This is a genomic window from Aeromonas sp. SrichE-2G (assembly GCF_017939565.1).
Taxonomy (GTDB): Bacteria; Pseudomonadota; Gammaproteobacteria; order Enterobacterales; family Aeromonadaceae; genus Aeromonas; species Aeromonas taiwanensis.
Window position 1 is genome coordinate 1 of the sequence record NZ_JAGKRG010000049.1, and the last position, 230,686, is coordinate 230,686.

Genomic DNA, 230,686 nt, shown 5'->3' on the forward strand with positions numbered 1-230,686 from the left:
GATCCGGATTGTCGATGACACCCCGCTTGCAAACAATGATACCGGTGGCACGGTCACGGAGGATGGTGCCGGCAGCCTGAATGGCAACGTGTTGGACAACGATGTGTCCGGTGCAGATACCCCGGCGGTGTTCGTGGGTTGGAGTGCGGCCGGGCATGACAACAGTGCTGCGGTCAGTGCCCTTGGTACTTACGGTACCTTTACCCAGAACCCGACCACTGGCGCCTGGAGCTATACGCTGGACAACAGCAAGGCGGCCACGCAGGCGCTGACGGCGGGCTCGAACCTGAGCTACGACGTCTGGTACACGATGAAGGATGCGGATGGGGACGAGAGCATTGCCAAGTTGACCATCAACATCAAGGGGGCGGATGACAGCCAGAGCGTCACTGTCGTGGCAGCCGGTGGGGCCACCACAACGGTCTACGAAACGGCGTTAGCGGATGGGCGCAATGAGCTGTCAGACCCGGCCCTGAACAGTGACACCCGAGAGGCGGTGAGTGGCACCTTCACAGTGAGCGCAACCGATGGTGTGGCGAGCATCACCGTGCTGGGTCAAAACTTTGTACCGGGCGGCGTGTTGCCACAGGGCATCAATACCGGTAATGGGTTGCTGGATATCACCAGCGTGACGTTGAGCGCGGATGGCAAGAGTGCGACGGTTGGGTACACCTATACCTTGTCGGACAATGTGTTGACCCCGCCGGCAGCCACGGATCATTTCGACGACATAGGTAACTTCATCACGGTGACTGGGGTCAGTGGTGTGACCTCGTCGGCAGCTGACCTGCAGATCCGGATTGTGGACGACGTGCCGACGATGGGCAGCTTTATGTCAGGTTTCATGGCAAATGAACCGATGACATCCCTCAAGGGGTTCTTTGATGTAGAACCGGGAGCTGATGGCCTGTCTGCCTTCAACATCACTGGGCCAGCCATAACTGGTGTGAGTTATAGCTCCTCCAGTGCATACAATCTGGATGGCAGTTTGTTGAGTACCACCTTGTTGGCAAGCGCCAGTGGGAGTGGCTTGTTCTCCTTGACTGTGTTTGCTGACGGGCATTATCAGTTCAATCTGATCAACTCGGAGGTCGCCCGTGACGAGACGTTCTCGTTGTTGAATCTCACGGCAGGAGGGCCGCAGCCATGGGTACAAACGACGGATGGGCGGATAGAGTTTACGGGTACCAGTAATGGTGTGAACTCTTCTACCCAGGGTTTTGGTATCGATAACCAGTTCCTGGGCAATGGTGAGAGTGTCACCATGGAGTTTCATAATGTGGGGGCTGCTGGTGACAACCCTTCTACATCCGATCCCAAGTTGATCGATAAATTGACGCTGACCAATAACAGTATCAATGGTTCTTTGACCATACAGTGGACTGCCGTAAACACCCTGCTGGATCCGTCCGATCCTCTCTATACCCAGACGGGCACCATGGTGGTGAGTGGTACGAGTACGGTGATTGATCCATCGATCAGCTTCAACGTAGTAACAATTACAGGTATCAGTGGATCAGGGCAAGGTGTGCGTTTTACGGAAGCAATTGTCTCGACACGGATTTTGCCTGCTAATCAGGATCTGTCTTTTGGCATTCAAGGAACGGATGGAGACGGTGATACAACAGCCACTTCGACTCTCCACATTGGCGTCGTATCGGGGGATGGGAGTTATACCCTGACTGGCACTGGCGGTGATGATGTTCTCGCGGGCAGCTCACAAGATGATGTGATCTCCGGCGGTGGGGGACATGACTTGGTGGATTACAGCGACGACGGCGCTGCGCATACCATCAATCTGCTCGCTGGTACCGGTTCTGGGGGCGATGCAGAAGGAGATAAATATAGCTCCATTGAAGGTGCAATTGGTGGAGCTGGTAGTGATACTCTGATCGGCAACGGAGCAGATAATTTACTGATTGGCGGGTTGGGCAACGATATTCTGACAGGAGGAGATGGCAAGGATACCTTCAAGTGGCTAGCAGGGGAGGCCGATGGCAGTGTGGACAAGATAACCGACTTCACCTTGGGTTCGGGCAGTAATGGTGATGTGCTGGATCTGTCGCAATTACTGGACAATGTGCCGGGCAGTGCCAGCAATAGTGAGCTAGCCAGTGCCCTCAACAGCTATCTGACGTTCGATACGCTCAATAACAAGTTGACTATCGATACCAATGGTAGCACTGCGGGTGGTGGGCAATTGACGGTTATGTTCCAGGGGGGGGCGGATCTGACCCATGGTGGCACCACCACCACAAACCAGGCCATTATCGAGCAATTGCTTAACGATGGTAACCTCAAGATAGATCCGCACCCCTGATGACGCCGATGGAGGGCAGGCTTGCCTGCCCTTTGTTGCTTGTGGATGAAGGGCGTTAATATAGGCAGGATCGAAGGTGTGAGAGAAATATGGAACCATTCAACTGGGTCGACATCGATGGTATTCGCTACAGCTGGGATGGGCAGGACAACATTGTCTGCACCGGCCGTTTCGGCTATCAGACCACGATGACGGGTGATAAACTCAACGGTCTGGAGCTGGAGAGCGAGGATGGTGACGTGGCAGGACTGCTCGACGTGGACTTTGCCGCCCCCAGCATCCACGTCACGCCAGCCGAGGATGCGCCTTTGCCCCACATGGTGGTGCTGGTTGGCCACGAGTGGGGGCAGCAGGAGTATTCATTGCAGAGTCTGAGCAGCACCTCCTTGCAGGGACTGCTCAGCCACAGTGAAGATATCGACTGGAGTGGTCTGATGATGGCGACGGCTCCAGAGTCGAGTGCACCATCGCAAGGCCACGTTCTGTCGTGGGACTCTTTCCACTTCGACGATGAGCCCTTGCTCGGAGCACAGGCGCCGGCCTCAGTGATGACAAGCCATGGCAGCCCGCTTGGAAACGAGATAAGCATCAACATCGACATGACCAACCAGGTGCTGGAACAACTCCCTCCGCTGCACGATATATGAATCCCAATCGACGACGTGCATAATGGCCTCCATCTAATCGATGGAGGTTTTTTCTATGTGGCGTCCCCTTCTTACCCTGTCTGCGCTGGTTGTCAGTGCCCCACTGCTTGCCATCGAGGTGCCGCAGGCGCCCCATCTTGTGGTCAGTGGCTACGCGGAGCAGAAGGCCGAGCCCGATATGCTGACGCTGAATGTGGCGGTGACCGCGCTGGAAAAGCAGGGCATCAAGGCCAAGCAGAAGGTGGATACCAAGGTCGCCGCTTTCTTTGGACAGCTGGAGAGTCTCGGCATCAAGCGCAGCGATGTGGAGGCCGGCAATCTGGTGATCTCCCCCGAGTACCAGTATCCCCAGAACAAGCAGCCCGAGATGGTGGGCTATCGTGCCCAGCGTCAGCTGGCGGTTAAGCTCTATCAGCTCGACAAGCTCAGCCAGTTGATGGACACCGCCCTCAAGGCGGGTCTGGAGTCCGTCACCCAGATTGAATACGGCCTCAAGTCACCCCAGGTCATCAAGGAGCAGGCACGCCTTGGCGCGGTGGCGGATGCCACGAGCAAGGCGGAGTCTCTGGCCAAGGCCTTTGGCATGAAGCTTGGCAAGGTATACAGCGTCGAGTATCGCAACAGCTCCCCTGTCCCTGTCTATAGCCGCGCCATGAAGGCCGCCGCTGCCCCTGCTGGCGACATGATGGAAAACAGCTACCAACAGCAGCAGATCAGCATCACGGACAACGTGGAAGCCGTCTTCCTCCTGGAGTGACGGGCAGCAACCCTCTCTGTACTTGACCCAAACCCGGGGCCCTGCCTCGGGTTTGTCGTTTATGGGCCAAGGCGGGGCTATCGGCGTCAACAAACCAAGGTCGGTTGCTAACTCGAGCCAGATCAGGAAAAGAAGGGTGGCCGATATCACGCAAGCAGAGGCAGCAAGAAAAATGCCGGTCAGTGACCGGCATTCTGAGATGGCAGTGAGGGATCAACCGAGGTTGGTGGCTACCCGGCGCTGGCTCTTCTGCTTGAGCAGGTAGCCGATGCCGAGAACCAGGACCCAGGCCGGGATCAGCTCGACCGAGATGCGGGTGCCGTCGTTCATGTACATGATCACCAGGATGGCGGCCATGAAGGCGAGGCAGAGGTAGTTGCCAAACGGGCTCCACAATGCCTTGAACTTGGTGGTGACCCCTTCGGCGGCCTTGATCTTGCGGAATTTGAGGTGCGCCAGGCTGATCATGGCCCAGTTGATGACTAGCGCGGAGACCACCAGGGACATCAAGAGGCCGAAGGCCTTGCCCGGGATCAGGTAGTTGATCAGCACGCACAGCAGGGTGGCCGCAGCCGAGATGGTGATGGCGGTCAGGGGCACGCCGCTCTTGTTGGTCTTGAGCAGCGCCTTGGGACCGTTGCCCTGCTTGGCCAGGCCAAACAGCATGCGGCTGTTGCAGTAGACGCAGCTGTTGTAGACGGACAGCGCGGCGGTCAGCACCACCAGGTTCAGCACGTTGGCCACCAGGTTGCTGTCCAGGGCGTGGAAGATCATCACGAACGGGCTGCCGCCTTCCACCACCTTGCCCCAGGGATAGAGGGAGAGCAGTACGGTCAGGGCGCCGATGTAGAAGATGAGGATGCGGTAGATCACCTGGTTGGTGGCCTTGGGGATGCTCTTCTCGGGGTTGTCCGCTTCCGCCGCCGTGATGCCGACCAGCTCCAGGCCGCCGAAGGAGAACATGATGAAGGCCATGGCCATCACCAGCCCGCCGACGCCGTTGGGGAAGAAGCCGCCCTGGGCCCAGAGGTTGCTGACCGTGGCCTCGGGGCCGCCGCTGCCGGAGAACAGCATCCAGCCGCCGAATCCGATCATGCCGAGAATGGCGACGACCTTGATGATGGCGAACCAGAACTCCATCTCGCCGAACGCCTTGACGTTGGAGAGGTTGATGGCGTTGATCAGCACGAAGAAGAAGGCAGCCGACATCCAGGTCGGGATCTCGGGCCACCAGTACTGTACATAGATGCCGACCGCCGTCAGCTCGGCCATGCTCACCAGCACGTAGAGCACCCAGTAGTTCCAGCCGGAGGCGAAGCCGGCAAAGTCACCCCAGTACTTGTAGGCAAAGTGGCTGAACGAGCCGGCAACCGGCTCTTCCACCACCATCTCGCCGAGCTGGCGCATGATGAGGAAGGCGATGAAGCCGCCGATGGCATAGCCCAGTAGCACCGAGGGGCCCGCCATCTTGATGGTGTCGGCAATGCCGAGGAAAAGGCCGGTCCCGATGGCACCGCCCAGTGCGATGAGCTGGATATGGCGGTTTTTCAGGCCACGCTTCAGCTCTTCGCCTTGTTGTTGAAGATCCATTCTTCCTTCCTTACGTCGCTGAATTCACTCGTTTTCGCCTCGTCGGCCATGGCACTTCCTGTGCCCGGCGCAGCATCTTGTGCCGAAAACGTGACGAAATCCGTATTTATATCGTTACGGTTTGCCGCTGGCTGTTTTTTGTAGCGGCTACCAACCCGAGCAGAATAGTGATAAACGCCCCCTCATGCACCTGTTTTCATCATCATTGGCTGGTTTTTTGTGCGCCACGCAGGTTTTTTATGATCTTGGAAGGGGTTTTGGAAGTGATTGCTGGCTTTGTGAGCGATTGATATTTCTGGTATTGACATGTGGGTGCGTTGGTGAATTGATGGCCCTTTCTCAAGAAAGGACTCATATGATCGAACGTATTGTCGCCGGGCTGTTGTGCGCCGTGCTGTGGCTGGGAGTCTGGCTGTCCCCCATGTTGTTGACGATGGCGATGGCCTGCCTGCTCGTCTGGGGATGGCAGGGGGCGGATTATCTGGTGAGCCACATTGCCATGGTCCTGGCCCTTGCCGCCGGCCTGGGGTTGCTCCCCGCATGCTGGCTGAGCGAGCGGGTGCGCAAGCGCCACGGGCTGCTCCGCTTTCACGGCATGTTGATGAACAACAGGGAGCTCAACCAGCCCCCATCCCGTCCTCTCCCCTGAATGCCGTGACGCCTGCCAGCCGCAGGCGTCATCGCTCTTCTGTCTGGTTGTCTCGTTATCTTGCCACGGGTCTGATCCGGTGCGCGTCCCGTGCGTATCAGGCTGCCAGCACAGCTTTCCTTTAGCAGAGTTGGCGGCGCAGGCCGGTCGCCTCCAGGATCTTGGCGCTGATCTCCTCCACCGAGTGGGAGCTGGTATCGAGGAAGCGGATCGCCTCCTGGCGAAACAGCCGCTCCACGCTCGCAAGCTCCTGTTCGCACTGTTCCAGCGAGGAGTAACGGCTGTTGGCCCGTCGCTGGTTGCGGATCTCGTGCAGCCGCTGGGGCGCAATGGTGAGGCCGAACAGCTTGTGACGATTGGCCTTGAGGGCGGCGGGCAGATCCAGCGTACCCATGTCCTGCTCGATGAAAGGGTAGTTGGCGGCACGAATGCCGAACTGCAGCGCCAGGTAGAGGCTGGTTGGCGTCTTGCCGCAGCGGGAAACCCCGATGAGGATGATGTCAGCCTCCTCGTACTCCTTGGTGGTGATGCCGTCATCGTTGGCCAGCGCGAAGTTGACCGCCTCGATGCGATCGTCGTAGAGCTTGCGGTTTTCCATGCCATGGGTGCGGTGCAGCCTGGGCTCAGCCTTGATGCCGAGCTCCTGCTCCAGGGGGCTCACGAAGGTGTTGAGAAAATCGTGGTGGCTGGCCTGCGCCTTCAGCACCTCCTCGCGCACCTGCGGGTCGACGATGGTGTGAAACAGGATGGGGCGCACCCCGGTCTGGCGAAACTGCTCGTCGATGCGGCCCCGCACCTGGCGGGCCTTGTCCAGGGTCTCCACGAAGGGGATGGTGACCTGCTCGAAGGCGAGGGGAAACTGGCTCAGCACGGCGTGGCCGAAGACCTCGGCGGTGATGGCGGTACCGTCGGATACATAAAATACGGTGTGCACTGCGGACTCCTGTGGGGCGCTTCTGGGGAATGACGAGAAATAAGTATCTCTCGAAACCATATCGTTTTTGTCAACAGATCTGCCGTACCCAAGTTGTGAACTGGCTTGCAAACCTGAGTCGTTACCTTTTTGTGTCGCTATTGTAGAATGCCTGTGTCAAACGGCCATCCCCAACTCTTGCTCGGGGATATTTTTGACAATAAGTAGAAAACGTTTTCATGGTCGTTGGCAACAGACACCAACAAAAACACATGATTTGGCACAGCTGGTGATTGGTCACCCTGGCCCCCCAACCTGGAGACATGCAAATGCAACAGTACGTACTCTGGTACGAACAGCTCGGTATGCAGGACGTCGAGCGCGTCGGCGGCAAGAATGCATCCCTTGGCGAGATGATCAGCAACCTCTCTGGTGCCGGCGTGTCCGTGCCGGGCGGGTTCGCGACCACCGCCTTTGCGTTTAACGAGTTTCTGGAGTTAAGCGGTCTGAACGGCAAGATCCACGACCTGCTCGACAGCCTGGACGTGGACGATATCGCCGCCCTCAACCGAGCCGGCCAGCAGATCCGCGACTGGGTGGTGGAAGCGCCGTTCCAGCCCGCGCTGGAACAGGCCGTGCGTGATGCCTATGACAAGCTGAGCGCCGGGCTGGAGGCCTCCTTTGCGGTGCGCTCCTCCGCCACCGCGGAAGACATGCCGGATGCGTCGTTTGCCGGCCAGCAGGAGACCTTCCTCAACGTGCGCGGCATCGACGCCGTCATGACCGCCATCAAGCATGTGTTTGCCTCTCTGTTCAACGATCGCGCCATCTCCTACCGGGTGCATCAGGGGTATGACCACAAGGGCGTCGCCCTCTCCGCAGGGGTGCAGCGCATGGTGCGCTCGGATCTCGCCGCCTCCGGCGTCATGTTCACCCTGGATACCGAATCCGGTTTCAATGACGTCGTCTTCATCACTGGCGCCCAGGGACTGGGCGAGATGGTGGTGCAGGGGGCCGTCAACCCGGACGAGTTCTACGTCCACAAGCCGACCTTGAAGGGCGGCCGTCCCGCCGTGGTGCGCAAGACCCTGGGGTCCAAGCTCATCAAGATGACCTACTCCGACGATGCCGGCCACGGCCGTCAGGTGAAAATTGTCGACACCTCCGAGGCCGAGCGCAGCCGCTTTTGCATCACGGATGAAGAGGTGATGGCGCTGGCCAAACAGGCCCTCATCATCGAGCAGCACTACGGTCGCCCGATGGACATCGAGTGGGCCAAGGATGGTCAGGATGGCAAGCTCTATATCGTCCAGGCCCGTCCGGAAACAGTGCGCAGCCGCCAGGAGGCGAACACGCTCGAACGTTTCGCCCTCAAACAATCCGGCAAGGTGCTGATCGAGGGGCGCGCCATCGGCCACAAGATCGGCGCGGGTCCGGCCCGAGTCATCTCCTCCATCAGCCAGATGGATGAAGTGCAGCCTGGCGATGTGCTGGTCACCGACATGACCGACCCGGACTGGGAGCCCATCATGAAGCGGGCCTCCGCCATCGTCACCAACCGCGGTGGACGCACCTGCCACGCCGCCATCATCGCCCGGGAGCTGGGCATTCCGGCGGTGGTGGGTTGCGGCAACGCCACCGATCACATCCAGGATGGCCAGCTCATCACCGTCTCTTGTGCGGAAGGGGACACCGGCTTCATCTATGACGGCGAGCTCGACTTTGACGTGGCGGTGACCGAGGTGGGCAACATGCCGCGCCTGCCCATCAAGGTGATGATGAACGTCGGCAACCCGGACCGCGCCTTCGACTTCGCCCAGCTGCCGAACGCCGGCGTGGGCCTGGCCCGCCTCGAGTTCATTATCAACCGCATGATCGGGGTGCACCCCAAGGCGCTGCTGGAGTTCGATCAGCAGACACCGGAGCTTCAGGCCACCATCAGCAAGATGATCGCGGGCTACGAGAGCCCCCGCGAGTTCTACGTGGCCAAGCTGAGCGAGGGGATCGCCACCTTGGCGGCCGCCTTCTGGCCGGAGCGGGTCATCGTGCGGATGTCGGACTTCAAGTCCAACGAGTACGCAAACCTGGTGGGGGGCCGTGGCTACGAGCCCCACGAAGAGAACCCCATGATCGGCTTCCGTGGCGCGTCGCGCTACATCGCCGACAGCTTCCGCCCCTGCTTCGCCCTCGAGTGCGAGGCGATGAAACGGGTGCGCGACGTCATGGGGCTGACCAACGTCGAGGTGATGATCCCCTTCGTGCGTACCCTGGGTGAGGCGGAGCAGGTCATCGACATCCTGGCCGAAAACGGCCTGCGCCGTGGCGAGCGCGGCCTCAAGGTCATCATGATGTGCGAGCTGCCCTCCAACGCGCTGCTGGCGGACAAGTTCCTCGAGCACTTCGACGGCTTCTCCATCGGCTCCAACGACATGACCCAGCTCACGCTTGGACTTGATAGGGACTCCGGGCTCATCGCCCACCTGTTCGACGAGCGCAACGAGGCGGTCAAGGCGCTGCTGGCCATGGCCATCGCCGCCGCCCGCAAGGCGGGCAAGTACGTGGGGATCTGCGGCCAGGGGCCGTCCGATCATCCGGACTTCGCCGCCTGGCTGGTCGAACAGGGCATAGACTCTGTGTCCCTCAACCCGGATACCGTGGTCGATACCTGGCTCTATCTGGCCGAGCAGCACAAGGCCGGCTAAGCCCGTCCCCCGCTCTTCAACGATACGGCGCCGCAATGGCGCCGTTTTTGTCTGCGCCCCCCTTTTTCTGTTACAAGGGGAGGGAGCAAGGCTGCTTCCCGCGACTCACAGGACGACCCCATGACCTCATTGCAATGGCAATCCGCCACCCTGGCCCTGCGCGGCCACCGTACCCTGGTAATCCCCGAGCTTTGCCTCACCCCGCAGGCATGCTGGGCCTTCGTCGGCAGCAACGGCAGCGGCAAGACGGCGCTCGCCTCGGCCCTGTGCGGCGAGCTCGCCCTGCGCGAGGGGGCCGCCAGCGGCCGGGTGAAGGCGATGCGCCTCTCTTTCGAGTCGCAGCAGCAGCTGGGAGAGCTGGACTGGCAACGGCGCAACACCGACATGCTGGGGGAAGAGGAGGAGGCAGGTTACCGGGTGTCGACCCTGATGCTGGATGAGGGGGAAGAGCCCGCGGCGCGTGCGCTGCTGGCCCGCTTCGGTATCGAGTCCCTGTGGGATCGACCCTATCGCTATCTCTCGAGCGGGGAGGGGCGTAAGCTGTTGCTGGCCCGGGCCCTGCTGGGGCGCCCCGAGCTGTTGGTGCTGGATGAACCCTTCGATGGGCTGGATCAGGGGGCCAGGGCCTCCCTGATGGCGCTGCTGGCGCAACTGGTGACAGAGGGGCAGCGGCTGGTGGTGATCGTCAACCGCTTCGACGAGATCCCTCCCTTCGCCACCCACCTCGGCCTGCTCGGCGAGTGCCGCCTGCTGCTGGCGGGGGAGCACGAGGCGGTGCTCGGCAGCCGGGAAGTGGCCCAGCTGGCCCGTGCGCAGACGGCCTCCCCCCGGTTGCCGCCTCCGCTCACGGCGCCCGCCCCCTTGCCCCCGGGGCCCAGGGTCGTCATGCGCGCCCTGCGCGTGGCCTACGGGGAGCAGATTGTCATCGACAACCTCGACTGGACGATGGGAGAGGGGGAACACTGGCAACTGGTGGGGCCCAACGGCGCCGGCAAGTCGACCCTGCTCTCCCTTATCACAGGGGATCACCCGCAGAGCTACAACAACGATCTCCACCTGTTCGGGCGGCGGCGGGGCAGCGGCGAGAGCATCTGGGAGATCAAGCGTCACATCGGGCTGGTGAGCCCGGCGCTGCACCTGGACTATCGCGTCGGCTGCTCGGTGCAGACGGTGATCCTCTCCGGCTTCTACGACTCCATCGGGCTCTACACCCGGCCGGGGGATCGCCAGCTGGCGCTGGCCAACCAGTGGCTGGCCCTGCTGGGGCTCGAGCAGCAGGGAGCAATGCCCTTCCACGGTCTCTCCTTTGGCCAGCAGCGCCTGGTGCTCATCGCCCGGGCCCTGGTCAAACACCCGCCGCTGCTCATCCTGGATGAGCCCCTGCAGGGGCTGGATCCCCTCAACCGCCACCTGGTGCGGGAGATGGTGGTACGCCTCGTGGGCGAGGGTACCCAGTTGCTGTTCGTCTCCCATCACTCCGAGGATGCGCCCCCCGGCCTCACCCACAGGCTGAGCTTCGTGCCAAGGGAGGAGGGGGGATACGACTATCTGCAGGAGCGCCTGGGGGATTGAGCCGCCCGGGCGACATGATCAGAGCGGGGCCGGCCCGGCGAGGAGTGGGGGCATGCCCAGCAGCCCTCACCACAGCCCGAAGAAGAGCATGATCCCGAGCCAGAGCCAGACCAGAGAGTGGCGGGTGGCGGCCATGCCCGTCATGGTCACCGTGAGTGCCACCCCGAAGGCGATGAGGGCAAACATCAGGGGGGCCATGTTGTCCATCACTTGGCTATTTCACCAGAGAGAGGATCTGGCGAAACGCCGGGTGTCGGCAATCCCCCATCAGCTCATAGAGGCACATCTCCACCGAGGTGAGGGCCGCCCCCCGGGCCGCCAGCTGACCGATGGCGAGTTCCCGGTTGGCGGCGCGACGGGACGACACCGCATCCACCACCAGCGAGACCCGGGCGCCGCTGGCCAGAAGCCCCAGCACGCTCTGGTAGACGCAGATATGGGTCTCGATGCCACACACCAGCCAGTGGTCGACCCCGCTCTCGGCCAGCGCGGTCGCCACATCGGGCTCCCCCAGGGCGCCGAAGCTGAACTTGGGGAGCACGGGATCCCCCGCCTGCAGCGGCTGCAGCTCGTGGACGGTGGCGCCGAGTTTCCCGGGGGTTTGCTCCAGCCAGACAACCGGCAGCCCCAGCGCCCTGGCCCCCAGCACCAGCCTGGCGGTATTGGCAATCAGGGCGTCGCTCTCCTCGACCAGGCGGGCGAGCCTGCCCTGGATATCGACGACCAGCAGGCCGGTGGTGTCGTGCTCAAGCATGAATGTCTCCTTGTTTGTGGCGGGTTGCCTGGTCTGGTGCCCAATGACGCCGGGCTTTTGGCTGGATGACTGCGCGGCGCATCTTCACTCGCTCGTCGTGCCCGGGCGCTCAAGGTAGGCCAGCGCCTCTATGTTGTTGCCGTCCGGATCGCGCAGGAAGGCGGCGTAGTAATCGGGGGCATAGTGGGGACGCAGCCCCGGCAACCCGTTGCAGGCAAAGCCGGCCGTGACGCCGGTCCGATGGAACGCATCCACCTGGGCAGCTGTACTGGCCGCGAACGCGAGATGGCAGGGGGCGCCCCGTTCGCCGCGCTCTATCAGGAAGCCCACCTTGTCGCGGCCTATAGGGCCGAAGCCTGCGGCGTCTTCATCCGCCCATTTGAGCTCTATCAGGAGGTGCGCCAGCACGGTTTCGTAGAAGCGTCGGCAGTCGTCGACGTTTACCACCTTGATTTCAACATGATCGAACACAGCCGCTCCTTGTGCTGTCTGGATGAAGAAGGGGGGCACAATCGCCCCTCGGTGCCGCAGTGGGCTCTGGATAATGGGTATCGAATGACCACAATAGGCCAGATGCTGCCTTCAACGGCATGGGAGAAGCCCGTAACTGTGTGTGTCGTCAAAGATTTTTTGCCAAGGCGCCGGCCAGACCCAGTCAGCATTCGGGCAAGCTTGCCCGGTTTTGTTGCTTGGCGAAGGGAGCAAGCTCTGTTATGGTGTCATCAATTGGCCGTTTGGACGGCTAGATGGTCGCGTTGTCGCTTCTTTCCTGACACCGACCGCCCACCGCTTTTGATCATGTAGACAGGGAGTTTCTATGCAGCGTCGTACCTTCTTCACCCTCTCCGCCCTGGCCCTGCTGGCCGGCAGCCTGCCCTTCTCCGTCCTGGCCGCCGATCCGGCCAAGAAGGAGATCGTCATCGGCACCACGGTCGGGGACTTCGCCGACATGGTGACCGACTCCATCAAGCCCCAGCTCGAGGCCAAGGGCTACCAGGTCAAGCTGGTGGAATTCACCGACTATGTGACCCCCAACATCGCCCTGGCCGACGGCTCGCTCGACGTGAACTGCTTCCAGCACAAGCCCTATCTGGACAGCTTCTCCAGGGATCGCGGGCTGTCGCTCGCCCCCATCACCCAGGTGCCGACCGGTCCCATGGGGCTCTACGCCGGCAAGCTGGCGGATCTGAAGGCGCTGAAAGAGGGGAGCACGGTCGCCATTCCGAACGATCCCACCAACCAGGCGCGGGCGCTGCTGATGCTGCAGGATCTGGGCTGGCTGACCCTCAAGGAGGGGATCAATCCCCTCAAGGCGAGCGAGTTCGACGTGGTGAAGAACCCCCACGGCATCAAGCTGGTGCTGCTGGAGGCGGCCCAGCTGCCGCGCTCCCGCGAAGACGTGGACTTCTCCGTCATCAACGGCAACTTTGCCGCCTCGAGCGGCATTCCGTTCAGCTCCGGCCTCTTCCTCGAACGCAGCTACGACTTCATCAACTGGGTGGTGGTGAAGAGCGCCGACGCGGACAAGCCGTTCGCCAAGGACGTGGCGGCCGCCTACAACTCCCCCGAGTTCAAGGCCTATGCCGCCAAGCGCTTCGTGGGCTACAAGTATCCCCAGGGCTGGCAGCCGAAGGGCTGAGGGCCACACCAAAGACAAAAAAACGGGCACCCAGGTGCCCGTTTTTCATTGGCATGCCGCGAGGGCGGCAGAGGTACTCAGTAGTGGCGCAGCCACCAGCGGGCGGCAAGGAGCGCGGTCAGGCTGCCGAGCAGGGCGCTGGCCAGCACGTCCAGAGGCCAGTGCATGCCGATCAGGGTGCGTGACAGGCCGATGCCGAGGGCCCAGAGTGGTAACAGCCAGACCCCGGCGGGGGCGCGCGCCAGCCAGATCAGGCCGAAGAACTGGGCCAGGCTCATGGCGGCGATGCTGTGGCCGGAGGGGAAGGCGTAGTTGACCTCGGCCCCCCAGTGCTGGCCGAGCCAGGCGGGGAGCGCGAGCAACTGGGTGGCCGCATGGACCTGCTCGGCGCGCAGCGCCTGGCTGCCGGCATAGAACTGGCGAATGTCGGGGATGAGGTGCTGACTCTCCAGCCAGAGCAGGTAGGGCCTGGGCTCTTCGGTCAGTGTCTTGATGAGGCTCTTGATGATCCAGTCGCTCGCGAGCACGGCAAACAGGGCGCCGGCCAGCGCCAGCAGGGCGCGACCATCCAGCGTCAGCTTGTGCCTGGTCACCAGCAGCAGGGCGACAACGGTCAAGGCCAGGCCGGGCACATCCACCATGCGGGTCAGGGCGTAGGGCCACCACAGCCAGCCCGATTGCAGGGACTGGGTCATGAACGGCTGCCAGGGCAGGCAGACGAGCAGCAGCAGCGGCAGCAGCAGCACCGCGTTGAAGCCAAGCACCCGACGGCGTGGCAACGAAGAGGAGTGAGTCGGCATAACGGGCCCATCGTGGGGCGCGGGGCGCGCCAAAAAAGAGGCGCCATTGTGCCAGCCCAGGTCCTGTGGTCAAGGCGGGAGAGGGGCGGGGCAACATGCTGTTACATATGGCGGTGACATATTAGTAGTGGTGGCGCTTGCCTGGGCGTGAGCCGCGACGTCAGGGCTCACGCCTGCGGGTCGGGCGCATGCCCCGGGTGCGCCCTGGAACAAGCCCCTGAAAATTCGGTTCGTTTGGGCTAGAATGGCGCGCCTGTGGCCCTTGTGGATGAGAAGCGTGCCGATGAAGATCGTGGTTGATGAAAATATGCCCCATGCCCTGGAGCTGTTTGCCGAATTTGGCGAGGTGATCCCCCTGCCGGGACGAGAGATACAGGCGGCGGATCTGCAAGAGGCGGACGTGCTGCTGGTTCGCTCCGTGACCCGGGTCAACGCCTCGTTGCTGGCGACCAGCCCCAGGCTGAGCTTCGTGGGTACCGCCACCATAGGCACGGATCACGTCGATCAGGGGCTGCTGGCGGATCGGGGCATTCCCTTCTTCAGCGCCCCCGGCTGCAACAAGGTGTCGGTGGGGGACTATGTGCTCTCCGCCCTGCTGGTGCTGGGGGAGCGCCATGAGCTCGACCTCGCTGCCATGACCCTGGCGGTGATCGGGGCCGGCAATACCGGCGAGTGCGTGGCCGGCAAGGCCGAGGCACTCGGCATGCGGGTGCTGCGCTGCGATCCGCCCAGGGCCCGCAGCGGCGCGGCGGGGGAGTATGTGGATTACCAGACCGCCCTTGGCGCCGATATCGTCAGCTTCCACGTCCCCTACACCCGCCAGGGGCAGGATGCCACCTTCCACCTGCTGGGGGCGAGGGAGATCGCCGAGCGCCCGGCCGGGCAGATCCTCATCAACGTCTCTCGTGGCGAGGTGTGGGACAACCAGGCCCTGCTCGCCCGCCAGCAGGGGGCTCATCCCCTGCGGCTGGTGATGGACGTGTGGGAAGGGGAGCCGGCGCCGCTGCAGGCCCTGGTGCCCCATACCGAGCTGGCGACCCCGCACATCGCCGGTTACAGCCTGGAAGGCAAGGCGCGCGGCACCTGGATGCTCTACGAGGCGCTCTGCAAACAGCTTGGCCGCCCGCCGCGCCAGGATCTGCAATCCCTGCTGCCTCCCCCCGAGGTGCGCGAACTGACCCCCGGGCAGCCGGCGGATCAGAGTCTGATCAAGCAGCTGGTCCACCTCATCTATGACGTGCGCCGGGACGACGCCCGTTTTCGCAACCGGATCGGGCTGCCCGGCAGCTTCGATGAGCAGCGCAAGCGCTACCCGGAGCGGCGCGAGCTCTCCTCCCTGCAGCTGAAGGGCCCCTTCGCCGACGACAGACTGGCCCGCCTGGGCTTTTGTGTCCCGGCGGTATAAACCTGAATTCAACGGGCAGGGAGACGGACGCAATACCGGATCCTTGCCCCGGCCCGGCACCTTGGCCGGGCCAGCCATCTTATCGAACACGCCTGCCATGCGGGGCCCGCCATCCGTGGGACCCGATCGGCGGCAGCACAGGAGACACAACAGTGAGTCAGCAATTCAACGTAGCGGTATTGGGCGCGAGCGGCGCCGTGGGTCAGGCCATGATCGAGATCCTGGAGGAGCGCGCCTTCCCGGTCGCCACCCTCTACCCGCTGGCCTCCAGCCGCAGCGCCGGCGACACAGTGCGCTTTGGCGGCAAGAACGTCGACATCCTGGACGTGGAGGAGTTTGACTGGAGCCAGGTGCAGATCGCTCTTTTCTCCGCCGGGGCCGAGGTCTCTGCCAAGTGGGCGCCCATTGCCGCCGAGCACGGCTGCATCGTCATCGACAACACCTCCTGCTTCCGTTACGACGAAGAGATTCCCCTGGTGATCCCGGAGGTGAACCCGGACGCCCTGGCGGATTTTCGCAACCGCAACATCATCGCCAACCCCAACTGCTCCACCATCCAGATGCTGGTGGCCCTCAAGCCCCTGCACGATGAGGTGGGCATCGCTCGCATCAACGTGGCGACCTACCAGTCCGTCTCCGGCTCCGGCAAGGAGGGGGTGAGCGAGCTGGCGGGCCAGACCGCCCACCTGCTGAACGGCCGTCCGGTGGAGCCCACCCTCTATCCGCAGCAGATCGCCTTCAACCTGATCCCGCAGATCGACAGCTTCACCGACAACGGTTACACCCGGGAAGAGATGAAGATGGTGTGGGAGACCCAGAAGATCCTCGGGGATGCCAGCATCGCCGTGAACCCCACCTGCGTGCGGGTGCCGGTGTTCTACGGCCATGCCGAGGCGGTCCACGTCGAGCTGCATCAGCCGCTCGACGCCGAGCAGGTGAAAGAGCTGCTGCGCAATGCCCCGGGCGTCACCCTGTTCGACGACGAGAACGACTATCCGACCCCGGTACGAGACGCCACTGGCCAGGACGAGGTGATGGTGGGCCGGGTTCGCCAGGATATTTCTCATCCTTGCGGTATCAATATGTGGATCGTGGCCGATAACGTTCGTAAGGGCGCGGCGACCAACAGCGTGCAGATTGCCGAACTGCTGGTACGCGACTACCTCTGAGGCCGGTTGCCGGCCCGTGGCGGGGAGGGAACCCCGCCCTTGAGCCGAAGCAGCGGCCCCGGGATGTGACCGGGCACCCACTCTCCGGTTTTAGGAATGTTGAGTGATATCAGTGAACTAGGTTTTTTTCTACACTCTGGTTCGCGTCCGGAACGACCATCTGGTGGTCGCCGGGCGTGAAATATGTCGCAACGCTGGCTTGAGACCGGCGCCTGCTTTATATTGAGCCGATTGTTTTGGGGTAACTATCCAGGTTTTTCAATGTGATAGGGCCGTCATACGAAGGAACGAATATGGGACATTCCCGCATAACGCTGGCAACGCTACTCGCATTGGGGCTTCTGGGCACGGTTCAGGCTGACGAGGCGGGGCGCGAGCCTTTCTTTGTCGAGCTCAAGGGACCGGATGGTTCCCCCCCTCCCGCCGTACAACCAGAGCCCCGGGCCCAGCCCGTGGCGCCAGTTACCCTGCCCAAGGCGCAACCCATAGTGCGCCAGGTCGCCACTGCGTCGGCCGGCAGTTATGGTCCCGTTCGTCCCACCGATACCCTGTGGAGCCTGGCGAGCAAACATCGCCCCTCCAACCGGGTGAGCGTCTACCAGACCATGGTGGCGATCTATGACAAGAACCCCAGAAGCTTTGCCGATGGCAACATCAACCACATTCTGGTGGGGTCGCGCATCCTGCTGCCGACGGCCGCCGAGGCGGGCCGCATCACGGATGCCGAGGCGCGGCGCCGCTTCAACAGCGACAACGCGAGCTGGAAGGGGTTGAGCCCCAAATACCTGGCGAACAAGCAGACTCAGACTGCCCAGCCCGTCGTGAGCAAACCGGCTGCGCCAGTCAAGCCGGCCCCAGCGGCAACGAACACTGCGCCCAAGGCGGCCCCGCTCCCGGTGCCGGCTGCCAAGGCACCGGCGCCCCTGCCGGCCGCCGACGCCAAAGAGACGGTCAAGGCGCCGCCCGCGCCGGTCACCGCGAGTGCCGCCAGCGCCACGACGCCGACGTCTCTGCCTGCCGCCCCGGCGGGCAAACCCTCCACCGAGATGGCGCTGGCTCTGGAAGACGCCAATGCCCAGCTCGGCCAGGTCACCGAGATGAACCACAGGCTCAAGCTGCGCCTGCAATCCCTGACCGAAGAGGTGGAGACCCTCAAGGCCCAGCTGCAGGATCAGACCGCGCTGCAAAAAGAGGTGGCCGAGCTCAAGGCCAAGCCGGTGCCCCCCGTGGTGGCGCCCGAGCCCAAGCAGAGCTGGCTGATGGAGCTGCTCTCCTCGCCTCTCAACCTCGCCATGATCATCCTGCTGCCGGTGCTGCTGGTGCTGGCCCTGGTGACGCTCTGGCTGCGGGCCCGCGCGCGCCGGGAGCTGGAAGAGCAGGAGAAGAGCCTGTCCGAATCCACCGCCATGGTGATGGGGGAGGAGAGCAGCGAGTTCGATCAGCTGATGACGGTCGGCATCACGGATGAAGATTCCCTGCACCCCATGCCGGATCTTAATGAGCCGGAGACACCGCGGGAGGAGAAGACCCAGGCCGACATCGTCTTCAGTGAGGATGATACGGCGCTTTCCGCCTTTGACGTGGAGCCGGCGGTGACGACGGTGCGGGACCCGGATCTGGTGCCCGAGCTCGATCTGGCTCACGAGGGGGACTTCGCGTTGCCCGGTGGGCCCGATCTCGATCTCTCCGGCGAGTCTGATACGGCCCCCCGTGGCCGCGACGAGCTCATGAGCGAGGAGGAGCTGCAGGCTGCCCTGTTTGCCGATCTGGATGCGGAGATCGAGGCGGATCTGGCAAAGGCCCAGGTTGAGAGCCGCAGCCAGCGTGACGACGAGCTTGCCAATTTCGACCTGAGCGATATTGAGACCGGCTTTGACGAGCCGGCCGGCAAGGGGCTGCCGGACGAAGACGCCGGCTATGGCAAGGACAATGTGGACGACATGCTGGCCGAGCTCGGGCTGGAGCCCGCCAAGGGGACGACCCCGGCCTGGGATCCCAACGAGCTGGCCCTGGCGGACTTCGAGGATGCCTTCGCCGAGGTGGAGCCTCACCAGAGCGATGTCAAACCCCGCGAGCAGGCGCAGGCCAACGACTACGTGGAGATCGACAAGCTCCTGGCCGATGCCAACGCCAGCAACACGGAGCAGGAACCCTATCAGGGCTTCTCCCTGGACGTGGGGCTGGACGGTTTCCCCGAGGTGCTGCCGGACTCCAACGGCTTCGACGTGGACGCCGACGACGGTGGTGTGGGGGCCAAGCTGGATCTGGCCCGTGCCTACCTCGAGATCGACGACAAGGAGAGCGCCCGGGAGCTGCTGGAAGAGGCGGCGGCCCAGGGCAGCGAGCACCAGCGCAACGAGGCAGAGAAGCTGCTCAAGCGCCTGGGATAAGCGGCCGCTTGTCATGCATGAACCAGGAGGGCAGCCCGCGGGCTGCCCTCTCTCTTTGGGGCACACTGCACCGCTGCCTCGCCCGGTCTGGGACTTTTGGGCCCGAGCGCGTATAATCCGCCCCGTTTCTTTCACTGCATCCTTTCATCAGAAGACACCTTTACCCATGCGAATTGCCCTTGGTATTGAATATGACGGCAGCCGGTACTTCGGCTGGCAGCGTCAGCGCGAAGTGATCAGCGTGCAGGAGGAGCTGGAAAAAGCCCTCAGCCGCATCGCCAACCACCCCGTCTCCATCCAGTGTGCCGGGCGCACCGATGCGGGGGTGCACGCCACCGGTCAGGTGATCCACTTCGATACCGAGGCGAACCGCGCCGAGGGGGCCTGGACCCTGGGGCTCAACTCCAACCTGCCGCCGGACATCGCCGTACGCTGGGTCAGGGAGGTGGACGAGAACTTCCATGCCCGTTTCAGCGCCACCGCCCGTCGCTACCGTTATGTCATCTACAACCACAACTACCGCCCGGCGATCCTCGGCAGCGGCGTCAGCCACTACCACGAAGCCATAGACGCCGATCTGATGCACCAGGCCGGCCAGTCTCTGCTGGGCGAGCATGACTTCAGCACCTTCCGGGCCATCGCCTGCCAGTCCAACACCCCCTGGCGCAACGTGACGCACCTGTGTGTCAGCCGCTCCGGCCCCTATATCGTGCTCGACATCAAGGCCAACGCCTTCCTGCACCACATGGTACGCAACATCACCGGCTCCCTGCTGCTGGTGGGGCAGGGGCTTCAACCGGTGGAGTGGATTGCCGAGGTACTGGCGGCGAAGGATCGCAACCTGGCGGGCCCGACCGCCAAGGCGGGTGGCCTCTATCTGGTGGATGTGGATTACCCGGCGGAATTCGGCTTGCCCCAGCCGCCCCTCGGCCCGCTTTGGCTGCCGGACTCGGCACCGGGTACGACCAGTTTTTAGTAACTGGGCCCGAAAATTTGTGGTTTAATGATCCGTCGTTTATTGCCATCGAGCCGTTAAGTCATTGAACAATCAAGGTTCGATGTGTTTTGTCAGGCACAAATGCATTAAGGAATTCCATGAGCTGGCTTGAGAAGATCCTTCCCAAGAGCAAGATCACCACACCGCGTCGTCACAACATTCCGGAAGGGGTGTGGACCAAGTGTACTGCTTGCGAACAGGTGCTCTACCGGGCAGAGCTGGAGCGCAATCTCGAAGTGTGCCCCAAGTGTGACCATCATATGCGCATCAGCGCACGTGCCCGTCTCGAGAGCTTCCTCGACGCCGAGGGACGCAGTGAAGTCGCGGCCGAGCTGGAGCCGCAAGACATCCTGAAATTCAAGGACTCCAAGCGCTACAAGGATCGTTTGTCTGCCGCCCAGAAAGAGACGGGGGAGAAAGATGCGCTGGTGGTGATGAAGGGGACCCTCAAGGGGGTGCCGGTCGTCGCCTGTTCATTCGAGTTCTCCTTCATCGGGGGCTCCATGTCCTCCGTGGTCGGCGCCCGCTTCGTGCGCGCCGTCGAGGAGAGCATCAAGGAGGGCCGCGGCCTGGTCTGCTTCTCCACCTCCGGTGGTGCGCGGATGCAGGAAGCCCTGTTCTCCCTGATGCAGATGGCCAAGACCAGTGCGGCGCTCGACAGGCTCACCAAGGCGGGCCTGCCCTTCATCTCCGTGCTCACCGACCCCACCATGGGTGGTGTCTCCGCGAGCCTGGCCATGCTGGGTGACATCAACGTGGGCGAGCCCAAGGCGCTGATCGGTTTTGCCGGCCCCCGCGTCATCGAGCAGACCGTGCGCGAGAAACTGCCGGAAGGCTTCCAGCGCTCCGAGTTCCTGCTGGAGAAGGGTGCCATCGATCTCATCATCGACAGGCGCGAGATGCGCAACCGTCTGGCCGGTCTGCTGGCCAAGCTGATGAACACTCAGGTCATCGAAGACTGAACATGAGTTCACACATGCAACAATCCCAAAGCCGGTCGCTGGTCGACTGGCTTTCTTATTTGGAGCAGATCCACCCGGTCAACATCGACATGGGACTGGATCGGGTCGGTGCTGTCGCCCGTCGCATGGGGCTCACCGAACTGCCGTTCAAGGTGATCACGGTGGCGGGTACCAACGGCAAGGGCTCCTCCTGCGCCATGGCCGCCAGCATCCTGATGGCGGCGGGCTACCGGGTCGGTGTCTACTCTTCCCCCCATCTGCTGCGCTTCACCGAGCGGGTGCGCGTCAACGGCCAGGAGCTGGCGGATGGCGATCACTGCGCGGCCTTTGCCGAGGTGGAAGCCGCCCGTGGCGACATCGCCCTTACCTTCTTCGAGTTCGCCACCCTGGCGGGTCTGTGGCTGTTTCGCCGCGCCGCCCCCGACGTGCTCCTGCTGGAAGTGGGGCTGGGGGGCCGGCTCGATGCCACCAACGTGGTGGAGTCCGACGTCGCCCTGATCACCTCCATCGCGCTGGATCACTGCGACTGGCTCGGGGATACCCGGGAAGCGGTGGCGGTGGAGAAGGCCGGGGTGTATCGCGCCGGCAAGCCCGCCATCAGCGGCGAGCCCAACCCCCCTGCGACCATCGCGAGCGAAGCGGCGCGTCTGGGCGCCTCCTTGCGCCAGGTAGGCCGTGACTTCCACGGGGATGAGCACGAAGGCGACTGGGACTACCACGGCCTGCAACACTGGCTGGGGCTGCCCAAGCCGGCTCTGCCGCTGATGAACGCGGTCACCGTGCTGGCGGCGCTGGAGTCCCTCGGTCTGCCACTGGCGGAGTCCGCCATCCGCAAAGGGTTGGCGACGGCCCGGCTGGCGGGGCGGATGCAGCAGTTGCAACAGGATCCCCTGGTCATCGTGGACGTGGCCCACAACCCCCATTCGGCGGCCTATCTCGCGAGCCAGCTGCGCCTGCTCCCTTGCAAGGGCAAGCGCCGCGCCGTGGTCGGCATGCTCAAGGACAAGGACATGGCGGGGTCGCTGGCCGAGCTCGGCGGTCTGATAGACGAGTGGTTCCTGGCGAGCCTTCATGGTCCCCGTGCCGCCACGGCGGCTCAGCTGGCCGCAGCCCTGGGTGAACAGGGACCGGCGGTGCAGTGTGAGTCGGTGAGCGAGGCATATGAGGCAGCGCTGGCCGTATCGAGTCCGGATGATATGGTCATCGTGTTCGGCTCGTTTTACACTGTCGCCGACGTGCTGGCCGCGAGCGCCTGAGCCCTTTCTGTCCATCATGGCTTCAGCGACAGGGGGCAGCCTGGCCTGGCATGGGTTTCACAACGAAATGGCGCGAGGGAGCGTTCGTCGTTGATGCCAGCAACACGGTAAACATTCTAAGCAATATGGGTGGAAATTAACTTGGCTTCGAAGTTTCAAAACAGATTGGTGGGCACCGTCATCCTGGTCGCCCTGGTGGTCATCTTTCTGCCGGACCTGATGGATGGCAACAAGCTGGAGCAGAAGGACGAGGCCTTTGCCAAGATCCCGCTGCGCCCGGAGCTGGAGCCCGCCAAGCCTGCCCTTCAGGTCTCGGCGGCGAGCACCCTGCCGGCGGAACATCTGGCGAGCCAGCAGCAGGCCTCTGCCGCGACCCAGTGGCAGGTGGAGGAGATAGGCGACACCGTGACCCTGGCCAATCAGGCTGGGACCAATCAGGCGGTGGCCACTCAGGGCTCGGCGAACCCGGCTGCGACGGCCCAGCCGCAGCAGTCGGCGGTGCAGGCCGTGACACCGCCCAAGCCGCAGCCCAAACCCGAGCCCAAGCCGGAAGTGATCGCCAGGAAGCCGGTGGAGCAACCCAAGCCCAAGCCGGTGCCCCCCAAGCCGGTAGAGGTGCAAAAGCCGGTGGAGGCCAAGCCGCAGGCGGGCCAGATCAAATCCATGGATGATCTTATCGCGAGCAAGATGGCCCAGCCGGCCCCGGCTCCTGCCGCCACGTCGACCCAGGGAAGCTGGATCCTGCAGCTCGGCGCCTTCAAGAATGCAGACAGCGTCAATGCCCTGGTGAGCAAGCTGAGGGCGGCGGGCTACTCGGCCCAGACGTCGCCGAGAACCCCGGTGCAGGGGCAGATCAACCGGGTCTTCATCGGGCCGGATGTCTCCAAGGCGAAGTTGCAGGGCATGCAGAGCCGGATCAGCCAGATGACCGGCTTGAGCGGCTCAGTGGTGGCCTACAACCCCTGACAGGGTGATGAAATGAAAAGACCGCGCCTCATGGCAACATGGGCGCGGTCTTTTTTTGTGTGCAAAACGGGGAGGGGAGTATGGCCATCGGGCAGCCGAGGAGGCCTAGATGCACTTCACCGGCTTGGGCAGGCCCGCGATCTTGGTGGCCTGCTTGGCGGGGCCTTCCGGGAACAATTTGTAGAGGTAGCGGCTGTTGCCCTTCTCCGGGCCGTACTGTTTTTCCATCGCCTTGACCAGGGCGCGGATGGCGGGGGAGGTGTTGAACTCCAGGTAGAAGGCCCGCACGAACCGCACCACTTCCCAGTGGGGCGCCTCCAGCACTATCCCCTCCCGCTCGGCCAGCACCAGGGCCAGCGCCTCGCTCCAGTCTGTGACATGACGCAGATAGCCCTGGGCATCGGTCTCGATGGCCTGGCCGTTGAATTCCAGCTGATGATGCTCAGACATAAGGGCTCCTCACAAAGGGCTGTCGGGACTGGGTTATTGGGATTGGGCGGGCATGGTAGCGCCTTGCCTCCCGCTCGGCAACCGGCGGGACCCGTGCCCCTTCACCGGCTGCCCGGCGAAGGGGGCGCTCAGCCCTGATCCTGCCCGGTCAGCAGGTGACCGTCGTTGGCCAGCATCAGCAACTCGTCGGCCAGCTGGCTGATGAGACTGAGCTGCTGGCTCAGCATCAGCTGCTCCTCACTGCTCTCCGGGGCGATGGCCGGGCACTGGCCCTCGAGGTGCGCCGGCATCTCGCCCGCCAGGTGGCCGGCGGCCTGCTCCAGGGTATGGCTGATGTGGCGGCTGATCTCCTCCAGCCCCTCGATGGGCTCGAGCTTGTCACGATGTGCCCCTAGCGCCGAGATGTAGGAGAGCAGGGCATGGTTGCGCCAGGTGAGGGTGAAGCAGAGGTCGAGGAAGCGGCGGCGCTTGCTCGGCTCCACCAGCATGCTCTGCCAGGCCATGGCCAGCTCGCTGTCGGCGAGGTGGGCGCACTTGCGGGCTACCCGGTAGTCGAGGGACTCGTCCCGCTGGCGGTGCAGGCTGGCGAGCACGGCCGAGAGGTACTTCGCATTGGCGGACAAGGAGTTGGCGATAAGGGTCGGCAGGCGCTTGTACTGCCAGTCCGGCCACAGCCAGGCCACCAGCGCATAGGAGAGCAGACAGCCGAGCAGGGTGTCGAGCAGGCGCGGCCCCAGGATGGCGAAGCCGATGCCGTCCAGCAGGTTGAAGGCCATCAGCACATAGAGGGTGATGAAGCAGACGGCGGCGCTGTAGTTGCTGCGTACCTGGGTGAAGAAGAGGAAGGCGGCGAGCCCCATGATCCCGAGCTGCAGGTGCAGCTCGGGGAAGAGCCAGAGCACGGGCACGCCGATGAGGATGCCGGCGAAGGTACCGAGCATCCGCTGCACCAGACGGCGCCGGGTGGCGCTGTAGCTCGGCTGGCAGACGAACAGCACGGTGAGCAGGATCCAGTAGCCCTTGTCCAGATGGAACGCCTGGAGTATGCCATAGCCCACCACCAGCCCGAGGGAGAGGCGCAGGGCGTGGCGAAACACCATGGAGTTCGGGGTCAGGTGTTGCTTGATCAGGGCCAGCAGTGGCAAGGGGGCTGGCCTTGCCAGGGGCGGCAGGCTGGTGGGCGGGGAAGCTGGGTTTTGCAGCTCCTCGGCGCTTTGCAGCAGCTGGTTGATGCTGGCCAGGTTGCGGCGCAGAAACTTCATCGGCGTCAGCAGGGTCTTGGGATAGTGCTGCTTGAGGTGGGTGAACTCCAGCTGATCGCCGAGGGCCTCCAGGGTCCAGTGGATGCGCTTGTGATGGCGATAGGGCTTGTGCACCAGGATGGCGTAACCGAGCTGCTGGCACGCCTCGGCGAGCTGTGACAGCACTTCCTGGAAGCCATCCAGGACGATGCCCTGCTTGAGCTCGGCTTCCAGCTTGCTGTAGGGATAGTGGCTGGAGGTGGCCCGCTCCTGGATCTCCAGCGCCAGCAGATAGAGGCGCAGCAGGCCGGCGAGCTCGGGGGCCACCCGTTGCCGGCTCATGGGGGCATTGAGGCGGGCATTGAGCGCCGTCTTGGCCAGGTTCAGAGCGTTGACCAGGTTGATGTTGAGCTGGGCCAGGTTGTGGCGGATGGCCTGGGCGCCGTGCTCGTCTGCCGGAAAGAAGCGCGACTTCTCCTGCAGATAGCGGGAGAGGGCGAAATAGCTCTGGGCCAGCTGCTCGTGCAGGGTCTTGTAGGGCAGCAGCCAGAGCCAGACCAGCGAGACCAGGCCGTACCAGAGGGCCCCGGCTCCCAGTGCCAGAGGCTGATAGAAGAGATCCGGTGCCTTGGCGGCCCCCAGCATGGTGTAGATGGCGATGAGCAGGGAGCCGAAGCTGATGGTGGCGTAGCGCTGGCCGAGGGCCCCCACCATCACGAAGAGGAAGGTGGAGCCCGCAAGCCCGATGGCAAACAGCCAGGGGGTGGGGAAGAGATACTGGACGCACAGGGAGGCGAACAGGAAGCAGACCAGCGTCATGGCGAGGTTTTTGACCCGGCCCCAGAGGCTGTCGTCGGTCTCGGCGATGGCACCCGCCACGACCCCGAGGGAGAGCAGCACGGTGAGCTGGATGTCGCCAGTGAACAATGCGAAGGCGAGCAGCCCCACGATGGCGAGCAGGACCTTGAGCGCGAAGTAGATGTGGCTGTCTGTCAGCAGCCGGCGCAGCAGGCTTGAGAAATCCATGGGCATGGGATGGCGGCAACCCTTGAGCGAATCGAAAGCGAAAGCATAACCCGTCGACAGCGAAATGGCCCTGATTTGGATCAGGGCCATTTCGCATCATCTTCTTGATTTACTGGTTATCCTGACAGAAACAGGAGCCAATAAAAACCCCGCCGAAGCGGGGTTTTGTGCATCATCAGCATCCATCAGTTGCGGTTGCCGCCCAGGAGGCTCAGCAGGCTCAGGAAGATGTTGTAGATGGAGACATACAGGGTGACGGTGGCGGAGATGTAGTTGGTCTCGCCGCCGCGCACGATCTGCTGGGTGGTCAGCAGGATGGCGCCGGAGGAGAACAGCATGAACATGGCGGACAGGGCCAGGCTCAGGGCGCTCATCTGCAGGAAGATGTTGGCAATCATGGCCACCAGCAGCACCCAGAAGCCGACGAACAGCATGCCGCCGATGAAGGAGAGGTCACGCTTGGTGGTCAGGGCATAGGCCGACAGACCGAAGAAGGTGAGCGCGGTGCCGCCGAGGGCCGTCATCACGATCTCGCCGCCGCCGTTGTTCATGTACATGTTGATGATGGGGCCCAGGCTGTAGCCCAGCAGGCCGGTCAGGGCGAAGGTGAACACCAGGCCCATGCCGTTGTCGCGGTTCTTTTCGGTCAGGAACATCAGACCGTAGACCCCGATGAGGAACACGGCCCAGTGCAGGGGCGGCAGGTTCATCACGGTCGCTACCCCGGCTACCACGGCGGAGAAGCCAAGAGTGAGGGAGAGCAGCATATAGGTGTTGCGCAGCACCTTGTTGGTGTCGCGCACGGCACCCTGGGTGCCAGTGTAGATAGAACGGGTATCCATCTTGATGTCCTCTTGATTTCCGGGAGAAGCGGCAGAGCCCGCCTCGTTAACGCATTGTATGCACTGAATGTGTGGATGACGAGCGCTGTTTTCAAGCGCCTCTCCACCTGTATGGGACCCACTATTCCAGAGCAAAGATGTATTGCGCATGAACAAGGTGTTGTCGCCGCCGGCAGAGTGCTCGGCAGAGTGCCCGGATGAGGGCCGTGCAGATCAGGGTCCCGGCCTTGAAAACGGCAACGGACAAGCCTCCAGAAGTGCCATCCTCTTGCCCTGGGCGGTGGGATCAGGATCCCGTTTTCTGGGCAACGCTCACCGCGTATCCGGCAGTGAGGACCGGGGGCGCCTCTGTGGGGAGGGCGGGGGCCAATACCGATATCAGGAAAGATAAGAGCCGGCAACGCCGGCTCTTGGGGGGTATGACGTCGGGGATTATTGCGGACCTTTCTGGATGGTGTCCGCGATGATGTTGGACATGTCGAAGCTGGTGCCACCCTGTACCGGCGGGTAGTCCTTCAGGGTCTTGACGTGCTGGGCAACCACTTCGCTGACGGGGGCCAGCAACCAGGACATCTTCTGCATCAGGTGACCCTGGGCATCAATCGTGTCATAGCTCTCGAACGGATCGGCCCGCAGGTTGTAAATCTTGGGCACGGTGAGCGGCACGACGTTGGCGTAGTAATCCTCCTTGGTGGAGAAGTGGAACTTCCACTGTCCCATGCGCACGGCGGTGAGCTTGTCCTCGTAGTAGTAGAGGATGGAGTTGCGTTTGGACTCTTTGGATTGGCCAGTCCAGTAGTCGAGGTTGTTGATGCCATCGATGTACTGTTTCTTCTGCTTCATCATGTCATCGGCCACGTTTTTCACGCCGGCGGCCGCGGAGAGGGTGGTGAACAGATCCTGGTGACCCTGGATGCCATTGAGCACCTCACCGGCCGGGATGTGATCGGGCCAGCGTGCCATCATGGGCACCCGTACGCCGCCTTCGTAGGTGGTCATCTTCTCGCCGCGGAAGGGGGTGGTGGCACCGTGCGGCCAGGAGGAGTGCTCCGGACCGTTGTCGGTGGTGTAGATGACGATGGTGTTCTTGTCCAGACCGTTCTGCTTGAGGTAATCGAGCACGACCCCGATGTCGTGGTCATGCTGCAGCATGCCGCTGCCGTGCAAATCGTACTCGCTCGTGTACTTCTCGGCGGCATAGCGCCACTTGTCGTTGAGTCGGGTATAGAGGTGCATGCGGCTGGTGTTCAGCCAGACGAAGAAGGGTTTCCCATCCGACTTGGCCTTGTCGATGAACTTGAAGGTGGCCGGAATGACCTCCTTGCCGTCGAAATCTTTCATCCGCTCCTGGGTCAGCGGGCCCGTATCGGTACACTTCTGCTTGCCGACTTCGCCAAAGCGCGGTTCGACCGTCTTGTCTTCGGTGCCGCTGGCGTAGCAGTGCAGCACACCACGTGTGCCGAACTTCTCGTCATACTTCTCGGCTGATCCGGCATAGGCCTTGGCAAAGTTCTGATAGTCCCGTTGTTCGGACTCTTCCTGGGTATTGAGGTGGTAGAGGTTGCCGAAGAACTCGTCGAAGCCGTGCGCCGTGGGCAGGGCGAAGTTGCGATCGCCCAGGTGGTTCTTGCCGAACTGGCCGGTGCTGTAACCCTGGGCTTTCAGTACTTCAGCGAGGGACGGGGACTCGGCCTTCAGGCCCAGCGCGCCGCCCGGCATGCTGACGGTGGTCATCCCCGAACGGATCGGATACTGGCCGGTGATGAAGGCTGCGCGTCCGGCCGTGGAGCTTGGCTGGGCATAGTGATCGGTAAAGATGGCCCCTTGCTGGCCAATGCTGTCGATGTTGGGGGTACGGTATCCCATGGTGCCCATTCCGTAGGCACTGACGTTCTGCCAGCCGATGTCATCACCAAAGATGACCAGGATGTTCGGCTGGGCTGCTTCCGCCGCCTGCAAGGCGGGGATGCCGCCAAAGGCGGCCAGCAAGGCCGTCGCGAGGATGGTTTTCTTCATCTTCTTACTCATATGTGCTTATGCCAGACAACAGTAATGCTCAACGTGTAACGGATGGCTTCCTGACCTCTTTTCGGAAGGCGGTGGGTGGGCAGCCATGGGCGATGCTGACCCATTCATGATTGCAGGTAGCCCATTCTGGTCAGGAGATGGACGACATCGGGCCCCACGTGATCATAGAAACGATAGAGTCCGCTGCAGAGATAGTTGAGACCTGCCTCACCTTCTTGACTTTTTATCAGACGATTTTTTGGGCACTCCCCCCAACACAGCCTCAGGTAGTCACACTGGCGGCATTGGGTGGGCAGGGTATCGCGCTTGGCGAGACCAAATGTTTGCTGGGGCACTGAAAAAGCGAGATCGCCGAGATGGGTCTGATGCAGGTTGCCGAGGCGGTATTCGGGATAGACGAAGTGATCGCAGGAGAAGACCTCCCCGTCGTGCTCCACGGCCACGGCCTTGCCACAGAACTCCGACTGGGTGCAGGTCTGGCCGGGCTGACCGGCGGCCTGGGCAATCAGGGTCTCAAACAGATTGACGTGTACCCGACCCAGATCCTGCCGTTTCCACTCCTCCCAGACACCGATGAGAAAGGCGCCATAGTCATCGGGGTCGACGGACCATTCCGTCACGATGGAGAGGGGATGACCGGGGCGCGCCTCGGCGGTGCCATAGTCCGGCATCAAGCCGGGAGCCAGCTTGGCTGGCGCGGTCTGGCGATAGAGCTTGGGTTCGACCGCAGGGGTGAACTGCACCCGCCAGGTCCCGACCTCATCGACCAGAAAACGGTACACCTCTTTCGGGTGCAGGGCATTGAGGCGGTTGACCACGCACAGGGCCGCAAAGGGAATGTTCGCCTCCCTCAGGCGGGTGGCTGCGGCCATGACCTGCTCGAAGGTGGACTTGCCGCTGCGGGTCTTGCGATAGGCATCGTGCAGTGCCTGCGGGCCATCGATGGAGAGGCCGACGTGAAAGTCGTGCTGGCGCAGGAAGGCAATCCAGCGATCATCCAGTGCGATGCCGTTGGTCTGCAGATCGTTGGCGATGCGTTGCCCCGGCTTGGCATATCGGGCTTGCAGGGCGACGATCCGCTCGAAGAAGGGCAGCCCCATCAGGGTCGGCTCGCCCCCCTGCCACGAGAACACCACCTCGTTCCCGGTTTGTGCCTCGATGTACTGGCGGATGTGTTGCTCCAGCGTCGACTCGCTCATCTGGCTGTGCTGAGAGTGTTCCAGCAGCTCCGTCTTGTGCAGATAGAAGCAGTAATCGCAATCGATGTTGCAGCGGGCACCACCCGGTTTGACCATGGCGTGAAAACGGTAATGGCGCCCCGCAGGCAAGGGGGGCAGATTCAGTACAGGTATCCTCATGCACTCGTTCCGGGAAGAGTCGATTGTACCAATGTAAACCTAACGTTCTGATTTTCATAGCTATGGTCAGCACAAAAAGTGCCTCGCATGACGCTGGTTTCACGGGGGAAGCGTCTCCTCAGCCCCGGAGCCTGACTCCTCTGATGGCGTGTGTCAGGCAGGGATGCGGCAGGGGCTGCGGCACTCTCTGCCCGATGCGGGTTGCAGGTGCCAGGTTCGGGAGGCGCAAAAAAGTATCCGCAGGTGTTTTCCTGTGTCTGGAATCGTCACATCACCGGCGGGTGGGGGTGGGGGAAGGCGATGTACTACTCTTCGCGCTGTCTGGCGATCCGCATCGGTGAGAAGCCGAACTGTTTTCGAAACGCCGTGATGAAGTTCGCCACATGGTCATAGCCGGCGTGGGCGGCGGCGCCTTGCAGGGAGAGGCTGCGCTCCTCCAGCCTGGCCCGTGCCTCCTGCAGTTTTCGCACGCGCAGGTAGCGCTGCAGGCTCATGCCGAGCTCTTTTCTCGCGGCCCTCTGCAGGGTGGAGATGCTCATGCCAAGGGTGCCCGCGATGTCGGCCAGGGTCATCTTGTCCACCCTGTCATCCCTGAGCAGCATCTTCAGCCGTGTCGGCTGGTCGTTCTGGCGCAGGCAGGAGGGGGAGGTGGCCTGCTTGAGGTTGGTCATCAGGCTCTCCCACACGCTGAGGGCAAAGGCCTTGCGCATCAACATTTCGGGGGCGTTCTGGCTGCTGGTGAGGTTGAGCGCTTCCGCAATCTGCCCCAGTGGTGGGGGCAGGGGCCAGTCGAAGCGGCTCAGATGGCGGCTGAAGGTCTGTGCGAAACACTTGCGATGATCCTGTGCCAGGTTGTGGGCGAGCCAGGCGTGGTCCAGGGAGAGGACGATGCTGCGGCTGCGCACCTGGGCCCTGGCTGCCCCCTGCACGATGTCGGGCTCGGTGTAGAGGATGGCGGTCGCCACTATGGGATCGGACTCGTGGAAGCGGCACCCCTTGAGCCGGTGAATGGCACCATAGGTCATCAGGGCCCGGCTCTCGAGGGGAATGGCGATGATCAGCTGGGGCGGCAGCTCCCGCTCGGTGGCGAAGTCGGCCTTGTGAACGATGTCCTTGTTGTGAAAGCGAAGACCCTCCTGGATCACCAGGTTCTCCACCCTGCCGGTGAAGCGGCCCCGTTGGCGCGCGCTGGTATCCCTTGCCACTGTGTCAGTCATGTGCAATTTGACCATGTCGAAGAGTGAAATGACCACACCGCAAAACTGCGGCGGAAGATGGAGTGATATATTAGCCCCCGGAAAATTAAATGAAAATGATTATCATCTCTATCTTGGGGTCACTCTTACTATGGTTGTCTTGAAGGATAAAGCGTTAAGCCCGCTGGCTCTGGCCGTCTCTGCCGCTCTGGCCGTCACCCTTGCCGCTCCGGCCGTGGCACAAACACCGGACATCAGCCCGGATGAAACCCTGGTCGTCTATGGCAACCCGCTCTACGGGATGTCGCCGTCGGAGGAGACGGGAGGCTATGGGGTCGACTCGGCCACCGTCGGCACCAAGACGCCGGCGGCCCTCAAAGACATCCCCCAGTCGATCAGCGTGCTGACCAACGACTACATCGAGGAGCGCAACTTCGTGGCGGTGGACGATCTGGCCAAGTACACGCCGGGTCTGCGCACCCTGGTCAACGACAGCGGCCGCTCCTCCATCTTCTCCCGCGGTTATGAATACGACGAGGTGAACCTCAACGGCCTGCCGTCGCCCATGCAGAGCAAGTACGGCACCCTGCCGTCGCTGGCTGCGGTGGATCGGGTGGAGATCATGCGCGGCCCCTCCGGCCTCTTCAACAGCACCAGCGAGCTGGGGGGCGTGATCAACATGGTGCTCAAGCGTCCGACCGACGTCTTCAAGGGCTCGGTCACGGCGCGCTATGGCAGCTGGGACAGGCACTACCTGGAGGCGGACATGGGGGGCGCACTCAACGACGAGGGCTCAATGCGCGGTCGCGTCGTGGTAGCCAACGCCGACATCAAGAACCAGGTGGACTACAACAACAACGACAACGGCACCTACTACGGCACCCTGGAGTTCGATCTCTCGGATCGTACCCGCCTCTCCGTCTACGCCCTGCACCAGACCAAGGACATCCTGCCGACCAACGGCCTGCCGGCGTACAAGGACGGCACCCAACTCGACATTGGCCGCAGCACCTACCTGGGCTCGGACGAGGACTTCTTCGACGCCGACACCACGGATGTGGGGGCTTCGCTGCAGCATGCCTTCGCCAACGGCGGGGTCGGCCAGGTCTCGGCCCGCTACATGGATCACGACATGAGGCTGGAGCAGACCTTCACCAACGGTCCCGTTGACGCGGCGGGTAACACCGGGCTGATGTTCAACGGTCAGGGGAACCAGCAGAAGGACATGGCCTTCGATGCCAACTACAGCCAGATGTTTGGCTTGTTTGGCCACAAGAGCGAGTTCGTGCTGGGCTCTGACTACAAGCGTTATGAGTCGGATATCCAGACCTACACCAACCGCAACCTCGGCAAGATCAACGTGTTCGACTTCGATCCGACCACGGTCGCCAAACCGACCTACAGCTACACCAAGAACGATCACGAGGAGCAATCCGAGCTGGGCCTTTATGGCAAGGTGACCTGGCGGTTGATGGAGCCGCTCGCGGTGATCACCGGGGCTCGCGTCTCCTGGTACGATCTGGATGTCGTCAGCACCACCCTGAGCTCGGGGGCCCAGAGCGGCGAGTCCGCCGCGTTCAATGGCAAGTTCACCCCTTACGCGGGCGCCGTCTATGACCTGAGCGACGAGCACGCCTGGTATGCCAGCTACTCCAAGGTGTTCAAGCCCCAGACCAGTCAGGACGAGAGCGGCAACATGCTCAAGCCCCGGGAGGGCAGCCAGTGGGAGACCGGCATCAAGTCCTCGCTGCAGGACGGCCTGCTCAACACCCGGGCGACCCTCTTCCTGATGAAGGACGACAACATCGCTGCCCAGGCCTACGACGATCAGGGCATCGCCATCACCAATACCTACTGGGCGACCGGCAAGGTGGAGACACAAGGGGTGGAGCTGGAGGCGAGCGGCTACCTCAGCCAGAACTGGATGGTGATGGCCGGCTATACCTTCACCGACATCGAGGAGAAGGCGGGGGATCACAACCCGAAATTCGACACCATCCCCCGTCACGCTCTCTCACTCTGGACCGACTACCACCTGGCCGACTGGGTGCAGGGGCTGCACCTTGGGGCCGGGATGACGGCGGTGAGCGACTACGGCTTCAACCAGAAGGGAGTCGAGACCCACCAGGGGGGCTATGCCCTGTTCGATGCGGCGGTGCGTTACGAGATCAACGACAGGATGCAGGCGACCCTGAACCTCTACAACCTCTTGGATCGCGAGTACTTCTACCGGGTCGGCTCCACCAGCACCTTCAACATGTACGGCGAGCCGGCGAACCTGATGGCAGGCTTCACCTACAAGCTGTAACGACCGACGACAGCAGGGCCTGCGGGCCCTGCTGCCTTCTCTGTGTGCCGCCCGGCGCGGGATCCCCAAGGCTGGCGACACGACTCTGGTTCATCCAATGACAAGACTCATCACCCTGCTGCTCACCATGATCACACTCTCTTCTGCCCACGCAGACATGCTCCACTACGCCCAGCGCTTCACCCATCATTCGACCCTGCTGGAGGAGACGCGGCAATACAGCGTCTCTCTGCCCCAGGAATATGAACGCGAGCCCGGGGCGCGCTTCCCCGTGCTCTATCTGCTCGATGGGGAGAAGAGCCTGTTGGAGGTCGCCGGCATCACCCGGGCCCTGCGGGCCGGGCTCAATCCGGCGATCCCCCCCCTCATCATCGTCGCGGTGCACAACACCGACCGGATGCGGGATTACACCCCGAGCCACACCATGACCTTGCCCAATGGGGCACCGGCGGGGCCAGGCTATGCCGTGACGGGGGGCGGCCCCCGGTTCCTGCGCTATCTGAGCGAGGAGCTGCACCCCCTCATCGAGGAGAGGTTCCGGACCCAGGCGCCGGCCCTGCTGGTGGGCCACTCCCTCGGCGGGCTGCTGGCGCTCGATGCACAGGCGCGGGATGGCGGCCAGTTCCAGGGGGTGATCGCCATCGACGCCAGCCTCTGGTTCGACTATCCCCACAACGAGCAGCGTATCGCGAAGGGGTTGACCGGGCCGCTCAGGCACGCCTCCTCGCTGTTTATCGCGGTGGCCAACAACCCCTTCACCCCGGGATTCGGGCGCTCGGCGTTTCACCGGGATCGCCTGCAGCAGTTTGCCCGGCAGGTGGTGGGAGCTCCCGGCCCGAACCTGCACGTCACCAGCCGCTACTTCGAGGAGGAGGATCACCACAGCGTCTACCACCCCGCCGTCTATCAGGGGTTGCAGTGGCTGTTTCGGGGCTACCGGCTGGATCTGGCGCCCGAGCTCTTCAGCCGGCAGGCGGTGATCGCCCGCTTTGATGCCCTGAACCGCCACCTCGGCGGTGCACTGCGCCCTGAGCTGGGGAGCCTGAGGGACATCAGGGAGAAGGCCGCGCGCTGGCCGCAGATGGCGATCCCCGTGGCCGAGGTCGATGCCCTGCTGGCCCACTACTACGGGCCCGAGCAGTGAAGGGCCGGGGCCGGGTGCTTTCTGCCTGTGTCTGGAATCGTCACAGCACCGCCGGGCGCGGGTGTCGGCCCGGGGGCGACGCTGGGTACACTGCCGGGACAAGGGGCGCCGGGTCGGCCCCCCGACAGAGGCAGGGAGTGAGCTATGGCGGTTGCAGGAAAGAGGGGAGGCGTGCTGGCACTCTGGTGTGGCGCACTCCTGATGTCGGGGTGCAGCGTGCTCGCGCCCGTGCCCATCACCTATCTGAGCCAGGATCCGCCCCCCGGCAGGCTGCCCCACGGGGAGACGGTCTATGTGGATGATGACCGGTGTCCGGCGGGCCAGGTGAAGCGGCTCATCGGCGGGGATGCGAAGCAGAACATCCCGCGCAAGGTGGAATGCGTGCCACGCCCACAACAAGAAGGGGAGTGGTGGACAGGGATTTAAAAAAACAAGCCCGGGCGCGCGCCCGGGCTTGTTCGTCTCCAGGGGGAGGCTTGCCGGGCTAGAAGGCATCCCCCGGCACGCGCACCCAGCCCTCCATCAGGATGCGGGCAGAGCGGGACATCACCGCCTTGGTGACCGTCCACTCCCCCGCCAGCTGCCGCGCCTGGGCCCCGACCCTCAGGGTGCCGGACGGATGGCCGAAGCGCACCGCCTCCCGCTCGCCGCCCCCAGCCGCCTGGTTGACGAGGGTGCCCGGGATGGCCGCCGCCGTGCCGATGGCCACGGCGCAGGTGCCCATCATGGCGTGGTGCAGCTTGCCCATGGAGAGGGCCCGCACCAGCAGATCTATCTCGCCAGCAATAATCTCCTTGCCGCTGGCGGTGCGGTAATCCTTCGCCGGCGCGACGAAGGCAATTTTCGGGGTGTGCTGGCGGGTAGCCGCCTCTTCTGCGGTCTTGATCAGCCCCATGCGCAGGGCCCCGGCGATGCGGATCGCCTCGAAGCGGGCCAGAGCCTCGGGATCCGTGTTGATCTGCTCGCGAAGCTCCGTGCCCGTATAGCCAATCTCCTCGGCATTGACGAAGACGGTGGGGATGCCGGCGCTGATCAGGGTCGCCTTCAGCACGCCGCTCTTTACAACAGACGCGGGCACCTCCAGCTCGTCCACCAGATTGCCGGTGGGGAAGAGGGCACCGCCCTCCTCGCCGTCATCGGAGGGGTCGAGAAACTCCAGCACGATCTCGGCGGCGGGGAAGGTGACGCCGTCCAGCTCGAAGTCTCCTGTCTCCTGCACCTGGCCGTTGCTCACCGGCACCTGGGCGAGGATGGTTTTGCCAATATTGGCCTGCCAGATCCGCACCACGCAGGTGCCGTTGTCCGGGATGCGGGCGGGATCCACCAGGCCCGCGTGGATGGCGAAGGCGCCGGCGCCGGTGGAGAGGTTGCCGCAGTTGCCGCTCCAGTCGACGAACTCCTTGTCGATGGCGACCTGACCGTAGAGGTAGTCCACGTCGTGATCGGGCTGGCTGCTCCTGGAGAGGATCACGCACTTGGAGGTGGAGGAGGTGGCTCCCCCCATGCCGTCGATGTGGGCGCCGTAGGGGTCGGGGCTGCCGATGACGCGCAGGAAGAGCGCGTCCCGGGCCGGGCCCGGCACCTGGCAGCGTTCGGGCAGGTCCTGCAGCCGGAAGAAGACCCCCTTGCTGGTGCCGCCGCGCAGGTAGGTGGCCGGGATTCTGACTTGTGGTGTGTGGGCCATAGAGAATGTCCTGAGAAGAGTCATAGTTCCTTCTCCCTCTGGGAGACGGTGCCCGAAGGGCGGATGAGGGGATTTCCCCTCACCCCAACCCTCCCCCAAAGGGAGAGGGTGCTTTTACGCCTTCCCCTTTTTCAAAGGGGCGGAGCGGGGTTGCGAGTTAGCTTGCGGCCTTGTGCGCTGTCGACGCCAGGAAGTCCTGGGCGAAGCGTTGCAGCACACCGCCCGCCTCGTAGACCGCGACCTCCTCGGCGGTGTCGAGGCGGCAGGTCATGGGTACCTCGACCACCTCGCCGCTCTGGCGGCGAATGACCAGCGTGAGATCGGCGCGGGGCTGGCGCATCCCCACCACATCATAGATCTCGGTGCCGTCCAGCCCCAGGGTCAAGCGGGTGGTGCCCGGCTTGAACTCGAGCGGCAACACCCCCATGCCGATCAGGTTGGTGCGGTGAATGCGCTCGAAGCCTTCCGCCGCTATCACCTCCACCCCGGCGAGCCGCACCCCCTTGGCCGCCCAGTCACGGGACGAGCCCTGACCGTAGTCGGCGCCGGCGACGATGATGAGGGGCTGCTTGCGCGCCATGTAGGTTTCGATGGCCTCCCACATCCGCATCACCCGGCCGTCCGGCTCGACGCGGGCGAGGGACCCCTTCTTCACCGCGCCGTTCACCACCGCCATCTCGTTGACGAGCTGGGGGTTGGCGAAGGTGGCGCGCTGGGCGGTCAAATGATCGCCGCGGTGGGTGGCATAGGAGTTGAAGTCCTCCTCCGGCAGGCCCATCTTCGCCAGGTATTCTCCCGCCGCGCTGCTGCGCAGTATGGCGTTGGAGGGGGAGAGGTGATCGGTGGTGATGTTGTCCGGCAACACCGCCAGGGGCCGCATGCCGCGCAGGGTGCGCTCACCGGCCAGGGCCCCCTCCCAGTAAGGGGGACGACGGATATAGGTGCTTTGGGGGCGCCAGTCGTACAGAGGCGCCACTTTCGGTCCGTGATCTTCCTCGAGGGTGAACATGGGGATATAGACCTGGCGGAACTGGGACGGCTTCACCGAGGCCTTGACCACGGCGTCGATCTCTTCATCCGATGGCCAGATGTCCTTGAGGCGCACCTCCTTGCCGTCCACCACCCCCAGCACATCCTTCTCGATGTCGAAGCGGATGGTGCCGGCGATGGCATAGGCCACCACCAGGGGCGGGGAGGCGAGGAACGCCTGCTTGGCATAGGGGTGGATGCGGCCGTCGAAGTTGCGATTGCCCGACAGCACCGCCGTGGCGTAGAGATCCCGGTCGATGATCTCCTGCTGGATGGCGGGATCCAGGGCGCCGGACATGCCATTGCAGGTGGTGCAGGCGAAGGCCACGACGCCAAAGCCGAGCCGCTCAAGCTCGCTGTCCAGCCCCGCCTCTTTCAGGTAAAGCGCCACTGTCTTGGAGCCGGGCGCCAGGGACGACTTGACCCAGGGCTTGCGCATCAGGCCGAGCCGGTTGGCGTTGCGCGCCAGCAGGCCCGCCGCAATCACGTTGCGCGGGTTGCTGGTGTTGGTGCAGCTGGTGATGGCGGCGATGATGACGGCGCCATCCGGCAGCAGGCCGTCCGCCTCCTGGGCGCGGGCCTTGTCCAGACCCACGGCGATGCCCCGCGTGGCGAGTTCGGCCACCGGCAGGCGGCGATGGGGGTTGGAGGGGCCGGCCAGGGTACGCACCACGCTCGACAGGTCGAAGTGCAGCACGCGCTCGTACTGGGCGCCCGCCAGGGCGTCGGCCCAGAGGCCCGCCTCCCTGGCGTAGGTCTCCACCAGTTTCACCTGGTCGTCATCGCGGCCGGTGAGTTTGAGGTAGTCGAGGGTCTGCTGGTCGATGAAGAACATGGCCGCGGTGGCGCCGTATTCCGGCGCCATGTTGGAGATGGTCGCCCGATCGCCGAGGGTCAGGGCCGCGGCGCCTTCGCCGCGAAACTCCAGATAGGCGCCGACCACCTTCTCCTTGCGCAAAAATTCGGTGAGGGAGAGCACCAGGTCGGTGGCGGTGATGCCGGGCTGCGGCTTGCCAGTCAGTTCCACGCCGACGATCTCCGGCAGCCGCATCCAGGAGGCGCGGCCCAGCATGACGTTCTCGGCCTCCAGCCCGCCCACCCCGACCGCGATGACACCGAGGGCGTCCACGTGGGGGGTGTGGCTGTCGGTGCCGACGCAGGTGTCGGGGTAGGCAATACCGTGGTCCGCGTGGATGACGGGGGACATCTTCTCCAGGTTGATCTGGTGCATGATGCCGTTGCCCGGCGGGATCACCTCGATGTTCTTGAACGCCTGCCTGGTCCAGTTGATGAAGTGGAAGCGATCCTCGTTGCGGCGATCCTCGATGGCGCGGTTCTTCTCGAACGCATCGGGGTCGAAGCCGCCGCACTCCACGGCCAGGGAATGGTCGACGATGAGCTGCACCGGCACCACGGGGTTGACCTGGGCGGGATCGCCCCCCTGATCGGCGATGGCATCGCGCAGGCCCGCGAGGTCCACCAGGGCGGTCTGCCCCAGGATGTCGTGGCAGACCACCCGGGCCGGGAACCAGGGGAAGTCCCGATCGCGCTTGCCGTGCACTATCTGGCCGAGGCACTCGGTGAGAATGGCCGGATCGCACCGGCGCACCAGGTTCTCGGCGTGCACGCGGGCGGTGTAGGAGAGCCGGTCCCAGCTGCCGGGGGCGATGGCGTCGACCGCCTCACGGGCGTCGAAGTAGTCCAGAGCCGTGCCGGGCAGGGGCTTGCGATATTGATGGTTGATCATCACTTGCGCTCCTTGAGCGGCACGAAGGCCAGATCTTCCGGGCCGACGTAGTTGGCGCTCGGGCGAATGATCTTGCCGTCGATGCGCTGCTCGATGACGTGGGCCGACCAGCCGGCGGTGCGGGCGATGACGAACAGCGGGGTGAACATGGCGGTGGGCACCCCCATCATGTGGTAGCTGACGGCGCTGAACCAGTCGAGGTTCGGGAACATCTTCTTGGCATCCCACATCACGGCCTCGAGGCGTTCGGCGATGTCGAACATCTTGGTGCTGCCCTGCTCCTCGGCGAGCTCCTTCGCCACCTGCTTGATCACCTTGTTGCGGGGATCGGAGATGGTGTAGACCGGGTGGCCGAAGCCGATGATGACCTCTTTTCTCTCGATGCGGGCGCGGATGTCCGCCTCCGCCTCGGCCGGGTTCTCATAGCGCTTCTGGATCTCGAAGGCCACCTCGTTGGCACCGCCGTGCTTGGGCCCGCGCAGGGCGCCGATGGCGCCGGTGACGCAGGAGTACATGTCGGAGCCGGTGCCGGCGATGACACGGCCGGTGAAGGTGGAGGCGTTGAACTCGTGCTCGGCGTAGAGGATTAGGGAGGTGTGCATGGCGCGCACCCAGGAGTGGCGCGGCTTCTCACCGTGCAGCAGGTGCAGGAAGTGGCCGCCGATGGAGTCGTCGTCTGTCTCCACTTCGATGCGCTTGCCGTTGTGGCTGAAGTGATACCAGTAGAGCAGCACTGAGCCCAGGCTCGCCATCAGCTTGTCGGCGATGTCCCGGGCGCCCGGGTGGTTGTGATCGTCCTTCTCCGGGGCGAGGCACCCGAGCACAGAGACGGCGGTGCGCATCACGTCCATGGGGTGGGCGGAGGGAGGCAACTGCTCCAGGGCGGTTCTGACCCCGGTGGGCAGGCCGCGCAGGGCCTTGAGTTTGGCCTTGTAGGCGGCGAGCTCCGCCACGTTGGGCAGGTGCCCGTGCACCAGCAAGTGGGCTATCTCCTCGAACTCGCAGCTGGTGGCCACGTCCAGGATGTCGTAGCCGCGGTAGTGCAGATCGTTGCCGGAGAGGCCCACGGTACACAGGGCGGTGTTGCCGGCGGGGGTGCCGGAGAGGGCGACGGATTTCTTCGGCTTGAAGCCGGCGGTGGTTTCAGAAATGGCGCTCATCACATATCTCCTTGATTCAGTCCGTTGAGGCACCGGCCGCCGGCATGGGCAGCCGATGGTCGGTTATTCCTTGGTCGACGGGTCCTGGGTGAACAGTCTGTCCAGCGTCTGTTCGTAGTGGTGGTAGCCGAGGAAGTCGTAGAGGGACTCCCGGGTCTGCATGGTGTTGACCACGGCCCGCTGGTGGCCGTCACGGCGAAGCGTCTGATAGACGTTGAGGGCGGCCTGGTTGGCGGCGCGGGCGGCGCTCAGGGGGTAGAGCACCATGTCGACGCCGTGGGCCGCGAGCAGATCCTTGTCAAACAGCTCTGTCTTGCCGAATTCGGTCATGTTCGCGAGGATCGGCACCCCGGCGACCTGCTTGAAGCGGTCGTACTGGTCCAGCTCGGTGACCGCCTCGGCGAAGATCATGTCGGCGCCGGCTTCTGCATAGGCGGCGGCGCGCTCCAGGGCCGACCCCAGCCCCTCCACCGCCAGAGCGTCGGTGCGGGCCATGATGACGAAGCTCTCGTCCTGGCGGGCATCCACCGCCGCCTTGATCCTGTCCACCATCTCTGCGGTGGAGACCACGGCCTTGTTGGGTCTGTGGCCGCAGCGCTTCTGGGCCACCTGATCTTCCATGTGCACGGCAGCCACCCCGGCGCGCTCGAAGGCGCGGATGGTGCGGGCGATGTTGAAGGCGCCCCCCCAGCCGGTGTCGATGTCCACCAGAAGCGGTACCCGGGTGGCGGCGGTGATGCGTTCGGCATCGATCAGCACGTCGTTCATGGAGGTCATGCCGAGATCCGGCAGGCCATAGGAGGCGTTGGCCACCCCGGCACCGGAGAGGTAGAGGGCCTTGAAGCCGCTGCGCTCGGCCATCAGCGCCATGTAGGCATTGATGGTGCCGACGATCTGCAGGGGCTTCTCGTTGGCCAGGGCAGTGCGAAAACGCGTCCCGGCCGAGGGGGAGAGGTTGGACATGGTGACTCCTGTCATGGTGTTCATGTGTGGCTGTGGATACTGGCTGTGAATACCACCATCTCACACTACGTTTACGTTAACGTCAATTATGCTTAGGTCCAAGGCCCGTCCGCCTGTGGGCGTGAGGGCCTTCCTCTCTTATTAATCCAGGTAATTCAATAAGCTATCTATCCATGCCCCGGGCGGAGCTGGCCAGATGCCTCTGCTTGTTGTCGATGAGACAGCGGGAAAGGTGTCCCATGACGGCAAGTTCAAGGGAGAGGCGAGGGAGCCCGACCCTATGCGGTAATCCCCGGGACCGGCACCGGCAAGGTGGGCAAGAAACGGATCCGGGTGCAGGATCTCGGCGGGGCGGGCGAGGGTTGAGCCCCCATCACAAGACCGGACGAGGCCCCTCAGCCATCCCTACTCTTTGCGGGGGCATATTGTTGTGGCCGAAACGCTTGACTACGCTAATTGAGCCATTACACAAGAGGCATGCGCTATGGGTAAACAACAGGTTCATCTTGTCAACGAAGAAGTGGATTTTTCCGTTCATGAACAGCTGGTCTCCACTACGGATCTGCAGGGGGTCATCACCTATGCCAATGATAACTTTTGCCGGGTGGCGGGATACAGCCGGGCGGAGATGATTGGCCAGCACCACAACATGGTGCGCCACCCCGACATGCCCAAGGCGGCCTTTGCCGATCTCTGGAGCAAGCTGAAGCAAGGCAAACCCTGGCGTGGCATGGTGAAGAACCGTTGCAAGGATGGGCGCTACTACTGGGTGGATGCCTATGTCACCCCCATCTTCGAGCAGGGGCGGATCAACGGCTACCAGTCGGTGCGCAGCCGCGCCGTTCCCGAGATGAAGGAGGTGGCCGCCCGCACCTACGCCAGGCTGAAGGCGGTGGAGCGGGGGGAGCGCAAGGCCGTGCTGAGCCTGCGCCCAATGCGCCACGGGCTCGCCATCGTCGGTCTCTTGCTGATGCTTGCCGGTGGCATTTACGCGATGGGACCCTGGGCCCCCCTGTTCACCCTGCTGCCCCTGGTGTGGCTGGGGCTGCTCTACCGTCATGCCCTCTTCTCCACCCCCCGTTTCCTGCGCCAGCTCGCCGAGGAGTACGACAGCCTGACCCGGCTCATCTATTCGGGGGATGAGCCCAGCGCCATCGCCGACTTCCATATCAAGTTGCTGCAGGCCAGGATCCGTACCGTCCTTGGGCGGGTGGATGACGCGACCCTCTCCCTGCAGGAGCTGGCGGCCCATCTCAAGACTGCCTCCAGCGAGGCCAGCGCCGACATCGCCGAACAGGATATCCAGACCCAGCAGGTGGCGACGGCCATCACCGAGATGGCGGCGACGGCCCACGAGATCGCCCGCAACATCCAGGAGACGGACAACCAGATCGCCCATGCCAAGGCCCACTGCGAGCATACCGACCAGCAGCTGGAAGAGACCCAGCAGCGGGTCACCGAGCTCGCCACCCAGGCGGAGCACGCCTTCACGGCCGCCGTGGCGCTGGCCGAGGAGTCGGATCGCATCGGGGTGTTGATGAACGAGATCCAGGGGATCGCGGATCAGACCAATCTGCTGGCGCTCAACGCCGCCATCGAGGCGGCGCGGGCGGGTGAGCAGGGGCGCGGTTTCGCGGTGGTGGCGGACGAGGTGCGTACCCTCTCCACTCGTACCCACAAGGCGACCGAGCAGATCCAGGGCAGCATAGGGCAGATCCAGCGCACCCTGAACAGCTGGAAAGGGATGATGCAGCAGAACCTGCAGCAGACCCAGTCCTGCGTGGCCCTGACCCGGCAGGGATCTGAGAGCCTGCACGAGGTGCTGACGGAGATAGAGCGGGTGGTGGATCTCTCGACCCAGATTTCAGCGGCAGCCGAGCAGCAGCAGGCGGTGGTGGAAGACATCAGTCGCAACGTCAACGCCATCTCCCAGCACTCCCATACCAACAGCAGCAAGATGCAGGACATGGACGCCTCGAGCGACATCCTGCTCACCAAGGCGTGCCAGCTCAAATCCCTGGGGCAGACCTTCGGCTAGGTTTCGTCATTTCCGCCATGCAAGAAGGCCACCCCAGGGGTGGCCTTCTTGCATTGGATCGCGGCAGTGGTGAGAGTTGCTCTGCCTGCTCTGCCTGCTCTGCCTGCTCTGCCTGCTCTGCCTGCTCTGCCTGCTCTGCCTGCGCTGCCTGCGCTGCCTGCGCTGCCTGCGCTGCCTGCGCTGCCTGCTCTGCCTGCTCTGCCTGCCCTGTCAGCCGGATTGTTCCGCCAGGGTGATGAAGCTGCCGCTCTTGTCGCAGTACATGGCCTTGTCTGCCTGGATGAGCCACTGCTCCGGGCTCCAGTCATGCTGGTAGTGGCTGATCCCTATGCTGATCCCGACCTGCATTGGCTGGTCGTTCACCACGAAGGGGGCCTGCATGGCCTGGCGGATCACCTCGGCTATCTCCTCTGCCTGGTGGGTGGTGTACGCAGGCAGCAGCAGAATGAACTCATCCCCCGCCAGACGGGCGAAGTAGCACTGGTGGCCGATGGCATCATGGATCCGTCTGGCCAGCTGGCAGAGGATGGCATCCCCCTGGCTGTGGCCGAAGTTGTCATTGATGCGCTTGAAGTCGTTGAGATCGCAAAACAGCAGGCAGCCCGGGTTGGCGCTCTGTACCTGCTCCTTCAGCTGCTCCATCAGGCTGAGACGGTTTGGCAAGCCGGTCAGGGGATCGAGGCGGGCCAGCTGCAGTATCTCTTGCTCGCGCTGCTGGCGCAGGGCCACCTCCCGGTTCAGGCGCTTGTTGCAGAGCAGCAGATAGAGGGAAAGCAGCAGGATGAGGGCGCCCACTCCCAGGCTAAGCAGGAACCAGGGGCGCCAGAAAATCCACTGATCCGACGGCACCTGATAGAGGAAGCGGCGCAGGGCCACCGGTTTGGCCACGAGCCCTATCTCGACGAGCTGCTGCATGATATGGGCGAAGCGATCCGGATTCATATACCCGATCTCCACATAGAGCGGCTGGATCATCTCCTTGCTCATCTGTAGCTCGTATTCCATGTGGGCTTGGCTGCGGTTGACGCCATATTCCGTGCGCAGCAGGGTGATGGCTTCCTCGGGGTGGGCGAGGGCGTAGCGCCATCCCTTCAGGCTCGCCGCTCGAAAACGCGCCACCCGATCCGGGTTGAGCTGCTCCTGTGCCTGGGTGGTGAAGAGGATGTCGCTGTAGAAGTCGACGCCGTAATTGCGGGGGTTGATGACGGAGACCGAGATACCGCGCTCTTCCAGATAGAAGGGCTCGTTGCTCAGGTAGGCGTTGAAGATGTCTATCTTGCCCGTGATGAGATCGTCGATGTTGACCGAGGTCGGCACCGGGATGAGCTGGCGTTCGTGAAGCCCCTGATAGTAGAGGGTGGCCATCAGTTCGGCATCCTGATGGCCGGGAAACATCATGATCCGTTTGCCACGCATGTCGGCAACGGTGAGAATGCCGCTGTCGCGGCGGGCCAGGAAGATGGACGGAGAGTGCTGGTAGACGCTGGCGAGCGCCAGCAGAGGCTCTCCCCGGGCATAGCCGGTCAGCACCTCGGTATTGCCGACCCCGAAGTCGGCGCGCCCGGCCAGGACCTCCTGGACGGGGCTGATCCCCTTGCCGCCGGGACGGATCTCGACATCCAGTCCGGCATCGGCATAGAACCCCTTGGCCTTGGCCATGTGATAGCCCACAAACTGGGGCTGGTGCAGCCAGCGCAGTTGCAGGACCACCCGGTCCGGCTGGGCCTGGGGGCGTTCACTGGCCAGGAGGGGCGACGCATAGCTGGCGCCAAGCAACAAAAGCCAAAACAGGCATCTTCTCATTCGTGCGATTCTTGTGCTGAGGGTCCATGGGGATGGCCAGCAGGCCCGCATTCAATTTTTTAACATATTACATTCTAAAGGGTTATACATGTACCGGATACAGCTGCAGCACAAAGATTTCTTGGTGATCAACAAGAGCCCGGGTCTTGGCATGCACGACGACGCCGGCGAGCCGGGTCTGGTCAATCTGGTGCGAGCCGACACCGGGCTGGAACTCTACCCCGTTCACCGCCTCGACAAGATGACGTCCGGGCTGGTGCTGCTGGCCCGCACCCCGGAGGCAAACCGCGCCCTCAGCATGGCGTTTGCGGCGAGGGAGGTGAGCAAGCAGTATCTGGCGCTCTCGGATCGCAAGCCGAAGAAGAAGCAGGGCTGGGTGAAGGGAGACATGGAGAAGGGGCGTGGCGGCAGCTGGATGCTGACCCGTACCCAGGAGAATCCCGCCATCAGCTGGTTCGATTCGGTGTCGGTGCAGGAGGGGTTGCGCCTCTATCGCATCAAGCCCCAGACCGGCAAGACCCATCAGATCCGGGTGGCCTTGAAGAGCATAGGGGCCCCCATTCTCGGGGATGAGCGCTACGGCGGGACCGCGGCCGATCGCGGCTACCTGCACGCCTGGCGCCTCGCCTTCACCCTGGCAGGGGAGGCGTTCGACGTCGTCTGCCCGCCCGACGAGGGAGAGCGCTTCTTGCTGCCCGAGTTGCACACCGCCATCTCGGGCCTGGCCGAGTGAGCGATCAAAAGCGGACCCCAGGTTCGGGCTGGATCCTGGCGGATTTTGACGACACCCTGGCTCCCGGTGACAGCCACGCCGGCTTGTTGCGCCATATCCTGCGCCGCCGTGGCTGGCCGCTGCTGCTGTGGCCGGTGATCGCGCTGGGCGGGCTTGTCTATCTGCTGCCCCGCCTGCGCCGGCGGGGGCTCACGCTTATCTGGTGGGCCATCACCCTGGGGCTCTCTCCCCTGGCGTGGCGCGCTCTGGTGCGGGAGTACAGCCTCACCCGGCCCGGCCTGTACCCGGAGGCGCGCGCTCTCCTGATGGGGGAAGGGGCGCGTTGCTGGGTCATCTCCGCGAGTCCCCGTGCCCTGGTGCGCGCCCAGCTCCATCGGCGTTTGCCAAAGCTTCCTCACCGCATCATCGGCTCACGGATGTGCTATCGCGCCGGCGGCCTGGTCCCCCGTGTTTACTGCCATGGGTCGCGCAAGCTGCTGCCGGAAATCCGGCAGCTCGACGTCGCTCTTGCCTTGAGCGACAGCTTGCACGATCTGCCGCTGCTGGCGCTCGGGCGAGCGGCCTGGCTCGTCAATCCCACTCACCGTCGCCTGCAACAGGCCCGGGCCCGTCTGCCTCACCTCAGGGTGAAAACCTGGCGTCTGTAAGGCAAAGCTGACAGCCTGGCGACCCCGCCGGAGGCTGTCCGCAAGGTCGCGGCCTCAATGTCACATTTCATTTACATCTTGTGGCGGCGACCTCCGCCCAACTATCTGATGTCTGCCTCTTCTCTTTCGTCGTGCCGATACCTCTAATGAAACAAGTTATTAACAACGCCGGTGGTGGCTGTCTGTAGCGTCCTTCCGGTGTGACCCGTTTCGTCATCAGCCCATCGCAAGGAGCGCATCATGACCACCCCCTCTTCCCGTACTCACACCATCAACCCCCTCGGGACCGATGGCTTCGAATTCGTCGAGTACACGGCCCCGGATCTCAAGGGCATTGCGGCCCTCAAGGCACTGTTCGTCTCCCTGGGGTTTGCCGAGGTGGCCAAGCACAGGCACAAGCAGTGCTGGCTCTATCGCCAGGGTGACATCAACTTCGTGGTCAATGCCGAGCCCCACTCCCAGGCGGAGGAGTTCGCCAGGGCCCACGGCCCGAGCGTGTGCGGCATGGCGTTCCGGGTGGCCGATGCGGGCCTTGCCCAGCAGTACGCCATCGCCCAGGGAGCCAAGCCCTTTGTCGGCAAGATAGGGCCCATGGAGCTCAACATCCCCGCCATCTACGGCATCGGCGAGAGCACGCTCTCCTTTGTTGACAGGTACGGCGAGCGGGGATCCATCTATGACGTGGATTTCGTCTTCTACCCGGACTGGCAGGCGCGCATGGCCGAGGTGGACGCTGGGCTCTATGAGATCGATCACCTGACCCACAACGTCCACCGCGGCAACATGAACCTCTGGTCCAACTTCTACGAGCGGATCGGCAACTTCCGCGAGATCCGCTACTTCGACATCGAGGGCAAGCTGACGGGCCTGCATTCCCGCGCCATGACGGCACCCTGCGGCAAAATTCGCATCCCCATCAACGAGTCGGCGGACGACAAGTCCCAGATTGAGGAGTACCTGCGCCAGTACAAGGGGGAGGGGATCCAGCACATCGCACTCGCCTCCAATGACATCTACCAGACCATCCGCACCTTGCGCGGGCGCGGCACCGGCTTTATGCCGACCCCGGATACTTATTACGAGGGGGTAAACCGCCGGGTCGAGGGGCATCAGGAGGATCTGGCGGCGCTGAAAGCGCTGCGCATCCTCATCGACGGCTCGCCGACGAAGGACGGCATCCTGCTGCAGATCTTCACCGACACCGTCATCGGTCCCGTCTTCTTCGAGATCATCCAGCGCAAGGGGAACGAGGGGTTCGGGGAGGGCAACTTCCAGGCACTGTTCGAATCAATCGAACTGGACCAGATCCGCCGCGGCGTGCTGGATGGCGCCACGCAGGGCGAGAAAAACGGAGCACAGCGCGATGCGTAACTGGATAAGCTTCCCCCATCGGGAGGGGACCCACTCCCGCCAGGCCCACGCCGATCTGCCCGAGCAGGCCATCTACGAACGCGAGCTGGGGCGCTCGGGCTTCTTCGGCCCGGCCACCCACATGCACCACAAGCACGCCCCCACCGACTGGATCCAGTGGGAGGGGCCGCTGCGACCGCGGGCTTTCGACCTCAACAACTTGCAAGAGGAGGTCCGCTCCCTCTCCCCCTGGGTGATGCCGGATATCCTCAGCAACCCCCACTGCCGTTACCGGATCTGGCGCCTGCATGAGCCCATGCCGTTCCTGGTGCGCAACGCCGACGGCGACGAGCTGCTGTTCATCCACGAGGGGGGCGGCGAGTTCTATTGCGACTACGGCCACCTGACCCTGAGAGATGGGGACTACGTGGTGATCCCCCGTGGCACCATGTGGCGCATCGAACCCACGGCGCCGCTCTTCATCCTGATGATAGAGGCGACGGACGACAGCTATCAGCTGCCAGACAAGGGGCTGGTGGGCAACCATGCCATCTTCGATCCGGCGGCGCTGGACGTGCCCGCCATCGACGAGCGTTTCCTGGCCCAGCAGGACGAGAACCCCTGGTCACTGCAGATCAAGCGCCACAACCAGGTCTCGGTCGTCACCTGGCCGTTCAACCCCCTGGATGCCCAGGGGTGGCACGGGGATCTCTGCGTGGTGCGCCTCAACTGGCGCGACATCCGCCCGCTGATGAGTCACCGCTACCACCTGCCGCCTTCGGCCCACTCCACCTTCGTGGCGAGCCGGTTCGTCATCTGCACCTTCGTGCCGCGTCCCATAGAGAGCGATCCCGGTGCGCTGCGGGTGCCCTTCTACCACAGCAACGACGACTTCGACGAGGTGCTCTTCTACCACGCGGGGGACTTCTTCAGCCGGGACAACATCGAGCGGGGCATGGTCACCTTCCACCCCGCCGGCTTCACCCACGGCCCCCATCCCAAGGCGTTTGCGGCGGGCCTGGCCCATGCCAAGACGTTCACCGACGAGGTGGCGGTAATGCTCGATACCCGGGACGCCCTCATCGTCGGCGAGATCTGCGAGAAGGCCGAAAACAGTCAATATGTCACCAGCTGGCAGCGCCCAGGCACCAGCGGCAAATAAGGAATTCCCCATGAAATTGGCAACCCTGAACAATGGCAAACGGGACGGCGTCCTGGCGGTGGTCAGCCGCGATCTGACCCGGGCGGTGCACGTCAGCGAGCTGGCGCCCACCCTGCAGGCGGCCCTCGACGAGTGGGCAGAGCTTTCGCCGCAACTGGCGCTCGTCTATCAGCGGCTCAACGACGGCGACTGTCCCGATGCCTTCCCCTTCGATCAGAACGCCTGCCTCTCCCCCTTGCCACGGGCCTACCAGTGGGCGGACGGGAGCGCCTACGTCAACCACGTGGAGCTGGTGCGCAAGGCGCGTGGCGCCGAGATGCCGGAGAGCTTCTGGCACGATCCCCTGATGTACCAGGGGGGCTCGGACAGCTTCCTGTCGCCGCGGGGTCCCATCGTGATGGGCTCCGAGGAGTGGGGCATCGATTTCGAGTCTGAGGTGGCCGTCATCACCGACGACGTGCCCATGGGCACCAGCCCGCAGGCGGCCGCCAGCCACATCAAGCTCCTGATGCTGGTCAACGACGTGAGCCTGCGCAATCTCATTCCCGGCGAGCTCGCCAAAGGATTTGGCTTCTTCCAGTCCAAGCCCTCCAGCGCCTTCTCGCCGGTGGCCATCACCCCGGACGAGCTGGGGGAGGCGTGGCACGATGGCAAGGTGCATCTGCCGCTGCTGACCCATCTCAACGGCGCCCTGTTCGGTGCCCCCGACGCCGGGGTGGACATGACCTTCAACTTCCCCGAACTGGTCGCCCACGCCGCCCTGACCCGACCCCTCGGGGCGGGCTGCATCATCGGCTCGGGCACCGTCTCCAACTACGACAGAAGTGCCGGCTCCTCCTGCCTCGCCGAGCGGCGGATGCTGGAAATTATCGAGTCTGGTCAAGCCACTACACCCTTCCTGCGCTTTGGTGATACAGTGTCCATCGCGATGCAGGATCGCAACGGACTGAGTCTGTTTGGCACCATTTTGCAGCGGGTCATGCCGGCGGACGCCAGCCAGACGAAGTAAGAAAGCCGGCAAGGACAGAGGCCGGCCAGCGAGCGGCGGGTGCCCTTGCACCTGCCAACACAGGGACAGACTATGTTGCAGTTGTTTGGATATTGGCGTTCATCGGCAAGTTATCGGGTGCGGATCGTGATGCAGCTCAAGGGGCTCGACTACGAGCAGCATCCGATCAATCTACGGCAGGGAGAGCAGCGGGAGAAAGCCTACCGCCGGATCAATCCCCAGGGGCTGGTCCCCTTTCTGGTGGACGGCGAGGTGCAGGTCGGCCAGTCGGTGGCCATCATGGAGTACCTCGACGAGACTTACCCCGCTCACCCCCTGATGCCGTCCGCCCCCCTGGAGCGGGCCCGGGTGCGCCAGATCGTCAACATGATCGCCTGCGACATTCACCCCCTCAACAACCTGCGGGTGCTGAACTACCTGGGGGAGCACTTCAGGGCGGGCAAGGAGCAGGAAGCGGCCTGGTATCGCCACTGGATTGACGAGACCTTCAGCGCCCTGGAGCAGCTGTTGATGACCACCGCCGGCATCTATTGCGTCGGCAACGAGGTGACCCTGGCGGACTGCATGCTGGTGCCCCAGGTCTACAACGCCCGTCGCTTCGACATGACCCTGGACGACTACCCCACCATCAATCGCATCGTCGCCAACTGCGAGCAGCTGCAGGCCTTTATCAAGGCCGCCCCCGCCAATCAGCCGGATGCGCAGGTCTGATGCCAGGGCATCGGTTTCGGTAGGCGCACAGTGCCGCGTTTGACAGATCGGGCGATAGCTGCGACGCCGTGACGAATCGCTGACATGAAAAAGCCCCTCTCAGGAGGGGCTTTCTGCTATCCGGGGCTGTGCCTTGGCTCAGTAACCCTGCTGGTGGACGTCCATCACGGCGCGACCGGACGGGTCGGCCATCTCCTTGAACTTGGCATCCCACTCCAGCGCGGTCGGGGTGGAGCAGGCGACCGACTTGCCGTAGGGCACGGTGCGGGCGGCGGACTCCAGCGGGAAGTGCTCGTCGAAGATGGCGCGGTAGTAGTACGCCTCCTTGGTGAGCGGGGTGTTGATGGGGAAGCGGAACGCCGCCGCCTCGAACATCTGATCCGTCACTTCCTGCTCGACCATGGCTTTCAGGCTGTCGATCCACGAATAACCCACGCCGTCGGAGAACTGCTCCTTCTGGCGCCACGCCACCTCGTGGGGCAGCAGATCCTCGAAGGCTTCGCGCAGGATGTGCTTCTCGATCTTGCCCTTGCCGCACATCTTGTCGGCGGGGTTGAGGCGCATCGCCACGTCCATGAACTCCTTGTCGAGGAAGGGCACGCGACCCTCCACGCCCCAGGCGGCCATGGACTTGTTGGCCCGCAGGCAGTCGTAGAGGTGCAGGGCAGACAGCTTGCGCACCGTCTCCTCGTGGAACTCTTTAGCATTCGGCGCCTTGTGGAAGTAGAGGTAGCCGCCAAACAGCTCGTCGGAGCCTTCGCCGGAGAGCACCATCTTGATGCCCATGGCCTTGATGTAGCGCGCCATCAGGTACATGGGGGTGGAGGCGCGGATGGTGGTGACGTCATAGGTCTCGAGGTGATAGATGACGTCCCGCAGGGCATCCAGGCCCTCCTGCACCGTGAAGTGGATCTGGTGGTGGATGGTGCCGAGGTGGTCGGCCACCTTGCGGGCGGCGGCGAGATCCGGGGAGCCTTCCAGACCCACGGCGAAGGAGTGCAGCTGGGGCCACCAGGCTTCGCTCTTGCCGTCGTCTTCGACCCGGCGGGCGGCGTAGAGCTTGGTGATGGCGGAGATGACGGACGAATCCAGACCGCCGGAGAGCAGCACGCCGTAGGGCACGTCACACATCAGCTGGCGCTTGACCGCCGCTTCCAGGGCGGCCTTGAGCTCGGCTCTGTCGCTCTGGTTATGCTCGACCGCACCGTATTCCATCCAGTCGCGCTTGTACCACTGTTTGAGCTCGCCATCCTTGCTCCACAGGTAGTGTCCCGGCGGGAAGGTTTCGACGCTCTTGCACACCGGCACCAGGGCCTTCATCTCGGAGGCGACATAGAAGTTGCCGTGCTCGTCGCGGCCGGTATAGAGAGGGATGATCCCCATGTGGTCGCGGCCGATGAGGTAGGCATCCTGCTCGGCGTCATAGAGGATGAAGGCGAAGATGCCGTTGAGATCGTCCAGGAAGGCGGGGCCCTTCTCCTTGTAGAGGGCTAGCAGCACCTCGCAGTCGGAGTGGGTCTGGAAGCGGAAGTCGACCTTGAGGTTCTTCTCCAGCTCCTTGTGGTTGTAGATCTCGCCGTTGACGGCCAGCACGTGGGTGCGCTCGGGGTTGTACAGGGGCTGGGCGCCGTTGCCCGGGTCGACAATGGCCAGGCGCTCGTGCACCAGGATGGCCTTGTCGGAGCTGTAGACGCCGGACCAGTCAGGCCCGCGGTGACGCAGTCGCTTGGACATCTCCAGGGCCGATTTGCGCAAGGTGGCGGAGTCGGTCTTGATGTCCAGAATGCCGAAAATAGAACACATTGGCGGTAATCCTCTTGATTTTTATATGAGCCCCCCACGTTTGGGCTCGAAATTCCATTTACATTCCTCGCCAATCACAATGCCTAGCGGAAAACCCTTTTGCAAGCGGGAAAACCGCAGAAAATCATGCCGTAAGCGTCAAGCTGCGCCAGGGGATGGCGACCGTCCGGTCGCCGGGGAAGGGAGTGAGGTTGACGTGCGCGTCAGGTCGCGGCAGGTTCGAAGATCACGTAGAGCTTGCGGCAGGGGACCAGGGTCTCCCACTCGCCGACAAAACCGGCGGGAATGACGAACTGATCCCCGGGTTTCAGGTGCAGCTGGCCGCCCTGACCGTCGTGGATGCACGCCTCGCCCTCCAGCATCTGGCAGTATTCGTGCTCGGTGTAGTGCACGGCCCAGCGGCCTGCCTCGCAGGACCAGAAGCCCACGTGAAACTGCTGGCTGGGGTCGGAGTAGTGATTCCAGGCGATCTGAGACGGGTTGCCCGCCCTGATGCGATCCCTTGCCGGCATCAGCGGGGTGGGGGAGACGGCGTGCTTGTCCAGCAGGATCCAGTCGTTCAGGCTCTTCATGGTGCGTCCTTGCGGTGGCGGGGAGCATCCTGCTCCCGTTTAGTTTGTTTAACAATGTTGCGCTTACGTTAAACGATGCCGGCCCCCTTGCCAAGGGGGCCGTGCTGGTGGGTTGCCGTCCGGGCGAGGTGGCGAGGGGATCAGACGATGTCGATGTCGACCACGGAGTCGAAGATGTGGTTCGGTCGAAACGGCATGCGGTCGATGTCCGCCACCTTGCTCACCCCGGAGAGCACCAGTACCGTCTCGAGACCGGCCTGGAAGCCTGCCAGGATGTCGGTGCGCAGGTTGTCGCCGATGATGAGGGTGTTGTCGGAGTGGGCCTCCATCCGGTTGAGCGCCGCGCGGATGATCCAGGCACTCGGCTTGCCCACGTAGAACGGCTTCTTGCCGGTCATCCGTTCGATGGGGGCGCACAGGGCGCCGCAGGCCGGGTACATCAGGGGACCGTGGGTATCCGGGTTGGTGGCGATGAAGCGGGCACCCTGATCCACGAACTTGGCGCCGAGCTGCATCATGCTCCAGTTGTAGTTGCGGGTCTCGCCCACCACCACGAAGTCGGGGTCGATGTCGGTGATGGTGAAACCGGCCTTGTAGAGCTCGTGGGTCAGGGCCCCTTCACCGATCACATAGGCCTTTTTGCCATCCTGGCGCTTGAGAAAATCGGCGGTCCCCATGGCGGAGGTGTAGAAGCACTCCTCGGGTACCTCGATGCCGGCGGAGCGGAAGCGGTTTTGCAGATCTTTCTGGGTCTGGGCCGGGTAGTTGGTGAGAAAGAGCAGCTTGCTGCCCTGCTCCAGCAGGCGGTGGACGAAGCGATCGGCACCGGGCACCAGATCGTTGTTGTGCAGGATGACGCCGTCGATGTCGCAGATGACGCTTTTCTTCATGAATACTCCTTGTCGGGCACAGGCGCGGGGGCGAAGGCTCCCACCTTTTAATGTCTTCAATCGGTTATGGTTTTTGTGTCGCCATTATAAGGTGCTTTGATGACAAGTCTCCCTCGGCGCGACAGATGGGTGCACAATGAAAGGGAAGGAGGGCGTCGCCCTGGCCGCGCCCGAACCGGATCTGACGATGGAGCCGTCACCATGGATACCTTTATTGCCGATTTGCCCAAGCTGGAACTGCACCTGCACATCGAGGGCACCCTGGAGCCCGAGCTGATGTTCGCCCTTGCCCGGCGCAATGGCGTGGCGCTGCCCTGGCCCGACGTGGCGAGCCTGCGCACCGCCTATGAGTTCGACAGCCTGCAATCTTTTCTCGACCTCTACTATCAGGGGGCCAGCGTACTGGTCACCGAACAGGACTTCTTCGATCTCACCTGGGCCTACCTCGAGCGCTGCGTGGCGGATCACGTGGTCCACGTGGAGATCTTCTTCGATCCCCAGACCCACACCGCCCGCGGCATCCCGTTTGAGACGGTGCTCGGCGGCATAGAGCGGGCGTTGAAGGATGGCGAAGAGGCCTTCGGCATCAGCTGGCGGCTCATCATGAGCTTCCTGCGCCACCTGAGCGAAGAGGAGGCGTTCGCCACCCTGGCAGAGGCCGAGCCGCACCTCGCGCGTCTGCACGGGATTGGTCTGGATTCGAGCGAGCTGGGCAATCCCCCCGGCAAGTTTGCCCGGGTGTTTGCCCGATGCCGCGAGCTGGGACTGCCGGCGGTGGCCCATGCGGGGGAGGAGGGGCCGGCGGACTACATCTGGCAGAGCATCCAGGAGCTGCAGATCCGGCGCATCGATCACGGGGTGCGCTGCAGCGACGAGCCCGAGCTGGTGCGCTACCTGGCGGATACCCGGCTGCCGCTCACCGTCTGTCCGCTCTCCAACGTGCGCCTCAGGGTGTTCGACGAGATGGCGCACCACAATGTGCTGCACCTGCTGGAGCAGGGGCTCTGCGTCACCATCAACTCCGACGACCCGGCCTATTTCGGCGGCTACATGGGGGCGAACTTCCGGGCTCTGGTGCAGGGGCTCGGTGCGAGCCGGGAGCAGCTCTGCCGTCTGTGCCTCAATGCGGTGGAGGCCAGCTGGCTCGATCTGGCAGACAAGGTGCGCCTGACCCGGGAGATCCGTGGCTATGCCGCGACCCACGGGGTGATCCTGCACTGATGGCCTGCGCCAGCCTGCCGCCCGCGCAATATGCGTAATAAAAGAGAGGCCCGCCAGAAATGGCGGGCCTCTCTCGTCTCGGGGGGCGGCCGAGGATCAGGCCCCTTCGGCCTCATAGACGGGGTAGTCGGTCAGCCCCTTCTCGCCGCCGCCAAACAGGGTGGCGGGATCGTGGGGGGCGAACGGGTAGCCGTGACGCAGCCGGTTCGGCAGATCCGGGTTCGCCACGAAGGGGCGACCGAAGCCTATCATGTCCGCCCAGCCCGCCTCGATGGCGGCCCGCGCCCGCTCACCGTCGTACTTGCCCGCATAGATGAGGGTGTTGGGGAAGGCATCCCGCAGCCCCTGTTTGAAGCTCTCTGCCATCAGGGGAGCGTCGTCCCAATCCGCTTCCGCGACGTGCAGGTAGGTGACATTGAGGCGGCCCAACAGGCGGGCGGCGGCCAGATAGGTCTCCTGCGGATTGGCGTCCACTGTGCCGTTCAAGGTGGTGAGCGGCGCGAGGCGCACCCCAACCCGATCGGCGCCGATCTCCTGGCTCACCGCCTCGGTCACCTCTTTCAGGAAGCGCAGCCGGTTCTCAAGGGATCCGCCGTAGCCATCGGTGCGGGCGTTGGATTCGGAGTCGAGGAACTGGTTGATGAGGTAGCCGTTGGCGGCGTGCAGCTCGATGCCGTCGAAGCCCGCCTCCATGGCGTTGCGGGCCGCCTGGCGAAACTGCCCCACCACGGCGTCGATGTCATCCTGGGTCATGGCGCGGGGGGTGACCGTCTCGACAAACCCCGGGGCATCGCTGCCGTTGTCGACGAACACCTTGACCCCTTTCGCCTGAATGGCGGAGGAGGAGATGGGCTGGGCGCCGCCGATGTTGTCCGGGTGGGTGACCCGGCCCACGTGCCAGAGCTGGGCGAACATGGTCCCCCCCTTGGCGTGCACGGCGTCCGTGACCCGTTTCCAGCCGGCCACCTGTTCGGCGCTATAGATCCCCGGCGTCCAGGCATAGCCCTTGCCCATGGGGTCGACTTGGGTGCCCTCGCTGATGATGAGGCCTGCGTCGGCACGCTGGGCGTAATAGGTCGCCATCATGGCGTTGGCCACATCGCCGGGCTGACTGGCGCGGGAGCGGGTCATGGGGGGCATGACGATGCGGTTGTTGAGGTGCAACTGGCCGAGGCGAAGGGGGCAGAACAGGGGATCGTGGTTCATGGTGAACTCCTCGTGTTGGAATGGAGGAGACTCTAGCGGTGATGACCATTGCGAAAAAGAGGGGAGATTGCAGAAGAGAATTGCCGTTTTCACAGCAATAGCCCTGATCCCGTGGCGGACACCACGAGAAAGAGGGCCCGGGGACCCTCTTGTCATATGGCGACTCTGGCTCAGGCGTCGATAGGGGTCACCCGAACCCGCTCGATGCGACGCTCGCTCACCCCCATGACCTCGAAGCGGAACTGGCCGAGGTGCAGCTGTTGACCGGCCTCGGGCAGGCTGCCGAAGTGGGAGAGCAGCATGCCCGCCAGCGTCACGTACTCGTCGCTCTCGCTCACCAGACCGTCGCAGTTCAGGGCCTGCTCGACCTGGTGGATGTTGGTGCTGCCGTTGATAAGCCAGCCTGCGCCATCGATGACCACGTCTGGGGCCTCGTCCTCGTCCGGCAGCTCGCCCACGATAGCCTCCAGCAGGTCGTGGGTGGTGACCAGCCCCTGGATGACGCCGAACTCGTCCGCCACCAAGATGAGGCTGCCGCGTGCCTGGCGCAGCTCCGCCAGCAGGCGGATCACGTTGATGGTCTGCGGCACGATTATGGGGTCGTTCTGTCTGGCCAGCTCGGCCAGGGATTGCCCCTCGTTGAGGGCAAACAGCAGATCCCTGGCCTTCACCACCCCGATGATCTCGTCCAGCTCCCCGTCGCAGACCGGGAACAGGCTGTGAGGGGCCCGCTGCAGCAGGGTGCGGATCTCCTCGGCGCTGTCATTCACGTCGATCCACTCCATCTCGGCCCTGGGGGTCATGATGGTGCGGATGGAGCGCTCGGCCAGGGAGAGCACGCCGCTCACCATGTAGCGCTCTTCCTCACCGAAGCCGGGGGGCAGGGGGGCATCCTGCTCCTCTTCTTCGTCTTCTTGCGGGTGTGCGGGGCGCTTGTTGCCCCCCATCAACTTGAAGATGGCAGCCGTGGTGCGCTCGCGCAGGGGCTGGCGGGCCTCATGGCGCAGGGCACTGCGCTGGGCCAGCTGGTTGAAGAACTCGATGAGCACCGAGAAGCCGATGGCCGCATAGAGGTAGCCCTTCGGAATGTGGAAGCCGAAGCCCTCCGCCACCAGACTGAAGCCGATCATCAGCAGGAAGCTCAGGCAGAGCACCACCACAGTGGGGTGGGCGTTGACGAAGCGGGTCAGGGGCTTGGAGGCGAGCACCATCACCACCATGGCGATGGTCACGGCGGCCATCATGACGCCGAGGTGATCCACCATGCCGACGGCGGTGATGATGGAGTCCAGGGAGAAGACCGCATCCAGCACCAGGATCTGGGCGATCACCACCCCGAACCCGGCATAGACACCGGTCGCCCCCTGCTCCTCCGGTTTGGCCTCGAGCCGCTCGTGCAGCTCGGAGGTCGCCTTGAACAGCAGGAAGAGACCGCCTCCCATCAGGATGAGATCCCGACCGGAGAAGGGGTGATCCCAGACATGCAGAATGGGGGTCGTCAGGGTGACCAGCCAGGACATGACGCTGAGCAGCCCCAGGCGCATCAGCAGGGCCAGGGAGAGGCCGATGATGCGCGCCTTGTCCCGCTGGGCGGGGGGCAGTTTTTTCACCAGGATGGCGATGAAGACCAGGTTGTCTATCCCGAGTACGATTTCCAGGATGATCAGGGTGAGCAGACCGACCCAGATAGAGGGGTCCAGCAAGAATTCCATGTAATAAACCTCAGTTAAAACAGATGCGGCGAATATGGGTCACGGCAAGGGGACCGTGGAGAGCTGGGCATCTCGTCAGAGGCGTTGGTTGAGCAGGTACAGATAGGCTTTGATGGGGAAAGACGAAGGGCTACTTCGGGGATTGTCCATGATGGGCAATAAAACCTCGGGTCAAAAGTGAGCCCTGATGATAACGGCTCGCAGCCATTTGGCAATAGGTCTGTGATGGCCCTGTGACGAGGGGGTTGCCAGGGGGAGGGACGGGCTGGCGGCGTGCGCATCAGCCGCATCAAGGGATTTTCACGCGGGGCCTGTCGGCCCCGCGTGCGATCGGGTCGTCGGTCGGGATCAGAGCCAGCGTTTCTCCCGGGTGAAGCAGACCGACAGCCAGGCATCCCCCAGGGTGTCGCCGAGGCGGGACCAGAGCTCCTGACGCAGGGCGTCCTGACGCTCGACGGGCCACTCCTGGCCCGGGGCCACCAGGATGTTGAGTTCGAGATCGAAACGGCGGCCGCTCTTCGCCAGGTGGCTGTAGCACTCGATGCCATGGCGCTGGCGCAGGGCCTCGACTTCGTGGGCGACCAGGCGGGATACGTCCCCCTTGGGAGCGATTTTCAGCACCTCCCGCAGGTTGCGACCCAGCACCTTGACGGGGATGAGGGTGGCGCACAGGGCCAAGAGAGAGACCAGCACGGGGTCTATGTAGCGGTTGTAGTGGCCATGACCGATGGCATCGAGGCCGATGGCGACCAGGAAGCCGACGAGCAGGGTGGCGCTCAGCAGGGTATCCACCAGCCACTCCTTGGAGTCCACCCGCACCAGTTCGGAGTTGACCCGTTCGGCCACGTCGGCCTCGATGAGGTAGAGGACACCGCAGAAGAAGGTGGAGACGGCGGCGTAGATGAGGGCATGGCCGAGGTCTATCTCCCGTCCCCCCGCCAGCAGGGAGGTGATGCCGCCATAGAGGGCGCCGAGACAGAGCAGCAGAATGATGGCGCCGTTGATGACGTTGGCGATGGGTTCGAAGTGGGCGTAGCCGTACTGGAAGCGGGCGTCGGAGGGGCGGGTGACCAGGTAGGCGGTGATGAGACCCAGGCCCGTCATGCCCATGCTGAACAGGGTGAAGATGCCGTCGAGCATGATGGCGTTGGAGCCGACGAAGAGGCCATAGCCGATCCCGAAGATGGCAAAGGTGATGCAACCAAACAGCGACAGGGTCAGCGCCTGTTTTTCGGTGCGGATAAGCGTACTGATAACATGGCTGTAATGAGCCATAAAAGTCCTCCTTTCAAATGGTGAAGATTGCGCGCGCAAGCGGTTTTCTAGCTGATATACTGCCCGCTCACATGTGAGCGGACTGGTTCGGGAGCCCGCGAAGAGGCTGGCCCGAACGGTCGTTGTCGCCGGAACTCCGGCATCAAGCAAAGGAAGGGAACAAGGATTCATGATCCCGAGACTCGATTACCAGGACAGTTTGTCACCTACAACCCTGCAGTTTCTTGAGTTGCTGGCGCGCTCAGCATTTCGTGGTGATATCGAAAAGTCTTATGCAAGCCGGTTGGCGATGGCGACGGATAACAGCGTCTATCAGGTCGTACCTCAGGCGGTGCTCTATCCGCGCAGCGCGGATGATATAGCGGTGATGCTCAAGCTGGCCCAGGGGCCCGAATACGCGGCCTTGAGTTTCTTCCCTCGCGGCGGCGGTACCGGCACCAATGGTCAGTCCTTGGGCGGCGGCATTATCGTCGATCTCTCGCGCCATATGAACCAGATCCTGGAAATTAATCTGGACGAGGGCTGGGTACGGGCCCAGGCCGGGGTGGTGAAGGACCAGCTCAACGCCTACCTCAAACCCCATGGCTACTTCTTCTCACCGGATCTCTCTACCTCCAACCGCGCCACCCTGGGGGGCATGGTCAACACCGATGCCTCCGGGCAGGGGTCCCTCGTCTACGGCAAGACCTCGGATCACGTGCTGGGCCTCAAGGCCGTGCTGGAGAATGGCGACATCATGGTCACCGAGCCGGTGACCGGCCAGCGTCTGGCGGACAAGCTGGCCCTGGAGAGCCGCGAGGGGGAGATCTATCGCACCCTCTATCGTATCGGCAAGGAGCGGCGCGCCGACATCGAGGCGACCTTCCCCAAGCTGAACCGCTTCTTGACCGGATACGATCTCAAGCACCTTTATATCCCCGAGAGCGACACCCTGGACGTGAGCCGGGTGCTGTGCGGCTCGGAAGGGTCTCTGGGCTTTATCACCGAAGCCAGGCTCAACATCACCCCCATTCCGCGCTACCGGACCCTGGTCAACGTCAAATACGACAGCTTCCCCTCGGCGCTGCGCAACGCCCCCTTCATGGTGCAGGCTCACGCCCTGTCGGTGGAGACCGTGGACTCCCGCGTGCTGGGGCTGGCCCGGGCTGACATCATCTGGCACTCGGTGAAGGATCTCATCCAGGACGTGCCGGGCAAGGATCTGCAGGGGCTCAACATCGTCGAGTTTGCGGACACCGACGAGGCCGAGCACCAGGCCAAGGTAGCCGAGCTGTGCCGGCGCATCGATGGCCTGCTGGCCAGGGGAGAGGCCGGGGTCATCGGCTATCAGGTGTGCGACCACCTGCCGAGCATCGAGACCATCTACGGCATGCGCAAGAAGTCGGTGGGGCTGCTCGGCAACGCCGAGGGGCGCAAGAAGCCGGTGGCTTTCACCGAAGACACCGCGGTGCCGCCGGAGTCTTTGGCAGACTTCATCATGGAGTTTCGCGCCCTGCTCGATGCCCATGGCCTCGACTACGGCATGTTCGGCCATGTGGATGCGGGGGTGTTGCACGTGCGCCCGGCGCTGGACCTGTGCGACCCCGAGCAGGAGGTGTTGCTGCGGCGCATCTCGGATCAGGTGGTGGCGCTCACCGCGAAATACGGCGGCCTGATGTGGGGGGAGCACGGCAAGGGATTCCGCTCCGAATACAGTCCCGCCTTCTTCGGCGAGCTGTGGGAGGAGCTGCAACGGGTCAAGGGAGCCTTCGATCCCCAGAACCGCGTCAACCCGGGCAAGATCTGCATGCCTTATGGCAGCGGCGCTTCGCTTGTCTCGGTGGACGGGCCCAAGCGCGGCAAGTTCGACAGGCAGATCCCGGTCGCGGTGCGGGAAAGCTATACCCGGGCTCTGGACTGCAACGGCAACGGTCTGTGCTTCACCTTCGAGACCGACTCCCCCATGTGCCCCTCGGTCAAGATAAGCAAGGACAGGCGTCACTCCCCCAAGGGACGGGCAGGGCTGATGCGCGAATGGCTGCGCCAGCTGGCGGAGCAGGGGTTCGATCCCCTGAGTGAGGAGGTAGCGCTGCAAAGCGGCGGTCTGCGCGTGAAGCAGATTGTCGACAAGTTCCGCAATACGGTGGCCCGCGCTCGGGGCCAGTATGACTTCTCCCACGAGGTGATGGAGGCGATGGAGGGGTGTCTTGCATGCAAGGCGTGCACCAGCCAGTGCCCCATCAAGGTGGATGTGCCCACCTTCCGCGCCCGCTTTATGCAGCTCTATCACAGCCGCTACCTGCGTGGCCCCAAGGATTACTTCGTCGGCACAGTGGAGAGCTATACCCCCCTGCTCGCCAAGGTGCCCAAGCTGGTCAACTTTTTCCTCGAAAAAGAGTGGGCCCAGAAGGCGGCCGAGAAGAGCATCGGCATGGTGGACGTGCCGCTGCTCTCCGTGCCGACCCTGGCCGAGGAGCTGCGCGATCACAAGGCCCGCTACTTCGACCTGCCGGGCCTCGAGGCCATGGGCCCCGAGCAGCGTAAAAAAGTGGTGCTCATCGTGCAGGATCCCTTCACCAGCTACTACGACGCCCCCGTGGTGCGTGACCTGGTGAAACTGGCCAGCAAGCTCGGCTACCAGCCTTATCTGCTGCCGTTCAAGCCCAACGGCAAGCCCCAGCACGTGAAGGGATTCCTGCGCGCCTTCGCCCGCACCGCAGCGAGCAGCGCCCAGTTCCTCAACAAGGTGGCGGCGCTGGGCATTCCCATGGTGGGGGTGGATCCCTCCCTGGTGCTCTGCTATCGGGATGAGTATGCCAAGGCCCTGGGCCCGGCCCGCGGCAACTTCCAGGTGCTGCTGCCCCAGGAGTGGCTGCTCTCCCTGCCGGCGGATGCGTTGCCGGTGCGCGAAGAGGTCGCCGCCGAGCCCTGGTATCTGTTCGCCCACTGTACCGAGAAGACCGCCAAGCCGTCGACCCACGGCGACTGGAGCACCCTGTTCAGCCGCTTCGGCGCCAGGCTGCAGCCGGTCTCGGTCGGGTGCTGCGGCATGGCAGGCACCTATGGTCACGACGCCAGGCAGGTGGAGAACTCCAGAGGGATCTACGGTCTGAGCTGGGCCGAGCCCCTGGCACGCCTGCCCAAGGAGCGCTGCCTTGCCACCGGTTATTCGTGCCGCAGCCAGGTCAAGCGGATGGAGGGGGAGAAGCTCAGGCACCCGCTGCAGGCCCTGCTGGAACTGGTCTGATGCTCAGCTTCCCCAAGGGATTCCGGGTGCCAAAGGCGTATCGGCACCCGCATTTCCTGCTGCTGCCTGCCACGCCCTCCCAGGCGGTGCTGGAGTTTGTCGCCATCCTGCGCGAGCGGGAGCAGCTCCACCAGCTGTTTCGGCCGAACGACCCCTGGCCCTCGGCCGACTTCAGCCTGAGCCAGCACGAGGCGGATCTGGAGTGGCAGGAGTCAGAGTTTCTGGCCAAGCGCTCTTTTGCCTATGGCCTCTGGAGCCCGGAGCGGGAGCCGCAGTTTTGGGGCGGTGTCTACCTCTATCCCTCCGTGTTGCCAGAGGTGCAGGTGGAGCTCTTTTTCTGGAAGGTGGCCGAGGCGCCGCTCACCGATGGCGAGCTTGAGGCCGAGTTGCGCGCCTGGCTTGGCAAAGTGTGGCGCTGGCCCGAGCCGCGTCTGCCGGGGCGAGAGATGCCCTGGGTCGAGTGGCCCGGGGTGACCTACCCCTGGTGAGCTCCAGCCCGGATACCGGATGCCCCACGCGGGGCATCTTTTTTTTCCAGCCTTTTTCGCCGACACTGCACGTTCGCCGACAAAGCTCGACGATAACCCGTTGATCATACCAGGAGTCCGCTCGCCATGAGTCAAGAGAACGCCCCCATCTGGCGCAAGCCCATGAGCCTTGAGGGGCTCAATGCCAGCTCCCGCAACACCCTGATGGCTCACCTCGACATCGCCTACACCGATTTTGGCCCCGACTGGCTCGAGGCCACCATGCCGGTGGATCACCGCACCCATCAGCCGCTCGGCATGTTGCACGGCGGGGCGTCCGTGGTGCTGGCGGAGACGCTCGGGTCTCTGGCCGCCAATATGGCGGTGGGGGAGGATAGCTATTGTGTGGGGCTGGAGGTCAATGCCAACCACCTGCGGGCCAAACGGGAAGGGGTGGTGACGGGGCGCTGCTCGCCACTGCATCTGGGGGCGACGACCCAGGTGTGGCAGATAGAAATTCGCGATGAACGTGGTCGTTTATTGTGCACCAGCCGACTCACCATGGCGGTGCTCAAACACAAGCGGGAACGGGACTCCGGCGCAGTCTGATCGGCAATAACGCACCATGAGTGAAAAATAAGCAAGCCATACTCGTCAGATCCCTCTATAATTGCCAACGTCTTGAGAGGCTTATCACATTTTTCAAGACAGCAGAACAAAGTGGCGCTATAATCGCCGCCTTTTTGCTATTCCGCGGTGTTAGCCGCCTGCCTTAATCTGGAAGAATCTATGTCTGATACCGAACAACTGCCCCTTTTTAGTGAGCTTGGACTGGCCGCGCCTGTACTGAAAGCGCTGCAGGACGTGGGCTATGAGCGCCCGTCCCCCATCCAGGCCGCAGCAATTCCCCACCTGATGGCGGGCCACGATCTGCTGGGGCAGGCACAAACCGGTACAGGGAAGACCGCTGCTTTTGCCTTGCCTCTGTTGTCTCGTCTGGAAGCTGGTAACCGCAACACCCAGATCCTGGTGCTGGCGCCGACCCGCGAACTGGCCCTGCAGGTGGCTGAAGCGTGCCAACGCTATGCCCACCACATGCCTGATTTCCACGTGCTGCCCATCTACGGCGGCGCCTCCTACGAAACCCAGACCCGCGCCCTGCGTCGCGGTGCTCAGGTTGTCGTGGGTACTCCGGGCCGTGTGATGGACCTGATCCGTCGCAAGAACCTGGACCTCTCCGGTCTGAAAGCCCTGGTGCTGGACGAAGCGGACGAAATGCTGCGCATGGGCTTTATCGACGACGTGGACTGGATCATGGACCAGTGCCCGTCCGGCCGTCAGGTTGCCCTGTTCTCTGCCACCATGCCGGAGCAGATCCGTCGCGTGGCCCAGAAGCACCTGAAGCAGCCCAAAGAGATCAAGATCGCTTCCAAGACTGCCACCGCCACCACCATCCGCCAGCGCTACTGGCAGGTGACCGGTCTGCACAAGCTGGACGCCATGACCCGTCTGCTGGAAGTGGAATCCTACGAAGCCCTGCTGGTGTTCGTACGCACCAAGAACGCCGCCGAAGAGCTGGCTGGCAAGCTGGCCGCCCGCGGCCACGCCTGTGAAGCCCTGCACGGTGACATCCCGCAGAAGCTGCGTGAGCGTACCGTCGACAAGCTGCGTCAGGGCCAGCTGGACATCCTGATCGCCACCGACGTGGTCGCCCGTGGTCTGGACGTCGAGCGCATCACCCACGTGGTGAACTACGACATTCCCTACGACACCGAGTCCTACGTTCACCGTATCGGCCGTACCGGCCGTGCCGGTCGCAAGGGCGAGGCCATCCTGTTCGTGGCGCCGCGCGAGCGCCGCATGCTGCGCGCCATCGAGCACGCGACCCGTCAGGCCATCGAGCCGATGAAGATGCCGAGCACCGAGGACATCAACCAGCACCGTCTGGCCAAGTTCAAGGAGCGCATCCGCGAAACCATGATGGGCGAAGAGCTCGAGATCTACCACAACCTGGTGAACGAGCTGATCGAAGAGGATTCTGCCGATCCGCTGGAGCTGGCTGCTGCGCTGGCCAAGCTGGTACAGGGCGACCAGCCGCTGCTGCTGGATGACTCCATCCCGGATCCGCTGCTCAATGCCGGCAACGATCGCGGTGGCTTCGAGCGTCGTGAGTTCAACGACCGCGGTGGTCGTGACTTCGGTGACCGTGGCGATCGTCCGGCCCGTCGCATGCCCTCCCTGGAGCCGCGTCCGCTCAAGGACAACCCGGACGTGGAGATGGAGCGCTACCGCGTAGACGTGGGTGCCCATCACGGCGTCAAGCCGGGCCAGATCGTCGGCGCCATTGCCAACGAGGCGAACATCGAGAGCCGCTTCATCGGCAACATCGACATCGCAGACGACTTCTCCACCGTGGACCTGCCCAAAGGCATCAGCCCCGAGGTGCTTGAGGTGATCAAGAAGGCCCGTGTCTGCCAGCGCCCGCTGCAGATCAGCCGCTACACCGAAGTGCCGGCCGGTGGCAACACCAGCAGCCGTCCGCCGCGCGGTGATCGTCCGTTCCGCAGCGACCGTCCTTTCAACAAGGATCGCCGTCCCCAGGGCGACCGTCCTTTCAACAAGGATCGTCGTGAAGGCGGCTTCAACAAGGATCGCAAGTTCAGCAAGCGTCGCGACAGCTAAGCCCGCATCGCACTGACAAGAGGCCGCTCATGGAGCGGCCTTTTTTGTGCCCGTCATTCGGCCAAGCCCTGCGGCCCGGTTATGTCGCGAAGGGGCGGGGGTCTCCAGCGTTGCCGATAAGGGGGCCGACATTGTGTAATCCGGAGCTGGCTAATCGGGTGCTGGCAAGACAACGCGGCCTGCAGCGGCGCCCATGAGGAGTGGCGACTGCGTGCGACTTTGGTCTGAAGGGAAACACCGGCATTTGCATATGGGTCGATTGAGTGCGATGAATACAGTCACCAGAATGCTATGACAAGGAGGGTCAGCATGGGGAAATGGCTTGGCGGGGTGCTGGTGTTGTCCGGGTGTCTCGTGTCGGGGATGGTGTCGGCCGAGGAGTCCTTCCTCCGTATAAAGGGGAATGGCTGCTGCGGTGGCAAGGGGGAGGCTGTGCTGACCCGGGCCGAATTCGAGGCGCTGCCCCAGACGGAGGTGAAGACGGGGACGCCCTGGACCGAGGGGGAGCACCTCTATCGCGGGGTGCTGCTGCGGGATCTGCTCGGTGCCTACGGCCTGAAGAGTCAGGAGATCAAGGCCCTGGCCATCAATGACTACTGGGCTGTGCTGCCGAAGGCGGATGGGGACAAGTATGCGGTGCTGCTGGCGGAGAAGCAGGACGGCAAACCATTGACCCTGCGCAACAAGGGTCCGCTCTGGATCGTCTATCCCCTCTCGGATCATCCCGAACTTGACAAGGAGCTCTATCACAACCGGATGGTGTGGCAATTGGCCGCCATCGAGAGCCAATAAGATGCTGCGCGGCAAGTTTCTGACCCTTCTTCTCATGGTGACCAGTTTTCTGGGGGTCGCCATCTGGTCGGTCTGGAACTATGACCGCGCCTTCAATGCGGTGGCACGCTACACCCAGCTCTCCGCCTGGTCGTTGGCCCAGCTGGAGCTTGAAGTCCACGCCTTCGATGAGGCGCTGAAGTTGTATCGGGCTCGCGCCGTCAGCCGGGAGGAGATGAACAAGCGCTTTGACATCGCCTGGAACCGGCTCGATGTCTTTTTGCATGGGGAGGAGGCAAAGTCGGTTCGGGCACGCTTCGATGCGGACAAGGCGGTCGGCGGAATACTGGTCCTCTTCGAGTCGTACGAACAGGAGGTGGTGAGCGGGGAGCCGGACTCTCCCGGGCTCAAGGCGTTGACGGCGGCACTGGATGAAGACATGCAGGCGGTACGGGACGTGATGGTGAAGAACTTCACCGGGCCCTCCGCCATCGCGCAGCAAGAGTTGATCAACGAGTCGCGGGCCCAGAACTTCTTCATCCTGGGGTTCCTGATGCTGGCGACCATGGTGATGTTGCTGCTGCTGTTTCGCGAGATGCGCCACCAGCACTTTCTGGCCTGGAATGATCCCCTGACCCGATTGCCGAACAGGGCTGCGCTCATCAAACACCTCCAGGAGCGAACCAGGCATCGGAGGTCACGAAGTACCATCACCGTCTGTCTCATCGATCTCGGCCACTTCAGGGAGGTCAACGACAGCCTTGGCTATGAGGTGGGGGACAGCCTACTCAGGGGGCTCGCAGCCCGGATCCGGCGCGCGTCTGGCCCGGGGATCTTCGTCGCCCGTACCGGCAGCGACGAGTTCGCACTCATCATCTCCGGGGCCATGCCCGCCTTTCTCCGTTTCCCGTTTCTGGAGCAGCTGCGCAGCGATCTGGCCGAGCTGGTGTTTGCGGCGGACCCTGCCCATCGGGTTCGGGTCTTCATGGGGATCAGCCAATACGTGCGGCCAAACCACACACCGGAGGAGATGTTGCTGTTTGCCGATATTGCCCTCGACAGCGCCAAGCGCAAGCGATTGCATCGCAACGTGGTCTTCTCCAGCAGCATGTTCCGGCTCCACCAGCGCAAGCGCCAGCTCTCGGCCGAGTTGCGCGAGCTGATCCAGTCTCCGGACTGCCCGCAGCTTCGTCTCGACTATCAGCCCATCGTGCGCAGCCAGAGCGTGGTGCGGCTCGGCGCCGAGGCGCTGATCCGCTGGCAGCACCCGGAATACGGCGCGATACATCCCCTCGACATCGTCGCGCTGGCGGAAGAGAACGGCCTGGGGGAGGCGCTGGGGGAGTGGATCATCCGGCGGTTGCAGCAGGATCTTGCCGGCTTCCCGGCGGCCCTGCTCGAGCCGCTGGAGATCTCCATCAATCTCTCTGGCTCCATGTTCAACATGGGGCTGGCGACGGCGCTGGCTGCGCAGATGGAGGAGGGCCCTCTGGGCCTGGACCAGCTGATTGTGGAGCTGACCGAAACCATTGCCCTGGACGATATTGCCCTGAGCAAGCAGATCATCCAGTCCCTGCGCCAGGCCGGTGTGCGGGTGGCCCTCGACGATTTCGGCACCGGCTGGTCCTCCTTCTCCTACCTGCGTGAACTCTCTTTCGACAAGCTCAAGATCGACCGCTCCTTCATCACCGCCATCGACAAGGATCCCCGTCAGGCGCTGTTCGTCGAGACCATCACCACGTTGTCGCACCAGCTGGGGGTGCAGGTGGTGGCAGAGGGGGTGGAGACCTGGGAAGAGCTCAGGGCGGTGCTTGAGATCGGGGTGGACGAGATCCAGGGGTACTTCTACTCGAAGCCCTTGCCGCTGCCGGAGTTCCTGCTGTTCTGCTGCCGTCATGCGGCCCGAGACACGGCCATGAAAGCGGTGGCGCTGGGTTAGCCCGTCGACCCGTCCCCACCTCCTGACGCGCCACCAGAGACAGAAAAGGCGACCCCGGGGGTCGCCTTTTGTCTGCCTGTTTGTCCTGAATGGGCTCAGAGCACCATGGCGGCAATCCAGCCGAAGATCACCAGCGGGATGTTGTAGTGGATAAAGGTGGGGACCACGCTGTCCCAGATGTGGTCGTGCTGGCCATCGGCGTTGAGGCCCGACGTGGGGCCCAGGGTCGAGTCGGAGGCGGGGGAGCCCGCATCTCCGAGCGCGCCGGCGGTGCCCACCAGGGCGATGGTCGCCATGGGCGAGAAGCCGAGGTGGATGCACAGGGGCACATAGATGGTGGCGATGATGGGCACGGTGGAGAAGGAGGAGCCTATGCCCATGGTGATGAGCAGCCCCACCAGCAGCATCAGGAAGGCGGCCAGCCCCTTGTGACCGGCCATCATGCCGGAGACGGACTGCACCAGACTCTCGACGCCGTGGGTCTCCTTCATCACGGCGGCGAAGCCGGCGGCGGAGATCATGATGAAGCCGATGAGGGACATCATGCGCACCCCCTGGGTAAAGGCGTCCTGACTCTCGCGGAACTTGATGACGCCGCCACAGGTGAAGATGACGAAACCCGCCAGCGCCCCGAGGACGATGCTGTTGGTCATCAGCTGCAGGCCCAGCGCCACGGCGATGGCCAGCAGGGCGACCCAGATGTGGTTCAGGTTGAGATCCACCGTCTCGGGCTCGGCGGCCAGGATCTTCTGCAGGTCATACTGGCGCGGCTTGCGGTAGGTGAAGAAGACGGCGAGAAGCAGGCCGACGAACATGCCCAGCACCGGAATGGCCATCGCCAGCGGCAGCTGGCTGTATTCCACCGGCACGCCGTTGTCGACGAGGTTCTTGGCCAGGATGTTGTTCAGGAAGATACCGCCAAAACCCACCGGCAGCAGCATATAGGTCGCGGTCAGGCCGAAGGTGATGACGCAGGCCACCTGGCGGCGATCGATCTGCATCTGGGCCATGACGTGCAGGAGCGGCGGGATCAGGATGGGAATGAAGGCGATGTGTACCGGGATCAGGTTCTGGGAAGAGATGGAGACCGCGAGCACGGAGGCGAGCAGCAGGCTCTTGACCCAGAGGATGCGGGCGCTGCTGGCATCCTTGCCGAGCTGGCTTATCACCTTGCGAGCCAGCAAGTCGGTGATGCCGGAGCGGGAGATGGCCACCGCGAAGGCGCCCAGCATGGCGTAGGAGAGGGCGATCTCGGCGCCGCCACCCAGACCACCGGTGAAGGTGCTGAGGGTCTGCTCGAGGGAGAGTCCGCCGAGCAGACCACCCACAATCGCACCGATGGCGAGGGAGACCACCACATTGATCCGCAGCAGGCTGAGCACCAGCATCAGCGCCACTGCGATAACAACAGGATTCATTTGATTTCCTTATAGTTTGTGTTGCTGTCTGTCGTGTGAAAGGCAGTTAGTTTGCGAAAAACGTGACAAATGTCGAGAAAAAAATCGGCCATAGCCGTGATTCGGCAGCATCTTGTCGTTGAGTATGGATCTGGGCTTGAATCTCGTCCCTCTTTGGCGCCCATACCAGGCAGAAGGGCATGCAGTCTGACCTGATGGGCGGCCTGGCTACCCTGGAAACAGACAGGCTGCCATGGGGCAGCCTGTTGCAGGAGTGTTCAGGCACTCACTGTTCGGCCTCGCCGGCGGCTTCCTCCGGGTTGGCGGGCGGCCAGCCTCCCAGGCTCTTCCAGCGATTGACGATATGACAGAACAGCTCGGTGGTGCGTTCTGTGTCGTAGAGGGCGGAGTGCGCCTCTTTGTTGTCAAAGGGGATGCTGGCGCTCTGGCATGCCTTGGCGAGGACCGTCTGCCCCAGGGCCAGGCCCGAGAGGGCCGCGGTGTCGAAGGTGGCGAAGGGGTGGAAGGGATTGCGCTTGAGGCCGGCCCGCTCGGCGGCGGCCATGACGAAGCCGTGATCGAAGGTGGCGTTGTGAGCAACGATGATGGCACGGCCACAGTCCTGCTCTTTCATGCCCTTGCGCACTCCCTTGAAGATCTCGGTGAGTGCCTCCTTCTCCTCCACGGCGCCGCGCAGGGGATTGAAGGGGTCGATGCCGGTGAACTCCAGCGCCGCCTTCTCCAGATTGGCGCCCTCAAAGGGGGTCACGTGAAAATGGAAGATCTGGTCGGGCACGAGCCAGCCCTGTTCATCCATCTTGAGGGTATGGGCTGCGATCTCCAGCAGGGCATCTGTCTTGGCATTGAATCCGGCGGTTTCAACATCGATGACGACGGGGTAAAAGCCACGAAAGCGGCCCTTGAGGGTGTGAACGGCGTCGGTCATGGTATCTCGGTCGGCGTGAAAGGAGGCGGCATTATGGCAAAAAAGCAGGCCCTTGTCCCTCATCCGCCGATATGGGAGGGTGTTCGGTTCTATTTGAAGCACTTGCGCCTATAATTGGCGACTTCAACCATGGAGGGAGAGGCGATGAAAAAGCTGGGATTGGCACACAAGATGCTGCTGGTAGTCTGTTTGCCACTGTTGGCCCTGCTGTTCTTTTCTGGTCGGTACGTCTATGAACGCTACCAGGTCGAACAGGAGATGAGCGAGGCGCTGGCCGCGCTGGCCGTGGTGAAGGAGGCGGCGCAGCTGGCCCATGAGCTGCAAAAGGAGCGCGGCATGTCGGCCGGCTTCCTGGGCTCCGGCGGCAACAAGTTCCGCGACGCCCTGCCGACCCAGCGCAAGGTGGTCGACACCCTGCTGCAACGCTTCCAGCAGGATCCGGCCTTGCTGGCCCTGACCGAGGTACAGCAGGGGCTGGCCGGGCTGACCGCCATGCGTGAGCGGGTCAGCGCCCTGGGAGTCGAGGTGGCGGATCAGGTTGGCTTCTATACCCGCCTGGTGACCCAGCTGCTGGCCGTGGTGGATCAGATCAGTGTCGACAGCCACGACGCCACCATAGCGCTGCAAACCAATGCCTATGCCGCTTTCCTGCAGAGCAAGGAGCGCATGGGGCTGGAGCGGGCGACCCTGAGCAACGTGTTCGGGCGCGACAGCTTCACGCCGGCACTGTTGCAGCAGTTCATCTCCCTCCTGTCCGCCCAGAATACCTACCTCGAGCGTTTCCAGGCGGTGGCGAGCCCCTCCCAGCGTCAGCTGCTGAGCGACAGCCTGGCGTCCCCCGTGGTGGCCAGGGTGGCGGACATGGAGACGCTGGCCCTGGAGAAGGCGACCAGCGGCGGGTTCGGGATCGATGCCGAAGCCTGGTTTGCCCTGAGCACCGACAAGATAGGCCTGCTCAAGGAGATAGAAGACAGCCTCTATCAGCAGCTGCTCGAGCGGGTCGAGCAGATGCGGGCCAGGAGTGCGGGCGCATTCTGGTGGGGGGCGCTCGGCGTGCTCCTGTGCATCGCCCTGACCACCTTCGTCAGCTGGCGGGTGGTGCGGGATCTGCACCTGGGCTTCATGGCCCTGCACCAGACCTTCAAGAAGCTGGTGCAGGAGAACGACCTGACCGTGCGGGTTAACTGGCGCTCGGGGGACGAGCTGGGGGCGCTGGCGCAGGACTTGAACCGCTTCCTCGCCCATCTGGAGAGTCTGTTGCTGGCGGTGCGCCGCTCCTGCGACGTGCTGATGCACAGCGCCGCCACCTCGGCCAGCGTCATTGCTGAGGTGAATGCCGGCGTGGCCAAGGGATTCGGGCAGGTGGATCTGGTGGCGACCGCCGCCACCGAGATGGCCTCGACGGTGGCCGAGATTGCCCGCAACGCCACCCAGACCTCCCAGGCGACCCAGCAGGCCATCGGCCGGGCCCGGCAGGGTGACAAGGAGGTGGATCAGACCATAGACGCTATCCAGCAGGTGGCGGGCACCCTGGCCGACACCCGGCTGCTGGTGGACAGCCTGCACCGTGACACCGAGTCGGTGGGGGAGGCCTTGAGCCTCATCAAGCAGATTTCCGACAGGACCAATCTGCTGGCCCTCAATGCGGCCATCGAGGCGGCCCGCGCCGGGGAGTCCGGGCGCGGCTTTGCGGTGGTGGCCGAAGAGGTGAGGGCGCTCGCCGGGCGCACCCAGCAGGCGGCGGATGAGATAGAGCAGATGCTGGGTCGCCTGCGCCAGGGGGCCGATCAGGCGGTCACGGCCATGCACATGGGCACGGAGCAGGCAGGCCTCAGCGTGACGGAGGCCAAGCGGGCGGGGAATGAGTTGACCGACATCGTCAACGAGGTGCGCAAGGTGAGCGACATGACCGCCCAGGTGGCCACCGCCACCGAGGAGCAGCGCTACGTGACGGACGATATCCAGCACAACGTGTTGACCATCCGCGAAGTGTACGAGGCGCATCGCCAGCATTCTGAAACCCTGCAGCAGCACAGTGCCGAGCTGGACAAACTGGCCCGCGAGCTGGCGGGGCGCCTCGCCAGCTTCAAACTGATGGCGCATTCTTCCCCCCACTGAGCGTTTTGCCCTAAAGCTTGCCCCGCTACGGCCGATAGGTAATTCGAGATAGCGTGGAGGGCAAGCCGTTGAATGCTTGGGTGTTGGGGTTGGTCAGCATATCAGTGAGTATGCAGTTGCAGGCGGGAGTGACCGAATTCGGCGCCGGCCTGGATCAATCCGTCTGGCGCCTGACTTCGGATACCCAGGTGGAGTGCAGGCTGGAGCATCCCATTCCCCGCTGGGGCACGGGGGCTTTCGTCAGCCGGGCGGGTCGCAAGATCAATCTGGATTTCGAGCTGAAAGGACAGCGCCCCCAGGCGCGCACCCAGACAGTGAGTCTCGGGATAATGCCTCCCAGCTGGCGCCCCGGTGTCGCGGGGCGGCAGATAAGCCAGCTGCAGTTTTACCAGCAGTTCGACGGCCTGGTCGCGGGCCAGACCGCCTGGACCATGCTGGACGAACTGGAAGGGGGGCGCATGCCGACCTTCCAGTATCGTGACTGGTATCGTCAGGACAGGCCGGTCCGGGTCTCCCTCTCCTCGGTCAACTTCAGGGTCAAGTACCAGGCTTTCATGGACTGTCTGAGCGGCCTTTTGCCCTACAGCTTCAACGACATCGCCTTCAGCGTGCTCTCCTACGACAAGAACAGCGATCAGTTGTCACCGGCCTCCAAGCGGCGACTGGCGATGATCGGTGACTATGTGAAGGCGGACAAGAGCATCGATGTGGTGGTGATCGACGCTTACAGCGACAGCTATGGCGGCCGCTGGCCAAACCAGAAGCTCTCCGAGAAGCGGGCCGATGCCATCAAGCAGGTGTTTGTGGATCTTGGCATCGAGGAGGGCAAGATCTCGGTGGAAGGCCATGGCGAGAAACAGCATGTGGCCTCCAATGAGACGGATGCGGGGCGTGCCAAAAACCGGCGGGTGGTGATCAACATGGGTCGTAACGGTACCATCTGACCATCTGACCATCTGACCATCTGACCATCTGACCATCTGACCATCTGACCATCTGACCATCTGACCATCTGACCATCTGACCATCTGACCATCTGACCATCTGACCATCTGACCATCTGACCATCTGACCTTCTGACCTTCTGACCTTCTGACCTTCTGACCTTCTGACCTTCTGACCGGGTGGCCGTGGTGATGATGAGGGCGGCCTCTTTTCTCATGCCGCCATGAAATCCAGCCATAAAAAATGCCAGTCGGCCGGGCCGACTGGCATTTTTTTCAAGGATACGCGCTTACTTGGCCAGGGATTCCGGCAGTTCTTCGCGGATCTTGCCGAGCATCTCTTTCAGGACGCGGGGGTTGGCCACGACGATGTTGCCGGAGTTCTCGTAGTTGTGACCACCGACGAAGTCGGTGACGATGGCGCCGGCTTCCTTGGCCAGCAGCTCACCGGCTGCGGTGTCCCAGGGCTTCAGGCCGATTTCCCAGAAACCGTCGATGCGACCGGCGGCCACATAGGCCAGGTCCAGGGCGGCAGAGCCGGCACGGCGGATGTCGGCACATTCGATGAACATGCTCTGGAACATCTTCAGGTAAGACTCGATGTGGTGCTTCTGCTTGAACGGGAAACCGGTGGCCAGGATGGTGCCGGACAGTTCTTTGGCCTTGCCGACACGGATACGGTAGCCGTTCAGCTGGGCGCCGCTGCCACGGGTCGCGGTGAACAGCTCATCGCGGATGGGATCGTAGATGACGGCTTGTTCGGTCTTGCCCTTGACGCGCAGGGCGATGGAGACGGCAAAGTGCGGAATGCCCTTGACCAGGTTGGTCGTGCCATCCAGTGGGTCGATGATCCATTGGTAATCCGGATTGGTACCGGCGATCTCACCAGACTCTTCAGCCACGATGCTGTGTTCCGGGTAAGATTTTTTGATGGTATGAATGATGGCCGCTTCGGCGTCACGGTCAACGTTGGTCACGAAGTCATTGCTGCCCTTCTGGATAACCTCGATGTTCTCGGGTTGAGAGAAGGCTTTTACTACAACTTGACCGGCGTTGCGCGCAGCGCGCACGGCGATATTCAGCATCGGATGCATAGGTTCACCACTGGATGTTAAAGAACGGGGGATAAAAGGACGCGGTATCTTACCAGTATTCCGGGGAATGGCAACCATTATAGCCTGGCACGTACATATCCCGGACTGATAGATCTGACGGCTCCAATAAAGGCTCATCTTCGTCTAATCTTATCGCGACAGCTGGATAACAGGCTGTGGTTAGCATAGGGACATGAACCATGAATCTGTCATTAGTCAGTCAAAAACCGTCGGCGACGACAACATTGGACGTGTTGGCCGCCTTGCGTCGTGCCAACGGGTCAGGGGATTACTTCCGCGAGGTCAGGGTGACGGAGCCGGAGCAGTGGCAACCGTCGAAGGAAGAGGCGGCCGTCTTGCTGCTGGAAGACGATGATGGGGCATGGCCGGCCCCCGTCTGGAGCACCAGCGGCGACACCCTGGGGCTGCCGGTGTTGCCCCTTCTGGTGCAGCGGCAATATGATCGGCCTCGCCAGGGGCCGGACGTCAGGGATCCACATTTCTATTTCGTCTCCAACGGCATCGTGCTGGACGAGGGGGAGCTGACGGATCCCGCCTGCGGCCTGGTATTGCAGAGCAAGCTGGGATCCTACTTCCCGCTGCTCTCCCGCCTCATCCTGCTGCGTCAGCGTCAACCCATGGTGCTGTGCAGCTAGCGACCCATCTCCCCTGATGCAGACTGTTCAAGCGGCGCAATATTTGTCATAAGGAACAAGGAAATATGTTACACCGGTGGGCCGGTATAACATGTTCCAACAGACCGATATGCGCCGCGAGCCATGGCGCCTGCACGCCAGACGACAATGGTTCGTGTCTGCTTCGCCACAGGAGGTGAGATGAAGATTTATGAATTGAAACGGGCCCCCAACGCCCGCCGGGTCAGGATGTTTCTGGCGGAGAAGGGGATCGAGATGGCCTATCAACAGGTCGATCTGGGCGCGGGGGAGAACCTCGCGCCCGAGTTTCTGGCCAAGAACCCGGCGGGGCGTATCCCGGTGCTCGAGCTCGATGACGGCACCTATCTCAGCGAGACCCTGGCCATCTGCCGTTATTTCGAAGAACTGCATCCCGAGCCCAACCTGTTTGGCCGCACGGCACTGGAGCGCGCCACCGTCGAGATGTGGAGCCGCTTCATCGAGTTCAACCTCTGGTTGCCGACGGGCATGGCGTTTCGCCACATCACAGGTTTTTACAAGGACAGGGAGACCGTCTTCCCCGAGTGGGGCGAAGAGTGCAAGCAGCAGGCCCTGACCTGGTTTGCCAAGCTCGATGCCAGGCTGGCCGAGCAGCCCTATGTGGCGGGGGAGCGCTTCACCATCGCCGACATCCTGGCCCTGTGCTCCATCGACTTTGGCAAGGTCGTCGATATTCGCATCGCCCCCGAACAGCGTCATTTGCAGGCTTGGCACGACAGGGTGAGTTCACGTCCCAGCGCCCAGGCCTGATACTCATGTTTGAACATTCAAGGAGTCCAAGATGATAGATCTGTATACCGCCGCCACTCCCAATGGCTTCAAGATCTCGATCGCCCTCGAAGAGATGGGACTGCCCTACAGGGTGATCCCCCTCGACTTCTCGACCATGGAGCAGAAGCAGCCCGAGTTCCTGGCCATCAACCCCAATGGCCGCATCCCGGCCATCGTCGATCGGGACAACGGGGACTTCGCTGTGTTCGAGTCCGGCGCCATCCTTCTCTATCTGGCGGAGAAGACCGGCAAGTTGCTGCCCCAGGATCCGAAGCGCCGCTCCCAGGCCATCCAGTGGCTGATGTTCCAGATGGGCGGTGTCGGTCCCATGATGGGGCAGGCCAACGTCTTCTATCGCTATTTCCCCGAGAAGATCCCGGCCGCCATCGAGCGTTACCAGAAGGAGGGGCGCCGCCTCTTCGAGGTGCTCGATGGCCATCTGGCGAATCATGAGTACCTGGCCGACGAGTACAGTATCGCCGACATCGCCACCTGGCCCTGGGTGCGCATTCATGACTGGAGCGGCATCTCCATCGAGGGGCTGGTGCACCTGCAGGCCTGGATGGCACGGATGGAGGCCAAGCCGGCTTGCCAGAAGGGCATCACCATACCGCCACGCAACGAGACCCCCGAGGATCAGGTCAAGCGGGCACAGCAGATGGTGACCCGCTGACGCAAGAGGATGGCCCGTGACGGGCCATCTCTTTTTCCCCTCTCCTCTATCCCCCCTTCCTTGCATCTCTTTCCCCATTGCCCGCCTTGCGCCCTTGTGTTCCTGAGCCTCTCACCGAGGATGGTGTGGTGGCGGGTGGTTCATGGACGGGGTTCTGGCGGGCAAACAGGCCAGACGTGGCGGCTAAGGGCTGAAGGGGAGGTGGGCTAAGGGTGTCGGAATACCGATCACGACCCGGTGAACGACCGGCTGACGGGGACTCAGGCTCGTCACATTAGAAAAACTTGGGAAAGCAGATTATAAAGATTCGTTCGTTTTTTGTGACATGAATCACTAAGATTATCGCAAGCCAAAGAGCGTCCTGCTCCTGGCGGGTGCGGGTCCTCCGCCTTGTTTCATTTCTTCAACGACCCTTGTCTGACTCCTCCTGCAGATCCCTGCCCGGAGGGTGGCGGCTTATTGATTTTTTCGGACGACAGCTATGTATCGGCACAGTTTCTATCCCCTGTTTTTCCTGACCATCCTGATGGTCGCCGTGGGTCAGATGACCCAGACCCTCTACGTGCCCTCCATTCCCATGATGGCGGGGGACTTCAACGTGGCCTCCGGCCAGCTGCAGGCGGTGATGGCCTGCTACCTGATCCCGTACGGCCTTTCCCAGTTTGTCTACGGCCCCTTGTCGGATCGCATCGGCCGTCGCCCCATCATCATCATCGGCATGATGGTGTTCCTGGTGGGTACCCTGACCATCCAGCTGATCCCGAGTTTCATGGCGCTGCTGGCGGGCAGCTTCATCCAGGGGCTGGGGACCGGGGCCGGCGGCGCCATGAGCCGCACCCTGATGCGCGACCGCTACACCGGCGCCGAGCTCAACCGGGCCAACAGCCTGGTCAGCATGGGGGTGATCTTCTCCCCGCTGCTGGCCCCCGTGCTGGGTGGCTGGCTGACCGAGCTGTTCAACTGGCGTGCGGGCTACTGGTTCCTGTTCGGCTTTGGCGCCGTGGCGACCCTGGCCATACTGGCCTGGTTTGTCGAAACCTTGCCGGAGGAGGCCCGTCAGCAGCCGCTGCGAGTCGGTGCCGCCTATCGCCACGTGCTCGGCAACCCGCGTTTTCAGGGCAACCTGCTCTGCCTGATGGCGACCTTCGCCGGTCTGGCGGTGTTTGAAGCGGCCGCCGGCGTGCTGCTGGGCGACGTGCTCAAGCTGAGTGCCCGCACCGTCAGCGTGCTGTTCGTACTGCCGCTGCCCGGCTACCTGTTCGGTGCCTGGCTCTCTGCCAAGCTGAGTTTTCGCCTGAGCCAGGGCAAGCTGATGCGCCTTGGCATTGCCTTCCTGGCGCTGGGGGCGCTCATCATCCTGCTGCCCGGTCTGTTCGGGATAGTGAGTGCCGCTTCCCTGGTGGGTGGAGCTGCCGTCTACTTCATCGGCAGCGGTATCCTCTATCCGACCGCCACCTCCTGCGCCATCGAACCCTTCCCGGGCCAGGCGGGCACCGCCGGTGCCATCCTCGGTGGCATGCAGAACCTGGGGGCCGGCATCGTGACCCTGCTGGCGGCCTGCTTCCCGATGGAGGGGCAGGTGACCCTGGGCGCCATCATGACACTGATGGTGCTGATCGTGGCGCTGAGCTTCCTCTGGCTGCGTCACCACGGTTCGCCTCACGAGCAGATGGCCGTGTGAGCCTAATGATGTGAAAAGACCCGCCCGAGTTGGCGGGTTTTTTATGGGCCGCCGCTGGGGGCTGATATGCCGGATGACTGCAACTGCTGGGGGAGGGGGCTGCCGCGCAGGCAAAGAAAAAGCCCGTCACGCTGGTGACGGGCTTTTTGCTGTTGGTACCCCGGAGATGCCGTTGCCGGTTTGGGCCCTTGAACCGTCGGTTCAAGGCGGGGATCGGATCTGACCGCAGGCTTCTCGGTCGTGCCGAGCATGCGCAATAGCCAGAAGGCAGATCCCCTGTTTGGTATGAATATCGGCTCGGGGACTTGAACCGGCTGACAAACACCCCAGGGAATTTCAAAAACGTTGCGAGTTAGGGTTGTACGCCTTCGTCGCTGGATTCGCCATATTGTCCGTGCTCGATCAAGGCCGCTTCGATGGTGCGTTGCAGCATCTTGATCCGCTTGTCCATGGTCTCAGAGTATTGGTGATTCTTGTCTTTTTCAAGACAGAGCTCATGGCAGAAATTGAGTGCTGCCATGACTGCCAGCTGTTCGTTGCTGGAGACCTTGGAACGTTGACGAAGCTCGATGAGTTTGTCGGTCAGCTGGTCGGCGGCCTGGCGCAGGGCATCCTGTTGTCCCAGGGGACAGGACACCTTGTAGGGACGTCCCAAAATGACGATTTCTACGGCCTCTATGCTCATGCCTTCCTCAATACGGCGGGGCTGATTTCCGCCTTTATCCACGTGGACAACTGGGCGGGACTATATAGCGCAGATGCAGAACTTTCAAGGCCTTGCTGGCTCTGGAGAGGGGAGAATGCTAGGATCCGGGCCATAAATTCTGCATATTTGCCTGAACTTTGAGCGGATCCCCGATGAGCAAAACGAACCCCCTGAAATACGCGGCCGTGGCCGACCTGATGGAGCAGCACGAGCTGATGGCGACGGCTGTCGAGGCCCATGGCGTGATCTGCGGCCTGGTGTGCGGTGGCGTGGCACTGGACGACAAGAGCTGGCTGCCCCACTTCAACGATCTGGTCAACGACGGCTTCGGCCTGCCGGCCCCGGTGCGCCAGGTGATGACCGAACTCTATCAGGAGGTCATCGAGAGCCTGATGGCGCAAAAAGGGGTCGAGTTGCTGCTGCCGAATGACGAAACGCCCCTCGACGAGCGCATCGATGCCCTGGTGGACTGGTCCCAGGCCTTCCTCGCCGGTTTTGGCGTGGTGCAGCAGGAGCTCTCCAAGGCATCCGAAGAGCTGCAGGAGATGATCCAGGACATCGCCAGCATCACCCAGGTCTCTGCGGAGTTCGATCAGGAGGACGACGAGAACGAAGCCTCCTTCCTGGTGCTCTACGAACATGTACGCCTCGGGGTCATGATGGCGTTCGAGGAGTTTGGCAAGCGCCCGGACGCACCGAGCACCCCGCCGACCCTGCATTGAGCATCCGGCCAACCCGGTACATGAGAAAAAGAGCGCCCCATGGCGCTCTTTTTTTGTCGATGGTGGGGGGAAACCGGTTGGGACGGCACGCCGGTGCGCGGCGGCAGATCGCTTTTTTGCCCGTGGCTTCGCATCCCGCCTGTCGGCTTTGTGATACGATTGGCCCACGTTTTTTGCCTATGCCCTCTTCTCATGTCTCAATCTGATCTGGCTCACGTTGACGTGACTATCGTCGGCGGCGGTATGAGCGGCGCCGTGCTGGCCCTCTCCCTCGCCGCCCTCCGGGGACCGGACGGTGCCCCCCTGCAGATCCTGCTGCTGGAGGCGAGCGCCCCCGAGCTCAATGCCCATCCCGGCTTCGACGCCCGCGCCATCGCCCTCTCGGCGGGCACCTGCGAGGCCTTGACCCGCCACGGCATCTGGTCCCGTTTCGCCCCCCATTGCGCCCCTATCACCGACATTCACGTCTCGGATCGGGGCCACTGCGGCCAGGCCAGGCTGTCGGCGGCGGAATACGGCTTGCCGGCGCTCGGCCAGGTGATCGAACTCTCTGCCGCCGGCATCGAGTTGCAGCGGGCGCTTGCCGCCACCCCGCAGATACGGGTGTGCTGCCCGGCCCAGCTCGCACAGATTGACCCCGACGAAGAAGGGGTGACCCTGACCCTCGCCACGGACGAGCGCTATCGGACCCGGCTGCTGGTGGCGGCGGATGGGGGCAACTCCTTCGTGCGCCAGCACTTCAAGATGCCGGTCAGTCGCCACGACTATGGCCAGAGCGCCATCATCGCCACGGTGAAGACTGCCCAGGATCCCGCCGGGCGGGCCTTCGAGCGCTTCACCGAAGGGGGGCCGCTCGCCCTGCTGCCGATGCAGGAGGGGCTCTCCTCCCTGGTCTGGAGCCTGGCGCGGGACGAGGCACAGGCCCTGATGGCGCTGGACGACGCGGCGTTTCTCGCCCGCCTGCAGGAGGCCTTTGGCTGGCGCCTCGGGCGTTTCGAACGCACCGGCGTGCGCCACCTCTATCCGCTGGTGCTGACGGTGGCCGATTATCCCCTGGCCCAGCGCACCGTGCTGGTGGGCAACGCCGCCCATCTGCTGCACCCCATCGCCGGTCAGGGCTTCAACCTCGGCATGCGCGACCTTGACCTGCTCACCCGCGCCGTTGGCCAGGCGCTCCTTGTGGGGGAGGACATCGGCAGCTTCGAGGTGCTAAACGGTTACTGGCAATCGCGCCGGGAGGATCAAGCCCAGACCGTCTGGCTCACCTCCTCCCTGGCCCAGCTCTTCTCCAACGGCCACGCTCCCCTGGTGGCGGGGCGCAACCTGGCGCTCTCCCTGATGGGACGACTGCCCTGGCTCAAGGCGCCGCTGGCTTCCCGCACCCTGGGGTTCGTCACCGACGTGTGCCGGCCATGAGGCGCCGCCTGGCCCGGTGGACACGACATATCGAAGAGGCGCGCCCGCGGGCGTGGCTCCGCTGATCCCGGTGATCAGCCACGAAAGGACATAAGAGAATGCAGATGCAAGAAGTAGATGTGGTGATCGTGGGGGGCGGCATGGTGGGCCTGGGGCTGGCCGCGGCCCTCAAGAACCGTGCGCTCAAGGTGGCCATCGTGGAGGGGCAGCTGCCGGATCCCGCGCTGGGCGAGGCGCCGGACAACAGGGTCAGCGCCCTGAGTCTGGCCAGCCAGCGCATCCTGCAGGGGGTCGGCGCCTGGGCCGGGATCGAGGCGCGCCGCCTGCAGCCCTACGAGAATATGGCGGTGTGGGAGCAGGACAGCTTTGGCCAGATCGCGTTCGACGCCGCTACCCTGCGTCAGCCGGCGCTCGGCCACATCGTCGAGAATCGGGTCATCCAGCTAGCGCTGCTGGAGGCCATCGAAGGGGCCAGCAACATCCGGCTGCTGACGCCGGCCCGGGCCAAGAGCCTGCAGAGCGGTCCAGCGGGATCCCTCCTCTTGCTCGAGGATGGCCAGGCCATCTCGGCCAGACTGGTAGTGGCCGCCGACGGTGCCCACTCCTGGGTGCGCCGTCAGGCCGACATCCCGCTGACCAGCTGGGACTATGGCCACCACGCCCTGGTGGCGACGGTGCGCTGTGCCGAGCCCCACGAGGCGGTCGCCCGCCAGATCTTCACCCCCCAGGGGCCGCTCGCCTTCCTGCCCCTGTGGCAGCCCGATCTCTGCTCCATCGTCTGGTCGGTGCCCGCCGCCCGGGCCGAGGCGCTGTGCGCCTGCGATGACGACGCCTTCAATCGCCAGCTCACTGCCGCCTTCGACGCCAGGCTCGGGCTGTGCAAGGTGGAGGGGGCCCGCAGCGCCATCCCGCTTACCGCCCGCTACGCCCGTGACTTTGCCCGCGAGCGTCTGGTGCTGGTGGGGGATGCGGCCCACACCATACACCCGCTGGCGGGGCAGGGGGTCAATCTGGGGTTGCTGGATGCGGCGGCCCTGGCGGAGCAGATCCTCGGGCACCACGGCATGGGGGCGGACATCGGTCTGCTCGCCAACCTGCGGGGTTACGAGCGCTGGCGCAAGAGCGAGGCCGCCCGCATGCTGGCGGCGATGGAAGGGCTCAAGCGGCTGTTTGCAGGCAGCAACCCCCTCAAGAAACTGGTGCGCGGGGTGGGGCTCTGTGCCGTCGACGGGCTGGGTCCCCTCAAACAGGGCGTGGTCCGGGCGGCCATGGGGCTGGAAGGGGAGCTCCCCGCCCTGGCCAAGGGTGAAAAAATCTAATATTACTCCGGTATTTTAACAAGAAAACTAATCTGACAAGGCTGCATACCCTTTCGGGGTGTCAGCCTTTAATGTTGGCAATCAGCGAAACGTTTTTCTGTAAATTGTGACGAAGCGGTTAAAATCAACATTAAATCTTGTTGATGTGCGGTTTGCACTGTTTTTATCACTGTTTTTGCCTTAGTGTCTGGTGTCAGTGTATCGGATGAGGATTAGTTTTTTTTGAGCGGCGCCACGGCGCGCTTGTCATATAATCCGCACCGTTCAAGGAATCACTCCTGCCCGCCCGGGCGGGAACGAGCACAGAGCTTGTGGTCCGTTTTTCCCGACGAGCCGGGGCGGATTGCGAGTGTTGTCGCGAACGCTTAAGGAAACACAGCGATGATCCAGACTACTGTATTGCATCCCAAACACCTGGAAGCGGGTGCCAAGATGGTGGACTTCCACGGTTGGGAGATGCCCATCAACTACGGCTCCCAGTTGGAAGAGCACCACGCGGTGCGCACCGATGCAGGCATGTTCGATGTCTCCCACATGACCATCGTCGATTTGACCGGCGAGCGGGTCAAAGCCTTCCTGCAACACCTGCTGGCCAACGACGTGGCCAAACTCACCGTCTCCGGCAAGGCCCTCTACAGCGGTATGCTGACCCCGGAAGGCGGCGTCATCGATGACCTCATCACCTATTATCTGACTGATACCTTCTACCGCCTGGTGGTGAACTCCGCCACCCGCGAGAAGGATCTGGCCTGGATCCGTCACCACGCCCTGGACTTCGGCGTGGACGTGACCGAGCGCCCCGAGCTCGCCATGATCGCGGTGCAGGGGCCGAATGCGAAGGCCAAGGCGGCCAAGGTGTTCAGCGCCGAGCAAAATGCTGCGGTTGAAGGCATGAAACCCTTCTTCGGTGTGCAGGCCGGCGAGCTCTTCATCGCCACCACCGGCTACACCGGTGAAGATGGCTACGAGGTCGTGGTGCCGCAAGAGCAGGCGTGCGATCTGTGGCAGGCGCTGCTGGACAACGGCGTGGCCCCCTGCGGCCTGGGCGCCCGCGACACCCTGCGCCTCGAAGCGGGCATGAACCTCTATGGCCAGGACATGGACGAGTCGGTCTCTCCGCTTGCCGCCAACATGGCCTGGACCATCGCCTGGGAGCCGAGTGATCGCGCCTTCATCGGCCGCGCCGTGCTGGAGGCCCAGAAGGCCGCCGGCAACCAGCCCAAGCTGGTGGGTCTGGTGATGGAAGAGAAGGGCGTGCTGCGTGCCGGCATGCCGGTCACCTTCACCAGCGAGAGCGGCGAAGTGCGCGAAGGGGTGATCACCTCGGGTTCCTTCTCGCCGACCCTGGGCTACAGCATCGCCCTGGCGCGGGTGCCACGCGATATCGGCGCCGAGGCCCAGGTCGAGATCCGCAAGAAGCTGGTCACCGTCAAAGTCACCAAACCGGCGTTCGTGCGCAACGGCCAGCCATTGGTGTAATCATTCATTGCGGCGAAGGCAGTTCCCTTCGCCGAACCGTTTTTGTTGAAGCGATCCAAGAGCATAAAGGAAGCACAAATGAGCCATATCCCGAGCGAACTGAAATATGCCACCTCCCACGAGTGGGTCCGTGTTGAAGCCAACGGCGAAGCCGTGGTCGGTATCACCGAGCACGCCCAGGATCTGCTGGGTGACATGGTGTTTGTCGATCTGCCGGAAGTGGGCAAGCAGGTGAGCGCCGGTGAAGACTGCGCCGTGGCCGAGTCCGTCAAGGCCGCCTCCGACATCTACAGCCCGGTGAGTGGCGAGATCCTGGCCGTCAACGAAGAGCTGGAAGGCAGCCCCGAGCTGGTCAACTCCGATCCGTACGGCGCTGGCTGGCTGTTCCGCATCAAGCTGGACGACGCGGGCGAGCTCGCCAACCTGCTGGATGCCGACGGCTACCAGAACGTGGTGGACGAAGAGTAATGCCCCCGGGCCCTGCCAACACAGCAGGGCCCTCTTGTATGCTTGCCATCCTGCGGCCATGGAGGTTGCAGGAAGGGCGCAGCCTTTGCGCCTGCGGGATGCCCCTGCCGCATCCCCCGTCTGCCCGCGGCGGACACAGAACATGAGTGGAGCCGGTATCAGCCGGCTACAGGAACATCAGGTCTTGGTTATCAGAACGTCATGCCAGGACTTAATTACCAGGAAATAGGGAAATGACCCAGTCACTGTTTGAACTCGAGCAAAAAACCGATTTCATCCGCCGTCACATCGGCCCGGGTGAGGAAGAACTGCGGGCCCTGCTCGCCACCGTGGGCGCCGAGAGCCTGGACGATCTGATTGAGCAGACGGTCCCCGCCGCCATCCGCCGCCCGGGGCCGCTCGGGATCGGCGCCCCCATGACAGAAGTGGAAGCCCTGGCCAAGCTCAAGGGCTATGCCGCCAAGAACCAGATCGCCAAGAGCTACATCGGCATGGGGTATCACGACACCCACGTGCCCCACGTCATCCTGCGTAACGTCTTGGAAAACCCGGGCTGGTACACCGCCTACACCCCCTATCAGCCCGAGCTGGCCCAGGGCCGTCTCGAAGCCCTGCTCAACTTCCAGCAGCTGACCCTGGATCTGACTGGCATGGATCTGGCCAGCGCCTCCTTGCTGGATGAAGCCACCGCCGCCGCCGAAGCCATGGCGCTGGCCAAGCGCATGGCGAAATCCAAGTCCAACACCTTCTTCGTGGCCGACGACGTGCACCCCCAGGTGATCGACGTGGTCAAGGAGCGCGCGGTGCACTTCGGGTTCGACGTGGCTGTGGGCCCCGCGAGCGAGGCGGTGAGCGAAGAGGTGTTCGGTGCCATGTTCCAGTACCCGGGCACCACCGGCAACGTGACCGATCTGTGCGCACTGATCGCGGCGGTCCAGGCCCAGAAGGGACTGGCCTGCGTCGGGACCGACATGCTCTCCCTGCTGCTGCTCAAATCCCCGGGTGAACTGGGTGCCGACGTGGTGTTCGGCAGTGCCCAGCGCTTCGGCGTGCCCATGGGCTACGGTGGCCCCCACGCCGCCTTCTTCGCCACCCGCGACGCCTACAAGCGCTCCATGCCGGGCCGCATCATCGGCGTCTCCAAGGATGCCCGCGGCAAGGCCGCCCTGCGCATGGCCATGCAGACCCGCGAGCAGCACATCCGCCGCGAGAAGGCCAACTCCAACATCTGTACCGCCCAGGTGCTGCTGGCCAACATGGCGAGCTTCTACGCCGTCTACCACGGCCCGGTGGGGCTCAAAACCATCGCCTCCCGCGTACACCGTCTGACCACCATCCTGGCGCTCGGCCTCAAGGCCAAGGGCGTGGCCCTCAAGCACGACAGCTGGTTCGATACGCTCACTGTACTGGCAGGCGACAAGGCTGCCCTGATCGCCAAGGCCGAGGGGCTGGGCATCAACCTGCGTGCGGATCTGGATGGCGCCGTGGGCGTCTCCCTGTCTGAGACCACCACCCGCGGTGACGTGGCCGAGCTGTTCGAGCTGTTCCTGGGGGCGGGCCACGGCCTGGATATCGAGGCCCTCGACAAGGCGGCCCAGGGCCATCAGGGCATCCCGCAGGATCTGCTGCGCACCGACGCCGTGCTGACCCACGAGGTGTTCAACAAGTACCACTCCGAGACCGAGATGCTGCGCTACATCCACCGTCTCGAAGCGAAAGATCTGGCGCTGAACTACGCCATGATCTCGCTCGGCTCCTGCACCATGAAGCTCAACGCCACCGCCGAGATGATCCCGGTGACCTGGCCCGAGTTCGGCAAGCTGCACCCCTTCGCGCCGCTCAAGCAGACCCAGGGCTACCAGCTGCTGCTGGCAGACCTTGAGGATTGGCTGGTGAAGGTGACCGGTTACGACGCGGTCTGCATGCAGCCCAACTCCGGCGCCCAGGGCGAGTACGCGGGTCTGCTCGCCATCAAGAAGTACCACGAGTCTCGCGGCGAGGGGCATCGCGATGTCTGCCTCATCCCGGCGTCCGCCCACGGCACCAACCCGGCCTCCGCCCAGATGGCAGGCCTCAAGGTGATCGTCACCGCCTGTGACAAGGCCGGCAACGTGGATCTGGACGACCTGCGTGCCAAGGCCGCCGAGGTGGGAGATCAGCTCTCCTGCCTGATGGTGACCTACCCCTCCACCCACGGGGTGTACGAAGAGACCATCAAGGAGGTGTGCGACATCGTGCACCAGTATGGCGGTCAGGTGTATCTGGACGGCGCCAACATGAACGCGCAGGTGGGCCTGACGGCACCGGGCTTCATCGGGGCGGACGTCTCTCACCTCAACCTGCACAAGACCTTCGCCATTCCTCATGGCGGTGGTGGTCCGGGCATGGGCCCCATCGGCGTGAAGAAACACCTGGCACCGTTTGTGGCCGGTCACGCCGTGGTCAAGACCGACAAGGAGAGCCGTGACAACGGCGCCGTGTCGGCCGCACCGTTCGGCTCGGCCAGCATCCTGCCCATCAGCTGGATGTACATCGCCATGCTAGGGGACGAGGGGCTGAAGAAATCCACCCAGGTCGCCATCCTCAACGCCAACTACCTGGCCAAGAAGCTCGGCGAGTCCTTCCCGGTGCTCTACACAGGTCGCAATGGCCGGGTGGCCCACGAGTGCATCCTGGACATCCGCCCGCTCAAAGAAGCCTCAGGCATCAGCGAGATGGACGTGGCCAAGCGCCTGATGGACTACGGTTTCCACGCGCCGACCATGAGCTTCCCGGTGGCGGGTACCCTGATGGTCGAGCCGACCGAATCCGAATCCAAGCGCGAGCTGGATCGCTTCGTGGAAGCCATGACCGCCATTCGCGCCGAGATCGCCAAGGTGCAGGACGGCCACTGGAGCCTGACCGACAACCCCCTGGTCCATGCCCCGCATACCCAGGATGACGTGATGGACGGTGAGTGGAATCGCGCCTACACCCGTGCCGAGGCGGTCTTCCCGTCCGACGCCGTGCGCGCCAGCAAGCTGTGGCCGTCGGTGAACCGCATCGACGACGTCTATGGCGATCGCAACCTGTTCTGCTCCTGCGTACCGACCGAGGATTACGCCAACTAAGCGGCGTGCAGTGAAGGGCTGACAGCCAATACGCACAAGGCCACCCCCAGGGGTGGCCTTGTTGTTTGTAGACGTGGTTGTGAAGAGTGCGCTGGCACAAATAATTAAAGCTTTGCAGAAGTTGCCGGCGAGAATCGTACTATCCAAAGTCAGTTTCATTTGGTTTCATTATGTGGAGTGCACATTAACGTCAAAAATGAGGTGGGGAGATGATTCACCTGAGAAAGCTCGCTGTTTACGAACGCTCTAAAATCGCCCAAGATCCGATGACGGCTTCGGAGGTGCTGGTTGCATTGACGAGTGATGAAGATCCGCAGGTTCGCTACTACTTGGCCCTCAATCCAGCGACTCCTATCGAGGTTATGATTGAGCTGGCGGGTGACGATGATGACGACGTTAGCCGGATTGCATCTAGCAACCCAGCTCTCCCGCCCGATACGTTCATGGCACTGGCAGAACACACAAATGTAGTGACTCGCGTCACTGTGGCCAGAAACCGCTCAGCCCCGCCTGAGGCGTTAGTAATGTTGGCGTGTGATAAGGATAAGCATGTTCGTCGTGGCGTCAGCTGCAATCCAATTACACCGATATCTATATTGGATATGCTAGCCAATGACGCAGAGGAGGATGTTCGAGCGGGCGTGGCCTGCAATCCAACAACGCCCCCTGATTTGCTTGATCGGGTTCTGAGCCTGACGAGCCCTGATGAAGTGAAGATCTTGATGGCTGCGGCAAGCAATCCTTCTATGTTGCCAGATACTGTGTGCAGGCTGGCGGCTGATGAGAGACCTCTAATCCGTATGGCGGCAGCGGGCAATCCCATACTGCCTGTTAATCAGATGGTCGAACTGGCTTGTGATGAGGATACACATGTTCGCAAAGCTCTCCTCCATAACCCCACCTTACCAACTCAGGTTTTGCTCAAATTGGCAAGTGATGAGGATAAATATGTCCGACGAACCTTAACTGAGCATCCGTCTTTGCCTGCGGAGGTGCTACTCCAACTCGCCTTGGATGAGGGGGAGGAAGCGCGTTACGCCCTGGCACTACCTAATGTGCTGCTTAAACTAGCCTGTGATGAGGATAATGATGTTAGAGAGCCCCTTATCATTAACCCTCTCTTAACCGCGATGGTTCGGAACAAACTTAATAGAGTCGAAATGCCCTATATTGGAGATAGGGATGTTCGAATGGCTTTAATCAACCACCATGCCGTATTTCCACAATTGTTACTGTTTTTAGCTTTGGCAGATAAAAACTCTGAGGTGAGAGAGTCTGCGCGGTTATCAGCACAAGTAAAGCCGAATATATTCTGGCAACAAAAAATTAGGGCAATAGCGACGGAAAATATGATGCACGAAGCAATGTTTTCTGCTAAGGCGTCTATGGAACAAGCCATTTTTAATACACTACTCATAGCAAAAAAAGAGTTTTTAAGCGTAAGCCATCTATTGAGCTGCAATCCTCGACTGGATGCTAATTGCTTATATTGATGTCATTTTACGGCGTTAATTTTATAAGCATGGATATTTGCTGTAAAATGTTCAGGCACATCGATAATGGGATTTTTGAAAACGGTATTTATATGTCATGGGATTTATTTTTGTAAATAACATGCTGGAGGGTTCTAAGATGTTGAAACCTGATGTACTTCACTCCATTTTAAAGGGCGCGGCAGAAAGAGGTGAGCTGGTCACTTTAAGTACCGTAGTACAGAGTGTATTTGTGAGGTTGGTGAATGGTCTCCCTCCTTACGTTGAAATAAAAATTAAAATAAACGATGAAGCCAAGCTTAAACAGTTCCGTCAGGAGCTTAGTGTCGAGCTATGTACGCTATACCATATCGATATTGCTGCCAATAGACTGCCACTCAGTGCTTTGTTCGTTTGCGAAAAAGATCATCAGCCTGGACCACCGCTCAGAAAACTTATGGAGTCAACTTATGGATTAGAGTTTGCTACTGATGTAGAATGGTGTGCCCATTGGCGTGACATAGTTAACTCAATCTACAAACAGTACCAAGAGGATTTTTTGACTATCTTGTGATGGAAATCACGTAAGTTGCTATTGTTACTTTAATGTTCTCCTACGACCATATAAAGTTAATTTTGAGAATGCAGGTCGGTGTGTTTAGGTCCAAGCATAAAACATTTATTGTCAGGGATTAGGGATTAGGGATTAGGGATTAGGGATTAGGGATTAGGGATTAGGGATTAGGGATTAGGGATTAGGGATTAGGGAATTGATGCGACATATAGCATGCGTGGTCATCATCCGCAGGTGCAGCCTAAGACGATAGTGAATTTTTCCCCACGTATGCAGATAGAGAGGTTTCTTTGCATTCCGTTGTTGATACCATAAATCTCAGTAATAAAAATAGTTATTTCTTTTATCGTAAAAATAATAATAGGTATTCGACGTTTAGGGTCGTAACAATTTTCATGGATATATATTTGACATTCTTTATTTATAATGAGGCTTATGATGGAACATCACGTTTTTATATCAAAACAAGCAACTGCACAGTTGATTCTCAATGGATTCGAGGCATTTGTTGTTCAGCACAGTGGTCAGCGACGTAGTGGTATAGAGATCCATGCCTCGGTCTATGGAACAGTAAAACAAGGAAAAAGCAAAACCAAATATCAAGTTGAATTTATTTCCGTGGATACCACAGCAAACATGAAAGCTGGTTCAGTAGCATTCAAGGGTGAGACACAATATCTGAAAGAACACTTGGCTAAGCAAATCGGTTTTGAAAGAATTGGTGGAGTTCACACTCATCCATATCTTGCTCATGAAGGGGATATGAATTTTATAAGAAAGGAAGGGTGTGATTTTTCTCCTGGAGATTTAAGTTACGTTGTCGAAGAGTTGGGTAGCCAGAAAAATTTACGTGTAGTGGAATTTTTGTTAACAATAAAGCAGAATCAGAGAGAAAATACAAAGCGAGATGGAACTCTTGATGATCAAAAGAATGTATTTGAATTTTCAGTGGGAAATTGTAAATGCTTTATTAGAGCGCAAGTATTCTCTCTTAATGAGAATAATGAGCTAAATTACGAAGATACGATTCTGGAGGAGGAGTTTTTCAAAAATTTTGAACACCTTTTTGCAGATTTTGGTCGTGTAAAACCTAAAGATGGTCGTAAGCATATATTGGAATATAATTACTAATTAATCTTCCTTGCGGTTCATGTAGCTACTTTATAAAAATGGGATATATTTTTGGTGATGCTGCCAATGAGTTGATGTTTCGATATTTTGAAGTGGAGATAATGACCAGATTTGTTTATAAAAATACCAAAAATCTGTTCCACTTATTGGCGGCATTACTCAGTGGCATGCTGACCATAAAGGATCTCGTCGAGTCACAGAAAATTATTATAACCCAGATGAAAATAGATTTTTATTGTTTTAAATACGCGCTAAAGCATGTCGGTTTTTTACTAAACTATGGTTTTTTAACAAATGAATAAATGGTGATAAAATGTTCCCAGAAGATCTAAGTGTCGAACAGCTAAAGCAGGGACTAAGTGAATTAAATGAAAATGCTCGTTCTTATATTGCCAGTTATGAATTTTCGCCGTTTAATGCGCTGTCTATACTAGCTGAGGATGATAGCCCGCTGGTCAGATCTGGGGTTGCCTCAAATCAAGCTGCCACAATAGAGTTGCTAACAAAATTAGCAAAAGATCCGCATGAAAGGGTTCGAAGAAGGGTGGCAGAGAACAGCATCACTCCACGCGATGTATTAGTTACTTTAGCGGTGGATAAGGAATCATCGGTTTGTGCAGCAGTAGCAGGAAATAAATCAACACCTATTAACATGCTTGTGCATTACTCTAAAAGTGATAATTTGTCGGAGCGTTTAAGTGTGGCGAAAAATATGGCTGCACCAGTTAATGTATTGATGAGCTTGGCAAGTGAAGAAAATGAGGATATACGTTGCGCCATTGCATCTAATCCATCCTCACCGTCCGAAACATTGATTCATTTATCTAATGACAAAAGTTTATCTGTTCGGTATTCATTATTTGAACACCCATCACTACCCATTAATGCCTTGTATGTTTTGTCTTATGATAATGTCGAGAATATTAGGGAGCTAGTTGCTAAAAATCTCATAACCTCACCCAATATACTTACAATGCTTTCAAATGATCAAAGTGCCAATGTTCGTATTTGCGTAGCGGAGCATCCTGTTACTCCACCTGAAATACTGTCTAAGATGATTGAGGACAGTGACCAGTGGGTCAGACAATCTGTTGCTAGGCATCCACGGACAACCTCAGAAGCGTTGGAAATATTGGCATTTACAGATCAAACAAAAATAATGCACGAACTAATAGCACAACACCGCAATACTCTACCAGAGACTTTAGAAAGGCTCGTTTGGCATGTAGGGAATAGTGGGCATTATGGATATAGCTCAGTTTTGTACCATGTCGCTATGCATCCTATGGTACCTGCTAAGCTAGTTGAAAAATTGTCCGACATTGCCTTAAATGATTATTTCATTGATAGTAATAAGTTGAATGATCTGAAAAAGTTACTGTGATTTATATCCATCTGGTATTGTTGCCCAAGCCAGACCCAGCCAGATAAATTTGGATGGCAGCGCGAGTTCCAAGGGTTTGAAGCCGTATTACCACACCTTTTTGTGGGCAACTGTCAGGTGAATATCATCTCCATACAGGCGGAGCCGCTAGCACTGCGGTGTCTCGATGGCGGCAATTTCAGTCTTGCCCATCTGCATCATGGCCTCGAAGGCGCGCCTCGCGGCGGCAGGGTCGGGATCGGTGATCGCCTCCATCAGGGCCAGGGGGGTGATTTGCCAGGAGATGCCCCACTTGTCCTGGCACCAGCCGCATTCGCTCGCCTGACCGCCGCTCTCGATGAGGGCGTGCCAGTAGCGATCCGTCTCGGCCTGGGTCGTCGTGGCGACCTGAAACGAGAAGGCCCAGCCGTGGCTGACGCCGGGCCCGCCATTGAGGCCGAGGCAGGGGATCCCCATCACCCTGAACTCGACCGTCAGCACATCCCCTTTCTTGCCGGCGGGGTAGTCGGCCGGGGCGCAGTGCACTGCATAGACTGCGGAGTCGGGGAAGGTTCGGGCGTAGAAGTGCGCCGCCGCTTCGGCATCCCCGTCGTACCAGAGGCAGATCCGGTTCTTTGCTGCTTGCGTCATTTTATTTCTCCGTTGAAAACAGCGGGGCCGTTGCCGGCCAGATACTGCTATGGGGAGGGAGTGGCGGCCGATGCGGCCGCCGTGTCGGTGGCCTGTACGGCGGCACTGAGCTGCAGCTTGAATTGATCCAGCTGCGCTCTGGCCTGTTTGGCCTGTTCCGCCTGGAGTTTTCCGGTGGTTGCCGCCGTGCTGACCAGTTCGCCGCCGCACCCGGTCAACAGGGCAGCGATAAGCGGCAGCAGGTATCTGGATGTCGACATGGATCCCCCATGGCCTGGTGGTCAACAGTGTGCGCCTCCCTCGGCGAGGCCGTTCAGGGTTGAGTGTAGTGCCAGAGTGAACATGGACGCTTGAAGGGGGTCGCTCCCTTCCGTCTCACTCCGTCATTGGCCAATGCCTTATCACTGTGGCCTCTGCCAGGTTCAAGCCTTGTCCAGGCTTGAATACCCTGCTCTGCGGTCTGGCTGTCACGACCACTCTGCCAGTTCCCGATGAACCCATGCTCAAGGGGGGATCACCAAGGCACAGTGCATGGCACGTGCCGATGCTGAGGGTGCTGACTCTGGCCAGGTCTGTTGTTGTGTGGCAGTCAAGTGCCCTCATGCGGTTGCCCCGACGCTGGATATTGGTGCAGGATGCCTGAACGGCATCATGCAAATCCGCGTGATCCACCACAAGGAGCGAGCGATGGACAGCACCCAGCGATTCTCGACCCGGGTCGAGGCCTATGTGAAATATCGCCCCGGCTACCCGGCGGCCATGCTGGATTTTCTGGCAAGCAACTTGGACATGGGGCCCCAGACCCAGGTGGCCGACATCGGGGCCGGCACCGGCATCCTGACGGCCCTGCTGGCCCCCCGGGTACAGAAGGTGTGGGCGGTGGAGCCCAATGACGAGATGCGCGGAGCTGCCAGGCGGATGCTGGCTGACGTGGGCAACATCGGCTGGCTGCACGGCAGTGCGGAGGCCACCGGCCTGCCGACGGGCTCGGTGGATCTGGTGACGGTGGCCCAGGCGTTTCACTGGTTCGATCGCGCTGCCTTTCGGCAGGAGTGCCAGCGCTTGCTCAGACCCGGTGGCCGGGTCGCCCTCATCTGGAACGATCGGCTGATGAACACCGACTTTCTCAAGGCGTACGAGGAGGGGCTGCACGCCTATTCGGGAGACTACGAGGAGGTCAATCACCGCAACCTCGGCGAGGCGGATTTTCGCGCCTTCTTCACCGGGGAGTACCGGCTCGATCGCTTCGAGAACAGCCAGCTGTTCGATCTCGACGGGGTGCTGGGGCGGCTCAACTCCTCCTCCTATGCGCCTGTCGTCGGCACCCCGGCCCACGATCAAATGACGGCGCTCATCCGCCGCGAGTTCGAGCGCCATGCGGTGAACGGCAAGATAGCCTTCAACTACAGCACCCTGGTCTACAGCGGCCGGGTATGAGGCCGGAGATGACAAGGCCCTCGCCACGGGGGCGAGGGCCTTGTGTTCAGTGGCTGGCTCTCGCATCGGGATGATGCGAAGCAGCCTGTCGCAGGGGACGGTGACGCTAGCCTTTATCGATGCCGAGGATGGTCATGGCCTTGGCCAGGGTATCGACCGATTCCTGATGCTTGCCCGCCTTGTGCAGGTTCTCTCCGTCCGCTCTCAACTGCTTCACCTCGGCCAGCTGTTCGGCACTGAGGGCCGGGCCGGCGGCCAGGGCATCATCGATCTTCTTCATGTCCATGGGACAGTGGAAGGCGAGGACGCCGCCGGAGAAGAGCAGGGCGGTCAACAACAGCATGAGTCTCATCTTGACGATCTCCGTGATGGAACCCGTTAAGCATAGTCCCGGGCTGGCAGGCGGGTTGAAGTGGACGGGAGGCCGGGGCTACCATGATCCTTTCGCCACGAGGAGGTTCCATGACGATCAGACGATTGTTCTCCCCCCTGACCAGCCTGGTGATATTCATTCTGGGTCACGGCCTGTTCAACACCCTGCTGACGCTGCGCCTGTCGGCGGAGGAGGTGTCGGCCCAGGCCATCGGCCTGGTGTCGGCCGCCTACTTCGGCGGGCTGGTGCTGGGCGCCTTTGTCAACGCCCGCCTCATCATCCGGGTTGGCCACATCCGGGCCTATGCGGCCTATGCTTCCCTGCTCTGTTTCCTGTTCCTGCTGCACGGCATGGTGGTCGAGCCTGTCACCTGGGCGGTACTGCGACTGGTGGGGGGCTTCGCCACCGGCGGCCTGTTCGTGGTGCTGGAGTCCTGGATGCTGGTCTCCAGCACCCCGGCCAACCGGGGGCGTCTGATGTCTCTTTACATGATCCTGCTCTACGGCTCCCTGGCTCTGGGCCAGCAGCTGCTGAAGTGGGTGGATCCCATGGTGCTGACCCCCTTCGCCCTGTGCGCCATGGCGGCGACCCTGTCGGTGGTGCCGCTCGCCCTCTCCCGGGTGGCGACCCCTGCCATGGTGGCCCCCCAGGCGGTCGGGGTGCGGGAGCTGGTGCGGCTGACCCCTGCGGGGATGGCGAGCAGCTTTACCTCCGGTCTGGTGCTGGGGGCCATCTATGGCCTGTTGCCGCTCTATTTCGCCGACAGCGGCGCCTCTCTCGCCCGGGTGGCGGACATGATGGCGCTGGTGATCCTGGGGGGCATGTGCCTGCAATACCCCATCGGCCGGATGTCGGATCGCTACGACAGGCGGGGGGTGATCCTGCTGCTCTGCGCCGTGCTGACCCTGCTCGCGATCCTGATGGTGTTGCTGCCGGATGCCTGGCGCGGCCCCGTCGAGGGGAGCCTGGTGTTCCTGCTGGGGGGCATGGCGTTCTCCATCTATCCCTTGAGCCTCAGCCACGCCTGCGACGAGCTGCATCCGGATCAGGTGCTGGGGGCCAATCAGGGGCTGCTGCTCGCCTACAGCCTGGGGGCCATGATAGGCCCCTTGCTGGCCCCCTTCGTCATGGGGTGGTTCGGGCCGCAAGGGTTGTTCGTCTACTTCGCGCTGTGCGGGTTGCTGCTGTCCGCCTATCTGGAGTGGCGCAGGAGGCAGCGGGCGCCCATCCCCCTGGCCGAGCACCAGGTCTTCATGCCGGTGCCGCCCAATACCCCCATGACGGCGGAGCTTGAGCCCAGAACGGATCTGGACGGGGAGGCGGTCCCCACGAGCTATGCCACGCCGGAGCCCGCAGCGCCTGAACCAGAGGCGAGCGAACCGGAAGAGGCCAAGTGCTGAACCTGGTGATTCACCCATAAAAAAACCGACTCCCTGGAGTCGGTTTTTTGTTGGCCTGAAGAGGATTATCAGGCAGTCACGGTGTCGGCCTGGGTGGCCTGGGCCTCCGGAGCCGGGGTGCGAATGAGGTAATCGAACGCACCCAGGGCAGCGGTAGCACCAGCCCCCATGGAGATGATGATCTGTTTGAACGGCACCGTGGTGGCGTCCCCTGCGGCGTAGACGCCGGGCAATGAGGTGGCACCCTTGGTGTCGATCTCGATCTCGCCAAAGCGGGTCAGGGCAATCTCGCTCCCTTTCAGGAACTCGGTGTTCGGCACCAGACCGATCTGGACGAAGATGCCGGCCACCGCCAGGTGCTTGATTTCCCCGGTGGTGCGATCTTCGTAGTCCATGCCCACCACCTTGCTGCCGTCCCCGATCACTTCTGTGGTACGGGCGCTCATGATGATGTCGATGTTGCCCATGGAGCGGGCCTTCTTCTGCAGCACCTCGTCGGCACGCAGGGTATCGGCAAACTCCACCACGGTGACGTGTTCGACGATGCCGGCCAAGTCGATGGCCGCTTCGATGCCGGAGTTACCGCCACCGATCACCGCCACGCGCTTGCCCTTGAAGAAGGGACCGTCGCAGTGGGGGCAATAAGCCACGCCTTTGGTGCGGTACTCGAGCTCACCCGGCACGTTCAGGTCGCGCCAGCGGGCACCGGTCGCCAGGATGACGGCGCGGCTCTTCAGGGTGGCGCCGGAGGCGAGATCCACGTTCACGTAGCCATCCTTGCTGATGGCGGCGGCACGCTGCTCGGTGATCACTTCCACGCCGTACTGCTTGACGTGCTGCTCCAGGCTGGCGGCCAGCTTGGGGCCCTCGGTGTAGGGCACGGAGATGAAGTTCTCGATGCCGACGGTGTCCATCACCTGGCCACCGAAACGCTCGGCGACGATGGCGGTGCGGATGCCTTTGCGGGCGGCATAGATGGCGGCAGCGGCGCCGGCCGGGCCACCGCCCACGACCAGCACGTCGTAGGGAGCTTTTTCGCTCAGCTCAGCGGCCTTACGCTCGGCGGCGCCGCTGTCGACCTTGGCCAGGATCTCTTCCAGGGAGATGCGGCCCTGGCTGAACGGCTGACCGTTCATATAGACGTTCGGGACTGCCATGATCTGGCGCTCGTTGACCTCGTCCTGGAACAGGGCGCCGTCGATCATCACGTGCGTGATGTTCGGGTTCAGGGTCGCCATCAGGTTCAGGGCCTGTACCACGTCCGGGCAGTTGTGGCAGGAGAGGGAGATATAAGTCTCGAAGTGGAACTCACCCTTCAGATTCCTGATCTGCTCCAGCACGGCCGGATCGGCCTTGGAGGGGTGGCCGCCGCTTTGCAGCAGGGCGAGCACCAGGGAGGTGAATTCATGACCCATGGGGATGCCGGCAAAGTGCACGCGCGGGGCTTGGCCCTGGGACGCGATGCTCATGGAAGGCTTGCGGGCGGCAGTGCCAGAGGTCTGGGTAATCTTGGGGGACATCTCGGCGATCTCGGTGGCCAATGCCAGGAGTTCGGCGGATTTGTCGCTGTCGTTGCCGGACACGCTGATCTCGATGGGATTGACGATGTACTGCAAGTAACCGTTGAGCTGTTGTTTGAGGTTGGTATCTAACATGGTCGAATTCCTTCTTGCTGAATGCGGGTCGGCGATATGACTGAATACAGTAAAGGCTGGGCCGAAAAGCAGGCCGTTGCCCTTGAGCCAGGCCGGAAAACAGACCGGCCCTTGAACGGGCCGGTCTTTAGAGCGGGGAGGCTTAGATTTTGCCTACCAGATCCAGGGACGGGGCCAGAGTGGCTTCGCCTTCTTTCCACTTGGCCGGGCAGACTTCACCCGGGTGAGCGGCAACGTACTGGGCAGCCTTGACCTTGCGCAGCAGCTCCAGAGCGTCACGACCGATGCCGCCAGCGTTGATTTCAACGATCTGGATGACGCCGTTCGGGTCGATAACGAAGGTACCGCGGTCAGCCAGGCCAGCTTCTTCGATCATCACGCCGAAGTTGCGGGTGATGGTGCCGGTGGGGTCACCGATCATCGGGTACTGGATCTTCTTGATGGTGTCAGAAGTGTCGTGCCAGGCCTTGTGGGTGAAGTGGGTGTCGGTGGAGACGGCGTAGATCTCGACGCCCAGCTTCTTGAAGGAAGCGTAGTTGTCTGCCAGGTCGCCCAGCTCGGTCGGGCAAACGAAGGTGAAGTCAGCCGGGTAGAAGAACACCACGGACCACTTGCCTTTCAGGTCAGCGTCGGACACCTGAACGAATTTGCCTTCGTGGTAGGCGGTAGCGTTGAACGGCTTGATTTCAGTGTTGATGTAGGTAGACATGTATTTGCTCCTTGGTGATGTACATATGCCTGTCTGGTGTTGAGTCTTGTGCCAGACGAGGCGCTTAACTTTCGATGGAGGCATCATAGTGGCTTTTTCTAATCGGTCAAAGCCACAATTTTGAATCACATAAATCTATTTATTAGATAAACCATCGCAACTGTACCTGACATGAATATCTCAGGCCTGCAGAGATAACTCATTGTCGAAGTTCAATTTCTGTCCTCCATGTCACATTTTCAAGGCCCGGGTGGGATCTTGTTTTATGTGGCGGGGTGGGGAAGGGGTGGCGGGAGAGGAAAAACGCGGACAAAAAAATCCCGGCGCGGTCGCAAGGACAGGGCCGGGTCATCAAACAAGGAATGGCGATATAAATGCTTTACAGCAAAGACTAACTACGGGGTGTGCAAACTTGCGGATATATGAAGAGAAGACGTCGGGTGCACAATCCTTATCTCCTCTTCGGCAACCATTGCATGACGGGTATCTTATTGTGATGAAGATCACATTGCAAGTTTGTGGTGTAATTTTTCAGTCAAACTGAAAGTGTTTCAGTCTTATAGCCGTTTAAATAGGCTGAAAACGCTTTTATTGTAATTTTATTACAGTTTTTTGTGATCAAAAGTCGGTGGGGGGCTCCTGTTCTTCCATCAGCTCCAGCAGGTTGATGGCCACCGCGATGAAATCCGACTCGGTGACGATGCCGATCAACTTGCGCCCCTTGAGTACCGGCAGGCAGCCATATTTGTGGCGCTGCAGATAGAGTGCCGCCTCCTTGATGCCCGCATGGGGATCCACGCTCGCCACCTGGCGAGTCATGATCTCGTCGAGCTGGACACTGTCGGTGAATTCCGCCTCCCGCTCCGGGTTGATCAGCAGCAGCTTGGACTCGCGGGTGGCCAGGATGTCGGAAAGGGTGACCAGGCCCAGCAGGTGGTGGTGCTCGTCGACGATGGGGATGTGGCGGATCCGCTCCTGCTGCATCAGCTCCATCGCCTGCTTGACGCTGTTCTCCGGACCCAGGGTGAAGGGATGTTCAGTCATGATCTCGGATAGGGTCATCATGGTGGGCCTCCTTGTGTATCTGCTTTCACCCTAGCCCAGCCCCGGCGGGCAGAACATGATCAGGGTCAATACAAAAGAGTAAAGGTTTTTTAACGGGGCTTGTCTCACAGAATTGCCCGCTATCCCTTGTCTGCCTTGGGTTTTTAGTCTTTTGGGTTGCCTTGCAAGAGGGGGATAACTAGACTAGCCGCCGATTCCCCCGAGGTGAAAGATGCAAGTATCCGATTTTCATTTTGATCTGCCAGACGAGCTGATTGCCCGCTACCCGATGGCGGAGCGGACCGCCAGCCGCCTGCTGCAGCTCGACGGTCAAACCGGCGCCCTGCGCCACGGTCACTTTGTGGACGTGCTTGACCAGCTCAACCCCGGCGATCTGCTGGTGTTCAACAATACCCGGGTCATCCCCGCGCGCATGTTTGGCCAGAAGGCCAGCGGCGGCAAGCTGGAGGTGCTGGTGGAGCGCATTCTGGACGAGCACAGCGTGCTGGCGCACGTCCGCTCGTCCAAGTCCCCCAAGCCAGGCACCCGCCTGATCCTGGATGCCGGTGCCGACGGCGTGCCCGTCGAGGCCGAGATGCGCGCCCGTCACGACGCCCTGTTCGAGATCCACTTCCTGGACCCGCGCCCTGTGCTGGAGATCCTGGAGGCCATCGGCCACATGCCGCTGCCGCCCTATATCGATCGCCCCGACGAGGACGCCGACAAGGAGCGCTACCAGACCGTCTACAACCAGAAGCCCGGTGCCGTGGCGGCGCCGACCGCCGGCCTGCACTTCGATGAGGCGCTGCTTGAACGGATCCGCGCCAAGGGGATAGAGACGGCCTTCGTCACCCTGCACGTGGGGGCGGGCACCTTCCAGCCGGTGCGCGTCGACAAGATTGAAGATCACCACATGCACTCGGAATATGCCGAGGTCCCGCAGGAGGTGGTGGACGCCATAGCCGCAACTCGTGCCCGTGGTGGTCGTGTCGTCGCCGTGGGGACCACCTCGGTGCGATCGCTCGAGAGCGCGGCCAAGGTGACCCTGGCCCAGGGCAAGCCGCTGGCGCCCTTCTTCAGCGACACCGACATCTTCATCTTCCCGGGCTACGAGTTCCAGGTGGTCGATGCGATGATCACCAACTTCCACCTGCCCGAATCCACCCTGATCATGCTGGTCAGCGCCTTCGCCGGCTACGACAACGTGATGACCGCCTATCAGGCCGCCGTGACCGGGCAGTACCGTTTCTTCAGCTACGGGGACGCCATGTTCGTCACCCGTCGCCGGGCGCAGGCTTAAACCTCGCCCTTCAGAAGCCGTTCAGGGACTGCTTGTCAGTATCCCGGCCGGCTTCTTTTTTCCGGGCCCATCGGGCCCTCCGTTGTCAGACTGTTTCTCTGACTGATAGAGGTAGCAATGAAATTTGAACTGAAAACCACCGATGGCCGTGCCCGTCGCGGCCAGCTGGTATTCGAGCGCGGCACAGTGCAGACCCCGGCCTTCATGCCGGTCGGCACTTACGGTACCGTCAAGGGGATGACCCCGGAAGAGGTGCGCGACACCGGCGCCCAGATCCTGCTCGGCAACACCTTCCACCTCTGGCTGCGCCCGGGTCAGGAAGTGATGCGCGCCCACGGCGATCTGCACGACTTCATGAACTGGCAGGGGCCCATCCTGACCGACTCCGGCGGTTTCCAGGTGTTCAGCCTGGGTCACATCCGCAAGATCACCGAGGAGGGGGTACATTTCCGCCATCCCATCAACGGCGAGAAGATCTTCCTCGACCCCGAGAAGTCCATGGAGATCCAGTACGATCTGGGCTCCGACATCGTGATGATCTTCGACGAGTGCACCCCGTACCCGGCCACTTATGAAGAGGCGCGCAAGTCCATGGAGATGTCCCTGCGCTGGGCCAAGCGCTCCCGGGACAAGTTCGATGCCCTGGGCAACAAGAACGCCCTATTCGGTATCATCCAGGGCTCCGTCTACGAGCCGCTGCGGGATGTCTCCCTGGACGGCCTGCTGGAGATCGGCTTCGACGGCTATGCGGTCGGTGGTCTCGCCGTGGGTGAGCCCAAGGAAGATATGCACCGCATCCTCGAGCACGTCTGCCCGCGTATTCCGGCGGACAAGCCGCGCTACCTGATGGGGGTGGGCAAGCCGGAGGACCTGGTGGAAGGGGTGCGCCGCGGCATCGACATGTTCGATTGCGTCATGCCGACCCGCAACGCCCGCAACGGCCATCTGTTCACCACCGATGGGGTCGTCAAGATCCGCAACGCCAAGTACCGGGAAGACACCAGCACCCTGGATGCGGACTGCGACTGCTACACCTGCAAGAACTACACCCGCAGCTATCTGTACCATCTGGACAAGTGCAACGAGATCTTGGGTGCCCGTCTGAATACCATCCACAACCTGCGTTATTACCAGCGCGTGATGCAGGGTTTGCGGGACGCGATCGAGCAGGGTAAATTAGACGACTTTGTAACTGAGTTTTACCGTCGGCAAGGGAAGCCTGTGCCTCCACTGGCTGAAAATGACGTGAAATAACAACGACATATAAGTTAGTTTTCAAATCTACATCAATAAGAGGTTGTTAAATGAGCATTATCTCCAAGGCGTATGCAGAAGGCGCGGCTCCGGCAGCACAGGGTGGTGGCATGGAAATGATCATCATGCTGGCCGTGTTCGGTCTCATCTTCTATTTCATGATCTACCGTCCCCAGGCCAAGCGTGCCAAGGAGCATCGCAATCTGATGAGCTCCCTCTCCAAGGGCGACGAAGTGCTCACTTCCGGTGGCCTGGTCGGCAAGATCGCCAAGGTCTCCGCCGATAGCGACTACATTGTGCTGGCCCTGAACGATCAGACCCAGGTCACCATCAAGCGTGACTTCGTCTCTGCCGTTCTGCCCAAGGGTTCTATCCAGTCCCTCTAATCTCCCGAGGAGCACAGCGTGTTAAATCGCTATCCGCTGTGGAAATACCTGATGGTGATCGTCGTGATCGCCATCGGTTTTCTATATGCAGCCCCCAATCTTTACGGCGAAGACCCGGCTCTGCAGGTCTCTGCCAGCCGCGGTGCCGAAGTCAAACTAGAAACCCTCGATCAGGTGAAAGAGACGCTGGAGGCAACCGGGATCCCGGTCAAGCATGCGGCGTTCGAGCACGGCTTCATCCTGATCCGTTTCAATAACACCGAAGACCAGCTCAAGGCCCGTGACATCGTTGCCAACAAGCTGGGGGACAACTTCATCACCGCCCTCAACCTGGCACCGTCCACCCCCGCCTGGCTCGAAGCCATCGGCGCGGCGCCCCTGAAACTCGGTCTTGACCTGCGCGGCGGCGTGCACTTCCTGATGGAAGTGGACATGGCCGAGGCGCTGACCAAGCAGCAGGAGCAGATGGTCCAGGACTTCCGATCCGAGCTGCGCACCCAGAAGATCCGTTACTCCGGCGTCCGCCGGGTCGGCGATCAGGTGCAGGTGGTGTTCCGTGACGAGGCCGATCAGGCCAAGGCGATCTCCTATCTGCGCCGTCAGAACCCGGATCTCACCTTCACAGGCGAGCAAAAGGGGGATGACTTCATCCTGCTGGCCGCCTTGAGCGAAGCCAAGATCAAGGAAGTGAAGAAGTACGCCCTCGAGCAGAACATCACCATCATCCGCAACCGGGTGAACGAGCTGGGGGTGGCCGAGCCGCTGGTCCAGCAGCAGGGCGCCGAGCGCATCGTCGTCGAGCTGCCGGGGATCCAGGACACCGCCCGTGCCAAGGAGATCCTGGGGGCCACCGCGACCCTGGAGTTCCACATGGTCGATGAGGCCGCCGACATCCAGGCCGCCGCCAGTGGCCGGGTGCCGCCGAGCTCCAAGGTCTACAACGATCGCAACGGTCGTCCCGTGGTGCTGCACAAGCGCGTGATCCTGACCGGTGACCACATCGTGGGTGCCCAGTCCGGCTTCGACGAGTACAGCCGTCCCCAGGTCAACATCAAGCTCGATGGCCAGGGTGGCAACAAGATGGCCAACTTCACCAAGGACAACGTTGGCAAGGGCATGGCCACCGTCTTCATCGAGTACAAGCCGGTGGGGCAGCCTGGTCCGGATGGCAAGCGCAAGTTCCGCAAGCAGGAAGAGGTGATCAACGTCGCGACTATCCAGTCTCGTCTGGGTAGCCAGTTCCGCATCACCGGGATCGACAACGCCAACGAAGCCCACAACCTGGCGCTGCTGCTGCGTGCCGGTGCCCTGATTGCCCCCATCCAGATCGTCGAAGAGCGCACCATAGGCCCGAGCCTGGGCCAGCAGAACATCGACAGCGGGATGGAAGCCATCGGCTGGGCCATGCTGGTGATCGTGCTGTTCATGGGGATCTACTACCGTGCCTTCGGCTGGGTGGCGAATCTGGCGCTGACCATGAACCTGGTGCTCATCGTCGGCATCATGTCGATGATCCCCGGGGCCACCATGACCCTGCCGGGCATCGCCGGTATCGTGCTGACGCTCGGCATGGCGGTGGATGCGAACGTGCTGATCTACGAGCGTATTCGTGAAGAGATCCGCAACGGCCGCGGAGTGCAGCAAGCCATTCACATGGGCTTTGATCGTGCCTTCTCCACCATCGCCGACTCGAACGTCACCTCGCTCATCACCTGCGTGATCCTGTTCGGTATCGGCACCGGTGCCATCAAGGGCTTCGCCCTGACCCTCGGGATCGGTCTGACCGCCTCCATGTTTACCGCCATTACGGTATCCCGCGCCATCATCAACCTGGCCTGGGGCGGACGGCGCATCGACAAGCTGCCGATCTAAGGAAGAGACATGTTTCAAATTCTACATTTTGAAAAGCCCATCCCCTTCATGCGCTTCGCCAAGCTGGGGATGGTCCTCTCCGCGCTGGTGACGGTGTTCGCTCTCTACGTTCTGTACGACCGCGGCCTGAACTGGGGACTGGACTTCACCGGTGGCACCACCATCGAGGTGGGGTTCGAGCAGTCGGTGAGCCTGGACAAGATGCACGAGGCGCTGGATCAGCAGAAGATTGAAGGGGCAACCCTGCAGTTCTTCGGCTCCAGCCGCGACGTGCTGGTGCGCATGACCCCGAAAGAGGGGGTCAAGGTGGAACAGCAGGGCAATGAGGTGCTGGCGGCAGCCAAGCTGATCGACGAGAGTGCCGTGCTCAAGCGCGTCGAGTTCGTCGGCCCCTCCGTGGGTGACGAGCTGGCGACAGACGGTGCCCTGGCCATGCTGGCCTCCATCCTCTGTATCCTGATCTACGTGGCGGTGCGCTTCGAGTGGCGTCTGGCCACCGGGGGTATCCTCTCCCTGGCTCACGACGTGATCATCACCCTCGGCATCTTTGCCTACTTCCAGTACGAGTTCGATCTGACCGTGCTGGCGGCGCTGATGACGCTGGTGGGGTACTCCCTGAACGACACCATCGTCGTGTTCGACCGCGTGCGGGAGAACTTCCGCAAGGTGCGCCGTGGGGATACCGCGGAGATCATGGATCTCTCCATGACCGAGACCCTGAGCCGGACCATCATCACCTCGGGGTTGACCTTCGTGGTGGTGGTGGCGCTGCTGCTCAAGGGCGGGCCGCTCATCCACGGCTTTGCCATCGCCATGGTGATCGGGGTGGCCTTCGGGACCTACTCCTCCATCTATGTGGCGAGCGCCTCTGCCATGTTCCTCGGGGTCAAGCGTGAGCACATGCTGCCGACCCAGGTGGAAAAAGAGGGAGCGGATCAACAAGAGATCCTGCCGTAACAGACAAGGGCGCCGCAAGGCGCCCTTTCTCTTGTGGGCCGGGTGAGTCATGATGCTTCCCACACACCCATCTCCGATTACCCAACGCAAGGAGCAAGCCAATGCAACATAACCCCCGTTTTCTGGCCCTGGTCGAGGCCATTCGTCCGCAGGTGCAGGAAACCGACGTTCACCAGATCAAGCGCTGGCAGGATGAAGGCCGGGATTTTCACCTGGTCGACGTGCGCGAGGAGAGCGAATGGGCCAAGGGCCATCTGCCAGGCGCCACCTACCTGGGGCGTGGGGTGATAGAGCGGGACATCGAGACCCGCTATCCCGATCCGACGACCGAGCTCTACCTCTATTGTGGTGGCGGATTTCGCTCCATCCTGGTGGCGGACAACCTGCAGAAGATGGGGTATTCCCACGTCGTCAGTGTCGATGGAGGCTTTCGTGGTTGGAGTGAGGCCGGATACCCTGTCGAATCCTGATTTATTTGAGGGATAGGGGTTGCGCCACATGACAAACGGCCCCGTGATCTTTACCATATGCGGGGTCAAGCGTAAGCGTCGGAGTGTTCATTGAACGTCAGGATAGGGATTGGATACCTCACGGGTATCCTGTTGTTGCTCCCCATGTGGGGATGCAGCAGTAGCAGTCAGGTACAAACGCCTCAAGTTCCCAAGCCGCAACCCGCTTCACTGGTATTGGCGACCCCTTTGCAGGTCTCCTACCAGAGCGAGTTGGCGCTGGCGCGACTCGGGCAGATGCTCAGTGAAATGGAATTGACGACCGAACAGCGGGCAGAACTCTTCTACGAGCGTGCCGTGGTGTTTGACCGGGTTGGCTTGCGCTCCCTCGCACGGCTCGACTTCAACCGCGCCCTGCGGGAGAAGCCCGACTTTGCCGAGGCTTACAACTTCATCGGTGTCTATCTGGTTCAGCAGCAGAACTATGACGAGGCCTATGAGGCCTTCGATTCGGCGCTGGAGCTGGCCCCGGATTACGACTATGCCTATCTCAATCGGGGGATTGCCCTCTATTACGGCAACCGTCCCGAGCTCGCCACGGCCGATATGAAGCGCTTCTACGAGGCGCAACCGGAAGACCCTTACCGGGTGCTCTGGCTCTATCTGGCCGAGCAGAAGCTCAACGGGCCGGCGGCCATGAGCCGGATGCGCGAGCGGCTCAACAAGTATGACGACGATGCCTGGAACTGGGATCTGGTTCGCCTCTACACCGGCGAGATCAATGCCACCCAGCTGATGACCAACGTGGTGAAAGGGGTGAAGGACAACCGGGAGCTCGCCGAGCGCCTGTGCGAAACCTACTTCTATCTCGGCAAGTTCGAGCTGGCCAAGGGCAACCGCAAGGAGGCCATCAGCTACTTCAAGCTGGCGCTGGCGAACAACGTCTATGACTTCATCGAGCATCGCTACTCCTTGCTGGAGCTGGAGCTGATGGCGCGCAAACCCCTGCCGCCGGGAGCCCAGGGCAAGAACGGCAAGGCGTGATGCGTCTGTCGCCCCTGTGAAAAAGGCCTCATTGCGAGGCCTTTTTGCTGTCTGCGATATGGGGTTTCTGCCCGGCTCGGGCAGGGAGCAGGGAGGGGATCATGATGGTCTCCCTGCTGTGCGCTTCTCTTCGTTATTCCACCAGGCTCATGCCCGGGATCTGGCGCCAGTAGCCGTTGCAGTCCCGCTCCTGCTGGAGGGGCAGGGGGGCCTGCCCCTGCGCATTGGCCTTGAAGCGTGCCAGCATGTCCAGGGTGTCCGGCCCCTGGGGGGAGAGACGCACCACGTCCACCAGTCCCGCCATGCCCGCAAGCTCGTTGCCCAGGTTGTAGCAGTAGCCGGACTGGGTCTGGATGCCGTTGAGGTTGAACACCTTCTGCCCCTCGCGGCTGTTGGCCAGCCGTCCGGTGGGGTAGTGGATGCAGGCGAGCTCACAGTTGTCCTTGGGCTTGTCCAGGGAGCGGGCGGTGAAGCAGCGCGCCGAGTAGGCGAGGGGCAGATGACCATAGGCGAAGACCTCCACCTCGAACTGCTGGCGCTCCTTGCCCAGATCCTGGACAAGCTGTACCAGCCAGTCGCGGGACAGCTCCACCGGCATCACCCAGCGTTGCATCCCGCTTCTGAGCAGCATGCGCAGCACGTCGGCGTTGTAGGCGTTGATGGCGGGGCCGCAGACAAAGGGGAGGCCGCCCTCGCGGGCAAGTTGAACCGTGCCCAGATCGTTGGCCTCGATCAGGAGATCGCCGTTGTCGACCAGCCGCTTGACCTCCTTGAGCTCCGACGGCGCCGAGATCAGGGCCAGGGTGGAGAGCACGGCCTGCTTGCCGGAGCCGGCCACCTGGCGGGCCAGGGCAATCCAGTCATCCACTTTGAGTTCGCGGCGCTTGCTGCACACCGTCTCCCCCAGATAGATGATGTCGGCCTGGCTTTGGGCTGCCGCCTCATAGAAGGCCTGGGTATCGGCCTTGGGCCAGTAGAAGAGCAGGGGCCCGAGAGAGAATTGCATCAGTGGCGCTCCTTGTTGCCGCAAGTGAAGAGGAGAAAAGAGAAGGGCATCGGGGACTCCTTACTGCCACTGGCGATGATAGGCACCGAGGGTGGTCTGGCTTCCCTCGGAGACGCGGGCGAGCTGGGCGTCCCACTCGGCCTTGACCTGATAGGCTTCGGGGTCGGCTTGATAGGCATCGATGGCGGCGCGCCAGACCCGGGTTACCTGCTCCACATAGGCAGGACTGCGCTGGCGTCCTTCGATCTTTACCGACTGGATGCCGGTCTGGCACAACTCGGGCAACAGGCCCAGGGTGTTGAGGCTGGTCGGCTCCTCCAGGGCATGGTAGATCTGGCCGTCCACCTCGAAGCGCCCCTTGCACAGGGTCGGGTAACCAGCGTTTTCACCCCGGCCGTAGCGATCGATCAGCACCTCGTTGAGCCGCGACTCGAGGCCGAGGGGGGTTTCTTCCCAGCGCACGAACTTGGCGGGTGAGCAGGCCCCCACGGTATTGGGGCTCTCGCCGGTCATGTAGGACGAGAGGTAGCAGCGCCCTTCCGCCATGATGCAGAGGCTGCCGAAGGCGAACACCTCTAGGCCGACGTCGGTTTCGCGGGCCAGCTGTTTCACCTGGTGCATGGAGAGCACCCGCGGCAGTACCACACGGCCGACGTTGAAGTGTTGCTGGTAGAAGCGGATGGCGGCGGCGTTGGTGGCACTGGCCTGGACCGACACGTGAAGTTCCATGTCGGGGTGGCGGCGACTGGCGTAATCGAGCACGGCGAGATCGGCGATGATCAGGGCATCGGCCCCGAGTGCCACCCCCTTGTCGACCGCCTGCTTCCAGCGGGCATCGGAACCAGGGTGGGCGAAGGTGTTGATGGCGATGTGCAACTTGCGGCCGTGCTGGTGCACGTAGTCGACCGCTTTATCCAGCTTGCTGTCGGTGAAGTTGAGGCCGGCAAAATGGCGGGCGTTGGTGTCATCCTTGAAGCCGATATAGACGGCGTCGGCTCCGTTGTCCACGGCCGTCTTCAGTGCCGGCAGGCTGCCTGCCGGGCAGAGTAATTCCATCGGGTACGCTCCGAGAGGGCAAAATGCAAAAAAGTGGCCCGATTGTATGCATGCTCGCGCCCCCACTTTTTGACCTGAGGCAGCTTTACGTGGCTTTACCCTTCTCGAGGTAAGTGGGCACAAGTTTGATTTTCAACAGGATCTGGATGAAGGGCCTGTGCTTGAATGCGCAAAAAACTGGGAGTTCATCGTGCTTCAACAACTGCAACACCGCCTGGTCGAACAGGCTCCTCGTCTCTTGCGCCACCCCCTCAAGCTGGTGCCCTTCGCCTTGCAACAGAACCTGATGGAGGCCCTGCTGGCAAAGGTATTCGGGGAGGCCATCGACGAGGGGGATTTTGCATTTCTGGCGGGAAAATGGCTGAAGGTCGAGGTCACGGATCTCGGGCTCTGCTGGTTTATCAGTGAACGTGACGGGAAGCTGGTGGTAGCCCGTCAGTGCGAACAGCCCGATGTCTGCTTCAGCGGCAGTAGCCAGGATCTCATCCTGATCGCCGGGCGCCGTGAAGATCCGGATTCCCTCTTCTTCCAGCGCAGATTGAATATAGAAGGGAAGACGGAACTGGGCCTGGAGGTGAAAAACCTGATGGACAGCCTGGATCTCGACGGTCTGCCCGCCCTGATGAAGTATCCCCTGATGGATCTGGCCAGGCTGATCGAACGCGTCCGAGCCAACGCGCCCTCAGCGCAGGAGCCGGCTCCCGCGTCTGTGGGTTGAGCTGCGTCTCAGTTGCTTGGCCAACCCCCTGGCATGGTGGCGGTGCAGGCGCCGGGCCCACAGGCATCGACAGCCCCACAAACAGGGGAGCAGCGCCAGCAGCGGCGTGGTCTCAGGCAGGCGCAGCAGCATCAGCCCCAGCGCCAGCCACAGAAACGGCAGGGCCTCATAGAACCATTCGGGTTGCAGCCAGCGCTTGGCCGGGAAGATCACGAGATCGGTACGCCGGTAGTTGGAACGCATCATCCAGATGAGGGTCCCCACCACAAACAACAGGGCGGCCGCGAGCCAGAGCAGGGGAGAGTGGGCGAAGAGCCACAGGGCGGCGGCCATAAACAGATACAGCTGCGGCAGTTGCTCGTAGATCCAGAGAGGAAGCATGGACGGGCTCCGTGACGGCGGCTCATCCTTTAAAGCTAGTCTGAGGGCGCACCTCTCCTCAGGTCGGTTGGTTATACGAAGGATCACGTTAGTTCTGAAATGCGAGGTCAGAAGCGGTGCCAAAATAGCGATTGGTTATGTTACAATTGCGCGCCATTTTTGACTGAAGATTGACTGGGCATGCTGGATCAGATTCGTATCGTCTTGGTAAACACCTCCCACACCGGCAACATGGGGTCTGCGGCGCGGGCCATGAAGACCATGGGGTTAACCCAGTTGGTGCTGGTCGATCCGCAAGCCTTGCCGGACGAAGAGGCGGTCGCCCTGGCGGCCGGCGCCAGCGATGTCTTGGCCAATGCCCGCATCGTGGCGACCCTCGAGGAGGCCATCGCCGATTGCGGTCTGGTCATCGGTAGCAGTGCCCGCTCCCGTACCCTGAGCTGGCCCATGCTGGATCCCCGCGAGGCGGGCCACCAGCTTGTGCAAGAGGGGGCGCAGCATCCGGTCGCCCTGGTCTTTGGCCGGGAACGCACCGGCCTCACCAACGACGAGCTGCAGAAGTGCCACTACCATGTGGCCATCCCGGCCAACCCGGAGTACAGCTCGCTCAATCTCGCCATGGCGGTGCAGACCCTCTGCTATGAGGTGCGGATGCGCTGGCTGGCGCTGCAGGAACAGCCGGCCTCAGAACCGGGCGTGGAGCCGGTGGCCTATCCCAGCGCGCAGCAACTGGAGGGGTTCTATCAGCATCTGGAGCAGACGCTGCAAAAGACGGGATTCATTGCCGACGATCACCCCGGTCACGTGATGAGCAAGCTGCGTCGCCTGTTCAATCGGGCTCGACCGGAGGCGGTGGAGCTGAATATCCTGCGCGGCATCCTCACCTCGGTTCAGAAACCCCGGCCGCAGGATTAATCCCGACTGATTTACTCAACTATATACTTGACTGATTTAGTCGGGTATGTGACCATGTGCCTTATATTGATTGGTTCGCAAGACGGTAAGGCATATGAGACTGACCTCAAAAGGACGTTACGCAGTGACAGCCATGCTCGACGTGGCGTTGCATGCAGAGCAGGGGCCCGTTCCCCTCGCTGATATTTCAGAACGCCAGGGCATCTCCTTGTCCTATCTGGAACAGCTGTTTGCCCGTCTGCGAAAGCATGGCCTGGTGAGCAGCGTACGCGGCCCGGGCGGTGGCTATCGCCTCGGTCTGGCCCCTGGCGAGATTTCGGTAGGTCAGGTGATCACCGCGGTCGATGAGTCGGTCGATGCGACCAAGTGCCTCGGCAAGGGGGGCTGCCACGGCGGTACCCAGTGTCTGACCCACTCCCTGTGGCGAGATCTGAGCGAGCGTATTTCCAGCTTCCTCGGGGATATCACCCTGGCGGAGCTGGTCGGCCAGGCCGATGTGCGCCGCATAGCCGGCAAGCAAGATGAACAAATGAAGACCGTGTTGTCCCTGGTTGACCGGGCGGAACGCGGTGATGTGAGCTTGAAAGTCCAACTATAAACGTGCTTTCCACGACGAGTCGCAGTGTGACCCCGTCGTAACGGAGAAAAAGATGAAACTGCCTATTTACCTTGATTATTCGGCAACCTGTCCGGTGGACCCGCGTGTCGCAGAAAAAATGATGCAGTGCCTCACCATGGACGGCCTGTTTGGCAATCCTGCCTCCCGTTCCCACCGTTTCGGCTGGCAGGCCGAAGAGGCGGTCGATCTGGCCCGTAATCAAGTGGCAGAGCTGATCGGTGCCGACCCGCGCGAGATCGTCTTCACCTCCGGCGCGACCGAGTCCAACAACCTGGCCATCAAGGGCATCGCCCACTTCTACGCCGGCAAGGGCAAGCACATCATCACCTCCAAGACCGAGCACAAGGCCGTTCTGGATACCTGCCGTCAGCTGGAACGTGAAGGCTACGAGGTGACCTATCTCGAGCCCATGCCCAACGGCCTGTTCACTCTGGAGCAGATCGAAGGCGCCTTGCGCGATGACACCATTCTGGTGAGCATCATGCACGTCAACAACGAGATCGGCGTGGTTCAAGACATCGCCGCCATCGGCGAGCTGTGCCGCTCCCGCAAGATCCTGCTGCACGTGGACGCAGTCCAGAGCGTGGGCAAGATCCCGGTTGACGTGGAAGCCCTGAAGGTTGACCTGCTCTCCATGTCTGCCCACAAGGTATACGGTCCCAAGGGGATCGGAGCCCTGTACGTGCGCCGCAAGCCGCGAGTACGTCTGGAAGCCCAGATGCACGGTGGCGGTCACGAGCGCGGCATGCGTTCCGGCACCCTGGCAACCCACCAGATCGTCGGCATGGGTGAAGCCTTCCGCATCGCCAAGGAAGAGATGGCGAGCGAGAGCCAGCACATCATGGCCCTGCGTCAGCGTCTGTGGGACGGCATCAAGAACATCGAAGAAGTCTATATCAACGGGGATCTGGACCACCGTGTCCCGGGTAACCTGAACGTCAGCTTCGCCTATGTGGAAGGGGAATCCCTCATCATGGCGCTGAAAGATCTGGCTGTCTCCTCCGGCTCGGCCTGTACCTCTGCCAGCCTGGAACCCTCCTACGTGCTGCGCGCCCTGGGCCTGAACGACGAGCTGGCACACAGCTCCATCCGTTTCAGCATCGGTCGCTTCACCACGGAAGAGGAGATCGACTACGCAATCAAGCTCATCTGCGACTCCATCGGTCGTCTGCGCGAGATGTCCCCCCTGTGGGAGATGTTCAAGGACGGCGTCGATCTGAACACGGTCGAATGGGCACATCACTGATCCTTGCCACAAGAGCAAGTATTTGGTGAACAACGGAATTAGCAGGAGTTAGATATGGCTTACAGTGAAAAAGTAATCGACCACTACGAGAATCCCCGCAACGTCGGTGGTTTTGACAAGAACGACCCCAGCGTCGCCACCGGCATGGTCGGTGCACCGGCCTGCGGCGATGTCATGAAGCTGCAACTGAAGATCAGCGATGACGGCATCATCGAAGACGCCAAGTTCAAGACCTACGGTTGTGGTTCTGCCATCGCCTCCAGCTCCCTGGTGACCGAGTGGGTCAAGGGCAAGACTCTGGACGAAGCGGCCGGCATCAAGAACACCGACATCGCCGAAGAGCTGGCGCTGCCGCCGGTGAAGATCCACTGCTCCATTCTGGCGGAGGATGCCATCAAGGCCGCCATCGCCGATTACAAGCAGAAGAAAGGTCTTTAAGGTCCGGAGAGCAGTATGGCCATAACCATGACAGATGCCGCAGCGGCGCGGGTTTCCTCCTTCATGACCAACCGGGGCAAGGGCATCGGCCTGCGCCTCGGTGTCAAGACGACCGGCTGTTCGGGCCTTGCCTACGTGCTCGAGTTCGTGGATGAGCTGGCCGCCGAGGATCAGGTGTTCGAGCAAAAAGGCGTCAAGATCATCGTCGATGCCAAGAGCCTGATCCACCTGGATGGCACCGAGCTGGACTTCGTGAAGGAAGGCCTCAACGAGGGTTTCCAGTTCAACAACCCCAATGCCAAGGGCGAATGCGGTTGTGGCGAAAGCTTCAGCGTCTAGGTGATTGAGCTGACGAGAAATCGTCGGCTCAACAGCCTCGCCAGCGTCAAAGGCCAGTGCTTTCGTGTCTGACGCCTTGCTCATCAACACAGTGGTATGACCCCCATGCCACTGCTTCCATGTTCAAGACGAGTGTGATGGCGGTACCCGCGGTATTGTCTGAGGACGTACGATGAATCATTTCGAGCTGTTCGGGCTGGCAGAGGGCTTCGAGCTCGATACTCGCCAGCTGGCTGACACCTATCGTCAGTTGCAAGCCCGTTTTCACCCCGATCGTTTTGCCACCGCCCCCGAGCGGGAGCAGCTGGCTGCGGTGCAGCGTGCTGCCCAGATCAACGATGCCTTTACCACCCTCAAGGCGCCCCTGCGCCGAGCCGAGTATCTGCTCTCCCTGCGCGGTACCGATATCCGCGGCGAACAGCAGACGCTGCAAGATCCTGCCTTCCTGATGCAACAGCTGGAGTGGCGCGAACGTCTGGCCGATCTCAAAGGGGATGCGGATCCTGAGGGGGCCGTCCAAGATTTTCGCCGAGAAATCAGGCATGATCACCAGTCTCTGATGCAACGGCTGACCCAGGCCCTCACGTCGGGTGAGGATCTGACCGCAGCGGATTGCGTCCGCAAGCTCAAGTTTGTCGACAAGCTCCTCGAGGAGCTGGAACGATTCGAAGACTCGCTGTTCGAGTCTTGACCCTCTAACGCAGGAATTGTGATTACCCATGGCATTACTGCAAATCGCCGAGCCAGGCCAGAGCGCCGCGCCTCACCAGCATAAACGGGCCGTCGGCATCGATCTCGGCACCACCAACTCCCTGGTCGCCGCCGTGCGCAGCGGCCAGGCCGATACCCTCTGCGACGAGCAGGGGCGTTTCCTGCTGCCCTCAGTGGTGCACTATCAGACCGACGGCCAGGTGCGGGTCGGGGTCGACGCCAAACGTGAAGCGGCCCTCGATCCCCACAACACCATCGTCTCGGTCAAGCGGATGATGGGCAAGGCGCTGGCCGACATCGATACCCGTCAGCAGCCCTATGAATTCGTGGCCGCCGACAACGGCATGCCCCAGCTTCAGACCCGTCAGGGACTGGTCAATCCGGTTCAGGTCTCCGCCGAGATCCTGAAGACCCTGGCCGAGCGCGGCACCGCTTCCCTCGGGGGAGATCTCGACGGCGTGGTCATCACTGTGCCCGCCTATTTCGACGATGCCCAGCGTCAGGGCACCAAGGACGCGGCCAGGCTGGCCGGTCTGCACGTGCTGCGCCTGCTGAACGAGCCCACTGCTGCGGCCATCGCCTATGGCCTCGACTCCGGTCAGGAAGGGGTGATCGCCGTCTATGATCTCGGCGGTGGCACCTTCGATATCTCCATTCTGCGCCTGCATCGCGGCGTCTTTGAAGTGATGGCCACCGGTGGCGACTCCGCCCTCGGGGGGGATGATTTTGATCACCTGCTGGCCGACTGGCTCAAAGAGCAAGCCGGGTTGTCCGGTCAGCTCGACGCCCGCACCCAGCGCGAACTGCTGGACGTGGCCGCCAGCGTCAAGCACGGCCTGACGGATGCCGACAGAGTCCCTTGCGCCTTTGCCGGTTGGCAGGGTACGGTCACCCGCAGCCAGTTTGACGCGCTCATCACCCCCCTGGTCAAGCGTACCCTGCTGGCATGCCGCCGCGCCCTGCGCGATGCGGGTCTCGAGCAGGAAGAGGTGCTGGAAGTGGTGATGGTTGGCGGCTCCACCAGGGTGCCCCTGGTGCGCGAGCTGGTGGGGGAGTTCTTCCAGCGCCCGCCGCTCACCAGCATCGACCCCGACAAGGTGGTGGCCATCGGTGCCGCCATCCAGGCTGATATCCTGGTGGGCAACAAGCCCGACGCCGAGATGTTGCTGCTGGACGTGATCCCGCTCTCCTTAGGGTTAGAGACCATGGGAGGCCTCGCCGAGAAGGTGATCCCGCGCAATACCACCATACCGGTGGCCCGCGCCCAGGAGTTCACCACCTTCAAGGATGGCCAGACCGCGATGGCGATCCATGTGGTGCAGGGGGAGCGCGAGCTGGTGGCGGATTGCCGCTCCCTGGCACGCTTCACCCTGACCGGCATTCCGCCCATGGCGGCGGGGGCGGCCCATATTCGCGTCACCTTCCAGGTGGACGCGGATGGCCTGCTGTCGGTCAGTGCCATGGAGAAATCCTCCGGCGTGCAGGCCGAAATCCAGGTCAAGCCCTCCTACGGGCTGGCGGAAGAGGACATCCTCAGCATGCTGAGCGCCTCCATCGTCAACGCCCAGCAGGACATGGACGCCCGCATGCTGGCGGAGCAGCAGGTCGAGGCGGATCGCGTGGTCGAGAGCCTCAATGCTGCCCTGGCTGCCGATGGCGAGTCGCTGTTGAGCCCTGCCGAACGCGCGCATATCGATGAGGCCATCCAGCATCTGCTGGCCATGCGCCACACTGGTACTACGAATCAAATCAAAGATGCCATAGAGGCGGCGGATGCTGCCAGTGGCGAGTTTGCGGCCCGTCGCATGGATGCTTCCATTCGCAAGGTGCTGACCGGCCAAAACGTCAACAAGGTGTAATATGCCAAAAGTGATCATTCTGCCTCACCCCGAACTCTGTCCGGAGGGCGCCGCCCTCGAAGGCGTGAGCGGTGAGACCATACTGGACATCGCGCTGCGCAACGGCATCGAAGTCGAGCACGCCTGCGAGAAGTCCTGCGCCTGCACTACCTGCCACTGCATCGTGCGGGAAGGGTTCGACTCCCTGGAGCCGAGCGACGAGCTGGAAGACGACATGCTGGACAAGGCGTGGGGGCTGGAGCCTGAATCCCGCCTGAGCTGCCAGGCCAGGCTGGCGGACGAGGATCTGGTGGTGGAGCTGCCCAAGTACACCCTGAACCTGGCGTCCGAACGCCACTGATGGCCGCTTAATTACACATGAGTGAATTGAGTGTGCAGCATCACGCGGTGCAGTAATGATATGGTGAAGGCCGTGACCCTTGAGGGTGCGGCCTTTTTTGTGCCCGCGATTTCCCTATTCGTAGATGAAAGTGCCAATAACAAGGAAGCAAGAGAACATGGCTGACATGATGAACGTACGGTTGTCCTCCCAGGCGGCCGCTCCCCACTGGGGCGAGGGTGCCCTGCTCAGTTTCAATGGCGACGAGGCCCATCTCCACCTTGGGGCCGGTAGCCAGGAGAAAGAGGCGCTGCGCGCCATCCAGCGCGGGGCCAGACGCCTCGAGTCCAGCGGCATCAAGCGCGTCAGACTGGTGGGCGAGGGCTGGGATCTGGAGCGCCGCTACGCGTTTTCCCAGGGCTTCTACGCCGCCAAGGGTGTGCGCGAACTGGACTTCGGCGAGCAGAGCGACAAGGAAGCCGGCGAGCTGGCGGCCCTGCTCAAGGCGGCCCGCTGGGTGCGCGAGGTGACCAACGGCTGCCCGGAGGAGATCTATCCCATGAGCCTGGCGGAGTCCGCGCTGCTGCTGATCCGCAGCCTGGGCGGCGACAAGGTGAGCGCCCGCATCACCGCCGGTGAGGCGCTGCGTGAATCCGGGCACATCGGGATCTGGTCGGTGGGCCGCGGCAGCGAGCGCGAACCCGTGCTGCTCGAACTCGACTACAACCCGACCGGAGATGCCAACGCCCCCGTGCTGGCGGCTCTGGTGGGCAAGGGGATCACCTTCGATTCCGGCGGCTACTCCATGAAGTCCTCCGACAACATGCTGCCGATGAAGTCCGACATGGGCGGTGCCGCCATGGTGACCGGCGCCCTGGCACTGGCCATCAGCCGTGGCCTCAAGCAGCGGGTCAAACTCATCCTCTGCTGCGCCGAGAACCTGGTCTCCGGCCACGCCTTCAAGCTTGGCGACATCCTCACCTATCGCAATGGCATCTCGGTGGAGATCCAGAACACCGATGCGGAAGGTCGTCTGGTGCTGGCAGACGGCCTGCTGGCCGCGAGCGAGAGCGGGGCAGCCTACATCCTCGATGCTGCTACCCTTACCGGCGCCGCCAAGACGGCGCTGGGTCGCGACTACAACGCCGTGTTCGCCCTCGATGAGTCCGAGCAGGTGCGTGCGCTGGCCGCAGCCAAGGCCGAAAACGAGCAGGCCTGGGCCCTGCCGCTGGAGCCCTGGCACGCGGGCCAGCTCACCTCCGCCTTTGCCGAGCTGGGGAACGTGGCCTCCGCCGAAGGCACCGCCGGTGCCACCACGGCGGCCGCCTTCCTGTCCCGTTTCGTGCGTGACGAAGGTAAAGGCTGGGTGCACCTGGATCTGGCCGCCTCCTATCAGAAGTCCGGCAACGATCTCTGGGCGACCGGCGCCAAGGGCCACGGTCTGAGAACCATAGCGCGCTGGTTGCAGGAGGTGAGCGCATGAACGTCTGGTTGAGCCGAGAATTTGCGCCGGCCGAGTGGGGGGAGGGGGCACTGCTCTCCCATCGCGCCGATGGCATGGTGATCCATCTGGTGACCGCCACCCCCTTGCTGGACATCCAGCAGGCGGCGCGTCGCCTGTGCAGCCAGGGGATCCAGCAGGTGGTCCTGGCCGGTCACTGGGAACGGGAGCAGCAGTGGGCCTTCGCCCAGGGGCTGCAGACGCCCAAGGCGGAAGTGGCCCTGCAGTGGGCCACCTCGTCCGAGGAGGACAGGGAGGAGCTGGAGGCGCGCTGGCTCTGCGGGCGCTGGGTGCGGGAGATGACCAATGCCACGCCGGAGCAGCTGGGGCCGCTGGAGCTGGCGGTGGAGGCGGCAGCCTTCCTCACCGAGCTGGCACCGGATCGCATCAGCCATCGCATCCTCAAGGGAGAGGCGCTGCAGCAGGCGGGTTGGGTAGGCCTCTACCAGGTCGGCCGTGGCAGCGATCGCGAGCCCGTGATGCTGGAGCTGGATTTCAATCCCAGCAAGGATCCCAAGGCGCCGGTGGCGGCCGCACTGGTGGGCAAGGGGATCACCTTCGACTCCGGCGGCTACTCCATGAAGACCTCCCAGGGCATGCTGACCATGAAGCACGACATGGGGGGCGCCGCCATCGTGACCGGCGCCCTGGCGCTGGCCATACTGCGCGGGTTGGACAAGCGGGTGAAGCTCATCCTCTGCTGCGCCGAGAACCTGGTCTCCGGTCATGCCTACAAGCTGGGCGACATCCTCACCTACAAGAACGGCACCACGGTGGAGATAGTCAACACCGATGCCGAGGGTCGCCTGGTGCTGGCCGATGGCCTGCAGCTCGCCGGTGAATCCGGCGCGCCCCTCATCATCGACGCGGCCACCCTGACGGGGGCGGCGGTGATGGCCCTGGGGGGGCGCTACAACGCCCTGTTCGGCCTCGACAAGGGGCTGGTGAGCCGCGCCATGGCGTACTCGGATGCAGAGCAGGAGCCGGCCTGGCCCCTGCCACTGGAGCCCTGGCATCGCCATCAGTGCCCGTCCCACTACGCCGACACCGCCAACAGCCGTCCGGTACCGGGGGGCGGCCCGGGCGGTGCCTCCAATGCGGCGGGCTTCCTCTCCCGCTTCGTGCCCAACGAGGGGAGGGGGTGGTTGCACGTGGATCTGGCGGCCTGCTTCAACGAGAACGGTGACAGCCTCTGGGCACCGGGGGCCAACACCCTGGGGATGCGCACCATAGCGCACGCCCTGCTGACGGAGACACGTTCGGCGATCTGATAACGCGAAAGGGCACCCCGGGGTGCCCTTTTCGACCGTGCTGCTTTGCTGAGCAATTGATAGGGTTTCAGGGCATTAGCAAGGCAATCGTGCGCAAGCGCACATTTTTTCTTACCCCCATGGCACAAGATGAGTCACCATGTTGTTTCAAGGAATCTTTTGTTTAACAAAAAGTTGATTTTTTGTGTGTTGTTTCGCGCTTTGTTTACGTATAATCGCCGCCGAAAAATGGATTCCTACAATAAACCTCTGTAGTTAAGGAAAGAACTCAATGGCTATCGAACGTACCTTCTCTATCGTCAAACCGGACGCGGTCAGCAAGAACCTGATTGGTGCCATTTATGCTCGCTTCGAGAGCGCCGGTCTGAAAGTGGTTGCCGCCAAGATGCTGCACCTGACCAGCGAACAGGCCGCCGGTTTCTACGCCGAGCACCAGGGCAAGCCGTTTTATGACGGTCTGGTCGGCTTCATGACCTCCGGTCCCGTCATGGTGCAAGTGCTGGAAGGGGAAGACGCCATCCGCCGTCACCGTGAAATCATGGGCGCCACCAACCCGAAAGAAGCCCTGGCCGGTACCCTGCGTTCCTGCTACGCCGAGAGCATCGATCGCAACGCCGTTCACGGCTCCGACGCCCCGGCCTCTGCCGCCCGCGAGATCGCCTACTTCTTCTCCGACGACGAGATCTGCCCGCGCGGCTGATGTTGTCTGGTGATGCCCAAGGGAGCCTCGGCTCCCTTTTGTTTTTTGGTCATTCGGTCAATATCCACTTATTCTCCAGGTGGAAAGCCGGACCCATTATTTGTACAATGCCGCCCCCTGACGTAGGTCAGCCGATAATTTATGAAGTGTGTGAGCTGAGGCCCTTGATGAGCGAAATGAAAACCAACCTGCTGGATCTCGATCGGGATGCCATGCGTGCCTTCTTCGTCGAATTGGGCGAGAAGCCGTTCCGGGCCGATCAGATAATGAAGTGGATCTATCACTTTGGTTGTGATGATTTCGATCAGATGAGCAACGTCAACAAGGCGCTGCGCGAGCGCCTCAAGGCCATCGCCGAGATCCGTGCCCCCGAAATCAGCCGTGAGCAGCGCTCCGCAGACGGCACCATCAAGTGGGCCCTGCAGGTGGGAGACCAGGAGGTCGAGACCGTCTACATCCCGGAAGCGGATCGCGCGACCCTGTGCGTCTCCTCCCAGGTGGGCTGCGCCCTGGCCTGTACCTTCTGCTCCACCGCCCAGCAAGGCTTCAACCGCAACCTGAAGGTCTCCGAGATCATCGGTCAGGTGTGGCGCGCTGCCAAGGTCGTCGGTGGCAAGCGTCCCATCACCAACGTGGTGATGATGGGCATGGGCGAGCCGCTGCTCAACCTCGCCAACGTGGTGCCGGCCATGAAGCTGATGATGGACGACTTCGGCTTCAGCATCTCCAAGCGTCGCGTCACCCTCTCCACCTCCGGCGTGGTGCCGGCACTGGACATGCTGGGGGACCAGATCGACGTGGCCCTGGCCATCTCCCTGCACGCACCGAACGACCAGCTTCGCTCCGAGATCATGCCGATCAACGACAAGTACAATATCGAGTCCTTCCTTGCCGGGGTTCGCCGCTATCTGGCGAAATCCAACGCCAACGGCGGTCGGGTCACCGTGGAATATGTGCTGCTCGATCATATCAATGACGACATGCAGCATGCCCATGAGCTGGCCAAGGTCCTCAAGGAAACCCCTTGCAAGATCAACCTGATCCCGTTCAACCCCTTCCCGGGCAACCCGTTTGGCAAGCCGAGCAACAGCCGCATCGACCGCTTCTCCAAGGTGCTGATGGAATATGGTCTGACCGTCATCGTGCGCAAGACCCGCGGGGACGACATCGATGCCGCCTGTGGCCAGCTGGTGGGGGAGGTAATCGACCGTACCAAGCGCACCATGAAAAATCGGATGCAACAGGATGGGATTTCCGTCAAAATGGTTTAACTCCTAAGCCATTGTATAGACAGGAAATGGATATCCGTACATTGATCGTAGTGGCAGCGCTCAGTGCGCTGCCAGGCTGTGTGACAGAGACCACTTACGCTGGCCAGAATTCGACCCAGCGTGAAGTGGGTCCCGACCTCAAGGCCGCCGCCCAGACTCGCCTCGATCTGGGGATCCAATACCTGCGTCAGGGCAATGCCGAACAGGCGAAGTTCAACCTTGACCGTGCCCTCCAGTACGATCCCAACAATCCTCAGGTTTACATCGGTTTTGCCTACTTCTACCAGCAGGTGTCGGATTTCAAGGCGGCCGAGGTAAACTACAAGAAAGCGCTGGCCATGGATCCGTCCAATGCTGACGCGATGAACAACTATGGTGCCTTCCTCTGCAACCGCGGCCGCTTCGACGAGGCGGACAAGGCCTTCATGCAGGCGGTGAGTCAGCCCGATTACGTCAAGATCGCCGATACCTACGAGAATGCGGCGCTCTGCTCGATGCAAAATCACAGAAATGATAAGGCCGGCGAGTACTATCGTCTGGCCTTGGGGTATAATCCCCGCAATCCTAGGTTATTGCTGGACATGGCGGAGCTTTCCATGAAAGATGGCAAGCTGCCTGACGTCCAGTCTTACCTCGTGCGCTTTGCCGAAGTGGCAGAGGAAAACGAGGAGAGCCTCTGGCTCCGGCTGCGGCTGGCCCAGGCCATGGACAAACCGGCATTACTTCACCAATTCGGGACTGAGCTGGTAAGGCAATATCCCACTTCGCAACAAGCCAAGCGTTACTTAGCCAATGACTACTGAACAGCCACACGATTTCCAAGACGACTCCCAGGCAGCGGGCCCAGGCCAGCTGCTGCGCAATGCCCGTGAACAGCTCGGCTGGACGCGAGAACAGGTTGCGTCCCGCATTCACCTTCGTCTTACCCTGATCGCCGCCATCGAAGCGGATACCTACGACAAGCATACGTCCCATACCTTCATTCGCGGCTATCTGCGCGCCTATGCCAAGCTGGTCGGCATTCCCGAGGAGACCATCCTCGCCGCCTACGACAAGCTGGGGTTGACCCCCCCCGACAACATCGACATGCAGAGCTTCTCCCGCCGCTCCCGTCAGCAGGCCAATGACAGCCGCCTGAAGGTGATGACCTGGCTGGTGATCCTGGTGTTGATCGGTCTCTCCGTCGCCTGGTGGTGGCAGAGCACGGCGCGCCGCTCCGCCGGTGAGGAGGCTCTGGCCGCCACCGAGATAAGCAGCACCGATAGTACCCCCAGCGCGGCCGTGCCGTCCGAGGTGGATGTCGACGTCGCCGCGCCCGTTCTGCCCGCTGCCTCCGAGGCCGTCTCGACCGCGCCTGTCGTGAGCGATGCCGCCGCGACCGTGCCGGCCGTGGTGGCCGAGCCGAGCGCCTCTGTATCGACCGATGCCTCTGCCGCCGTGGCGACCGAGTCACCTGCCCAGGATGAGACTGCCGAACCGGCCAAGGCGCCGCAGCTCAAGATGAGCTTCACCGCCGACTGCTGGCTGGATGTGAAGGATGCCAACGGCAAGACCCTGTTCAGCGGGCTGAAGAAGGCGAACGACGAGCTTGTGCTGGAAGGACCCGAGCCACTCAAATTCATCATTGGCGCGCCCATGGCGGTCAATCTCGAATACCAGGGCAAGTCCTTCGACATGAGCCGTTACAACAACGGCCGGACTGCCCGCTTCTCACTGCCGCAGGAGTAATCAGTCCGCCATGTCTGTTCACGAAAAGCCCGCACACGAATCTCCCATCATTCGTCGCAAATCCAGGCAGATCATGGTCGGTAATGTACCGGTTGGGGGCGATGCCCCCATCACGGTGCAGACCATGACCAACACCAAGACCACGGACGTGGCCGCCACCGTCGAGCAGATCCAGCGGATCGAGCGGGTCGGTGCCGACATCGTCCGGGTCTCCGTCCCCACCATGGAGGCGGCGGAAGCGTTCAAGCTCATCAAGCAGCAGACCCGCATCCCCATCGTCGCCGACATCCACTTCGACTACCGCATCGCCCTGAAAGTGGCCGAATACGGCGCCGACTGCCTGCGCATCAACCCGGGCAACATCGGCAACGAAGAGCGGGTGCGCGCCGTGGTCGACTGCGCCCGCCATTACAACATCCCGATCCGCATCGGGGTGAACGGCGGCTCCCTGGAGCGGGACCTGCAGGAAAAGTACGGGGAACCCACCCCCGAGGCCCTGCTGGAATCCGCCATGCGCCACGTGGACTACCTGGATCGCCTCAACTTCGACAACTTCAAGGTGAGCGTCAAGGCGTCCGACGTCTTCCTGGCTGTCGGCGCCTACCGCCTGCTGGCCAAACAGATCGATCAGCCGCTGCATCTGGGCATCACTGAGGCGGGCGGTTTTCGCGCCGGCGCGGTCAAGTCCGCCATCGGCCTCGGCATGCTGCTGAGCGAAGGGATCGGTGACACCCTGCGCATCTCCCTGGCCGCCGATCCGGTGGAAGAGGTGAAGGTGGGCTTCGACATCCTGAAATCCCTGCGCATCCGTTCCCGCGGCATCAACTTCATCGCCTGTCCCTCCTGCTCCCGTCAGGAGTTCGACGTCATCGGCACCGTCAATGCCCTGGAAGAGCGGCTGGAGGACATCATCACGCCGATGGATGTCTCCATCATCGGCTGCGTGGTGAACGGTCCGGGGGAGGCGCTGGTCTCCGATCTGGGCCTTGCGGGCGCCGCCAACAAGAGCGCCTTCTACGAAGGGGGCCAGCGGGTCGACCGGCTCGACAACAAGGATCTCGTGCCGACCCTGGAGCGACGCATCCGCGCCCGGGCCGCCATGCTGGATCCGGCCAACCAGATCCAGATAGACAAGGGTTGAACCCCTGAGGGTTCAACCAGAGCGGGGCCACCTGGGGTGGCCCCGGCTTTAGGTTATTGATTTTACATCCCGCATCCGGGCACCCGATTTTACCTCGGGGTCGAAAATCCCTATAATGCGGCCAAATTTTACCTCTTTTTCTCGAGTATCAACGTGGCAAAACAGATCCAAGCGATTCGCGGTATGAATGATTGCCTGCCGGAGCAGAGCCCGGTATGGCAGAAAGTGGAACAGATCCTGCGCCAGGTCGTCGCCAGCTATGGCTACAGCGAAGTGCGCATGCCCATCGTCGAGCAGACCCATCTGTTCAAGCGCGCCATCGGTGAAGTGACCGACGTGGTCGAAAAAGAGATGTACACCTTTGAAGACCGCAACGGCGACAGCCTGAGCCTGCGTCCGGAAGGGACCGCCAGCTGCGTGCGTGCCGGCATCGAGCACGGTCTGCTTTACAACCAGGAACGCCGGATGTGGTACATGGGCCCCATGTTCCGCCACGAGCGTCCCCAGAAGGGCCGTTATCGCCAGTTCCACCAGTTCGGGGTCGAGCTGTTTGGCATCAACGGGCCGGACATCGACGCCGAGCTCATCATGCTGACCCATCGCCTGTGGCGCCTGTTCGGCATCCAGGATCACGTCACCCTGCAGCTCAACACCCTTGGTCAGAGTGCCGAGCGCGCCGCCTATCGCGACGCCCTGGTAGCCTATCTGGAGCAATACAAGAGTGAGCTGGACGAAGAGAGCCAGCGCCGCATGTACAGCAACCCGCTGCGGGTGCTGGATTCCAAGGACGAGAAGGTCCAGGCCATTCTGGTGGGCGCGCCGCGCCTGTTCGATCACCTGGGCGAAGAGAGCCTGGCCCACTTCGAGGGGCTCAAGCGTCTGCTCACCGCCGCCGGCATCCAGTTTGAAGTGAACGAGCGCCTGGTTCGCGGCCTCGACTACTACAACCTCACCGTGTTCGAGTGGGTCACCAACAGCCTGGGTGCCCAGGGCACCGTCTGTGCCGGTGGCCGCTACGACGGCCTGGTGGAGCAGCTTGGCGGCCAGCCGACCCCGGCCGTGGGCTTCGCCATGGGCATGGAGCGTCTGGTGCTGATGCTGGAGACCCTGGAGCTCAATGCCGACATCCGCCCGGCGGTGGACGTCTACCTGTGCATGGTGGGCGAGGGGACCGAGCAGGCCGGCTTTGCCTTGGCCGAGCGGCTGCGCGATGCGCTGCCTGACCTGCGCCTGATGAGCCACTGCGGCGGCGGCAACTTCAAGAAACAACTCAAGCGTGCCGACAAGAGCGGCGCGGCCATTGCCCTGATCCTCGGCGAGACCGAGGCGCAAAGCGGCGAGATCACCATCAAATATCTGCGTGGCCAGGCCGAGCAACAGACCGTCTCGGTCGATGCCGCCATCGCCCTGCTGGCAGCTAAAGGAGAGTAAGCTGTGGAAGTGTATACCACTGAAGAACAACAGGTTGAGGTCATCAAGAACTGGTGGAAAGAGAACGGCACCTCGGTCATCGCAGGGACGGTGATCGGTCTGGTCGGTCTCTTCGGCTGGCGTTATTACAACGAGATGCAGCAGGGCAACCAGGAAGCCGCCTCCCAGGCTTACAACGAGATGACCGCCCAGCTCGCCAAGGGTGACGACGCCGCCCTAGAACAGGCGAAGAGCTTTATCACCGCCCACAAGGGTGATGCCTATGCGGAGCTGGCCGCCCTGCAACTGGCGGCGGCTGCCGTCAAGGCAGGCAAGCTGGATCTGGCGGCCGAGCAGCTGACCCAGGTGGCCAGCAGCGGGGACGACAGCATCAAGCCCATCGCCGGCCTGCGCCTGGCCCGTGTCCTGAACGATCAGGGCAAGGCCGATGAGGCCCTGGCCCAGCTTGGCAAGATCAGCAACGACGCCTTCAAGGCCCAGGTCGCCGAAGTACGCGGCGACATCCTGCACAAGCAGGGCAAGGCCGAAGAGGCACGTGATGCCTATCAGGCGGCGGCGGATGCCGGCGGTCTGCAGAGCAGCGCCGAACTCAAGCTGAAGATGGACGATCTGGCGCTGCCAGCGGTGACTACGGGCGAGGCTCCGGATGCGTAATCTCTACAAGCGAGTGGTGCTGGGAGCGGCCGTCTCCCTGGCCCTGCAGGGGTGCTCCCTGTTCAGTTCCGACGAAGATCTCAACCCCATGGCCCCGTTGCCCACGGTGGAGTCTGCGTTCACCGCCGACACCGCCTGGTCCTCCTCGGTGGGCGATGGCATCGGCGACTTCTACTCCCAGCTCAAGCCGGTGGTGGAAGAGGATCACATCTATGCCGCGGCCCGGGACGGTGACGTGACAGCCTTCGATCGCGAGAGCGGCAAGGAGCTGTGGAGCGTGGATCTGGCTGACTTACCGATCAACGCCGACAAGCGCAGCGCCCGCCTCTCCGGTGGCCTGGTCTCCCGCTATGGCAAGCTGTTCCTGGGGTCCGAGAACGGGGTGGTCTACGCCCTGAACGAGGCAAACGGGGAAGTGCTGTGGCAGACGACTGTGCCCGGTGAAGTGGTGGCGAGCCCCGCCGTCGAAGATGGCCGTGTGGTGGTGCTGACTACCTCGGGTCGCCTGGTGGCGCTCGACACCGACGAGGGCAAGCTGCAGTGGAGCCTGTCCGAAGAGCAGCCCCCCCTGACCCTGCGCAGTGCCGGTGCTCCCATCATCACCAACGGCGCCGTACTCTACGGCCGTGCCGACGGCAAGGTGGGCATCGCCCTGCTCAGCAACGGCCAGCCGGTGCGCCAGTCCAAGGTGGCCGACCCGCGCGGCGCCACCGAACTGGATCGCATGGTGGACGTGGACGCCACCCCTCTCATCGCCGGTGATGAGCTCTATGCCATCGCCTACAATGGTCAGCTGATGGCCCGCAAGCTGATGAGCGGCGATGAGGTGTGGAAGCGCAAATACTCCGGCTACCGCGACATGGCGGTGACCGGCAATGCCATCGTATTGACCGACAGCCGCAGCCACCTGTTTGCGGTCGACCGTCGCAATGGCCTCGAGCTGTGGTCCAACACCCAGCTGGAAAACCGCACCGTGACTGCCCCCGTCATCCTGGGTGACTATGTGGTGGTCGGCGATGTGGAAGGTTACCTGTACTGGCTGGATCGGACCGACGGGTCCATCAAGGCCATGCAGCAGCTCGACAGCAGTGGTCTGTATGCCGCGCCCCTGGTGGACGGCGACACCCTGTATGTGCAGAGCCGGGGCGGCAAGCTGTACGCCATCAAGCGTCCCTGATCGCCCGATAATTGGAATATCCGGCTCCTGGTCTTCGGACCCGGAGCCTTTGTCGTCTTGAGAATGAGGCTTTTATGACTCCTGTAGTAGCCCTGGTGGGCCGCCCCAACGTGGGGAAATCCACCCTGTTCAACCGCCTGACCCGTACCCGGGATGCCCTGGTTGCCGACTTCCCCGGCCTGACCCGGGACCGCAAATACGGCCAGGCGAAGCTGGGCGAGCTGGAATTTATCGTGGTCGATACCGGCGGTATCGATGGCACCGAGGAGGGGATCGAGCTGAAGATGGCCGAGCAGTCCCTGCTGGCCATCGAAGAGGCGGACGTGGTGCTCTTCATGGTGGATGCGCGGGCCGGCTTGACCGCCGCGGATCAGGCCATCGCCGAGCACCTGCGCAAGACCCACAAGAAGGTGTTTCTTGTGGCCAACAAGACCGACGGCATCGACGGTGATTCCGCGGTCTCCGAGTTCTACGGCCTGGCCCTGGGCGAGGTCTACCAGATGGCGGCGGCCCACGGCCGTGGCGTACTGAGCCTGCTGGAGCTGGCTCTGGCTCCCCACCTGGAAGAGCTGGTCGGTGCGGCCACCGGAGAAGAGGCGCAGGAAGAAGAGGAGGACTTCGACGAGGAAGCCTTGCTGCGCCTGGTAGCCAGCGGCGAGCTGGACACCCGTGAGGACACCAAGGAGACCCCGTTCGCCGATCTGCCCATCAAGTTTGCCATCGTCGGTCGCCCCAACGTAGGCAAGTCCACCCTGACCAACCGCATGCTGGGTGAAGATCGTGTCATCGTCTATGACATGCCGGGCACCACCCGCGACTCCGTCTACATCCCGATGGAGCGCGACGAGCAGAAATACGTGGTCATCGACACCGCCGGCGTGCGTCGTCGCGGCAAGGTGCACGAGACGGTGGAGAAGTTCTCCGTCATCAAGACCCTGAAGGCCATCGAGGACGCCAACGTCTGCCTGCTGGTGATCGATGCCCGCGAGACCATCACGGATCAGGACTTGAGCATCCTCGGCTTCGTGCTCAACAGCGGCCGCTCCGTGGTGCTGGTGGTGAACAAGTGGGACGGCCTGGATCAGAAGGTGAAAGAGGACGTCAAGAACGAGCTGGACCGTCGTCTGGGCTTCATCGACTTCGCCCGCGTTCACTTCATCTCAGCCCTGCACGGCAGCGGTGTCGGCCACCTGTTCGAGTCCATCAACGAGGCCTACGAGTCCGCCACCCGTCGTACCAGCACCGCCATGCTGACCCGCATCATGCAGATGGCCCAGGAAGATCACCAGCCGCCCATGGTGAACGGTCGCCGGGTCAAGCTGAAGTATGCCCACGCCGGTGGCTACAACCCGCCGCGCATCGTGATCCACGGCAACCAGCTGAACGATCTGCCGGATTCGTACAAGCGCTATCTCATCAACTACTTCCGTAAGTCGTTGAAGATCATGGGTACCCCGATCCGGGTCGAGTTCCAGGAGTCGGTCAACCCGTTCGAGGGCAGGAAGAACACCCTGACCCTGAGCCAGGAGCGCCAGCGCAAGCGTCTGCTCAAGGCCAAGACGAAGAAATAAGGCCAGGCGGCTGCCCTCACCGGCAGCCGTTTTTATTGGAGTCGATGGAGGAGGGGAATGCGCGGTGGGCCCACCCAGCGCACATTCACTTTGAGAGGAGTCGAGTATGAGTGCACCCTTGTGTCCGGCCTGTCAGGTCGAACTGGACAGCCGTGGCGACGAGACGCGCTGCAGCCAGTGCCAGACCCGCTATCGCATCCGGGCCCTGTGCCCGACCTGCGGGCAGGGGCTGGAGCGGCTTAGGGCCTGTGGCGCGGTGGATTACTTCTGCAATCACTGCAACACCCTGGTCTCCAAGCGCACCGTGCAGTTCGAGGCGGTGGCGGCGCCGGAGTGAGGCAATAAAAAACCCGGCGGATGCCGGGTTTATACTGTGTGCTCCGCTATCAGCAGCGTGAAGGAGCGGTTTCTGTGCCATATCTTGCGCTTGGTGTCGGCCAGCTTGAGCTTGCGTCTCGGGCTCCAGGCACATTTGGTCTTTCGGGCCAACATGGCTCTTCTGCGTGCTCGCATCTTGTTCTCCTCCCTGGTCTCCTCGGCCGAAGGGCGGCTGGGCAGGTAGTGCAACGTGATGAATACATTGCAATAAGCCAGACTCGCGTCCCTCGGATCTGGTTGGATGTTAACAGAGAATCTGCCGGGAAAACACACCCCCAGGGCTAGGGGGTGATGATCTGCTTGACCACCTCGGCGATGATGGCGGGACGCTCCACCGGGGCGGCCGGTTCGCTGCTGTCGTCCTCATCCAGCTCCTCGCGGCGGTGGGCCTTCTGCTGTTCGTTGTCGAGCCAGAGCAGACTCTGGTAGTACTGGCGCACGTTGTTGACATAGTTGCGCGCCTCGCCGCCACGGGCATAGCCGTAGCGCACCTTGCGATGCCAGCGTGCCTGTTGCAGCAGGGGCAGCACCTCCTTGACGTCGCTCCAGGCATCCGGATTCTTGCCAAGCTGCTTGGTCAGGCGTCGCGCATCCATCATGTGGCCGTAGCCGATGTTGTAGGCGGTGAGGGCGAACCACACCTTCTCGTCCGCCGGCACCGAGTCCGGCACCTTATCCATCATCTCCTCCAGATAGCGGGCACCGCCCTTGATGCTCTCCTCCGGATGGGTCCGGTCGCTGATCCCCATCGCCTTGGCGGTGGGCTCGGTCAGCATCATCATGCCGCGCACCCCGGTGTAGGAGCGGGCCTGGGGGTCCCAGTGGGACTCCTGATAGCTGATGGCGGCCAGCAGCCGCCAGTCTATCTCTCGGGCGTGGGTCTGGAACATCGCCTGGTACTTGGGCAGCAGGCTCTTGGCACGCTTGAGGAAGGTGCGGGTGTCGACGAAATCGAAGTTCTGCACGTGGCCGAAGTACTTCTCGTCCAGCTTGGCGATGGCGCCATCCATGAAGCGCTGGCCGAAGAAGTCGATGATGCTGGCGTAGAGGCTGTCATCGGGCACCTTGGTCATGGCCCAGGCCACGGTCTGCTTGCTGGCCAGGGTCAGCCCCTCGGTGAGCTCGGGATAGTAGCGTTGGGTACGGGCCAAGATGGTGTCCTGCACCACGGTGTAGTCCACCTCGCCGTCGGCCACCTGCTTGAGCAGCTCCTCCACGTCCGCGTCCCGGTTGGTGCGCCAGTTGAGGTTGGGGTACTGCTTGGCCAGCTCCCTCATCAGATCCTCGCCGGTGGAGCCCGCCGGCACCACGATGCTGCCCTTGATGTCCCCCAGCCCTTTGGGCCTGGGAGAACCGTTGCGGTAGACCAGCTTGGGAGAGACCTGGTAGAAGCCGGGGCCGAAGCGAAACAGCTTGCGCCGCTCCGGGGTCACGACGATGGCGGCGGCGGCGAGATCCAGCTTGCCCTTTTGTAGCTGTTCGACCAGCTCGGCGGTGCTGTAGGCCGGCACTATGGTCAGCTTGACCCCCAGCCAGTCGGCGTAGAGCTGCGCCAGTTCATAGTCGAAGCCCTGGGCGACGTCATCACGCTGGTAGTAGGAGGTGGGGCCATAGAGGGTGCCGACCCGGATCTCGCCCCGTTGGCGGATCTGTTCCAGCTGGCTGGAGGGGGTATGGAAGTCGCAACCGGCCAGGGCCAGCGTCAACATCATCCCGATAAACAGTCGAAAAATGCAGCGCAAGTAGGTGAGTACCCTTGTTGAAAAAATCGGCATTTGTCAAAAGAGAGGCCCCTTTATACCAGAGAGTCCGGAGGGAGTCACATCGTGGGAGATGAGAAAAACGTTTGTTCGTGCTGGGGCTGATCCCTATAATACGCGCGTCTCAAATCCCCCCACACTCTAAAACTTGGTGAGAAAGGTATATGGAAATCTTGCGTGGTGCCCCAGCACTGTCTGAGTTTCGTGTCCACAAGCTGCTGCAGAGCTGCGCACAGAGAGGAGTAGAGATAGCAAGCGTCTATGCCGAATACGTGCACTTTGCCGAGCTGACGAGCCCGCTGTCGCCCCCGGAGCGAGCGACCTTGGGCCAGCTGCTGCGCTACGGCCCGACCATCCCGGAACACACCCCCAGCGGTCAGCTGTTCCTCGTTACCCCCCGCCCCGGCACTATCTCCCCCTGGTCTTCCAAAGCAACCGACATCGCCCACAACTGCGGCCTGAAACAGGTCAAGCGGCTGGAGCGCGGCATTGCCTATTACGTGCAGGCCAAGGGTGAGCTGAGCGTTGCCCAGCGCGCCGATGTGGCTGCCCTGCTGCACGATCGCATGATGGAAGTGGTGTTCGGCGAGATGAACGAGGCCGCCGCCCTGTTTGCCCACCACGAGCCCCGTCCCTTTACCCAGGTGGACGTGCTGGGTGGCGGTCGCGCCGCCCTGGTCGAGGCCAACGTGGCCCTGGGTCTGGCCCTGGCGGACGACGAAATCGACTATCTGGTGACGAACTTCACCCGACTTGGTCGCAACCCCAACGACATCGAGCTCTACATGTTTGCCCAGGCGAACTCCGAGCACTGCCGTCACAAGATCTTCAACGCCGACTGGACCATCGACGGTGAGCAGCAGCCCAAGTCGCTGTTCAAGATGATCAAGAACACCTTCGAGCAGACGCCAGATCATGTCCTGTCTGCCTATAAAGACAACGCCGCCGTGATGGAAGGGAGTCAGGGGGGTCGCTTCTTCCCGAGCCCCGCCAGCGGCGAATACCAGTATCACCAGGAGCGCGTCGACATCCTGATGAAGGTGGAGACCCACAACCACCCGACCGCCATCTCCCCGTTCCCGGGGGCGGCCACCGGCTCCGGCGGCGAAATCCGCGACGAGGGCGCGACAGGCCGTGGCGCCAAGCCCAAGGCGGGCCTGGTCGGCTTCTCCGTCTCCAACCTGCGCATCCCCGGCTTCGAGCAGCCCTGGGAGCAGGATTTCGGCAAGCCGAGCCGCATTGTCAGCGCCTTCGACATCATGCAGGAAGGCCCGCTCGGCGGCGCCGCCTTCAACAACGAGTTCGGTCGTCCGGCCATTCTCGGTTACTTCCGCACCTTCGAAGAGCAGGTGCCGAGCCACAACGGCGTCGAGGTGCGCGGCTACCACAAGCCCATCATGCTGGCGGGCGGCATCGGCAACATCCGCTCCGAGCACGTCCAGAAGGGGGAGATCCCCGTGGGCGCGGCCCTCATCGTGCTGGGGGGCCCGGCCATGAACATCGGTCTGGGGGGCGGCGCAGCATCAAGCATGGCTTCCGGCCAGTCTGCCGAGGATCTCGATTTTGCCTCCGTGCAGCGGGACAACCCCGAGATGGAGCGCCGCTGTCAGGAAGTGATCGACCGCTGCTGGCAGTTGGGGGATGAGAACCCCATCGTCTTCATCCACGATGTGGGGGCCGGTGGCCTCTCCAACGCCATGCCGGAGCTGGTGAGCGACGGCGATCGCGGTGGTCGCTTCGATTTGCGCGCCATCCCGAACGACGAGCCGGGCATGAGCCCGCTGGAAGTCTGGTGCAACGAGTCTCAGGAGCGTTACGTGCTGGCCGTGGCCCAGGACAAGCTGCCCCTGTTCAAGGCCCTGTGCGAGCGTGAACGCGCCCCTTATGCCGTCATCGGCACCGCCACCGAAGAAAAGCACCTGACCCTGTCCGATGCACACTTCGACAACCAGCCCATCGATCTGCCGCTCGACGTGCTGCTCGGCAAGGCGCCCAAGATGCACCGCGACGTGCAGAGCCTGCCCGCCCAGGGCAAGGCGCTGCAACTGGACGGCATCACCTTGAGCGACGCCGCCGAGCGCGTGCTGCGTCTGCCGACCGTGGCGGAGAAGTCCTTCCTCATCACCATCGGCGATCGCTCGGTGACGGGCCTCGTTAACCGCGACCAGATGGTCGGCCCCTGGCAGATCCCGGTGGCCGATTGCGCCGTCACCGCCGCCACCTACGACAGCTATCACGGCGAAGCCATGTCCATGGGCGAGCGCACCCCGGTGGCGCTGCTCTCTCACGCGGCCTCCGCCCGTATGGCGGTGGCCGAGGCCCTGACCAACCTGGCGCCGGCCCACATCGGGTCGCTCAAGCGGGTCAAGCTCTCCGCCAACTGGATGTCTGCCGCCGGTCACCCGGGGGAAGATGCGGGTCTCTACGAGGCGGTCAAGGCGGTGGGCGAGGAGCTCTGCCCGGCCCTGGGCATCACCATCCCGGTGGGCAAGGACTCCATGTCCATGAAGACCCGCTGGCAGCAGGACGGGGAAGAGCGCAGCGTCACCTCGCCGCTCTCCCTGCTCATCTCCGCCTTTGCCCGGGTCGAGGACGTGCGCAACACAGTGACCCCGCAGCTGCGCACCGATCTCGGTGAAACCGACCTCATCCTGATCGACCTTGGCAACGGCAAGCAGCGCCTCGGCGCCTCCGCCCTGGCCCAGGTCTACCGCCAGCTGGGGCAAAGTGCCCCGGATCTGGACAACCCGGTCCAGCTCAAGGGCTTCTTCAACGCCATCCAGGCGCTGGTGGCGGATCGCAAGCTGATCGCCTACCACGACCGCTCCGACGGCGGTCTCTTCGTCACCCTGACCGAGATGGCGTTTGCCGGTCACTGCGGCCTCGACATCCAGCTCGACCGCGTGGGTGGTGACCTGCTGCCGGCCCTGTTCAACGAGGAGCTGGGTGCCGTCATCCAGGTGCGCCGCGACGACAAGGAAGCGGTGCTGACCCTGCTGGCCGGCCACGGCCTGGCCGCCTGCTCCCACGTGCTGGGCACGGTGCGCGAAGACGACCTCATCCTGTTCCAGCGTGCCGGCACCGAGGTGTACCGCGCGAGCCGCACCGCCCTTCGCACCATCTGGGGCGAGACCAGCTGGCAGATGCAGCGCCTGCGTGACAACCCGGAGTGCGCGGATCAGGAGCACGCCGCCCGCCAGGACGCCACCGACCCGGGTCTGCAGGCCAGACTGACCTACAACCCGTCCGAGGACGTGGCGGCGCCCTACATCGCCCGCGGGGTCTCCCCCCGTCTGGCGGTGCTGCGCGAGCAGGGAGTCAACTCCCACGTGGAGATGGCGGCGGCGTTCGACCGCGCCGGCTTTGCCGCGGTGGACGTGCACATGAGCGACATCCTCAGTGGCCGCATCAAGCTGGAGGAGTTCCAGACCCTGGTGGCCTGTGGCGGCTTCTCCTACGGTGACGTGCTGGGGGCGGGCGAGGGCTGGGCCAAGTCCATCCTGTTCAACGACAACGCCCGCGAGCAGTTCCAGCGCTTCTTCGAACGCGGCGACACCCTGTCGCTCGGCGTGTGCAACGGCTGCCAGATGATGTCCAACCTGCGCACCCTGATCCCGGGGGCCGATCTGTGGCCGCGCTTCGTGCGCAACCGTTCCGAGCGTTTCGAGGCGCGCTTCAGCCTGGTGGAAGTGCAGGACTCCCCGTCCGCCTTCTTCGCCGGCATGGCGGGCTCCGTGATGCCGATTGCCGTCTCCCACGGGGAAGGGCGCGTCGAAGTACGCGATGCTGCTCACCTGGCTGCGCTGCAACAGAGCGGTCTGGTGGGTCTGCGTTTCGTGGACAACCGCGGCAGCGTGACCGAGCAGTACCCGGCCAACCCGAACGGCGCACCGGCGGGCATCACTGCGGTGACCACCACGGACGGTCGCGCCACCATCATGATGCCGCACCCGGAGCGGGTGTTCCGCACCGTGGCAAACTCCTGGCACCCGGACAACTGGGGCGAGGACGGCGCCTGGATGCGCATGTTCAGAAACGCCCGGGTGCGCCTGGGTTAATCCCGCGCGTACTTGAGCTCCGAATCAGAACCGGCCCCCGTGGCCGGTTTTTTTATGGGCGGGTGGGGCACTCTTCAATCCTGTGAGCCGATGGCCGGAGGCAGACGCACACTGGTCAGAGCAATACGGGAAGCGGGCTAAGAGGGGAGGGGGGCTGGTGCCCTGATCCGGGCTGCCCCCGGCGATCAGCTCCCGGGAGATAAAAAAACCGGCCACAGGGGCCGGTTTTTGTTGGGTGCCATGGGCTTAACGCAGCACCACGTGCTGGAAGCCCTGTACCAGGCTGATGACTGGCTGGGGATAGATGCCGAGCACCACCACCAGGATGGCGGAGAGCAGCACTACCAGGCCCCCGGAGGAGAAGGCCCAGTCGGCCGTGGCATCGCGCAGTTGCATGCCGGGCTCGCGCAGGTAGAGGGTGACCATGACCCGCAGGTAGTAGTAGAGACCCAGGGCACTGCCGAGCACGATGGCGCCACTGAGCCACCACAGCTTGGCATCCACGGTGACGCCGATGAGGTAGAACTTGCCGATGAAGCCCAGCGTCATGGGGATGCCCGCCAGGGAGAGCATCATCACCGTCATCACCGCCGTCAGATAGGGGCGTTTCCAGAACAGGCCGCGGTAGCTGTGCAGGGAGTCCGCATCCTTGCCGCGATAGGGGCTGGACATCATGCTGATGACGCCGAAGGCCCCCAGGCTGGTGAACAGATACATCAGCAGATAGACGCCGGCCGCTTCCACCGGCATCTCGCCGAGGCGACTCGCCACCACCACCGCCAGCAGATAGCCGAAGTGGGAGATGGAGGAGTAACCCATCATCCGCTTGATGTTGGTCTGGATCAGCGCCAGGAGGTTGCCGACCACGATGGAGATGACCGCCATGGCCGCCAGCAGCCAGTGGATCATGGGATCCGAGGTGGCCGGCACCGCCAGGTAGAAGCGCAGCAGCACGCAGAACACGGCGATCTTGCTCACGGTGGCGAGGAAGGTGGCCACAGGTGCAGGGGCCCCTTCGTAGACGTCCGGGGTCCAGAGGTGGAAGGGGGCGAGGGACAGCTTGAAGGCGAAGCCTACCAGCATCAGGCCGAAGCCCCCCATCAACAGCGGGTGGTGGGCCGGGCTCTGGGCCAGGGTCAGGCCGAGATCGCTGAAGCTGAGGCTCCCCGCCTGGGCATAGAGCAGCGCCATGCCGAACAGCAGGAAGGCAGTGGCGCTGGCGGAGAGCACCATGTACTTGATGCTGGCCTCCAGCGAGTGGCGCTCGCGATAGGCATAGCCCACCAGGCCGAACATGGGCAGGGTCAGCATCTCGATCCCGATAAACAGCGACGCGAGATGGCGGGAGCCCGCCAGCACCAGACCACCGGCAGTGGCGATGAGCAGCAGCAGGTAGAACTCTTCCCGGTTGTCCGGGTAGCCCTTGAGCCAGGTGCGGCCGAAGGTGCAGGTGGCCAGGGCACCGATGAGCACCAGCCCCATGTAGAAGACCGCATAGCTGTCCACTTGCAGCAGGGGCGTGACCCCCTGATCCCCCTGGGCCATCACGACGGGCAGGGAGAAGAGCGCGAGGTTGAGGCCGGCAATGGTCACCGTGAAGGCGGTGTCGTCGCAGCGCTTCCAGGCGATGGCCAGCATCAGGGCCACCATGGCCCCTGTGGTCAGCAGCAGGGGCAGCAGGGCCAGCAGTTGAGAAGCAGTAAACGTCATGACAGGGCTCCCGACATGGACATGGAAGGCGAAAGAGAAAGCATCATTGCAGTGCTCCCGTGTCTGGCAGCGCATACCAGTGCAGCACGCTCAGGAGGCTGCTGCTGGCGGTATCCAGCACCGGCTGGGGATAGAGGCCGAGCAGCACCAGCAGGCCGGCGATGGTCAGCATCATGGCCAGTTCCCGCTTGTCCAGCCCCTTGAGCACGCTCTCCTCCTTGGGGGTACCGAAGCAGGCGCGCTGCAGCATGATGAGGGAGTAGACCGATGCCAGCACCAGGCCGAAGGTGGCGATGACGGTCATGATGGGGGCCACCTGGAAGCTGCCGATGAGGATCAGGAACTCGCCGACGAAGTTGCCGGTGCCCGGCATCCCGAGGGAGGCCACAGAGAAGAACAGCATGACGCCGGGCAGGTAGCGCAGGCGTCCCCAGAGGCCGCCCATCTGGCGCAGGTCCCGGGTGTGCAGGCGCTCGTAGAGCTGGCCGCACAGGATGAAGAGGCCGGCGGCGGAGAGGCCGTGGGCGATCATCTGCACCACGGCGCCCTGCAGGGCGAGCTCGCTGCCGGAATAGATGGCGATCATCACGAAGCCCATGTGGGAGATGCTGGTGTAGGCCACCAGCCGCTTGATGTCGGTCTGGGCGAACGCCAGCAGGGCGCCGTAGACGATGCCGATGAGGCCGAGGCCCATGGCGTAGGGAGCGAACTCGGCGGAGGCCTCGGGGAAGAGCGGCAGGGTGAAGCGCAGCAGGCCATAGGCGGCGGTCTTGAGCAGGATGCCAGCGAGATCCACGGAGCCCGCGGTGGGCGCCTGGCTGTGGGCGTCAGGCAGCCAGCCGTGCAGGGGCACCAGGGGCATCTTGACCGCGAAGGCGATGAAGAAGCCCAGCATCAGCAGCCACTGGACCGTGCTGCTCATGGGGGTGTTAAGCAGCTCCTGATAGTTGAAGGTGAAGACGCCGGTGGCGGCGTGGTGGGTCAGCACCAGACCCAGGATGGCCACCAGCATGATGAGGCCGCTCGCCTGGGTGTAGATGAAGAACTTGGTGGCAGCGTTGATGCGCGACTTGCCGTCGGTGACCGAGTGGCCCCAGAGCGCGATCAGGAAGTACATGGGGACCAGCATCATCTCCCAGAAGAAGAAGAAGAGGAACAGGTCCACCGCCATGAAGACGCCGAGCACGCCCCCCAGGATCCACAGCAGGTTCAGGTGGAAGAAGCCGATACGCTGCACGATCTCCTTCCAAGAACAGAGGATGGCCAGCACGCCGATGAAGCTGGTGAGCATCACCATCAGGAGCGACAGGCCGTCCACCGCCAGATGCAGGGAGATGCCGAAGCGGGGGATCCAGGGCTGTTGCCACTCTGCTGCCCAGACGGGCAGGCCGGGGTTGGCCAGGGTGAAGTCACCGCCGAGCCAGATGGCGCTGGAGAGCACCAGGCAGGCGCTCATGGAGGCGAGGGCCACCCAGCGGACGAACTGGCCGCCGAGTCGCTCCATCTGCCAGCAGAGCAAGCCGCCGATGAAGGGTATTAACAAGATCCAGAGTAAGGTCACGATATCAGCTCTCGTCTATGTTCTGGTCGTTGTGCAGGCCCGCAGGCCTGCGTGAAATTGAAATGCCATGGGATCAACCGAGCAGCAGCAGGGCCAGGATCAGGGCGGCACCCATCCCCATGGAGGCGGCATACCAGCGCAGCTTGCCGGAGACGGTCCAGGCCAGCAGCTGGTGGCCGGCTTGTGCCAGCACGGCGGGCAGATTCATCAATCGGTCCAGCGGGTCCTTGCCGAGCAGCCGTGTCGCCAGCAGGTAGGGCTTGACCCAGAGCAGGTCATAGAGCCAGTCAAAGCCCCAGGCATTGAACCAGAGGGTACCCAGCAGACGGCCAGGCCCGCTCTCGGCGATCCCCTTCACCAGACGGCGCTCGCCCAGGAACAGGAAGGCGGCCAACGCGATGCCTGCCACGGCGATGATGCCGGAGAGGATCTCCAGGGCATGGCGACCCTCCTCGATCTGATCCCCCGGGCCCGCCGGCAGCACACCGGCCAGCGGCGGCACGATGAGGGCACCCACACCGGTGGAGAGCACCAGCAGCACCAGCAGCGGCAGCTGGTGGGCCAGGCCGTGGCCTGCGTGAGCCTCGGTCTGCGCCTTGCCGTGGAAGGCGATGAAGATGAGGCGGAAGGTGTAGAGGGAGGTCAGGAAGGCCCCGCCCAGACCCGCCCACAGCAGGGCGCTCTGGCCGCTGGCCTGCACCTGCCAGAGGATGGCGTCCTTGCTGTAGAAGCCGGCGGTCACCAGCGGCAGCGCGGCCAGGGCCGAGCCTCCCACCAGGAAGCAGGAGTAGACCAGGGGCAGGCTCTTGCGAAGGCCCCCCATCTTGAAGATGTTCTGCTCGTGGTGGGTCGCGACGATGACTGCACCGGCGGAGAGGAACAAGAGCGCCTTGAAGAAGGCGTGGGTCATCAGGTGGAAGATGGCCCCTTCCCAGGCACCGACCCCCAGGGCCAGGAACATGTAGCCGATCTGGCTCATGGTGGAGTAGGCCAGGATCCGCTTGATGTCGGTCTGCACCAGGGCGGCGAAGCCTGCCAGCACCAGGGTCACGGCACCTACGACGGCCACCAGATGCAGGATCTCGGGGGCGAGCAGGAAGAGACCGTGGGTACGGGCGATGAGGTAGACCCCCGCCGTCACCATGGTGGCCGCGTGGATCAACGCCGAGACCGGGGTCGGACCCGCCATGGCATCCGCCAGCCAGGTTTGCAGCGGCAGCTGGGCGGACTTGCCGACCGCGCCGCCGAGCAGCATCAGGGAGGCGAACGACAGGGCAGGGGAGCCGTCGGCAAACATCGCCGGGGCCCTTACCAGCAGCTCGTGGATGTTGAGGGTGCCGAGTTCGCGATAGAGCACGAAGAGCCCGATGGCGAGGAAGACGTCACCGACCCGGGTCACCACGAACGCCTTGAGGGCGGCCGCCCCGTTGGCGGGGTTGCGGTAGTAGAAGCCGATCAGCAGGTAGCTGCACAGGCCCACCCCTTCCCACCCCAGGTAGACGAACAGCAGATCGTCTGCCAGCACCAGGAACAGCATGCTGGCGATGAAGAGGTTGGTGTAGGTGAAGAAGCGGGAGTAACCCTCTTCCCCGCGCATGTACCAGGAGGCGAACAGGTGGATGAAGAAGCCCACCCCGGTCACCACCCCCAGCATGGTCAGCGACAGCCCGTCCAGGGAGAGGCGGAAGGCGGGCTGGAACTCGCCCACCGTCATCCACTGCCACAGGGTCTGGGTATAGACGCCGCCTTCCGGCATGGTGTTGAGGAAATCGATGCCGACCCAGAGAGTAGTCAGAGCCGACAGGCCTATGCTGCCGACGCCGATGAGCGCCGAGGTGCGCTCACCGAGACGGCCGAGGGAGAAGGCCAGCAGCAGCCATCCCAACAGAGGGAACAGAAAAGTCAGATATAGGAGGCTCATCCGCGCATCTCGCTCACAGTGTCCACGTTCAGGGTGTGGTAACGACGATAGAGCAGCAGTAACAGGGCGAGGCCGATACTGGCCTCCGCTGCCGCCAGAGAAATCACCAGTATGTACATGATCTGGCCGTCGGCCTGGGCCCAGCGGCTACCCGCCACCACGAACGCCAGGGCGGACGCGTTCATCATGATCTCGATACTCATGAGGATAAACAGTAGGTTGCGGCGTATCAGCAGGCCGCACAAGCCGATGGCGAACAGGATGGCCGCCAGCAGAAGGCCGTGTTCCATGGGTATTCCACTCATCGCCATTCTCCTTGCGCTTGCTGGATGGAAAGGGGGCAGGCCGCCAGCAGCAGGTTATGCATCACCATGGGAATGCCGCTCATTGCTGACCTCCTTCTTGTGTGGTGCGGGGCACCGAGAGCACTTCGCCGCTCTTGTCCTCGCGGCCAAGGTGATAGGCGGTGACCAGACCCGCGAGCAGCAGGATGGAGGCGAGCTCCACCGCCAGCACATAGGGTCCGAACAGGGCGATGCCGACCTCTTTGGCGCTGACGTCGGTCTGGCCAAGCGTGCCGCCGGTCACACCGAGGATGCCGTGGGCCAGGAAGCCCAGCAGGACGAGGGAGAGCAGGGCGGGGCCACCCCAGGTGGTGGGGGTGAGCCACTTCTTCTCCTGATCCTGGGCGCTCCCCAGGTTCAGCATCATCACCACGAACACGAACAGCACCATGATGGCGCCCGCGTAGACGATCACCTGCAGGGCCCCCGCGAAGGCGGCGCCCAGGCAGAAGAAGATCATGGCCACGGCGATGAGGGAGATGATGAGATTGAGCAGCGCGTGCATGGGGTTGCTGGTGCTGATCACCCGCAGCGTGCTGTAAACGGCGACCAGGGCCGCGGCATAGAATGCCAGTTCCATGATTGACTCCTAGGGCAGCAGGCTCTTGACATCGATGGGCTTGGCTTCGTTCTCGGCATCCCCTTTCGGCTTGCCGTCGATGGCCATCCCGCTCATGCGGTAGAAGTTGTAGTCCGGGTACTTGCCGGGGCCGCTTATCAGCAGATCTTCCTTCTCGTAGACCAGATCCTGGCGGCGATACTCTCCCATCTCGAAATCCGGCGTCAGCTGGATGGCGGTGGTGGGGCAGGCCTCCTCGCACAGGCCGCAGAAGATGCAGCGGGAGAAGTTGATGCGAAAGAACTCCGGGTACCAGCGGCCGTCTTCCCGTTCCGCCTTCTGCAGGGAGATGCAGCCGACCGGGCAGGCCACGGCGCACAGGTTGCACGCCACACAGCGCTCGTCGCCGTCGGGGTCGCGGGTCAGCACGATGCGGCCGCGAAAACGCGGGGCGGCATAGACCGGCTGTTCCGGGTAGCTCAGGGTCTCGCGAGGGCGCCAGGCATGGGAAAAAACCATCCCCAGACTGCGTAATTGGGTGCCGACACCCTTGATAATGCTCGTAATTTTCATTGGTGCCTCATTACATGTTCAGCAGCACGACTGCGCCTGTGACCAGCATGTTGAGCAGGGTCAGGGGCAGGCACACTTTCCAGCCAAAGGACATCACCTGGTCGAAGCGCGGGCGGGGCAGGGAGGCCCGCAGCAGGATGAAGAACACCATGAAGCAGGCGGTCTTCAGGGCGAACCAGATGAAGGGCGGCAGCCAGGGGCCGTGCCAGCCACCGAAGAAGAGGGTCACGATGAGGGAGGAGATCAGCACGATGCCGATGTACTCGCCCACGAAGAAGAGACCCCACTTCATGCCCGCGTACTCGATGTGATAGCCATCGGCGAGCTCCTGCTCGGCTTCCGGCTGATCGAACGGGTGGCGGTGGGTGACGGCGACCCCGGCGAACAGGAAGGTGACGAAGCCCAGGATCTGGGGGATCACGTTCCACATGCCGGCCTGGGCCTCGACGATGTCACGCAGGTTGAAGCTGCCGGTCTGGATGACGATGCCCATGAGCGAGAGACCGAGGAACACCTCGTAGGAGAGGGTCTGGGCCGAGGCGCGCAGGCTGCCGAGCAGGGAGTACTTGTTGTTGCTCGACCAGCCGGCGAACAGCACGGCGTAGACCGCCAGCCCCGCGATGGCCAGGATGTAGAGCAGGCCCACGTTGAGATCCGCCACGCCCCAGGTGGGGGTGATGGGCACCACCGCAAACGCCAGGATGAAGGCGGTGAAGGCGATGATGGGGGCCAGCACGAAGATCCGGCGATCCGCGAACGGCGGGATCCAGTCCTCCTTGAAGAACATCTTGACCATGTCGGCCGCCAGCTGCAGCAGACCGAAGGGGCCAACCCGGTTGGGGCCGTAACGATCCTGCCAGAGTGCCAGCAGACGGCGCTCGATGAAGCTCATGAAGGCACCGGCCCCCACTATCCCCACCAGCACGATCAGGGCCTTGCCGATCTCCAGCAACAGATCCATCAGCGAGTCGCTCATGCGATCACCTCCTGCAGGTTATCGATCAGGGCGTGGTGCAGGGCGGTCGGCAGGCCGTTCACCCCGAGCGGCAGTCCCACCAGGCCCCGGGCCAGGGCATCGCTGACGCGAAGGCGCAGGCGCCAGTGGTTGCCACCCCAGGAGAAAGCCACCTGGCTGCCGGCACTCAGGGCGAGACGTGCCGCGTCTGCGTGGTTCAGCACCAGGGTGGGTTCCCCCATGCGGGCCTGAATGACCGGGCTGCGGGCGGAGAGTTCTTCGCCGCCGAACAGCTGATCGTAACTGACCACCTGTAGCGCCTCTTTGGCGCCGAACGGGGTAGGGATACGCTCGAACCAGCCGAGGCTGTCCTCGCCCGCTTCCAGCAGGCGACGGCCGGGATCCCCGGCGCGCAGGTTGCCACCTACCTCGTCCTGGAACTTGTTCCAGGCGGAGGGGGAGTTCCAGCCCGGCGCCCAGGCGAAGGGCACCTGGGAGAGCGGCTGGCGGGCACCGGCGTAGCCTTCCATGGAGAAGTTGAAGGGGGAGTCGGGATCCTGCGCCACCCGGGGCTCACTCACGTTCTGATCCGCCAGCATGGAGGTGCGGCCGCTGTAGCGGTGCGGCTCGCGGGCGAGCTTCATGCCGCGAATGCGCAGGCCGGCGTTGGGGGCGGGCTCGCGCATGGCACCGAGCTGCGGGGTGCTGGCGGCGCACTCGGCGCTCACGTCGTCGAAGGTGTTCCAGCGCAGGGGCTTGCGCGCCAGTGCCCCTTGCAGGGCGGCCAGCCAGCGCCAGCTCTCGCGCACCTGGATGTCGGCGTCGTAGAAGGCGGGGGAATAGACCTGGAAGAAGCGCTGGGCGCGACCTTCCATGTTGACCTGGGTACCGTCCGCCTCAGCGAAGCTGGCGGCGGGCAGCACCAGGCTCGCCTTCTGGGCGGTCTGGGTGGCCTGGTGATCCACCACCAGCAGGTGCTGCAGGCGATCCAGGGCGGCATCCACCCGGCTGCGCGGCGCACGGCGGTAGAGATCGTTCTCCAGCACCACCAGGGCGAGTTTCTCCTCCCCTTCGATGCGCTCGAGAGCGGCCTCCAGGGGGGCGGCATCCCGGGCCAGCATGGCCAGCCCCAGGCTGTTGACCTCCTGGGCCACCAGGGCGAGCTCCACCGCCTGGCCGCGGCCCTTGAGGGCGCGGGCGATGTTGCTGGCCGCCTCGATCAGGGCCAATGAGCGGGCACCATTGCCTGCGATGATGAGGGGCTTCCTGGCGCTGCCGAGCAGTTCGGCCCAGCGGGCTGCCAGGGCCTGCTGCTCGGGAGCAAGATCCGTCGGCGCCGGAGCAGAAGCATCCAGCAGGTGGGCGATGGCGAAGCCAAGGCGCGCCTGATCCGCGTGAGGGGCGTGCAGGGTGCCGCTCGCCACGTCGTCCAGACGGGTGGCATCCAAGCTGGTGATGAGCAGGGGGTAGCGTTCGTTCTGGGCCAGGGTCTGCACTGCGGCGACCTGCCAGAGATCCACTTTCAGCTTGCGGGCGATCTCGCGCCCCTTGCCCTTGACCGCCTGGCGCAGGGCCAGGGCGATGCGGGCGGCGGTCTGGGTGACGTCTTCGCCGAGCACCAGCACGGCGTCGGCCTCTTCCATGTCGCGCAGGCTGGGGGTGCGCACACCGCCCTGCTCCAGGATCTGCAGCATCTTCTGCAGGCATTCCCATTCGCTCTGCTCAACACCAGAGTAGAAGTTGGCGGCCCCCACCAGCTCGCGCAGGGCGTAGTTGCTCTCAAGCGACGCCCGGGGCGAGCCGATGCCGATGAGGCCGGAGGCGGTGCGCAGGGCATCGGCGGCGCGGTTCAGGGCACCGTCCACCGTGATGGCCAGCCTGTCGCCACCCTCTTGCAAGAGGGGCTGGCGGGGGCGGTCGGCCAGGTTGACGTGACCGTAGCCGAAGCGACCGCGATCGCACAGGAAGTAGTGGTTCAGGGCGCCGTGGAAGCGGTTCTCGATGCGGCGCAGCTCGCCGTAGCGCTCACCCGGGCTGATGTTGCAGCCGACGGAGCACCCCTGGCAGATGCTGGGGGCGAACTGCATGTCCCACTTGCGGTTGTAGCGCTCGGAATGGGTCTTGTCGGTGAAGACGCCGGTGGGGCAGACCTCCACCAGGTTGCCGGAGAATTCGCTCTCCAGGGTGCCATCCTCGACCCGGCCGAAGTAGACGTTGTCGTGGGCGCCATAGACCCCGAGATCCTCGCCACCGGCGTAATCCTTGTAGTAACGGACGCAGCGGTAGCAGGCGATGCAGCGGTTCATCTCGTGGTTGATGAAGGGGCCCAGATCCTGGTTCTGGTGGGTGCGCTTGGTGAAGCGGTAGCGGCGGCTGTTGTGGCCGGTCATCACCGTCATGTCCTGCAGGTGGCAGGCGCCGCCCTCTTCGCACACCGGGCAGTCGTGGGGGTGGTTGGTCATCTGCCACTCCACCACCGTCTTGCGAAACTCCTTCGCCTCTTCGTCCTCGATGGAGATATAGGTGCCATCGGTGGAGGGGGTCATGCAGGACATGACCAGGCGGCCGCGTTTGTCATCGCTATTCTGATACTGTTTGACCGCACACTGGCGGCAGGCACCGACGCTACCGAGCGCCGGGTGCCAGCAAAAATAGGGGACGTCCAGACCCAGCGACAGACAGGCTTGCAGCAGGTTGTCTGCCCCGTCTACCTCGTACTCTTTACCGTCTACATGAATGGTTGCCATACAACTTCCCTGAAACCTGTTTTGTGAAATCGGCTATTGCCCGATGCGTCCCGGCGCTTACCAGCGCTCGCCCAGCAGGTTGGGCTGGATGCCCTTGAACAGCTTGTGATTGTCCTGCGCGGCCTTGACTCCGGCCTCGAATTCGGAGCGGAAATACTTCATCGCACTGCCAAGGGGCTCGACGGCACCTGGGGCGTGGGCGCAGAAGGTCTTGCCCGGGCCGAGGAAGCTGACCAGCTGCTCCAGGGTGGCGAGATCCTCGGGCTGGCCTTCACCCCGCTCCAGGGCCCGCAGGATCTTGACGCTCCAGGGCAGGCCGTCGCGGCAGGGGGTGCACCAGCCGCAGGATTCGCGGGCGAAGAACTCCTCCATGTTGCGCAGCAGAGAGACCATGTTGATGCTGTCATCCACCGCCATGGCAAGGCCCGTGCCCATCCGGGTGCCGACCTTGCCGATGCCGCCGGCATACATCTGGGCATCCAGGTGTTCGGGCAGCAGGAAGCCGGTACCGGCGCCGCCGGGTTGCCAGGCCTTGAGGCGATAGCCGGGTTTCATGCCGCCGGCGTACTCCTCGAACAGCTCGCGGGCGGTGATGCCAAAGGGCAGCTCCCACAGCCCCGGGTTGTTCACCTTGCCGGAGAAGCCCATCAGCTTGGTACCGTGATCTTCCGAGCCGGGCAGGGCCAGCCCCTGATACCAGGCCACGCCGTTGCCGATGATGGCGGGCACGTTGCACAGGGTTTCGACGTTGTTGACGCAGGTGGGCTTGCCCCAGACACCGGAAACGGCAGGGAAGGGGGGTTTGGCGCGCGGGTTGGCGCGCCGTCCTTCCAGGGAGTTGATGAGGGCGGTCTCTTCGCCGCAGATGTAGCGGCCGGCGCCGGTGTGGACGAACAGCTCGAAATCAAATCCCGAGCCCAAGATGTTCTTGCCAAGGAGCCCGGCGGCCTTGGCTTCTTCCACGGCGCGGCGCAGGTGGATGGCGGCGTCCACGTACTCGCCGCGCAGGAAGATGTAGCCGCGATAGGCCTTGAGGGCCCTGGCCGAGATGATCATCCCCTCGATGAGCAGATGGGGCAGCTGCTCCATCAGCAGCCTGTCCTTGTAGGTGTTCGGCTCCATCTCGTCGGCGTTGCAGAGCAGGTAACGGATGTTCATGCTCTCGTCCTTGGGCATCAGGCCCCACTTCACCCCGGTGGAGAAGCCTGCGCCGCCGCGCCCCTTGAGGCCGGCATCCTTGACGGTGCTGACAATCTCGTCCGGGCTCATCTGGCCCAGTGCCTTGCGAGCGGCCTCGTAGCCCTGCTTGGCCTGGTACTCTTCGAGCCAGACCGGCTGGCCGTCGTCCCGCAGGCGCCAGGTGAGGGGGTGCGTCTCGGCAGCGCGGGGGATGCGGTTGGCGGTGCCGAGGGAGGCGAGAGTCTTGCCTGGCTGGATGCTCATGGGTAAGCCTCCAGGGTCTTGAGCAGGCTGACAGCGTCGAGCCCGCCATAGGTGTCGTCATCGATCATGATGGCCGGCCCCTTGTCGCAGTTGCCGAGGCAGCAGACCGGCAGCAGGGTGAAGCGGCCATCCGGGGAGGTCTGGCCGGGGGCCAGATTGACGACCTCTTTCAGGCCGGCCAGCAGCTGTTCATGGCCGTTGATGTAGCAAACCATGCTGTCGCAGACGCGAATGATGTGACGACCCACCGGCTGGCGGAAGATCTGGCTGTAGAAGGTGGCGACCCCTTCCACGTCGCTGGCGGGGATGCCGAGTTCGGCACCGATGGCGTGGATGGCACCATCCGGTACCCAGCCGCGGGCCTGCTGCACTATCTTGAGCGCTTCTATGCTGGCGGCACGGGGATCTTCGTAGTGGTGTTTCTCGTGTTCGATGGCATCGCGCTCCGCCTGGCTCAGGACGAAATCGCCCTGCTGGCTGCTGCATGCCCCTTGCCCTTGTGGGGTCTGGTTATTGTGACACTGACATTGGCTCATGACTTGACCTTTTGTGGCTTGTCCCTTTACTGCGCGTCTCGCCCTTCGCCCCGTCTGCCGGGGCGAGAGGACTCAACGATCCACATCTGACATAACGAAATCGATACTGCCCAGGTAGACGATGAGGTCCGACACCATCTGGCCGCGGATCACCGAGGGGATCTGCTGCAGGTGGGCGAAGCTCGGGGTGCGGATCCGGGTCCGGTAGCTCATGGTGGAGCCGTCACTGGTCAGGTAGTAGCTGTTGACCCCCTTGGTCGCCTCTATCATCTGGAAGGACTCGGCGGCCGGCATGACGGGCCCCCAGGAGACTTGCAGGAAGTGGGTGATCAGGGTCTCGATGTCCTGCAGGGTGCGATCTTTCGGCGGTGGCGTGGTGAGCGGGTGATCCGCCTTGAACGGCCCTTCGGGCATGTTCTTCATGCACTGCTCTATGATGCGCAGGCTCTGGCGGATCTCCTCGATGCGCACGGTGGCACGGTCGTAGGCATCCCCGTTCGCTCCCACCGGCACCTCGAACTCGAACTGGTCGTAACCGGAATACGGGCGCCATTTGCGCACGTCGAAGTTGAGACCGGTGGCGCGCAGACCGCCCCCCGTGGTGCCCCAGGCCAGGGCCTGCGCCGTGTTGTAGGCGGCGACGCCGATGGTGCGGCCGCGCAGTATGCTGTTGCGCATGGCGGCTTTTTCATACTCCATCAAGCGCTTGGGCAGCCAGCTCAGCAGGTTGTCCTGGATGAGGCGGGCCCAGCCGGTGGGCAGATCGTGGGCCACGCCGCCGATGCGGAACCAGGCCGGGTGCATGCGTGCGCCCGTGATGGCTTCGATGATGGTGTAGATCTTCTGCCGGTCGGTGAAGGTGAAGAAGACCGGGGTCATGGCCCCCACGTCCTGGATATAGGTGCCAAGGAACAGCAGGTGGCTCTGGATGCGGAACAGCTCCGCCATCATGACCCGGATCACGTCGACCCGACCCGGCACCTTGATGCCGGCCAGCTTCTCGACCGCCAGCACATAGGGCAGGTTGTTCATCACGCCGCCCAGGTATTCGACCCGGTCGGTGTAGGGGATGTAGCTGTGCCAGGACTGGCGCTCTCCCATCTTCTCGGCGCCGCGGTGGTGATAGCCAATGTCGGGCACACAGTCGCGGATCTCCTCGCCGTCGAGCTGCAGCACCAGGCGAAATGCCCCGTGGGCGGAGGGGTGGTTGGGGCCGAGGTTCAGGAACATGTAGTCCTCGTTCTCGTTGCCCCGGGCCATGCCCCACTCTTCGGGCTTGAACAGGAGGTTGTCCTGCTCCTGATCCTGCTTGACCGCATCGAGCATGAAGGGATCAAACTCGGTTGCCCGCGCCGGGTAGTCCTTGCGCAGCGGGTGTCCCTGCCAGCTCTTGGGCATCATGATGCGGGTGAGATGGGGGTGGCCGTCGAAGGTGATGCCCATCAGATCCCACACTTCACGCTCGTACCAGTTGGCGTTGGGGAAGTGGCGGCTGACGGTGGGCAGATGCAGATCGCTCTCCTTGAGCGGCACCTTCAGCATGACGTCGGCGTTGCGGTCGATGGAGACAAGGTGATAGAAAACGGTGAAGTCGCTCTCGGGCAGACCGTGGCGATGGCTGCGCATCCGTTCGTCGGTGGCGCTCAAGTCGAACAGCATCACGAAGGGGGAGGGCAGCGTTTTAAGGAACCCCATCACGTCCAGCAGCAGTTCCCGGGAGAGCCAGATGACGGGGACACCGGTGCGGGTGCTCTGCACGGTGAAGCGCTCGGCGCCGAAGTGGGCGAACAGCTCACCCACCACCTGGGCATCGGCGTGATCGGCGGTTTGCCACTGGGCCATGGTGTAGTTGCTTGGGAATTCTCGAGTCAGTTTCATGGTCAGATCTCATCCGGCGTGCGCAGGTTGGTCACGTTGATCCGCTCGCCGCGCTTGCGTTCCTTCTCGGCCTGCATCTGGGGGCGATAGACCCCCTGATCTCCCACTACCCAGGAGAGGGGACGGCGTTCCTTGCCGATGGAGTCCTGCAGCAGCATCAGGGCCTGCAGGAAGGCCTCGGGGCGGGGCGGGCAGCCCGGAATGTAGACGTCGACCGGCAGGAACTTGTCCACCCCCTGGACGACGGAGTAGATGTCGTACATGCCGCCGGAGTTGGCACAGGCGCCCATGGAGATGACCCACTTGGGTTCGAGCAACTGTTCATAGAGGCGCTGGATGACGGGCGCCATCTTGATGAAGGGGGTACCGGCGATCACCATGAAGTCCGCCTGGCGCGGTGAAGCGCGAATGACTTCGGCGCCGAAGCGAGCCACGTCATGGGGGGAAGTGAAGGCGGTACACATCTCCACATAGCAGCAGGAGATGCCGAAGTTGTAGGGCCAGAGGGAGTTCTTGCGGCCCCAGTTGACGGTGTCTTGCAGCACCTCTTCGAGACGCCCGATCATGATGCCACGGGTCGCTTGTTGCGCCAGTGGATCATCGACGGTCTGGCGCTGTTCCTGGGGGTAGCGCTCGACGGGCGCATCCGGGTCAATCCGGGTCAGGGTGTACTTCATGGTGCAACCTCAAAGAGATAATCGGTAGTTCAGTCTGGTTTCTTGTCAGTCAGGACACGCTTTTTCGGCGCCCAGTCGAGGGCGCCGATGCGCCACAGGTAGATGAGGCCTACCAGCAGCAAGGTGATGAAGATGGTGGCTTCGATGAAGCCGACCCAGCCGCTTTCCCGAACGGACACGGACCAGGCAAAGAGATAGAGCGCCTCGACATCGAAGATGACGAAGAACATGGCGACCAGATAAAACTTGGCGGAGAAGCGCAGGCGGGCGTTGCCCACGGAATCCACGCCTGACTCGAAGGGTTTGTTCTTGGCTCGGCCATAGGCACGACCCCCCAGCAGGGCTGCCAGACCTATCATGATGAGGCAGATGCAGATGGCGCCAATGACATAGACAGCAAAAGCCCAATGCTGGACGGCAATATCAGCAAACATATAGGTTTTCCCTAACCAAATTAATCATGTGACTTAACAATGGTGTTACGTAGTATGCCACTTTCATACTGATTTACATGCCATTTCAGCGGATTAATTATTAATCATCAGAGGGAAAATCGCGTTTTGCTAGCGGGGTCAATTTTCTCATTTGAGAATCGTTTTCAATCGTTTTTACGAGGCCCCAAAAACAGGGAATGTTTGAAAAGAGGGAGGCGTCGCAGGAGAGAAAAGACCCCGCATGGCGGGGTCTGTTTCAGGGTTTGAGGAGGGGCAGGGCCTGCTCCGCCGCTTTGCCCTGGGAGAGCACGATCTCCACCCGCCGATTGGCCTGGCGGTGTTCCGGAGTGTCATTGGGATAACGGGGTTGGGTGTCGGCGACTCCTTGTGCAATGACCCGTCGCGAATCCAGCTTGGGATTGGTCAGCAGGGTGTGGACTATGGTGGCCGCCCGCAACACCGACAGCTCCCAATTGTTGCGATAGAGTTCCACCGGTGCCTGGGAGTTGTCGGTGTGGCCGGTGACCACCACCATGCCGGGGATATCGGCCAGGACGTCGGAGACCTTGTTGACCAGGGGGATGAACTGGGGTTGCAGGAAGGCCGAGTCCGCCGGGAACAGGGTCTTCTCGCCGATGCGGATCACCAGCTGACTGCCAAGCTGTTCTACTTCGATTTCCTTGGATTCGATCTGGCTCTTGAGCTGCTGCTCCAGCTTCTGCTTGGTGCTGATGGTCCAGTCCTGCTCCTTGGTCTTGTGGGGCCAGGATTCGGTCGCACTGGGCTTCTCGGACGATCCTATGGTCTCGTTGAAGGGATCGGAGGCCGATGCAGGAGCCTCGGTGTCGAGCACCTTTTCCTGCTGCGACGTACCCGGGGTGGTCTTGGACTCGGGCTCCAGGATACCTGTGCCCCCCTGCATCACGGGGGAGCCCGCAGGCAGCGAGACCAGGCCTATCTTGCCGAGCGACTCGATAAAGCCCTGTATCAGTACCCGGGTCTCCGACTGCTTGGCCATGGCGAACGAATAGAGCACCACGAACAGGGCGAACAGCAATGTCATGAAGTCGGCATAGGAGACCAGCCAGCGCTCATGGTTCTCTGGCGCCTCAGCCTTTTTCTTTTTCGCCACCGTGGCCTCCGAGGTAGGGTTCAAGGGTCACTTGCAGCCGCTGTTGTGACTCGCCGTCCACGATGCAGAGGATGCCGGTCAGGGTCATCTCCTTGTAGTGGCGGATCTGGTGGGCGAAGCCCTTGTAGCGGTTGCCAAAGGGCAGGAAGATCAGGTTGGCGGCACCAACCCCGTAGATGGTGGCGATGAAGGCGACCGCGATGGCGCCCCCCAGTTTGTCCGGTGCATCCAGCAGCCCCATGGCGTGGATGAGGCCAAATACGGCCCCGACGATCCCCATGGTCGGGCAGTAGCCGCCCATGGCTTCATAAAACTTGACGGTCTGTTCGAGATCTTCCTGCTCGAACTCGAGCTCGTTTTCCAGCACCTCGTGGATCTTGGTCTTCTCGTAACCGTCCACCATCATCTGGACCCCTTTCTTCAGGAAAGGATCCTTGATGTCGTCGATCATCCCCTCCAGCGCCAACATGCCGCTACGCCGCGCATTGCCTGCGAGGGTTTCCAGCAGCTGGGCCTGTTCCAGCATGTCGAGACGCAGGGGAGAGATGAGCCACTTGAAGCGTTTGAAGGTCTTGCCGACCACGGAGAAGGGGAACTGGGTCAGCGCCGCCCCGACTGTCCCGCCAATGACGATGAGGAAGGCGGGGAGATCGAGCAGGGCACTGGGATGCCCCCCCTCGATGATGTTGCCACCCAGGATGGCAGCCAGGGCCAGCAGCAAACCAATCAGACTCATGTGTCCATATTCCCTATGCGTTGTGTGTGGCTAGTGTAGCCACTTAACTATCAGTTTTTCAAAACGATATCCAATCGGTGAGCAAATATCCGGGGGGCTGCACCGACAGGGAGACACCTCCCTGTGTCGGCCAGAACGGGAAGATCATAAGGGCAGGAAAACGAGGATGACGGGCTTGTCCATCGGGCGCGATGGGGCGAGGGCGGGCTTGTGCAGAGCTGGAAAGCGAAAGGGGGGCTGTGGACTGCGTTGTGAGGCCAGTCGCCTTGTCCGCACCCGGTGAGAGGGTTGGTTTTCCCCTTGCGGCATTTGCGGACAGGTCGGTGTGGAAAGCAAAAAACCGACCATTAGGTCGGTTTTTAAAATTTGGTGCTGGGTCGGGATTGACTCGCGCCGTCCCTGGCGCTCGCCCTGCGGGCGGCCTCTGGCCGTCCAGGCGGACTATCCTGCCCGCCTGTCGAACCAGGGTTAGAACCGAGCCGCCCGTCACCGGATAAAACAAAAGGCCCCGTCTTGCGACGGGGCCTTTTGTTTTATTTGGCGGTGAGGGAGGGATTCGAACCCTCGATACGTTGCCGTATACACACTTTCCAGGCGTGCTCCTTCAGCCACTCGGACACCTCACCAAATTTTTACTTCTTGAAGTGGCTTTCGGAGCACGCTGCGCGTGCATCTTGCCGACTTCGTCGGTGGGCAGCCTCTCGGTCACCTCACCAAATTTTGGTCTGTGGTTTAACGTGTTCAGCCAACACGGTGTTCGTTGCGCCGTTGCGCTGGAACGGGGCGTAATTTAGGGGAAAGGGCTGCCGTGGTCAACCTCTTTTCCCCTTATTTTTCATAATCTTTATCGAGTGCCTATCCCTTGAACAGAATGCCGTTTTTTTGAACCCGCTCAGGGCTTGTCCAGGATGATCAGGCTGTCTGGCAGCTCGTTCTGATCCCGGGTCGCCGGAAACGCATCCGTCAGGATGGCGCTGGTACGCTCCACGCACTCGAGGAAGCCCTGCTCGACCTCCTTGTTGCGCACCCGCACCACGAAGTCGTCGATGATCTCCTGCCACTGGGCGTTGTCGATGTGCTGGGCGATGCCGTCGTCTACCAGGATCTCCACATAGTGTTCCGCCACCGAGACGAAGATCAGCACCCCGAGCCGGTCGCGGGTGCGGTGCAGCCCCTGTTCGATAAATTGCAGGCGGGCCATCAGAGCGGCTCTGTGCTGGCGCACCTTCTTGGGGATGAGCCGCATCTTGATGGGGGTCCAGTGGAACAACAGGCTCAGCAGCAGCCAGACGGACCACTGCACCAGCAGGATCTCGTACCAGCCGAGCCAGAAGCCGAGCTGGAACACCAGCAGGGGGGTGAGCATGGCCAGCAGGGCGGCCCACAGGGTCGGAATGTAACGGTAACCATCGCTGGCCGGTGCCAGCACCGTCACGAGTTCGGCGTCCGTGGCCAGCTCGGCCTGGCGCACCCTGGCCTGCAAGGTGTGATAAAACTGTTTTGAAATCATTTTGTTGTCTCGTTTCCCTGATTACCAACCGCCGGAGGCGCCGCCGCCACCGAAACTGCCACCACCGCCGCTGAAACCGCCGCCGCCCCCGAAGCTGCCGCCGGAGCGCCCGGCGCCAAATCCACCGGCCAGATAGGCGGCTCGGCGTCGGCCACGACCGCCCCCACCGCCGCCCCCGCGCAGGTTGTGCAGCACGATCATCACAATCACCACCAGGATAAAGAGCCAGGGGCCCCCGAGTTTCTCCTCCTTGCTGGCGTTGTCCACGGGCTGATACTCCCCGGCCAGGGCCTGCATGATGGCCTGGCTGCCGGAGACGATGCCGTCCACCATGTTGCCTCGCTTGAAGGCGGGCAGGATCCGGGTCTGGATGATGTTCGCGGCGATGGCGTCGGGCAGGGCGCCTTCCAGGCCATAACCCACCTCGATGCGTACCTTGCGCTCGTTCTGGGCGATGAGCAGCAGGACGCCGTTATCCTTGCCCTTCTGGCCGATGCCCCAGTGGCGACCGAGCTGATAGCCGTACTCCTCTATGGTCTCGCCATCCAGGCTGTCGATGGAGACCACCACCAGCTGGATGCCGCTGCGCTGTTCGAAGGCGGCCAGTTGCTGGGTCAGCTGGTGGGCCTGCTTGCGGGACATCAGGCTGGCGTCATCCACCACCCGCCCGGTCAGGGCCGGGAAGTCGGGGGCGGCATGCAGCGCCGTGGCCCAGCACAGCAGACAGAGCGTCAGCCAGCGTTTCATCAGGTTCATTGGAAGCTGACCTTGGGCGCCTCATCGGCACCGGGCTTGGCGCTGAACGTGGGCTTGGCCTCCAGATCCGAGTAGAGCAGCTTGGACCAGATGACCCCGGGGAAGGTGCGGATCTCGGTGTTGAACTGGCGCACCGCCTCTATGTAGTCCCGTCTGGCCACCGCGATGCGGTTCTCGGTGCCCTCCAGCTGGGCCTGCAGGGTGAGGAATTGCTGATCCGCCTTGAGATCGGGGTAGCGCTCGACCACCACCATCAGGCGGGAGAGGGCGCCGGAGAGCTGATCCTGGGCTGCCTCGAATGCCTTGAGCTGGGAAGGGTCGCTCGCCTGCACGCTGCCGACCCGGGCCCGGGCATCGGTCACGGCCTTCAGGGTCTCCTGCTCGTGGCTGGCGTACCCCTTGACGGTGGCCACCAGGTTGGGAATGAGATCGGCCCGGCGCTGGTACTGGTTCTCCACCTGGCCCCAGCTCGCCTTGACCTGCTCATCCAGGGTCGGAATGGTGTTCACACCGCAGCCGGTCAAGCCCAGCAGCAGGGTCAGGGTCAGCAGGCCGCGCAGGGGCCCGCGCCAGAGTGCAGTAGCCATCTTGTTGTTCTCCATTGAAATTTCCAGCATTTATCGGTTCACCATAACAGCTTGTGGTCAGCCCTCACAACGTGCGGGCAACACGGGGGGACGGTAGCTCATCGACACCTTGGGCAACTGGGGCTTGTCCTTGATCCAGGAGGCCAGCTCCTCCCCGCAGCCGTTGCCGGGGGGGATGGGGGCCTGGGGCTGGCAATCCGGGCTGTTCGCCGGGCAGCGCAGCCGCACGTGAAAGTGGCTGAAGTGGCCGACCCAGGGGCGCAGCTTGGCGACCCAGGCCTCGCCGGGGGCCTGTTTGCACACCTCGGCCTTGATGACGGGGTTGATGAAGATGCGCGCCACCTCGGGCTGATCGGCCGCCATGCGCAGCAAATTGAGCTGCCGGGGGCCGAAGCGGCCGGGCAGCATGCGGTAGCTGGGCTCGTCGATCAGCGCCCACTCTCTGGGGGCATCCTGCTCCCATTTGCTGATGGGTCTGTCGGCCATCCGGAACCAGATGTCCGCATCGAGGCCGGTCTGGTGGCTGCGATGGCCGGAGGTGAAGGGGCCGCCGTGCATCATGGCGAGATCGGCGATATAGAGATCCGGCATGCCCGCCAGCCTGGTCCGGTTCGCCAGGTGCTGCAGATAGTGGATGAGATCCGGGTGGCCGTAATAACGCAGCCGTTTGCTGCGGATCACCTGATAGCCCGGTCCTTCCAGCGGCAGGGCCACGGCATTTTTCAGGCAGCCGGCCGAGTAGCCGCCGATGGCTTCGGCATAGAGGGCGCTGGTGGTGAATAGCAGGGCGGTGGCGAACATGGGACTCCCGGTGATGACGCCCGGTGCGGGCTCAGACAGCCCCAAGCATACCAAGAGTGCCCGCCAGCCGTCATCCGCGCCGCCGTGTCGGTTGCAACCGGCGGCCAGGCTCGCGCACAATGCGCGGCAACGCAGCGACGGCAGGGCCGTCAGCAATCATATGAGGAGAAGTGGAGATGAGAGTCAGTGAGCTGGCAACGCGGGCAGGGGTGAGCTGGCTGATGCCCCCGGCACGGCGTTTCTACGGGGTCATGAGCGTGTTGCTGCTGGCGAGCCTGGGCACTGTGGTGGCTGCGCTCTGGCTGGGCTATCCCGAGATGGGGCTGCTGCCCTGGGTCGGCCTGGTGTTTGGCGGCATCGTGCTGGTGATGATGGTGTTGCCGCGCAACTGGCAGCGCTGGCGCCTGGCGGAGATCGCCTGGGATGAGCATCACCTCTACCTGCTCAACGGCGGCGAGGACAGGGCGCTGGCCCTGCCGAGGGCGGTGCTGGTGGGCATCACGCGGGATCGCAAGGTGGGCCACGACGGTCAGTGGCTGGACTTCAGCCTGGATCTCGGACTGGATGACGCGGCACTGGCCGACGCCACCACCCTGCTGGGGCTGGGCCGGGAAGGGACCCATGAGGCTGCACCCGGCGTCTATCGTTTCGGATTTAAACGGGCCTGGCACAGCCGCCGCGCCCTGGACAGGGTGCTGGCCACGCTCTACCCCGTCTGACTATTTTCTCGACAACTCGTGCCAAAGCTCAGATACTGCGTCTGATTCGATTTGATCTTTTCTGCTCCGATAATCCAAGAGATCAACGACTTGGAATACGAAGCGGGAAGCGCCACGGCATGATGCCATGGCTGGTCCGGCCTGGGGGTTGTGCCCTTACTCCCAGATCGGTGGATGCATAGATAAGGCACCTTGAATCGAGAGTGGATGGCATGAAGATTTACGTAGGTAATCTGTCGTACCGGATGACGGCCGACGAACTGACAACCGTGTTCAGCCAATTTGGGCAGGTAGACAAGGTCGATATCATCATCGACCGGGATACCGGTCAGTCCAAGGGATTTGGCTTCATTGAAATGCCTGTGAACGGGGATGCCGAGAAGGCCATTGCCGAGCTGCATGGCACCGAGGTAGGCGGCCGCACCATCACGGTCAATCAGGCCAAACCGAAGACAGATGCACCCCGTGGTCGCCCCCAGCGCCATCGTTGAATCGTCTCGATAACGCAAAACGGCATGGAATCTTCCATGCCGTTTTTGTTTTCAGGGTCTGGGCAAGACTCAGGGCACGTCATACCCCAGGGCCGCCTTGCGGATACGGAACCACTGCTGGCGGTTGAGCTGGATGGACCCGGCCGCCACTGCGGCGGCGATCCGCTCCCGCTTGCCGGAGCCGATGAGGGGCAGCGGCTGGCTCGGCAACATCATGACCCAGGCGTAGACCACCTGCTCGATCTGCTCGGCACCCACCTCCTGGCGGATCTGCTCGAGCTCGGCGCGCAGCGGGCCATAGGCGGGATCGTTGAACAGTCGTCCGCCACCGAGGCAGGACCAGGCCATGGGCTTGATGCGCAGCTGCTGGCACTGATCCAGGGCGCCGTCCAGGGTGCCCTCCTGGTGCAGCGGCGAGATCTCCAGCTGGTTGGTCACGAGCGGGAAGGGCAGGCGGGACTGCAGCAGGGCGAACTGGTGGGGCGTAAAGTTGGAGACCCCGGCATGCTTGATCTTGCCGGCCTGCTTGAGGCTGATGAAGGCCTCGGCCACCTCGTCGGCGTTCATCAGAGGATCGGGGCGGTGGATCAGCAGCAGATCCAGGTGATCGGTGCCGAGCTTTTGCAGGGAGGCCTCGGCACTGGCGACGATGTGCCCCTTGCCGGTGTTGTAGTGGTTCAGCGCGTGCGCCGGGTTGGCGGTGAGGGCGATGCCGCACTTGCTGACGATTTCCATCTTGTGGCGCAGGGAAGGCTCCAGGCGCAGGGCATGGCCGAAGGCCTCCTCGCACTGGTAGCCGCCGTAGATGTCGGCGTGATCTATGGTGGTGACCCCGAGATCCAGGTGGTATTTCATCAGATCCAGCAGGGCGGCAGGGGAGAGCTGCCACTCCATCAGGCGCCAGTAACCCATGATGAGGCGGGAGAAGGTGGGGCCTTGATCGTGCAGGGCCAGGCGGGATACGGACATGGTGATTCCTCTGAGGATAAAGAGACGGATAAAAGTGCTGCCAGCATCTTGGTCTCTTCCGGTGGACAAGGCAATAATGCGCCCTTCTTGATTTCGAACTATGGTTCTGGCCGACAGACGAGCCCGGGGCAGCATGCCCGATTGATGAGAGAGGTTGTGATGGAAGGATTTGCCACCAGGCTGCAAAGCCTGATCGGGGAGGGGAGCGTCAGCGCGTTTGCCCGCAAGGTGGGGTTGAGCGAGGCGTTGATCCGCAAGTATCTGAAAGGGGCCGAGCCCGGCCTTGGCAAGGCGAACCAGATCGCCATGGGAGCGAATTGCTCCCTGGAGTGGCTCGCCACCGGCTGCGGTTACCTCTATCGTCAGGCCGAGGTGGTGGACAGGGACGCCCTGGCGGCGGCGGGGGCCCTGGTGCAGGAGAAACTCCCCGGCCAACCGATGCCGGACGAGGCCCATCTGGTGACCCTGCTCGCCTACTACCAGTTCCTGCGCAGCCACAAGCAGGCCGACGGTTTTCTGGATCTGGCGCGGGCGCGAGAGTTTGGCCGCCACCTGGCGGAGGCCTGAGCCGGAGGCTGCGCGCGGCAGCCCGCCGTTCTTCTGATACCCTCTAAGCAGTGAATACATCCAAGGACACGCAGATGAGCTATCTGATCCTGGGCAGTGGCGGACTGGGCTGTGCGCTGGCGCACGAGCTCGCGGAGCGCGGTGAAGCGTGGTTGCTGGCGGGCAGGCAGTTGCCGAAGGGGCTGGATCCGGCCTGCTACTTCCCGTTGCAGGAGGTGGACCCGCTCTCCTTCGAGGCCCTGTTCACCCTCTACGATGGGGACTCCCTGCCCACCGTGGTGATCAACACCATAGGCCTGCTGCACGATCTCGCCCACATGCCGGAGCGGCGGGTGGAGGAGGTGACCCCCGAGTGGCTGGAGGAGAGTCTGCAGGTCAATGCCTGGCCCCACCTGGCCCTCGGCGCCTGCCTGAGCAGGTTGATGACTACAGAGAGCCGGCTCTGGCTCTGCTCCCTCTCGGATCTGGCGGGCAGCCTGGCGGCCGCCGATCGGAGCCCGGTGCGCCGCTACAGCTACCGGATGAGCAAGGCCGCCCTCAACATGGGGGCCCGGATCCTGGCGGGGGAGTGGGCCGAGCGTTTCCCCGGTGCCGGGGTCATCACTGTGCATCCCGGACTCATGGACACCCCCATGCAGCAACCCTTCCGGCAGGAGATTGGCGCTGCCCAGTTGCAGGATCCCGCACGGGTCGCAAGTCGCCTGCTGGACCTCCTGGGGACGCTGACGCCGGCACACTCCGGCCGCTTCGTGGACTTGCAGGGCAACCCCTTGCCCTGGTGAGCCGCCGGGCTCACATTCCCGTCTCCCTTCCCTTGCCAGCCGGGTTCCGGCTGGTTAATGTCATCGTCCTGCATCAGGAGGATGACATGCGCTATATCGATTTGCGAAGTGATACGGTGACCCGGCCCACGGAGGCCATGCGCCAGAGCATGCTCCATGCCGAGGTGGGGGACGATGTCTACGGGGAAGATCCCACCATCAATGCGCTGGAGCGCCGGGGGGCGGAGCTGCTCGGCAAGGAGGCGGCCCTGTTTGTGCCCTCCGGCACCATGTCCAACCTGCTGGCCATGATGAGTCACTGCCAGCGCGGGGAAGGGGCCGTGCTGGGGTCGGCCTCCCACATCTATCGCTACGAGGCGCAAGGCTCTGCCGTACTGGGCTCGGTGGCCCTCCAGTCCGTGCCCATGCAGGCCGACGGCACCCTGGCACTGGAAGACGTGCGGGCCGCCATCGCCCCCGACGACGCCCACTTCGTCCAGACGCGCCTCGTCTGTCTCGAGAATACCCATAACGGCAAGGTGCTGCCGTTGTCCTATCTGCGCGAGATGCGCGCTCTGGTGGACGAGCACGGTCTGCGACTGCACCTGGACGGCGCCCGCCTGTTCAATGCGGTGGTGGCGAGCGGCGAACCGGTCGCGGCCATCGCGGCCCCCTTCGACAGCGTCTCCGTCTGCCTCTCCAAGGGGTTGGGGGCGCCGGTCGGTTCCTTGCTGGTGGGCAGCTCTCCCTTCATCGCACGCGCCAGGCGCCTGCGCAAAATGTTGGGCGGTGGCATGCGCCAGGCAGGGGTCCTGGCCCAGGCCGGCCTGTTTGCCCTGGAGCAGCACGTGGCACGGCTGGCGGACGATCACCGCCGCGCCCGGCGCCTGGCCGAGGGGTTGGCCACCCTGCCCGGCATCGTGCTGAACCTGGGGGAGGTGCAGACCAACATGGTGTTCCTGCGCCTGGCGAAGGGGGAGAGTGCAGAGCTGCTCGCCTTCATGAAGGAGCGCGGTATCCTCTTCTCCGGGTACGGAGAGCTCAGACTGGTCACCCACCTGCAGATCACCGATGACGACATCGACGAGGTGATCGATGCGTTCACCGAGTTTCTGAACGACTGAGCGCGGCCGCAACCGCAAAGAGCAAGGGCGCCATCGGCGCCCTTGTTGCATTGGTTTCCCGGATCAGCCCTGGCGCTGGTTGGTGATCAGCATGGCCTCGTCGGTGGCGTCGTAGATCATGATGGCGAGGTGGGTGACCTCGCCGGTGAAGTCGGCCAGGGGGACCAGGGTCAGGTTCTGGTACATGTAGGGGGCCGAGCCCGTGATGGGGCGGTAGTTGGAGAAGCGCAGCAGATAGGGGCGCTGCTCCCAGGTGCTGAAGGCGCGGTTGTTGAGCTTGAAGACCATGTTGGCCTTGCGCTCGAACCAGGCCTTGTCGACATCGGGGAAGAGCTCGAACAGCCCCTGATCGCGCACCTCGCTGGCCAGTCGGCCGCTGTGGCTCTCCATGAAGCCGTTCCACACCTGGATCCGGTATGCCTTGTCGAGCACGACCAACCCCACGTCCAGGTTCTGGACTATGTTCATCAGCCAATGAAATTCCCGAATTTCCATGGTCACTCCTAGAGCAGGTGCTTGATGTTGTTATTGTTGCTGGCGATGGGACCAAATCGCTAGAGCATATGCATGATCTTGTTGTTCATGGTGGCGATGGAATCTTCGGTAAACAGCAGCAGCAGATCGCACTGCACCGCGTAGCCCTGCACCCGGTAGTTGATCTCGATGGCCAGGGTACGGCGCCAGCGGCTCTGGTTGGTGCGAATGAGTTCCTGGATGGGCCTGTGCTGGCCGAGCACCACGGGATGGCCCTGGCTGAAAGGGGTGTCGAGCTGGTTGGCATAGCCGCGCAGGAAGGCGCCGATCAGCACGTTGGCCGTGTCCATCAAGAGCTCCAGCTCGGCGCCGTGATCCAGTGCCCCCTGATGGTTCATCAGCCGCGCCAGATCCTGGAAGCTGGCGTCGTGGAACAGCAGGAGCGCCTCGCCTGCGATGCCGGCACCGATGAAGCCCTGGCAGACCGCAGAGAGGGTATCCGACTCGGCGGCCGCGGAGAGGGCCATGTGCAGCTCGGAGACTTCCAGCACGTTGACGTTCGGGATGGGAAGCTGGACGAAGGCGTCGAGCAGGCGAGCCAGCAGATCCGCCCCCTGGCCCATGGCGACGTTGGCAAGCTCCTGATAGACATCCCGCAGCTCGGGGGTGAGCAGGGCCGGAGCGGGGCTTGGCTGGTGGTCGCTGGCGGTCAGGGAGGGGAGAACGGGGGGCTTCTCCGCCGGCTGCCACAGGCCGTGGCGCTTGAGCAGGGTCAGCAGGGCCTCGGGGGACGCCGGTTTCTTGATGAAGTCGAGGGCCCCGAGCGCCATGACGCGCTCATGGGCCTCCGGCTGGATGTCCCCGGAGACGACGATCACCTTGCTGCGCAGCCCTTCCCGCTGGAGGGTTTCGAGCACGCCGTAGCCGTCCATCTCCGGCATGGTGAGATCCAGAAAGATGAGATCCCCGTGGCCCATCAGGATCTGCTCCACCCCCTCCAGGCCATCGGCGGCCTGGTGCAGGGTGACATGCCAGTCGGCAGGCAGGGCACGCATCAGCTGCTTGCGGGCGAACCCTGAGTCATCACATACCAATACATTCATAGTGTTAGCCGACCTGTGCAACGAAGGTTGCGCTAAGTGTGGGTCATCAGCCGTCAGATGCAACGGGCAGCGGCAGGGCCGGCAAGAATTGATCGTCCCGCTGATGGGTGCGATAGCGCACGGAATATTTCTCGACGAAATCGGCGAACATCTTAACACGCAGCGGAGTGAACTGGGGCTGGCAATGGAGCATGTAGAAGGGGCGCCTCCCGGATTGCCAGTCCGCCAGCACAGGGACCAGCTGCTGGTCCTGCAGGAAGGGGTGGACGTAGTGCAGCGGGGCATTGACGATGCCGAGGTGACGGCGGGCCGCCCGCACTGCGGCCTGGGTCTGGTCGATGCAAAGGCGTGGCGTGCGCTTGATGCAGACCGTCTGCTCGTCCCGGCCGCTCAGCTGCCAGTACTGGTGAGGCCAGCAGTAGATGAGTGCGTGATCTTCCAGCTGGGCAGGGTGGGACGGCACACCCATCTTCTCGAGATAGAGGGGGGAGGCGAAGAGGCCGTATTCGATGTGCCCGAGGCAGATCGCGTTGGGCAGGGTCTGGGAGAGCTCGCCGTTGAAGAACACCAGATCCCTGTCCTGATCCGCATGGGGGGCATGGTCATTGGTCTGGCGGATGTCGAACTGCACCCCGGGATAGCGCAGGCCGAAGTCCGCCAGCATGTCGACCAGGATGGTGTTGGAGAGGGCGATGGGGGCGGCGAGGCGGATGAGGCCGCTGATGTCGGTCTCCTCGCCCCGGATCTCGCCGGTCGCCTGCTCGATTTCGGCCAGCGGGGTGCACAGGCGTTCGTAATAGCGCAGCCCCTCGTCGGTGAGGCGCAGCTTGCGGGTGGATCTGTGCAGCAGGCTGCATCCGAGCTGTTCTTCCAGTTGGGAGATCCGGCGACTGATGGTGCCGGTCGGCATGCCCAGGGCGGCGGCGGCGTGGGAGAAACCGCCCTCTTGCACCACCTTGACGAACAGATAGAACTCTTCGATGTACTTCATAAGCGGTTTAGGGGGTGTGCTGGCTGTAACAGGCCAGAGACCTTATGAAGTGTCGCCAGGCTTGGCAAGCGCAATCCGGCGTTTAATTGATCTGGATTAGATTCGACTCCCGCTGGTATTGATGCAGCAAATGGACAAAATCGGCCGGGGGCCTGTCCAGGCTGTTGTCCGGCACCAGCAGATCGTAGCCGAGGAGATCCCGAAGCCGGGTCATCCGGTTGCCGAGCATGGCGATCACCCCCTCGTAGTGGTGGCCCGACGGGGAGCGAAAGCGGCTCTCTTCCAGCAGGCCTTCTCCCAGCAGGCCGCCCCCACAGCCGCCGGTGGGGCAATCGGGCCGCTCGCTGTTCATGGCCTGCAACAGCACGGCGCGCTGCTCGGTCAGCAGGCGCACGGCGAGCCTGGGTGTGATCAGCGTCAAAAAATCATCGTAATCTTTTATCTTCAAACCTATGTAGGGCAGGTCCACGAGATCCCACCCGGAATGGATGCGTGGTTGGTCAATTCGCTGAATATTTCTCCACTTCAGTATCCAGCCACCGTACTTGTGGTGGTATTGCAGACAATCCTGACACAAAGAGAGACTAAAATGAGGCTCACCCAGCTTCAATGCTCCGACAAGAATTGTCATCAGTCCCGCCAGGAGGAGGGAAATCGCGGGCATTAGTAGTTGTTCACTGAGAAAAAAAAGTATAAAAATCATAGCAATGGTTATCACCATGCCCAACAATACCAGTGTGAGTCCATTTCTCCTGACCATGGGTCTCACATGCAGCGTTTTCATATGATTTCGGCCCTTTTTTTACATGTTTGTTACCAGATTATGGGCCGAAACGGATTTTGTACCAGCGGGATCGCGTCCGAGCGGCGTGGTGATGGCTGGTCCGGCCATGAGTTTTTCAGCATGAATCATCACTCAACATGAATACGCTAGACGAACGCCAGCTCACCGTGATGGATGTACTCCATACGCCCGTCTGGGTCTATGACATCCAGCGCCATCATATTTACTGGGCCAACGGCTCGGCGCTGGGGCTGTGGGAGGCGAGTTCGCTGGCCGAGCTGCAGTCCCGGGATTTCTCCTCCGACATGGCCGCCGCCATCGATCTGCTGCTGCAACGCTATCTCGGCGATTTCCAACAGAATCGCAGCTACAACGAGTGGTGGACCCTCTCCCCAAAGGGCGTCAAGAAACAGGTCTACCTGCGTCTTTCCGGCATCCAGCTTGCCGGGCGTCAGATGATGATGGCGGAAGCGGTCATCGATGCGGACACCCTCTATCAGGAGTCCTCTCTCGCCACCGGCGACACCCTGGCCTGCCTGTTTGACAACCTGGGCGTGCTCGAGAGCGGCAACCACCACTTCGACATGTGTTTCGGGGATGGTATCGGCAGCCTGGACCAGGTCTTCTCCGGGGCGGACGATGCCTTCTATCACCGCCTCTCCCGCCTGGATGAAGTGGTGGCCGAGGGGGAGTGCCGGACCCTCAAGGGGATGCGCTGGTTCCAGTACCAGTTTCGCCACATCCAGCAGGGCGCCCGGATCCTGCTGACCATGCGGGACATCACGGACCGCAAGCTCGAGGAGCTGGAACACCGCCACCTGGCCTGGCACGACTCCCTCACCGGACTGCTCAACCGCTACGGACTGATGAAGTCCCTCGAGGCCTATTGCGGCCTGGGGGGACGCTTCGCCCTGGTCTTCATGGATCTGGACAACTTCAAGCTGGTCAATGACAACTATGGCCACAAGGCCGGGGATCGTCTGCTGGAACGGGTCGCCGGCCGCCTAAAGCAGATCTGCCCCCGGGACGTGGAACTGGCACGTCTCGGGGGAGATGAATTCACGGCCCTGGTGCCTCTCAATCAGGCAAGCGAGCGGGCCCAGGAGGTGGCGGACCTCATGCTCTCCCAGATGAGCAAGCCGCTGCAGTTGAGCGGCGTGCCCGAGGTCACCATAGGTGGCAGCATCGGCATCGCCATCTATCCGGACGATGCCGATGACGGGGACAACCTGATCACGCGCGCCGACATGGCCATGTACCAGGCCAAGCAGATGGGGCGCCTGCGCTGGCAGCGCTTCACCCCCAGCATGCAGCAGAGCCTGCACCGCAAGCTGACCCTGAAGCAGTTTTTGGCCAAGGCCGTCGGCCGGGGGGAGCTGAACCTGTGTTATCAACCTCAGGTGGATGCGGTTCAGGGCCGGGTCATCGGCTTCGAGGCCCTGGTGCGCTGGTACAACCCCGTGCTCGGACATGTGTCGCCGGCGGAGTTCATCCCCCTGGCGGAGGAGATGGGGCTCATCCGTGAGATCGGCGGCTGGGTGCTCTCCACCGCGCTGGCCCAGATGGGGGAGTGGCAGCGCCAATGGCAGGTGCGGGTGCCGGTGTCGGTCAATTTGTCGGGCTTCCAGCTCTCCTCCGACCTGCCCGAGCTGGTGGCCCGGCAGCTCGAGGAGTTCGCCGTGGAGGCAGAACTGCTGACCCTGGAGCTGACCGAGACGGTGCTGATGCTGGACATGAAGGGGAGCATCGAGATCCTCGATGCCCTGAGCGAGCAGGGGATCAAGATCGCCATCGACGACTTTGGTACCGGTTACTCTTCCCTGGCCTATCTCAACCGGCTGCCCATCGACACCATCAAGCTGGATCGCTCCTTCGTGGTCGGCCTCAACCTGCCGGTGATCCGGGCCACGGTGGCCATGGCGACGAGCCTGGGGCTTGGGATCCTGGCGGAAGGGGTGGAGGACGAGCACGAACTGGCGGCGCTCCAGGCCCAGGGGTGTCACGTCTTCCAGGGGTTCCTGTTCAGCCAGCCCATGACCCCTGACGCGGTGGCGGCGGCGGGGTTCGGCGTCCAGTGTCGACTGGGGCATTATCCCCTCGCAAGCCGTTGAGATCCTTGCCGATAAATGTGCGGCATGTCCCATTTATGAAGCGGGACATGCCAAATTAAACATAATTAATCGAATATTTGTCTCGAATCATGGGATTCGTTGGACGTTATCGCTAGTATGCGCGCTCATTCCTTGGTAACGGAGTATCACCATAATGAGTCAAGCCGCAGTGAACGAGCGTCCGGCCAATGCCGGTGGCTGGTTGAACCGCTTTCTGAACGGGGTCGAGAAGGCGGGCAACAAGCTGCCGGATCCCGCCATGTTGTTCCTTTATGCCCTGCTGATCGTCTGGGTCGGCTCCTGGATAGGCTCCCAGTTCACCTTCGATCTGGTCAATCCCCGTACCGGGGAGGCCGTGGTCGTCAACAACCTGCTGACCGGGGCGGGCCTGGCCGAATTCCTCTCCAGCATGGTCACCACCTTCACCGGTTTTGCCCCCCTTGGCATCGTGCTGGTCGCCATGCTGGGTGTCGGGGTGGCCGAACAGTCCGGCTTCATCAACACCGGGCTCAAGAAATTGCTAAAGGTCACGCCGGCGCGCTTCCTGACCCCCATGCTGATCCTGGTGGCCATCGTCAGCCATACCGCAGCCGATGCGGGCTACGTGCTGGTGATCCCCATCGGTGGCATCATCTTCCACGCGGCGGGTCGTCATCCGCTGGCGGGGATTGCCGCCGCCTTTGCCGGCGTCTCCGGCGGCTTTGCGGCGAACTTCCTGCCCTCCGGTGGCGACGCCCTGCTGCAGGGCTTCACCCAGTCCGCCGCCCAGTTGCTTGACCCCGACTACATGGTCAATACCCTGTGCAACATCATCTTCACCGGCGCCTCCTCGCTGCTGATCATCTGTGTGGGCTGGTTCGTCACCGAGAGAATTGTCGAGCCGCGCCTCAAACAGGTGCCCCTCAACGAGGATCTGGAGAGTGCCGACGAGATGGGGCGCTACAGCGAACGAGAGAGCCGTGCCTTCAACTGGGCCGGGTTTGCCATGCTGGCGGCCGTGGTGCTGCTGGGGCTGGCCCTGTCTCCGGGTGACTCGCCGCTGCGGGCACCGGATGGTTCCCTGACCACCTTCGCCGCCCCGGTGATGAAGTCCATCGTGCCCCTCATCTTCCTGCTTTTCATCCTGCCCGGCATCGTATACGGCTTCGTGGCTGGCAGCTTCAAGAGCGGCAAGGACGTGATTGACGCCATGTCGGCCACCATGAACAAGATGGGCTCCTACATGGTGATGGCCTTCTTCTGCGCCCTCTTCATCAAGGCGTTTGGCGACTCCAACCTGGGAACCCTGCTGGCGCTATCAGGCGCCGAGGTGCTGCACGCCCTGGCGCTGCCGGGGGAGGTGACCATCGTCGGGATGATCCTGCTCACCGCCACCGTCAACCTGGTGGTGGGGTCGGCCTCCGCCAAGTGGGCCCTCATCAGCCCGATTCTGGTGCCCATGTTGATGGCGGTCGGTATCTCGCCTGAGCTGACCCAGGCTGCGTATCGCGTGGGCGACTCCGCCTCCAACATCATCACCCCGCTGATGGTCTTCTTCCCCCTGGTGGTGGTCTATTGCCAGCAGTATGTGAAGAGCACCGGCATTGGCACCCTGGTCTCCATGATGCTGCCCTATTCCCTGGCCTTCCTGGTGAGCTGGACCATCTTCCTGCTGGTCTACTGGGGGCTGGGCTTCCCGCTCGGGTTGCAGGCACCCTATGTGTATCCGGCCCCCTGAGGGCGGCGAGGGGCCTTGGGCCCCTCGATTTTTTTGGGTACAGTGTGGCCTCCATTGTGGAGGTACCATGAACCCGACCATCGATCTCATCCTATCCCATCGTTCCATTCGCCAGTTCACTTCGCAGCCCATCACCGCGGAGCAGCTCGATCAGATCCTGAGCGCCGCCCAGAGCGCCGCGAGTTCCAGCTTCCTGCAGGCCAACAGCATCATCCGGGTCACCGACAAGAGGCTGCGCACCACCCTGGCCGAGCTGGCCGGCCACCAGGCCTACGTGGCCGAGGCGGCGGAGTTTCTGCTGTTTTGTGCCGACTACCAGCGCCACAGCCAGATCGTCCCCGAGGCCCAGACCGGGTTTGTGGAGCAGCTCCTCATCGGCGCCATCGACGGTGCCCTGATGGCCCAGAATGCACTGCTGGCCGCCCAGTCTCTGGGGCTGGGGGGGGTCTACATCGGTGGCATTCGCAACAATCCGGCCGCGGTGAGCGAACTGCTGGGGCTGCCCCAACAGGTGATACCGCTGTTTGGCCTTTGCCTCGGCCACCCGGCCCAGCAGCCGGAGCAGAAGCCGCGCCTGCCCCGGGCGCTGGTGGTGCATGAGAACCGCTATCCGGCGGCCCTGGATCGCGCCCTGCTGGCCCGGTATGACCAGCAGATCCACGACTACTATCAGGGGCGCAGCAGCAACAACAAGCAGCAGACCTGGAGCGGGCAGATCAGGGCCATCCTCGGCAAGGAGGCCAGGCCTTTCATGCTGGGGTTCCTGCAGTCGAAGGGTTTTTGCCTCAAGTAATAGGGACGGCGGGCGATATGGAACAGGGTGCCGCAGGTTTCGCCCCCTGCTCGCGTTCTTGTGAGGCAGGGCGGGATCAGGGCGCTATCCTATGGAGCTAAGCTGTTGTAGGATCACGCAATTGGATTGGGAATGGAGTGTGAAAACCCTATGATTTTAACCATGATATTGCTGTCAATTGGCGCACTCCTGTTTCTGGTCATCGCCTACAACGTGGTGCAGCAATACAAACAGAAGGCCGAGGCGGACAAGCGCCAGGCCATCGCCCGCCACAAGGCCGTGGCCGACGAGACCGAAGAGGTGCTGCTGAACGTCAACCTGGTGCCCTTCTCCAAGAACATGGTGCTGCTGATGCAACATCGCATTCTGGATGCCTATCGCGCCATCGCCCTGGTCATGCCGAACGCGCAGATCAAGCAGCGCATCGCCGACGTCCAGACCCAGATCAAGAATGTGCAGGAGAACTACAGCAGTCAGGACGAGGGCCACTTCAAGACGCCGGAGTCCGACCGCCAGGCCATCCAGATGCTGCAGCTGGCCAAGAAGATGCGGGCCGTGCTGCGGGTCGAGCACAACAAGGGCAAGATAGACCCCCAGGGGTTTGCTCAGGAGGATCGCCGCCTCGAGCTGATGCAGCTCAAGATCAACATCGCCAACCTGCTCAAGCGGGCCATGGATGCCCAGATCCAGGGGCAGTACGGCACCTGCCGCCAGCTCTACACCAAGGGGCTCGGCGCCCTGGCCAACGTCTCCGACAAGGATCCCTACCTGCTGGCGCGGGAAGAGGACATGCGTCAGGGGATGCGGCAGCTGGAAGAGCATCTGCAGCAGCACAGCGAGAAGGAGCTGCAAAACCTCAAGGACAAAGAGGCCGACGAACTCGACGTCCTGTTCCAACCGAAGAAGAAATGGTGACCATGTCTCATCCACTGGATTCCACGCTGGGGCCCATGGCCCCATTCGTTTGCCAACTGCTCACTGAAATGCACACCGTCATGGGGGCATCAGACTCCCCCGTGGTGGACCATCTCTGCTACCGGGCCGCCACCCTGCCGGAATATCTGGAGTTGAAAGAGACGCTGGCGGCGCACGGGGTATTGCTGGTGGAGGGGATGATAGGGGGGCGCCCCATCGCTACCTATCGTCTGCATCGGCCTGTCTGCTGGGAGCAGGTCACCGTGCCCTGCATCGAGCTGGCCGCCCCTAAGGCGGGACGCAGCCATCAGGCCGGTCTCGAGCATATCGAGCTGGTGGTACCGTCGCTCCAGGCCCTGGTGGCCGCCCATCCCGATGTGGCGTTCAAGACGGCCAATATGGATGACGGGCGCAACCCTGACGTGGGCCTGATGCTGCCCTCCGGGCAGATCAAGTTTCACTTGCGCCCGCTATCTGAGGTGATCGACGAAGAGCTGTGTACCGGTGCCGTGGTGCCCGTACCGGCGGATTACTACGACGGCCTGTGAGTCGACGGCCCGCCTGCGCCGGGCTGGGTGAGGACAGGGGGCTGCGCCGCCGCGCGCCCCTTCAACTGCCCCAGCCAGAGGCTCAAGCCCGCGGTCACGCACAGTACCAGCTCGATGCCGAGCACCAGCCCGCCCAAGCCCCCCCGCTCCCAGAAGGGATGCAGATATAAACCACCCAGACTGGCTCCCAGATAGTACCCCACCAGATAGAGCGATGAGGCGAGTGCCCGGTTGTGCTCCACGTGCTGGCCGACCCAGGCGCTGGCACAGGCGTGGGCGAGGAAGAAGCCGAAGCTCGATATCAGCAGCCCCCCGATGATGGCGACCAGGGTGCCTTGCAACAGGGCTAGGCTGCCGAGCGCCATCAGGGTGATCCCCGCCAGCAACATGCGTTGCGGGCCCCAGCGATGGGCGCCGCGCCCGCTCAGGGAGGAGGCGAGGGTGCCGGTGAGGTAGGTCAGAAACAGCATACCGAGCCACTGGGTTGGCAGGGAGAAGGGGGCCTTGGCCAGCAGGAAGGTGAGGTAGCTGTACTGGTTCAGAAAGACCATGAAGTTGAGCCCGCCGATGAGGTAGGCCCCTGCCAGCAGCGGGTTACCGAGGTGGCTCTGGATGGCGCGGCGCAGCTGTCCGGGGGCGGCTTCCACGGCCACGAAGCGGGTCTGGGCCGGCAGCAGCCAGATGACCAGGGGGAGCAGGGCGAGGCTGATGAGGCCGATGCCGAGGAAGGTGTGCTGCCAGTCACCGAATCCGCCGGCCAGCAGACCGCCGACCACCCGGCCTGCGATGCCCCCCAGGGAGTTGGCGGCGATGTAGACCCCGACCGCAGAGAGCAGGGCTCGCTTGCTGAACTCTTCCCCCATGTAGGCGATAGCTGTGGCAGGCAGCCCCGCCAGCAGCATCCCCTGCAGGATGCGCAGGCTCACCAGCAGATCGAACCGGGTCACCCAGGGGATGCACAGGGAGAGCAGGATGGCGGCGCTCAGGGTCCATAGCATGATCCGCCGCCGCCCGAACCTGTCCGCCAGGCGGGCGCAGATGAGCAAGGAGACAGCGAGCCCGGCGGTGCAGCCGGCCAGGGTCCAGCTGGCGGACAAGGAGCTGACGGAGAACACCTCTGCCAGGAGGGGCAGCAGGGGGTGAGTCTGGTAGAGATTGAGAAATACCAGGAAGGATCCCAGGCTGAGGGCCAGGGTGGCGCGTATCCATTCGCGACTGCCTACTTCGATCATGTGGAGTTGTCCCGACGACTTTTGTGCAGAGTAGTGCGCCGTTTCCTATAAATATAATATATTTAAGTTATTGTTCTGATAAATGAAGTTGATATGGATCTGAAACAGCTTGGTTATCTGCTGGCGGTACGCGATGCCGGCTCCTTCACCCGGGCGGCACAGGCGCTGCACGTGGCCCAGCCAGCTGTCAGCATGGCCATCGCCAAGCTGGAACAGCAGCTCGATCTGCGCCTGTTCGACCGGCAGGACCGCAGCGTGCGCCTCACGCCGGAGGGGGAGCTGCTTTGCCGCCACGCCGAGCGGCTGCTGCGCCAGATGCACCAGGCAGAGGCAGAGATGGCCGAGCTCAAGGGGCTGGAGCGGGGGGAGGTGCGCATCGGCATCCCCTACATGATGGGATCCTACTATTTTCCCCCTATCCTGATGGCTTTCAAGCACCGCTATCCCGGTTTGAAGATCAGGGTAGAGGAGGCGGGGACCCGGGAGCTGCTCAGCCGCATGGTGGACGGCAGCCTGGATCTCGCCATCCTCATCACCAGCGATCTGCCGCCGGCCCTCGAGGGGGCCCAGCTCCTGCGCGAGGAGATGCTGATGGTGGTCGGGGAGGAGCATCCGCTGCGGGAGGCGGGGGCCGTCTCGTTGCCGCAGTTCTTCAGCCAGGAGCTCGCCATGTTCCGGCGAGGGTTCTACCACAGGGAGCACATGGAGGTGCTGGCACAGGGGATTGGGCTAGAACCCAACATCGCCTTCGAGAGCAACCTCATTCCGCTGCTCAAGGCAGTGGTGCGCCAGGGGTTTGCCGTGACCACCTTCCTGCGCATGGCGCTGGAAGAGGAGCCGGCGCTCACCGGCATCCCCTTCGCTCCGCCCATCTTTCTCGATCTCTGCGTGGCCTGGCGGCGGGGGGATCCCCTCTCCATGGCGAACCGGGCGCTGCGCGACTTCCTGCTGTCACAGGCTGCACCGGGAGCAGACCCCGGCCTCGGGTGACGACGCCAACAAAAACGCCTCCCAAGGGAGGCGTTTTTCATGTCGAGTTCGAAGGCGGCATCACTTCTTGAGCAGGTGGTCCAGCTTGTTGGCCTTGGTAGAGAGATAGAACTCGTTGTGGGGGTTGCGCCCTTCCTGCAGGGGCACGCGCTCCGCCACCGGAATGCCAAAGGATTCCATCGCCTTCATCTTGCGCGGGTTGTTGGTCATCAGACGCAGGGACTTGACCTCGAGCGCCTTGAGCATGTCGGCACAGATGGTGTAATCGCGCATGTCGGCGGCAAAACCGAGCGCCACGTTGGCCTCGACGGTATCAGCCCCCTGATCCTGCAGATGATAGGCCCGGATCTTGTTGAGCAGACCGATGCCTCGCCCTTCCTGACGTACATAGAGCAGGACGCCACGGCCTGCCTTGGCGATGTTCTCCAGGGCGGCCTGCAGCTGGAAGCCGCAGTCGCAGCGCAGGCTGAACAGGGCATCCCCGGTCAGGCACTCGGAATGGATGCGGCCCAGTACGGGCTCACCGTCAGCGATGTCGCCCATCACCAGCGCGGCATGGTCCTTGCCGGTGCCGGTTTCCTGAAAACCAACCAGCGTGAAAGTGCCCCAGGGGGTCGGCAACTTGGATTTGGCCACGAGGGTAACGCTGCTCATATGGTTGCTCCTGACTACAGCTGCTTGAAAAAGGGCGGCTAGTGTAGCGCGCCTTGTGCATAACAACCATAAGAACAAAACCTTGCGTGCGCAGGGGGTTAGCGGATTGGTCAGAATTGGCGCAATCGCGACGACTTTTGCGCAATTGTGTGCCCCGACAACTGCCAGCGCCGGTGCATTCGGGTATAATCGGCGCCCATTACCCCATCCCGACCAGGGATGCGTAACCAGTCAAGATGCCGAGTACGCAGGAGAACGAATATGCCTCACATGGCCCCCGTTATGACGATTGATGGCCCGAGTGGCGCAGGAAAAGGCACGCTGTGCCAGCTGTTGGCTGCGAAACTGGGTTGGCACCTGCTCGATTCCGGGGCCATCTATCGGGTACTGGCCCTGGCGGCCCTGCATCACGATGTGGAGCTCGATGCCGAAGCGGCGCTGGTCCCCCTGGCTGCCAATCTGGACGTGCAGTTCCAGGTGGAGGGTGATCTGGTCAAGGTGGTGCTGGAAGGGGAGGACGTTTCCCGCACCATCCGCACCGAAGAGGTCGGCAATGCCGCGAGCAAGATCGCCGCCTTCCCGCGCGTGCGCGAAGCCCTGTTGCGCCGCCAGCGTGCATTCCGCCAAGCCCCTGGTCTCATTGCCGACGGTCGCGACATGGGCACCGTGGTTTTCCCCGAGGCCAACGTGAAGATTTTCCTCGATGCAAGTGCCGAGGAGCGGGCCCAGCGCCGCTATAAGCAGTTGCAAGATAAGGGCTTTGATGTTAACTTTGAGCGTCTTTTAACCGAGATTCGGGAGCGGGACGATCGCGATAGAAATCGCGCCGTCGCCCCCCTGAAACCCGCGGAAGATGCTCTTGTGGTAGACTCAACGTCTATGACCATAGATGAAGTGCTGGTGACGGTACTTGCCTATGCAGAGCAACAACTTGGTGACATCGGCGCAAGCTGATGCCAGTCGTCTGCACCATGGATGGCGCAGATAATTTAAAACAACCCCGCTTGTGCAGGATTGCAGGTGGATGTTTCATTTGTGACATAAACAATGATCGAATCTTTTGCTCAACTCTTTGAAGAGTCCCTGAACGCCGTTGAAACCCGTCAAGGTTCCATCGTCAAGGGCACTGTCGTTGCTATCGAGAACGGTTTCGTACTGGTTGATGCCGGTCTGAAATCCGAGTCTGCTATCCCGGCTGAAGAATTCAAGAACGCCATGGGCGAGCTGGAAATCAACGTAGGTGACTCCGTTGACGTGGCTCTGGACTCTATCGAAGATGGTTTCGGCGAAACCAAGCTGTCCCGCGAAAAAGCCAAGCGCCACGAAGCCTGGCTGCAGCTTGAAAAAGCTTACGAAGAGCAAGCTACCGTTATCGGTATCATCAACGGCAAGGTCAAGGGTGGCTTCACCGTTGAACTGAACGGCATCCGTGCCTTCCTGCCGGGTTCCCTGGTTGACGTGCGTCCTATCCGTGACACCGCTCACCTGGAAAACAAAGAACTCGAGTTCAAAGTCATCAAGCTGGACCAGAAGCGCAACAACGTTGTTGTTTCCCGTCGTGCCGTGATCGAAACCGAGAACACCTCCGAGCGCGAAAGCCTGCTGGCCAACCTGCAAGAAGGTCAAGAAGTTAAGGGTATCGTCAAGAACCTGACCGACTACGGTGCATTCGTAGATCTGGGCGGCGTTGACGGCCTGCTGCACATCACCGACATGGCGTGGAAGCGCGTTAAGCATCCTTCCGAAATCGTCAACGTTGGCGACGAGATCGCAGTCAAGGTTCTGAAGTTCGACCGCGAGCGTACCCGTGTATCCCTGGGTCTGAAGCAGCTGGGCGAAGATCCCTGGGTTGCTATCGCCAAGCGTTACCCGGAGACCACCCGTCTGTCTGGCCGCGTGACCAACCTGACCGACTACGGCTGCTTCGTTGAAATCGAAGAAGGCGTTGAAGGCTTGGTACACGTATCCGAGATGGATTGGACCAACAAGAACATCCACCCGTCCAAGGTTGTTAACGTTGGCGACGTGGTTGATGTGATGGTTCTGGACATCGACGAAGAGCGTCGTCGTATCTCCCTGGGTCTGAAGCAGTGCAAGTCCAACCCGTGGCAGCTGTTTGCCGAAACTCACGCCAAGGGCGACCGTGTTTCCGGCAAGATCAAGTCCATCACTGACTTCGGTATCTTCATCGGTCTGGACGGCGGCATCGACGGCCTGGTTCACCTGTCTGACATCTCCTGGAACAACCAGGGTGAAGAAGCAGTGCGTGAATTCAAGAAGGGCGACGAGATCGAAGCCGTTGTTCTGCAAGTGGACCCGGAGCGTGAGCGCATCTCCCTGGGCGTCAAGCAGATCGAAGAAGACCCGTTCAACAAGTACCTGTCTGACAACAAGAAAGGTGCTATCGTGAAGGGTAAGGTTACCGAGGTTGATGCCAAGGGTGCCGTGATCGAACTGGCTGACGGCGTAGAAGGCTACCTGCGTGCCTCCGACGCTGCTCGTGACCGCGTAGAAGACGCCACTCTGGTGCTGTCTGTTGGTGACGAAGTTGAAGCTAAATTCATGGGCGTTGATCGCAAGAACCGCACCGTAAGCCTGTCTGTCCGCGCTAAGGACGAGGCTGACGAGCGTGTTGCTATCGACAACCTGAACCAACAAGAAGAAGTTGTGTTCAGCAATGCCATGGCCGAAGCGTTCAAAGCCGCCAAGGGTGAGTAATCCTTGATGCAAGAAAAGGGCGGCATTGCGCCGCCCTTTTTTATCCTGGCAAATGTTTATTGCATGTGATCGGGGAAGGAGATTTAACCTTATGACCAAATCAGATCTCATCGAACAACTGGCAGCCAGCCGCATGCATATGCCGGCCAAGGATGTCGAAGCCGCCATCAAGGAGATCCTTGAGCAGATGGCATCGACCTTGCAAAACGGCGACCGGATTGAAATCCGAGGATTTGGAAGTTTTTCACTGCACTATCGTGCGCCCCGTGTGGGTCGCAACCCCAAGACAGGGGACAAGGTTGAACTGACCGGGAAATATGTCCCGCACTTCAAGCCTGGCAAAGAGTTGCGCGAGCGCGTGAACATCGTCGAATAATGCAGAAAATGGCATACCAGGGTATGCCTTTTTTATTTTTACCGTCTTTAACCTGCGCATTGTCGGGTTTCTCGCAGTCTTTTCCCATTCGCTCTAGAGTCTGCCGATGATTTTAAGGATAATCAGTTTCTCATTAGCTACAGACAGGGAGCTCCCATGAAGCGTATCTTGGCCCTCATCCCATTGGTGCTGGTGTTTGTTCTGACGCTGGCCATAGGTTCGCAAAACGGTCAGCTGGTACAGTTCAATTATCTGATCGCCCAGGGGGAGTTCTCGCTCTCCATGTTGCTGGGATTCTTCTTCGCCGGTGGTTTCCTGCTGGGCTGGCTGGTATTCGGCCTGCTCTTCCTGCGTCTCAAACTGCAAAACCGCACTCTGAATCGAACCATGCGTCGTCAATCTCGCGAGTTGGAGCTTGCCCGGTCGACAACCAAGGAATAATGTCCCTCGATGCTTGAACTGCTTTTCCTGCTGTTGCCCATTGCCGCCGGTTATGGCTGGTATATGGGACGCAGGAGTGTTCGCCAGGACACCCAGCAACAGAGTAACAAGTTTTCCCGCCAGTACGTGGCGGGTCTCAACTATTTGCTGTCCGATGAATCCGACAAGGCGGTGGATCTCTTCATCCAGCTGCTGGAGGTGGACAGCGAAACCATCGAAACCCATCTCTCCCTCGGCAACCTGTTCCGTCAGCGGGGCGAAGTCGATCGTGCCATCAAGATCCACCAGAACCTGGTCGCCCGCCAGCTGACCCGGGAGCAGCGCCAGCTCGCCCTGCAGGAGCTGGCTCGCGATTTTCTGGCTGCAGGGCTCCTGGATCGGGCCGAAGCGCTCTGGAAAGAGCTTTGCGAGGACAGTGACTTCGAGGAGACGGCTCTGGCCCAGCTGCTCGTCATCCATCAGAAGTTGCGTGACTGGGACAGGGCCATCGAGGTAGCCAGTCGCCTGCAGAAGTTCCAGGGCAAGAAACTGGCCGAACCCATCTCCCATTTTTATTGCGAACAGGCGGAAAACGCCCTGCGCGACGGCGACAAGGTAACGGGCATCGCCAAACTCAAGCGTGCGCTCGGCGCTTATCCGGCTTGCGCACGGGCGAGCCTGCGACTGGCCGATCTCTCGATGGAGGAGGGCAAGTTCGAGGAGGCCAGCAAGGAGCTGCTGCGGGTGTTCGAACAGGACATCGATTTTGCCTCCGAAGCTATCCCCAAGCTGCTCGACTGTTATCGCGAGCTCGGCCGCAGCGAGGCGCTGATCCCACTGCTGGAAAAGGCGGTGGAGGATCACGCCGGAGTCAGCGTGACGCTGGCACTGGCCAACCTGGTCGAGGCACGCGACGGCCTGAGCCAGGCCCGCGCTCTGGTGCTGCGCCAACTGCGCCGCCACCCCTCCATGAAAGGCTTCTATCAGCTGGTCGGCTTCCAGCTGGCAAGCGCCGAAGAGGGGCCGGCCAAGGAGAGCCTCGAGCTGCTGCAGCAGCTGGTCGGCGAGCAGATCAAGATCAAGTCGACCCACAAGTGCCGTCAGTGCGGCTTTGCGACCCATTCGCTGTTCTGGCAGTGTCCTTCCTGCCGGCAGTGGGGCTCCATCAAACCTATTCGTGGGTTGGATGGGGAATAAGCGACTAGAGAGTGGATGCCAACCCCTGGCGGGGTGCCCGGTGCGAACCCGGGCGACCAAGGACACCCAAGTAATTCAGATGCCAGCGTGCACCCGGTCTGCGGTCCGGCTGCCCCTGGATGTGGCATAACAACCCATAGGAAGTGACATGCAAGACCCCAAAGTACTGGTTGCGCTGGATTATCAGCACGAAGCCGACGCCTTCGCCTTCATCGAACAGATCTCCCCGGCCCAGTGCCGCCTCAAGGTAGGCAAGGAGATGTTTACCCTGTTTGGCCCCCAGTTCGTCCGCCAGCTGGTGGCAAAGGGGTTCGACGTCTTCCTGGATCTGAAATTCCACGACATCCCCAACACGGTGGCCAAGGCGGTGGCGGCAAGCGCTGAACTTGGCGTCTGGATGGTGAATGTCCACGCCAGCGGCGGCGAGCGGATGATGCGTGCCGCCAAGGAGGCGCTGCTGCCATACGGCGACAAGGCCCCCCTGCTTATCGGGGTGACGGTGCTGACCAGCATGGAGCAGTCCGACATGGCGCCTCTGGGGCTGGATGTGACCCCGGCCGAGCAGGTGATCCGTCTGGCTACCCTCGCCAAGGCGGCGGGACTGGATGGCGTGGTCTGCTCCGCCGAGGAGGCTCGCGAGCTGAAGGCTCTGCTCGGGGCCGAGTTCAAGCTGGTGACCCCGGGCATTCGTCCAAGCGGATCCGCCGCCGGAGATCAGCGCCGCGTCATGACACCGCTGGCAGCGGTGGAGGCGGGGGCCGACTACCTGGTCATCGGGCGCCCCATTACCCAGTCAGGGGAGCCTGCTGCCGTGCTGGGGGCGATCAACGCCGAGCTGAACCGCTAACGGACTGAGCCTCGATAACACAACAGGCCGGATCCCAGATCCGGCCTGTTGCATTTTGGGGAATGGCTGACTGCTGCCCGGTGGACGGGCTCAGCTCTTGCTGACCTGGGCACCCAGGCTGATGGGGAAGAGGCCGAGGAGCAGGCCAGCGCCGGACCCGATAAGGTGCGATTCGATATGCACCCTGGCCCCGATGAGGGCGGATACCGGGCTCTCTCCGGCGCTGTAGAAATCCACGCCCAGCTTGATGACGATACCCAGCAGCATGAGCCAGCCGGAGTGACGGCGATAGCGGATATCCTGCATGGCACCCCATACGAACAGACCGTGCAGCAGGCCGGAGAGGCCCATGTACCACAGGGTTTGCGGGCACCACCACCAGATCCCGAGCCCGACGGCGGCGCCGAGCAAGAGCAGCAGCACGGGCAGGCGCCACCCTGTCAGATACTCCTGGAACAGGCTGTAGAGTACCGCCAGCCCGCAGAGGTTGAGCAGCAGGTGCCATCCATTGGTGTGGGCCAGATTGCCTGTTATGATGCGCCACCCTTCGCCCTGGGCGATCAGGTCGCGTTCGAAGGCGAGTTGATGGTTCGGCACGGTGAAGAAGAGCAAGGCAGTGACGAGCGAAAGCGCGATGACCCAGAGCAGACCCGATTTTTCAGACAACATGAAACAGCCCAACGACAAAGAGAGCCGATACTGTACACGCTGTACCCGAGCCCTCAAAGCGTGCCTGTGCGATTATATCCGGCGGGTACCTCATCTCGCACCGCTCCACATCCTGCAACACCCCGGCGAGGTGGGACATCCCAAGGGGACGGCTGCGCTGCTGGCGGCGTCTCTCACCGATGTCCGCATCCACGTGGGGGAGGATTTTTCCGGCGACGAGGCGCTCAATGCCCTGCTGGCCGACCCCAAAGTACAGTGCTATCTGCTGTGGCCTGATGAGGATGCGATGACTCCGGCACAGGCGAGGTCGCACCTCGCACGCCATGCTGATGGGGGAGAGGCGAGGGCGCACTTCATTCTGCTCGATGGCACCTGGCGCAAGGCATACCGCATGCTGCACAGCTCGACGGCCCTGCTCGGGCTGCCGCGGATCACGCTCGGCGATCTTGCCGGGCAGTATTCCATTCGCAAAAAGCCGTTTCCCGGCGCCTTGTCGACCCTGGAGGCGGGCTACCATCTGTTATCCCAATGGGAGGGCGAGCCTGAGCGCTTCGCCCCTCTGATGACCCTTTTTACCCATTTGAACCGGCAGTGGCATGACTTTGCACAGGGTCGTCGCCGTTGAACTGCCCAGAGGAGTGATGAACGTGAAAAAAGCCGTCGTGGTATTCAGTGGAGGACAGGACAGCACCACCTGTCTGGCGCAGGCTCTGGCTCTTTATGACGAAGTGCACGCCATCACCTTCGACTATGGCCAGCGCCACCGGGCGGAGATAGAAACCGCGCGCCAGCTGGCCGGGGCGCTTGGCATTGCCGCCCACAAGGTGATGGACGTCACCATGCTGGGGGAGCTCGCCATCTCGGCCCTGACCCGGGACGATATTCCGGTGAGCGGTGAGCTGCAGGATAACGGCCTGCCCAATACCTTCGTACCGGGGCGCAACATCCTGTTCCTGACCCTGGCCTCCATTTACGCCTATCAGGTGGGCGCCGAGGCGGTGATCACCGGGGTGTGCGAGACCGACTTTTCCGGCTACCCCGATTGCCGCGACGAGTTCGTCAAGGCACTCAATCAGGCGGTCTCCCTGGGGCTGGATCGCGCCATTCGCTTCGAGACCCCCCTGATGTGGCTCGACAAGGCCGAGACCTGGGCACTGGCGGATCACTACGGTCACCTGGATACCGTGCGCCACCAGACCCTGACCTGCTATAACGGCATCCAGGGGGATGGCTGCGGGGCTTGTCCTGCCTGCGAGCTGCGCCGACGGGGGCTAGACCTCTATCTGGCCGACAGGGCAGCCATTGCGGCCCGGTTGTACAAGAAAACCGGGCTCGGTGAGAAAAGCGGAAGTTGAGCCTGTGCCGCGCCGGGCTTTGGGGTATAATCCGCGCCTTTTGTAGCCAGTCGTGATCAAGATGCACTATCCAATCAACGAGATCTTCCAGACCATCCAGGGGGAGGGGGTCTTCACCGGCCTGCCCGCCATCTTCGTTCGCCTGCAGGGCTGCCCGGTGGGTTGCCCCTGGTGCGACACCCGCCATACCTGGGTGGTGGATCCCGCCCGTGAGGTCGGGCGTGGCGAAGTGCTGGACAGATCCAACGAATCCGATGGCTGGAGCAAGATGAGCACCCACGACATCCTGGCCAGCTTCGATACCCTGGGATACCGGGCGCGCCACGTGGTGTTAACTGGTGGCGAGCCCTGCCTCTATGATCTGAACGAGCTCTCGTCGGCCCTGGTGGCGTCGGGTTACCAGGTGCAGATCGAGACCAGCGGTACCAGCGAGATCCTGACCCACGAACAGACCTGGGTGACCGTCTCCCCCAAGATCGGCATGAAAGGGGGATTGCCGGTGCTGGTGTCGGCCCTGGAGCGGGCCAACGAGATCAAGCACCCTGTAGCGACGGAGCGTCACATCGAGGAGCTCGACGCCCTGCTGGCGAGCGCCCGGCTGCGCGAGGATGTGGTGATCGCGCTGCAACCCATCAGCCAGAAACCCAGGGCCACCGAGCTGGCGATGGCGACTTGCATCGCCCGCAACTGGCGGCTCTCCATCCAGACCCATAAATACCTGAATATCGATTGATATGGACGGACTCGGTGATGAGAGGGTATTGCTAACCCTGGCGCAGAAGATGCCGTACGGGAAATATCGCGGGCGGCGCATCATCGATATTCCTGAACCCTATCTGGTATGGATGGCGCGCAGTGGCTTTCCGGCCGGCGCTCTGGGTCAATCTTTGGCACTGGCGTACGAGATAAAACTCAATGGGCTGGAGTCCATGATTATTCCCATTATTAACAGGATGTCAGAATGAGAATATATACGAGACAGGGTGACAAGGGGTTCACGCGTCTGGCCGATGGCACTTCCCTGGCCAAAGATGATCGACGTGTGGAAACTTATGGTGCCATCGACGAGCTGAATTCCCAGATAGGACTCTTGATGGCCGAAATACCCGCCGACGAGACGGTATTATTGGCCGAGCTGATATTGCTGCAGCAAGAGCTGTTTGATCTGGGCGGCGAGCTGGCCTTTTCCAGCGAGGCGCAAGAGGCCAGCCTCTGGCAGGTCAGCGAGAGCTGGACCCAGAGACTGGAGCAGCAGATCGATGCCTACAGCGCCCAGCTGCCGGTGTTGCGCAATTTCATTTTGCCGAGCGGATCGCGGGCGGCTGCCCAGGCCCACGTGGTACGTACCCTGACCCGCCGCTGCGAGCGCTTGCTGCTGGGGCTGAGCCGGGAAGAGCGGGTGAACCCGGCTGTCCTGCCTTACCTGAATCGGCTAAGTGACTGGTTTTTCACGGTGGCCAGATATCTGCTGGTCTCGCAGGGCATCCCTGAAGTGCTCTGGGTTAAGGCCGCAGAGCGGCGCTGAAGGGCAGACTCTGGCAATAAAAAACCTCGCCTGGCGAGGTTTTTTATTTGGCGGGGAAGGGCATTCACGCTCAGATGGCAAAGTCTTCCACGGACTTGCCTTCGGCCACGGCCTTGGCAATGACGGAGGGCATGCGACCCTGGCCGGTCCAGGTCTTTTCCACGCCATTATCGAGATAACGATATTTGGCGGGACGGGGGGCGCGTTTGCCTTTGCTGGCCTTGGGGCTGTCGATGGCGGCCGTGGTCACCAATTCAGCCGGATCGATTCCCGCGGCTTTCAGCATTTCGGCGTATTCGGCAATTTTCTTTTGATGTTCTTCGCGGGCCTGGCGTTCGGCAGATTCATCCTGTTGACGCTCAGCGACCACGGCGGAGAGTTTCTCCAATCCCTCTTCCAGCTGTTCCAGCGTCAATTCACGGCAAGTTGCCCGCAGGCTACGGATATTCAACAGTACTTTCAAAAACTCGTTCATATTGGCTACCACGCGAGCAGAATATTATGGAGGGGAAGATGTTTTTCGGTAATTTATAGGGGGGCTTGGCATCAAGTCAAGTCTACCGAAATAATTAATTAGGCTGATAAATTAAGAAGCGTAAATATTCTTGAAGATATATTTATCCTGTTGGATGTGTTCATTTCCGAAAGAGCCCCTGATAGACAAAAATGTCGTCAATGGCCATGATGGCGAACCATTTGACTACCATTTCCCCTTGTTTTGCCATAGCTGCCTTGAAATTTAATCAAAAAACTTGCTATCACCCGGTGGCTCGATAAAATGTGCCGCGAATACCTTTAAGTAGAGGCGCGCTGCCTATGACTACTCGTGCGGAGGGTGATGCCGATGATGCACAAGGAAAGGAGTCAGCGCCGAAGTGACCAGGCCATCATACCGGGTTGCTGGTTCTGCATCTAATAGGTGCAGGACTGCCATAGTCATCCACTATGGAGCGCTACCTGAAGGGGCTGAGGAGTATGACCTCCCCATGGGTTTTGTTTCTTTGATCCTCTCGGTAGATCTCCACCTGTTGTCTTTAGGTGCAAAGAGATCATGGACATCGTTCACTTCGCCGACTCCGGTTGGTCCGTCGTTCCCCCCTTGCTGGCCGTCGCCCTGGCGATCATCACCCGCCGCGTCCTGGTGTCGCTGGGGGTGGGCATAGTCGCAGGCAGCCTGCTGCTGAACCAGTTTTCTCCTCTCGACTCCCTGCATTACATGCTGAACACAGTGCTGAAGATCTTCTGGGTCGACGGTGCGCTCAATCGTGACAACGTCAACATGATCATCTTCATGTTGCTGCTCGGTGGCCTCATCAGCCTGATGAGCGTCTCCGGGGCGACCCGGGCCTTTGCAGAGTGGGCCGAGCGCCGCGCCAAGACCCGCAAGGGGGCCAAGACGCTCACCGGTCTGATGGTGTTTGCCTTCTTCATCGATGACTTCTTCCACAGCCTGTCGGTGGGGGCCATCTGTCGTCCGGTGACCGATCGCTTCCAGATCTCCCGCGCCAAACTGGCCTATCTGCTGGACTCCACCGCCGCACCGGTCTGCGTGCTGATGCCCATCTCCTCCTGGGGGGCCTACATCATCGCCCTGGTGGGGGGCATCATGGCGGCTCACGGTCTGACCGAGCAGAGCCCCATCTCGGCCTTCGTGGAGATGATCCCCATGAATCTCTATGCCGTGTTTACCCTGATCATGGTGCTGGTGGTGATCGCCTTCCAGCTCGATATCGGCCCCATGCGCCAGCACGAGCAGTGGGCCCTGGAGGGCAAGCTGTGGGATGAGTCCAAGGGCCGTCCCATCGGTCTGGACATGGAGAGCCCGGAAGAGAGCAATGGCGGCATGATTGACATGGTGCTGCCGATCCTGACCCTGACCCTGGCTACCGTCTATTTCATGATCGACTCCGGTGCCACCGTGCTGGCCGACAAGGGGCTGCCGTTCAGCGTGCTCGGCTCCTTCGAGAACACCAATGTGGGTTCTTCCCTGGTCTATGGCGCCCTGTGCAGCCTGGTGGTCTCCATCGGCCTGGCCATGCGCCTGAAGCTGGGCGCCAGCAACTGGATGAAGGCAGCGCCGCAAGGGATCATGGCGATGCTGCCGGCCATCAACATCCTGCTGTTTGCCTGGACCATTGGCGCCGTGGTGCGCGACGTGGAGACCGGCAAGTACCTGGCTTCCCTGGCCAATGGCAACCTGCCCGTCGAAGTACTGCCTGCCGTGGTCTTCGTGCTCTCCTGCGCCATGGCGTTTGCCACCGGCACCAGCTGGGGCACCTTCGGCATCATGCTGCCGCTTGCCGGCGACATGGCAGCGGCCAGCGATGCGGCCCTGATGCTGCCCATGCTGGCGGCCGTGCTGGCGGGCTCGGTGTTCGGCGATCACAGCTCGCCCATCTCCAGCACCAGCATACTGTCGGCCACTGGCGCCGGTTGCCATCACATCGATCACGTGATGACGCAGCTTCCCTATGCGCTGGCTGTCGCCTTCGGTGCCGCCCTCGGCTACCTGGTGATGGGGCTGATGCATTCTGTGCTGGCCGGCTTCACCGTCAGTGCGCTCTGGTTCCTGATATTCTCTGGCTACCATTTGCGCAAAACCCGGCAGCATCGCGCGCTGGCCGTCGCATAAGAGCACAAGGGGCCTTCGGGCCCCTTGGTTTTGGCGGGGGCTTTCGTTAGCATGCGCCCCATCATTCCCCTTTCGGAACTCCATCATGGCTTCACTGCACTACAAATTTGCCACCATGAATTCAGGCAAATCGACCCAGCTCATCCAGGCTCATTTTAACTATCTGGAGCGCGGCATGGTTCCGCTGGCCATGACCCCGGCCATCGACGATCGTTTCGGGCTCGGGGTCATCAGTGCCAGGGTAGGGCTGGAGCTGAGGGTGGAAGTCTTCAGCGACACCTGCGATCTGTTCGAGATGGTCAAGGCGCGTCACGCCGAGCGTCACATTGATGTCTTCATCGTGGACGAGGCTCAGTTCCTGACCCGTGAACAGGTCTATCAGCTCGCTCGCATCGTCGATGAGCAGGACATCCCGGTGATCGCCTACGGCCTCAAGACCGATTTTCGTGGCGAACTCTTCCCCGGCTCCTACCACCTGCTCTGCCTGGCCGACAAGTTCGAGGAGCTGAAAAGCATCTGCTGGTGCGGCAACAAGGCCCACATGAACTCTCGCGTCAATGAAGCAGGGCAGGTGATGCGTGATGGCGAGCAGGTGGAGATCGGCGGCAACGATCGCTATGTGTCGCTCTGCCGCAAGCACTATCTGGAGGGGCGGGCTTTCAAGTAACCCGTGGCTGATGCGTGCAACGTGAACAAGAAAGGCGCCAATATGGCGCCTTTCTTGTTTCTGACGGTTCAGTCGATCTCGATATCGACGGGGGCGATGATGGGATCGGCCACCGGCAGGCGGTGGAACAGCTGGCGAAAATGCTGCTGCACCCGGCCTATGTCCACCAGGGACATGCCGGAGGCGAAGCCGAACCAGACGTAGAGGCCGGTGAGATCCCGGAACATGGGGGGCAGGTAGCGGGGAGCATCGATGAGCCCCTCCAGATAGTGCTGGTAGAGCACCGGGATGTCGTCCAGGGTCACCTTGCCGACGAACAGCATGGGCAGGATCTCGGGCACCCCCTCCAGCACGGCGCTGCGGATGAAGTTGACCGTCTCCACATAGCCCTTCACATAGGAGAGATCCTTGGTGAAGCAGGCACCGCCGGCCACCATGCCACCGCGAAAGACCCGTTGGGTGATCTTGTAGGCATCGTGTTCGCTGGCCCCCTTGTCCACAAAATGGCGGAACACCTCGATGAAGTCGGCGCCGCGCTCCGCCATATCGATGGCCATGACCCGATCCGAGATGCGCTTGGCCCTGTCCGGGAAGGAGCTGAAGGTGAGGGTCTCGATGAGCACGGCGAGCCCCTCCTGGCAGGCGGTGATGCGCGGCGAGCCGGCGCCGAGCCAAGTGGCGTAGGATTGCTGACGACCGTTCAAGGTGGTGCCCACGTGGACCCAGCCCTCGTGCACCTCCAGCACCTGCAGATCGAGCTCCGAGAAGCGGGCGTGGGAGTTGAGCTTGATGTAATCCCCCCCGGCGGCGGCATCGGAGACGATGCCATCGCTGAGTTTCACCTGCACGGTGCCGTCGCTGAAGTAACTCGACAGTTTGCCCTGCAGCCTCGCCACCGCGGCGTCCCCCTCGAACTCCTTGGGGTAGGGGCGCACCAGATGACGGGCACCGGGCAGGGAGAAGATGTCGCACAGCCGCGCACCCAGCTCTTTCAGGGTCTTGCGATCCCCGCGCAGGTGATCGCTGGCGGAGCCGTAGAGCCGCTGGCTGTAGCGCTGGAAATCCGGTTGCCCGCGCTGGCGCAGCATCTCGATCACCACCATGTATTGATCCACCGTCTCTTGCAGGATCCGCCCCAGATCGTCCTGGGGCCCGAGGCGCCGGCGGATCCTGTCCCTCAGCTCCTTGAGCTCCAGATATTTGTTGCGAGGATCGAATCCCAGGGGGAGGGCGTGATAGAAGTCTGCGTCGATGGCGGGCAGCTCCCTCCCACCCTTGGCGAGAAAGTCGTTCTGCAGGTGGCGGGGCCATTTGATCGCATCCAGGATGCGGATGGGCTTTTGCAGGGCGAGCAGTTCATCCGAGAGGGATTTCAGGTGCAGGCGATACTTTTCTTGGATGGTCATCTGGCCTTCCATGGAGGCGGGGGGCTACGAGAATGGCTGAGTATAGGCACAGGGATTGTCAAAAAGAAGCGGGACCGCGGCTGATCCGGCCTGTGTGCTTTTGGTTGTCTGAAAATTGGTTTAGACTGCGCCCCTTGATCCCTATAGCGTCGTGGAAATGATGAATATCCCCAGCTCTGAAATGATAATGCGTTGGTTGCAGCAGGCCCGGATCGAGCACTATGTGTGCGATCAGTGCCACGGCATCCACATGGTCTCCCTGCAGTCCGTCGAGGGCATTCAGGAGAGCCGGATCTTCGTCGAAGAGGAAGGGCTGCTGTTTTCATCCGAGCTGGAAGTGCGCCCCTCATCCCTGCTGCCGCTGATGGCCGAGCTGGGGCGTCTCAACATGCAGTATCCCTCTCTCAAGGTGTTCCTCGACATCATCGACGACAACCTGCCGCGCCTCATCGTCGGTCACACCGTCTTTACCCGGGCGGGGCTCAGTGTCGAGCAGTTCCTGCTGTTCGTGGAGAGCACCACGTCTGCCACTCACGAAGTGGTGGCCGAATGCGAGCGTCTGGGCTTCCTGAACCTGCCGGAAATCCAGGTTGCGCCGGAGTCCGTGCACTGATTTGTGCGTTTTATGTGCGAACGGTTCGCTGCGGCCAAAAAGCCGTTGACGGCGGCGGGGCTTTCCCCTACATTACGCCCCGTTCCAGCGCAACCGCGCAACGAACACCGTGTTGGCTGAGCACGTTAAACCACAGACCAAAATTTGGTGAGGTGTCCGAGTGGCTGAAGGAGCACGCCTGGAAAGTGTGTATACGGCAACGTATCGAGGGTTCGAATCCCTCCCTCACCGCCAAATTGCAAAAAACCGACCTGATGGTCGGTTTTTTGCTTTGGGGAAGAATCATCAGCTCATCTCGAAGAGGGAGGGTGAGAACCCTCGCCGGGCTCGAGCAGAGCAACTTGCTGTGATGAACGGCCAGAGGCCGCCCAGAAGGGGTGAGTCACGCAGTGGCGGAATTATCCCTCCCTCACTGCCAAATAAAGCAAAAGGCCCCGTCGCAAGACGGGGCCTTTTGCTTTATCCGATGATGAGTGGCTCGGTTCGAACCCTGTTCGACAGGCGGGCAGGATAGCCCGCCTGTGCAGCCAGAGGTCGCCCACGGGGCAAACGCCAGGGAGGGGCGAGTCAATCCTGTCTGGGAAGCTCACTTCAGAAGGGTCCACTCAGGTGGGCCCTTTTCGCATCTCGCTCAGAACTTCGGGAGGGTGAGAACCCTCGCCGGGTTCGTGCAGAGTAGCTGGCTGCGATGAACGGCCGGGGGCCGCCCCGAAGGAGTGAGTCACGCAGTGGTGAATCATTCCTCCCTCACCGCCAGGCTTTACCCTGAAGGGTCTTTTGCTCTCAGCCTTTCCGCCGCCTTGCCCGTTGCTCTCGTTATCGCCTCAGTCTGGAGACATAGGGGATATTCCGGTACTTGTGCTCCCAGGGCAGGCCGTAGCCCACCAGCAGGTCATCGCTCGTCATTTCGTAGGCATAAAACTGCTCGGCGGGGATCGCCACGCGCCCCGGTTTGACAAACAGGGTCGCGATGGACAGCGAGCGTGGCGCGAACGCCTGCAGATGTGCGACCAGCCGCTTCATGGTGCCGCCCGATTCGATGGCGTCGTCCATCAGGATGACGTCTCTGCCCCGGATGCCGACATTGTCGTGAAAGACGATGGGGGAGGCATTATGGCGCTCCCCCGGAGTGTGGGGGCAGGAGATATAGTCCATGGCGACATCAAAGCGCAGCGCCCTGACGACATCGGCGGTAAAGAGCATGCCGCCCGGCACCACGGTGATCACCACCGCCTCCGTGAATCGCTCGTTGAGCCGCTTGGCGATGACCTCGACGCCGAGCGCAATGTCCTCGGTTTTCAATACCACGTCGCCGAAAACAGGGTATCTCATGATCCCTCCTGACAGAGTGCTGAAAGAGGGGCCGTCTGCGGTGTCAGTAGGTTGCGCCGGGGCCGCCGGCTGGAGAGTGTGGACAACATGGGGTCTCCTTGAATGACAATCGAAAGAGGGGGCTGTGCCTGGGATCCTCCGAGCGAGGAGGTCATGCTATGATCATATCGTTCAAATATGAACATAAATGATCTTGTTTTTGTTTGTGTGTGTTCATTGTGGCGATATGATGACCGCGGTCAGAATGGATACATCCGAGGTAACAGCATGATCAAACTCATCATCACGGACATGGACGGCACCTTCCTCAATAGCAGGGGGGATTACAACCGAGCCCTGTTCGCCGAGGTGGTGGCCGCCATGGCACAGCAGGGGATACATTTTGCGCCCTGCACGGGAAAACAGGTCGACCGGGTCGAGGAGCTGCTGGGGGCGCAGAGCGCGAATTTCTGGATCCTGGGAGACAGTGCCACCCGCATCAAGCACCAGGGGCGCTACGTCTATCAGTCACTGCTGGGCAACGCCCTGGGCCAGGCCATCATCCGTCGGTTGGAGCGTCTGCCGGGCGAGCATATCGTCATCGCCTGCACGGCGGCCTGCGCGGCGATCCGGGAGGAGGTGCCGGATCATCTGAAAGCCCTGGTGCGCCGCTCCTACACCCAGGTGCAGACGGTCGCCGATTTTGGCGACATTACCGCGGACTTTGTGAAGATCACCGTCTATGACGAGCAGGGCCGCTGCCTGGATCTGCGGGGCCAGCTTGACGAGTTTGATGACGAGGCCTACATAGTGGCGTCCGACAAGCAGTGGATAGACATCGCCAATGCCGGCGTGCACAAGGGGACAACGGTGGCCAGGTTGCAGCAGCTGGTCGGCGCCGGTCGCCATGAGACCCTGGTCTTTGGCGACGGGCTCAATGACATCGAGCTGATGGAGTGCGCCGACTTCAGCTTCGCCATGCGCAATGGCCACGACGAGACCAAGGACGCCGCCAATTTCATCACCCGCTCGAACGATGAAGACGCCGTCATGCACACCATCTTGCAACTGCTCGCACTGCAGCGGCAGGGGGCGTGAGACGGCCTGGCGATGATCGCCCGGCCATTACAAGGGAACATCATGGACAAGTATTCACCGGAGGAGCGACGGCTCCTCATTCTGGATCTGCTGGCCGCGCACCATAAGGTGATGGCGGCGGAGCTGGCGGAGCCGCTGGGCACCACGGAGGCGACCATCAGGCGGGATCTGCGCTATCTGGCCGATGAGGGGCGCTGCAAGCGCATCCACGGTGGCGCCATCTCCCTGTCGCCCCAGACGGGGACCCTGACCGAGCGCAGTACCCAGCATGTGGCACAGAAGCAGGCGCTGGCCGTGGCCGCCCTGAGCCTGGTCAAGCCGAACCAGCTGATCTTCCTGGATGCCAGCAGCACCCACCTGCTGCTGGCCTCCCTCATGCCGGAGCACCAGAGCCTGACGGTGGTGACCAACAGCCCGGCCATCGCCTGCCGGCTGCTGGAGAGACCCGGCATCAGGACCATCCTCCTCGGTGGCGAGCAGGATCCGCTGGTCGGCGGGGCCGTCGACATCACGGCGGCCGAGACCATCAACAAGTTCCGCTTCGACCTCGGCTTCCTGGGGGTCTGTGCCTGGTCCTCGGATCTTGGCTTCAGCGCCGTGCATTACCAGGACAGCGAGTTCAAGCGCCGGGTCGCGGAGCGTTGCGGTTCGCTGGCGGTGCTGTGCAATGACGACAAGCTGGAGTCTCTGGCCTCCTATCCCTTCCTGCACGCCGCGGATCTCGACTACCTGATCTGCACCCGGCAGGATCCCGCCCTGCTCAAGGCTCTCGAAAGGGAGGGCTGCACCGTCATTACCGCCGGCTGACGCCGGGCCCGGCCGTGCCGCCGCGAGAAGAGCGGGGAGAGGCAGGGGCTGGAAGCGGCCCATAAAAAACGCCCCGTTCCCGGGGCGTCGGGAACGGGGCGCCTGTCAGCGTCTTCAGGCGAGGTCGAAGCGATCCAGGTTCATCACCTTGGTCCAGGCCGCCACAAAGTCCTTCACGAACTTCTCCTTGGCATCCGTACTGGCGTACACCTCGGCCAGGGCGCGCAGCTGGGAGTTGGATCCGAACACCAGATCGACCCGGGAGCCGGTCCACTTGACCTTGCCGCTCTGGCGATCACTGCCTTCATAGACACCCGGGCTGCCCGCCGCTGGCTTCCACTCCGTGCCCATGTCGAGCAAGTTGACGAAGAAGTCGTTGGAGAGGGTGCCCGGGGTGGCGGTAAAGACCCCGTGGCAGTTGCCCGCGTTGGTGCCGAGCACCCGCATGCCACCCACCAGTACCGTCATCTCCGGCGCGCTCAGGGTGAGTAGCTGCGCCTTGTCGATCAGCATGGCCTCCGCGAAGCCCGCGCACTCGCCCGCGTAGTTGCGGAACCCGTCGGCGAGGGGTTCGAGCACGGCGAAGGAGTCGACATCCGTCTGGGCCTGTGAGGCATCCATCCGGCCGGGGGCGAAGGGCACCGTCACGGCGACACCGGCCAGCTTGGCGGCCTGCTCGACCCCCACGCCGCCCGCCAGCACGATGAGGTCGGCGAGGGATACCCGCTTGCCACCGGTGGCGGAGGCGTTGAAGGCTTGCTGGATCCCGTCGAGGGCCTGCAGCACCTTGGCGAGCTGGGCCGGCTGGTTGACGGCCCAGTCCTTTTGCGGGGCGAGGCGGATGCGGGCACCGTTGGCGCCGCCACGCTTGTCGGAGCCGCGGAAGGTGGAGGCAGAGGCCCAGGCGGTCGACACCAGCTCGGCTACCGACAGGGAGGCCGCCAGGATCTTCTCCTTGAGCACGGCCACGTCCTTGTCATCGATCAGGGGATGATTGACGGCGGGGATGGGGTCTTGCCAGATCAGCTCCTCTTTGGGCACTTCCGGCCCCAGGTAGCGGGCGATGGGGCCCATGTCGCGGTGGGTCAGCTTGAACCAGGCCCGGGCGAAGGCATCGGCGAAGGCCTGCGGATCCTCGTAGAAGTGGCGGGAGATCTTGCCGAACTCGGGGTCAAAGCGCAGGGTCAGGTCGGTGGTGAGCATGGTCGGCTTGTGGAACTTGCCGGGGATGTGCGCATCGGGAATGATCTCGGGCGCATCCTTGGCCACCCATTGCTTGGCGCCGGCCGGCGACTTGGTCAGCTCCCATTCGTACTTGAACAGGTTCTCGAAGAAGTTGTTGCTCCACAGGGCCGGGGTCTTGGTCCAGGTCACCTCGAGGCCGCTGGATACGGTGTCCTTGCCGTGGCCGCTGCCGTAATTGCTCATCCAGCCGAGGCCCTGGGCCTCCAGGGGGGCTGCCTCCGGCTCGGGCCCCTTGTGGGATTCCGGCGCGGCGCCGTGGGCCTTGCCGAAGGTGTGACCGCCGGCGATGAGGGCCACCGTCTCTTCATCGTTCATTGCCATGCGACCGAAGGTGGAGCGGATGTCCTTGGCCGCCTCCATGTAGTCGCCGCTGGCATTGGGGCCTTCCGGGTTCACATAGATGAGGCCCATGTGGGTGGCGCCGAAGGGGGCGGTGAGCTCGCGGTCCCCCTTGACCCGATCCGGGTCGACCCCGAGCCAGGCGATTTCATCCCCCCAGTTCACGTCCTGATCCGGCTCCCACACGTCCTGGCGACCACCGCCGAACCCGAAGGTGCGGAATCCCATGCTCTCCAGGGCGACGTTGCCGGCGAGGATCAAGAGATCGGCCCAGGAGATCTTGTTGCCGTATTTCTGCTTGATGGGCCAGAGCAGGCGGCGCGACTTGTCGATGTTGACGTTGTCCGGCCAGCTGTTGAGCGGAGCGAAGCGCTGCTGACCGCGACCGCCACCACCACGGCCGTCTGTGGTGCGATAGGTGCCCGCGGCGTGCCAAGTCATGCGGATAAACTGGGGGCCGTAGTGACCGAAGTCCGCCGGCCACCACTCCTGGGAATCTGTCATCAGTTGGACCAGGTCTTTCTTGAGGGCCTTGTAGTCGAGGCTCGCGAAGGCCTTGGCGTAGTCGAAATCCTTGCCCATGGGGTCGGAGCTGGTGGAATGCTGGTGCAGCAGATCCAGCCGCAACTGGTTCGGCCACCAATCACGATTGGTTCTGCCGACGCCGGCGGTGTGGTTGAAGGGGCATTTGCTTTCTTCACTCATCTCGGTCTCTCCTTGGAGGGCATGTACATTGCTGACAACTTAGTATGGAAACATTTCTACCGCGCGGTGAGGCACCATGAGGCGGTTTTCCTCTCGCCACGGCGGGCAATCTTTTAATTACTCCTTGTTTTTCAAATAATTGATTGATTTTGATGGGGATGGATTACGAAAAGATGAATCACGGCCATCGAGTTTGGCGATCTGCCGTGACCCTGTTTCGGCGGGGTCTGGGATATTATTGATTTATTTATCTATATCATGGGCGCCAGCCCCGAAATTTGCGCTGTGTCATGGCATGCCGGTATCACGGGCTCTGGCTGGTGCTTTCGTCCATTTCTGTGACCCAGGCACTCGAGCCGCATCACCCGGCCTGACGACGGTATAAAGCGTAGAGGGATAATGGATACATGTGGGGAAGGGGGCCAAGACAGGCCGGCCGCGTTTCCTGGAGGTGCCGCCAGGGAGTGAGAGAGAAGAGCGCTAAGAGTTCAAATCGGTGGAAAGAGAGAAAGGAGAAAGCGAGAAGAGTGTAAAAACAAAAAGACCGGCACTGGGCCGGTCAAGGCGACACAGCAGTGTCGCATCATCAGGTTGTGGGCAACCTGGGGGAATAATGGGGTGGCTGATGGGGCTCGAACCCACGACAACCGGAATCACAATCCGGGACTCTACCAACTGAGCTACAGCCACCACTGAAATCTGCCGTCAATGTGCGCTTATTATAACGCCGCGACATTGATGGCGCGCCCTGCAGGATTCGAACCTGCGACCCACGGCTTAGAAGGCCGTTGCTCTATCCGACTGAGCTAAGGGCGCGTTGTATCAAGAAATCCGGAGGACTTCCCGATGAACCTGGTCGGTGATAAAGGATTCGAACCTTTGACCCTCTGGTCCCAAACCAGATGCGCTACCGGGCTGCGCTAATCACCGAAAATTCACCGTCCAGCATACCGGGGACGGTACGACTGGGCAACGGGCGGGCATCATACCCAAGCGCCAAAGTCAGCGTCAACGACTTTTTCCGCCAGTAAATTCAAGTGCCTACTTATTGCCCGTCAGGCGAGAGCTGCTAACACCCGCGCCAAAAAAATGCGACAATGCGCGCAGTTGAACACATGGTGAGTGAAGAACGATGTCTGCCAAAATCATTGATGGAAAACAGGTTGCGCAAACGATTCGCAATCAGGTCGCAGCGCAAGTCCAACAGCGGTTGGCTCAGGGGAAGCGGGCACCGGGTCTGGCGGTGATCCTGGTGGGGCTGGATCCGGCGTCCCAGGTCTATGTGGGCAGCAAGCGTCGTGCCTGTGAAGAGGTGGGCTTTGTCTCCCGCTCCTATGACCTGAGTGCCACGGCCACTCAGGAGGAGTTGCTGGCGCTGATCGATCAGCTCAACGGGGATCCGGAAGTGGATGGCATCCTGGTGCAGCTCCCCCTGCCGGCCCACTGCGACACTACCCAGGTGCTGGAGCGGATCCGTCCCGACAAGGACGTGGATGGCTTCCACCCCTACAACGTGGGTCGCCTGGCCCAGCGCATCCCGGCGCTGCGCCCCTGCACCCCCAAGGGGATCATGACCCTGATCGAGACCACCGGCGTCAAGACCCACGGTCTGCATGCGGTGGTGGTCGGGGCCTCCAACATAGTGGGACGCCCGATGACGCTGGAGCTGCTGCTGGCGGGCTGCACCACCACGACCTGTCACCGTTTCACCCAGGATCTGGAGACCCAGGTGCGCCGGGCCGATCTGCTGGTGGTGGCGGTGGGCAAGCCCAACTTCATTCCGGGGGAGTGGGTCAAACCGGGCGCCCTGGTGATCGACGTGGGCATCAACCGCCTGGCGGACGGCTCCCTGGTGGGGGACGTGGAGTATGAAACGGCGCGCAATCACGCCGCCTTCATCACCCCGGTGCCGGGGGGCGTGGGGCCCATGACGGTGGCCAGCCTGATGGAGAATACCCTGAGCGCCTGCCAGGACTATCACGACGCCTGAGCCAGTGTGTCGGCCTGGGTGAACAGGGTCGGCGACATAGCCAAGCAGACAAGAGAAAGGGAAGGCCTGGCCTTCCCTTTTTTATTGCGCGGCGCCTTTTGAGCGTGGCGACTGGGGTCAGATCAGGGCCAGGGCGGCGGCCAGGTCGGCGATCAGATCGTCCGCATCCTCCACTCCGATGCTGAAGCGGATGAGATCGTCATTGACCCCGGCGGCGAGGCGGCTCGCCTCGTCCATGGCGGCGTGGGTGGTGCTGGCCGGATGGCAGGCCAGGCTCTCGAGATCCCCCAGGCTCACCGCCTGCACGAACAGCTGCAGGTTGTCGAGCAGGGTGGCGCAGCGCGCAAAGCCCCCCTCCAGCTCGATGCTCACCATGCCGCCAAAACCGCTGGCGAAGGCGCCGAGGGCGTCGTGGCCAGGATGGTTCACAAGCCCAGGGTAGATGACCTTCTTCACCGCCGGGTGGGCGGCCAGGAAGTCGGCCACCTTCTGGGCGTTGTGCAGGTGGGCATCCATGCGCAGGGGCAAGGTCTTGACCCCACGCTGCAGCAGGTAGGCCTCCTGCGGGCCTATGGGGGAGCCGATGTGCTTGAGGGCCACGGTGCGCACCGACTTCATCAGCGCATGAGAGCCGGCCACCACCCCGGCGATGATGTCGCCGTGGCCGCCCAGGTACTTGGTGCCGCTGTGCATCACCAGATCGACCCCGAGCTCCAGGGGACGCAACAGGTAGGGGGTGAGGAAGGTGTTGTCACACACCGTGATGGCGCCCACCTTGCGGGCCGCCTCCACCACCACTCTCGGATCCACCACCTTGAGGGTGGGGTTGGTCAGGGTTTCGAACAGTACCACCTTGGTGCCAGAACGGATGTTGGCCAGCAGATCCTGATCGCTCTCGTAGGCGGTGATCTTGATGCCGGCACGGCTGAAGGTCTGCTTGAGAAACGCATCGGTGCCGCCGTAGAGGGGGCCGATGTAGGCCACTTCATCACCGCTGTCGGCCAGGGCGTACATGATGGCGCTCACCGCCGCCATGCCGCTTGCCACCACCAGGGCCTCGTCGGCCCCCTCCAGCGCCGCCAGCTTCTGCTCCAGCTCGGCGGTGGTGGGGTTGCCAAAGCGGCTGTAGATGAAACCGGGGGCCTGACCGGCGAAGCGCTCCTTGCCCGTCTGGGCATTGAAGTAGCTGAAGGTGCTGCTCTGGTAGAGCGGGGTGGTGAGGGCGCCGGTCTGGGGATCGATCCGCTGGCCGCTGTGCACGCTCATGGTCTTGAATTTCATCGTGTTACTCCGTCATTGCCAGGCCGTGGCCCAACTGCTTGTGTCATGGATTGGCGGGGCGCCGCGGCGTCCCGCCCTGTCATCAATATGGCAAATTCAGGCGGGCTCGGGTTCGGCCCGCACGCTGCCTGCCGTCCGTTCACGGCCCTGCGCCATCGGGGCGCCATAGTGGCGGGCCGCCACATCCGGGTGGGAGCGCAGCCTCCCCTTGAGCACGTTCTCCCCCACCTGATAGAAGAGCGGGTTGGCGGGATCGCTCTGGGGTCCTTCGGCCAGTGCCGCCAGCTCGGGGGAGAGCGACAGCAGCGGCACGGTGGCATCGAGCCTGGCCGCCATGAAGAAGGCGCAGGAGAGGCGCGATACCCCGGGCGGCGGGCTCACCACCCGGTGCAGGGTGGCCTTGAGGTAGCCGTCGGACGCCAGCTCCAGCAGCTCGCCGATGTTGACCACCAGGGCCCCCGGCACGGGCGGCGCCGGGATCCAGCCGTTCGCCGTCTCCACTTCGAGCCCGGAGTGTTCGTCCTGCATCACCAGGGTCAGGTAGCCGGGATCCTTGTGGGCGCCGACCCCCTGACCGCTACCACCCGCCTCACGCCCCGGGTAGTGAATGAGCTTCATGTGCTGGTAGGGGGCACCGCGGATGCTCTCGTCGAACACCCCGGCCGGCTGCGCCAGCACCTCGGCGAAGGCGGCCAGCAGGGTGAGACTGATGTCGCTCAGCTTCTCCTGCCACGCCAGCAACTGCGCCTTCATCCCGGGCAGGGCGGCGGGCCACTGGTTGGGGCCGGTGAGCCGCTGCCAGGGCTGGGTCAGGGTGGCGGCGTCGAGGGCCGCCTCTTCGTTCATGATGTCGAACTGCTCCCGCAGATCCGGCCGCGCCCGGGTGAGCTCGGCCCCCACCTGGTTGTAGCCGCGAAAGTGGGGGGAGTGCACCATCTGCACCGCCAGCTTCTCCTGCGCAGGCAGGGCGAAGAAGCGGGCCGCGAGCGCCAGGGTCTCCCGCTGCGCCGATTCACTCAGACCGTGGCCCACCAGATAGAAGAAGCCCACCTCGCGGGCCGCCTTGCCGAGCCTGGCCAGCATCTGGCGGCGCGCGTCGGGGGCGCCCTGGAGGGCGGCGAGATCGATGATCGGCAGCGATGGGTATGTCATGGGCATCTCCTCATGTTCCGGGGGCGTGACCTGTCAGCACAGGGGCGCCATATGGGTTGAGGGTGATGCTACTGTTCGGTGTTATAAGTATGAAGCAATAAATTATTCTTAGTTATATACAAAATTCGAAATAGAATTCGATGCCCATTCGGGGTGGCGGCCAGAACGCGGCCCGGGCCCATCTTGGCCGAATGAACTGGCCGAATGCACTGACCGAAGCAGTCGGCCGTCTGGCGGGAGCTTCTCGAAGGCGGGGTCAGGGAAGGGGGCCCGGGCGGCAAGATGGCAAGGGGACAAGGGCGGCCGGATGATCGAGCGACAGCACGCAAAGAGGGAGGCCCAGGCCTCCCTCTTTCTCATGGCGGGGACAGGCCCCTGATTGGCGGCGGTCCCCGTCGCCTTGCCGCAGGCGGCTCAATATCCCAGGGTAAAGCGCTGGCGCAGGTGGGCCGGCTTTTCCGCCTCGTTCAGCACGCCGTCCGCCAGATCCCCGACCGTGATGCCGGCGGGTTTGTCCCCGTCAAACAGCACCTGATCGGCGCCGAGCCGGTAGCCGCCGCGCTTCTCGCCGGGTTCTAGGAACACGGGCGGGGAGACGAAGCGCCAGTCGAGGGCGGCTTCACGGCGCAGGGCGGTGAGGCCGTCGCGAGCCGCCAGGGCCCCCTGTTTCCACTCGGCCGGGAAGTCCGGGGTATCCACCAGCTGCACGCCGGGGGCGATCTCCAGGCTGCCGGCACCGCCGACCACCAGCAGCCAGCGTTTGGCCGCGACGGCGGCAGCCACGATGGCGCTGGCGCCCTTGAGGTACTGGTCGTAGATGTCTGGCACTGTCCAGCCCGGGTTGTAGGCGCTGATCACCCGATCGTGTCCCTCGATGATCCCGGCCAGGGCCTGGCTGTCCTGGGCGTCCACCGCCACGGCGGTGACCTGCGGGTGGGGGGCAATCTTGCTGACGTCGCGCACGATGGCGGTGACGTGGTGGCCGCGGCTGACGGCCTCCTGGAGGATGGTGGAACCGACAAAACCGCTGGCACCGATCAGGGCAATTTTCATGGGGATTCTCCTTCACTGTTGGAATGAGGCTATCCTACGCCCCCGGATGTGATTTAATAATCCACTGTAAATTGCATTCACTTGTAAGCAGGGCTTCATAATGGATCAGCTCAGACGTTACGCCATCTTCGCCGCCGTGGTGGAGGCGGGCAGCATGACCGGCGCTGCCAAGGCCCTCGGCATGACCCCGTCCGCCGTCAGCCAGCACATCGGCCAGCTCGAGGGGCTGCTCGGCCTGCCCCTGCTGCACCGCTCCACCCGCCGCCTCAGCCTGACCGAGGCGGGGGAGGTGGTGTGGCAGGGGTGCCAGTCCCTGCGCCAGACCCTGAACCAGACCGAGCTGCGCCTCTCGGAGGTGCGTGACAGCCTGCTCGGGGAGGTGCGGATCACCGCGCCCGTGGGGATGGCGGGGCAGCCGCTGGCGCGGGCGCTCTCGCCGCTGCTGCAGGCGCACCCGGGCCTGTGCATCCAGATCATCGCCGACGACGGCAAGCGGGATCTCATCAAGGAGCGCATCGACGTGGCGCTACGGGTCGGGACACTCGAAGATTCCACCCTGGTGGCCCGCAGACTGGGTCAGACCCGGATGCTGCTGTGCGCCTCGCCCGCCTATCTGGCGCGCAAGGGCACGCCGCGCACGCCGGCGGATCTGCTGACCCACGACTGGCTGGCCTCGGACATGCTGGGCGGGAGCCTGCTCCTGCTGGACGACAAGGGGCAACCCCACCGGCTCAGACCCAAGCCCAGGGTGCAGTGCAACAACGTGTTGCCCCTGCGCCAGTTCACCTTGGCGGGGCAGGGGATCTCGCTGCAACCCGAGGGGGAGATCGAGGAGGATCTCGCCTCGGGCCGCCTGCTGGCGCTGTTGCCGGGCTTTCAGGCGCCCGCCATGGAGATCCACGCCATCACGCCCCAGCGGGAGATCCCGGAGAAGGTGCGCCGGGTGATCAGCGCCCTGCGCAGCCACTTCGCCGAGCACGGCCAGAGCCGCGCCCAGTGAGCGGTCAGGGCGGGGCAATGAAAAGGGGCGGCCGGGTTCCCCCGGCCGCCCCCGACGCCTCGCGCGGGCTTATTTCATGTAGAGGCCGCCGTTGATGGCCAGGGTTTCCCCCGTGATATAGGCCCCCGCTTCGCTGGCGAGGAAGGCCACGGCAGCGGCGATCTCCTCCGGCTTGGCCAGACGGCGCATGGGGATATCGGCCTTGATGCTGTCGAGCACGTCGGTGCGGATCGCCGCCACCATGGGGGTGGCGGTGTAGCCGGGGGCAATGGCGTTGACCGTGACCCCGAAGCGGGCCCCCTCCGCCGCCAGCGCCTTGGTGAAGCCCAGCATGCCCGCCTTGGCCGCCGAGTAGTTGACCTGACCGAACTGCCCCTTCTGGCCATTGACCGAGGAGATGTTGATGATGCGGGCATCGCGCTGCTCGCACATGGCGTCGAACAGCGGCTGGGTCACGTTGTAGAGGCTGCACAGGTTGGTGTGGATCACCTCGAACCACTGATCCGGCGTCATCCGCTTGAAGGCGCCATCCCGAGTGATGCCGGCGTTGTTCACCAGCACGTCGACCCGTCCCTCCTCCTGCAGCAGTCGGCCCAGGGTCTCGCGGCACATGGCGGTGTCGGCCACGTCCAGCGCCAGCAGCCGCACCCTATCCGGATGATGCCCCTGGTCGTCGAACCACTCCCGCGCCGCCGCCGTGCTGGTGCTGGAGTGGGTGGCGACGATGCGATACCCCTGTTCCAGCAGGGCGGTGGTGATGGCGGTGCCGATGCCGCCACGGGCTCCGGTGATCACGGCAATTTTCTTCATCCTGGCTCTCCCTGGCATGTCGCGACGAAAGGATGCCCTGCACGGGCAATTGATAACCTTGTCCGTATCCACTGTGGCAGGAGAAGGCGTCACTTTTGTGACAGGTTGGCGTGAGCCGCGCCCCTTTATCCATCGCCGGCTCCCCCTTGCCGCGGGCAGGGTGGCCATGTTTAATGGGCGCTCTCATCCCGGCAGGCTGTGATCCGCACGCATCATGACACCGACACTTTCTCTCCCATCTCCTGGCCCGGCACCGGAGACCCATGCCCACTTCACCCGCATCGAGCGGGTGCTGGACTACATCCACGCCAACCTGGATCAGTCGCTCTCCCTGGAACAGCTGGCGGAGCAGAGCTGCTGGTCCCGCTGGCAGTTGCAGCGGGTGTTCCTGCATGAGACCGGCCAGACGGTGGCCCACTACGTGCGCGCGCTCAGGCTGAGCCAGGCGGCAGAGGCCCTGCTCTCGACCCGGCAGCGGGTGCTGGATCTGGCGCTCAGCCATGGTTTTGGCTCCGAGGTGAGCTTCAGCCGCGCCTTCAAGCAGCAGTTCGGCTGCTCGCCGCTGGCCTATCGCAAGCGGGGGCTGCGGCTGGGGCTCTCCCTGCCGCTGGCCCGGGCCCAGACAGCGCCGACCCTTAACCCGAAATGGGTCCAGGTGCGGGTGGAGAGCCGCCCGGGTTTTGTGCTGCACGGGGTGAGGGGGACGATCCGGGGGCTGTTTGCTCCGTCGCCGGACTTTCAGCAGACGGTGCCCGCCATCTGGCGCGCCCTGCGCGAGGCGGGCGGCCTGAGTTTGTCCGGCGAGCTGCTGGGGGTGGTGGATGTGTCGGCGGCGGGCGAGGCGTTGCTGCCCTACTGGGCCGGGGTTCCGGCGGGGGAGGAGGAGGTGATGCCCGCAGGCCTTGCACGACTGCGGGTGCCGCCCCAGGAGTACGCGGTCATCACCCATGTGGGGCCCATCGACGAGCTGGCTCGGACCCTCACCTGGTTCATCCTGAACTGGCTGCCCACTTCCGGTTACCGGGGCCTGGACGGCTTCGAGCTGGAGCGCTACGCCCCGGGGTTCGATGGCCGCCAGGTGGATGCCCGCATGGAGTACTGGCTGCCCGTCGCCCCTTGCGGGGGAGCTTGAGCGCCTGTTTGTGCCTCTCCTGCCGGCGTCATCAGTCTGCTCCCCCGAATCCAAGGCGTGCTGGTGCCGAGACCGATAGCCATTTGAACTCACCAGCGCCGTTCGTTGCCAATGAGTCTTGTCATTTGAGACTGACTTCCTCCTGATCTCTCTGCGTTTCCCGCCAACATGCCCCAAATTGTTAATTCCGGGGCGAAATAGAACAATAAAATGCAAATGATATTTGTTACTATTCACATGCAGTTGGCAGTCGAGGATCAGATGCAACTTGTTCACCCCCCATTGACCGTGGTCGCCGCGACCATCTCCACCCTGTTGTCCGGTGCCGTGCTGGCCGCCCCCGCGAGTCAGGAAGCGGCGCGCACCGACGAGACCCTGACCGTGCTCGGTCAGACCTATCGCAATACCGCGACCAAGACCCGGCTCGACCCCGTCGAGACACCCCAGGCGATCTCGGTGGTGGACGGCGAGACCCTGGAGCAGCGGGGCGTGAGTTCGGTGAGCGAGGCGCTGCGCTACGTGCCCGGGGTCAATACCGAGCTGCGCGGCGGGGCCGTGAACCGGCTGGATCTGTTCAACATCCGCGGCTTTGACAACTACCAGAACTTCTATGACGGCCTGCTGCTGCAGTACAACGAGTGGAACCTGCAACCCCAGATAGATCCGGTGGCCATCGAGCAGCTGGAGGTGTTCAAGGGGCCGACCTCGGTGCTCTATGGCAGCATGCCGCCGGGCGGCATGGTCAACCTCATCGCCAAGCGCCCCCAGCGGGAGGCCAGCCACAGCGTGAGCCTGGCGAGCGGCACCGGCAATCTCAAGGAGATGACCCTGGACAGCACGGGGGCCATCAACGACAGGCTTGCCTACCGGGTGGTGGGGCTGGCTCGCCAGAAGGAGGGGCAGGCGGTGACCTCCGAAGAGGAGCGCTACGTCTTTGCGCCCTCCCTGGACTGGCAGCTCGGCGAGCAGACCCTGTTGAACCTCAACCTCTACTACCAGAAGGACCCTGAAGCGGGCATCTACACCACTGTGCCCGCCAGCGGCTCGGTCAAGAGCAATCCCCTGGGGCAGCTCGGCAGCGATACCTTCCTCGGGGACGAGAACTGGAACGAGTACAACCGTGAGGTGACCCTGGTCGGCTACAAGCTGAGCCACGACTTCAACGCGAGCTGGCAGGTGCTGCAGAATGCCCGTTACATGGATGCGTCCGCCTATCAGCGCAACACCTACAACGCGGCCCTGGGGGCGGACAACCGCACCCTGGCCCGCAACGCCTATCTCACCGATGAGGACTCCCGCGGTTTCGTCATCGACAACCAGCTGGCAGGCAAGGTGCAGACCGGCGCGGCCCAGCACAACCTGCTGCTCGGGGTCGACTACCAGTACCTAGATGCCCACGTGCTCTACCGGGATACGCTCGACTACTCTGCGCCCGCCATCGACATCTTCAACCCGGATCACAGCCAGATAGTGCCGGGAGCGCTCACCTTCAACTATCAGGATAAGAAGGTGATCCGCCAGTCCCAGAGCGGCGTCTATCTGCAGGATCAGGTGCGCCTCGACCGGCTGGTGGCCATCGGCGGTGCCCGCTACGACCGCTACCGGATGGACACCGACAGCCGGACCCTCTATCAGGGGGCGGCCAGCCAGTCCCTGGCCCAGATCGATCAGGACAACCTCTCCTTCCGCCTGGGGGCGCTCTACGAGCTGGATAACGGCCTCTCGCCCTACGTGAGCTATGCCGAGAGCTTCGAGCCGGTGCCGGGGGCAGACAAGGACGGCAAGGCGTTCAAGCCGGCCACCGGTCAGCAGTGGGAGGGGGGGCTCAAGTTCCTCTCCGAGGACATGAGCAAGATGGCCACGCTCTCCGCCTTCCACATCACCAAGGAGAACGCCCTGGTGACGGATCCGGACAACGTCTACGGGCCCAAGCTGCAGACCGGGGAGACCGTCTCCCGGGGCATCGAGCTGGAGGGGCGCGCCGATCTCACCAGCAGGCTGGACCTGACCGCCAGCTACACCCTGATGGACATGGAGATCACCCGGGACACCACCAGTCTGCAGGGCAAGACCCCGGTCTGGGTGCCAAGGCAGATGGCGTCGCTGTGGAGCAACTACCAGCTGGGGGGCAGCCTTGAGGGGATGCGGGTGGGCACCGGCCTGCGCTACGTGGGGGAGGCCGAGATCGATGCCGCCAACACGGGCAAGGTGCCGGACTACCTCCTGATGGACATGTCCGCCTCCTATGATCTGGCCGCCCTCAGCGCGAGCCTGAAGGGAGTGGGGGTGTCACTCAGCGCCAGCAACCTGTTCAACAAGACCTACTACTCCTGCTATGACCAGAACAACTGCTGGTTCGGGGCCGAGCGAAGCGTGGAGGCGCGACTCAAATACGCATTCTGACCCTGCGCCCCGGGCCGCGCCCGGGGCATTCACCCTTCGGCGGCGATGGCCGCGACAGCGCCCGGCCGCGCGGCCTCGGCGCGCTGGCGCTGCATGGCGAACATTCCCGGGCGGCGGAGCACGACGCCCTGTTTGCGGCCGCGGCTGCGCTGATCCCCTCCCTCAAGGGGCAAGGGCGGGTGGCGGGCAGTCAGCCCCCGCTGCTGACGGCGCCCGCGTGCAACACCCCCGGCGAGGTGGCGGTGGCCCTGCATGAGCACTGGCGGCAGGCACACCCGGAGGCGGGCCCGGCCTACTGGCTGACCCGCAGCTGGGGCATGCTCTGCTGGCAATCCATCTATCTTGCCATGGTGGCTGTCTACCGGCACAAGGCTGTGCCCGCGCTGGACAGGCTGGGGCAGGGGTATGAGGCGGGGCTGGTGTCCGGCTTCTGCCTGCCCCTGGAGCCCATGATCAAGGGGGAGGTGGAGACCCTGATCGCGGTGGCGGGGGAGCGGCTGCAGGCCCACTGGCAGGGACTGCTCGCGCTCGTCGGGGAGGGGCAGCGGCTGCGGCCCGGCTTCGTGCGCCCGCTCCTGGCCGACGATCTGCTGGCGGCCCTGGTGCGGGTGCCCGAGTTCTTCGGGGAGGTGAGCCGGGAGGAGGTCGCGGCCCACGCGCCACTCTGGCTCGCCGCCTGTGGCCTGCCTCACGAGCATCTGGCGGGCTGGCGCCCGGCCGCCTTGCCCCTGGATGGCATCCCGGGCTATGTGCGCCAGCGCTGCTGCCTGCACTACAAGCGCCGGGACGGGGATCTCTGCGGCAACTGCCCGAGGCGGCAGGGGGCCGTGAGCTGTTCAGGGGGGTGATGTCCGGGAGCGGATCCCGGGGAATTATGGGTATGAGAGCCGCCCTGGGCGGCTTTTTTCATGCCTCCTGCGGCGCGCTTCCCATCCGGGTGCGAATGCGCTCGAACAGGCTCTGCAGGCAGGCCTGATCCCGATCGGCGGCCCGCACCGCGCCATACATATGGCGGCGCACGCCCTCTCCGAGCGGGCGCGCCTCGAGCAGCCCCTGGCGCACGAACTCGTCGCTGGCCCAGCGGGGCAGGGCGGCGACCCCGAGGCCGGCGGCGGCCATCTGCAGCATGACCGAGGTGTTGTCCACCGGCTTGCAGCGGGCGGGCTCCACCCCGGCCGGCTGCAGGAAGCGGCTGAACACGTCCATGCGGGCGCGCTCCACCGGGTAGACCAGCAACACCTCCTGGCGAAGATCCTCCGGCGCTATGGTGCGCCGCTGGCAGAGGGGGTGATCCGGTGCCATCACCAGGGTGAGATCGAAGGCGAACAGGGGCTCGAAGTGCAGATCCCCGCGGGCCTGCACGTCGGAGGTGAGCAGCAGATCGAGCTGGCCGCCGAGCAGGGCGCTGATGGCGTCAAAGCCCGGCACCGACTCCACCTCCAGATCCACCCCGGGCCACTGGCGGCGAAAATCCGGCAACAGCGGCAGCAGCCACTGGATGCAGCTGTGGCAATCGAGCGCCAGGTGCAGCCTGCCCGCGTCGCCGCTGTGCAGGGCCTGCAACTGGCGCTCGGTCAGCGCCAGGGCGGGCAGCACCTGGCGGGCCAAGGCCAGCAGATGCTGCCCCGCCGCCGTCAGCACCAGGGGGCGGCTTTTTCGAAGAAACAGCTCCAGGTTGAGACGGGTCTCCAGCTCCTTGAGCTGATGGGAGAGGGCGGACTGGGTGAGGTTGAGGGTGAGCGCGGCCCCGGCCAGCGACCCCTGCTCGGCGAGGGCGCTGATGGTCTTCAGGTGTTTGAGATCGATGCCCGGATTGCTGCTTGCAGGGTTGTTGGACTGGTTGGGCACACCCATGGCACTGCTCCTTTGTGCGTCAGTTGAGAAATTCTTGAGAGCCAGTTGAAGAGGATTCAATAGCCAAGGCCACCTTATCTCGTCATTCTGGATGTGTAAACATCTGGATGGCTAAATCATCCAGTTTCCCATCAGATGAATGAGCATAAGGAATTGGACCTATGACACGAGCACACACCCTGGGCTTCCCCCGCATCGGCGCCAAGCGCGAGCTGAAATTTGCCCTCGAATCCTACTGGCGTGGCGAGACCACCCAGGCCGAACTCGTTGCCGTGGGCAAGAGCCTGCGTGAGCGTCACTGGCAGGCCCAGCGCACCGCCGGGGTCAACCTGCTGCCGGTGGGCGACTTCGCCTGGTACGATCAGGTGCTGGGTACCAGCCTGCTGGTAGACGCGGTGCCTGCCCGTCACCGCCACGGCGACACCGATCTCGACACCCTGTTCCGGGTGGCCCGTGGCCGTGCGCCGACCGGCCCCGCCGCCGCCGCCGCCGAGATGACCAAGTGGTTCAACACCAACTACCACTACCTGGTGCCCGAGTTCAGCCGCGATCAGCGCTTCAAGCTGGGCTGGAGCCAGCTGTTTGACGAGGTGGAAGAGGCCAAGGCCCTGGGGCTGCCGGTCAAGGCGGTGCTGCTCGGCCCCGTCTCCTACCTCTGGCTCGGCAAGGAAAAAGAGAGCGGCTTCTCCCGTCTCGAGCTGCTGGAGCGCCTGCTCATCGTCTACCAGGAAATTCTGGCGAAACTGGCCGCTCAGGGCGTGGAGTGGGTACAGATCGACGAGCCGGCCCTGGCGCTGGACCTGCCGGACGAGTGGCGTCTGGCCTACCTCAAGGCGTATGAGCGCCTCGCCGGCCCCTGCAAGCTGCTGCTCACCACCTACTTCGGCTCTGTGGCCCATCAGCGCGACATCATCACCAGCCTGAAGGTGGACGGCCTGCACCTGGATCTGGTGGCGGCCCCCGATCAGCTCGAGACGCTCGTTCCGCACCTGCCTGCCCAGTGGGTGCTCTCGGCTGGCGTCATCAACGGCCGCAACGTCTGGCGCGCCAACCTGGCCAGGCTGGCCCCGACCCTCAAGGCACTGAAAGAGAAGCTTGGCGAGCGCCTCTGGGTGGCTTCCTCCTGCTCCCTGCTGCACAGCCCGGTGGATCTCACCCTGGAGCACGAGCTGGATCCCCAGACCCGCAGCTGGTTCGCCTTCGCCCTGCAGAAGTGCTATGAGCTGGGACTGCTGGCGGACTACCTGGATGGCGGGGATCTGGACAAGATTGCGGCCTACAGCCAGCCCATCGTGGATCGGGAATCCGACAGCCGGGTGCACAAGAAGGCGGTGCAGTCGCGCCTGGCCAGCCTCACCAACAGCGACTTCAGCCGCCAGAGCGTCTACCCGGTGCGTGCCGAGGCCCAGCGCGCGGATCTCAAGCTGCCGCTCCTGCCCACCACCACCATCGGCTCCTTCCCGCAGACCGCCGCGATCCGGGGGCTGCGCCAGGAGTGGCGTGCCGGTCGCATCGACAATGGCGCCTACGAGGCGGGCATCCAGGCCCAGATCAAGGATGCCATCGAACGTCAGGAGGCCATCGGGCTGGACGTGCTGGTGCACGGTGAAGCCGAGCGCAACGACATGGTGGAGTATTTCGGCGAGCTGCTGGACGGCTTTGCCATCACCCGCTTCGGCTGGGTACAGAGCTATGGCTCGCGCTGCGTCAAGCCGCCGGTGATCACCCGTGACATCGACCGTCCGACCCCCATGACGCTGGCGTGGACCCAGTTTGCCCAGAGCCTGACCGAGAAGCCGGTGAAGGGGATGCTGACCGGTCCCGTGACCATCCTCTGCTGGTCCTTCCCGCGGGAAGACGTGAGCCGCGAACAGTCCGCCCTGCAGATTGGCCTGGCCATTCGCGACGAGGTGGCGGATCTGGAAGCCGCCGGCATCAAGATCATCCAGATCGACGAGCCGGCCATCCGTGAGGGGCTGCCCCTGCGCAAGCAGGATCACCAGGCGTACCTGGACTGGGCGGTGCGGGCCTTCCGCCTGAGCGCGAGCCCTGTGGTGGACAGCACCCAGATCCACACCCACATGTGCTACAGCGACTTCAACCTCATCATCGAGGCGGTGGCGGCACTCGACGCGGACGTCATCACCATAGAGACCAGCCGCAGCCAGATGCAGTTGCTCGAGGCGTTCGAGCGCTTCAACTACCCCAACGAGATCGGACCGGGGGTCTACGACATCCACTCCCCGAACGTGCCGAGCCAGGGCTGGATTGAGGATCTGATCCGCAAGGCCGCCAAGCAGATCCCGGCGGACCGGCTCTGGGTCAACCCTGACTGCGGCCTCAAGACCCGCGGCTGGGAAGAGACCACCGCTGCCCTCAAGGTGATGGTCGACGCGACCCGGGCACTGCGTGCCGAGCTGGCCTGACGGTCCTGACCGGCCCGGTGAAGCACCGGGGCACGGAACAGACAACATGACGAGAGAGGGAAGGCGAGAGCCTTCCCTCTTTTTGCGTGTCTTGTGTGCTGACGGAGCCCCTGCGCCAGGCCTGCGGCAGCCGATGGCATTGGGAGGCTCGATCACCAGATTGCGACAAGGGGAGAGGGTTCGTACCGGTTTCGGGCACCCGGGCGACGGGGACGCTGGTGCTCGGCGGGGGGAATTGGCTAGAATTGCGCATTTGAAATAAATGTTATCGACAGCGGGAGCAGGATGCAGTTCAGGGATTTCTTGCCGGTATCGACCAATACCAGCGTCAAAGAGAGTTGTTATGGGGCCCTCGGCGCCCTGGTCGGTTTGCTGGGGACAGCCTTGTTGTGCCGCTGGGGGCTGGGGCTCGAGGTGCACTGGCTGATCGCCCCCATGGGGGCCTCCGCCGTGCTGCTGTTTGCCGCCCCGGCGAGCCCCCTGGCCCAGCCCTGGTCCATCCTGGTGGGCAACGGCGTCTCGGCGCTGATGGGGGTGTTGAGCGCCAGTCTGGTGCCGGATCTGACGATCGCCTCGGCCCTGGCGGTGATGCTGGCCATCGCCGCCATGTTCCTCACACGCAGCCTGCATCCCCCAGGCGGGGCGGTGGCCCTGACCGCCGTCATCGGTGGCGAGGGGATCCGGGCGCTGGGGGTGGGCTATGTGCTGCTGCCGGTGTTGCTCAACTCCTCGTTGCTGCTGGCCATGGGCCTCTTCTACAACCGGCTGCTGGGACGACGCTACCCCCATACCGGCAAGGTGGCGCCCAACCGGCACCAGACCGCCGATCCCCAGCCGAGCGAGCGCCTCGCGACCCAGGCCATGGACATCGATTTTGCGCTGGAGAAACACGGGGAGCTGCTCGACATCAACCGCCAGGATCTGCAGGAGCTGCTGCAGGAGGCCCAGTTGCACGCCCTGCGGGGGCGGGTAGGCACGGTGCGCTGCCAGGATGTGATGTCGCGGGATCTCGTCGTCACGGCGCCGGCAGCCTCGGCCATGGCGGCCTGGCATCTGCTCTCCCGGCATCAGATCAAGGCGTTGCCGGTGGCGGACGAGGAGGGCAGGTTGCTTGGCATCATTACCCTGCACGACCTGATGATCGACCGGGCGGAGCGGCAACCTAGATCCCAAGCGGATCTCGAGGGGCTGACGGTGGCGGATCTGATGACCCGGGAGGTGCAGACGGCGCGGCGCTACCAGCCGCTCTACGATCTGGTGGAGGCCTTCTCCGACGGCGGACTGCACCACATGCCGGTGGTGGAGGGGGACCAGCTGGTGGGGATCATCACCCAGTCCGACATGGTGGCAGCCCTCTTCACCCTGGCCCTGCAACCCGGGCTGGCCCGAGAACGGGAGCCAGGTGCCGACAATCCATAAGAAAGGGGCCCCGCGAGGGGCCCTTGTCATTACGGTTCCGGGGCTGCACCTGTCTTTGCAATGGCGGTGCGCAGCCCTGGTCGCCCGGCGTGCACGGGAGGTCTGACACGCGAGGAATAAAAAGAGAGGGAGTGCCTGGCACTCCCTCTCTCTATCAAGGCGATGGCAGCAGAGGCTTTAGCCGTAGCGGGCCAGGGTCAACCCCTCGTCGCTGATGGCAGGCGCCGTGCCGGAGATGAGATCGCTCAGCAACTGGCCCGAGCCCGCCGCCATGGTCCAGCCCAGGGTGCCGTGGCCGGTGTTGAGCCACAGGCCCGGGATGGGGCTCGGCCCCACCAGAGGCGTGCCGTCCGGCGTCATGGGGCGCAGCCCGGTCCAGAACTCGGCGCGGCTGATGTCGCCCCCCTCGGGGAAGAGATCGCCGACGACCATGGCCAGGGTGTCGTGGCGTTTCGGATTGAGGGCCAGGTTGTAGCCCGACAGCTCCGCCATGCCGCCGACCCGGATCCGCTCGTCGAAGCGGGTGATGGCCACCTTGTAGGTCTCATCGAGCACGGTACTGCGGGGGGCGCCGGCGGCATCCGTCATCGGCAGGGTGAGGGAGTAGCCCTTGACCGGGTAGACGGGGAGCGAAATCCCCAGGGGGCGCAGGAAGCCGGTGCCATAGCTGCCGAGGGCACAGACGATGGCGTCGGCCTTGAAGCGCTGCTCACCGGCCCGCACCGCCACGGCGCGCCCCTGGGCGAGCTCGACCTCGTCGATGGCGCAGTTGAACACGAACTTGACCCCGAGTCGCTGCGCTTCGGCAGCCATGGCCTTGGTGAAGCGGAAGCAGTCGCCGGTCTCGTCCCCCGGCAGGCGCAGGCCGCCCACCACCTTGCCCCGCACCCGGGCCAGGGCGGGTTCCACCTCCTCGCAGCCGCCGGCATCCAGCGACTGGTAGGGAACGCCGTACTCCTCCAGCACCTCGATGTCTCGCTGGCTGGCGTCCAGCTGGGCCTGACTGCGAAACAGCTGCAGGGTGCCGAGCTGGCGTCCCTCATAGTCGAGGTCCAGCTCCTCTCTCAACCCCTTCATGCAGTCCCGGCTGTACTCGGCCAGACGCACCATGCGCCCCTTGTTGACCGCGTAGGCGGCCGGGGTGCAGTTGGCGAACATCTTGAGCATCCAGCGCAGCTGGAAGGGATCCGAGGTCGGGCGCACGGTGAAGGGGGCATGCTTTTGCAGCATCCACTTGGCGGCCTTGAGGGGGATGCCGGGAGCCGCCCAGGGAGAGGCATAACCCGGGGAGATCTGACCCGCATTGGCATGGCTTGTTTCGAGTGCCACCCCATCACGCCGCTCCAGCAGGGTCACCCTGTGACCGGCTTTGGCCAGATACCAGGCGCTGGTCACGCCGACCACGCCACCACCGAGTACTACTATGTCCATCTTGTCTCTCCTTGACTGGGGCCTCCACCTTAATCAGCCGCCACAGGATATTCAACAGGTGTAGATATAATTGGGATATATATCTATTTACATTTTGTTAACTGGCTCTCAATATCGCAATTTTCATCATTATTGGCATTAAGTGCTGGTTCCAAGGCCGCGTTGGGAAGGGGGGCGTCGCCGCCAGCAGGGCGACAGCGGGGAGCGTGCCCGGCCGGTTGATCCGGGCGGTATCGCCAAGCGGTGAGAGGGCTGTGCGGTGGGGCCAGCCTGGCGGCGGGTCGAGCATCAGGTGTTGATGCAATAGGTGCAGATGCAATAAGTGCAAATACAAAGAGAAGGCCCCCGCATCTGACGATGCGGGGGCCTCGTTGTCTGACGGACCTTATTGGTTGCTGAACAGCTTGGGCCTTGGGCTGGACTGGGCGGTCAGGGTCATGCGACCGGAGGTTTCCAGCCAGGTCTTGATTTTCCGGGCGTCGGCGACCCGCTCGTTCGTGGTGTTGGCGTGGAGCAGCACCATGACCACGGGTTCATTGCTGACCCGGGTCCCCATGACCAGGCAGCGACCCGCCTCGCGGATATAGCCGGTTTTGGAAACCAGAACGGGCCACTGGCCTTCCCGGACCAGGCTGTTGGAGTTGCGATAGTGCAACTGGCGCTTGCCGTTGCGCACCAGGCGCTGCTCGGAGGCGGTGTACTGGCGGATCAGCGGGTAGGTGGAGGCGGCAGCGGCCAGCTTGGCGAGATCGTGGGCGGTGGAGACGTTGCGCGGGTTGAGCCCGGTGCTGTCGGCGAAATGGGTGCTCCACATGCCGAGCATGCGGGCCTTGGCATTCATCGCCTCGATGAAGGCCTTGCGACCGCCCGGGTAGTACCGTCCCAATGCGGAAGCTGCGCGGTTTTCAGACGACATCAGGGCGATGTGCAGCATGTCGGCACGGCTCAGGCGCGAGCCAACCGCGAGGCGGGAGCCTGTGCCCTTGAGCCTGTCCACGTCGTCCATGGTGACGGTCAGGGTCTCGTTGAGGCGCAGGTTGGCATCCAGTACCACCAGGGCCGTCATCAGCTTGGTGATGGAGGCGATGGACATTACCCGATTGGCGTTGCGCTCGGCCAGGATCTCGCCCGTACGCGGATTGGCGACCACGAAGGCATCGGATCTCAGGGCGAGATCGGTGCGTGGGGCAATCAGTTGGGAGGAGGAAGAGGTCGCAGAAAACGGGTTGGCATGGGCACTTTCCACGCTGGCGGGAAGGAGGAAGGCGCCGAGCAGCAGGGGAAGATAGGGGCGAAGGTTCATGGTTTGACTCTACAACGACTCACAAGGACATTTGGGTAAGTTATATGACGGTAATTGACGCTTCACAACGTTCAAAGGGCCGATATTTCAATTTTATGGGGTAGCGCACCTTGAAATAGCCGAATTCACGGCTATGGCGCCCTTTCACGGGATTCATAATGAGCCACACCTGGCGCGCACATTGGCCGGGTTCAGCCCGTCATGGGGCGCACTATATGCCCTTTCTGACCCATCATTGCTACTCTTTTTGTGCCTTCCGGTGCGGCATCGGGTCGAACGCACCATTAATCCTCTTTGTGTCGGTGAAGATGGGCGCCGTCAGGGGCTTCGAGGGAGGTGTCAGCCGACCCGGATCAGCGCAGTGCCACCCTCATCAGCGGCGAGGGGCGGCACGCCACAAAATGGTGCCAGACATGGTCATAGAGCGCCTGCTGGCCGGGGAAACTCACCAGTCCCTTGGCCTCGGCCAAGGTGCACCAGCGATATTCGGTGTGCTCGTCGTTGAGAGTGACCGTTTGATTGGGCGGGCAATAGACCATATATGGACGCCCCTGGGTTGTGCAAGAACTGAGCTGATACGGTTTGCGACCATATATCCGGCGTTAATGATGGGATCAACTCCCTCGCCATGATGTCATCCGAGCCTTGCTTCCTTATCACTACACCGGTATATGCATACCCAGGTCTAATTCAGGCTGTTACAAGGACGGTACCCGTTTTCTCATCAGTGCCTGCAAACTCAGTAACGTGTACTTTCTAAGCAAATATCAAATTAACTTCCTGCAAAGGCTCTGTTCATGCTGAAATCCACCGAGTCAGTCAGTACACGCCAGATAATCCGAGTTAACTTATTTGCCAGGGCGACGGTGGCCTTCAAGAATCCACGCCGTAATTCAACTGCCTTCACCCATCTCCCTAAACTATCATCTCGCTTTTGCACACAGCGCATCACCGCTCGAGCTCCATGGATGATCAACGTCCTCAGGTTACGATTACCGTTTTTGGTCATGGATGAAAGCCGTTGCTTTCCACCTGAACTGTGCTGCCGAGGGACTAAGCCACACCAGGCAGAGAGCTCACGGCCACTGGAAAACTGGGCCGCATCAACCTCACTGACTACTGCTGCGGCAATCAGCGGTCCGACGCCTGGAATGGTCAGTAAGTGGTGATAGGCAACCTGCTGGCTGGACAGTTCGGCAATTTCCTTATCCAAGACATCAATCCGTTCAGCGAGCATCTGCATATCTTCTCGTAACAGGCTCAGTAGTCGGCGAAGCGTGAAGGTTATCGTATTGGCTCCATCTTCAAGCACATCCGGCAGTTGCTGTTGGAGGCGTTGTATACCGGTCGGAAGGATGAGCCCGTATTCAGCAAGTAGTGCCCGCAGTTGGTTAGCCAGAGCGGTTCGCTGCTCAACAATGAGCTGGCGAGCATTACGTAACGCTTTGATATCTTGCTGTTCTGTAGTTTTAACAGTTACGAAATGGATCCCTGGTCGACAAGCCGTTTCACAAATAGCTAATGCATCGTTGGCATCATTCTTCTGGTGCCTTGCAAAGGCTTTGACATGCTGTGTAGGAATGAGCCTTACGTCATAGCCCATCGATATCAGTGTCCGCCCCCAGAAGTGAGATGAGGAGCAAGCTTCCATGGCTATCAGTGTTTGCGGTGGAAACTGGCGCATAGTGTGGAGCAGTTTTTGGCGAGATATTTTACGATTCCAAGCAACAGAACCATCAGCCATCCAGACGCACACCTGAAAAACAGACTTGGCGATATCAATACCCACTACTTTGATCGTGTTCATGTGATGCTCTCCCAAGTTAAACGCAGCCAATCGAAGTATGAAGCTGACTGCGTTGGGTAGGGGCGTCCATCACATCACTACAGGCACTACCTCCACCGTATTTGAAGCGCTTTCGTAAAATTGTTCCAGATAATGGGCTGTGTATAACTCGCAAACCGAGATACCCGTCTCTTCGCCAAACTCGCGAATAATGGTCTGCCAGCCGGTTTCCCCCGCCTCAACCGTGCCCGCCACATGGCACCAGAAACCGCCCTTGACCCGTTTCATCACCAGCAGCTTTGTTTCGCCATCAATCGTTGAGAGGGCGACACCGGAGACGGCTTTACAGCGAATGGGGATCATGGGGGAGGCTCCAAAAAAAGGTTCAATAGACGCCTATTGTTCGGCCGCCGACGGGAGGCTGGCAAGTGATTTCTCTGCCATCAGCGCTTGTGCGGGCCAAACGTGACAGGGGGCATTCAGCCCCCATTATGTGTGTAGTCAGCCCCCCATCATGCGGGCGGTCTGGATGGCCTGGATCAGGGCAGCCCGGTTGATGCGGGGGCGCTCCTCGTCCAGCAGCTGCTGCCAGAGGGCGATGGCCTCCCCGTAGCGGCCGTGCAGGAAGTGATCGGAGGCGAGCAGCATCAGGGCGCTCACCTCGCCCTTGTCCTGCTTGAGTGCGCTGTCCAGCAGGCGCTCGGCCTCCGGGGTGAGCTGCTGGCCCGCTTGGTAGTAGCGCACTGTGGCCTGGGCGGCCTGGGTCGCGGCACTGGCCCCCCCTTCTTGCAGGGCGAGACGTTGGTAGGCGAGCAGGGCATTGTCGTACTCGTCCCGATAGAGATAGAGCTGGCCGAGCGCCGCCCAGCCGTCGAGATCGGCAGGGTTGGCTTGCAGGCGCTGGTGCAGGGCGCCCAGCTCCTTGTCCTGCAGATCCCGCGGGCTCAATCCCGCCAGCGGATCGGGGCGCGACTGATAAGCCTGCCACGCCTGATAGCGGCCGGTTCCGGCATAAATGCCGGCCATCAGCGCCAGCAGCAGGCCCCCAAGCAGTATCCATGAGCGCAGCCAGAGCTGCGGACGAGCGGTGCGATCTCTTACCAGCCGCTCGTGCAGGGCCTGCTCGGCAGGTGGGGTGGCGTTGGCGAGGCGGGCCAGCTCCAGCTCCCGGTAGAGGCGGCTGTGGGGGGCAAGCCCCGCCTGCTGCTCGGCCATGATGAGGCGGTTCAGCTCGGCCCTGGGGTCGTGGGCGAGCGCCCCCTCGGCTCTGTCGCCGACAAGCGGCACCCGCGCCGGTTGCCGGCGATGCAGGCTCCTGCGCAGGCGATTGAGGGCTAGCAACAGCAAGAGGGCGGGGCCGCCCCACAGCAGCGCCGTGCTGCTCTTGAAGGGGGGATCGTAGCGCACGAAATCGCCGAAGCGCGCCGTCATGCGGGCGATCACCTGTTCATCAGACTGCCCCTCGTCCACCCAGCGGTAGACCTCGAGCCGCAGATCCCGCGCGATGGGGGAGTTGGACTCCACCAGGTTCTGATTCTGGCACTGGGGGCAGCGCAGGGCGCGGGCCAGCTCCTGAGCGCGGGTTTGCCGCTCGGGGTGGCGAAACTCATAGGTGTCGACCCCGCTGGCAAGGGCCCCGAGGCTCAAGGCCAGCAAGAGCGGCGCGATCAGGGCGTAGCAGAGACGGCTCATGGCTTGCTCTCCTGCACTTCTCTCTCCACTTCGGGCTGGCTAGCGGTGTTGCTGCGGGCCTTTGCAAGCAGGGGCACAAACTGGCGCTGCCAGATCTCCCGGGTGAGCTCACCCGTGTGGCGGGTCAGCAGGGTGCCGTCGGCGGCAAAGAGATAGGTCTCCGGCGTGCCATAGACGCCGAGTTCGAGGGCCAGCTTGCCGTCCGGGTCGGCCAGCACGGCGCGGTAGGGGTTGCCCGCCTGGATAAGCCAGGCGCGGGCCGCATCCCCCTTGTCCCGATAGTTGAGGCCGTAGAGGGGCACGGAGCCCGCAAGCTCACCCAGCAGCGGATGTTCGGCGCGGCAGTTGGGGCACCAGCTGGCCCAGACGTTGAGCACAAAGGGCTCCCCTTTCAGGCTGGTTGTGTCAATGGAAGCCCCTCCCAGCAAGTTCTCACTTTGCCAGGCCGGCAGGGTGCGCCCTGCGACGGCCTCATCCTGGCCGTAGGGGTTGTTGCCAAGGCCGAGCCAGAGCAGGGCGCCGAGCCCCAGGGTCAGCACGAGAGGAAGAAAGAGACGCAGGCGGGATCTCATAGGGACTCCTGTTCGAGCCGGGGGCAGGGGGCTGTGGTCGGGGCCGGGCGGGCCGCAAGCAATGGGCGGCGGGCGAGCAGGCGCAGGGTACCCCCCGCCATCATCAAGAGGCCGCCGAGCCAGATCCATCGTACCAGCGGCTTGTGGTGCAGGCGCATGGCGTAGGCATTGGGCCCCATCTTCTCGCCGAGCACCACGTAGAGATCGCCGAGCATTCCCCACGCGATGCCGGGCTCGTTCATGTTCATGGTGCGCACGCTGTAGTGGCGCCGCTCAGGCGCGAGTCTGGCTACCTCCTGGCCCCCCTTGTGTACGCTGAGAGTGATGCGCTCGGCGGTGTAGTTGGGGCCGATCAGCGGCTCGCTCCCCTCGTAGCGAAACTCGAAGGCGCCGAGCCGATAGGGCTGGCCTGCGGCGAGCACGGTTCCCCCCTCCTGACTGTGGTGACTCACCTGAGCGATGCCGAGGGCGCACACCGCCACCCCGAGATGGGCCAGCAGGCTGCCGAGCCGATTGAGGGTGAGCTCGCGCAGGGCGGCCGGTTGGGAGAGCGGGAGCAGCAGGCTCGCCACCAGCCAGAGGCCGACCATGTTGGCAAGGATGCCGCTCCAGCCTGCGGTTCCCTGTCCCCGATAGGCGAGGCTGAGGAGTCCGCCTCCCAGCACGCCGAGCAGCAGCGGCAACAGCCAGCGCCAGCGGGAGCAGCTGGCCAGCCTCTGCCAGCGCAGACGGGGGATCTGGGTCATCAGCGCCATCAGCACCAGGGCCAGGGGCACGAAGAGGGTGTTGAAGTAGGGGGCCCCCACGGAGAGGGATCCCAGATGGAGCGACTGGAACACCATGGGGTAGAAGGTGCCGAGCAGCACGCTGGCGCAGGCCACGCAGAGCAGCAGGATGGTGGCCCCGAGCAGCCCCTCTTTGGACAGTAAGCCGAAGCGGGCGTAGGGGGCGCGGGTGTCGGCCCGCAGGGCAAACAGGGTGAGAGCGAAGGTCAGCAGCAAACCGAGCAGCAGCAAGAGGGTGAGGCCGCGATCCGGATCCACCGCGAAGGCGTGCACCGAGGTGAGCACGCCGGAGCGCACCACGAAGGTGCCGAGCAGGCTCAAGGAGAAGGTGAAGATGGAGAGCAGCAGCACGGCGTGGCCGTAGGCGCCGCGCTTCTCGCACACCACCAGGGCGTGGAGCAGGGCGGTGCCGAGCAGCCAGGGTAAGAGGGAGGCATTTTCCACCGGATCCCAGAACCACCAGCCGCCCCAGCCGAGCTCGTAGTAGGCCCACCAGGAGCCCAGCACGATGCCGGCGGTGAGAAACACCCAGGAGCCGAGTGCCCAGGGGCGGCTCCAGTGGGCCACGGCACCGTCGAGCCGGCCCGAATGCAGCGCCGCCATGGCGAAGGCGAAGTTGACTGCAAAGCCGACGTAGCCGAGATAGAGCAGGGGCGGGTGGAGGATGAGGCCGATGTCCTGCAGCATGGGGTTGAGATCGCGCCCCTCCAGCGGCCCCGGGAACTGCCTGTCAAACGGGCTGGAGAAGATCAGGGTATAGAGGCCGAAGAGCCCGACGATCAGCCCCATGATGGCGAGTACCCGCACCAGGATCAGCGAGTCGACCCGCGCCGAGCAAAGGGCCACCAGGGCGCCCCAGAGGGCCAGCGCGAAGACGAAGAAGAGCATGGAGCCCTCGTGGCCCCCCCACACCGCCGCCAGCTTGAACCCCAGGGGCAGGGCGCTGTTGGCGTGCTGGGCCACATAGGTCAGGGTGAAGTCATTCTGGGCGAAGCAGATCCCGAGCAGCACCAGGGCGGCGCCGAGCAGGGCGGCATTGAGCAGCGCCAGCGGCCTGGCACAGCCCAGCAAGGCCGGGGAGGCGAACCGCAGACCCAGCCAGGGCAGCAGCCCTTGCACCAGGGCGAACCCGGTCGCCAGCAGCAGTGAGAGATAGCCGAACTCCGCCAGCACACAACCTCCAGTCAATCATTCGTCTATGTTATGCCGCAGCGTCTGCACCGTACCGGCGCTGGGGGATAACATCCACATTCCTGGTAACAACCAATCGCAACAACTCATCGCAACAAATAAGCGCCAGTCACCCGAGGGCGGCTGGCGCTGGTGATCATACCTTTAAATAACCGTCATCTGGCCGGCATAGAGCACGAAGTAACGCAGCAGCAGTATCCCCACCAGGGTCAGGCTGCAGACCAGCACCAGATGGCCGTTTCTCTCCCGCAGGGGAGCCGGGGTCAAGAGGGCGATCAGCTGGGGCAGCAGCATGCCGATGCCCACCACCCCCACCCAGAACACCTGGGCCCAGAAGCCGCTGCCGATGGCGGCCCACATGGCCACCTCTTTCTGGCCGCCACCGAAGTAGAGGCCGGTGAAGAAGCAGACCAGCAGCAGCACCTCCACCGCCAGCACCGGCCGCTCGAAGCGGTGGACGAAGCTGACCCCCTGGCTGTGGTGGTTCTCCCTGAACAGGGTCACCGCCAGCAAGATGGTGGAGGCGATGCCGGAGCTGACGCCGGAGACCAGGAACAGCACAGGTAACACAGGGTTGTTCAGCAGCGGATAGGTCTTGAGCGCCGAGAGCAGGAAGCCGGTATAGGCTCCCAGCAGCACGGCGAGCAGCAACAACAGCGGTGCCAGCATCTGTTCAACGCGGGCAAGCCAAGCGATCAGCCCATCCACAAAGGCGAACTTCTCTTTGAGGAAGCGGCTGCGCAGGGTCTCGATCTCGCTTCTGAACACCACCGCCAGCCAGGCGAACAGCACCGCCATGTAGAGCTGGAACAGCATGACCCCCATGGACATCACGGAGTCGAACTGGTAGTGGAACATCAGCTTCCAGAAGGTCCAGGGACGGGCCAGGTGGAAGATGAGGATGAGTAACCCCAGAACGACGCTCGCGGGGGCCAGGATGGCGGTCGCCTTGATGATGCCGCTCTCGCTGCCGGCTCCCTTGCGGCGCAACAGCACCGAGAGGGTGGTAGCCCCGGCGGAGATGCCGAGCAGGAACAGGTAGATCGCGATCGGCCAGTCCCACACTAGCGAGGGGAAGTGAAATGCGTCTTGCATCGTCATGACTTTATCTCCCCTTTGGGCACGCGGTACATCTTGGGCGAGGTGCCGAGCGCCTGCTTGTAGCGATAGGTGGTCTCCTTCACCAGCCGCTTGGCGATGGGGCTGTCGGGATCGTCCAGATTGCCGAACACCAGTGCCTTGGTGGGGCAGGAGACCACGCACGCCGGCTCCTTGCCCTGGGCCAGGTTGGTCTTGCGGCAAAAGTCGCACTTGTCGGCAACCTTGGTCACAGGGTTGATAAAGCGCACCTGATAGGGGCAGGCGGCCAGGCAATACATGCAGCCGACGCAGAGATCCGGGTCCACATCGACGATGCCATCCTCCATACGGATATGGGAGGCGCCGGTCGGACAGACGTGGACGCAGGGGGCGTTGTCACAGTGCTGGCAGGACTTGCGAAAGAAGTGGTACTCGGCGTCGGGATACTCGCCGACGGGGCCGGAGCGGAGGATCTCGAGGCGCGAGACCCCTTCCGGCACCTGATTCACTTCCCGACAGGCATCCATGCAGGCGGTGCAGCCGATGCAGGCCTGCTCGTCGTGGAGCATGCCAAAGCGCACCCCGTCGATGGTCTGGCTGTGGGCGAGGGTGGCTGCGCCTGCTCGCACGGGGCCCGTCATCATGATGAGGGCCCCGGCGCTCATCCCCGCCATGAATTGACGGCGAGAGCAGCTCATGGCGCCTCCTTGCCCAGGCTGGCCGTCTGGTTGGCCACCTTGGCCTGGTGCTGCTTGCTGTGGCAGTCGACGCAGAGCTTGATGCGGGACTTCTCTGGAATAGCGACCATGGGCTCCTTGGCCTGGTGCAGGGCGTGGCAGCTGGTGCAGGTGAGTTTGGTGGCGTGCACGTCGTGGGCCCAGAGCGCCTCGCGCAGGGGCTTGGGCTCGTGGCAGCTCATGCAGACACTGTTCTGCTCCACGATGGGGTAGGCCTCTGTGCTCTTCTTGTCGCTGAAGCTGTTGCTAAAGCGCATCACGTCCTTGACCCCTTCCCGGTGCTGGGGGGAGGGCTGACCGTGGCAGTTGGTGCAGGTCACCGGTTTGAGGTTGTTGGGATTGGTCGCCTGGCCATGCTTGCCGTGCATGACGTCGTCCTGAGCCTTGTGGCAGTCGGTGCAGGCCTTGTCGGCGCTGCGCAAGAATTCCACCGCGTGGGTGGGGGGCACGGCGGCGGGAGCGGTTGTCTGCTCGGTGGCCTGGCCCTGCAGGCTGGTGAGCAGCATGGCCGCCATCAGCATCAGTCGTAAGAAATCCATCGTTAAATCACCCATAGGAAGCCTCCATCCATTGCGAGCCCGGCCAGGCCGGGCTCGCAGGCGCCATTACTGTGCCAGCCGTCCGGCCGCTTTGGCCTCGGCATCCCAGGCGGGGACTGTGGTCTTGAGGAACTGGGCCTTGTCGCCGTTCATCTGCTTCATGTCCATGCCAAGGGCGGCCTGGGCCTTCTCCTTGGTGGAGATGTCAGGAATGGCGATCTCGTGGCTGATCCCCTTGGCAGCCAGCAGGCGTGCCAGCTTGGTGCGGGCGTCGGCGGCCTTGTCCAGGGCGGTTCCCAGCATGCGCAGCGCCACTTCCGGGGCGTGCATCTGCACCCCGTGGGAGGCGATGGAGAAGTCCCAGCGCCACTGGGCGTGACGGATGTCCTGCAGAATGTCCTTCATTTCGGCCTCGGTGGCACCGGCATCCCAGGCAGCCTTGGCCTCGAAGTGGGCGTGCACCAGCTGCTTCTCGACTTTGAGCTTGATCTCGGTGACGGCATCCTTGCGCTGCTTGACCACCCCTTGCAGCATCTCCTTGCTCTGGGTGTGGCAGTTGCGGCAGGTCTGGTCGAAGCGATCGAAGGGGTTGCCTACCTTGTGATCCGTGTAGACCTTGCCCTGTTCGTTCTGCACCTTGGGCATGTGGCAGTCGACGCAGGCGACGTTGTTCTGGCCGTGAATGCCGGCGCGCCAGGTCTCGTACTCGGGGTGCTGGGCTTTGAGCATGGGGGTCCTGGAGAGGGCATGGGTCCAGTCGGCAAAGCCGATGTCATCGTAATACTGCTCCATCTGCTCCACGGTGGTGCCCTTGTCCCAGGGGAATTTCACCGCCTTGGTCGGGCCGGTGAAGTAGTACTCCACGTGGCACTGGCCGCACACCTGGGACTGCTGATCGAACCGGCCCTGCTCCTTGAACGGCTTGCCGATGGCGGTCATGGCCCGATCGGCGTAGGGACGGGAGAGGTGCAGGGCGGGCTTGCCCTCCTTGAACTCTTTCGACGCGGTGTCGTGGCAGTCGGCGCAGCCGATGGTGTTGACGATCTCGGGGCCACCCTTGGCCCACATCCCCTTGAAGTAGCCATCCTCACCCTTCTCGTCGATGACGCGGGCCACATCCGGGCCTTTGCAGCTCCAGCAGGCCATGGGCAGGGGACCATCTTCGGCGCTCTTGGGGGCGCCGGTGCGCAGGGTCTCGCGCACGTCGGTCAGCGCATAGAAGTGACCGCGGGGTTTGTTGTAATCCTTGGCGAAGGCGTAGCCGCCCCAGAGCACCACCATCTGCGGATCTTCCGCCAGGGCATCGGTGCGCTCGCGACTCTCGCCGGTGGCCTTCCAGCTGCTGAACTGATCGGCGTGATCCTTGGCGAACAGCTCGCTGCGCGCCTCTACCTTGCCCTTGGGGGCGGCCTCCTCTGCCTGCGCCAGATTGCCTGCACCGAGCAGGGCGGTCAGCAGCAGGGCGGCGAGGCCTGGCCGAAATAGCTTGTCATATGAACCCACGGTCATCACTCCCAGATAAAAAGTCCATGTCTGGCCTGACCGTTCCATCTCGGTGTGGACATCTGTGCTCATCATCGACGGGCATGGCAGGCCGATTAATTGTTATGGCTGCATATAAATTGGAATTTATGCAATTGATCGAGGGGATAATACCAAATGGGTAAAATGGATAATGATTTATCCCGACGGGAATTGCGCTAGATCAATTGCCATGGGGGGAGGATCCCAAAAGTGGGATCCAGGTTGAATTATCGAGCGTCATCTGGGGGTTGCTGCCTCGCTTTTTCCGCTGGCAGGAGCGCGGGAGTGTACCGCCCCCAGATGTACCGCAAGGAGAAGGGGGCGAGCAGGGAGGGGCGAGCATCTGCTCGGCCCGGGAGGAGGGAGTGATCGCGTGAATACACATGCACGTTTTTGCCTGTGCTGGCCAGGGGAATTCTGCCTGCTGAAATAGTGAGGCGGGTCGGAAAATAGGGGGTTGCCAGAAACTGTCGCGTTCTCGGGAGCCAGAAGAACCGGATGTTTGTCTGAAACGGCTTTTAAATCGCTTTTATGTCTGCGTTAAATCAATTTTTAAGTATTTAAGTGCAATTAATTGGAAGATTTGCCGCATTTGCTTTCGATATTATCGAAAATGGCGAAGTGTTGTGCTGGTTCGTTGGCGGTAAAATAGCCGCCTGTCACGGCGACTTTCCTTATTAAGCTTCATGTGCTGGGAAGTCTGTATTTACCCGTTGGAGGATGTATGGCCGAGCTGCGAATCGAGAAACCGACTCTTATTGCCAAGGTGGAAGGCACCGTGTTTGTGATGGATGCCGAGGGCGCCCTTCGCCCCGCCACCCCTGGTATGCAACTGGAGCCGGGAATGCGCCTGGTCAGCGGATCCGACGGACATGTGGAACTGGTCGATACTGGCGGCGAGCCCTCCGGGCCTGCCCGGCCGGAGGCGTCCCCCGAGCCTCTGGCGGCGGATCCCGAGCTGGCCAGCTTGCAGGAGGCTATCCGCCAGGGGGTTGACCCGACCGCCCAGTTTGAAGAGACGGCGGCGGGCAATGCCGCCACCGGCAACGTCGGTGGCGTGGCCGGCTCCAGCGCCGGGGGCTTTGTGGTGGTGGATCGCACCAATGATGCGACCCTGTCCGAGGCGGGCTTCGACACGGATCACCAGGGTGTCGCCCGGGGCAGTGAAACGCCCTATGTGGAAGATCAGGATCAGCAGGCCCATATCACCATCACCGAGCCCCAGACCGACGACAACATCATCAATGCCGACGAGGCGACCGGCGTCATCATTCGCGGGTTCGTTCGGGACGTCGAGGTGGGCCAGACGGTGACCGTTACCCTGACGGATCAGGAGGGCCATCGCCTGACCACCACCACAGTGGTGTTGCCCGGCTTCGTCTGGGAGGCGAACTTCGGGGATGTCACCGGCAAGCTGGTGGACGGCCCCCTGACCATCCAGGCCGATACCCGGGACGCCGCCGGCAACCGGGCCAGCGACACCGGCGAGACCCTGCTCGACACCATCACCACCATCACCCTGGATCTGGCGGACGAGAGCGACAGCGGGGCCAGCCAGGTGGACGATCTGACCCGCGACACCACGCCACTCTTGCAAGGGAAGGGGGAACCGGGCGCCACCGTCACCCTGACCCTGGAAGGCAAGGTGATGGCCGTGCTCACCGTGGATGGCAACGGCAACTGGCAATATCAGATCCCCGATACCCTGGCGGACGGCGCCCATGATTTTCGTGTCGAGGCGGTGGACATTGCGGGCAACCGGGCGAGCGACACCCTGACGGTGACGGTGGATACCCGGGCTGCCATCGACATCGACGATCTCGACACCAGCCGCATTCTCGGCCATGACCAGGTCACCCTGAGCGGCACGACCACGGACGTGGAGGCGGGGCAGCGGGTCACCATCACCCTCATCGGCCTGAATGGCCAGGCCCTCTACAGCGGCAGCGCCCTGGTGGGCAGCGACGGCCGCTGGCAGCTGGATGGCCTGGATCTCTCCGGCATCCAGGGTCCCTATGAGGTGCGCGCCGAGGTGACGGATCTGGCGGGCAACCGGGTGATCGACGGGGCCCCTCTCATCGGACAGAGCGATACCCTGACCCTGTCGGAGGCGGATCTGGCCGGGGGGCCGGTGAGCGCCACCGGATCCCTGCACACCGGGGCCGGGCTTGATGGCAGCCTGCAGGTGAGCTTCGGGGCCGATCAGAGCGCCCTCAATCAGCTCGGCCTGACCAGCCACGGGACGGCGCTCGCCTACCAGGTCAGCGGCCAGACCCTCACCGCCAGCGCCGGCGGCCACTCCATCTTTACCCTGACCCTGGCCAACGACGGCAGCTATCGCATCGTCTGGCACCAGAGCCTGGATCACGGCCAGGAGAGCCTGAGCCTGCCTTTCAACCTGGAATACCGCGACAGCGACGGGGATCTGGTGAGCGCCCATCTCACCGTCAACCTGGTAGACAGCACCCCCCCGGACTTCACCATCGCCCCCATCAGCCTTGTGGAAGATGATTTCACCCATCCGGCGGCGGTGGTGGGCGAGAGCCAGTTCGTCGTGGGTCATCAGTCCGACCCCCTGATGGCGGATTCCCTCGCCTTCGCCGACCAGGCCAATACCCTCGTTCGCCTCAACGGCAGCGGTCTTGCCAGCGACGGCCACCCGCTCAGCTTCGAATTCAGCGGCGATCGCCTGCTGACGGGCTACTACCTGGATGGCAATGGCAAGCGGGTCGAGGTACTCAAGGCCGAGCTGGGCGCAGCCCAGTCGGGCAGCGACATCCAGGGCAAAGTGACCGTCTCCCTTGTCGGGCCCCTGGATCATCAGGGCAGCGACAGGCTCTCCCTCGGGCTCACCGTTTCCGCCAGGGAGATAGACGGGGATGAGACCCGCGCCGATCTGGTTGTCTCCATCGACGACGGTGTGGACCCCAGCCTTGGCATCGACAGCGGGGTCACCTTGCAGGAAGGGGCCTCTGGCCAGACCCTGGATGGCCAGCTGCCGGTGAGTGTGGGCAGCGATCGCCTGGTGTCGCTGAACTTCGAGGCAAGCCAGCCCGCCCTGGATAACCTCACCAGCGGCGGCAAGCCGACCAGCTATCAGGTCAACGCCAACGTCATCACCCTGCTGGATGCGGGCGGCAAGACCATTCTGACCGTGACCCTGGGGCTGGATGGCAAGTACCAGGTGACGCTCGACGGCGTGCTGGATCAACCGGTCAGCACCAACAGCGTCAATCTGGGGCTGCAAGTACAGGGCACCGACTTTGACGGGGACAAGAGCAACCTGGGCACCCTCAATATCCATATCACCGATGGCATGCTGCCCCAGGTCGATCCCGTGTCCCTCACTCTGGTGGAGGATAGCGACTGGAGCGCGGCCCAGACCCTCTCCGGCGATCTCGATATCACCGCAGGCGCCGACCCCCTGGTCAACATTGCGTTCGATGCCAGCCAGCCCGGCCTGCAGGGGCTCACCAGCGGCGGAGCACCTGTGGTCATCACCATCGGCGGCAACAGCATCAGCGGCGCCGTCAACGGCCAGAATGTCTTTACCCTGACGCTGGATCAGCAGGGCCACTATGTCTTCACCCTCAACCAGCCGCTGGATCAGGGGAGTGCAGACAGTCTGCTCAAGGCGGGCTTCACCCTGACGGACAGCGACGGGGACACCGTTTCTTCCACCCTGACCGTGGCCATCGGCGACGGGGCCAATCCGGTCATCAGCGCCGTGACCGGCACCGAGATGACGGAGGCGAACCAGGGGGATGCCGCCGTGGTGAGCACCATGAGCTTTACCGTGAGCCATGGCTCGGATGCATTGGATCAAGGCAGTCTCAGGTTCGATATCGCCGCCATTCAGCAGAGCCTGGATGGCAAGTACAGCAGCCACGGCAGCCCGGTGACCTTCACCCTGGATGCCAACGGCGAGCTGGTGGGGACCAGCGCGGACGGCCGCGAGGTGCTGCGGGCCGAGCTGGATTTGGTGGAGAGCAACGGCAACTGGAGCGTCACCGCCAGGGTGACCCTGGGGGCCGAGCTGGATCACCAGGGGAGCGAATCCCTCGAGCTGCCGCTCGGGGTCACCCTCACGGACAAGGACGGAGACAGGGTCTCGACCACCTTACCCCTGACCGTCAGGGACGGTCATGCGCCGGGCTTCGTGGCGGGCAGTGGGGTAGACCTGAGCGAGAGTCGCCTCGATGGCAGCAACAGTCTGACCGAGGTGGGTCATTTCACGCTGGAGGCGGGGTCGGACCGGGTGAGTCAGGTGTCGTTTGCCGATCCCTCCGAGCAACCCCCCCTGACCGCCCTCGGCCAGTCGGTGCAATACGAGCTGGTGAGCGGGGATCCCGGTATCCCGGGCAGCCAGGTGCTCAAGGGGTATGTGGAGGTGGGTGACCAGCGCATCGAGGTGCTCCAGGTCGAGCTGGTAGGCACGCTCGACAACGCTGTCAGCAACAGGTTCGACTACAAGGTGACCCTCTATCAGGGGGTGCATCAAAACGGCGGTGATGGCGCCACCAGCCTGCCCCTCAAACTCGACATCATCGACAGTGACAAGGGGGGCGGCAACAACGACAGCACCACGGGCACCCTGGACATCACCATCAGCGAGGGGGTCAGGCCTATCGTCAACGGGGTGACCATCGACAGCGTGACCCTGGGCGAGGGGCGCTTCGATGGCGCCGCCAGTGGCGCGACCGCCGACGATCAGCTCATCGCGGGCAAGGTGACGGTGCAGGCCTATTCCGACCCCATCGTCGATGTGCGCCTGGTCCTGAGCGGTCAGGTGATGGACGTCAACGGCAATCCCGTCACTCACAACGGCGAGCCCCTCACCTGGCAAGAGGTGCCGGGCAGCAACGGACATTCCTTCCAGGCCCTGACAGCCAGCGGCACCCTGGTGCTGAGCGTGACCCTGCCCAATGTGCCCGATAGCGTCGCGGCGCACAGCAAGGTGGAGTTCGATTATCAGGTGGTGACCCACACCAACCTGGATCACGGCGCCGGCGATCGGCTCAATATCGAGGTCGGGATGCAGGTGACGGACAGCGATGGCACCGTCAGCAAAGGCGATACCGTCATTCATGTGACCGATGCCGCCGATCCCCACCTCGGCATCGACAGCGGTGTCACCTTGCAGGAAGGGGCCTCTGGCCAGACCCTGGATGGCCAGTTGCCGGTCACGGTGGGCAGCGATCGCCTGGTGTCGCTGAACTTCGAGGCAAGCCAGCCCGCCCTGGATAACCTCACCAGCGGTGGCCAGCCGACCAGCTATCAGGTCAACGGCAACCTCATCACCCTGCTGGATGCGGGCGGCAAGACCATTCTGACCGTGACCCTGGGGCTGGATGGCAAATACCAGGTGACGCTCGACGGCGTGCTGGATCAACCGGTCAGCACCAACAGCGTCAACCTGGGGCTGCAGGTACAGGGCACCGACTTTGACGGGGACAAGAGCAACCTGGGCACCCTCAATATCCATATCACCGACGGCGTGCTGCCCCAGGTCGACCCCGTCTCCCTCACCCTGGTGGAGGACAGCGACTGGAGCGCAGCCCAGACCCTCACCGGGGATCTGGCCATCACCGCCGGGGCCGACCCCCTGGTCAACATCGCGTTCGATGCCAGCCAGCCCGGCCTGCAGGGGCTCACCAGCGGCGGCCAGCCCGTGGTCATCACCATCGGCGGCAACAGCATCAGCGGCGCCGTCAACGGCCAGAACGTCTTTACCCTGACGCTGGATCAGCAGGGTCACTATGTCTTCACCCTCAACCAGCCGCTGGATCAGGGGAGCGCTGACAGCCTGCTGAAGGCGGGCTTCACCCTGACCGACAGTGACGGAGATAAAGTCTCCTCCACTCTGAGCGTTGCCATCGGCGACGGGGCCAATCCGGTCATCAGCGCCGTGACCGGCACCGAGATGACGGAGGCGAACCAGGGGGACGGCGCCGTGGTGAGCACCATGAGCTTTACCGTGAGCCATGGTTCGGATGCATTGGATCAAGGCAGCCTCACATTCGATATCGCGGCCATACAAGGCAGCCTGGATGGCAAGTACAGCAGCCACGGCAGCCCGGTGACCTTCACTCTGGATGCCAACGGGGATCTGGTGGGGACCAGTGCGGACGGCCGCGAGGTGCTGCGTGCCGAGCTGGATTTGGTGGAGAGCAACGGCAACTGGAGCGTCACCGCCAGGGTGACCCTGGGGGCCGAGCTGGATCACCAGGGGAGCGAATCCCTCGATCTGCCGCTCACCGTCACCCTGACCGACAAGGATGGGGACAGGGTCTCGACCCAGTTGCCCCTGACCGTCAGGGACGGTCATGCGCCTGGCTTCGTGGCGGGCAGCGGGGTGAGCCTTGACGAAGGGGGGCTCGACGGGCAGACGCCCCTGATCGGCACCGGCCACTTCCAGGTCAATGCGGGCTCGGATCGGGTGAGCGAGGTGTCGTTTGCCGACATCAGCGAGCAACCTGCGCTGACCGCGTTGGGCCAGAGCGTCAAATACGAACTGGTGGACGGCGATATCAGCATCCCGGGCAACCAGATCCTCAAGGGTTATGTGGACGTGAACGGCGTGCGCGTCGAGGTGCTCCAGGTCGAACTGGTAGGCACGCTCGATAACGCCGCCAGCAACAGGTTCGACTACAAGGTGACCCTGTTCGAGGGGGTTCACCAGAGCGGTGGCACCGCGACCGACCTGCCGTTCAAGCTCAATATCGTCGACAGCGACAAGGGCAGCGGCAACAACGACAGCACCACGGGCACCCTCAACATCCGCATTTCGGAAGGGGCCAACCCGACCCTCACCCTGACCGGCGTGAGCGTCAGTGAAGGGCGCTTCGATGGCGCCGCCAGCAACCAGACCGCAGACGATCAGCACGCCACCGGCACCCTGACCATCACGGCGGACTCCGATCCCGTGGTGGACGTGCGGCTGACCCTCTCGGGCCAGGTGGTGGATGGGAGTGGCAAGGCCATCACCCACAACGGTGAGACCCTCACCTGGCAAGAGGTGGCGGGCAGCAAGGGCCACAGCTTCCAGGCAGTGACTGCGAGCGGCACCCTGGTGCTGACGGTGACCCTGCCCAATGTGCCGGGCAGCATCGCGGCCCACAGCAGCCAGACCCTGGATTACCAGGTGACGGTACACACCAACCTGGATCACGGCGCGGATGACAAGCTCAACCTGAGCCTGCCGGTGAAGGTGACCGACAGCGACGGCAGCGTGATCACCGGCAACACCACCGCCGTGATCACCGATGCCGCCGACCCCGTGATCACCGCCATCGAGGGGGTGACCGTCAAGGAGTCGGACCTCAACGGGGGCAGTGGCCAGCACGGCGGCACCAGCCCGTCAGGTACGGGAGAGATTGCCATCGGCCAGGTGACGATCGCCGCCGGGAGCGACCGGGTAGCTTCCCTGCAACTGGATGTGGCCCGCTTCAACGCCCTCAATACCCTGACGTCGGGGGGCAAGGTGGTCACCCTGGGCGCAGACAGCCAGCCGGGTGTCTACCTGGGCAAGGACAGCGCAGGCAAGCTCATCTTCAAGCTGACCCTGGATGTGTCCGGCCGCTACACCTTCGAGCTGACAGGCAATCTGGATCACAGTGTCCAGGGCAAGGATCTGCTGGATATCCAGCTGCCGTTGCAGGCACGGGACAGTGAGGGGGATCTGAGCGCCGAAGTGATCGGCCATGTGAGCGTGCAGGATGACGTGCCCGTGGCCGTGGACGCGAGCAAGGCCCTGAATGAAGGGGCGAAAGTGACTGGCGATCTGCTGGCCACCGCCAGCGAGGGGGCGGATGATGCGGTGGTGAGAGCGGTGACCATCAATGGCACCGAGCACCCCATCGCCGCCACGGGCAACACCACCATCTCGGTGACAGACGCCACGGGGCAGATCATCGGCACCCTGGTGATCAATGCCGAGGGGGATTACAGCTTCACCGCCAAATCGGGCATCGATCACAGCAACAGCACCCTGGTACAGCAGATAGGCTTCCACCTGGTGGATGGCGACGGAGATACCGACGACGGTCTCCTGA

General features: G+C 62.7%; 196 protein-coding genes, 5 tRNA genes, 3 other RNA genes, 2 pseudogenes and 1 riboswitch (1 of these 207 cut by a window edge). Of the genes and pseudogenes, 116 read left to right on the plus strand and 90 right to left on the minus strand.

Annotated features, from left to right (window positions below; translation table 11 throughout):
* The 3 genes from J9885_RS14970 to J9885_RS14980 form a co-directional block, all read left to right on the plus strand.
* Positions 1-2,320, plus strand: a 2,320-nt coding sequence (locus tag J9885_RS14970) for a VCBS domain-containing protein (RefSeq protein ID WP_210549910.1), incomplete at its 5' end; no start/stop codon positions are given.
* Between the two features lie 89 nt (positions 2,321-2,409).
* A complete protein-coding gene (locus J9885_RS14975; RefSeq protein ID WP_210549911.1) occupies positions 2,410-2,967 on the plus strand; it encodes a hypothetical protein in 558 nt (185 codons plus the stop codon).
* Between the two features lie 55 nt (positions 2,968-3,022).
* On the plus strand, positions 3,023-3,724 hold the full coding sequence (locus tag J9885_RS14980; protein ID WP_210549912.1) for an SIMPL domain-containing protein: 702 nt from the start codon (positions 3,023-3,025) through the stop codon (positions 3,722-3,724).
* 213 nt (positions 3,725-3,937) lie between these two features.
* Here J9885_RS14980 and J9885_RS14985 read toward each other — a convergent pair whose 3' ends face one another.
* A complete protein-coding gene (locus J9885_RS14985; protein WP_210549913.1) occupies positions 3,938-5,314 on the minus strand; it encodes an amino acid permease in 1,377 nt (458 codons plus the stop codon).
* Positions 5,315-5,669: 355 nt separating this feature from the next.
* Here J9885_RS14985 and J9885_RS14990 point away from each other — a divergent pair, with 355 nt between their 5' ends.
* Positions 5,670-5,963 (plus strand): hypothetical protein, encoded by a 294-nt coding sequence (locus J9885_RS14990; RefSeq protein ID WP_246876975.1) that lies wholly within the window; start codon positions 5,670-5,672, stop codon positions 5,961-5,963.
* Positions 5,964-6,084: 121 nt separating this feature from the next.
* On the opposite strand, the gene J9885_RS14995 is transcribed toward J9885_RS14990, so the two are convergent.
* Positions 6,085-6,897 carry a pyruvate, water dikinase regulatory protein gene (locus J9885_RS14995; RefSeq protein WP_210549914.1) on the minus strand — a complete coding sequence of 271 codons (813 nt, stop codon included), beginning with the start codon at positions 6,895-6,897 and terminating at the stop codon, positions 6,085-6,087.
* A gap of 308 nt (positions 6,898-7,205) precedes the next feature.
* Between J9885_RS14995 and ppsA the strand changes: the two genes are divergently transcribed.
* Together ppsA and modF are read left to right on the plus strand one after the other, a co-directional pair.
* Entirely contained in the window at positions 7,206-9,578 is a 2,373-nt protein-coding gene (gene ppsA, locus J9885_RS15000) for a phosphoenolpyruvate synthase (RefSeq protein WP_210549915.1), read from the plus strand.
* Positions 9,579-9,698: 120 nt separating this feature from the next.
* Entirely contained in the window at positions 9,699-11,150 is a 1,452-nt protein-coding gene (modF, locus tag J9885_RS15005; RefSeq protein WP_210549916.1) for a molybdate ABC transporter ATP-binding protein ModF, read from the plus strand.
* A 66-nt stretch (positions 11,151-11,216) separates the two neighbouring features.
* Here modF and J9885_RS20120 read toward each other — a convergent pair whose 3' ends face one another.
* The 3 genes from J9885_RS20120 to J9885_RS15015 all read right to left on the minus strand — a co-directional run bounded on the left by J9885_RS20120 (position 11,217) and on the right by J9885_RS15015 (position 12,375).
* Positions 11,217-11,348: a hypothetical protein gene (locus tag J9885_RS20120; RefSeq protein WP_281705948.1), complete on the minus strand. Its 132-nt coding sequence runs from the start codon at positions 11,346-11,348 to the stop codon at positions 11,217-11,219.
* A gap of 16 nt (positions 11,349-11,364) precedes the next feature.
* Positions 11,365-11,904, minus strand: coding sequence for an isochorismatase family protein (locus J9885_RS15010; protein ID WP_210549917.1), 540 nt, complete (start codon positions 11,902-11,904; stop codon positions 11,365-11,367).
* Between the two features lie 84 nt (positions 11,905-11,988).
* Positions 11,989-12,375, minus strand: coding sequence for a VOC family protein (locus J9885_RS15015; protein WP_210549918.1), 387 nt, complete (start codon positions 12,373-12,375; stop codon positions 11,989-11,991).
* 346 nt (positions 12,376-12,721) lie between these two features.
* Here J9885_RS15015 and J9885_RS15020 point away from each other — a divergent pair, with 346 nt between their 5' ends.
* Positions 12,722-13,543, plus strand: coding sequence for a MetQ/NlpA family ABC transporter substrate-binding protein (locus tag J9885_RS15020; RefSeq protein WP_043759729.1), 822 nt, complete (start codon positions 12,722-12,724; stop codon positions 13,541-13,543).
* A gap of 77 nt (positions 13,544-13,620) precedes the next feature.
* Here the strand turns inward: J9885_RS15020 and J9885_RS15025 are convergent, their stop codons facing one another.
* A complete protein-coding gene (locus J9885_RS15025) occupies positions 13,621-14,343 on the minus strand; it encodes a phosphatase PAP2 family protein (RefSeq protein ID WP_210549919.1) in 723 nt (240 codons plus the stop codon).
* Between the two features lie 283 nt (positions 14,344-14,626).
* On the opposite strand from J9885_RS15025, the gene J9885_RS15030 reads away from it, so the two are divergent.
* From J9885_RS15030 to dedD, 7 genes are all read left to right on the plus strand, one after another.
* On the plus strand, positions 14,627-15,748 hold the full coding sequence (locus tag J9885_RS15030; protein WP_210549920.1) for a 4-phosphoerythronate dehydrogenase: 1,122 nt from the start codon (positions 14,627-14,629) through the stop codon (positions 15,746-15,748).
* 152 nt (positions 15,749-15,900) lie between these two features.
* A complete protein-coding gene (locus J9885_RS15035; protein WP_210549921.1) occupies positions 15,901-16,917 on the plus strand; it encodes an aspartate-semialdehyde dehydrogenase in 1,017 nt (338 codons plus the stop codon).
* A 293-nt stretch (positions 16,918-17,210) separates the two neighbouring features.
* Positions 17,211-19,307: a FimV/HubP family polar landmark protein gene (locus J9885_RS15040; RefSeq protein WP_210549922.1), complete on the plus strand. Its 2,097-nt coding sequence runs from the start codon at positions 17,211-17,213 to the stop codon at positions 19,305-19,307.
* 166 nt (positions 19,308-19,473) lie between these two features.
* Entirely contained in the window at positions 19,474-20,283 is an 810-nt protein-coding gene (gene truA / locus J9885_RS15045; protein ID WP_210549923.1) for a tRNA pseudouridine(38-40) synthase TruA, read from the plus strand.
* Between the two features lie 119 nt (positions 20,284-20,402).
* The gene (gene accD / locus J9885_RS15050; RefSeq protein ID WP_010675139.1) at positions 20,403-21,266 is read left to right on the plus strand and encodes an acetyl-CoA carboxylase, carboxyltransferase subunit beta; all 864 of its coding nucleotides are present in this window, start codon (positions 20,403-20,405) and stop codon (positions 21,264-21,266) included.
* A gap of 2 nt (positions 21,267-21,268) precedes the next feature.
* Entirely contained in the window at positions 21,269-22,522 is a 1,254-nt protein-coding gene (gene folC / locus J9885_RS15055) for a bifunctional tetrahydrofolate synthase/dihydrofolate synthase (RefSeq protein WP_210549924.1), read from the plus strand.
* A 141-nt stretch (positions 22,523-22,663) separates the two neighbouring features.
* A complete protein-coding gene (dedD, locus tag J9885_RS15060) occupies positions 22,664-23,488 on the plus strand; it encodes a cell division protein DedD (RefSeq protein WP_210549925.1) in 825 nt (274 codons plus the stop codon).
* Positions 23,489-23,593: 105 nt separating this feature from the next.
* Here dedD and J9885_RS15065 read toward each other — a convergent pair whose 3' ends face one another.
* From J9885_RS15065 to J9885_RS15090, 6 genes are all read right to left on the minus strand, one after another.
* Positions 23,594-23,938, minus strand: a complete 345-nt coding sequence (locus J9885_RS15065; RefSeq protein WP_042078532.1) for a TusE/DsrC/DsvC family sulfur relay protein — start codon at positions 23,936-23,938, stop codon at positions 23,594-23,596.
* Positions 23,939-24,066: 128 nt separating this feature from the next.
* Complete coding sequence (gene yccS / locus J9885_RS15070) at positions 24,067-26,211, minus strand: YccS family putative transporter (protein WP_210550074.1); 2,145 nt, start codon at positions 26,209-26,211, stop codon at positions 24,067-24,069.
* A 179-nt stretch (positions 26,212-26,390) separates the two neighbouring features.
* A complete protein-coding gene (locus J9885_RS15075) occupies positions 26,391-27,047 on the minus strand; it encodes a Bax inhibitor-1/YccA family protein (RefSeq protein WP_043759751.1) in 657 nt (218 codons plus the stop codon).
* Between the two features lie 432 nt (positions 27,048-27,479).
* Positions 27,480-29,063, minus strand: coding sequence for an arylsulfatase (locus J9885_RS15080; RefSeq protein WP_210549926.1), 1,584 nt, complete (start codon positions 29,061-29,063; stop codon positions 27,480-27,482).
* 116 nt (positions 29,064-29,179) lie between these two features.
* Positions 29,180-30,433 carry an anaerobic sulfatase maturase gene (locus tag J9885_RS15085; protein ID WP_134695647.1) on the minus strand — a complete coding sequence of 418 codons (1,254 nt, stop codon included), beginning with the start codon at positions 30,431-30,433 and terminating at the stop codon, positions 29,180-29,182.
* A 305-nt stretch (positions 30,434-30,738) separates the two neighbouring features.
* On the minus strand, positions 30,739-31,650 hold the full coding sequence (locus J9885_RS15090; RefSeq protein ID WP_246876977.1) for a helix-turn-helix domain-containing protein: 912 nt from the start codon (positions 31,648-31,650) through the stop codon (positions 30,739-30,741).
* Between the two features lie 130 nt (positions 31,651-31,780).
* Here J9885_RS15090 and J9885_RS15095 point away from each other — a divergent pair, with 130 nt between their 5' ends.
* From J9885_RS15095 to J9885_RS15105, 3 genes are all read left to right on the plus strand, one after another.
* The gene (locus tag J9885_RS15095) at positions 31,781-33,937 is read left to right on the plus strand and encodes a TonB-dependent siderophore receptor (protein WP_246876978.1); all 2,157 of its coding nucleotides are present in this window, start codon (positions 31,781-31,783) and stop codon (positions 33,935-33,937) included.
* 97 nt (positions 33,938-34,034) lie between these two features.
* The gene (locus tag J9885_RS15100; protein WP_210549927.1) at positions 34,035-35,081 is read left to right on the plus strand and encodes an alpha/beta hydrolase-fold protein; all 1,047 of its coding nucleotides are present in this window, start codon (positions 34,035-34,037) and stop codon (positions 35,079-35,081) included.
* A 144-nt stretch (positions 35,082-35,225) separates the two neighbouring features.
* Positions 35,226-35,507, plus strand: a complete 282-nt coding sequence (locus J9885_RS15105; protein WP_210549928.1) for a DUF6719 family protein — start codon at positions 35,226-35,228, stop codon at positions 35,505-35,507.
* 58 nt (positions 35,508-35,565) lie between these two features.
* Here J9885_RS15105 and prpF read toward each other — a convergent pair whose 3' ends face one another.
* The 4 genes from prpF to prpB all read right to left on the minus strand — a co-directional run bounded on the left by prpF (position 35,566) and on the right by prpB (position 41,664).
* Positions 35,566-36,765, minus strand: a complete 1,200-nt coding sequence (prpF, locus tag J9885_RS15110; protein WP_210549929.1) for a 2-methylaconitate cis-trans isomerase PrpF — start codon at positions 36,763-36,765, stop codon at positions 35,566-35,568.
* Between the two features lie 157 nt (positions 36,766-36,922).
* Positions 36,923-39,541, minus strand: a complete 2,619-nt coding sequence (gene acnD / locus J9885_RS15115) for a Fe/S-dependent 2-methylisocitrate dehydratase AcnD (RefSeq protein WP_210549930.1) — start codon at positions 39,539-39,541, stop codon at positions 36,923-36,925.
* Positions 39,541-40,692, minus strand: a complete 1,152-nt coding sequence (gene prpC / locus J9885_RS15120) for a 2-methylcitrate synthase (protein WP_200872255.1) — start codon at positions 40,690-40,692, stop codon at positions 39,541-39,543. Before prpC ends, acnD begins: the two co-directional genes overlap by 1 nt.
* A gap of 72 nt (positions 40,693-40,764) precedes the next feature.
* The gene (gene prpB / locus J9885_RS15125) at positions 40,765-41,664 is read right to left on the minus strand and encodes a methylisocitrate lyase (protein WP_210549931.1); all 900 of its coding nucleotides are present in this window, start codon (positions 41,662-41,664) and stop codon (positions 40,765-40,767) included.
* Between the two features lie 484 nt (positions 41,665-42,148).
* On the opposite strand from prpB, the gene J9885_RS15130 reads away from it, so the two are divergent.
* The gene (locus J9885_RS15130; RefSeq protein ID WP_043759767.1) at positions 42,149-43,702 is read left to right on the plus strand and encodes a PAS domain-containing methyl-accepting chemotaxis protein; all 1,554 of its coding nucleotides are present in this window, start codon (positions 42,149-42,151) and stop codon (positions 43,700-43,702) included.
* A 210-nt stretch (positions 43,703-43,912) separates the two neighbouring features.
* Here the strand turns inward: J9885_RS15130 and J9885_RS15140 are convergent, their stop codons facing one another.
* Positions 43,913-45,505, minus strand: coding sequence for a GGDEF domain-containing protein (locus J9885_RS15140; RefSeq protein ID WP_210549933.1), 1,593 nt, complete (start codon positions 45,503-45,505; stop codon positions 43,913-43,915).
* An 88-nt stretch (positions 45,506-45,593) separates the two neighbouring features.
* Here J9885_RS15140 and J9885_RS15145 point away from each other — a divergent pair, with 88 nt between their 5' ends.
* From J9885_RS15145 to maiA, 6 genes are all read left to right on the plus strand, one after another.
* Positions 45,594-46,238 carry a TIGR01621 family pseudouridine synthase gene (locus J9885_RS15145; RefSeq protein ID WP_210549934.1) on the plus strand — a complete coding sequence of 215 codons (645 nt, stop codon included), beginning with the start codon at positions 45,594-45,596 and terminating at the stop codon, positions 46,236-46,238.
* Complete coding sequence (locus tag J9885_RS15150; RefSeq protein WP_210549935.1) at positions 46,235-46,885, plus strand: HAD family hydrolase; 651 nt, start codon at positions 46,235-46,237, stop codon at positions 46,883-46,885. The genes J9885_RS15145 and J9885_RS15150 overlap by 4 nt, the downstream gene beginning before the upstream one ends.
* Positions 46,886-47,125: 240 nt before the next feature.
* Entirely contained in the window at positions 47,126-48,256 is a 1,131-nt protein-coding gene (gene hppD / locus J9885_RS15155; protein WP_043759776.1) for a 4-hydroxyphenylpyruvate dioxygenase, read from the plus strand.
* Positions 48,249-49,397 carry a homogentisate 1,2-dioxygenase gene (locus J9885_RS15160; protein WP_210549936.1) on the plus strand — a complete coding sequence of 383 codons (1,149 nt, stop codon included), beginning with the start codon at positions 48,249-48,251 and terminating at the stop codon, positions 49,395-49,397. The genes hppD and J9885_RS15160 overlap by 8 nt, the downstream gene beginning before the upstream one ends.
* Before the next feature lie 10 nt (positions 49,398-49,407).
* Positions 49,408-50,406, plus strand: coding sequence for a fumarylacetoacetate hydrolase family protein (locus J9885_RS15165; protein WP_043759780.1), 999 nt, complete (start codon positions 49,408-49,410; stop codon positions 50,404-50,406).
* Between the two features lie 72 nt (positions 50,407-50,478).
* Positions 50,479-51,117 (plus strand): maleylacetoacetate isomerase, encoded by a 639-nt coding sequence (maiA, locus tag J9885_RS15170; RefSeq protein ID WP_167576661.1) that lies wholly within the window; start codon positions 50,479-50,481, stop codon positions 51,115-51,117.
* 138 nt (positions 51,118-51,255) lie between these two features.
* On the opposite strand, the gene asnB is transcribed toward maiA, so the two are convergent.
* The 3 genes from asnB to J9885_RS15185 all read right to left on the minus strand — a co-directional run bounded on the left by asnB (position 51,256) and on the right by J9885_RS15185 (position 54,382).
* Positions 51,256-52,920: an asparagine synthase B gene (asnB, locus tag J9885_RS15175; protein WP_043759785.1), complete on the minus strand. Its 1,665-nt coding sequence runs from the start codon at positions 52,918-52,920 to the stop codon at positions 51,256-51,258.
* Between the two features lie 203 nt (positions 52,921-53,123).
* Complete coding sequence (locus tag J9885_RS15180; protein ID WP_134695634.1) at positions 53,124-53,492, minus strand: cupin domain-containing protein; 369 nt, start codon at positions 53,490-53,492, stop codon at positions 53,124-53,126.
* A gap of 140 nt (positions 53,493-53,632) precedes the next feature.
* A complete protein-coding gene (locus J9885_RS15185; protein WP_210549937.1) occupies positions 53,633-54,382 on the minus strand; it encodes an HAD-IIA family hydrolase in 750 nt (249 codons plus the stop codon).
* Positions 54,383-54,583: 201 nt separating this feature from the next.
* Between J9885_RS15185 and J9885_RS15190 the strand changes: the two genes are divergently transcribed.
* Complete coding sequence (locus J9885_RS15190) at positions 54,584-55,603, plus strand: adenosine deaminase (RefSeq protein ID WP_134695633.1); 1,020 nt, start codon at positions 54,584-54,586, stop codon at positions 55,601-55,603.
* A gap of 96 nt (positions 55,604-55,699) precedes the next feature.
* Here J9885_RS15190 and J9885_RS15195 read toward each other — a convergent pair whose 3' ends face one another.
* From J9885_RS15195 to J9885_RS15205, 3 genes are all read right to left on the minus strand, one after another.
* Positions 55,700-56,809, minus strand: coding sequence for an alkene reductase (locus tag J9885_RS15195; protein ID WP_210549938.1), 1,110 nt, complete (start codon positions 56,807-56,809; stop codon positions 55,700-55,702).
* Positions 56,810-56,979: 170 nt separating this feature from the next.
* The gene (locus J9885_RS15200; RefSeq protein WP_210549939.1) at positions 56,980-58,521 is read right to left on the minus strand and encodes a TerC family protein; all 1,542 of its coding nucleotides are present in this window, start codon (positions 58,519-58,521) and stop codon (positions 56,980-56,982) included.
* Between the two features lie 348 nt (positions 58,522-58,869).
* Positions 58,870-59,796, minus strand: coding sequence for a cation diffusion facilitator family transporter (locus J9885_RS15205; RefSeq protein ID WP_210549940.1), 927 nt, complete (start codon positions 59,794-59,796; stop codon positions 58,870-58,872).
* 169 nt (positions 59,797-59,965) lie between these two features.
* On the opposite strand from J9885_RS15205, the gene J9885_RS15210 reads away from it, so the two are divergent.
* The 6 genes from J9885_RS15210 (at position 59,966) to J9885_RS15235 (ending at position 68,881) form a co-directional block, all read left to right on the plus strand.
* On the plus strand, positions 59,966-63,022 hold the full coding sequence (locus J9885_RS15210; RefSeq protein WP_210549941.1) for an FAD-binding and (Fe-S)-binding domain-containing protein: 3,057 nt from the start codon (positions 59,966-59,968) through the stop codon (positions 63,020-63,022).
* Positions 63,022-63,510 (plus strand): hypothetical protein, encoded by a 489-nt coding sequence (locus J9885_RS15215; protein ID WP_043759803.1) that lies wholly within the window; start codon positions 63,022-63,024, stop codon positions 63,508-63,510. The genes J9885_RS15210 and J9885_RS15215 overlap by 1 nt, the downstream gene beginning before the upstream one ends.
* A 126-nt stretch (positions 63,511-63,636) precedes the next feature.
* Positions 63,637-64,098, plus strand: a complete 462-nt coding sequence (locus J9885_RS15220) for a hotdog fold thioesterase (RefSeq protein ID WP_210549942.1) — start codon at positions 63,637-63,639, stop codon at positions 64,096-64,098.
* Between the two features lie 180 nt (positions 64,099-64,278).
* The gene (locus J9885_RS15225; protein ID WP_043759808.1) at positions 64,279-66,171 is read left to right on the plus strand and encodes a DEAD/DEAH box helicase; all 1,893 of its coding nucleotides are present in this window, start codon (positions 64,279-64,281) and stop codon (positions 66,169-66,171) included.
* Positions 66,172-66,480: 309 nt separating this feature from the next.
* Positions 66,481-66,963, plus strand: coding sequence for a molybdopterin-binding oxidoreductase (locus tag J9885_RS15230; protein ID WP_210549943.1), 483 nt, complete (start codon positions 66,481-66,483; stop codon positions 66,961-66,963).
* Between the two features lies 1 nt (position 66,964).
* Positions 66,965-68,881 (plus strand): bifunctional diguanylate cyclase/phosphodiesterase, encoded by a 1,917-nt coding sequence (locus J9885_RS15235; RefSeq protein WP_210549944.1) that lies wholly within the window; start codon positions 66,965-66,967, stop codon positions 68,879-68,881.
* A gap of 95 nt (positions 68,882-68,976) precedes the next feature.
* Here the strand turns inward: J9885_RS15235 and J9885_RS15240 are convergent, their stop codons facing one another.
* The gene (locus tag J9885_RS15240; protein ID WP_210549945.1) at positions 68,977-70,299 is read right to left on the minus strand and encodes a Na+/H+ antiporter family protein; all 1,323 of its coding nucleotides are present in this window, start codon (positions 70,297-70,299) and stop codon (positions 68,977-68,979) included.
* Between the two features lie 265 nt (positions 70,300-70,564).
* On the minus strand, positions 70,565-71,224 hold the full coding sequence (gene rnt / locus J9885_RS15245; RefSeq protein WP_043759816.1) for a ribonuclease T: 660 nt from the start codon (positions 71,222-71,224) through the stop codon (positions 70,565-70,567).
* Between the two features lie 144 nt (positions 71,225-71,368).
* Between rnt and J9885_RS15250 the strand changes: the two genes are divergently transcribed.
* Both J9885_RS15250 and J9885_RS15255 read left to right on the plus strand, forming a co-directional pair.
* Positions 71,369-73,342 carry a methyl-accepting chemotaxis protein gene (locus J9885_RS15250; protein ID WP_210549946.1) on the plus strand — a complete coding sequence of 658 codons (1,974 nt, stop codon included), beginning with the start codon at positions 71,369-71,371 and terminating at the stop codon, positions 73,340-73,342.
* Between the two features lie 68 nt (positions 73,343-73,410).
* Positions 73,411-74,286 (plus strand): OmpA family protein, encoded by an 876-nt coding sequence (locus J9885_RS15255; RefSeq protein ID WP_197068419.1) that lies wholly within the window; start codon positions 73,411-73,413, stop codon positions 74,284-74,286.
* Between the two features lie 290 nt (positions 74,287-74,576).
* Here the strand turns inward: J9885_RS15255 and suhB are convergent, their stop codons facing one another.
* Entirely contained in the window at positions 74,577-75,380 is an 804-nt protein-coding gene (gene suhB / locus J9885_RS15260; protein WP_043759823.1) for an inositol-1-monophosphatase, read from the minus strand.
* Positions 75,381-75,580: 200 nt separating this feature from the next.
* Between suhB and J9885_RS15265 the strand changes: the two genes are divergently transcribed.
* From J9885_RS15265 to emrD, 4 genes are all read left to right on the plus strand, one after another.
* Positions 75,581-76,036 carry a hypothetical protein gene (locus J9885_RS15265; RefSeq protein ID WP_210549947.1) on the plus strand — a complete coding sequence of 152 codons (456 nt, stop codon included), beginning with the start codon at positions 75,581-75,583 and terminating at the stop codon, positions 76,034-76,036.
* A gap of 180 nt (positions 76,037-76,216) precedes the next feature.
* Positions 76,217-76,825 (plus strand): glutathione S-transferase family protein, encoded by a 609-nt coding sequence (locus J9885_RS15270; RefSeq protein WP_210549948.1) that lies wholly within the window; start codon positions 76,217-76,219, stop codon positions 76,823-76,825.
* A 31-nt stretch (positions 76,826-76,856) separates the two neighbouring features.
* The gene (locus J9885_RS15275; RefSeq protein ID WP_210549949.1) at positions 76,857-77,519 is read left to right on the plus strand and encodes a glutathione S-transferase N-terminal domain-containing protein; all 663 of its coding nucleotides are present in this window, start codon (positions 76,857-76,859) and stop codon (positions 77,517-77,519) included.
* Between the two features lie 481 nt (positions 77,520-78,000).
* A complete protein-coding gene (gene emrD / locus J9885_RS15280; RefSeq protein WP_210549950.1) occupies positions 78,001-79,200 on the plus strand; it encodes a multidrug efflux MFS transporter EmrD in 1,200 nt (399 codons plus the stop codon).
* Positions 79,201-79,353: 153 nt separating this feature from the next.
* Here the strand turns inward: emrD and ssrS are convergent.
* Together ssrS and zapA are read right to left on the minus strand one after the other, a co-directional pair.
* Positions 79,354-79,536: non-coding RNA, 6S RNA (gene ssrS, locus J9885_RS15285), on the minus strand.
* Positions 79,537-79,552: 16 nt separating this feature from the next.
* Positions 79,553-79,885 (minus strand): cell division protein ZapA, encoded by a 333-nt coding sequence (gene zapA / locus J9885_RS15290; RefSeq protein ID WP_210549951.1) that lies wholly within the window; start codon positions 79,883-79,885, stop codon positions 79,553-79,555.
* A gap of 173 nt (positions 79,886-80,058) precedes the next feature.
* Between zapA and J9885_RS15295 the strand changes: the two genes are divergently transcribed.
* The 10 genes from J9885_RS15295 (at position 80,059) to J9885_RS15340 (ending at position 92,981) form a co-directional block, all read left to right on the plus strand.
* Positions 80,059-80,628: a UPF0149 family protein gene (locus J9885_RS15295; protein ID WP_134695620.1), complete on the plus strand. Its 570-nt coding sequence runs from the start codon at positions 80,059-80,061 to the stop codon at positions 80,626-80,628.
* Between the two features lie 192 nt (positions 80,629-80,820).
* Positions 80,821-82,044 (plus strand): 2-octaprenyl-6-methoxyphenyl hydroxylase, encoded by a 1,224-nt coding sequence (ubiH, locus tag J9885_RS15300; RefSeq protein ID WP_210549952.1) that lies wholly within the window; start codon positions 80,821-80,823, stop codon positions 82,042-82,044.
* Between the two features lie 98 nt (positions 82,045-82,142).
* On the plus strand, positions 82,143-83,363 hold the full coding sequence (locus J9885_RS15305) for an FAD-dependent 2-octaprenylphenol hydroxylase (RefSeq protein WP_210549953.1): 1,221 nt from the start codon (positions 82,143-82,145) through the stop codon (positions 83,361-83,363).
* Positions 83,364-83,744: 381 nt separating this feature from the next.
* Positions 83,745-84,842 carry a glycine cleavage system aminomethyltransferase GcvT gene (gene gcvT / locus J9885_RS15310; protein ID WP_210549954.1) on the plus strand — a complete coding sequence of 366 codons (1,098 nt, stop codon included), beginning with the start codon at positions 83,745-83,747 and terminating at the stop codon, positions 84,840-84,842.
* Between the two features lie 78 nt (positions 84,843-84,920).
* Positions 84,921-85,310, plus strand: a complete 390-nt coding sequence (gene gcvH / locus J9885_RS15315; RefSeq protein ID WP_042076214.1) for a glycine cleavage system protein GcvH — start codon at positions 84,921-84,923, stop codon at positions 85,308-85,310.
* 233 nt (positions 85,311-85,543) lie between these two features.
* A complete protein-coding gene (gene gcvP / locus J9885_RS15320) occupies positions 85,544-88,420 on the plus strand; it encodes an aminomethyl-transferring glycine dehydrogenase (protein WP_210549955.1) in 2,877 nt (958 codons plus the stop codon).
* A gap of 209 nt (positions 88,421-88,629) precedes the next feature.
* On the plus strand, positions 88,630-89,913 hold the full coding sequence (locus J9885_RS15325; protein ID WP_210549956.1) for a hypothetical protein: 1,284 nt from the start codon (positions 88,630-88,632) through the stop codon (positions 89,911-89,913).
* Positions 89,914-90,052: 139 nt separating this feature from the next.
* A complete protein-coding gene (locus J9885_RS15330; protein WP_210549957.1) occupies positions 90,053-90,466 on the plus strand; it encodes a hypothetical protein in 414 nt (137 codons plus the stop codon).
* A 438-nt stretch (positions 90,467-90,904) separates the two neighbouring features.
* Positions 90,905-91,597 carry a hypothetical protein gene (locus tag J9885_RS15335; RefSeq protein WP_210549958.1) on the plus strand — a complete coding sequence of 231 codons (693 nt, stop codon included), beginning with the start codon at positions 90,905-90,907 and terminating at the stop codon, positions 91,595-91,597.
* A 313-nt stretch (positions 91,598-91,910) separates the two neighbouring features.
* Positions 91,911-92,981 (plus strand): HEAT repeat domain-containing protein, encoded by a 1,071-nt coding sequence (locus J9885_RS15340; RefSeq protein WP_210549959.1) that lies wholly within the window; start codon positions 91,911-91,913, stop codon positions 92,979-92,981.
* 147 nt (positions 92,982-93,128) lie between these two features.
* On the opposite strand, the gene J9885_RS15345 is transcribed toward J9885_RS15340, so the two are convergent.
* Together J9885_RS15345 and J9885_RS15350 are read right to left on the minus strand one after the other, a co-directional pair.
* On the minus strand, positions 93,129-93,611 hold the full coding sequence (locus J9885_RS15345) for a VOC family protein (protein ID WP_210549960.1): 483 nt from the start codon (positions 93,609-93,611) through the stop codon (positions 93,129-93,131).
* 47 nt (positions 93,612-93,658) lie between these two features.
* A complete protein-coding gene (locus tag J9885_RS15350; RefSeq protein ID WP_210549961.1) occupies positions 93,659-93,871 on the minus strand; it encodes a hypothetical protein in 213 nt (70 codons plus the stop codon).
* Between the two features lie 427 nt (positions 93,872-94,298).
* Here J9885_RS15350 and J9885_RS15355 point away from each other — a divergent pair, with 427 nt between their 5' ends.
* Complete coding sequence (locus J9885_RS15355; RefSeq protein ID WP_210549962.1) at positions 94,299-95,048, plus strand: class I SAM-dependent methyltransferase; 750 nt, start codon at positions 94,299-94,301, stop codon at positions 95,046-95,048.
* Positions 95,049-95,154: 106 nt separating this feature from the next.
* Here the strand turns inward: J9885_RS15355 and J9885_RS15360 are convergent, their stop codons facing one another.
* Positions 95,155-95,400 carry a hypothetical protein gene (locus tag J9885_RS15360; RefSeq protein WP_210549963.1) on the minus strand — a complete coding sequence of 82 codons (246 nt, stop codon included), beginning with the start codon at positions 95,398-95,400 and terminating at the stop codon, positions 95,155-95,157.
* A 110-nt stretch (positions 95,401-95,510) separates the two neighbouring features.
* On the opposite strand from J9885_RS15360, the gene J9885_RS15365 reads away from it, so the two are divergent.
* Positions 95,511-96,821: an MFS transporter gene (locus J9885_RS15365; RefSeq protein ID WP_210549964.1), complete on the plus strand. Its 1,311-nt coding sequence runs from the start codon at positions 95,511-95,513 to the stop codon at positions 96,819-96,821.
* Positions 96,822-96,889: 68 nt separating this feature from the next.
* On the opposite strand, the gene ahpF is transcribed toward J9885_RS15365, so the two are convergent.
* From ahpF to J9885_RS15380, 3 genes are all read right to left on the minus strand, one after another.
* Positions 96,890-98,476, minus strand: a complete 1,587-nt coding sequence (gene ahpF, locus J9885_RS15370; RefSeq protein WP_210549965.1) for an alkyl hydroperoxide reductase subunit F — start codon at positions 98,474-98,476, stop codon at positions 96,890-96,892.
* 142 nt (positions 98,477-98,618) lie between these two features.
* Positions 98,619-99,185 carry an alkyl hydroperoxide reductase subunit C gene (gene ahpC, locus J9885_RS15375; RefSeq protein ID WP_043759863.1) on the minus strand — a complete coding sequence of 189 codons (567 nt, stop codon included), beginning with the start codon at positions 99,183-99,185 and terminating at the stop codon, positions 98,619-98,621.
* A gap of 618 nt (positions 99,186-99,803) precedes the next feature.
* A complete protein-coding gene (locus tag J9885_RS15380; RefSeq protein ID WP_134697227.1) occupies positions 99,804-100,250 on the minus strand; it encodes a CBS domain-containing protein in 447 nt (148 codons plus the stop codon).
* 211 nt (positions 100,251-100,461) lie between these two features.
* Between J9885_RS15380 and queA the strand changes: the two genes are divergently transcribed.
* From queA to nlpI, 7 genes are all read left to right on the plus strand, one after another.
* Positions 100,462-101,529 (plus strand): tRNA preQ1(34) S-adenosylmethionine ribosyltransferase-isomerase QueA, encoded by a 1,068-nt coding sequence (gene queA, locus J9885_RS15385; RefSeq protein WP_210549966.1) that lies wholly within the window; start codon positions 100,462-100,464, stop codon positions 101,527-101,529.
* A 117-nt stretch (positions 101,530-101,646) separates the two neighbouring features.
* Complete coding sequence (tgt, locus tag J9885_RS15390) at positions 101,647-102,783, plus strand: tRNA guanosine(34) transglycosylase Tgt (RefSeq protein WP_043759869.1); 1,137 nt, start codon at positions 101,647-101,649, stop codon at positions 102,781-102,783.
* A gap of 50 nt (positions 102,784-102,833) precedes the next feature.
* Positions 102,834-103,169 carry a preprotein translocase subunit YajC gene (gene yajC, locus J9885_RS15395; RefSeq protein ID WP_010675070.1) on the plus strand — a complete coding sequence of 112 codons (336 nt, stop codon included), beginning with the start codon at positions 102,834-102,836 and terminating at the stop codon, positions 103,167-103,169.
* Positions 103,170-103,187: 18 nt separating this feature from the next.
* Positions 103,188-105,041, plus strand: a complete 1,854-nt coding sequence (secD, locus tag J9885_RS15400) for a protein translocase subunit SecD (RefSeq protein ID WP_134695003.1) — start codon at positions 103,188-103,190, stop codon at positions 105,039-105,041.
* Positions 105,042-105,050: 9 nt separating this feature from the next.
* The gene (gene secF / locus J9885_RS15405; protein WP_043759873.1) at positions 105,051-105,998 is read left to right on the plus strand and encodes a protein translocase subunit SecF; all 948 of its coding nucleotides are present in this window, start codon (positions 105,051-105,053) and stop codon (positions 105,996-105,998) included.
* A gap of 101 nt (positions 105,999-106,099) precedes the next feature.
* Positions 106,100-106,468, plus strand: a complete 369-nt coding sequence (locus J9885_RS15410; protein ID WP_043759874.1) for a rhodanese-like domain-containing protein — start codon at positions 106,100-106,102, stop codon at positions 106,466-106,468.
* A 90-nt stretch (positions 106,469-106,558) separates the two neighbouring features.
* The gene (gene nlpI / locus J9885_RS15415) at positions 106,559-107,491 is read left to right on the plus strand and encodes a lipoprotein NlpI (RefSeq protein ID WP_280634145.1); all 933 of its coding nucleotides are present in this window, start codon (positions 106,559-106,561) and stop codon (positions 107,489-107,491) included.
* Positions 107,492-107,624: 133 nt separating this feature from the next.
* Here nlpI and J9885_RS15420 read toward each other — a convergent pair whose 3' ends face one another.
* Positions 107,625-108,497 carry a U32 family peptidase gene (locus J9885_RS15420; RefSeq protein ID WP_210549967.1) on the minus strand — a complete coding sequence of 291 codons (873 nt, stop codon included), beginning with the start codon at positions 108,495-108,497 and terminating at the stop codon, positions 107,625-107,627.
* Positions 108,498-108,557: 60 nt separating this feature from the next.
* Positions 108,558-109,553, minus strand: coding sequence for a peptidase U32 family protein (locus J9885_RS15425; RefSeq protein ID WP_210549968.1), 996 nt, complete (start codon positions 109,551-109,553; stop codon positions 108,558-108,560).
* Between the two features lie 190 nt (positions 109,554-109,743).
* On the opposite strand from J9885_RS15425, the gene J9885_RS15430 reads away from it, so the two are divergent.
* Positions 109,744-110,271 (plus strand): SCP2 sterol-binding domain-containing protein, encoded by a 528-nt coding sequence (locus tag J9885_RS15430; RefSeq protein WP_210549969.1) that lies wholly within the window; start codon positions 109,744-109,746, stop codon positions 110,269-110,271.
* Here the strand turns inward: J9885_RS15430 and J9885_RS15435 are convergent.
* A complete protein-coding gene (locus J9885_RS15435; protein WP_210549970.1) occupies positions 110,236-110,652 on the minus strand; it encodes a hypothetical protein in 417 nt (138 codons plus the stop codon). The two genes, J9885_RS15430 and J9885_RS15435, sit on opposite strands and share 36 nt — an antisense overlap.
* 180 nt (positions 110,653-110,832) lie before the next feature.
* Here J9885_RS15435 and trmJ point away from each other — a divergent pair, with 180 nt between their 5' ends.
* From trmJ to J9885_RS15535, 20 genes are all read left to right on the plus strand, one after another.
* Positions 110,833-111,567 carry a tRNA (cytosine(32)/uridine(32)-2'-O)-methyltransferase TrmJ gene (gene trmJ / locus J9885_RS15440; protein WP_210549971.1) on the plus strand — a complete coding sequence of 245 codons (735 nt, stop codon included), beginning with the start codon at positions 110,833-110,835 and terminating at the stop codon, positions 111,565-111,567.
* Positions 111,568-111,661: 94 nt separating this feature from the next.
* Positions 111,662-112,165 (plus strand): Fe-S cluster assembly transcriptional regulator IscR, encoded by a 504-nt coding sequence (iscR, locus tag J9885_RS15445; RefSeq protein WP_025327241.1) that lies wholly within the window; start codon positions 111,662-111,664, stop codon positions 112,163-112,165.
* A 52-nt stretch (positions 112,166-112,217) separates the two neighbouring features.
* Positions 112,218-113,432 (plus strand): IscS subfamily cysteine desulfurase, encoded by a 1,215-nt coding sequence (locus J9885_RS15450; protein WP_043759886.1) that lies wholly within the window; start codon positions 112,218-112,220, stop codon positions 113,430-113,432.
* A gap of 54 nt (positions 113,433-113,486) precedes the next feature.
* Positions 113,487-113,870 (plus strand): Fe-S cluster assembly scaffold IscU, encoded by a 384-nt coding sequence (iscU, locus tag J9885_RS15455; protein WP_010675059.1) that lies wholly within the window; start codon positions 113,487-113,489, stop codon positions 113,868-113,870.
* Positions 113,871-113,885: 15 nt separating this feature from the next.
* Positions 113,886-114,209, plus strand: coding sequence for an iron-sulfur cluster assembly protein IscA (gene iscA / locus J9885_RS15460; protein ID WP_042076614.1), 324 nt, complete (start codon positions 113,886-113,888; stop codon positions 114,207-114,209).
* Positions 114,210-114,381: 172 nt separating this feature from the next.
* Entirely contained in the window at positions 114,382-114,900 is a 519-nt protein-coding gene (gene hscB, locus J9885_RS15465) for a co-chaperone HscB (protein WP_043759888.1), read from the plus strand.
* Between the two features lie 28 nt (positions 114,901-114,928).
* Entirely contained in the window at positions 114,929-116,779 is a 1,851-nt protein-coding gene (gene hscA, locus J9885_RS15470; protein ID WP_210549972.1) for a Fe-S protein assembly chaperone HscA, read from the plus strand.
* 1 nt (position 116,780) lies between these two features.
* The gene (fdx, locus tag J9885_RS15475) at positions 116,781-117,119 is read left to right on the plus strand and encodes an ISC system 2Fe-2S type ferredoxin (RefSeq protein WP_043759889.1); all 339 of its coding nucleotides are present in this window, start codon (positions 116,781-116,783) and stop codon (positions 117,117-117,119) included.
* 157 nt (positions 117,120-117,276) lie between these two features.
* Complete coding sequence (gene pepB / locus J9885_RS15480) at positions 117,277-118,581, plus strand: aminopeptidase PepB (RefSeq protein WP_210549973.1); 1,305 nt, start codon at positions 117,277-117,279, stop codon at positions 118,579-118,581.
* On the plus strand, positions 118,578-119,870 hold the full coding sequence (pepB, locus tag J9885_RS15485; protein ID WP_210549974.1) for an aminopeptidase PepB: 1,293 nt from the start codon (positions 118,578-118,580) through the stop codon (positions 119,868-119,870). The genes pepB (J9885_RS15480) and pepB (J9885_RS15485) overlap by 4 nt, the downstream gene beginning before the upstream one ends.
* A gap of 271 nt (positions 119,871-120,141) precedes the next feature.
* Positions 120,142-120,570: a nucleoside-diphosphate kinase gene (gene ndk / locus J9885_RS15490; protein WP_043759893.1), complete on the plus strand. Its 429-nt coding sequence runs from the start codon at positions 120,142-120,144 to the stop codon at positions 120,568-120,570.
* Positions 120,571-120,737: 167 nt separating this feature from the next.
* Positions 120,738-121,841 carry a bifunctional tRNA (adenosine(37)-C2)-methyltransferase TrmG/ribosomal RNA large subunit methyltransferase RlmN gene (locus J9885_RS15495; RefSeq protein WP_043808070.1) on the plus strand — a complete coding sequence of 368 codons (1,104 nt, stop codon included), beginning with the start codon at positions 120,738-120,740 and terminating at the stop codon, positions 121,839-121,841.
* 11 nt (positions 121,842-121,852) lie between these two features.
* Positions 121,853-122,644 (plus strand): PilW family type IVa pilus biogenesis/stability lipoprotein TapF, encoded by a 792-nt coding sequence (tapF, locus tag J9885_RS15500; RefSeq protein WP_081843715.1) that lies wholly within the window; start codon positions 121,853-121,855, stop codon positions 122,642-122,644.
* Positions 122,634-123,569, plus strand: a complete 936-nt coding sequence (gene rodZ / locus J9885_RS15505; protein ID WP_210549975.1) for a cytoskeleton protein RodZ — start codon at positions 122,634-122,636, stop codon at positions 123,567-123,569. Before tapF ends, rodZ begins: the two co-directional genes overlap by 11 nt.
* 10 nt (positions 123,570-123,579) lie before the next feature.
* Entirely contained in the window at positions 123,580-124,710 is a 1,131-nt protein-coding gene (gene ispG / locus J9885_RS15510; RefSeq protein WP_043759924.1) for a flavodoxin-dependent (E)-4-hydroxy-3-methylbut-2-enyl-diphosphate synthase, read from the plus strand.
* A gap of 153 nt (positions 124,711-124,863) precedes the next feature.
* The gene (gene hisS / locus J9885_RS15515) at positions 124,864-126,141 is read left to right on the plus strand and encodes a histidine--tRNA ligase (RefSeq protein ID WP_210549976.1); all 1,278 of its coding nucleotides are present in this window, start codon (positions 124,864-124,866) and stop codon (positions 126,139-126,141) included.
* 3 nt (positions 126,142-126,144) lie between these two features.
* Entirely contained in the window at positions 126,145-126,795 is a 651-nt protein-coding gene (locus J9885_RS15520) for a tetratricopeptide repeat protein (RefSeq protein ID WP_210549977.1), read from the plus strand.
* On the plus strand, positions 126,788-127,972 hold the full coding sequence (bamB, locus tag J9885_RS15525; RefSeq protein ID WP_043759929.1) for an outer membrane protein assembly factor BamB: 1,185 nt from the start codon (positions 126,788-126,790) through the stop codon (positions 127,970-127,972). The genes J9885_RS15520 and bamB overlap by 8 nt, the downstream gene beginning before the upstream one ends.
* A 74-nt stretch (positions 127,973-128,046) precedes the next feature.
* Complete coding sequence (gene der, locus J9885_RS15530) at positions 128,047-129,543, plus strand: ribosome biogenesis GTPase Der (protein ID WP_043759931.1); 1,497 nt, start codon at positions 128,047-128,049, stop codon at positions 129,541-129,543.
* A 106-nt stretch (positions 129,544-129,649) separates the two neighbouring features.
* Positions 129,650-129,880 carry a zinc ribbon domain-containing protein gene (locus J9885_RS15535; protein WP_210549978.1) on the plus strand — a complete coding sequence of 77 codons (231 nt, stop codon included), beginning with the start codon at positions 129,650-129,652 and terminating at the stop codon, positions 129,878-129,880.
* 322 nt (positions 129,881-130,202) lie between these two features.
* On the opposite strand, the gene mltF is transcribed toward J9885_RS15535, so the two are convergent.
* A complete protein-coding gene (gene mltF / locus J9885_RS15540; protein ID WP_210549979.1) occupies positions 130,203-131,696 on the minus strand; it encodes a membrane-bound lytic murein transglycosylase MltF in 1,494 nt (497 codons plus the stop codon).
* A 149-nt stretch (positions 131,697-131,845) separates the two neighbouring features.
* Between mltF and purL the strand changes: the two genes are divergently transcribed.
* On the plus strand, positions 131,846-135,739 hold the full coding sequence (gene purL / locus J9885_RS15545; protein ID WP_210549980.1) for a phosphoribosylformylglycinamidine synthase: 3,894 nt from the start codon (positions 131,846-131,848) through the stop codon (positions 135,737-135,739).
* A 246-nt stretch (positions 135,740-135,985) separates the two neighbouring features.
* Here purL and nuoN read toward each other — a convergent pair whose 3' ends face one another.
* The 20 genes from nuoN to mepA form a co-directional block, all read right to left on the minus strand.
* The gene (nuoN, locus tag J9885_RS15550) at positions 135,986-137,449 is read right to left on the minus strand and encodes an NADH-quinone oxidoreductase subunit NuoN (RefSeq protein ID WP_210549981.1); all 1,464 of its coding nucleotides are present in this window, start codon (positions 137,447-137,449) and stop codon (positions 135,986-135,988) included.
* A 43-nt stretch (positions 137,450-137,492) separates the two neighbouring features.
* Entirely contained in the window at positions 137,493-139,010 is a 1,518-nt protein-coding gene (nuoM, locus tag J9885_RS15555; protein ID WP_043759940.1) for an NADH-quinone oxidoreductase subunit M, read from the minus strand.
* A 73-nt stretch (positions 139,011-139,083) separates the two neighbouring features.
* On the minus strand, positions 139,084-140,931 hold the full coding sequence (gene nuoL, locus J9885_RS15560) for an NADH-quinone oxidoreductase subunit L (RefSeq protein WP_210549982.1): 1,848 nt from the start codon (positions 140,929-140,931) through the stop codon (positions 139,084-139,086).
* Positions 140,928-141,236, minus strand: a complete 309-nt coding sequence (nuoK, locus tag J9885_RS15565) for an NADH-quinone oxidoreductase subunit NuoK (RefSeq protein WP_010675036.1) — start codon at positions 141,234-141,236, stop codon at positions 140,928-140,930. Before nuoK ends, nuoL begins: the two co-directional genes overlap by 4 nt.
* Positions 141,237-141,315: 79 nt before the next feature.
* Positions 141,316-141,855: an NADH-quinone oxidoreductase subunit J gene (gene nuoJ, locus J9885_RS15570; RefSeq protein ID WP_043154784.1), complete on the minus strand. Its 540-nt coding sequence runs from the start codon at positions 141,853-141,855 to the stop codon at positions 141,316-141,318.
* A gap of 9 nt (positions 141,856-141,864) precedes the next feature.
* A complete protein-coding gene (nuoI, locus tag J9885_RS15575) occupies positions 141,865-142,407 on the minus strand; it encodes an NADH-quinone oxidoreductase subunit NuoI (RefSeq protein ID WP_042076570.1) in 543 nt (180 codons plus the stop codon).
* 10 nt (positions 142,408-142,417) lie between these two features.
* The gene (gene nuoH, locus J9885_RS15580) at positions 142,418-143,383 is read right to left on the minus strand and encodes an NADH-quinone oxidoreductase subunit NuoH (RefSeq protein WP_043759947.1); all 966 of its coding nucleotides are present in this window, start codon (positions 143,381-143,383) and stop codon (positions 142,418-142,420) included.
* Entirely contained in the window at positions 143,380-146,109 is a 2,730-nt protein-coding gene (gene nuoG, locus J9885_RS15585; protein WP_210549983.1) for an NADH-quinone oxidoreductase subunit NuoG, read from the minus strand. Before nuoG ends, nuoH begins: the two co-directional genes overlap by 4 nt.
* A gap of 57 nt (positions 146,110-146,166) precedes the next feature.
* Positions 146,167-147,552, minus strand: a complete 1,386-nt coding sequence (gene nuoF / locus J9885_RS15590) for an NADH-quinone oxidoreductase subunit NuoF (protein ID WP_210549984.1) — start codon at positions 147,550-147,552, stop codon at positions 146,167-146,169.
* Complete coding sequence (gene nuoE, locus J9885_RS15595) at positions 147,549-148,088, minus strand: NADH-quinone oxidoreductase subunit NuoE (RefSeq protein WP_010675030.1); 540 nt, start codon at positions 148,086-148,088, stop codon at positions 147,549-147,551. Before nuoE ends, nuoF begins: the two co-directional genes overlap by 4 nt.
* Positions 148,089-148,160: 72 nt before the next feature.
* Entirely contained in the window at positions 148,161-149,930 is a 1,770-nt protein-coding gene (nuoC, locus tag J9885_RS15600; protein WP_210550077.1) for an NADH-quinone oxidoreductase subunit C/D, read from the minus strand.
* 38 nt (positions 149,931-149,968) lie between these two features.
* Positions 149,969-150,643 (minus strand): NADH-quinone oxidoreductase subunit B, encoded by a 675-nt coding sequence (locus J9885_RS15605; protein WP_043759954.1) that lies wholly within the window; start codon positions 150,641-150,643, stop codon positions 149,969-149,971.
* A gap of 29 nt (positions 150,644-150,672) precedes the next feature.
* Complete coding sequence (locus J9885_RS15610) at positions 150,673-151,077, minus strand: NADH-quinone oxidoreductase subunit A (protein ID WP_043759955.1); 405 nt, start codon at positions 151,075-151,077, stop codon at positions 150,673-150,675.
* Between the two features lie 256 nt (positions 151,078-151,333).
* The gene (locus J9885_RS15615; RefSeq protein ID WP_043759957.1) at positions 151,334-152,209 is read right to left on the minus strand and encodes a flagellar motor protein MotB; all 876 of its coding nucleotides are present in this window, start codon (positions 152,207-152,209) and stop codon (positions 151,334-151,336) included.
* Positions 152,187-152,945, minus strand: coding sequence for a flagellar motor protein (locus J9885_RS15620; protein ID WP_210549985.1), 759 nt, complete (start codon positions 152,943-152,945; stop codon positions 152,187-152,189). The genes J9885_RS15615 and J9885_RS15620 overlap by 23 nt, the downstream gene beginning before the upstream one ends.
* Before the next feature lie 538 nt (positions 152,946-153,483).
* Positions 153,484-153,571, minus strand: a tRNA-Ser gene (locus J9885_RS15625).
* A gap of 266 nt (positions 153,572-153,837) precedes the next feature.
* Positions 153,838-154,455: a TPM domain-containing protein gene (locus J9885_RS15630; RefSeq protein WP_210549986.1), complete on the minus strand. Its 618-nt coding sequence runs from the start codon at positions 154,453-154,455 to the stop codon at positions 153,838-153,840.
* Positions 154,456-154,476: 21 nt separating this feature from the next.
* Complete coding sequence (locus J9885_RS15635) at positions 154,477-155,211, minus strand: TPM domain-containing protein (RefSeq protein WP_210549987.1); 735 nt, start codon at positions 155,209-155,211, stop codon at positions 154,477-154,479.
* Positions 155,208-155,813: a LemA family protein gene (locus tag J9885_RS15640; protein ID WP_210550078.1), complete on the minus strand. Its 606-nt coding sequence runs from the start codon at positions 155,811-155,813 to the stop codon at positions 155,208-155,210. The genes J9885_RS15635 and J9885_RS15640 overlap by 4 nt, the downstream gene beginning before the upstream one ends.
* 42 nt (positions 155,814-155,855) lie before the next feature.
* Positions 155,856-156,599, minus strand: coding sequence for a penicillin-insensitive murein endopeptidase (gene mepA / locus J9885_RS15645; protein ID WP_210549988.1), 744 nt, complete (start codon positions 156,597-156,599; stop codon positions 155,856-155,858).
* Between the two features lie 176 nt (positions 156,600-156,775).
* On the opposite strand from mepA, the gene J9885_RS15650 reads away from it, so the two are divergent.
* Together J9885_RS15650 and J9885_RS15655 are read left to right on the plus strand one after the other, a co-directional pair.
* The gene (locus tag J9885_RS15650) at positions 156,776-157,318 is read left to right on the plus strand and encodes a hypothetical protein (protein WP_210549989.1); all 543 of its coding nucleotides are present in this window, start codon (positions 156,776-156,778) and stop codon (positions 157,316-157,318) included.
* Positions 157,319-157,530: 212 nt separating this feature from the next.
* The gene (locus J9885_RS15655) at positions 157,531-157,809 is read left to right on the plus strand and encodes an RNA-binding protein (RefSeq protein WP_167332224.1); all 279 of its coding nucleotides are present in this window, start codon (positions 157,531-157,533) and stop codon (positions 157,807-157,809) included.
* A 69-nt stretch (positions 157,810-157,878) separates the two neighbouring features.
* Here the strand turns inward: J9885_RS15655 and J9885_RS15660 are convergent, their stop codons facing one another.
* Positions 157,879-158,778 carry an aldo/keto reductase family oxidoreductase gene (locus J9885_RS15660; protein ID WP_210549990.1) on the minus strand — a complete coding sequence of 300 codons (900 nt, stop codon included), beginning with the start codon at positions 158,776-158,778 and terminating at the stop codon, positions 157,879-157,881.
* 159 nt (positions 158,779-158,937) lie between these two features.
* Between J9885_RS15660 and J9885_RS15665 the strand changes: the two genes are divergently transcribed.
* From J9885_RS15665 to ltaE, 3 genes are all read left to right on the plus strand, one after another.
* On the plus strand, positions 158,938-159,345 hold the full coding sequence (locus J9885_RS15665) for a transcriptional regulator (RefSeq protein WP_043759975.1): 408 nt from the start codon (positions 158,938-158,940) through the stop codon (positions 159,343-159,345).
* A 74-nt stretch (positions 159,346-159,419) separates the two neighbouring features.
* The gene (locus tag J9885_RS15670; protein WP_210549991.1) at positions 159,420-160,127 is read left to right on the plus strand and encodes an SDR family oxidoreductase; all 708 of its coding nucleotides are present in this window, start codon (positions 159,420-159,422) and stop codon (positions 160,125-160,127) included.
* Between the two features lie 86 nt (positions 160,128-160,213).
* Positions 160,214-161,230 carry a low-specificity L-threonine aldolase gene (gene ltaE, locus J9885_RS15675; protein WP_210549992.1) on the plus strand — a complete coding sequence of 339 codons (1,017 nt, stop codon included), beginning with the start codon at positions 160,214-160,216 and terminating at the stop codon, positions 161,228-161,230.
* A 63-nt stretch (positions 161,231-161,293) separates the two neighbouring features.
* Here the strand turns inward: ltaE and J9885_RS15680 are convergent, their stop codons facing one another.
* The 4 genes from J9885_RS15680 to J9885_RS15695 all read right to left on the minus strand — a co-directional run bounded on the left by J9885_RS15680 (position 161,294) and on the right by J9885_RS15695 (position 164,582).
* Entirely contained in the window at positions 161,294-161,725 is a 432-nt protein-coding gene (locus J9885_RS15680) for a PAS domain-containing protein (RefSeq protein ID WP_167576586.1), read from the minus strand.
* Positions 161,726-161,784: 59 nt separating this feature from the next.
* Entirely contained in the window at positions 161,785-162,807 is a 1,023-nt protein-coding gene (locus J9885_RS15685) for a response regulator (RefSeq protein ID WP_210549993.1), read from the minus strand.
* A gap of 46 nt (positions 162,808-162,853) precedes the next feature.
* Entirely contained in the window at positions 162,854-163,798 is a 945-nt protein-coding gene (locus J9885_RS15690) for a LysR family transcriptional regulator (RefSeq protein WP_043759984.1), read from the minus strand.
* 82 nt (positions 163,799-163,880) lie between these two features.
* Positions 163,881-164,582 (minus strand): DUF2982 domain-containing protein, encoded by a 702-nt coding sequence (locus J9885_RS15695; protein WP_043759987.1) that lies wholly within the window; start codon positions 164,580-164,582, stop codon positions 163,881-163,883.
* A gap of 170 nt (positions 164,583-164,752) precedes the next feature.
* On the opposite strand from J9885_RS15695, the gene J9885_RS15700 reads away from it, so the two are divergent.
* From J9885_RS15700 to J9885_RS15720, 5 genes are all read left to right on the plus strand, one after another.
* Entirely contained in the window at positions 164,753-166,693 is a 1,941-nt protein-coding gene (locus tag J9885_RS15700; protein WP_210550079.1) for an EAL domain-containing protein, read from the plus strand.
* A gap of 154 nt (positions 166,694-166,847) precedes the next feature.
* Complete coding sequence (locus J9885_RS15705) at positions 166,848-168,410, plus strand: AbgT family transporter (protein ID WP_043759988.1); 1,563 nt, start codon at positions 166,848-166,850, stop codon at positions 168,408-168,410.
* A gap of 67 nt (positions 168,411-168,477) precedes the next feature.
* Positions 168,478-169,203 carry an oxygen-insensitive NADPH nitroreductase gene (nfsA, locus tag J9885_RS15710; protein WP_210549994.1) on the plus strand — a complete coding sequence of 242 codons (726 nt, stop codon included), beginning with the start codon at positions 168,478-168,480 and terminating at the stop codon, positions 169,201-169,203.
* A 150-nt stretch (positions 169,204-169,353) separates the two neighbouring features.
* Positions 169,354-170,118, plus strand: a complete 765-nt coding sequence (locus tag J9885_RS15715) for a DNA repair protein (protein WP_210549995.1) — start codon at positions 169,354-169,356, stop codon at positions 170,116-170,118.
* Positions 170,112-170,666, plus strand: a complete 555-nt coding sequence (locus J9885_RS15720; protein WP_043759994.1) for a VOC family protein — start codon at positions 170,112-170,114, stop codon at positions 170,664-170,666. The genes J9885_RS15715 and J9885_RS15720 overlap by 7 nt, the downstream gene beginning before the upstream one ends.
* On the opposite strand, the gene J9885_RS15725 is transcribed toward J9885_RS15720, so the two are convergent.
* The gene (locus J9885_RS15725) at positions 170,651-171,898 is read right to left on the minus strand and encodes an MFS transporter (RefSeq protein ID WP_210549996.1); all 1,248 of its coding nucleotides are present in this window, start codon (positions 171,896-171,898) and stop codon (positions 170,651-170,653) included. The two genes, J9885_RS15720 and J9885_RS15725, sit on opposite strands and share 16 nt — an antisense overlap.
* 93 nt (positions 171,899-171,991) lie before the next feature.
* On the opposite strand from J9885_RS15725, the gene J9885_RS15730 reads away from it, so the two are divergent.
* Positions 171,992-172,888: a LysR family transcriptional regulator gene (locus J9885_RS15730; RefSeq protein WP_210549997.1), complete on the plus strand. Its 897-nt coding sequence runs from the start codon at positions 171,992-171,994 to the stop codon at positions 172,886-172,888.
* A gap of 60 nt (positions 172,889-172,948) precedes the next feature.
* On the opposite strand, the gene ribA is transcribed toward J9885_RS15730, so the two are convergent.
* A complete protein-coding gene (gene ribA, locus J9885_RS15735) occupies positions 172,949-173,542 on the minus strand; it encodes a GTP cyclohydrolase II (RefSeq protein ID WP_210549998.1) in 594 nt (197 codons plus the stop codon).
* A 261-nt stretch (positions 173,543-173,803) separates the two neighbouring features.
* Between ribA and cmk the strand changes: the two genes are divergently transcribed.
* From cmk to pyrF, 6 genes are all read left to right on the plus strand, one after another.
* On the plus strand, positions 173,804-174,496 hold the full coding sequence (cmk, locus tag J9885_RS15740) for a (d)CMP kinase (protein WP_043760001.1): 693 nt from the start codon (positions 173,804-173,806) through the stop codon (positions 174,494-174,496).
* A gap of 93 nt (positions 174,497-174,589) precedes the next feature.
* Entirely contained in the window at positions 174,590-176,260 is a 1,671-nt protein-coding gene (gene rpsA / locus J9885_RS15745) for a 30S ribosomal protein S1 (RefSeq protein ID WP_005299919.1), read from the plus strand.
* A gap of 91 nt (positions 176,261-176,351) precedes the next feature.
* Positions 176,352-176,636 (plus strand): integration host factor subunit beta, encoded by a 285-nt coding sequence (gene ihfB, locus J9885_RS15750; RefSeq protein ID WP_005337145.1) that lies wholly within the window; start codon positions 176,352-176,354, stop codon positions 176,634-176,636.
* Positions 176,637-176,792: 156 nt separating this feature from the next.
* Positions 176,793-177,077: a lipopolysaccharide assembly protein LapA domain-containing protein gene (locus J9885_RS15755; protein WP_010675000.1), complete on the plus strand. Its 285-nt coding sequence runs from the start codon at positions 176,793-176,795 to the stop codon at positions 177,075-177,077.
* 9 nt (positions 177,078-177,086) lie between these two features.
* Positions 177,087-178,253, plus strand: a complete 1,167-nt coding sequence (gene lapB / locus J9885_RS15760) for a lipopolysaccharide assembly protein LapB (protein ID WP_210549999.1) — start codon at positions 177,087-177,089, stop codon at positions 178,251-178,253.
* 148 nt (positions 178,254-178,401) lie between these two features.
* Positions 178,402-179,100, plus strand: a complete 699-nt coding sequence (pyrF, locus tag J9885_RS15765; protein ID WP_043760018.1) for an orotidine-5'-phosphate decarboxylase — start codon at positions 178,402-178,404, stop codon at positions 179,098-179,100.
* A gap of 90 nt (positions 179,101-179,190) precedes the next feature.
* Here the strand turns inward: pyrF and rrtA are convergent, their stop codons facing one another.
* The gene (gene rrtA, locus J9885_RS15770) at positions 179,191-179,769 is read right to left on the minus strand and encodes a rhombosortase (protein ID WP_245155447.1); all 579 of its coding nucleotides are present in this window, start codon (positions 179,767-179,769) and stop codon (positions 179,191-179,193) included.
* On the opposite strand from rrtA, the gene J9885_RS15775 reads away from it, so the two are divergent.
* From J9885_RS15775 to J9885_RS15795, 5 genes are all read left to right on the plus strand, one after another.
* Positions 179,735-180,394, plus strand: coding sequence for a tRNA-uridine aminocarboxypropyltransferase (locus J9885_RS15775; protein WP_210550000.1), 660 nt, complete (start codon positions 179,735-179,737; stop codon positions 180,392-180,394). The two genes, rrtA and J9885_RS15775, sit on opposite strands and share 35 nt — an antisense overlap.
* A gap of 22 nt (positions 180,395-180,416) precedes the next feature.
* Positions 180,417-181,124, plus strand: a complete 708-nt coding sequence (gene queC / locus J9885_RS15780; protein WP_210550001.1) for a 7-cyano-7-deazaguanine synthase QueC — start codon at positions 180,417-180,419, stop codon at positions 181,122-181,124.
* A 61-nt stretch (positions 181,125-181,185) separates the two neighbouring features.
* Positions 181,186-181,857: a 7-carboxy-7-deazaguanine synthase QueE gene (gene queE, locus J9885_RS15785; RefSeq protein ID WP_043760166.1), complete on the plus strand. Its 672-nt coding sequence runs from the start codon at positions 181,186-181,188 to the stop codon at positions 181,855-181,857.
* Position 181,858: 1 nt separating this feature from the next.
* Entirely contained in the window at positions 181,859-182,089 is a 231-nt protein-coding gene (locus J9885_RS15790; RefSeq protein WP_210550002.1) for a DUF3820 family protein, read from the plus strand.
* The gene (locus J9885_RS15795) at positions 182,086-182,649 is read left to right on the plus strand and encodes a cob(I)yrinic acid a,c-diamide adenosyltransferase (RefSeq protein WP_210550003.1); all 564 of its coding nucleotides are present in this window, start codon (positions 182,086-182,088) and stop codon (positions 182,647-182,649) included. Before J9885_RS15790 ends, J9885_RS15795 begins: the two co-directional genes overlap by 4 nt.
* A gap of 70 nt (positions 182,650-182,719) precedes the next feature.
* Here the strand turns inward: J9885_RS15795 and J9885_RS15800 are convergent, their stop codons facing one another.
* Positions 182,720-183,124 carry an H-NS family nucleoid-associated regulatory protein gene (locus J9885_RS15800; protein WP_043760023.1) on the minus strand — a complete coding sequence of 135 codons (405 nt, stop codon included), beginning with the start codon at positions 183,122-183,124 and terminating at the stop codon, positions 182,720-182,722.
* 317 nt (positions 183,125-183,441) lie between these two features.
* Positions 183,442-183,613, plus strand: a riboswitch (Lysine riboswitch).
* A gap of 87 nt (positions 183,614-183,700) precedes the next feature.
* On the opposite strand from J9885_RS15800, the gene J9885_RS15805 reads away from it, so the two are divergent.
* Together J9885_RS15805 and J9885_RS15810 are read left to right on the plus strand one after the other, a co-directional pair.
* On the plus strand, positions 183,701-185,281 hold the full coding sequence (locus tag J9885_RS15805) for a Na+/H+ antiporter NhaC family protein (RefSeq protein ID WP_043760024.1): 1,581 nt from the start codon (positions 183,701-183,703) through the stop codon (positions 185,279-185,281).
* 85 nt (positions 185,282-185,366) lie between these two features.
* Positions 185,367-185,948: a thymidine kinase gene (locus tag J9885_RS15810; RefSeq protein ID WP_043760026.1), complete on the plus strand. Its 582-nt coding sequence runs from the start codon at positions 185,367-185,369 to the stop codon at positions 185,946-185,948.
* 68 nt (positions 185,949-186,016) lie between these two features.
* Here J9885_RS15810 and J9885_RS15815 read toward each other — a convergent pair whose 3' ends face one another.
* On the minus strand, positions 186,017-187,354 hold the full coding sequence (locus J9885_RS15815) for a flavohemoglobin expression-modulating QEGLA motif protein (protein ID WP_210550004.1): 1,338 nt from the start codon (positions 187,352-187,354) through the stop codon (positions 186,017-186,019).
* Between the two features lie 157 nt (positions 187,355-187,511).
* Here J9885_RS15815 and J9885_RS15820 point away from each other — a divergent pair, with 157 nt between their 5' ends.
* From J9885_RS15820 to J9885_RS15835, 4 genes are all read left to right on the plus strand, one after another.
* Positions 187,512-187,967, plus strand: a complete 456-nt coding sequence (locus J9885_RS15820; protein WP_197068463.1) for a YbjN domain-containing protein — start codon at positions 187,512-187,514, stop codon at positions 187,965-187,967.
* A 146-nt stretch (positions 187,968-188,113) separates the two neighbouring features.
* Positions 188,114-188,201, plus strand: a tRNA-Ser gene (locus J9885_RS15825).
* Between the two features lie 54 nt (positions 188,202-188,255).
* Positions 188,256-188,385: non-coding RNA, RtT sRNA (locus J9885_RS15830), on the plus strand.
* A 209-nt stretch (positions 188,386-188,594) separates the two neighbouring features.
* A non-coding RNA gene (locus tag J9885_RS15835) (RtT sRNA) lies at positions 188,595-188,723 on the plus strand.
* 60 nt (positions 188,724-188,783) lie between these two features.
* Here J9885_RS15835 and J9885_RS15840 read toward each other — a convergent pair.
* The gene (locus J9885_RS15840) at positions 188,784-189,299 is read right to left on the minus strand and encodes a phosphoribosyltransferase family protein (RefSeq protein WP_210550005.1); all 516 of its coding nucleotides are present in this window, start codon (positions 189,297-189,299) and stop codon (positions 188,784-188,786) included.
* A 267-nt stretch (positions 189,300-189,566) separates the two neighbouring features.
* On the opposite strand from J9885_RS15840, the gene J9885_RS15845 reads away from it, so the two are divergent.
* Positions 189,567-190,376 (plus strand): HAD family hydrolase, encoded by an 810-nt coding sequence (locus J9885_RS15845; protein ID WP_210550006.1) that lies wholly within the window; start codon positions 189,567-189,569, stop codon positions 190,374-190,376.
* A gap of 42 nt (positions 190,377-190,418) precedes the next feature.
* Positions 190,419-191,183 (plus strand): DeoR/GlpR family DNA-binding transcription regulator, encoded by a 765-nt coding sequence (locus J9885_RS15850; RefSeq protein ID WP_210550007.1) that lies wholly within the window; start codon positions 190,419-190,421, stop codon positions 191,181-191,183.
* Between the two features lie 114 nt (positions 191,184-191,297).
* Here the strand turns inward: J9885_RS15850 and katG are convergent, their stop codons facing one another.
* The 4 genes from katG to J9885_RS15870 form a co-directional block, all read right to left on the minus strand.
* Complete coding sequence (katG, locus tag J9885_RS15855; protein ID WP_210550008.1) at positions 191,298-193,472, minus strand: catalase/peroxidase HPI; 2,175 nt, start codon at positions 193,470-193,472, stop codon at positions 191,298-191,300.
* Between the two features lie 614 nt (positions 193,473-194,086).
* Positions 194,087-194,162: transfer RNA gene (locus tag J9885_RS15860), tRNA-His, on the minus strand.
* A gap of 49 nt (positions 194,163-194,211) precedes the next feature.
* Positions 194,212-194,288, minus strand: a tRNA-Arg gene (locus J9885_RS15865).
* A gap of 37 nt (positions 194,289-194,325) precedes the next feature.
* A tRNA-Pro gene (locus tag J9885_RS15870) sits at positions 194,326-194,402 on the minus strand.
* Between the two features lie 202 nt (positions 194,403-194,604).
* Between J9885_RS15870 and folD the strand changes: the two genes are divergently transcribed.
* Complete coding sequence (gene folD / locus J9885_RS15875; protein ID WP_043760043.1) at positions 194,605-195,462, plus strand: bifunctional methylenetetrahydrofolate dehydrogenase/methenyltetrahydrofolate cyclohydrolase FolD; 858 nt, start codon at positions 194,605-194,607, stop codon at positions 195,460-195,462.
* A gap of 117 nt (positions 195,463-195,579) precedes the next feature.
* Here the strand turns inward: folD and J9885_RS15880 are convergent, their stop codons facing one another.
* The 3 genes from J9885_RS15880 to J9885_RS15890 all read right to left on the minus strand — a co-directional run bounded on the left by J9885_RS15880 (position 195,580) and on the right by J9885_RS15890 (position 198,948).
* Entirely contained in the window at positions 195,580-196,743 is a 1,164-nt protein-coding gene (locus J9885_RS15880; RefSeq protein WP_210550009.1) for a PLP-dependent aspartate aminotransferase family protein, read from the minus strand.
* Between the two features lie 96 nt (positions 196,744-196,839).
* On the minus strand, positions 196,840-197,895 hold the full coding sequence (locus tag J9885_RS15885; protein ID WP_210550010.1) for an isopenicillin N synthase family oxygenase: 1,056 nt from the start codon (positions 197,893-197,895) through the stop codon (positions 196,840-196,842).
* A gap of 414 nt (positions 197,896-198,309) precedes the next feature.
* The gene (locus J9885_RS15890; protein ID WP_210550011.1) at positions 198,310-198,948 is read right to left on the minus strand and encodes an NAD(P)-dependent oxidoreductase; all 639 of its coding nucleotides are present in this window, start codon (positions 198,946-198,948) and stop codon (positions 198,310-198,312) included.
* A gap of 100 nt (positions 198,949-199,048) precedes the next feature.
* Here J9885_RS15890 and J9885_RS15895 point away from each other — a divergent pair, with 100 nt between their 5' ends.
* Positions 199,049-199,948, plus strand: coding sequence for a LysR family transcriptional regulator (locus tag J9885_RS15895; protein ID WP_210550012.1), 900 nt, complete (start codon positions 199,049-199,051; stop codon positions 199,946-199,948).
* 69 nt (positions 199,949-200,017) lie between these two features.
* Here J9885_RS15895 and J9885_RS15900 read toward each other — a convergent pair whose 3' ends face one another.
* A complete protein-coding gene (locus J9885_RS15900; protein ID WP_134695061.1) occupies positions 200,018-200,758 on the minus strand; it encodes an SDR family oxidoreductase in 741 nt (246 codons plus the stop codon).
* A 214-nt stretch (positions 200,759-200,972) separates the two neighbouring features.
* On the opposite strand from J9885_RS15900, the gene J9885_RS15905 reads away from it, so the two are divergent.
* The 3 genes from J9885_RS15905 (at position 200,973) to J9885_RS15915 (ending at position 205,141) form a co-directional block, all read left to right on the plus strand.
* Complete coding sequence (locus J9885_RS15905; RefSeq protein ID WP_210550013.1) at positions 200,973-201,890, plus strand: helix-turn-helix domain-containing protein; 918 nt, start codon at positions 200,973-200,975, stop codon at positions 201,888-201,890.
* A 261-nt stretch (positions 201,891-202,151) separates the two neighbouring features.
* Complete coding sequence (locus J9885_RS15910) at positions 202,152-204,293, plus strand: TonB-dependent siderophore receptor (protein ID WP_210550014.1); 2,142 nt, start codon at positions 202,152-202,154, stop codon at positions 204,291-204,293.
* Between the two features lie 83 nt (positions 204,294-204,376).
* Positions 204,377-205,141, plus strand: coding sequence for a siderophore ferric iron reductase (locus J9885_RS15915; RefSeq protein ID WP_210550080.1), 765 nt, complete (start codon positions 204,377-204,379; stop codon positions 205,139-205,141).
* 58 nt (positions 205,142-205,199) lie between these two features.
* On the opposite strand, the gene J9885_RS15920 is transcribed toward J9885_RS15915, so the two are convergent.
* Positions 205,200-206,147 (minus strand): LysR substrate-binding domain-containing protein, encoded by a 948-nt coding sequence (locus J9885_RS15920; protein WP_043760063.1) that lies wholly within the window; start codon positions 206,145-206,147, stop codon positions 205,200-205,202.
* Between the two features lie 161 nt (positions 206,148-206,308).
* Here J9885_RS15920 and metE point away from each other — a divergent pair, with 161 nt between their 5' ends.
* Together metE and J9885_RS15930 are read left to right on the plus strand one after the other, a co-directional pair.
* Positions 206,309-208,573, plus strand: coding sequence for a 5-methyltetrahydropteroyltriglutamate--homocysteine S-methyltransferase (metE, locus tag J9885_RS15925; RefSeq protein ID WP_210550015.1), 2,265 nt, complete (start codon positions 206,309-206,311; stop codon positions 208,571-208,573).
* A 285-nt stretch (positions 208,574-208,858) separates the two neighbouring features.
* Complete coding sequence (locus J9885_RS15930; RefSeq protein ID WP_210550016.1) at positions 208,859-209,992, plus strand: HPP family protein; 1,134 nt, start codon at positions 208,859-208,861, stop codon at positions 209,990-209,992.
* A gap of 177 nt (positions 209,993-210,169) precedes the next feature.
* Here the strand turns inward: J9885_RS15930 and J9885_RS15935 are convergent, their stop codons facing one another.
* From J9885_RS15935 to nrfA, 12 genes and pseudogenes are all read right to left on the minus strand, one after another.
* The gene (locus J9885_RS15935) at positions 210,170-211,423 is read right to left on the minus strand and encodes a D-amino acid dehydrogenase (protein ID WP_210550017.1); all 1,254 of its coding nucleotides are present in this window, start codon (positions 211,421-211,423) and stop codon (positions 210,170-210,172) included.
* A 385-nt stretch (positions 211,424-211,808) separates the two neighbouring features.
* Positions 211,809-212,726: a serine hydrolase gene (locus J9885_RS15940; protein WP_134695069.1), complete on the minus strand. Its 918-nt coding sequence runs from the start codon at positions 212,724-212,726 to the stop codon at positions 211,809-211,811.
* A 353-nt stretch (positions 212,727-213,079) separates the two neighbouring features.
* Positions 213,080-213,268: pseudogene (locus tag J9885_RS15945) on the minus strand (DNA mismatch repair protein MutT); the annotation flags it as partial.
* Positions 213,269-213,498: 230 nt separating this feature from the next.
* The gene (locus tag J9885_RS15950; protein WP_210550018.1) at positions 213,499-214,533 is read right to left on the minus strand and encodes an IS110 family transposase; all 1,035 of its coding nucleotides are present in this window, start codon (positions 214,531-214,533) and stop codon (positions 213,499-213,501) included.
* Positions 214,534-214,605: 72 nt separating this feature from the next.
* A pseudogene (locus tag J9885_RS15955) lies at positions 214,606-214,875 on the minus strand (NUDIX domain-containing protein); the annotation flags it as partial.
* A 138-nt stretch (positions 214,876-215,013) separates the two neighbouring features.
* The gene (nrfF, locus tag J9885_RS15960) at positions 215,014-216,204 is read right to left on the minus strand and encodes a heme lyase NrfEFG subunit NrfF (protein ID WP_210550019.1); all 1,191 of its coding nucleotides are present in this window, start codon (positions 216,202-216,204) and stop codon (positions 215,014-215,016) included.
* Entirely contained in the window at positions 216,201-216,776 is a 576-nt protein-coding gene (locus J9885_RS15965) for a DsbE family thiol:disulfide interchange protein (protein ID WP_210550020.1), read from the minus strand. Before J9885_RS15965 ends, nrfF begins: the two co-directional genes overlap by 4 nt.
* Positions 216,773-218,734 (minus strand): heme lyase NrfEFG subunit NrfE, encoded by a 1,962-nt coding sequence (gene nrfE / locus J9885_RS15970; RefSeq protein ID WP_210550021.1) that lies wholly within the window; start codon positions 218,732-218,734, stop codon positions 216,773-216,775. Before nrfE ends, J9885_RS15965 begins: the two co-directional genes overlap by 4 nt.
* Before the next feature lie 162 nt (positions 218,735-218,896).
* On the minus strand, positions 218,897-219,853 hold the full coding sequence (gene nrfD, locus J9885_RS15975; protein ID WP_210550022.1) for a cytochrome c nitrite reductase subunit NrfD: 957 nt from the start codon (positions 219,851-219,853) through the stop codon (positions 218,897-218,899).
* Positions 219,850-220,530 (minus strand): 4Fe-4S dicluster domain-containing protein, encoded by a 681-nt coding sequence (locus J9885_RS15980; RefSeq protein WP_210550023.1) that lies wholly within the window; start codon positions 220,528-220,530, stop codon positions 219,850-219,852. The genes nrfD and J9885_RS15980 overlap by 4 nt, the downstream gene beginning before the upstream one ends.
* Positions 220,527-221,123 carry a cytochrome c nitrite reductase pentaheme subunit gene (nrfB, locus tag J9885_RS15985; protein WP_210550024.1) on the minus strand — a complete coding sequence of 199 codons (597 nt, stop codon included), beginning with the start codon at positions 221,121-221,123 and terminating at the stop codon, positions 220,527-220,529. Before nrfB ends, J9885_RS15980 begins: the two co-directional genes overlap by 4 nt.
* A 51-nt stretch (positions 221,124-221,174) precedes the next feature.
* Positions 221,175-222,617: an ammonia-forming nitrite reductase cytochrome c552 subunit gene (gene nrfA / locus J9885_RS15990; RefSeq protein WP_210550025.1), complete on the minus strand. Its 1,443-nt coding sequence runs from the start codon at positions 222,615-222,617 to the stop codon at positions 221,175-221,177.
* A 739-nt stretch (positions 222,618-223,356) separates the two neighbouring features.
* Here nrfA and J9885_RS15995 point away from each other — a divergent pair.
* A protein-coding gene (locus J9885_RS15995) for a retention module-containing protein (RefSeq protein ID WP_210550026.1) crosses the window boundary here: on the plus strand, positions 223,357-230,686 show its 5' portion. The gene runs 5,909 nt beyond the window's last position; only the first 7,330 of its 13,239 coding nucleotides appear in the window; the start codon lies at positions 223,357-223,359; the stop codon falls past the right edge of the window.

What these genes read in the sequence shown, in the direction of transcription:
- J9885_RS14975 (WP_210549911.1), top strand. Translation starts at nt 2,410, where the DNA reads ATGGAACCATTCAACTGGGTCGACATCGATGGTATTCGCTACAGCTGG.
- J9885_RS14980 (WP_210549912.1), top strand. Translation starts at nt 3,023, where the DNA reads ATGTGGCGTCCCCTTCTTACCCTGTCTGCGCTGGTTGTCAGTGCCCCA.
- J9885_RS14985 (WP_210549913.1), bottom strand. Translation starts at nt 5,314, where the DNA reads ATGGATCTTCAACAACAAGGCGAAGAGCTGAAGCGTGGCCTGAAAAAC.
- J9885_RS14990 (WP_246876975.1), top strand. Translation starts at nt 5,670, where the DNA reads ATGATCGAACGTATTGTCGCCGGGCTGTTGTGCGCCGTGCTGTGGCTG.
- ppsA (WP_210549915.1), top strand. Translation starts at nt 7,206, where the DNA reads ATGCAACAGTACGTACTCTGGTACGAACAGCTCGGTATGCAGGACGTC.
- modF (WP_210549916.1), top strand. Translation starts at nt 9,699, where the DNA reads ATGACCTCATTGCAATGGCAATCCGCCACCCTGGCCCTGCGCGGCCAC.
- J9885_RS20120 (WP_281705948.1), bottom strand. Translation starts at nt 11,348, where the DNA reads ATGGCCCCCCTGATGTTTGCCCTCATCGCCTTCGGGGTGGCACTCACG.
- J9885_RS15010 (WP_210549917.1), bottom strand. Translation starts at nt 11,904, where the DNA reads ATGCTTGAGCACGACACCACCGGCCTGCTGGTCGTCGATATCCAGGGC.
- J9885_RS15020 (WP_043759729.1), top strand. Translation starts at nt 12,722, where the DNA reads ATGCAGCGTCGTACCTTCTTCACCCTCTCCGCCCTGGCCCTGCTGGCC.
- J9885_RS15025 (WP_210549919.1), bottom strand. Translation starts at nt 14,343, where the DNA reads ATGCCGACTCACTCCTCTTCGTTGCCACGCCGTCGGGTGCTTGGCTTC.
- J9885_RS15030 (WP_210549920.1), top strand. Translation starts at nt 14,627, where the DNA reads ATGAAGATCGTGGTTGATGAAAATATGCCCCATGCCCTGGAGCTGTTT.
- J9885_RS15040 (WP_210549922.1), top strand. Translation starts at nt 17,211, where the DNA reads ATGGGACATTCCCGCATAACGCTGGCAACGCTACTCGCATTGGGGCTT.
- truA (WP_210549923.1), top strand. Translation starts at nt 19,474, where the DNA reads ATGCGAATTGCCCTTGGTATTGAATATGACGGCAGCCGGTACTTCGGC.
- accD (WP_010675139.1), top strand. Translation starts at nt 20,403, where the DNA reads ATGAGCTGGCTTGAGAAGATCCTTCCCAAGAGCAAGATCACCACACCG.
- folC (WP_210549924.1), top strand. Translation starts at nt 21,269, where the DNA reads ATGAGTTCACACATGCAACAATCCCAAAGCCGGTCGCTGGTCGACTGG.
- J9885_RS15065 (WP_042078532.1), bottom strand. Translation starts at nt 23,938, where the DNA reads ATGTCTGAGCATCATCAGCTGGAATTCAACGGCCAGGCCATCGAGACC.
- yccS (WP_210550074.1), bottom strand. Translation starts at nt 26,211, where the DNA reads ATGCCCATGGATTTCTCAAGCCTGCTGCGCCGGCTGCTGACAGACAGC.
- J9885_RS15075 (WP_043759751.1), bottom strand. Translation starts at nt 27,047, where the DNA reads ATGGATACCCGTTCTATCTACACTGGCACCCAGGGTGCCGTGCGCGAC.
- J9885_RS15080 (WP_210549926.1), bottom strand. Translation starts at nt 29,063, where the DNA reads ATGAAGAAAACCATCCTCGCGACGGCCTTGCTGGCCGCCTTTGGCGGC.
- J9885_RS15085 (WP_134695647.1), bottom strand. Translation starts at nt 30,433, where the DNA reads ATGAGGATACCTGTACTGAATCTGCCCCCCTTGCCTGCGGGGCGCCAT.
- J9885_RS15090 (WP_246876977.1), bottom strand. Translation starts at nt 31,650, where the DNA reads ATGACTGACACAGTGGCAAGGGATACCAGCGCGCGCCAACGGGGCCGC.
- J9885_RS15095 (WP_246876978.1), top strand. Translation starts at nt 31,781, where the DNA reads ATGGTTGTCTTGAAGGATAAAGCGTTAAGCCCGCTGGCTCTGGCCGTC.
- J9885_RS15100 (WP_210549927.1), top strand. Translation starts at nt 34,035, where the DNA reads ATGACAAGACTCATCACCCTGCTGCTCACCATGATCACACTCTCTTCT.
- J9885_RS15105 (WP_210549928.1), top strand. Translation starts at nt 35,226, where the DNA reads ATGGCGGTTGCAGGAAAGAGGGGAGGCGTGCTGGCACTCTGGTGTGGC.
- prpF (WP_210549929.1), bottom strand. Translation starts at nt 36,765, where the DNA reads ATGGCCCACACACCACAAGTCAGAATCCCGGCCACCTACCTGCGCGGC.
- acnD (WP_210549930.1), bottom strand. Translation starts at nt 39,541, where the DNA reads ATGATCAACCATCAATATCGCAAGCCCCTGCCCGGCACGGCTCTGGAC.
- prpB (WP_210549931.1), bottom strand. Translation starts at nt 41,664, where the DNA reads ATGTCCAACCTCTCCCCCTCGGCCGGGACGCGTTTTCGCACTGCCCTG.
- J9885_RS15130 (WP_043759767.1), top strand. Translation starts at nt 42,149, where the DNA reads ATGGGTAAACAACAGGTTCATCTTGTCAACGAAGAAGTGGATTTTTCC.
- J9885_RS15140 (WP_210549933.1), bottom strand. Translation starts at nt 45,505, where the DNA reads ATGAGAAGATGCCTGTTTTGGCTTTTGTTGCTTGGCGCCAGCTATGCG.
- J9885_RS15145 (WP_210549934.1), top strand. Translation starts at nt 45,594, where the DNA reads ATGTACCGGATACAGCTGCAGCACAAAGATTTCTTGGTGATCAACAAG.
- hppD (WP_043759776.1), top strand. Translation starts at nt 47,126, where the DNA reads ATGACCACCCCCTCTTCCCGTACTCACACCATCAACCCCCTCGGGACC.
- J9885_RS15160 (WP_210549936.1), top strand. Translation starts at nt 48,249, where the DNA reads ATGCGTAACTGGATAAGCTTCCCCCATCGGGAGGGGACCCACTCCCGC.
- J9885_RS15165 (WP_043759780.1), top strand. Translation starts at nt 49,408, where the DNA reads ATGAAATTGGCAACCCTGAACAATGGCAAACGGGACGGCGTCCTGGCG.
- maiA (WP_167576661.1), top strand. Translation starts at nt 50,479, where the DNA reads ATGTTGCAGTTGTTTGGATATTGGCGTTCATCGGCAAGTTATCGGGTG.
- asnB (WP_043759785.1), bottom strand. Translation starts at nt 52,920, where the DNA reads ATGTGTTCTATTTTCGGCATTCTGGACATCAAGACCGACTCCGCCACC.
- J9885_RS15180 (WP_134695634.1), bottom strand. Translation starts at nt 53,492, where the DNA reads ATGAAGAGCCTGAACGACTGGATCCTGCTGGACAAGCACGCCGTCTCC.
- J9885_RS15185 (WP_210549937.1), bottom strand. Translation starts at nt 54,382, where the DNA reads ATGAAGAAAAGCGTCATCTGCGACATCGACGGCGTCATCCTGCACAAC.
- J9885_RS15190 (WP_134695633.1), top strand. Translation starts at nt 54,584, where the DNA reads ATGGATACCTTTATTGCCGATTTGCCCAAGCTGGAACTGCACCTGCAC.
- J9885_RS15195 (WP_210549938.1), bottom strand. Translation starts at nt 56,809, where the DNA reads ATGAACCACGATCCCCTGTTCTGCCCCCTTCGCCTCGGCCAGTTGCAC.
- J9885_RS15200 (WP_210549939.1), bottom strand. Translation starts at nt 58,521, where the DNA reads ATGGAATTCTTGCTGGACCCCTCTATCTGGGTCGGTCTGCTCACCCTG.
- J9885_RS15205 (WP_210549940.1), bottom strand. Translation starts at nt 59,796, where the DNA reads ATGGCTCATTACAGCCATGTTATCAGTACGCTTATCCGCACCGAAAAA.
- J9885_RS15210 (WP_210549941.1), top strand. Translation starts at nt 59,966, where the DNA reads ATGATCCCGAGACTCGATTACCAGGACAGTTTGTCACCTACAACCCTG.
- J9885_RS15215 (WP_043759803.1), top strand. Translation starts at nt 63,022, where the DNA reads ATGCTCAGCTTCCCCAAGGGATTCCGGGTGCCAAAGGCGTATCGGCAC.
- J9885_RS15220 (WP_210549942.1), top strand. Translation starts at nt 63,637, where the DNA reads ATGAGTCAAGAGAACGCCCCCATCTGGCGCAAGCCCATGAGCCTTGAG.
- J9885_RS15225 (WP_043759808.1), top strand. Translation starts at nt 64,279, where the DNA reads ATGTCTGATACCGAACAACTGCCCCTTTTTAGTGAGCTTGGACTGGCC.
- J9885_RS15230 (WP_210549943.1), top strand. Translation starts at nt 66,481, where the DNA reads ATGGGGAAATGGCTTGGCGGGGTGCTGGTGTTGTCCGGGTGTCTCGTG.
- J9885_RS15235 (WP_210549944.1), top strand. Translation starts at nt 66,965, where the DNA reads ATGCTGCGCGGCAAGTTTCTGACCCTTCTTCTCATGGTGACCAGTTTT.
- J9885_RS15240 (WP_210549945.1), bottom strand. Translation starts at nt 70,299, where the DNA reads ATGAATCCTGTTGTTATCGCAGTGGCGCTGATGCTGGTGCTCAGCCTG.
- rnt (WP_043759816.1), bottom strand. Translation starts at nt 71,224, where the DNA reads ATGACCGACGCCGTTCACACCCTCAAGGGCCGCTTTCGTGGCTTTTAC.
- J9885_RS15250 (WP_210549946.1), top strand. Translation starts at nt 71,369, where the DNA reads ATGAAAAAGCTGGGATTGGCACACAAGATGCTGCTGGTAGTCTGTTTG.
- suhB (WP_043759823.1), bottom strand. Translation starts at nt 75,380, where the DNA reads ATGCATCCGATGCTGAATATCGCCGTGCGCGCTGCGCGCAACGCCGGT.
- J9885_RS15265 (WP_210549947.1), top strand. Translation starts at nt 75,581, where the DNA reads ATGAATCTGTCATTAGTCAGTCAAAAACCGTCGGCGACGACAACATTG.
- J9885_RS15270 (WP_210549948.1), top strand. Translation starts at nt 76,217, where the DNA reads ATGAAGATTTATGAATTGAAACGGGCCCCCAACGCCCGCCGGGTCAGG.
- J9885_RS15275 (WP_210549949.1), top strand. Translation starts at nt 76,857, where the DNA reads ATGATAGATCTGTATACCGCCGCCACTCCCAATGGCTTCAAGATCTCG.
- emrD (WP_210549950.1), top strand. Translation starts at nt 78,001, where the DNA reads ATGTATCGGCACAGTTTCTATCCCCTGTTTTTCCTGACCATCCTGATG.
- zapA (WP_210549951.1), bottom strand. Translation starts at nt 79,885, where the DNA reads ATGAGCATAGAGGCCGTAGAAATCGTCATTTTGGGACGTCCCTACAAG.
- J9885_RS15295 (WP_134695620.1), top strand. Translation starts at nt 80,059, where the DNA reads ATGAGCAAAACGAACCCCCTGAAATACGCGGCCGTGGCCGACCTGATG.
- ubiH (WP_210549952.1), top strand. Translation starts at nt 80,821, where the DNA reads ATGTCTCAATCTGATCTGGCTCACGTTGACGTGACTATCGTCGGCGGC.
- J9885_RS15305 (WP_210549953.1), top strand. Translation starts at nt 82,143, where the DNA reads ATGCAGATGCAAGAAGTAGATGTGGTGATCGTGGGGGGCGGCATGGTG.
- gcvT (WP_210549954.1), top strand. Translation starts at nt 83,745, where the DNA reads ATGATCCAGACTACTGTATTGCATCCCAAACACCTGGAAGCGGGTGCC.
- gcvH (WP_042076214.1), top strand. Translation starts at nt 84,921, where the DNA reads ATGAGCCATATCCCGAGCGAACTGAAATATGCCACCTCCCACGAGTGG.
- gcvP (WP_210549955.1), top strand. Translation starts at nt 85,544, where the DNA reads ATGACCCAGTCACTGTTTGAACTCGAGCAAAAAACCGATTTCATCCGC.
- J9885_RS15325 (WP_210549956.1), top strand. Translation starts at nt 88,630, where the DNA reads ATGATTCACCTGAGAAAGCTCGCTGTTTACGAACGCTCTAAAATCGCC.
- J9885_RS15330 (WP_210549957.1), top strand. Translation starts at nt 90,053, where the DNA reads ATGTTGAAACCTGATGTACTTCACTCCATTTTAAAGGGCGCGGCAGAA.
- J9885_RS15335 (WP_210549958.1), top strand. Translation starts at nt 90,905, where the DNA reads ATGGAACATCACGTTTTTATATCAAAACAAGCAACTGCACAGTTGATT.
- J9885_RS15340 (WP_210549959.1), top strand. Translation starts at nt 91,911, where the DNA reads ATGTTCCCAGAAGATCTAAGTGTCGAACAGCTAAAGCAGGGACTAAGT.
- J9885_RS15345 (WP_210549960.1), bottom strand. Translation starts at nt 93,611, where the DNA reads ATGACGCAAGCAGCAAAGAACCGGATCTGCCTCTGGTACGACGGGGAT.
- J9885_RS15350 (WP_210549961.1), bottom strand. Translation starts at nt 93,871, where the DNA reads ATGTCGACATCCAGATACCTGCTGCCGCTTATCGCTGCCCTGTTGACC.
- J9885_RS15355 (WP_210549962.1), top strand. Translation starts at nt 94,299, where the DNA reads ATGGACAGCACCCAGCGATTCTCGACCCGGGTCGAGGCCTATGTGAAA.
- J9885_RS15360 (WP_210549963.1), bottom strand. Translation starts at nt 95,400, where the DNA reads ATGAGACTCATGCTGTTGTTGACCGCCCTGCTCTTCTCCGGCGGCGTC.
- J9885_RS15365 (WP_210549964.1), top strand. Translation starts at nt 95,511, where the DNA reads ATGACGATCAGACGATTGTTCTCCCCCCTGACCAGCCTGGTGATATTC.
- ahpF (WP_210549965.1), bottom strand. Translation starts at nt 98,476, where the DNA reads ATGTTAGATACCAACCTCAAACAACAGCTCAACGGTTACTTGCAGTAC.
- ahpC (WP_043759863.1), bottom strand. Translation starts at nt 99,185, where the DNA reads ATGTCTACCTACATCAACACTGAAATCAAGCCGTTCAACGCTACCGCC.
- J9885_RS15380 (WP_134697227.1), bottom strand. Translation starts at nt 100,250, where the DNA reads ATGATGACCCTATCCGAGATCATGACTGAACATCCCTTCACCCTGGGT.
- queA (WP_210549966.1), top strand. Translation starts at nt 100,462, where the DNA reads ATGCAAGTATCCGATTTTCATTTTGATCTGCCAGACGAGCTGATTGCC.
- tgt (WP_043759869.1), top strand. Translation starts at nt 101,647, where the DNA reads ATGAAATTTGAACTGAAAACCACCGATGGCCGTGCCCGTCGCGGCCAG.
- yajC (WP_010675070.1), top strand. Translation starts at nt 102,834, where the DNA reads ATGAGCATTATCTCCAAGGCGTATGCAGAAGGCGCGGCTCCGGCAGCA.
- secF (WP_043759873.1), top strand. Translation starts at nt 105,051, where the DNA reads ATGTTTCAAATTCTACATTTTGAAAAGCCCATCCCCTTCATGCGCTTC.
- J9885_RS15410 (WP_043759874.1), top strand. Translation starts at nt 106,100, where the DNA reads ATGCAACATAACCCCCGTTTTCTGGCCCTGGTCGAGGCCATTCGTCCG.
- J9885_RS15420 (WP_210549967.1), bottom strand. Translation starts at nt 108,497, where the DNA reads ATGCAATTCTCTCTCGGGCCCCTGCTCTTCTACTGGCCCAAGGCCGAT.
- J9885_RS15425 (WP_210549968.1), bottom strand. Translation starts at nt 109,553, where the DNA reads ATGGAATTACTCTGCCCGGCAGGCAGCCTGCCGGCACTGAAGACGGCC.
- J9885_RS15435 (WP_210549970.1), bottom strand. Translation starts at nt 110,652, where the DNA reads ATGCTTCCTCTCTGGATCTACGAGCAACTGCCGCAGCTGTATCTGTTT.
- trmJ (WP_210549971.1), top strand. Translation starts at nt 110,833, where the DNA reads ATGCTGGATCAGATTCGTATCGTCTTGGTAAACACCTCCCACACCGGC.
- iscR (WP_025327241.1), top strand. Translation starts at nt 111,662, where the DNA reads ATGAGACTGACCTCAAAAGGACGTTACGCAGTGACAGCCATGCTCGAC.
- J9885_RS15450 (WP_043759886.1), top strand. Translation starts at nt 112,218, where the DNA reads ATGAAACTGCCTATTTACCTTGATTATTCGGCAACCTGTCCGGTGGAC.
- iscU (WP_010675059.1), top strand. Translation starts at nt 113,487, where the DNA reads ATGGCTTACAGTGAAAAAGTAATCGACCACTACGAGAATCCCCGCAAC.
- iscA (WP_042076614.1), top strand. Translation starts at nt 113,886, where the DNA reads ATGGCCATAACCATGACAGATGCCGCAGCGGCGCGGGTTTCCTCCTTC.
- hscB (WP_043759888.1), top strand. Translation starts at nt 114,382, where the DNA reads ATGAATCATTTCGAGCTGTTCGGGCTGGCAGAGGGCTTCGAGCTCGAT.
- hscA (WP_210549972.1), top strand. Translation starts at nt 114,929, where the DNA reads ATGGCATTACTGCAAATCGCCGAGCCAGGCCAGAGCGCCGCGCCTCAC.
- fdx (WP_043759889.1), top strand. Translation starts at nt 116,781, where the DNA reads ATGCCAAAAGTGATCATTCTGCCTCACCCCGAACTCTGTCCGGAGGGC.
- pepB (WP_210549973.1), top strand. Translation starts at nt 117,277, where the DNA reads ATGGCTGACATGATGAACGTACGGTTGTCCTCCCAGGCGGCCGCTCCC.
- pepB (WP_210549974.1), top strand. Translation starts at nt 118,578, where the DNA reads ATGAACGTCTGGTTGAGCCGAGAATTTGCGCCGGCCGAGTGGGGGGAG.
- ndk (WP_043759893.1), top strand. Translation starts at nt 120,142, where the DNA reads ATGGCTATCGAACGTACCTTCTCTATCGTCAAACCGGACGCGGTCAGC.
- J9885_RS15495 (WP_043808070.1), top strand. Translation starts at nt 120,738, where the DNA reads ATGAGCGAAATGAAAACCAACCTGCTGGATCTCGATCGGGATGCCATG.
- rodZ (WP_210549975.1), top strand. Translation starts at nt 122,634, where the DNA reads ATGACTACTGAACAGCCACACGATTTCCAAGACGACTCCCAGGCAGCG.
- ispG (WP_043759924.1), top strand. Translation starts at nt 123,580, where the DNA reads ATGTCTGTTCACGAAAAGCCCGCACACGAATCTCCCATCATTCGTCGC.
- bamB (WP_043759929.1), top strand. Translation starts at nt 126,788, where the DNA reads ATGCGTAATCTCTACAAGCGAGTGGTGCTGGGAGCGGCCGTCTCCCTG.
- der (WP_043759931.1), top strand. Translation starts at nt 128,047, where the DNA reads ATGACTCCTGTAGTAGCCCTGGTGGGCCGCCCCAACGTGGGGAAATCC.
- J9885_RS15535 (WP_210549978.1), top strand. Translation starts at nt 129,650, where the DNA reads ATGAGTGCACCCTTGTGTCCGGCCTGTCAGGTCGAACTGGACAGCCGT.
- mltF (WP_210549979.1), bottom strand. Translation starts at nt 131,696, where the DNA reads ATGCCGATTTTTTCAACAAGGGTACTCACCTACTTGCGCTGCATTTTT.
- purL (WP_210549980.1), top strand. Translation starts at nt 131,846, where the DNA reads ATGGAAATCTTGCGTGGTGCCCCAGCACTGTCTGAGTTTCGTGTCCAC.
- nuoN (WP_210549981.1), bottom strand. Translation starts at nt 137,449, where the DNA reads ATGACGTTTACTGCTTCTCAACTGCTGGCCCTGCTGCCCCTGCTGCTG.
- nuoL (WP_210549982.1), bottom strand. Translation starts at nt 140,931, where the DNA reads ATGAGCCTCCTATATCTGACTTTTCTGTTCCCTCTGTTGGGATGGCTG.
- nuoK (WP_010675036.1), bottom strand. Translation starts at nt 141,236, where the DNA reads ATGAGTGGAATACCCATGGAACACGGCCTTCTGCTGGCGGCCATCCTG.
- nuoJ (WP_043154784.1), bottom strand. Translation starts at nt 141,855, where the DNA reads ATGGAACTGGCATTCTATGCCGCGGCCCTGGTCGCCGTTTACAGCACG.
- nuoI (WP_042076570.1), bottom strand. Translation starts at nt 142,407, where the DNA reads ATGAAAATTACGAGCATTATCAAGGGTGTCGGCACCCAATTACGCAGT.
- nuoH (WP_043759947.1), bottom strand. Translation starts at nt 143,383, where the DNA reads ATGAGCGACTCGCTGATGGATCTGTTGCTGGAGATCGGCAAGGCCCTG.
- nuoG (WP_210549983.1), bottom strand. Translation starts at nt 146,109, where the DNA reads ATGGCAACCATTCATGTAGACGGTAAAGAGTACGAGGTAGACGGGGCA.
- nuoF (WP_210549984.1), bottom strand. Translation starts at nt 147,552, where the DNA reads ATGAGCATCCAGCCAGGCAAGACTCTCGCCTCCCTCGGCACCGCCAAC.
- nuoE (WP_010675030.1), bottom strand. Translation starts at nt 148,088, where the DNA reads ATGAGCCAATGTCAGTGTCACAATAACCAGACCCCACAAGGGCAAGGG.
- nuoC (WP_210550077.1), bottom strand. Translation starts at nt 149,930, where the DNA reads ATGGCCCAGTGGCAAACCGCCGATCACGCCGATGCCCAGGTGGTGGGT.
- J9885_RS15605 (WP_043759954.1), bottom strand. Translation starts at nt 150,643, where the DNA reads ATGAAGTACACCCTGACCCGGATTGACCCGGATGCGCCCGTCGAGCGC.
- J9885_RS15610 (WP_043759955.1), bottom strand. Translation starts at nt 151,077, where the DNA reads ATGTTTGCTGATATTGCCGTCCAGCATTGGGCTTTTGCTGTCTATGTC.
- J9885_RS15620 (WP_210549985.1), bottom strand. Translation starts at nt 152,945, where the DNA reads ATGAGTCTGATTGGTTTGCTGCTGGCCCTGGCTGCCATCCTGGGTGGC.
- J9885_RS15630 (WP_210549986.1), bottom strand. Translation starts at nt 154,455, where the DNA reads ATGATTTCAAAACAGTTTTATCACACCTTGCAGGCCAGGGTGCGCCAG.
- J9885_RS15635 (WP_210549987.1), bottom strand. Translation starts at nt 155,211, where the DNA reads ATGAACCTGATGAAACGCTGGCTGACGCTCTGTCTGCTGTGCTGGGCC.
- J9885_RS15640 (WP_210550078.1), bottom strand. Translation starts at nt 155,813, where the DNA reads ATGGAGAACAACAAGATGGCTACTGCACTCTGGCGCGGGCCCCTGCGC.
- mepA (WP_210549988.1), bottom strand. Translation starts at nt 156,599, where the DNA reads ATGTTCGCCACCGCCCTGCTATTCACCACCAGCGCCCTCTATGCCGAA.
- J9885_RS15650 (WP_210549989.1), top strand. Translation starts at nt 156,776, where the DNA reads ATGAGAGTCAGTGAGCTGGCAACGCGGGCAGGGGTGAGCTGGCTGATG.
- J9885_RS15655 (WP_167332224.1), top strand. Translation starts at nt 157,531, where the DNA reads ATGAAGATTTACGTAGGTAATCTGTCGTACCGGATGACGGCCGACGAA.
- J9885_RS15660 (WP_210549990.1), bottom strand. Translation starts at nt 158,778, where the DNA reads ATGTCCGTATCCCGCCTGGCCCTGCACGATCAAGGCCCCACCTTCTCC.
- J9885_RS15665 (WP_043759975.1), top strand. Translation starts at nt 158,938, where the DNA reads ATGGAAGGATTTGCCACCAGGCTGCAAAGCCTGATCGGGGAGGGGAGC.
- J9885_RS15670 (WP_210549991.1), top strand. Translation starts at nt 159,420, where the DNA reads ATGAGCTATCTGATCCTGGGCAGTGGCGGACTGGGCTGTGCGCTGGCG.
- ltaE (WP_210549992.1), top strand. Translation starts at nt 160,214, where the DNA reads ATGCGCTATATCGATTTGCGAAGTGATACGGTGACCCGGCCCACGGAG.
- J9885_RS15680 (WP_167576586.1), bottom strand. Translation starts at nt 161,725, where the DNA reads ATGGAAATTCGGGAATTTCATTGGCTGATGAACATAGTCCAGAACCTG.
- J9885_RS15685 (WP_210549993.1), bottom strand. Translation starts at nt 162,807, where the DNA reads ATGAATGTATTGGTATGTGATGACTCAGGGTTCGCCCGCAAGCAGCTG.
- J9885_RS15690 (WP_043759984.1), bottom strand. Translation starts at nt 163,798, where the DNA reads ATGAAGTACATCGAAGAGTTCTATCTGTTCGTCAAGGTGGTGCAAGAG.
- J9885_RS15695 (WP_043759987.1), bottom strand. Translation starts at nt 164,582, where the DNA reads ATGAAAACGCTGCATGTGAGACCCATGGTCAGGAGAAATGGACTCACA.
- J9885_RS15700 (WP_210550079.1), top strand. Translation starts at nt 164,753, where the DNA reads ATGGATGTACTCCATACGCCCGTCTGGGTCTATGACATCCAGCGCCAT.
- J9885_RS15705 (WP_043759988.1), top strand. Translation starts at nt 166,848, where the DNA reads ATGAGTCAAGCCGCAGTGAACGAGCGTCCGGCCAATGCCGGTGGCTGG.
- nfsA (WP_210549994.1), top strand. Translation starts at nt 168,478, where the DNA reads ATGAACCCGACCATCGATCTCATCCTATCCCATCGTTCCATTCGCCAG.
- J9885_RS15715 (WP_210549995.1), top strand. Translation starts at nt 169,354, where the DNA reads ATGATTTTAACCATGATATTGCTGTCAATTGGCGCACTCCTGTTTCTG.
- J9885_RS15720 (WP_043759994.1), top strand. Translation starts at nt 170,112, where the DNA reads ATGGTGACCATGTCTCATCCACTGGATTCCACGCTGGGGCCCATGGCC.
- J9885_RS15725 (WP_210549996.1), bottom strand. Translation starts at nt 171,898, where the DNA reads ATGATCGAAGTAGGCAGTCGCGAATGGATACGCGCCACCCTGGCCCTC.
- J9885_RS15730 (WP_210549997.1), top strand. Translation starts at nt 171,992, where the DNA reads ATGGATCTGAAACAGCTTGGTTATCTGCTGGCGGTACGCGATGCCGGC.
- ribA (WP_210549998.1), bottom strand. Translation starts at nt 173,542, where the DNA reads ATGAGCAGCGTTACCCTCGTGGCCAAATCCAAGTTGCCGACCCCCTGG.
- cmk (WP_043760001.1), top strand. Translation starts at nt 173,804, where the DNA reads ATGCCTCACATGGCCCCCGTTATGACGATTGATGGCCCGAGTGGCGCA.
- rpsA (WP_005299919.1), top strand. Translation starts at nt 174,590, where the DNA reads ATGATCGAATCTTTTGCTCAACTCTTTGAAGAGTCCCTGAACGCCGTT.
- ihfB (WP_005337145.1), top strand. Translation starts at nt 176,352, where the DNA reads ATGACCAAATCAGATCTCATCGAACAACTGGCAGCCAGCCGCATGCAT.
- J9885_RS15755 (WP_010675000.1), top strand. Translation starts at nt 176,793, where the DNA reads ATGAAGCGTATCTTGGCCCTCATCCCATTGGTGCTGGTGTTTGTTCTG.
- lapB (WP_210549999.1), top strand. Translation starts at nt 177,087, where the DNA reads ATGCTTGAACTGCTTTTCCTGCTGTTGCCCATTGCCGCCGGTTATGGC.
- pyrF (WP_043760018.1), top strand. Translation starts at nt 178,402, where the DNA reads ATGCAAGACCCCAAAGTACTGGTTGCGCTGGATTATCAGCACGAAGCC.
- J9885_RS15775 (WP_210550000.1), top strand. Translation starts at nt 179,735, where the DNA reads ATGACCCAGAGCAGACCCGATTTTTCAGACAACATGAAACAGCCCAAC.
- rrtA (WP_245155447.1), bottom strand. Translation starts at nt 179,769, where the DNA reads ATGTTGTCTGAAAAATCGGGTCTGCTCTGGGTCATCGCGCTTTCGCTC.
- queE (WP_043760166.1), top strand. Translation starts at nt 181,186, where the DNA reads ATGCACTATCCAATCAACGAGATCTTCCAGACCATCCAGGGGGAGGGG.
- J9885_RS15790 (WP_210550002.1), top strand. Translation starts at nt 181,859, where the DNA reads ATGGACGGACTCGGTGATGAGAGGGTATTGCTAACCCTGGCGCAGAAG.
- J9885_RS15795 (WP_210550003.1), top strand. Translation starts at nt 182,086, where the DNA reads ATGAGAATATATACGAGACAGGGTGACAAGGGGTTCACGCGTCTGGCC.
- J9885_RS15800 (WP_043760023.1), bottom strand. Translation starts at nt 183,124, where the DNA reads ATGAACGAGTTTTTGAAAGTACTGTTGAATATCCGTAGCCTGCGGGCA.
- J9885_RS15805 (WP_043760024.1), top strand. Translation starts at nt 183,701, where the DNA reads ATGGACATCGTTCACTTCGCCGACTCCGGTTGGTCCGTCGTTCCCCCC.
- J9885_RS15810 (WP_043760026.1), top strand. Translation starts at nt 185,367, where the DNA reads ATGGCTTCACTGCACTACAAATTTGCCACCATGAATTCAGGCAAATCG.
- J9885_RS15815 (WP_210550004.1), bottom strand. Translation starts at nt 187,354, where the DNA reads ATGACCATCCAAGAAAAGTATCGCCTGCACCTGAAATCCCTCTCGGAT.
- J9885_RS15820 (WP_197068463.1), top strand. Translation starts at nt 187,512, where the DNA reads ATGATGAATATCCCCAGCTCTGAAATGATAATGCGTTGGTTGCAGCAG.
- J9885_RS15840 (WP_210550005.1), bottom strand. Translation starts at nt 189,299, where the DNA reads ATGAGATACCCTGTTTTCGGCGACGTGGTATTGAAAACCGAGGACATT.
- J9885_RS15845 (WP_210550006.1), top strand. Translation starts at nt 189,567, where the DNA reads ATGATCAAACTCATCATCACGGACATGGACGGCACCTTCCTCAATAGC.
- J9885_RS15850 (WP_210550007.1), top strand. Translation starts at nt 190,419, where the DNA reads ATGGACAAGTATTCACCGGAGGAGCGACGGCTCCTCATTCTGGATCTG.
- katG (WP_210550008.1), bottom strand. Translation starts at nt 193,472, where the DNA reads ATGAGTGAAGAAAGCAAATGCCCCTTCAACCACACCGCCGGCGTCGGC.
- folD (WP_043760043.1), top strand. Translation starts at nt 194,605, where the DNA reads ATGTCTGCCAAAATCATTGATGGAAAACAGGTTGCGCAAACGATTCGC.
- J9885_RS15880 (WP_210550009.1), bottom strand. Translation starts at nt 196,743, where the DNA reads ATGAAATTCAAGACCATGAGCGTGCACAGCGGCCAGCGGATCGATCCC.
- J9885_RS15885 (WP_210550010.1), bottom strand. Translation starts at nt 197,895, where the DNA reads ATGACATACCCATCGCTGCCGATCATCGATCTCGCCGCCCTCCAGGGC.
- J9885_RS15890 (WP_210550011.1), bottom strand. Translation starts at nt 198,948, where the DNA reads ATGAAAATTGCCCTGATCGGTGCCAGCGGTTTTGTCGGTTCCACCATC.
- J9885_RS15895 (WP_210550012.1), top strand. Translation starts at nt 199,049, where the DNA reads ATGGATCAGCTCAGACGTTACGCCATCTTCGCCGCCGTGGTGGAGGCG.
- J9885_RS15900 (WP_134695061.1), bottom strand. Translation starts at nt 200,758, where the DNA reads ATGAAGAAAATTGCCGTGATCACCGGAGCCCGTGGCGGCATCGGCACC.
- J9885_RS15905 (WP_210550013.1), top strand. Translation starts at nt 200,973, where the DNA reads ATGACACCGACACTTTCTCTCCCATCTCCTGGCCCGGCACCGGAGACC.
- J9885_RS15910 (WP_210550014.1), top strand. Translation starts at nt 202,152, where the DNA reads ATGCAACTTGTTCACCCCCCATTGACCGTGGTCGCCGCGACCATCTCC.
- J9885_RS15920 (WP_043760063.1), bottom strand. Translation starts at nt 206,147, where the DNA reads ATGGGTGTGCCCAACCAGTCCAACAACCCTGCAAGCAGCAATCCGGGC.
- metE (WP_210550015.1), top strand. Translation starts at nt 206,309, where the DNA reads ATGACACGAGCACACACCCTGGGCTTCCCCCGCATCGGCGCCAAGCGC.
- J9885_RS15930 (WP_210550016.1), top strand. Translation starts at nt 208,859, where the DNA reads ATGCAGTTCAGGGATTTCTTGCCGGTATCGACCAATACCAGCGTCAAA.
- J9885_RS15935 (WP_210550017.1), bottom strand. Translation starts at nt 211,423, where the DNA reads ATGGACATAGTAGTACTCGGTGGTGGCGTGGTCGGCGTGACCAGCGCC.
- J9885_RS15940 (WP_134695069.1), bottom strand. Translation starts at nt 212,726, where the DNA reads ATGAACCTTCGCCCCTATCTTCCCCTGCTGCTCGGCGCCTTCCTCCTT.
- J9885_RS15950 (WP_210550018.1), bottom strand. Translation starts at nt 214,533, where the DNA reads ATGAACACGATCAAAGTAGTGGGTATTGATATCGCCAAGTCTGTTTTT.
- nrfF (WP_210550019.1), bottom strand. Translation starts at nt 216,204, where the DNA reads ATGAGCCGTCTCTGCTACGCCCTGATCGCGCCGCTCTTGCTGGCCTTG.
- J9885_RS15965 (WP_210550020.1), bottom strand. Translation starts at nt 216,776, where the DNA reads ATGAGATCCCGCCTGCGTCTCTTTCTTCCTCTCGTGCTGACCCTGGGG.
- nrfD (WP_210550022.1), bottom strand. Translation starts at nt 219,853, where the DNA reads ATGACGATGCAAGACGCATTTCACTTCCCCTCGCTAGTGTGGGACTGG.
- J9885_RS15980 (WP_210550023.1), bottom strand. Translation starts at nt 220,530, where the DNA reads ATGAGCTGCTCTCGCCGTCAATTCATGGCGGGGATGAGCGCCGGGGCC.
- nrfB (WP_210550024.1), bottom strand. Translation starts at nt 221,123, where the DNA reads ATGGGTGATTTAACGATGGATTTCTTACGACTGATGCTGATGGCGGCC.
- nrfA (WP_210550025.1), bottom strand. Translation starts at nt 222,617, where the DNA reads ATGACCGTGGGTTCATATGACAAGCTATTTCGGCCAGGCCTCGCCGCC.